Source organism: Lacinutrix mariniflava, assembly GCF_001418015.1.
Taxonomy (GTDB): Bacteria; Bacteroidota; Bacteroidia; order Flavobacteriales; family Flavobacteriaceae; genus Lacinutrix; species Lacinutrix mariniflava.
The window spans coordinates 57,672-288,357 of record NZ_LIQG01000026.1 but is presented as its reverse complement, the minus strand read 5'-3'; the positions used below and the strand labels follow the sequence as shown (position 1 = coordinate 288,357).

Genomic DNA, 230,686 nt, shown 5'->3' with positions numbered 1-230,686 from the left:
TACGATTGTTCTGTAAACCAAAACATCACAAATTCTGAAGATAACGACGATTACTACGAAGATGAATATTATGAGGACGATTACTATAATTATGAAGAAAGTTCGACCGAAGATGAAGACGAATTAGAAGAAGAATACTGGGATAATTTAACTTACAGATATAGAAGCAGAAGCTACAACTGGAGAGAACGCGATAACCCATGTCATGATGCTTATTATAACGAAGACCGTGAGGTTTCACAAAATTTATTAGCATCTAACTTAGGTGTTATTGTAAAAAAAGGAGCGAACAACAATTATTATTTTGCGGTTACAAATATCCTTAATACCGATATTGAAGCTGCTGCAAAAGTAACATTGTACAATTACCAACAACAAGAAATTTCTAGCACAACTACAGATAGTCAAGGTTTAGCAAAAATAGAAACCAATAGTCATGCTTCTTTTGTTATTGTTAGCAAAGGCAATAATAAAACATATATAAAATTACGAGATGGTCGCGCTTTATCGCTTAGTAAGTTTGATGTTTCTGGAAACCATTTACAACGTGGATTAAAAGGTTACATTTACGGAGAACGTGGTGTTTGGAGACCTGGAGACTCACTTCACCTTACATTTATACTAGACGATAATGGTAACAAATTACCAAAAGGTCATCCTGTAAAAATGGAAGTTACAGATCCTAATGGAAAACTAGCTTACAAGAAAATAACAAGTGAGAGTGTTAACGATTTCTATACATTTATAGTACCTACTTCTACCGAAAACAAAACGGGTAATTGGAGCGCCAAAGTAAGCGTTGGTGGAGCGACTTTTTATAAAGGTTTAAAAGTAGAAACCGTAAAACCTAACCGATTAAAAATTAAAGTAGATTTTAAAGATGAAGTACTCTCTGGAAGCGAAGCATTAAATGGAACACTTAATGTCAACTGGTTACATGGAGCACCTGCTAAAAATGTTAGAACAGAAATTAAAGCAAAATTTAGTAATTCGTATTCTCCTTTTAAAAACTACAAGCAATATGTGTTTAGAGATCCTTCGCGTTCTTTTTCTCAAGAAGAATTAAATGTTTTTGAAGGTAATGTAGATGAAGATGGTTTTACTGAAATCAAGAACAAACTAAGTGTTGGGCAAAATGCACCAGGTATGTTGAACGTACAGTTTTTAGTTCGCGCTTTCGAGAATGGTGGAGATTTTTCTATGGATGCTTTTTCAAAACAATATGCACCTTACAAATCTTTTGTTGGATTGCGTTCTCCTAAAGGTCGTGCTTACGGTTCTTTTTATACAGACGAAAACCAAACCTTCGATATTGTTGTTGTCGACGATCAAGGAAACCCTATAAAACGTAATGGACTAGAAATTAAAGTCTATAAAGTTGAATGGCGTTGGTGGTGGAATTCATCTTACGATAATTTATCAAAGTACACCTCAAGCTCGTTTCATAAACCCTATATGAACAGTAAAGTTAACACAGACTCTAAAGGAAAAGCAAGCTTAACTATTAATGTTCCTGAAGAAGAAGGCGGACGTTATTTAATTAGAGTTTACGATCCTAAAAGTGGACATGCAACAGGTCGTGCAGCTTATTTTTACAAAAACTGGTGGAAAAAACAACCAAGTGGAGATAAGGAAGCTGCTAAAATGTTAGTGTTTTCTGCAGATAAAGAAAATTATAATGTTGGTGAAACTGCAAAAATTACATTCCCTTCCGGAACTGAAGGTCGTGCACTAATTTCGGTTGAAAATGGCACTGAGGTTATCGAGCAGAAATGGATAAAAACAAAAGCAGGAGAAACAGTTGTAGATGTGCCTATTACTAAAGCTATGGCTCCAAATGTATTTGTAAATATTTCATTATTACAGCCACACGCGCAAACTGCAAACGATTTACCATTACGTTTATATGGTGTTATTCCGCTTTTAGTAGAAGATCCAAACACTAAACTTGAGCCAGAAATTAGAATGCCAAGCGTACTACGTCCAGAGGAAGAGTTTACGGTTATTGTTTCAGAAAAAAATAATAAACCAATGACGTACACTATTGCAATGGTAGAAGAAGGTTTGCTAGACTTAACACGCTTTAAAACACCAAACGCATGGTCTGCATTCTACGCCAGAGAAGCTTTAGGTGTAAAAACATGGGATATTTATGATGATGTTATTGGCGCTTATAGTGGTAGTATCGATCAAATATTCGCTATCGGTGGAGATGGAAGTGCAGATGGAGGTAAAAACAAAAAAGCAAACCGTTTCAAGCCTGTAGTAAAAGTATTAGGTCCTTTTAAAATGGAAGCTGGCGGAAGAAAGACGCATACCATTAAAATGCCAAATTATATTGGAGCAGTAAGAACAATGGTAGTTGCAGGAAATACAAATACAGAAGCTTATGGAAGCACAGATAAATCTGTAGAGGTTAAAAAGCCTTTAATGGTCTTAGCTACTTTGCCAAGAAAATTAAGTCCTGGCGAAAAAGTAACGCTTCCTGTCACTGTTTTTGCAATGGAACCTAATATTAAAAATGTTGATATTAAACTTAAATTAAGTAATGGTATTAAAATAATTGGTGAGCAATCAAAAAAATTAACGTTTGCTAAACCAGACGAGCAAATGGCTTATTTCGAGCTAGATGTAAGTCAAGCAAATGGCATAAACACAGTAGAAGTTATTGCTACCGGAAATGGAGAAAAATCGACTTACAAAGTCGAGTTAGATGTAGAGAACGTAAACCCAATAAGTTCTAAAGCGCTCGATCAAACTTTAGAGAAATCTGCTTCAGCAAGCTTAGATTTCGATACGTTTGGAGTCGTTGGCTCAAATAGTGCTACGGTTGAGTTTTCAACTATGCCACCAATGGATTTCTCTAGAAGATTACAGTACTTAGTACAATATCCTCATGGTTGTGTTGAACAAACGACGTCAGGAGTGTTTCCGCAGTTATATTTAAATGAAATTTTCGATATTCCGTTGAAGAAAAAACAAGAAATTCAATCTAATATCGAAAACGGAATTAAACGTTTAGGGAACTTCCAACGACCAAATGGAGGTATGAGCTACTGGATGGGAGAAAATAATGCTAATGATTGGGGAACAAGTTATTCTGGTCATTTTATGATTGAAGCCGAAAAACTAGGATTCGTACTTCCGCTTACCTTCAAAAGCAATTGGATAAAATACCAAAAAGAAGCAGCCAGAAGCTGGAGACCAAGCTACAAATCTTACAATAGCGATTTAGCACAAGCGTATAGATTATATACTTTAGCTTTAGCAGGAAGTCCAGATTTAGGAGCAATGAATAGGCTAAAAGAATTTAGTGAAATTTCTAACGAAGCGAAATGGAGATTAGCAGCAGCTTATGCTTTAGCAGGACAAACGGAAGCAAGTAAAGCCATTTCCCAAATAGCAAATATAGAATTTGTAGCACCTAGATATAACTATTACACTTACGGATCTATAGATAGAAACCGTGCAATGGCGCTAGAAACTATGATATTAACTAAAGACTCTAGAATGCAGGAATTATCTAAAACCTTGGCTAAAGACCTGTCTAGTAACCGCTGGATGAGTACACAAACAACAGCGTATAGTTTGCTTGCTATGGCAAAAATGGTTAAAGCCAATGGCGGAAAATCTCTAGACTTAGAATATACAATTAATGGTAAAACTGAAAGCATAAAAACAAAAAGTGCTATTGCACAAAGAGAGCTTAAAGTAACCAATGGCAATAACAAATTAAGCTTTAAAAATAAGCAAGGCAATGTTGTTTATGTTCGCGTTTTAAACTCTGGAAAATTACCTTTAGGACAAGAATTAGTAGAACAAAGAGGTTTAAGCACAAGTGTTGTTTACAAAGACTTAAAAGGAAATGCCATAGAAATAGACAACCTTAAACAAGGTCAGGATTTTGTTGCAACCGTAACCGTTTCAAATCTTAAAAACGAACGCGTAACAGATGTTGCATTAACACAAATTTTTCCATCGGGATGGGAAATTGTAAACACACGTTTTACTGCTTTTGGTAATGCTGCCAAAAGAAGCGATGCTCGTTTTACGGACATTCGAGATGATCGTGTTAATTTCTATTTCGATTTAAATAAAAAAGGACAATATGGAACCAACACCTTTAATGTTATGCTTAACGCATCGTATTTAGGAACCTATTATTTACCAGGCGTTCAAGCAGAAGCCATGTACGATAACGAGTTTTTAGTACGCACAAAAGGAAAATGGGTAACCGTAGAAAAATAATCTAATTACTGCTTTGTTAAAATAAATTTGGCAAAGCAGTAATCTTAAAGCAAATAAAAAAAACCAATGTCAATTAAAACGAAAACTTAAAAGGACGCTTTTAGAAACTGTTTCAAGTGATACCAAACCAACTAAAATGTTTAACTGTCATATTAATTTAAAACACAAACATTATGAAAACGACAAAACATTTTATCACAGCAATTTTATTATTATTTGTAACATTTAGTTACAGTCAAGATTACGCTTATGTTACTGCAGACAGCGGTTTAACGATTAGAGAATTACCAGATATTGGTGCTTCAAAATTAGGAAGACTAATGTACAACGAAGCTGTTGAGGTTATTGAAAAAACAGACAAAAAACTAGTTATACTAGATCAAGGCAAAAAAGTTGAAGGTGAATGGGTGAAAATTAAAATGAATGGCTACCAAGATTTAAAAGGCTATGTTTTTAATGGTTTTTTATCTGAAAATAAAATGGCCAAAATTGTAAATATCAAACTTACCGAAGCCGATATTCATATTAAAAATCTCGCCATTTATAATGATGATGATCTTTTAGACTTAACAACTAAAGACAATCTAAATATTGGAATTCATGTAAAAAACACATCTGGTAAAAAAACTATTGAAATTAAAAACAATAATTATAAGAGTGTAAAAATTTTACAACGCTACCAAAACACACTAAATATTTTAGACGAAACTTCTCTTTGCGATTTAAGTGAATGGAAGCAGTACCAATCTGAATGGAAACCCATAAAAAAAATAAACAAAACAAGATTCGAAACACTAACCTATACTGATGCAGATGCAAAACAATTTGTTCCTTTTTCTATTGAAGATTTAAAAGCGATTGTTTCAGAAAAATGTGGAGAAAATTGGATGGAAAGTATAAAAGAGATAAGTAATACAACTCAGTTTCCTATTAGCGTGTCTACAAATCAAGTGTTTTTAAAATTTATTTTAACCGATTTTGAAGATAATGTTACAGAGAAAACAGTAAGCTTTACAATACCAAAGCAAGATAAATAGTAATGAAAAATTTTAAACCATACTACGCAGTGATTTTTACTTCTACCAGAACCGAAGGAGACAACGGTTATAATGATATGGCAGATTTAATGGAATCTTTAGCTAAAAAACAAGACGGTTTTATTAGTATAGATTCTGCTAAAAACGAAGTAGGAATCACTGTTAGTTATTGGGAAAGTTTAGAATCGATTAAAAATTGGAAACAACAAACAGATCATGTTTTAGCGCAACAAAAAGGCATTAAAGATTGGTACTCGTGGTATAATGTAAAAATTTGTAAAGTGGAACGTGAGTATGAGTTAAGTAAATAATGTCACTTCTAGTGATTTTTATCCCGAAAACTTTAGGGAGAGAAAATTGTGTCGAGAAGCAATTAATGAAAAAAGGTTTCCGTCTTCGCGGAAATGAAAAATGAAAATAATAAACTACATAAAACGTAATAAAATAAAGTCGAGCATAATCGCTATATTTTTACTTACCTATTATTTCTGCCTTCCCAAACAACTCTTTAAAGATCCAACTACAACTGCAATTACAAGTAACAATAACACATTGTTAGGCGCACAGATTGCTGAAGATGGACAATGGCGGTTTCCTAAAAACGATAGCGTCCCAGAAAAATTTAAAACCTGTATTATTAATTTTGAAGACGAATACTTTTACAGACATCCTGGTTTCAATCCTATTTCAATTTTTAAAGCACTTAAACAAAACATTAATTCTGGAGAAGTAAAACGAGGAGGAAGCACATTAACACAACAGGTTATTCGCTTATCGCGAAAAGGGCAGTCAAGAACCTATTTTGAAAAAATTAAAGAAATAATTCTAGCTACACGTTTAGAATTAAGAGACAGTAAAGAAGTAATTTTAGCTTACTATGCAAGTTACGCTCCTTTTGGAGGCAATGTTGTAGGTATAGACGCAGCATCTTGGCGTTATTTTAATAGAAATTCGCACGAACTGTCTTGGGCAGAAAGTGCAACATTAGCCGTTTTACCAAACGCACCAAGTTTAATTTATCCTGGAAAAAATCAAGAACGCTTATTAAAAAAACGCAATCGTTTACTAGCAAAATTAGTTGATAAAAAAATTATAGATTCATTAACCTATAATTTATCAATTGCAGAAGGTTTACCTCAAAAACCATATCCTTTACCACAAATTGCTCCGCATTTACTCCAAAAAATTGCAAAGTCAAATTATGGAGAACGTATAAAAACAACAATAGATTACAAGCTTCAACAGCAAGCAAATAACGTTGTTTATAATCACTATAATTTATTAAAACAGAATGAAATCCATAATATTTCAGTTCTCGTTTTAGACGTAAAAACACGAAAAGTACTAACCTATATTGGCAACGCTCCAACAACAAATAAAAACCAAAAAGATGTTGATATTATTGATAAGCCACGTAGCACAGGAAGTATTTTAAAACCATTTCTTTATGCAGCAATGTTAGATGCTGGAGATTTATTACCTAATACTTTAGTAGCAGATGTACCAACACAATTTGGTAGTTATGTTCCAGAAAATTATAATAAAGAATTTGATGGTGCTGTTCCGGCAAGTCGCGCTTTATCACGCTCTTTAAATGTACCTGCTGTAAGAATGCTTAGAGATTTTGGTTTAGATAGATTTCATCATTACTTAAAAGAATTAAAACTAAAAGACGTTAAATACAATGCAAACCATTACGGTTTATCTTTAATTCTTGGCGGTGCAGAAAGTAATCTATGGGATTTATGCAAAAGTTACGCGAGTTTCTCTTCGACTTTAAATCATTTTAATGAGTCTTCAAGCGAGTATTATGCAAATGAATTTTGTGAACCTACTTTTTTCGACTCTGAAACTATTGACTTCGGAAAAAAATCGACAGAAAAAACGTTGTTTGATGCTGCATCAATTTATTTAACCTACGAAAGTTTAAAAGAAGTTAACAGGCCAGAAGGTGATGAAAACTGGGAGTTTTTTGACAATTCTAAACAAGTTGCATGGAAAACAGGTACAAGCTTTGGCTTTCGCGATGCTTGGGCTATTGGCACAACAAAAGATTATGTAGTTGGTGTTTGGGTTGGCAACGCCGACGGAGAAGGGCGACCAGGTTTAGTTGGTGTTCAAGCTGCGGCTCCTATTCTTTTTGATGTGTTCGATTTATTACCAAATAGCGATTGGTTTGCTAAGCCATTTGACGAAATGCAGGAAGTAAATATTTGCAAACAAAGTGGATACAGAGCAGGACAATATTGTGAGGATAGTATTAAAAAATTTATTCAAAATAGTGGGCTCAAAACAAAACCATGTCCTTACCATAAATTAATTCACTTAGATGCATCTAAAACGCATCAGGTTAATTCTTCCTGCGAAGATTTAAGTGCCATTTCAAATACGTCTTGGTTTGTGCTCCCGCCCTTAATGGAATATTATTATAAATCTAAAAATCCATTCTATAAACAACTACCTCCATTAAGAAATGATTGTGTTGGAAATGAACAAGCAAGCATGCAATTTATTTATCCTAAAGACAATAGTACCATATTTTTGCCAAAAGATTTTGACGGAAAAACAAATGCACTTATTTTAAAAATTGCACACTCAAAACCAAAAAGCAAACTCTATTGGTATTTAGACAACCTATTTATTGGAAACACTAGTGATATTCACGATTTGGATATTATTCCAAAAGAAGGAAAGCATAGTGTTACAGTTGTTGATGAATTTGGGAACGAAATCAAAATAAACATAGAAATTAGTAACTAAAACTGTTAAAATCCTGAGAATAAAATTCGGTTTAAAAAAAATATTGTTTTTTACCGAAGAAACATGTAGTTCGTCTATCTGTGGTGTTTGGTGTAATAAATTAGTATATATTTAACGTTCAATTTTGCACTAAACATCTAACACTAGCCATAAAATGAAAAAAACTACTTTATTGTTGATTTTACTTTTTTTAAGTTTATCAATAAATGCGCAAATTACAACCTATCCATACTCTGAAGATTTTGAAGCAGGTGATGGTGGATGGATTGCAGATAATGCAACGAATGGAACATGGACTTTAGGAACTCCCGCAGCAACTATTATTAATAGTGCGGCCTCAGGAGTGAACTCATGGACTACGAATTTAACAGGAGATTATAATAATTCTGATAACTCTACGGTTACAAGTCCTGTTTTTGACTTTTCAGCTTTAGCTGCGCCAGCTATTTCTTTAAGTATATGGTGGGAGTCAGAAAACAGTTGGGATGGTACAGTTTTACAATCGTCAATAGATGGAGGTACAACATGGATTAATGTTGGAGCCTTTGGAGATTCAGGTAATTGGTTTACTGATGATTCAATAGGCGGAAATCCTGGAGGCCAACAAGAAGGTTGGACAGGAAGTGGTGGTGGCTGGGTTACAGCTAGTCATGCATTAACAGGTTTAGAAGGACAAGCTAGCGTTCAGTTACGTTTTGCTTTTGGTTCAGATACATCTTTTGCTGAAGAGGGTGTTTCTTTTGATGATATAAGCGTGTTTGAAGTAACATGTCCAGCACCTACAGATTTAACTCTTGTTAGCACAACTGCAACTGATGCTAGTTTATCTTGGACAGCAGGTCCTGTGACAGCTTGGGAAATAGTAGTACAAGCTCCAGGGACTGGGTTGCCATCGGCAGCAGGTACAGCAACAACAAACAACCCTCATGTTGAAATGGGTTTAACGCCAGCAACAGACTACGAAGCTTATGTGAGATCAGATTGTGGAGGTGAGTTTAGCGATTGGGTTGGGCCAATAAATTTTGCAACAGAATGTACAACATTTGTTGCTCCTTATACAGAAGGTTTTGAAAATGCAGGAACTATTCCTTTATGTTGGACAATGGATGGTGGTGAGATTTGGGAATTTGCCGATAATGGAGGTTTCGATCATATAGGTACCAATGGTACACTAACAGGTTCTACTGCTACTAATGGTTATTTTGCATGGGTAGATTCGTCAGGGACAGAGGCGGCTGCGAATTTAACTACGCCTTTAATAGATGTTTCGGGTTTAACTACTCCAGCAATAACTTTTTACGAGATTAGTGATAATGAAGGTGATGCTAACTCACAATTAGACGTAGAAGTTTGGGATGGTGCTGCATGGAATTTAATGGCAACATATAATACAAATACTAGTGGTTGGGAACAACGCACAATCAATATAAGTACACTAACTATTACAGGAGATGTTCAAGCTAGATTTATTTTCTCAGAATTAGTGCCTGGTGATTTTAGTGATGATATAGCTATAGATGATGTTACTTTTGATGAGTTACCATCTTGTGTTAACCCTTCTAATTTAGTTTTAGATAGTGTAAGTGCTACTGAAGCTAACTTATCTTGGGTTTCTAATGGAATGGAAACAGATTGGGAAGTAGTTGTACAAACTCAAGGAACTGGAGCTCCTACAGGAGCTGGAATAGCAGTTAATACTACTCCTACATATCAGGCTTCTACATTAACGCCAATAACTGATTACGAATTTTATGTGAGATCTAATTGTGGATCAGAATTTAGTGATTGGATTGGACCATTAAACTTTACAACAGAATGTGCTGCATTTATTCCTGATTACTTGGAGGATTTTGCAACAATTCCTGCAGATTGTTGGGATGAAGCAGATAGTGGAGATGCCACTACTGGTCCTGGTGATATTGGAGCAGGATCATGGAATCAAGATGGATTCTTAAATAATGGATTTCAAGGTGCTTACAGTATTAATTTATGGTTAGCAACAAAAAGTGACTGGTTATTATCTCCTTTATTTGATTTAACAGGAGGTCCATTTCAAGCAGAGTTTGATTTAGGTGTTATGGATTTTGGTAGTACTACTGTTCCAGGGATTTTAGGGTCAGATGATATAGTACAAATTTTAATTTCAACAGATCTAGGTGCAACCTGGACAATATTAGAAACATGGGATTCTACTACAGTTTTTCCTGTAACAGGTTTACATCCTGTATACGATTTAACGGCTTACTCTGGTCAAACTGTTCAATTTGGAATTTTAGGATCTGAAGGAACTGTAGATGATGCAGCAGACAATGAAGCCTTTGTAGATAATTTTCAAGTTAGAGCAACACCTAACTGTCCTGATGTAGCTAATTTAGTATTTAATTCTTCAACTGCTACAACAGCTAACTTGACTTGGGATATAATTGCTAGTGAAACAGGATGGGAAGTTTCTATTCAAGCACCAGGAACAGGTATTCCAACAGTAGCTGGTACGGCAACTACAGACAATGCACCATATGTAGCAATGGGATTAACACCTGCAACAGATTATGAGGCTTATGTAAGAACAGTATGTGGTACAGATTTAGGTACTTGGGTTGGGCCAGTTAACTTTACAACAGAATGTACAACTTTTATAGCACCATATACAGAAGGCTTTGAAAATGCAGGAACAATTCCTTTATGCTGGACAATGGATGGTGGAGAAGATTGGGAATTTGCTGATAATGGAGGTATTGATCATATTGGTAATGATGGAACATTAACTGGTTCTACAGCTACGAATAATTATTTTGCTTGGGTAGATTCTTCAGGAGACGATGGACCTTCAACTTTAACGACTCCTTTTGTTGATGTTTCTCCTTTAGCAGCGCCTACACTTTCATTTTATGAAATAAGTGATAATGAAGGTAATGCCAACTCTACTTTAGACGTAGAAGTTTGGGATGGAGCAGCATGGAACCCAATGGGAACTTATAACACAAATACTAGTGGTTGGGAAGAAATATTTATAGATTTAAGTGGATTAACAATTACTGGAGATGTTCAAGCGCGATTTATCTTTTCTGAAACGACAGGTGACTTTTACGATGATATCGCAATAGATGATGTCACTTTCGATGAAGCTCCGTCTTGTTTTGATCCTACAGCAACTTACACTATAATCGATGATTGTTTAAATGGAAATCAATTTTTAATAGATGTAGATGTAACTTATTTTGGGGGAGCAACATCTGTTTCAATACAAGATAATCAAGGTGGTACTCTTGTGTCTGTTATACCAACAACTGGTGTAACTCAATTTGGACCATATCCATTAAATACAGATGTTATTTTTACTGTAAGTAGTGAGCAAGATACTTGTTTTTCTACTAGTCAAACTTATAACATCCCAACTTGTCCTCCTGCAAATGATAATTGTGGTAATGCAATTTCAGTTACTGCAAATGCAGATGGTAACTGTACTAATTTTGTAAGTGGTACTTTATACGGTGCTACAGAATCTCCACAAGCTAATCCATGTACAGGAACAGCAAATGATGATGTATGGTATACTTTTTCAGCAATAAACGCAGATCAAGTTATTAGTTTTAGTAATATAGTAGGTCCAACAACTTTCTTGTCTCATGGATTATATGAAGGACCAGATTGTGACAACCTTACGAATTTATATTGCAGTACTGCTAACGAAAGTATAGCAAATGGCTTAACCGTTGGAAATACATACTATATAAGAGTCTTTACTTTTAACGATGATGCTTTTCAAGATGTAAATTTCGACTTATGTGTGTATTCTATTCCTCCTCCAATTACAACAGATGTTACGCAATATACAGTTACAGAATTGATTGAAGATATTCTAGTGAACTCTCCATGTTCTACAATTTCAAACGTTACTTCGTCTTCTGGATCAGATTTTGGTACAGACACTGGAATAGGTTATTTTGAAGCAAATGGTTCTGGATTTCCTTTTGAAAGTGGAATTATAATGACTACCGGAAATGCTTTAAATGCTCCTGGACCAGAAACTGGAATACTTAGTGATGGTGGTGGAGGCTTTCCAGCGACTTGGCCTGGTGATGCAGACTTAGAAGCTGAAATTAATGAAGGAACAACTAACAATGCCTCAATTATAGAGTTCGATTTTGTACCATTTATTGAAGATATGTCATTCGAATTTATTTTTGCAGCTGAAGAATACGGAACTTTTCAATGTGGGTTCTCAGATGCATTTGCTTTCTTACTTACAGATACGGTAACCGGTGTAACTACTAATATTGCTGTTGTGCCAGGTACAACAACACCTGTATCTGTATTTACAATTAGAGACGATGCTTTTAATGGAAGTTGTCCTTCTTCTAATCCAGCATTATTTGATGCCTATTACGGAAATGGTGGTTTACCAGCGTTAACAAATCCAACAAATTTTATTGGTAGAACAGTACCACTAACAGCTATGTCTACAGTAGTACCTAATAGAACATACCATATTAAATTAGTAATTGCTGATGATGGTGATACAGCATACGATTCTGCGGTATTCTTAAAAGCAGGTAGTTTTGAAATTGGAGAAGTAGATTTAGGAGAAGATATCTTATTAACTGGTGGTAACGCTAATTGTGAAGGAGATAATGTTCTTTTAGATATTGGTGTTCCAGTTGGAGATAATGCAACAATTACATGGTACACTATGGAGAATGGAATACAAGAACCAATTCTTGACGCTGCTGGAGTTCCTGAAAATGGAATTACTTTAGAGGTAACAGAGACTAACAATTATATTGTTGAAATTGTTCTTAATGCTAACGCTTCTTGTTTTGTAATTGACGAAATTTTAGTAGAATTCTTCCCGAATCCTATAGCGAATCCAGCTCAAGATATATTAGGCTGTGATGATGATGGAGATGGGTTGTCAGAATATGACTTAACAATAAATGATGCTGTAATTAGTGGTTCTCAAACCGATGTAACAGTTACATATTATGAAACTGAACAAGACGCTATAGATGGAACAAACGCTATTTTAGATCCTGTAAATTATGTATCAATGGCTACAACTATATACTATAGAATAGCAAATGGTATTACAAGTTGTTCTGAAAATGGTAGTTTCAATTTAACTTTTGGAACCAGCCCAGAAACATCTTTCGATACGGCTATAGTTTATGAAGTGTGTCCAAACGCATCAGCTCCAATAACCGTTACCGCAATAGGTGATAATTATACAGAGGCAGATGTTACTATAGCATGGTATAACGAAGGTGTGTTAGTTTCGGGTCAAACGGATTTAAGTATAGATAATGTACTTACATCAGGAACATATACTATTGAAGTTATGTTTAATGAAACAGGATGTACAGCAAGTGAAGATGTGTTTGTAGAAGAGTTAGAAACTTGTGTTATCCCACAAGGTATATCACCAAATGGAGATGGATTAAACGAGACATTCGATTTAAGTAGTTTTGATGTTCAAGTTTTAACGATATTTAATAGAAATGGAGTTAAGGTTTACGAGAAGACAAATTATTTAAATGAGTGGTATGGTCAATCTTTAGATGGCGATGAGTTGCCAACAGGAACTTATTACTATGTAATGAATTACCAAGGCAATAAAACGAAAGCCGCTTGGGTATATATCAACAGAGAAAACAAATAATCTAAACAACTAGAAACCAATAATAATACAGATGAAGAACATACTATATATCGTATTCCTAGTAGTTATAGGAGTACAAGCGCAACAAGATCCGCAGTATACGCAATACATGTACAACATGAATGTTATCAATCCTGCATATGCAGGATCAAGCGAGAGCGTATCCATAGGCGCATTATATCGCAGTCAATGGGTTGGCCTAGAAGGCTCACCAAGTACAGGTACCTTAAGTATTCACTCGCCAGTAGGTAACAGAGTTGGATTAGGATTATCATTAATTAATGACGAAGTAGGTCCGGTAAGAGAAACCAATGCTTATGTAGATTTCTCTTATACTTTACCAGTAGGAAGTATTACAAAATTAGCTTTCGGATTAAAAGCGGGAGCTACATTTCATGATATTGGATTAACCAGTATTGAGACAATAGATGCTGATGATCCATTTTTCTCACAAGATGTTAATGAAACAACAGCCAATGTTGGAGCAGGAATGTACTTATACCAACCTAATCGTTGGTATCTATCAGCTTCAATGCCAAACATTTTAAATGGAACACATTTAGACAGTGATGGAAGAAAAATAGGATCTGAGACTGAGCATTTATTTGCAGCAGCCGGTTATGTATTCGATTTGTCAGAGAATTTTAAATTAAAGCCACACGCTTTAATGAAATTTGCTTTTGATGCACCAGTAAGTTACGATGTAAACCTAAACTTATTCATGTACGATATTGTAGAAATAGGAGGTGGTTATAGACTAGACGATTCTTTTAGTGGTATGGTAAATTTTATGGTTTCACCAACACTACGAATTGGTTATGCTTACGATGCTATTCAATCAGAATTAAACGTAGTAACAGATGCCTCACACGAGATATTTATAAACTTCGATATCGATTTGCCAAGAAAAGTATCACGTTCACCACGTTATTTCTAAACCACTTAAGCTAACACAAAAGACACGACCAGATGAAACACTTAAAATTAATTATAACACTAGTCATTCTAAGTAGCTTTAGCTTGACGGCTCAGAATACAGCTACAAAGAAAGCCGATAAGCATTTTGCAAAATTTGAATTTGTAGAAGCTATCGAAGACTATAATAAGCTAATAGAAAAAGGATTAGCAGATGCATACGTCTATGGACGTTTAGCAGAAGCTAATTACAATATTTATAATAGCGTTGAAGCCGAGAAGTGGTTTTCAAAAGCTTTAGAAACTTCACAAGAGCCAGAAATGATCTTTAAGTATTCTGAAATGCTAAAAGCAAATGGAAAGTACGAAGCTTCAAATGCGCAAATGAAGAAATTTGCTTCTATGCGTCCGGGAGATGATAGAGCTACTATGTTTTTATCTAATCCAGATTACTTACCTAAGATTTTAGAAGGAGGTAAAAAGTTTAATGTTCAGAATATGGATATTAATTCAGCGGTATCAGACTTTGGAGGTACGGTTAATAACGGAAAGTTATATATTTCTTCAGCAAGAAATAACTCTAGGAAAACTTATGGTTGGAATGAGCAGCCTTTTTTAGATATGTATTCATTTACAAAAGCAGAAGACGGATCGTATCAAGAAGAAACGATGCTTGGTGATAGAATGAACACTAAATACCATGAAGGATTGATGTCATTTTCTCCAGATGGAAAAACGGTATTCTTCTCAAGAGAGAGTTTTTATGAAAACATCTATGAGAAAGATTCATTATCTAACACAAAATATAGTGTATTGCATATGTTTCAAGCCTCTGTAAGTGGAGATGAATTTTCTAATATAGAAGCGTTAACTATAAACAGTAGAAACTATTCTATAAAAAATCCAAGTGTAAGTACAGATGGGTCAACATTATACTTTGCTAGTGACATGCCAGGTGGTTTTGGTAAGTATGATATTTACAAAGCGGCTATAGATGGTAATGGGCAAGTAGGTACTCCTGTAAATTTAGGACAAAAAGTGAATACGGAAGGTCAAGAAATGTTTCCATACTCAAGTGATAATAATACACTTTATTTCTCATCAACAGGTCATTTAGGACTTGGAGGTATGGATGTGTTTTATACTAAAGAGGTTGACGGCAAAATGGCACCAATTAGAAATGTTGGAATACCTATAAACTCTAATGGAGACGATTTTGCATTCTCGATGAATGAGGAAACGGGTGAAGGTTTTGTGTCTTCAAATCGTGAAGGAGGAAAAGGCGATGATGATATTTATGCTATTAAGAAAATAGAACCACTTTGCGATGTACAGATTATTGCAACAGTATTGGATAACAATACAAAAGCACCTTTAGCAGGAGCAACAGCTTCTTTAGTGGATAGTAAAGGTAATATTTTGTCTACGAAAACTACTAATGCCAAGGGACAAGTTGAATACATTGTAGAATGTGATACAGATACAGAGTTACAGGTTACTATGGCAGATTATGAGAGTAATAAACTTTCAATATCAGGTAGTAACGAAGAAGAGCTAATGGTAGAGATAGCATTAGATCCAATTGAGAAAATAATAGAAGTAGAGAGTGTAGTATTAAACCCTATCTATTTTGATTACGATAAGTCTAATATTACGGCTAAAGCGGCCTTTGAGTTGGATAATTTAGTTCAAGCGATGAATAAATATCCAAACATGGTTATTTATGCAACATCACATACAGATACGAGAGGTTCAGATCGTTATAACGATTCTTTATCAAACAGAAGAGCAAAAACTACAGTACAGTATGTGATTTCGAAGGGAATTGATGCTACAAGAATTTCAGGAGCAGGAAAAGGCGAAAGAGAATTAACAATAGATTGTGGTACTGATTGTAGTGAAGAGCAGCACCAGCAAAACCGTAGATCTCAATTTAGAATAATGAGTGGAGGACCAGCTTCTAAATAGAAGTCTAAGAACATACTATAATTATTCTAACCTTATTAAAAAAAGGTTTTATAAAATTAGACCAGAGAAATTAATTTCTCTGGTTTTTTTGTTTTTGATAATGTTATTTCTTTGAAGTTATAATTAGTGCTTTTTTAACATTGTAGGAGTCGCTAATTAGTTGATACGGAAGTAGTAAATTATGAACTATGTTAATGGTGTAGGATAAGTGCCTTAAAATGAGTAACTTTAAATCGCTTCATAATCATAAAAAATATAAAACATGGGAATAAAGAGTTTTCAAGGTGCTCGGAAAGAGACACAACAAAAGAACAATAATAGTCAAGAAAATTTTAAAGTTAGCGATTTTATGACGCGAGACTTAATAACGTTTAAATCCACACAGTCGGTTGAAGATGTTGTAAACACATTAATAAAACATAGAATATCTGGCGGGCCTGTTGTAAATGAAAAGAATGAATTGATAGGTATTATTTCTGAAGGCGATTGCATTAAGCAAATTAGCGATAGTCGATATTATAATATGCCTATGGAAAGTAACTCTATAGAAAAACATATGGCTACAAACGTCGAAACCATAGATGGTAATCTTAATGTTTTTGATGCAGCTAAACAGTTTTTGGACTCTAAAAGACGTCGTTTTCCTATTGTTGAAGATGGAAAATTAGTAGGTCAAATAAGTCAAAAAGATATTTTAAAGGCAGCTATGCAATTAAAGCAACAGAATTGGAAGCCTTAACGTTGCCTTCTTGGTTTTAAAGCCGCAGGAGTATCTGTTATTAATATTTTTGTTTTGCCTTTTGCTATTAAAGAAGCAACTCTCGAGTAGTTATAATCTGAAATCGGATTTTCTAACGCTACCCATTTTACAAAACCAGCAACGGTAATACGTTCACCAACCTCAATAATAGCTTCGTGGTAACGTAATTGTTTATTAAAGCCAAAGAAGCCTTCTGTCTCGACATTATATTTATCTAACACTGCTTTAAACTGCGGTGTAGGATCATTAAAAGTACCAGACTCAATTGTTTTATCTGTAACAAGGTAGTCGTAATAATTTTTTGGTTTCTTTTTAGGGAATATAACTAGACGTTCACCAGCTTGTTCAACAAAAAAGTCTTGAATTATTTCTTCGTTAACAATCGTATCCCAATGTGAATTTTTTCCAGATTTCACCTTTTTCTCAATTGTCATTTTATAATAAACACACTTTCTCTTACTTAAAGGGGCAATTAATGGTGTTTCGATATTTAGTGCGATGCCTTCAATTTTAGAATGTTTATGGTTCTGTAAACTTCCAATTTTACTAAAAGGTAATTTTTTTAAACGTCTAAGGATAATGGTTTTCGGAAGGAAATAATAGATCAAAAATGCTATTGTCGCAGATCCCAAAACGGCAAGTGTAATAATTAAAGGAGTAGACATTTTTTTTGTTGAAAGGTTAATTGGTTACACCTATAAGTAGCATATTTATATAATATGTTACGTTTTTTTTATTGTCGTTTAACCAAGGCGTAAAAATCACCTTCTAACGGAAGATAGCCTTGGTCGTAAACAAAGTAGTAAACAGTTCCGGCTTTTGTGGTGTAAGTACTAGTAAAATAGTTAAAATCAAATCCTTTTGCATCTAATTTGGTTTTACTTGTTTTTGTTTTCTGGTCTGGATTTAGGCTTTCTAGAATGCGCCAATTCTTTCGTAAACGATTATTGATATTACGAATTAAGTTTTTACCATCCTTATTAACTTTATTGTTGTGTGCATTTCTACAGCCATCACTACAGAATTTTTTATCTATTCTGCCAATAATTTTATCACCACATTCAGGGCATTGTTTTTCCATAATCTTCATTTTTTAATGCGTACCAATTAATCATTTCATTTTCAAAAGGAAACTGTTCTTTATACTGTAAGCCTATTTTTTTAAGAATCTTGTTAGAGGCTATGTTTCCAGATTCTGCTGCTCCAACAATAACGTCTAGTTTTAAGGTGTTAAATCCATATTCTAAAGCTGCAATGGCAGATTCGCTTGCGTAACCTTTATTCCAAAAACGTTCTATAAATCTATAGCCAACATCATAAAAATCTCTTTTATTACCTAAAGATTCGTTGGCTCCTGTATTAAATTTTAATCCAGACCAACCTATAAATTGATTAGAGGTTTTTTCTATAACAGCAAATCGTCCTATGCCTAATTCTTTATATTGTTTCTGAATTTTTTCAATATAGCCTGTAGCTTCAGCAATAGTTTTAATCGGTTTATTACCTAAATATTTATGCACATTTGGGTTAGAATCTGACTCAAACAATCCGTTTAAATCTTCCAATCGTATTTCTCTAAGTAATAAACGTTCGGTTTCTATATTAACTGTCATTATTGTTTTTTCTACGATTATAGTTGCTCTTTATTCATATAATTTAGGTTCTGTTATTCCTCTTTCTATCATGTTTTGTTTATTCATTTCGAAATGATTTGTACTCATCTTATTATAATATTCTCGAAAAGTTGGTAAATCATACGCTTTTCTTAATTGTTCAATATTAAGAGTGTCAATCAATCCAATTTTTGGTATTGCTTGTCCAAATTTATTATAAGTTACTTGACTGCCAAATCTTTGTTTTTTGTTTAAATTTACATTTACTCTATCTTCAAGCATGGCATATTCAACTTTGCTCCCATTGTTTTTAGAAATATGCTTTTTTAATGCGATAAGCATTTGCTGTTGAAACTCGATATCATTGTCGGCATGTTGAATTGATATCCAAAAATTATTTGATGCTTTTTCGCCAATTTCTTTGTAACCTAAATAGCCATATTTTTTATACAGATTTTTAATCTTTTCTTGGTTTATTAATCCAATACTGTCTCTTTTGTTTTCAAATATATCCCAAGCTTTTTCACGGCCATATTTATCTTTTAATGCTTGTGATGGAATTCCTGCGTATTTTTGATCAGCTGTATGAATTGCATTTAATTCAGTAATAATTTCTTTTTTTTCGGACGCTGTTATTGCTTTTTTTCCGCAGCTTAATAACATAGTTAAAAGAATTAATATCAATAAAGTTTTAGTCATGGTTTGTCTAGTATTATACCCGATTTTTATTTTTATCAAGATACAATTTATTCAATTACAAACGACTACAAATGTTTACAACCGACATTAAATGCGTAAATACCGTTTAACATTTGTGTGCTGTTGCATCTTTGCAGTGTTGAATGGAACTAATGAAATTCGATATAATAAAACACTTATCTTATGAATACGTTAAGAAACAAAGTACAGTTAATTGGTAACCTTGGTAAAGATCCAGAAATAGTAAACTTAGAATCTGGAAAGAAATTAGCTAAATTTACATTAGCTACGAACGAGAGTTATAAAAATGCACAAGGCGAAAAAATTACAGATACACAATGGCATCAAATAGTAGCTTGGGGAAAAACAGCAGATGTTATCGAGAAGTATGTAACTAAAGGAAAGGAAATTGCTATAGATGGAAAACTAACAACGCGGTCTTGGGAAGATAAAGATGGTATAAAACGTTATACTACAGAAGTTGTATGTAACGAATTGTTAATGTTGGGAGGAAAATAGATTATTACAATAATGCAAACAATAAATGGGCTTACTTTTGTGAGCCCATTTATTATTTAATGTGGTACATCTTTTGTAGTATCTTTAAAAAAATAAATCAAAAGATATATTTAGTAATATGCTTAGTGATAATTTAAATTTTTATAAAAAAATATCAAAAAACAAGTTGCCTTTAACAGCACTACTAAGTGATGAGACTTTGTTTTCAAATGTCCCAAAAGATTGGTCTATTATAGTTACAGATATTGAAAATTCTACTCAAGCAGTTGCAAATGGGCATCATAACGATGTTAATTTAAGTGCAACAGGAAGTATCGTTACCGTTTTAAATACTTTAAAAGGGATAGATAAAAAATTAAGAATTCCATACTTTTTTGGAGGCGATGGATCAACTTTTATTGTTCCAAATAAAGTCTTACAACCTTTATTATTAGCACTAAATGATTATAGTTTACATATAAAAAACACACACCAACTAAATTTAAGAGTTGGGCATCTAGAAGTTGAAAAAGTGTATTTAAATAATGTGACCTTAAGGATTTCTAAGTTAAGACATAACAAATACCTAACAACACCAATTGTATTAGGAAATGGCTTAAAATATGCCGAAACTCTTATAAAGGAAAGCTTTCAGGCTTCAGATAGTTTTAAAGCCAAAGAAATTGCTTTAAATCTTGAAGGTATGGCATGTCGATGGGATGAGATATACCCAAAAGAATCACAAGAAAAAGTGGTTTGCTTACTTATAGATTGTCAAGATGAAAGTAAACAAGCTGAGGTGTATGGAAGAATAATGAATAAAATAGATTCCATATTTGGAGATTTAAATAAACGGAATCCAATTACCTCATTAAAATTAAAATTGAGTACTTCAATAGGGAAAATAAGAAAAGAAATGCATACTAGAATTGGTAAGCATAAATTTAATCGTGTACTCACAAATTGGTTTTTAACTTTAATAGGAGGCTATTATTTTAAGTTTTTTAAAGCAGGTAAATTGTATGTGTACAAAGTAACTCAGTTGTCAGATACTATTATGTTAGACGGTTCTATTAATACAGTCATTACAGGTACAGATAAACAAGTAAAAGAGTTGCAAGATTTTTTAGATACTATAGAATTAAACAATGAAATTGTATACGGTTTACACATTACGCATGCGTCTATAATGTCTTGCTATGTAGAAGATAGAGATAAAAAACATGTTCATTTTGTAGATGGTACAGAAGGAGGTTATACTAGTGCAGCAATGGTTTTAAAAGATAAACTTAGAAAACTAGAGGCCAAATAACTTCTAATTCATTTTAAAAAGTGTTCAATCTTAACAATTGCTTTTACTTCTTTTGTAAAACCATATAAACAGGAAAATGATCGCTATAACCGCCTTTGTAACGGGTACCAACATAAGTTCTGTAAGGACTGCCTTTGTACTTGCCTTCAAATTCTTTTAAGTAATCTTCATCAAAAATATTAGCTTTCACATAACGAAGTGTATCTTTCTTACGTTCGAAAAAATTATGAGTAATTAAAAACTGATCGAATAAATTCCAACTATGGTTATAGCTAGTAGTGCCACGATCGTTAGAAATTAGCGTACGCATTGGGTTAAAAAGGCTATGACTTAATTCTAAAGCCTTTAAACTTTCACTATCCGGATCATCATTAAAATCTCCCATAACAACAACTTTAGCATCAGGATTTTTTTCTTTTAAAAAACTAATAACCTCTGTTACTTTTTGTGATGCTTTTAATCGTTTGTGCTTCGTTTCAATATCACCAGTACGTCTAGATGGCCAATGGTTAACTATTACATGTAACTCTAAACCTTCAAACAAACCACTTACTAATAATACATCTCTAGTATGGTCTACTTCTCCATTTTCGCTTAGTAAATCTACAGTATAAGTCTTAGAAAAAGCAACTTTAAATACCGTCTCATCATAAAGTAAAGCCACATCAATTCCGCGCTCGTCTGGAGAGTTATAATGTATAAAACTATACTTGTGTTCCTCTAAATGTTTAGAAGCCACTAAATCTTTTAAAACAGCTTCATTTTCTACTTCAGCTAAACCTATAATGGCAGGATGTCTTTTTACATCCTCTTTCCCAATATTAGAAATAACAAACCCAATTTTACGCAGTTTGTTTTTATAACGTTTAATGCTCCATCGTTTCTCTGCATTTGGAAGCATATCTTGATCTCTTGTTACTTCATCATCATAAACATCAAAGAGATTTTCAATATTATAAAAAGCGATAGTATGTTGTTTCCCTTTGGACTTAAAGAAGTTTAGTTTCAAATTTTTTAAATTTTGATTGCGTTAAAAATAGCAAATTTTATCTGCCTAAAATTAGCAATACCAAATCTTACCTTAAATAATCATAATAAAACGCCTTTTTTGGCTGTTTACTTCAATATAAAGTAAAAACTGTAGCAATAACTACACTTAATTTCTCTATTTTGTATAAAGAAAAGAATCATCATTTTATTTTATGATGCTTTAAAACTAGAAATGGTATAACTTTACCTTTTAAAATTATTTATGCTAGAAAAAAAAGATATTGACTTAGAAAGTGCTGTGCTAATTGGTGTAGTTACCAAACAACAAGACGAAGTTAAGTCTAAAGAATACTTAGACGAATTAGAGTTTTTAACCTTCACAGCAGGTGGAGAAGTTAAAAAACGATTCACCCAAAAAATGGAGCAGCCCAATCCTAAAACCTATATTGGTACAGGAAAAATGGACGAAGTGCGCCAATACATTCACGATAATAAAATTGGTACTGCTATTTTTGATGACGAGCTATCTGCCTCTCAAGAACGAAACATTAGTAAAATTCTAGAATGTAAAGTACTCGATAGAACAAACCTTATTCTCGATATTTTTGCACAACGAGCGCAAACAAGTTATGCAAGAACACAAGTAGAATTGGCACAATGCGAATATTTACTACCACGACTAAAAGGAATGTGGACACACCTTGAGCGCCAAAAAGGTGGAATAGGAATGCGCGGACCTGGTGAAACAGAAATTGAAACAGATAGACGTATCGTTAGAGATAGAATCTCTTTACTAAAAGACAAAATTAAGGTAATAGACAAGCAAATGTCTGTACAACGTGGTAATCGTGGTAAAATGGTACGTGTCGCTTTAGTAGGTTATACCAATGTTGGTAAATCTACCCTAATGAATACTATTAGTAAAAGTAAAGTCTTTGCCGAAAACAAACTCTTTGCAACCTTAGACACAACGGTTAGAAAGGTGGTTATCCAAAACCTGCCATTTTTATTAAGTGATACCGTAGGTTTTATACGTAAACTGCCAACACAATTAGTAGATAGTTTCAAGAGTACATTAGACGAGGTGCGCGAAGCAGATTTATTACTCCACGTAGTCGATATTTCGCATCCTAATTTCGAAGATCATATTGCCTCTGTAAACAAAGTTTTAGGCGAGATTAATAGTGGAGATAAGCCCGTTATTATGGTATTCAATAAAATTGATGCTTATGAAGCAAAACCATTCGATGAAACCGATTTAATTGCCGAGCGTACCGAAGAACACTACAGTCTTGCCGAATGGAAAAAAACCTGGATGAATAGAGTAGGAGAAAACAACGCACTATTTATTTCGGCGTTAAGTAAAGAAAATCTTGAAGACTTTAAAAAGCGTGTTTACGATGAGGTTAGAGATATCCACGTCACACGTTTTCCATATAATCACTTTCTATATCCAGATTACGATTACGCAAATATGGGCGAGGAAGAATAGAATAATTTGGGCGTTACCTAAAGGTCAGGCTATACGCTATATCTTTTTTTGCCATATATGGCAGCAAAAAAAGGATGCCGCTGCTATCCTTAACGCAATAAAAAAAAGCACTTCTTAAATAAGTGCAAGTTTTTGACTTTTTGAATTAATTTAACTTAACCAATCCACTTTTTTTATTATAATTACAACCAACATTATAGATAATATCGTAATTAAAGTAAACAGATTTAATGAGATGTTTACAACTAAATAAACAGATCTTTTTCACGTTATAACTACACATGATAAAACAAAAACTAAGTACATTCTTTAAAAATAAATGGGTAAAAAAATCCATTTTAGCTGGTATTGGAGCCGTAATTTTAGCTCTCGTTTTTTTTGTTAGCATCTATTTTGGAGCCTTTGGTAAATTACCAAACACAGCAGATTTAACAAATTTAAAGCAAGCCGAAGCCACTCAGGTTTTAGATAAAGACAGTAAGCTTATTGGTAAATATTACATTTACGATAGGCAGCCATTAACTTATAATCAATTTCCTAAACACCTTCTTAATGCTTTAATAGCAACCGAAGATGTAAGGTTTTACGAGCACGATGGCGTAGATAATGTTAGTTTACTGCGTGTGTTATTTAAAACTATTTTGTTTCAAGATCAATCTTCGGGAGGAGGAAGTACAATTACTTTGCAATTGGCAAAAAACTTATATGGTAGAGATAAACACTTTGCTTTTAGTACAGTAATTAACAAAGTAAAAGAGTCTATAGTTGCCAAACGAATAGAAAAAATATACTCTAAAAAAGAAATACTAACACTATACCTTAATACTGTGCCATTTCCAGATAATACCTACGGAATAGAAAGTGCATCGCGTAAGTTTTTTAATACATCAACTTTAAAATTAACAGTCTCGCAAGCGGCAACGTTAGTCGGTACTTTAAAAGCAAACACGTACTACAACCCAAGACGTAATTTAAAAAATAGTACGCAAAGAAGAGATGTTGTGTTACAACAAATGCTTAAATACAACTACTTAAATGCGGAGGAGCTTTCTAGAGCAAAGCAAGATTCTCTTGTGTTAGATTACCAATCTTTTAATCATGATTTAGGATTAGCACCATATTTTAGAGCGCAACTTAAAAAGGAGCTAGCCATTGTTTTAGAAGATTATAAAAAACCAAACGGTGAGTCTTACAATTTGTATAAGGATGGTTTAGTTGTCCACACAACATTAGACTACCAAATGCAGAAGTATGCCGAAGAAGCCATGCAATTACATCTTTCAAAATTGCAAGACGCTTACGAAGCGTCTTATGGCAAAAATGCACCTTGGAAAACTAATAAAAAACTCATTGAAAATGCTATTAAGGCATTACCCGAATACCAAAGGTATAAAGAAGCTGGTTTAAGTGAAACCCAAATAATAGATTCACTTTCTGTAAAGCATGAAGTAGAATTATTTAATTGGAAAGAAACCAGAAAAGAAAGCATATCTACAATAGATAGTTTACAGCATTACCTAAAGTTTTTAAACACCGGAATGATTGCTCTAGAACCAAAAACAGGAGCTGTAAGAACCTATATTGGTGGTATAGACAATCGGTTTTTTAAATACGATCACGTTTCACAAAGTGAGCGACAAGTAGGTTCAACGTTTAAGCCTTTTGTATATACAGCAGCTATAGAAAATGGTATGAAACCATGTACATACTTTTCGCCAGAGGCTATAACGTATACAGATTATAAAAATTGGACACCAACAAATTCTGGAGAAAAAGAAATAGATCCACACATTAATTACAATTTAGAAAAAGCATTAAGTCAATCTATGAACACGATTGCGGTTAAGGTTTTAAACGAAGTGGGTATAGATAAAGTTTTACAACAAGCCGAAAAGTTAGGAATAACGAAAGAGTTACCTAAAGAGCCTTCATTAGCTCTAGGTGTAGCCGAAATTAATATAAAAGAACTCGCTGGAGCCTATGCGAGTTATGTAAATAATAGCAAGTCTGTTAAACCGTATTTTATAACTAAAATTGAAGATAAAAATGGCGTAGAAATAGTGTCTTTTAAACCTGAGGTAAACGAGACAAAAGCATATAGCGATTATACAAGGCAAGTGATGTTGCAAATAATGAAATCTACGGTAAACACAGGAACAGCAGCAAGGCTAAGATCTAGATATAATTTAAAAAATAATATTGCAGGAAAAACAGGAACAACTCAAGATAATAAAGACGGTTGGTTTGTTGCTATTACACCAAATTTAGTCACTGTAAATTGGGTAGGAAACGATAATTATAGCATTGGTTTTAAAACCACAGGTTTAGGTCAAGGTGCAAATTCTGCTTTACCAATATTTGCTGAGTTTTATAAGAAATTAAATACAGATAAAAATTACAATACCATTACAAAAAGTAACTTCGAAAAACCGTCAAATGAGGTTGTTGAAGCATTAAACTGCGAAGAGGATAAACGAGATGGTTTCTTAAAAAGATTATTTAATAAAAAGAAAAGTGAAAAACAGTTTAACAAAAAAGAGTAATACTCTTTTGCAATAGACTATTTAGCTCGTTTATTACTCAATAAATATAAGGCATAAAAAAACGCGTTTCGAAAAGAAACGCGTTTTTTTAAATTATAATGTTTGTAGCTTATAGGTTGTAACTTAAACCTAATAACCAGTAAGATTGTAGTTTGTTATCTACGTTTCCAAAAGTAGGAACAGGGTTTGTTGATGTAGCATCATATTGTCCTAAATTATAGTTAAGTGCTTCTTGTTTGTTGCTTCTTAAACCAAAATCGAAACCAACACCAATCATTTTCCATAAAGTATAGCTAAATGAGTTAGTCCATGTTACGTTAGATAAATCACTAGTTTTGTAACTCTGGAAAGTTGATAAGTTAGACTTGAAGCTAATAGCACCAATTTGTCTTGTATAGTCTGCAACTATTTTTGCGCCTAAAGAAGATTGAAAAATAGCATCGTTTTTAGCAAATACAAAGTTGTAGTTTAATGGGTGAATTACAACTATTAGGTTTTCCATAGGAGTCCAAGTTCCACCAACACCAACGTCTAAATAACCTGGGTCGTTAAAGTTGTCTAATAAAGTAGTTCTGTATTCTGCTAAACCAGAAACAGCAAAGTTTTTAGCGATATTTCTTCCGTATAATGACGAAATATTAAATACATCTGTACCTGCTTTAAAGCTATCATCATCAGTAGGGTCGTTTTTATCATCAAACTTTACCCAGTTGAGGTTAGATGTTAAAGAGTTTCTCCAGAAAAATTTATCTTCAATTAAATTAGCATATGCATTAACAGAAATACCAATATTACCAGAGGCGTTATCAGGTGTTCCTTGAGAGTACCAGTTATTAAAATTAGAAAGTGTTCCTCCAATAGTACCAAAAAGACCTTTTCTCCAACCTGGAAGAGCATCTATTTGAGCCTGTAAAGCATTAGCTTCAGCTTGTGCAGCATCAGCAACAGCTTGCTTCTCTTTTTTTTGAGTGTGTAACTCTTCTTTTGTTTGTGCTTGTACTGATACTACACCAATACTAAAAGCTAATAATAATAGTAGTTTTTTCATTGTTTTAAATTTTGAGAGGCAAAAGTATATCAAATAGATAGAAAACACAGAATACTAAAATATAAAAAATATTGATATACGATTAAGTGCCTATATTATCGATAATTAACGCTTATATAACGGAACTGAGGAGCAGGCTTCACCAAACATAATAGATTTAGCAACTGGTTTAAGGGTGTTACTAATCATTATATAAGCACTAGATGGCACCGGTTTTTTAGAGCAACCTTTAATAATTACGGGTTTGTCTTTAAATATAGTAGTGTCTAAATTGTAAATTATCTCTTGATAAAGTGCGGTTTCTAACGCATCTAAGTTTCCTAAAACTGTTTTCTTAGTGTAAGGCTGTAAATTAATACTTAAAAGCATATAAGCCCAATCTGGAACAATAGCATCTGTAGTACACGTTAATGCAACAAGAGTATCTTGGTATTGTTCCCAATTGTGTTCTTTTACTAAAGCTCTAAAATCTTTTTCACGAAGTACGAAGCCTTCGTATAACCAATCTTTAATATCAAAAAGTACTCGTTCTCCTTTAGGATAATAATCCTCAAGATCAAAAACAACTAGTTTACTGCTCGCAACGCGATTTATAATTTCTTCAGCCATAATTTCAAAGTTATATAATTAATTATTGGTAGCCTTCTGCTTGTAATGTAAATAATTCGGCATATAAAGATTTGTTTTCCATGAGTTCCTCATGTGTGCCAATCTCTAAAACACGTCCTTGTTCTAAAACTAGAATTCTATCTGCTTGTCGCACTGTGCTAAATCTGTGCGAAATAATAACACTTGTTTTAAATTGAGTTAAACCAATAAAACGATCAAACACTTCACTTTCTGCTTTAGCATCTAAAGCCGAAGTTGGTTCATCTAATATCATCACTTTAGCATCTTTCATATAGGCTCTTGCTAATGCTACTTTTTGCCATTGGCCACCAGAAAGTTCTTGTCCTTTTGCAAAGCGCTTTCCTAATTGTTGATCGTAACCAAACTTTAAATCTTGCACAACTTCGTCTGCCAAACTTAGTTTTGCAGCATCTTCAATTTTCGATTGGTTTTCTATTTCATCAATATCTCCAATGGCTATGTTTTCTCTAACGGTAAATTCGTATTTGAAAAAGTCTTGAAAAATAACACCAAAATATTCTTGATACTTTGCTTTATCAAATCTATTAATGTTAATACCATCTAGCAGAATTTCACCAGAAGTAGGCTCATAAAAGCGTAACAATAGTTTTGTTAATGTTGTTTTTCCTGCTCCATTTTGCCCTACAAATGCTAGTTTTTCGCCAGCTTTCATATTAAAACTGATACCTTTTAGTATTTCGTTTTCAGATCCTGGATAAGCAAAACGGACATTTTTAAATTCGAAACCTTCCTTTATGTTTTCAGGAAGTGGCATGTCTTCTTTATGTGCAGGCTTTATAGATATGTCTAGAAAATCGAAATAATCTTTTAAGTACAATGCACTTTCTGTTATGCGTGTAAATTTAGAAAAGAAGTCTTGTAGGTTTTTTGTAAGTCTGTTAAATGCTCCAGATAAAAAAGTTAATTCACCTAATGTAATTACTCCAGAAATAACGCGATATATTATAAAAACATAAGCGCCATAATAACTTAAAGTACCTAAAACATTAAATAGGAAACCTAATGCAGAGCGTTTTATGGCTAGCTTTTTATTAAGATTGTAGTACTCATGAGATAGGTTTTTAAAGCGATCAACTACAAAATCTGTTAAACCAAAAAGCTTTATTTCTTTTGCTGTTTTATCGTTTGCACCAATAAAACGTAAATAATCTAACTCTCTACGTTCTGCAGTCCATCCTCTTGCTAGAGAATATTGCTGTTGGCTAAACCAAATTTCGTTTATAAACGATGGAATAATACTTAGTACTAAAAGGATAATTAAGTAAGGCTCAAAATAAATTAAACCTGCCACTAATGTGATTATAGATATTAAGCTTTGTACTTCGCCTAAGGCATTAGACATTAATCCTACACGACCATTAGTTTGTGTTCTAGCACGTTCTAACTTATCGTAAAACTCTGAGTCTTCAAGCAGACTTATATTTATTTGATTTGTTTTTTTTATAATTCTTACTGAAGAGTCTATCGAGTAAGAATCGCCGAGTAAACCGTCTGTTAAAGAAATGGCTCTGCTTATAAGGTCTGAAATAATGATTAAACCAAACTCTATTGCTACATAGGTCCAGAGTAGATTTAAATCTGAAACTTCTACTTTAGTTTGTAGAATAATTTCGTCTATAATTATTTTACCTATCCAAAGAATAATTACAGGTAAAATGGCTCCAATAAGTCTGCAAAAAGCAGAAAGTAAAAAGAGTTTTTTGTTTGTTCTCCAGATTTCTTTAAAAAATCTTGGAATAAAAACTAGCGCACTAAAAGATTTTCGTAAGCTAGTTTTTTTTCCATCTTTAAGAGATTTAGGAGCTTGTCTTGGCATTACTTTTCTGTTTAAAGCATACCAAGTTCTAGTTTCGCTTCTTCACTCATTAATTCTTGAGTCCAAGGTGGATCGAAAGTAATTTCAACTTCTGCGTTATTAACGTCTTTAAGAGATTTTACTTTTTCTTCAACTTCTAAAGGTAGTGTTTCAGCTACTGGACAATTAGGTGTTGTTAAAGTCATTAATATTTTAACATCATAATCTTCATTTACAAAAACATCGTAAATTAATCCTAATTCGTATATATCTACAGGTATTTCTGGATCGTAGATTGTTTTTATAACGGCTACTATTTTTTCTCCTAATTCTGTAGTATCTATTGTTGTATCACTCATGGTCATTTTCTTTTTATTTCCGCGTAGACGGAACTTCTATTTTATTTGCGTTTGGTATGCAATAGCATACATTTTAATTTGCTTTATCATACTTACCAAACCATTTGCTCTTGTTGGAGACAAATGTTCTTTTAAGCCAATAGCATCTATAAAATCTGTATTAGCGTCTAAGATATCTTTTGGGTGTTGATTGGAAAAGGTTCTAATTAGAATAGCAATAATACCTTTTGTAATAATAGCATCACTATCTGCTGTAAAATCAATTCTGTTATCACTCATTTCTGCGTGAACCCAAACTTTACTTTGGCAACCTTTAATGATATTGTCTTCAGTTTTGTATTGGTCGTCTATTAAAGGTAAATCCTTACCTAAATCGATCATGTATTGATAACGTTCCTCCCAATCTTCAAACATTGCGAATTCGTCTATAATTTCTTCTTGTATTTCTTTAATACTTTGCATTGGTCTAATAAATTTTACTATTACAAAATTACGAAAATCTTTAGTTCTTTTCTTTTGTTGCTGTGCCAATATTATTAACTAAGTCTACAAGAGCTTTTATCTCTTTATTAGGGTTTCCTGCATCAAAAGCTGGTGTTGTATAAGTTTCTCCGTCTTTAGTTATTGTTAATCCTGCTAGTGCAGCACCATCATATTGATGTGCTTTACTTGGTGGCTCTAAAGTATTTATGTTTTTTAAATTTATATCAGTAACCATTTTTAATATCATATCCCAATCTTCATTGTTACATGCTTTTATTTCAGGTTTAACATTGTGTCCATTTTGGATACTAATGGTTTTGTTTTCTAAAATAATTTCTTTTAAATGTCCTCTAGCGCTTGCTTTGTATTCTACTTTTAATCCGTCTTGTGTTAATTTTTTTTCAGAATTATCAGTGCTTTTTACAGCGCTAATTAATTCCGTTTTAGCATTAAGTAAAGTAATTACATCATCTTTTGTTTCAAAATGAGTTGTTTCTCCTAAGGCAGCTAATATTTTTGTTTCATTTAATATGGCATTTTTGTCTGCACACATTTTTCTTGTAGAAGCCAAACCTTTAAAGGTTATTGCATTGTCAATAATGGTGTAACTACCAAAAAAGGTATTGCATCCAGAAAATCCAGAGACTTTATTAGTAGCTTCATCGAAACTAATAGTAAGATTTTCGGCTAAATTATCTACGTCCATATTGGAAACAATATAGGTCCCGTTTAATGAAGGCTGAACACTGTTTTTAGTGTCATTAGTTATGTTTGATGTCGTTTTGCCAGAAGCGCTACAAGCATTTAATATAATTGCGAAAAGAAAAAGAGTAGTTGTTTTCATTTTTAATAGTTATTGGTTCATTATATAATATAACAAAAAAAGAGCCAAAGTTTAAGAAAGCATCATTTTTGCTTTTTTAACGCCTTCAACTAATATGTCGATCTCTTCTTTTGTGTTATAAAAAGCAAAGGAAGCTCTTACAGTTCCAGGGATATTATAAAATGCCATAATAGGTTGTGCACAATGATGTCCTGTTCTTACAGCAATTCCCATTTTGTCTAATAAAGTACCAACATCGTACGGATGTATACCTTCTAAATTAAAGCTAATTACCGATGTTTTGTTTTTTGACGTTCCGTATATTTTTAAGCCTTCAATCTCTAATAACCTTTTTGTTCCGTAGGCTAATAATTCGTTTTCGTAAGTTGCAATATTTTCAAATCCAATAGCATTCATGTAATCTAAAGCCGCGCCAAAAGCGATACCTCCACAAATGTTTGGTGTGCCAGCTTCAAATTTATGTGGCAAACCTGCGTAAGTTGTTTTTTCGAAACTGACTTGATCTATCATTTCTCCTCCTCCTTGATAAGGTGGTAGTTTAGTAAGCCATTCTTCTTTGCCATATAACATGCCAACTCCTGTTGGACCACAAATTTTATGCGCTGAGGTTACATAAAAATCTACATCTAAGGCTTGAACGTCTGGTTTAACATGCGGACACGCTTGTGCTCCGTCAATTAAAACAGCTGCACCTAATTTGTGTGCTTGTTGTATAATAGACTCAATAGGATTTATGGTTCCTAAAGCGTTAGAAATATGATTTACAAATACCAGTTTTGTTTTGTCTGAAAGTAATTCGGAATAAGTATTCATATCCAATTCTCCTTCTTGGGTCATTGGAATGACTTTTAAAATAGCACCAGTTTTTTCGCAAAGCATTTGCCATGGCACAATATTACTATGGTGTTCTAAAGCCGAAACTATAATTTCATCACCTTTTTCTAAAATAGAAGCAAAGCCATGTGCAACAAGATTTATACTTTCTGTTGTGCCAGAAGTAAGGATTATCTCGTAAGCATATTTTGCGTTAAAATGGTTTTGTATCGTGTGTCTCGCCTCTTCGTATTTGTCTGTAGCTTCTTGACTTAGAGTGTGTACACCTCTGTGAATATTAGCATTGTAATTACTGTAATAATCTACAATAACATCTATAACTTGTTGTGGTGTTTGAGAGGTTGCTGCATTATCAAAATACACCAAGGGTTTACCATTTACTTTACGGTTAAGTATTGGGAAGTCTTTTCTTATTTTGTTTATGTCTAGCATTAAATTGAATTTTAAATCGTTAAAAATGGTTGTCAATAGGTGCCATTTAAAATCGGTATGTAAAGATAATCTATAAAGCGGAATAATTTTTTGTATAAAATATAATAAAAAGAGCCTTTTCTGAAATCAAAAAAGGCTCTTTTATTATTTTAAAAAAAGGATTTTATCTAAAGATCAAACCCAATATTAACACCTAATTTTTTAGCAATTATATTAGTAATACGTTGTTTTAATTCTGGAATTTTTACAGAACTTAAAACGTTATTACTAAAAGCATACATAAGTAATGCTTTGGCTTCTTTTTCTGGAATACCACGTTGTTTCATGTAGAACAATGCGCTTTCATCTAATTGTCCAATAGTACAACCATGAGAACATTTTACATCGTCTGCAAAAATTTCAAGTTGAGGTTTTGTATTTATAGATGCCTTGTCGCTTAATAAAATATTATTATTAGACTGGAATGCATTTGTTTTCTGTGCTAGTTTATCTACCAACACTTTACCGTTAAAAACACCTGTAGAGCTATCTGCAAAAATACCTTTGTAATCTTGATGACTTTCGCAATTAGGTTCTATATGGTGTACTAGTGTGTTATGGTCTACATGTTGTTTATCTCCAATAATGGTGATGCCTTTCATTGTAGAATCCATATGTTCACCATTTTGGTAAAAGTTAAGATTATTACGTGTTAATTTTCCTCCAAAAGAAAAAGTGTGTACAAAACAGTTCGTTTGATCTTTTTGGTCAACAAAAGTGCTGTCTATTAAAGAAGCATTTTTGTTATCGTTTTGAATTTTATAATAGTCAACAACGGCACGCTTGTCTGCAAAAATTTCTGTAACACTATTAGTTAATACAGGATTGTCTGTTAAACTTTGGTGACGTTCTATAATTTGAACATGAGAATTTTCGTCTACAACAATTAAATTTCTAGGCTGAAGCATTAAAGCTGCCTCATTACCTGTAGAGAAGTGTATAATTTGAATTGGCTTTTCTACCAATTTATTTTTAGGAATATGTATATATGCACCTTCGTTTGAAAACGCAGTATTTAAAGATGTTAAGCTATCTTTTAGTGCTATTTTATTGAAATAATTTTCAATTACTGGTTTGTATTTGTCTTTATTTAATGCAGAAGACATTAAACAAACATCGATACCGTCATGAGTAACTTGAGACAAATGCGAAGAGTATTTACCGTCAATAAAGATAATTTTATAAGTATCTATATTGTGTATAAAATACTTTTTTATGTCTTTATAGTCTAAAGCGTTTTCCTGTTTAGAAGATAGGCTGTAGTCGTGTTTTAAAACACTATTTAACGATGTGTATTTCCAAGCTTCTTCTTTTTTAGAAGGGAAACCTGAGTTTTCAAAAGCTTTTATAGCTTCACTACGAATGTCGTGAACAGGTGAATCTACATCGATATTATTTTCGAATGCTAAAAAGGATGATACTAATTTTTCTTTTAAATCCATTGTTTAAGTCTTCAGTAATTAGTCTTCAGTATTCAGTTCACTCAATTGTTTACTGTTTCTGTTTTCTATATACTTTTATATTATTTCGAGTAATCACACTTGAGTAAGCTACTGCAAACTGATTACTGCCTACTATTTTTAAGCGTCTACTTCTTCCTTGATCCAGTCGTAACCTTTTTCTTCTAATTCGTGTGCTAGTTCAGGACCTCCAGATTTTACAATACGACCATTGTATAAAACGTGAACGAAATCAGGCTTTATATAGTCTAATAAACGTTGGTAGTGCGTAATTAAAACGACAGCATTGTCTTTAGATTTTAACTTGTTCACACCATTAGCAACAATACGTAAAGCATCGATGTCTAAACCAGAATCGGTCTCATCTAAGATGGCTAATTTTGGTTCTAACATTGCCATTTGAAAAATCTCGTTACGCTTCTTTTCTCCTCCCGAAAAACCTACGTTTAAAGAACGAGATAAGAATTTGCGGTCTATTTCTAGCATTTCAGACTTTTCACGAATCATTTTAAGCATGTCTTTTGCAGGCATGTCTGCTAAGCCTTTTGCTTTTCGTGTAGAATTAATTGCTGTTTTTATAAAGTTTGTTACAGAAACACCAGGAATTTCTACAGGATATTGAAATGATAAGAAAATACCTTTATGTGCACGTTCTTCGGCAGCTAAGTCTTCTAAATCTTCTCCATTTAAAAGAATTTCTCCTTTTTCTACTTCATATTCCTCTTTTCCAGCAATAACTGAAGCTAAAGTACTTTTACCAGAACCATTTGGTCCCATAATAGCATGTACTTCTCCAGCTTTTACTTCAAGGTTAATACCTCTTAGAATCGGTTTGTCTTCAACACTTGCGTGTAAATCTTTTATTTGTAACATAGTTTTATTTTCCAATTTTAATCACTTCGTTCTTTACCAAAGGCGCTTTAACGCTAATAATTTCTTTTATATCGATGTTATAAGGCCAGCCTTCTTCGTTTTCTGCTTTAGGTATAATTTTACCACGAATTTGCACTAGAACACCATCTGTTGGTTCTGTTCTAAATGGCTTACCCATGTCGTGTAATTCTTGCATTTTTTCGTTTAAAACAACACCATATATTGAGCTGTTCCCAACTTGTAAAACTGCAGCATCAGCGTAATATGAGAATTCTCCACTTAAGGTCGTTAAACCATCTTTAGATAGAGTTCTGTCTACACCATCAGCATCAACATTTGTTTCTGTTGTTGCATCGTTGTAACCGTCTTTAACTCCTTTTTTGAAGTCCTCACATGACGAGAAGCTAATAATAAGTACTACTAATAAAATTACTTTTTTCATATTTACTTTTTATAAAAACAGTTTTTTAATTAAATAACAGTGGTAGGCGTTTGTGTTTTATTTATCCTACAGAACCTTCAAGGCTAATTTCTAATAATTTTTGTGCTTCTACAGCAAACTCCATTGGTAATTTGTTTAGTACATCTTTACTAAAACCATTAACAATTAAAGCAATTGCTTTTTCTGTATCAATACCACGTTGGTTACAGTAGAAAATTTGGTCTTCACCTATTTTACTTGTAGTGGCTTCGTGCTCAATCATGGCACTTTTATTATTTGCTTCTATGTATGGAAACGTGTGAGCACCACATTCGTTACCCATTAATAAACTATCGCATTGCGAAAAGTTACGAGCATTCTCTGCACGAGAGCCTACTTGTACTAATCCACGATAAGAATTTTGAGATTTTCCAGCCGAAATACCTTTAGATATAATAGTTGATTTGGTGTTTTTTCCCAAATGAATCATTTTCGTTCCAGTATCTGCTTGCTGGTAATTATTTGTTACTGCAATAGAGTAAAACTCGCCTACAGAATTATCACCTTTTAAAATACAACTTGGATATTTCCAAGTTACTGCCGATCCTGTTTCTACTTGTGTCCATGAAATCTTAGCGTTTTTCTCACATAAACCTCTTTTGGTTACAAAGTTATAAACACCACCAACTCCTTTATCATTTCCAGGATACCAGTTTTGTACTGTAGAATATTTTATTTCGGCATCGTCTAGAGCAATAAGCTCTACAACTGCCGCGTGTAATTGATTTTCGTCTCGACTTGGAGCTGTACAACCTTCTAAATAAGAAACGTAACTGCCTTCGTCTGCAATAACAAGTGTACGTTCAAATTGTCCTGTTCCGCCTTCGTTAATTCTAAAGTATGTAGATAATTCCATTGGGCATTTTACACCTTTTGGTATGTAACAGAAAGAACCATCACTAAATACAGCGCTGTTTAAAGCGGCATAAAAATTATCTTTAGTTGGTACAATTGTGCCAATATATTTTCTAACTAATTCTGGGTGTTCTTGTATAGCTTCAGAAATAGGCATAAAAATAATACCTTTTTCACCTAAAGTTTTCTTGAATGTTGTAGCTACAGAAACCGAATCAACAACAATATCCATTGCTACGTTGTTCATCTTTTTTTGTTCATCTACAGAGATTCCTAGCTTTTTGTACATGGCTAATAAATCTGGATCTACATCATCTAATGTTTTGTTAGGATCAATAGCTTTTGGAGCAGAATAATAAGCAATAGCTTGAAAGTCTGGTTTTTTGTAATTTACATTTGCCCAATCTGGTTCTTCCATAGATTGCCAAACCTTAAAGGCTTCCAATCTCCATGCTGTCATCCATTCTGGTTCGTTCTTTTTCTTAGAAATAGCACGAACAATATCTTCGTTTAAACCAATAGGAAATGTTTCAGATTCTATATCTGTATAAAAACCGTATTCGTATTCTTTGGTTTTAAGTTCTTCTCTTAAATCGTCTTCAGTATATTTCGACATAACTCGTTCTTTCAATTTTTTTATAATGAGAAACTTTCTCCACAACCACAAGTTCGGTTTGCATTTGGATTATTAAACACGAAACCTGTTCCGTTTAATCCTCCAGAAAATTCTAAAGTTGTACCAATTAGGTATAAAAAACTCTTTTTGTCGACTATAATTTTTACACCATTATCTTCAAACACTTTGTCGTCGTCCTCTTTGGCTTTGTCAAACTTTAAATCGTAAGACAAACCAGAGCAACCACCACTTTTAACACCAACACGAACGTAATCTTCTGTTGGATTGTATCCGTCGTCCGTCATTAATTCAACGACTTTCTTTTTAGCTGTATCAGAAACTTTTATCATATTCTTATATAGAATTTATCTAAATAGTAGGCAAAGATACAATATTGGTCTGTTTTTACCATATAACCTAACATTATATTAGCATATGGTTTAATAGGGAAATGTTATACGGTATTTTTTAGTGAAATTCTTACTCTTGAAAGTCAGGGTTTGTAAGAAATGAAGGGTCTGATAATGAAAGTAAAAAGGCTTTTAAATCTGCTTTATCTTGAGTTGAAAGTTGTACACCTCCATTATCAATGTTTTTCATTAAAACATCAATTGTCGTAGAGTTTTGCAAACCTGTGCTATAAAATTCAATAACCTGATCTAATGTTTCAAACCTGCCGTCATGCATGTAAGGAGCTGTGTAGGCTAAATTTCTAAGTGAAGGGCTTTTAAATTTCCCGTTGTCGTTTGAGTCTCCGGTTACGCCACCTAGTCCAAGATCGGTAACATTAGTATCCAAACCGTTGTTGTGAAAAATATTATCTGTCCATAATGGATTACTTGGTGTTCCATGACAATGAAAGCAATCTCCTTTATCTTCTCGTAAAAATACATCGAGACCATTTAACTCTTGCGATGTTAATGTTTCTTGCCCTAAAGTATATCTATCAAATCTAGAATTAGCAGAAATAAGTGTGCGTTCAAATTGTGCAATAGCTTTTGTGGTTAATTCTTTAGTGATTAGTGAAGTCTTAAAAGCTAGGCGAAACAATTCTGGGTATTCGCTATCAGATTGCAATTTGTTTATAACATCTGTCCAATCGCTATGCATTTCTATTGGATTCTCCACAGGTTCTAGAGCTTGTCGTTCTATGCTTAGTTGTTTACCGTCCCAAGTAAAGCGTTCTCTGTAGTTCCATGCTAAATTAAATAATGGCATTGAGTTTCTTGTACCAAAAACACCGTCTATACCTTCGCTTGTAGGTGTGTTGTTTGTAAAAGCACTTTGTGGTGAATGGCATGATGCACAGGCCATTGTTTCATCTCCAGAAAGTTTAGTGTCGAAAAACAGTTTTTTACCTAAAGCAACACCTTCAACTGTTTGCGGATTGTTATTAGGTATTACTGGAGAGATGATTCTATCTGAAAATAGTTGTGGAATAGAAAGAGGTAAAGGTGTAGGTTCATAGGTTTCTGTTTCTGGTGAGTCGCTTTTTGAGCAAGCCGAAACAGAAATAATTAATAACAGATATATGAATCCTTTTTTCATTTTATTGTGTAACTGTACCTAAGCTAAAAACATTTTGACCATTCTCATTCATTCTTAATTGTGCGTCAAAATTACCCATTAAAGAAGAGTTCCATGTGTTTAAATCCCATTGGTATGTGTTTTGAAACCATTCTGCTATATTCATTTTAACTTGAAAAGTAATATCATTAGTTATCGTTATTGCTCCTAAATTAACTTGTATAGAGGTGTCTTGTGTTGTTATTGGAGTAGCCATGCCGTCTGCTGCTCTAATGTTGTGGTATGCGTAGGTAGTTTCTTCATCTGCATTGTTTATAAAACGTCCTTCTAATTGCATGTAGTGATAACCTCCAATGTTACCGAACATTTGAATATTTGGTACTTCCCAATTCTCAGAATTTAAATCTGGATATGCATTTTCAATATTATCTTCATCATCAAAACCATAAGTGAAAGATACATTTGTGTATTGTCCTAATGGAATTTTTGTTTCAGGAGAGAACGATAAATTTGTACTGTTTGTAACATCCACTAAATTGTAAATATCTAAAACAATATCTTCTTCTCCTTCGCGAGAAAAAGTAATATCTGATATTAAGTATCTTAGTTTTTCAATACTTAAACTATCACCATTTTGATTAAGGTATTGAATAGAGTCGAAACTAGCACTAGTTACCTCAGTTTCATCCCAATTATGAGTGAAATTAAAAGTTGTTTCTGCTTCCGTTTTTAAAACTAGGTTGTCGTCTAAATCTTCACCACATGAAGTAAAAGCGAGAGTGCTGCATAGTAGTAGGGCAAAAAATCTTTTCATTGTATTCTATTTATTATTTTTTTTAATCAATGGTAATTATAAGTAAGTCTGAAAAACCTTTGTTTTCAATTATATCTTCGTCATTGCTATAAGTGTCTCCAACAACAATAACTTTTTTATTATTTAATTCGGTAATACCGTAGGCGAAATCAATATTTGTGCCTCCCACAGATGTTTGCCATTCGATTGTACCGTTACTATCTACTTTTAAGGCCCAAGCATCATTTTGACCTTTATTTTCAGTAACATCAACATCATCACTTCTTGAGCTTCCGGCAAGCAAGAAACCACCATCTTGCGTTGCAGAAATATCTCTAGCCACGTCAAAATTTGTACCTCCTAAGGTTTTTTCCCAAAGTAATTCACCAGTAGGAGAAATTTTTATTAGCCACAAATCTGCAGCTCCTATGTTATGTGAGACGTCTACATCATTACTTCTTGTGTCTCCGGCAATAAGGTAATTACCATCTCCAGATTTCACAATAGACCAAGCTTCGTCTATTTCGTCTCCTCCAAAAGATTTTTCCCATACAATTGCTCCTGTTGCCGAAATTTTAACGACCCAAAAATCGTATGATCCAATATTGTTAGAAATGTCTGTATCCATACTGTCTGATCCTCCAACAATGATATAGCCGTTATCATCTGTTTGTACAATACTTTCTGGAGTGTCGGTAAACAGTCCTCCATAGTATTTACTCCATTCTATAGTGCCTGAAGCATCAAGTTTTAGTGCCCAATAGTCTCCTCCGGCATGTCTGTTACTAAAACGAGAAGTATTACCTGCTCCATCCGAGCTTGTAACATCTAAAACGCCAGTAACCAAATATCCAGAGTCGCTGGTTTGAATGACTGAAATACCATAATCTGCACCTTGGTAACCAAAAGATTTTTGCCAAGAAATATTTCCAGAAACATCCAGTTTTGCTAACCAATAATCATTCTGCCCATGATTTCCAGAGACGTCTTCATTATTACTAAAACTTGAACCTAAAATTGCATAGCCACCATCAGATGTTTGAATGATGTCTTGACCTTTGTCATCTTCGGTTCCACCATAAGTTTTATTCCATTGTATTTCGTTTTCTGCATTGAATTTTAATACCCAGAAATCGAAACTTTCGTTTAGTTTGTCTGTAATGTCACCATCTATGCTTTGAGTAAAACCGAGTACCGCATAACCACCATCGCTAGTGCTTACAATTTCTTGAGCACTTTCGTTTTTAGAGCCTCCGTAAGTTTTTACAGACGATACTAATCCAGAAGATGAAACAGTATTGCCTTCAATATTGTCGTCGTCTTTTTTACAGCTTATTACAATTGTAAAAACAAATAAATAAAGTAATAAAGCGCTTTTGCTTTTCATTTATAATAATATTAATTACTTTTTCTAACTATAAATAGGCCTCCTTCAATATCGCTAATAATAATATTTCCACTAGCAAAATAAGGATAGACACTCCATACACCATTAAAGTTAGCACTATTGCTAGAAGGATAAGTATCAAAATAAGCTGTTTCTGTCATAGAATTACTTGAGGAAGAGATATTTGAAATATCTAGTATTCTCAAGCCAGCTCTATAATTAGCTAAGTAGTACTCATTTCCTTTAACATAGCCATTATGATCTATAGCTGCTGTCGGTCCAAAGTAAGTTGAAGATAAGTTTGGGTTATCTAAATCAGTAAAATCGAAAACTAATGTTTTAGTATTAAAGCCAAAGCTTTGTTCGTCTACCTCATCACCTAAAATAAAATAAGCTTGGTCTTCTGTAAACCAACCTTGATGTGCATAGGCTGTTTGCGGATATGTAAATTCACTAATTAGAACTACGTTATTTTTATCTGTAACATCTAGTATTACAACCTTGTCTGTGTTGCCATTACTACCTACGTATATTTGCTTTCCTGTGTGCTCTGAGTCAGGACCAGAGTATGTTACTACTTGAGCATCATGAGAATATCCTCCAGCAGTATAGTCACCTAATAGAGTAGGGTTTGTTGGGTTAGAGATATCCACAAAAATTGGACCTCCTCCGTTAGTTGAGCTGCAACCAACTAAGTAAGCAACACCTTCGCTTTCATTTATTACAATATTATGGCAACTTCCTACTCCAGAGTAAACCGCATCTGCAGTAAAAATTTCTGGAGCATTTGCTACGCTTCTTAATTTTGTTAAATCGAAAATTTGCATTCCATGAGAGCCTGCACTATCTGCGACAATAAAGGCATAATTATTATAGACTTTTACATCTCTCCAAGCACTTGTTCCAGCGTTAGAGTTTAGGCGTCCCAAAAACACTGGGTTTGTTGGGTTTGTAATGTCTATAAATGCGGTGCTATTTGTTAAGGCTATTATTGCGTATTCTTTATTATTTGTAGGATCGGTCCATCCCCAAATGTCACTTCCTTCAATATTAGGGATTCCTCCCAAGGTTTCTGCACTTATTGCAGATAATAAGTCTATTCCATTACATGGATAAATCCCTGCCATTCCATTTTCACAAGGAGATAGAGGAGTAATGCTAGCATGAGGAGGTGTGTTGTTGTTTGATTCAGGAGCTTCGTCTGAACAGTTATTAAAAGTGAAAACTATTGTAACACAAACTAATAATATTGAGATGTTATTTTTTAATTTTTTCATTTTAACAATTTTATTTTACAACTAATTTTTTTGTTACTAAATTATTAATCTTAACTAAGTAAACTCCCGTAGAATAATTACTTATTGGTAAAACGTATTCTTGAGTGTTTATATTGTCTTTTATAAATACTTGTTGGCCTATAATGTTGAAGATTCTGATACTCTTAATTGTACTATTCTTGTCTCCTTTTAATATTGAAATGGAAGTTGTTGGATTTGGAGATAATATAAAGTTCTCTTCTAATTTAACTTCGGGTATACTTAATGTTCCGCTTTGTCTAACAACAAATAAACCACGTTCGATATCGCTAATTATAATGTTTCCACTTGAAAAATAAGGGTAAACACTCCATGCTCCATTAAAGTTATCACTATTATCAGCTGGATAGGTATCGAAATATCCAATTTCAGCATTTGCATTATTTGTGGATGTTAATATTGAAACATCCAATACGCGTAGACCAGCTCTGTAGCTTGCCATATAAAATGTATTTCCTTTAACATATCCATTGTGATCTATTGCAGGAGTTGGTCCAAAATAATCATTAATTAAATTTAATGAAGCGTTAGAGAAATCTGCGTCTAAATCTAAAAAATCAAAGATTAAGGTGCGTGTATTGTTTCCAAAAGATTGCTCATCTGTTTCATCTCCTAATATAAAATAGCGTTGATCGTCTGTAAACCAGCCTTGGTGCGCATAGCTAATCTGTGGATATGTAAAGTCGTTTATTAATGTAATATTGCTTTTATCTGTAACATCTAATATCACTACTTTGTCTGAGTTTCCATTACTTCCAATGTATATTTGTTTACCTGCTATGCCATTTGCAGGATCGTAATAATCTGTATCTGGACCAGTATATGTTACAACTTGTGCATCGTGAGAATAACCTCCACTTGCATAATCTCCTAATACTGTTGGGTTTGCTGGGTTTGAGATGTCTATAAAAATTGGTCCTCCACCATTAGCAGAACCACAACCTACTAAATAAGCTACACCTTCGTTTTCATTTATTACAATATTATGACAACTACCAATAACTAAATCTCCTGTTCCGCCATCTCCTTGATATCTTAAAACTTGGCTACCATCGTAGGTAAGATCTGGATCTATACCATTTCTTAAAATGGTTAAGTCGAATACTTGCATGCCATGATCACCTATAATGTCTGCTACAATAAATGCATGATTGTTATATACTTTTACATCTCTCCAAAAAGAAGTATTTCCGTTTGCGGTTTCAATACGTCCTAGAAAAATTGGGTTTAATGGGTTTGAAACATCTACAAATGCAGTACTGTTAGTGGTTCCAATAATAGCATATTCTTTACCGTTTAATGGATCTGTCCATCCCCAAATATCACTACCTTCTGGGTTACCCAAAGTACTTGCTAATGTGGCTATTGGGATTCTAGACATTAAATCGTAATCGTTACAAGGGTATTGACCTGCCAAACCTGTTGCTGTATCACAAGGCGTTTGAGCTTGACAGAAAGTCTGGAATGAAAAAGAAATAAGTAAGATTAAAAAGTAATTTTTAAGCATAAGCTTTATTTTTTTGAAAATACGTTCTGCGAAATTAGCAAAAAAAAGGATAAAGCGTTGGTTTATTGCGTTAAAATACGTGCATTTTGATACTGTTTTTGCAGTATTTTTATAAATGAACAACTATTTAGTGTATTACATAAAATGACTTTCTATTATAGAAACAATTAAAAGTTATTTTGCACTACTTTTAATTCATCTTCTTATTTTTGCAATATGATAGAAGATAAAAATCAAGCACGTACACCATTAAGTGAATTAGGAGAATTTGGACTTATAGACCATCTTACTAAGCAGTTTGAGGTTAAACAAGAATCTACTATAACAAGTATTGGAGACGATGCTGCTGTTTTAGATTTTAAAAGCAAGCAAATTGTAGTGACTACAGACATGTTAGTGGAAGGTGTGCATTTCGATTTAAGTTATGCACCACTAAAACATTTAGGGTATAAAGCTGTGGTTGTAAATCTATCTGATGTTTATGCTATGAATGCCGAGGCTACTCAAATTACAGTATCAATAGCCGTTTCTAATCGTTTTCCTTTAGAGGCTTTAGAAGAGCTTTATGAAGGTATAGCCTTGGCAGCAAAAATATATAATGTTGATGTTGTTGGTGGAGATACAACATCTTCTACGGCAGGATTAATAATTTCTATAACAGCAATTGGTAAAGTAAATACCGAAGACGTAGTTTATAGAAAAGGAGCAAAGCCAAACGATTTACTTGTTGTAACAGGAGATTTGGGCGGTGCTTATATGGGTCTTCAAATTTTAGAACGTGAAAAAGAAGTGTTTAAAGTAAATCCTAATAATCAGCCAGATTTGGATGCTTATACTTACGTTATGGAACGTCAATTAAAACCTGAAGCTAGAGTTGATATTATTAAATTACTGAAAGATTTAGACGTAAAACCAACGTCGATGATTGATGTGAGTGACGGTTTATCTTCAGAAATTTTGCACATTTGTAAGGCAAGTGATGTTGGTTGCGATTTATACGAAGAAAAACTACCTCTTGATCCACAGGTTATTTCAACTTGCGAAGAATTTGATATGGACAGCACAACTGTAGTATTAAATGGAGGTGAGGATTACGAGTTATTAATGACAATTTCTCAAGAAGATTTCCCGAAGATAAAAGCCAATCCTCATTTAACGGTTATTGGATATATTACAGATAAAAGTATTGGTGCAAATCTAGTAACTAGAGGTGAAACAAAAATACCATTGCAAGCACAAGGCTGGAAAAACTTTGATAGTTAAGATTTTTTCGAATATTTAGTAATGTTTTAAGGAAACGAAAGCATTCTATTTTACTAAGACGTCATTTTATAAGCAATATGTAATTCTTCTCTGCGAAGTTTTGCCTGTCTTTTATTGTATATGTTATTTAAAATTGAGTTTATCTCTTTATATTTTGGCGTTAATTCTACCAATTGGCCATTTCCACTTGTCGTTAATTGCCTGCTGCATTTAGTGCATTTATACTCCTTTACGTGATACGTGATTTTTTTAGAAACTTCGTATTTATGGCCAAATAGTTTACAGAACATAGATGTGGTTATTGCGGTTTTTTAAGTAAAATTACTCTTAAGGTTGATTGTTAAGAGGTTAAAGATAATTAAAAAAATCAAATATCCGTCAAAACGTAGTTTTATTCGATAAAAAACAATAATTTTTTATTTACTTCTTTCTTGTTTTCTATGTGACTCATGTGTCCTTCAGAAAAAACGAACGTTTCAATATTATGTTTATCAGTAAACAATAGTATCTCTTCAGTGTTTAAAATAGTGTCTTTCTCACCTAATAAAATAATTTTTTTAAAGGGAGCTTCAGCAAAGAATATTGAAGAATCCTCACGTAAACGCATCCCTTCATTAGCAGCCATATAACCTTGAACAGGTGTTTTAAGCGCGACTTCTAAGGCGTTGTTATAGGCTTCAATATGTTTTAACTTACTTTCAACACTAAAAAGATTAGCAAAACTCATGCGTACCATATTCTCATAATTGCTTTGTGCCATTTTATTAGCACGTGCTCTTAATTGTTTTCTGTCTTTATCATCTTCTTGGTAAGTAGAATTTAATAAACATAAACCTTTAATACTGTCAGGATATAATTTAGCAAAAGCTAAAGCCACATAACCACCCATAGAATGACCTATAAAAACGTATTTTTTTAGTTTTAAATGCCTCAAAACAGCATAAACAGCAGCAGCCATATCTTCCATTTTATGCACATAACCTAAACAGCCTGTTTTACCGTGACCTAATAAATCTATAGTAATAACTCTGTTTTTTTCAACGAGTTCTGATGCCACATTTTGCCACATCGAGCTGTCTTCAAGAAACCCATGAAGCAAAACAACTACAGAACCTTTACCTTGGTCTGTGTAAAAAACGTCTATGCCTTTGTATTCTAATATCATTTTAAAGTATATTAGACAAATATAATTAAGCGCTTTGCTAACCAAAAGCTATGCTTAGTATTTTATTAAAAATGAACAAAACTAAAGACCTTTTAATTACTAGTTTCGCATTGTTTTCGCTTTTTTTTGGAGCAGGAAATTTATTATTACCGCCTCTTTTAGGTTATAACGCAGGAGAAAATTGGTTTTGGGTAAGTATAGGATTCATGATTACAGCAGTTGCTATACCTATAATAGGTATTTATGCACATGCTAAATTGCAAGGTACTTTATACGATTTTGGTAAAAAGGTATCACCAGCTTTTAGTTTAATTTATTGTATTCTTATTTATGTTATAGCAGTTACCATTCCGTCACCAAGAACCGCTGCGGCAACACACGAAATTGCAATTCATCCTAATTTTGGAACCTCACCTTTATTAACTAGTAGTATTTATTTTGTATTAGTATTGCTTTTTGCATTAAACCGATCAAAAATATTAAACGTTATTGGCAAGTATCTCACACCATTTATAGTTATTATGCTACTTTTAGTAATAGGTATTGGCTTGTATTCTGCACAAATGATTACTAACACTCCACAATTCGAAGCTCCAATTGTAAAAGGAATTTTAGAAGGTTACCAAACCTTCGATGCTATTGCAGCCGTAGTCGTAGGAGCAGTAATTATTATATCTATTAATTTAAAAAAAGATAGTTCTTTCGAAGCTAAAAAAGACCTCATTAAAAAATCTGGACTCATAGCAGGATTAGGTTTGTTTATTATTTACGCAGGACTTATTGCGGTAGGTGCGTTTTATGGATCAGAAATAGATTTAAATAACGCACTAAGTAACGATATGCAGCGCTCAGATTTGTTACGAGGAATTAGTATAAAAGCATTAGGCGCCTTTGGTAATACTATACTAAGTGTTTTAATTGCTTTAGCATGTTTTACAACCGCAGTAGGTGTTGTAACTGGTACAGCAGATTATTTTAAAGGCCTAATTAATAATTCTCAAACCGTTTATGTAATTACAGCAACTATAGCTTGTGCTATTGGTGTCATTGTTGGTCAATTAGATTTTAACTCTATTATAGTAATTGCATTACCAGTGCTCTTATTTATTTATCCAATAACAATTGTACTTATATTATTAAACGCAGTGCCAAATAAATTTGCATCAAGTACAGTATTTAGAGTCGTTGTTTTATTAACCTTTATTTTTAGTATTCCAGATGTGTTAGGATTTGTAAGTCCATCAGAAGGATTAGCTCAAGTCGTTAATATTATACCATTTGCAAAACACAGTTTAGGTTGGGTCTTGCCAGCATTAATTTCATTTTTAGTGTTAAATATCAAAACTTTTACGACTAATAAAACCATTAGCGCGTAAATCAATGGCAATACAAGACATATCAGTACATACCTATAAAGACCTTTTTTCGTTAAGCGTCGTACAATTCGAAAAAGCCTGTGTGGTTAATAAACCAGAACAAGTAGATTCCTATAGTATATATTGGATTAAAGAAGGAAAAGGCACCTATAACATAGACTTTAAAAGCTACTCCTTTAACGAGAATGTATTGTTCTTTCTATCTCCTGGTCAAGTATTCTCGGTAGATTCCGAAAAAATAAAAGAAGCATACAAAATTACATTCGTAAAAGATTTCTATTGCATACAAACGCACGATAAAGAAGTTGCCTGTAACGGTGTACTCTTTAACAACGTTTACGAAACACCTTTTGTAAAACCATGCGAAAACGATACTAAAAAACTTAGTTTTATATTAGAAAGCCTTATCGAGGAATTTAAAAACACCGAAACCGCCCAATACGATATGTTGCAAACCTATTTAAAGCAATTTATCATCCATTCCGTACGCATACAAAAAGAACATCATCCCATAAAAAACGACATAGAAACCAAGCTCTTTAAAGATTTTAGCACACTAGTCGAGCAAAATTACAAAACGCTACACGCCGTAACCGACTATGCAAATAGGTTAGGATTATCGCCAAAATCGTTGACCAAAAACTTTCAAAAAGTAGGCGCAGAAACACCAAGCGATTTCATTAAAAACCGAATCGTCCTAGAAGCCAAACGCCAACTCATCTATACAGACGAAGCCGTAAAACAAATAGCCTACGACCTCGGTTTTAACGACTCGGCATACTTTAGCCGTTTTTTTACCAAAGCCACCACAAAGTCACCACTTCAATTTAGAAAAGACTATTAATTTTTTGGGCGTGACCATAAAGGTCAGGCTGTACGTTATATCTTTTTTTTAAAGCTGAATTTATTTTAGCAACTCTCCAATACAATAGTATTACCTTTTTATTAGTAACCTCTCCTTAAAAAAAGGATGCCACTTCCATCCTTCACGCAAGATTACCGATTCGAAACCCAATAAAACTGAATAAAAATAGGCAAGTCCAAGCATAAGGAACCTTTGTCTATTTATTACTAGGCACTTACAGCGCATCTTTGCACTATAATTAAAACAACAACAACACTAAAATTATAAAACATATGGACATTCAATTAAATCAAGCCGACTTTAAAAGCACAGTATTAAACAATAAAAAAGTAGTATTAGATTTTTATGCAGACTGGTGTGGACCGTGTCAAACATTATTGCCAACCATTCATAAGTTAGCAGACGATTTAAACGACGATGTTATTATTAAAAAAGTAAACGTAGACCAAAATCAAGATTTAGCAGCCTACTTTAAAGTAAGAAGCATTCCAACACTAGTGTTTTTTCAAGACGGAAAAGTAGCAGATAAACACACAGGATTACTTACAGAAAGAGAACTAAGATTAAAAATAGACGCGCTAGAAGTAGCTGTAACCCAATAAAAACAGGCTGTCCATGCATAAGGAACTTTTGTCCATTTTTAAAGGCAAGTTCTCGTCGCATCTTTGCAGTGTAATTAATTAGTAATATTAAAAACCGAAAATTATGAAAACAATACAAAACATACAATGCCCAAATTGTTGGGGATACCAAACATACGACGAGCAAAACCCAGAACAACAATTATGCAAATGTTCTAACTAAAAGTTAAAAACAACAAACAAACATAAATAGTATTTCCGCGAAAGCGAAAAACATAAAAACAAAAACAATGAGCACAAGAATTAAAACATTAGATCCAGCAACAACAACAGGAAAAGCTAAAGATTTATTTAACGCAGTACAAAAGAAATTAGGTTTTATACCAAACCTTATTAAAGTATTTGGAAACTCTCCAGCAACATTACAAACGTATTTAAGTTTAGGAGAATTAACAGCAAGTGGTGATTTTTCAAACAAATACCGTGAACAATTAGCATTAGCAATTGCCGAAACAAACTCATGTAACTACTGTTTATCTGCGCACACAGCAATTGGTAAAATGAATGGTTTAACCGAAGAGCAAACACAACAAAGTCGCCAAGGTTTTGCAAATGAAGATAAAGATCAAGCAGGATTACAATTTGCACAGGCCGTAACATTAAATCGCGGACAAGTATCTACAGAAGCCATTGCAGAAGTAAAAGCAGCAGGTTTTAACGATGGCGAAATATTAGAAATAGTACTTAATGTAGTGTCTAACACATTAACAAACTATGTAAACCATATAGCAGAAACAGAAGTAGATTTCCCATCTGTAGAAGCAGGAAAATTTACAGTAGCACAATAATTACAACGTGTCACTTCGAGTGGTTTTGTAAAAGCATAAAAAAGCGTATCGAGAAGCTCTTGATGCTTTGTGAAATCTCAACTCAAACAAAAAGAATAGAATTAAACAATAACAAATAAATTAAAACAAAGCACATTATGAAAAATTTAGTATTAGCAGTATTTTTAGTAGCCTTCACATTTGTATCTGGAGCACAAGACAAAATGAGTAAAGCAGTAAAAACAATCTCATTAGAGCAAACAGCTGGAGAGTTTACACAAAAAGCATTAACAGTAAGCGAAGGAACTTATGTATTTAATGTAACAAACACAAATGCAGCACCAGAAGTTGGTTTAGTATTAATTGAAGCTGGTAAAGACGGTAAAGATGCAAAAAACCACATTGCAGATGCTTACGTATCTCAAATGGTAAAACATGGTAAAACAGAATCTTCAAAAGAAGTTACACTTACAAAAGGAACATACACATATTTCTGTCCTTTTAACAAAACACCACAGTATACTTTAGTAGTAGAGTAGTTAATTATTTAGTTTTTAAGTAGAAAAAGCGAGCCTTGTATGAGGCTCGCTTTTTTTTGTTTCGTTTATTGTGTTTTTGTAAGTGAGGATTTTTCGAAGGAAAATCAGACGTTACAAACACGCAACGACCTTTGATTAAGCATTAAAATTGCAATTATTTAGGGAAAGTTTTATTTTAATTTATTCATAAAATCATCTAAATAGTCTTTTCCAAATATATTTATAACTTCGTTTTTAAATTTGTCGGTTACTTCATTTTTTAGCGTTATTCCAAAATCAGATGAAACACGCAGAACTACTGTGCTGATAGGTGTAATTAACTCATTATATTCCTCGATAGAATTAATTTCAGTCTTATGAATTCCTTTTCTTTGTTTGGTATTTATCCTAGTCCATATTTCGTGAATTTCATTTGAGATATTCAAGTCGATTACATCTTTTTCTTCTTCTGTTAGTTTATTATATGTAGCGTAATATTCGGAGTCAGGAAGTTTCGCAAACTGTTTATTTGTCATTTCAAGAAAAACTATCTTTTCAAATGTATTCATAGAGTTGGTTGATTAATTTTGCCAATGTTTCGTTGATAAAAAATCGATTCAATGTTTTTTATCATACGATAAACGAAGTTAGCGGTTTTTTAACAAAGTCAAGGCGAAGTTTTTACTAATTAAACTGCTTTTTCTAAACGCTTATATCCAACGCTACACGATGGGCAAACAACATCTGAAACAATGTCTATTTTTAGTTCTTATTTGTATTGAATAAGAATATCTGCTATTAATTTTAAGTTTGGTTCGTTAATTTCTGTTTGTGGTGCTAACGGAAATGTTTGTTGTCCTGGTCTGCTAACAAAAGCAGCTCGCCAGCCAGCCCAAAGTGCGCCTGCAACATCCCAACCATGCGCAGCAATAAGCATACAATCTTCTGGTTTTGCGTTCATTTTATGGGCTGCCCAATTATAAACATCGGTAAAAGGTTTAAATTTCCCAACAGATTCAATACTTAATAGCTCATCAAAATAAGTTGTTAAACCTACGTTTTCAAATTTGTTTTTTAAGCTTTCTTTATTAGAATTAGTAAGTGCTACCAAAGTGTATCCTTCCTTTTTTAGTAAGGTTAAAGCGTCTTTAACTTCTGGATGCGGTGGTAAATTTTGCATGGCATTAACTATAATATCTCGCGCTTTATCCTCAGGAATTGTAATTCCATTATTTGCTGCAACCATTTGTAAAGCAGCAGCACCAATATGTCCAAACGGTTTATATTGTCCGCTTGCAGAAACCACTAACGAGTATTGCAACATAGTTGTAAACCACAAGGATAGCAAATGGTCTTTTCCGCCTAAAGCGTCACCAATTTGCTTTTTCATTATCGTTAAATCTAATAACGTTTCGTTTACATCGAAGAATAATACTTTAGGTTTGGTTTTCATTTTATGAAGATATGTAATGTTTATAATTAAAAAAACAGACTGATAAAATCAATCTGTTTTTTCTTGAAGCATTAAAAACTAATTTGCTAATGCAATTTTATTAACGGTAAATTCCATGTTAGAAATATCTGCAGTGATCTCATTAATTCTAGAGTTGGTGAAATATAAATAACCGTTATATATACTAAAGGTATCTGCCCATTTTATGGCATCACCTTCAATTAAAGTGTGTATGCTGCCATCTGGTTTGCGATACATAATTTTATTGTGTTCTAGATCTGCGTAATATAAGTTTCCGTTGTCATCAAAAATCATTCCGTCGGGCGCAGAAGTTTTAGCTTCAAAAGTGACTGCGTTTTCAATCTCTTTTTCATCTTCTAAAGTCAGTGCTGTTGTTGGTATACTAAATAAACTATAGCCTGAAAGTGCGTGGTAGTATAGTTTGTTATTCTTGGTATCTAGGGCAATTCCATCAGAATTTACAGAATTCGTCCATGTTTTATTCTCAAAAGTTAAAAAATCGACTTCTGCTGCTGTAGAAGAATGGTTGTCTAAAACTCTGGTAAACTTTTCAGTTTTTAAATCTAAAATTACTAATCCAGAATTACCAGAATCTGTAAAGTAGATTTTGTTGTTCTTTTTATCAAGACGTAAATCGTTGATGTAAGAATTAGGATGATAAGCCTCTTCATTTAAAATATAAGTATGCTCTAGTTCCTTTGTATTTATATTAAAAACAAAAATTCTAGGAGCATCTACTACTTCTTGAAAAAGTGCGCTTCTAGTATCTAAAACATAGATAAGTTGGTTGTAAACAACAACAGACTGTACGCCAACAAATTTATTAGCTTCTATTTTGTTTCCTATTTCCCAAGAGTTCCAAGCTTCATTAGGAAAAGCAGTGTTTGTATTATTTGTGATTTCTGCTACAGAATTCTTAACGCCTTTTCTCCACCTTGGGAAATTCACAAAAATACGACCTTCATTACTCACCGAGACTCCAGTGACTTGTTGTCCTTTAAAAGCCGTTATTTGAGTGGCTTTTGGAGTTTCGGTTTGTACCGTAACAGGTGTAGTTTCTACTTTGTTTTCTATTTTTTCTTTACAAGAAATAAATAAAATAGAAAGGATAATGATGTAGCTAAAATTTTTCATTGGTATGTTTTTCTTAATAAAAATACATTATTTTAATTTACGTAAAGCAGATAATATTTCTAAAGGTTCAGCACGCGCTGTATAATCTGCATCTAAAAAAGCATACTTAATAATTCCGTTAGTGTCAATAACATAAGTTGCAGCTAAAGGCAAGGTGTTACTAGCGTCTCCATTTACTTTGTTTAACCCAAAACCAGCATTATACATAGAAGCAACATCGTCTGTTAATGTGTAAACTACACCGTATTCTTTGCCAATTGCATTGCCAATATCACTCAATACAGTAAATTCTAAATTATTTTTTTCTGAAGTACTTAAAGAGTTATCAGGCAATTCTGGAGTTAAAGCCAAAAGTGTAGCACCTTCATTTTTAAACTCTGGTAATTTTTCTTGTAAAGCGTGTAATGTAATGTTACAATACGGACACCAACCACCTCTGTACCATGTTAAAACTACAGGTCCATTTTTAAGTTCGTCGTTTAAAGTAACAGCTTCGTTTAAAGCATTTTTTAAAGTGAAGTTAGGTGCTTTATCTCCAACATTTAATGCAGCATCTAAGACTCCAGAATTGGCAACACTAGAAATTCCGTCTGCATATATCTGTTTCTTTTCGTCTGAGAATTTAGCAGCGCCTGCTTGACGGACTTCATCTAACAAAACGTCTAATGCTCCTGTGTTTTTATTGTTGTTCATGTGTTTTGTATTAAACCGATTGTTGTTCTTTAATTAATTCGTTTAAAACTTGCTTAAAAGTATCTACAGGTTGCGCTCCTGTAACGGCACTTTTACGATTAAAAACAATAGTTGGTACAGAGTTTACGCCCATATTTTTCCAATAGTCTTGTTTGGTTCTTACTTCTAAACGTGCATCTTCACTATCTAATTTAGCTAAGGCTTCGTCTGCATTTAAACCAACACTTAAAAGAGTTTCTTTTAAAATATCTTTTTTAGACACATCTTTTCTATCGCTAAAAAAAGCTTTAGTTAATGCCATTTTTAATTCGGTTTGCTTTCCGAAATCTTTAGCATATTCTAATAAAATGTGTGCATCAAAAGTATTTATCATGCGCATGTCATCAAAATAATCGAATTTAAAACCTAGTTCTTCACCAGCTTCCGTCATCATTTGCTTCGATTCGTTTTGTTGCTCTGTAGTAGAACCGTATTTTTCTGTAATATGCTCGTTTACATTTTGACCTTCAGCAGGCATATTTGGATTTAACTCAAATGGTTGCCATTCTAAATCAATTTGATCTTCAATACCAAGTTCTTGGATTGCTTTTTCTAAACGTTTGTATCCAATGGTACACCAAGGGCATACAACATCTGAAACAATATCTATTTTTAATTTATTAGCCATAACTTTATTTTTTAATTGAATTTTATATTGATTCCTAGAACGCTAATCGACTTATTTACTGATTAGATTAGTGTTTAGAAAGTTGTTTTCTTTTTGTTGATCTTCTGTAATTGTATCTGTTGACACAAGATTTAAAACCATAGAATTAACGATTCTACTTTTGCCTAAATCTTCCTTTATAATTAAAGCTTTATGAAAAAGACCTAATGTATCTGCATTAGATTTTGGGCTACTATTATTAATTATAACAATAGAATAATGATCGTTATCTACAGATTTTATTTTTGAAACGAAAGGTTTTAATACGTCCTCGTCACCTTTAAAAACAGGTGTAAATTTATTAAAATAATCTTTAGGCGTTTTATATGCTTTATTAGCGTAGGAATGATAATCTGCCAAATGTAATTCACTTTTAATATCACTAGGTTCGTAACCCAGCATTAGTATAGATTGCTCTGCAGCATTGTCTACGTGAAAAGGAGTATTTACTTGTTGGTCAAAACGTACAAGCCAATGATAGCTTAGTTTTTTATTGAATTTTGAAACACTAAGTTTTGAGAATTCTTTTTTTAGATCTATCATAATAGACCTAAATTGATAAGGTGTTATTTCTTTTTTACTGAAAACTAGATGCATAAAGCCAAGAGCCTCAGTAGTAGTTCTAAAAACTGTAGAGAAGCTCTTTTCTGTTATATGTGTTATAGTTTCCTCTTTAATATTCATTAAAACACCATTTATGTTTCTGTTTTAAAAAGTAACCAATTCACTAATTTGAAGTACGCCTTGTACATTAGTGTAGTTTTCTATATCTGCAGCAAAAGTTTCGGCATGAGGCCCAAAAGACTCTTGAAAAGCCGTTACGCTATCAAATTTTAAATGTGCAATGGCTATGTAAGGTGCAGACTCTTCCGGAGCTCTGCTAGCCAATCCTAAATCTAATTCTAAACCTTTTAAAGCACTACCAAGCGCATCGATAACCATTGGTAAATGTTTTGTTTTATAATAGTCTGCATCAAACTGTACATCTTTACTGTTTGGATACATTACGGATACTTTTATCATAATTTATTTTTGTTTGTATTTATTCTGCTAAAACAATAGCATCTGAAAACCCTTGATAGGCACCTTCAAATTGTTTAGCCATTTCGTCTGGAAATAAATGAAAATCGCCTGCCTTTAATGCGCTTACAATTCCTTCTGAAATTGTAGAAGTAGAAGCACCTTCATCAAAACCTGCTGCTTTTCCCATATCTGTTAAAACAGGTCCAGGATGTACACTTAAAATACTTACGCCTTTTGCACCTAAATCTGTTCTTAATCCTTGAGTTAAAGAATACGATGCTGCTTTTGAAGCTGAATATGTTGAAAGGGCAGAGAAATTTTTAAGGGATGCTACAGAGTTTAATTGTACTAAAGCACCTTGGTTTTTTTCTAACGTTTTAGCAAAAGAATTTGCTACACGTAATAATCCAAAAGCATTGACATTAAGTTGATTTTGAAAATCTTGTTCTGCATTTTCTCCAATTGTATCTTGTGGTGTGCCAATACCAGCATTGTTTACTACAACCTCTACATCTTTAGTTTGTTCAGCTAAATCTTGTATAGATTTTGTGTTAGATACATCTGCTTTTAATGTTACAACCTTTTCACCATATTTTTCTTCTAATTCCTTAGTAGAGTTAACATCACGAACAGCTAAATATACTTTTTTTGCGCCATGATTTATAAACGATTCCACAATTGCTTTACCAATACCTCTGTTTGCACCTGTTACTAATGCGACTTTATTTTCAATTGAAACACTCATAATTTTATGTTTTTATTTGATAATTAATAAACCTTCCTCAAAATAGGAGGAAGGTTTACAGCTATTAATCTGCAGTTAAAGGGACTACATTTTTATTTTTTCCAAGCAAATTTTTGGAAAGCTTCATCTACAGGTGTGTTTGCGATGTGGTTTGTGTAATTACTAATTACTTTTTGAGATAATCCTAAAATAATCTCTAATACTTGTTGCTCGCCATATCCAGCTGCGTAAAATGCTTCTAAATCTTCTTGAGATACATTACCACGGTTACGTGTTAGAGATAATGTTAACGTACGTAATGCTTCTAATTTTGCATCTGCTAAAGGGGTTTCATCACGTAAAGCATTAATAATAGCATCATCAACTTTCATCATTTTAGCAATACCTGTATGCGCAGGTACACAGTAATGGCAAGCGTGCTCTACGTTAATTGTTTGCCATACTACAGTAAGCTCATCATTATTAAAAGATGTTTCTGTAAATAATTGGTGTAAATCTTGGTATGCTTTTAATAATTGAGGTGACGCAGCTAATACACCGTGTAAACCAGGAATCATTCCGTAAGCTTTTTGAGAATTTTCTAATAATGGTTTTGCTTCAGTTGGAGCAGACTCGATGTTGTGAACTTTTAATGTTGTCATAATTTTTCTTTTTTTAATATTTATGTTAATTTTATCTAAACGTTCGTTTAGTTATTGTATAAAAAAATGTTTATAAATTTTGGAAGGTCATTTCTATATAATCTTCGATTTCTTGTTTTGTGTTTACTCTTGATGCAGCTGCTAAACCATGTTTTGCTAATAATAAATAATTAGCTTGTTTTAATATTGTGGCTTCATCTTTTGACGCATCTATTTGTAATTTTTCAATAAGTATGGATTTTAAATTATCCATAAAAGTATTCATCTGTAAAGTAATACATTCATCTTCTTTTTCAGAAAACTCGTTATATGTATTGGTTAATAAACAACCTTTAGTACTGTCTGTTTTAAAATCGAAACTTACAGAATCCATAAAAAAATGTTTAATATCTTCAATACCTTCGGTTCCATTTTTTAACTTTAGTAAAGTAGCACTTACTTTAGATTTGTAAAGATTTAAGCTTTCAAGAAATAAACCATGTTTGTTTCCAAAACTAGAATATATAGAGAACTTGTTTATGCCCATTTCTTTTTCAAGCATTTGCATCGACGTCGTTTCATAACCATTACGCCAAAAAAGGTGCATTGCTTTTTCTACTACTTCTTGTTCGTTATATTCTTTTTTTCTAGCCATCTTTCTTTCTGTAAAAACAGAACTCATTTCTAATTACAGGACAAAACTAACCAATCGTTTAGGTTTAAAAAATATTTTAACATTTATTTATATTTAAGGCCTGGTTTTTTAAAGAGTATACTTTAATTATTTAGCTTTTTTATGGCAGAGAATGCCTTGTCTACATTGTTATCTTCAACTAAAACCGTAAATTCATTTGTAGTAGAAATTACTTCGTAAAGAGAAATGCCTTCCCAAGCAAAACGCTTAAATATTTGATAGTACAAACCAGATATTTTAGAATTGTTTTCTGGCAATCGAATACTAATAGCAGATAGGTTTTCGTGTAAACCAATCATCTCTTCGTTTTTAAAATGCGTTTGTGTTTTTGTTTTTTCTGAAGCCGAAATCACCATATTACTTTCATAAATACCACGCGAAAAACCGTAAAAAGCATTACTATCTATGGTTTCTAATAGTTTAGTATGACTATTAATTAAGGTCTTAGAATTTTTAAAAGTAAAATCAACCAAGTTGGAGCGTACCGTAATATCTCCTAAATTTTTTAAAACGGACTTTAACTGATTAGAATGTCTTAAGTCTTTTGGAGGATTGTAACGGCGTAAAGCCATCATTATGGCTCCAGTCTTAACTGGTTTTCTTAACATGGCACCAATAGGCGCTTGTAGCTCTTCGGCTAAAGCCGAAAAATTAATAATACTACGCGATAAAGCTTCTTCAAGAAAAGGTTGTGTAACTAATATCTCTTCTACACAGGTTGCAATGGTTTTCATTTTGTTAACTATTTAACAATTTGTGCAAAAGTATAACAATTTTTTCATTTCTATGGTTGTTAGATGCTTGCGAAGTAGTTTAGCTTTATAAAACTAAAAACAAAATGTTAGTATTAAAATTTGGAGGTACATCGGTTGGGTCTATAGAGAACATGATAAATGTTAAAAATATTATTAACGATGGCGAAAAAAAGGTTGTTGTATTATCGGCAATGTCTGGTACTACAAACGCTTTGGTTAAAATTTCGGAATACATTAAAATTGGAAATGTAGACGAAGCATTGATTGTTATCGATGCACTTAGAACTAACTATAATAGCACGATTAAAACCTTTATTATTAATAAAGACTTATATAAAACCGTTTTTGTTTATGTAAACGATGTGTTTAATACGTTAGAAGCATTGGTAAATAAGCGATTTAATACTTTATTATATAATCAAATTGTAGCTCAAGGCGAATTGTTATCTACTTATATTTTTACTCATTATTTACAACAAGAAGGGATAAATGCATCATTACTACCTGCTTTAGATTTTATGCGTATTGATAAAACTAACGAACCAGATAACTATTACATACAACAGAATTTAAACAGAATTATGGCCGAAACACCAAATTCTGAAATATACATTACACAAGGTTTTATTAGTCGGGATGCTGAAGGGAATATTGCAAATTTACAACGCGGCGGAAGCGATTATACTGCAACGATAATTGGTGCTGTTTTAAAAGCTGAAGAAGTACAAATTTGGACAGATATTGATGGTTTTCATAATAACGATCCACGTTTTGTAGAAAACACAACAGCAATCTCTAATTTGTCTTTCGATGAGTCTGCCGAGCTGGCTTATTTTGGAGCTAAAATTTTACACCCACAAACCGTAATGCCTGTAAGTGTATTTGATATCCCTGTAAGACTAAAAAACACAATGGATCCTGAAGCACATGGTACATTAATTACTAACCAGGTTCATGGAGAAGGTATTAAAGCTATTGCAGCTAAAGATGGTATTACGGCCATAAAGATAAAATCGGTTAGAATGTTACAAGCTCATGGTTTTTTAAAGAAGGTCTTTGAAATTTTCGAACGTTACGAAACGGCTATAGACATGATTACAACTTCGGAAATTGCTGTGTCTTTAACAATTGACGATACTAGACATTTAGAAGCTATTGTAGACGAACTTAATAAATTTGCAGTAGTTGAGGTTGACGATTATATGAGTATTGTGTGTTTGGTTGGAAATGAAATAATTTTCCATACAGATACGCCTAACTTATTCCAGATTTTACAAGATGTTAGCGTAAGAATGATCTCTTACGGCGGAAGTAATAATAATATTTCGTTATTAATAAATACTAGCGATAAAATAGAAACGCTACAGAAATTACAACGTTACGTTTTTGAGAATAGTGGTGTGGTGGTTTAAAATGAATAAAAAATAGTTTTATTATTTTTCACCAAGCATTAAACAAAGTTCGTCTTACTTATTCATAAAATTCTTCCAATGCAACGATTATAGCTTTCACATCAGCTTTGTAAAATCCTGCACTATTAATACAATTAACTTCCATAATTTTCCATCCATTATGAGTTTTACAAATATCCATTACATAGGCGTCTGCTACATTATATAAATCAGCCATTTCTTTAGCAAAGCATAATCCGTCCTTAGATACATTTTCTTCATATTCAACATTTCCATGAAATAAATAGTAAGAGCTGGTAATAACTTTGCGATTAATAATCCAAACTCTTGCTTCTTTAATTACATTGTACGATTTTGAAACCTGTATTTGTGTTGCACCATCAACTCTATTGTCTTCTTTACTATTTAGAGTATTATATACAAAATCTTCCCACTCTGGTTTTGAAAAAACTTTGCCTGTAAAAACTTTGGCATCCTTACTCGGTTTAATAAATAGTGTTTGATTAGTGTCCCAATTAAAAGGCTCGCTAAATTGCTTGATAAAACTTCCGTGGTTTAAAATATTAGCTCCATAACCAACAGAATATTTCTCATACTCATGATTATTTCCATAAAAGGAACCTGGCTTCCAATCGTAGTTTGTTGCGGTTTTTGCTAATTTTACAGAGCCGTATACAAATATATCTTTTCGGGTAGTTTCTATATTTAACTCAGTACTATTTGGTTGAAAACTAACTTCTTGAAAAGGTAAATTTAATGCTTTCATTACATGAAATATTTCATCATATCTAGGGTCTTGGAAAATATTTTTTTGAATTAAATAATACATTTTGTCTTTGAGTTTTTTTTTGAGCAATAGACTACCTGATGAAAAAAATAGTTTTTATGTCTTTTTTCAAGTTGTTAAACGAAGTTCGACTATTTTATTGGAAATTCAAGTTTCTAGAAACGACTTTGACAACATTGATAATCCTCTCTATTTTCTACTATAAATCACGTTCAGTGCTGTGAGACCAAGATCTCGTTTTCAAGTTGTTGTGAGTATCTCTAGATTGTTCTTTGTTGGCCACTGGGCTTTAATCGAATGTTGTTATTATTTTTGTTGTTCTTAAAAACTTACCTGTTATGCCATCTATCCAATATACTTTAGTGTCTTTTTGTTCGTACTCTTCATTTCCAACTAATGAAACTGCCCATTTTGGTTTTTCATTTGGAAATTCATTTAAATCTACACGAGATAAATTAAAACCTGTTACTTGATATTTTTGAATTTCCTTTTTAGCTATTTTTTTTACTATTTCAATAGCTTCTGCCCAACAAATACTATACCCTTTTTCGTAGTTAATTACTTCGGTAATATTTCCTTTTTGGTCATAAGAAGTTTCTTTTTCTATTCCTGTACTACTAGAATTTCTCAAGAAAAATTTAATATTACTAATTTTTCCATTCGGATAGTAGTTAATCCATTTAGTTAAACTTGTTTTATTGTCTGTTTTGCCAATTAAATCATTTTGTATTTCAATCGTGTAATTTCCTTTTTCAATAAAAACAACTCCTTTTATAGAAAGTATACTATCATATTTGGCGCTGTTAAAAACCATTTCTTCTGTAGTAATTTTAAAAATAGGGTCGTCATAATAACAAATATCATTATTGGTTAGATATTCTTTAGGAACAGAAGAGCAACTAATTAGAAAAACGCCTAAGAGTAAAATATATAAATATTTCATATTATTTTAGTTTAGAATATCCTTGTAATTTTTCCCATTGCCATTTATAGGTGTACTTTTTTGTATTTTCGTAATCCATGTAATTGTCTGTTTTGGTGTCTTTAAATTTATGTGTACTACTAAATGTATGGTTTAAACCTAAAGCATGCATTACTTCGTGTATAATGTTTTCAGATTTAATATTTCCATCATCATCTAATACTAAATAAGCAATACCAGTGCCTGTTGGAGATACACCACCAGCCATTTTAAAAGTTCCATCCTCTTTAATATCAGAAGTATTAATGCATTTTTGGTTGATAAAATAAACAGTTAATTTATTTACATCTTCATTGTGGTTACTACTAACAAAACTTAAAATGACACTTTTTTTACTACGCTCAATATAGTTACCTATCGTTGAATGTTTTTTTAAATAGCCACGTTCTGTTAGTTTTTCAGTATCTGTACTAATATCTACTAAAGCAGCTTCATTGTTTGTAATAGTAACATCTATTAAAGCAGGATTTAAACCTTTTTTAAGATAGTCCTTTATTTTTGAATAATTTATTTTTCTTGCTAAATCGTTTTTGTCTTTTTGTCTCCCCTGTATTTCTATAAAACACCATTCAAGGTCAATGGTTTTAGGTTTAGGGTAAAAAATATTTAAAGCGCCAACAGTTAATTCGTTGTCAGCTCTTATAAGAAGTTGAAGTGGATTTTGGTTGTTGTTTTTACAGGTAATGGTCACTTTTTTAGCATCTTTTAGATTCTCTGGCTCAAAGGTAAAATCGTCGTGTGAATTAAAACTTATTGTTTCATAGTCCTCTGCTCTATTTTTTTTGTCCATTCTAGTTCAAGTTCAACAGTTTGGTCTTTTCTTAAACTTAACCAATTGGGTATATATTCTTCGCCAAGTATTTTTTCAGAAAGCGGCTTATATTCATCTTTTAGTTTTTGGTAGTCAGACTCTACAATGCCTTTATCTGGAATGGTATCAAAACCAAAAGTTCCGTTTTTTACATCACTATTTTTAGCTTCTATTTCAATTTTGAAAGGTTGTTTTTCGCCTCTAGGTTGTAAATACCTTGTTAAGGTTTGTCCATCTTCAAAAGTTATTCTAAAACCAGTTTTCTTTAACCTTACCATTAGTCTTTATTTTTTTATTCGTTTAATATTTCTCTGATAAAAAATCGTTTTAATGTTTTTTATCAAGCGTTAAACGAAGTTCGACTATTTTTTTTACAAAGTCAAATTTTTTAAAATCAGTAAATTAAGGTAGAATAGATGTCGGTAAATACTGTTTTAAAAAAAACAAAAACGCCACATAAATTGTGGCGTTATATTTCTTTTTAAAACAGTAATTATCTAGTTTAAGCTTCTAGAAATTCCATAAGCTAAACCTCTAATTTCTGCTAAACCTCTTAGTCTACCAATACCAGAATATCCAGGATTTGTAGTTTTTTTTAAGTCGTCTAACATTTGGTGTCCATGATCTGGTCTCATAGGTATAATAGCATCTGCCATACCTGCTGCTAAACGCCTTTTTTCTTCTTTTAAAACTTCGGTAACAATACTAAACATATCTACATTACCTTCTAAATGGTTGGCTTCGTAAAAATTACCAGCGGCATCTCTTTGTGTGCTTCTTAAATGTAAAAAATGAACACGATCTGCAAAGCGTTTAAATATGTTTACCAAATTATTGTCTTCTCTAACGCCTAGTGAACCTGTGCAAAATGTAATGCCGTTAGCTCTATCTGGTACTTGTTCAAATAAATAAGCATAATCTTCTTCAGTACTCACAACTCTTGGTAATCCTAAAATAGGCATAGGTGGATCGTCTGGATGAATACACATTAACACCTTGTTTTGAGAAGCAATAGGTATTATTTCTTTTAAAAAGGCGACTAAATTTTCTTTCAACTTGTTAGAGTCAATGTCATTGTAAGTATTTAAAATGGTTTGAAACTGCTCTAAAGAGTAACCTTCTTCAGCACCTGGTAAGCCGGCAATAATATTATTACTTAGGTTTTTAATTTCGGCTTTAGAAAGTGTATTAAAATAAGCTTGAGCATTATTTTTTTCGGTTTCGTTATAAGAAGTTGATGCTCCGGGTCTTTTTAAAATAAACAATTCGAAAGCTGCAAATGCAGTTACATCAAAACGTAATGCTTTAGAGCCGTCTTCAACTTCAAAATCTAATGCTGTTCTTGTCCAATCTAAAACAGGCATAAAATTATAACAGACTATAGAAATACCACAGGCTGCTAAATTTTGAATACTTGTTTTATAATGGTCTATATATATATTAAAATCGCCAGAACGTGTTTTAATATTTTCGTGTACAGGAATACTTTCTACAACACTCCATGTTAAACCAGCGTTTTCTATAGTTGCTTTTCGTTCTTTAATAGCTTCAACCGTCCAAACTTGCCCGTTTGGAATATGATGTAAAGCCGAAACAATTCCTGTTGCTCCCGCTTGTTTAATGTCTGATAATGATACTGTATCCTTCGGACCGTACCAACGCCATGTTTGTTCCATTGTTTTCTATTTTTTAAACACCACTAAAAGCACTAAATCCACCATCGATAGGAATAATAATTCCTGTTACAAATTTTGAAGCTTCAGAGGCTAGGTAATGAATAGCTCCATTAAGTTCATCAGCATCACCAAAACGATTCATTGGTGTGTTTTTAATAATTGTATTGCCTCTATCGGTATAACTTCCGTCTTCATTGGTTAACAAAGCTCGGTTTTGATTTCCTATAAAAAAGCCAGGTGCTATTGCATTTACACGTAAACCATCTCCATATTTTTGAGCTAACTCAACAGACATCCATTTTGTAAAATTGTCTATTGCTGCTTTTGATGCCGAATAACCCATTACTCGAGTAATAGCTCTGTCTGCAGCCATAGAAGACACATTAATAATAGTTCCTTTTTTGTTTTTAGCCATTTCTTTTCCAAAGACTAAAGACGGAATAATACTTCCAAATAAGTTTAAATCTATAACTTGTTTAAACTGCTCGACATCAACATCGAATACCGACTGATCAGGACCAACTGTTGCTCCCGGTTTGTTTCCACCTGCAGCATTTATTAAAGCATCAATTTTACCATAAGTATCCATGATTTTTTTTGCTACTTCTTGCAAGCTCTTCTCTTCAACAACATTACAAACATAACCTGCAGCATGTTCATTAATAGTTTTCAGCTCTTTTACAGCAGCTAATAATGGTTCTTCTTTATAATGTAATAAAATTACCGTTGCTTTATTTTCTGCTAAATATTTAGCAATTCCACCACCAAGAATTCCACAACCACCAGTGACTAGGATTACTTTATGTTCTAGATTAAATAAATTCATTTGTGCTTTTAAATTTTAATTATTAGACAGTAATTGTTTGTTTTCCCTTAGTTTGGAGGATAACAAAGTAATATTTTTGATGGGCTTTTAGAGCTGAAAGTAATTTCAGGAATGGCAGCAGAAATAAAGATTTCATCACCTTGAGTGTAGTCGTAATCTTTACCATTACAATGCATAACACCATCACCAGAATAGATAACAGCAGCATAAAAACTGGAGTTGCCTTTAATAGTATGCTTACCGTCTAAAAGCAATTCGTTTAAGCCAAAACAATTGGTGTGTTTTTCGTTAAACAAGGTTTTTAGGGTAAACTCATTACTACTTTCTATAACTTCAGGAGTTATTTTCCATGCGTTTAAAGCTTGCTCTAAACTGTAATTATCGTAATGAAAACACTCTAGCATTTTTTCTTCACCAACACCTTGATGTATTAATTCTGGACCAATTTTTAGATTATTAGGTGTCGTTTTTTCAACACGCATGGTATAATCTGTAGGTTCTTGAACTTCCATTAAAAAACAACCGCTTCCTATGGCATGTGGTACGCCTCCATAAATCATGAAAGCATCACCTGCTTTTACTTCAATTTTGTGTAAACAATCTAGTAAGCCTTGAATGTTTTGGTTTTCAAAATGCGTTCTCCATTCTTCTTTTGTAACATGCTCTTTAAAACCCATGTAAACAACAGGTTTCTCTCCGTCTATTTCACGTGTATTTAATACGTACCAAGATTCGGTTTTACCAAATTCAGAATTAAAAACTGTTTTTGCATATTCTTTATCAGGATGTACTTGTACGGTTAAACGTTCTACAGAGTCTAACATTTTAATAAGTACGCCTGTTGTTCCGTATTTATCAGCAAGGGCTTTACCTAAATATAATTCTTTATTAGAGTCTATTAATTGCTTTAATGGTAATGTTCCATCTGGAGTTTCTATAAGAGACAAGCCTTCGTTTTCTGGTCTGTCTTTTCCACGTGCAGTAATGGTAGACATTATCCATTCTTCGGGCATGCTGTTATCAATTTCTGGTGATGTTTTTTTCCAGTTATCTATTAAAGCACCACCTTGGTAAGTTCTCCAAACTCTGTTAGAAAGTTGTTTTAAAGGTACGTGTGCGTATTGTTGTAAATTATCACTCATGTTCTCTTTTGTGTACGTTTGTGTTACTGTATAAATTTAATTAATCCAATTAAAGCGACATAGAGCATATAACAGTTAAAAATTAAAGTTGCTCCTAAGGCTATATTCATCCAAAGTGATGTTTTATGGCCTTTCATAACGTCAGATTTATTTATTAGAATTAATAAGAATAGCGTTATTAATGGCATAACAAATGGACTTAATGCTTGCGAGGCGATTAAAATCCAAACAGGTTTACCGCCTAAAACGGGAATAATTAAACCACACAATGCGACTATTACTACTATAAGTTTGTATAACGGTTTTTTCATGTTACGTGGTGTGCCAGTATAATCTGCAATCAACCACGGAAATAATAAAAGGTTTGGAAAAATTGAAGATAATCCTGCTCCAATAATACCTAAGGTAAATAATGTAAGTGCAAAATCTCCAGCCCATGGTCCTAATGCATGCATCATATCTGTTGCGTCGTCTACAGGTGTGCCGCTAAAATATAGTGTTCCTGTTGCGCTAATCATAATGGCTAGACTTATTAAAAAAGTTAATACCATAGCAGACATTGCGTCTTTGTTTTCCTTTTTTAAATCTTGTAATCCCCAACCTTCTTCTTGGACTAAAATACTACGTGATGCTAAACAAACACCGCCCATAGTTGTACCTACTATTCCGGCAATTACAAGTCCCGAATTGTCTCCAGTTGGCAATTGAGGGAAAAAATCGATAATAGCTTTTCCAGATTCTTTTAAAACCATAATACTGGTAAAAATAAAAGCGAGCGCCATAAAGCCTACCATAATACTCATTGCTTTAATAAAATACTCGTGTTTACCAGTCCAGAAAAGACCAATTAAAATAGCGATAAAGAAAATAGCAATAGCAGGTTTATTTAAAAAGGAAATTGAGGTTTTTACAGAAATCCATTCTAGAGATACTTCTGCAACTACGCCCATAACACCTATAACCGATGAAATTATGGAAACACCCAATGCAACAACAATAAAAATGGTGAGTGGTTTTCCAAACATTTTTTTAAAATTGAACATTAATGTTTCTCCAGAAACGATAGTTAATTTACTAATTGAAATAAGAAGAAAATAAGTAAAAAAACAAGAAAGCAAAAGTGCCCAAGACAGACTTAAGCCATATTTAGCACCAGAAACAACCATAGAAGTTACACTTCCGGTTCCTACTACATAACCTATTATAAAAAAAGCTGGTCCAAAATCTTTTAGCTTCTTTTTAAATTTTTCTGAAAAGGTAATAATATCTGTTGCCATACTTAAATTGATTTAGTATTAAATAAAGCTTGGCTGATTGTGTAGTTAATTTTTTTGAAATGGTACTAACTATAAACATAATTGGTTTACCAAACTGGTTTACCAAATATAGAGACTTAATTTGAGTTTAGGAAATCTTAGGTGTTAATTTGAGGATTGGGTAGGTTGTGGGTTACTTTAATGTGTTTGTTTATAGTGTGAAAGGCTTTGTTTGTGGATTTTTAGAGTGCTGGTTTATTGTTTCTAGTAAATAGAAAATACTAGAATAGAATTGAAGAAAGGAGTGGTTAGCTTACTTTTTGTTATTCAACGGAAATGTAATACCAACAGCAAATGCTCCAACAAATTGTTTAACCGATGGTTGAAAATAATAAGAAAAGGCTAAATCAACATTGTTGTTTTTTCCTAATTCTAGTCCTAATGATAAAGGGATGTGATAAATAATACCACCTTTATCGATGTTATCAATGACTGTAAATGTTTCAAATTTCCCAATTGAAGTTCCTATTCCAATTTCAAAGTATGGTGCAATCCAAGGAATTGGTGCGCGAACTCTTGCTTTTCCACCAAGTAAAATGGCTTTGGATTCTGCTCTTTCGTTAGTTGGTTTGTCGTTTATATCTTTTCCGCTTGAACTTGTCGAAATAAAACCTGCATAAGGCCTTAACTCGAACCAAGAAGCTACTTTTAAAACTAATTCTCCTTGTACAAATAAACCACTATCAGCAATTTCATCAACACTATTAAATGGTACGCTTACGCCGTATCCAATTTGCGCATTTATAGATTTTTCTTTTATAAACTGAGCTTCAGCTAAATTTGAAGTTAAAACTATTAGTAATAATATTAGAATTTTTTTCATAATGTGCTCCAGTAGAAATAGGTTCAATGTTTTATTTATCGGTAAACGAAGTTAGTTGTTTTTGTAAAGAAACTCAATTTTTATATTGTAAGTTGATTGCTTAATTTAATCATAAAAAAAGCGAGCTTTGGGCTTTCTTTTTATGTTTCGTTTAGCGTCTCGTATATGAAACGTACCGTGTAAAAGGATACTATCGTTTCGGATTATACACGAGCCGAATTTTTAAATTTTTCTGTTATCTTTATTTTACTAAAAGCCAAATTTTAAAATTTGGCGGTCTTAGTAAATACATAAAAACTTCTCGTAAGGCCTTTAATATATATGATTTATGTGCATTATTGCCCGCGGTTATTTTCGAAATGTTTGTATTTTCGTTTCAAATTCTATGAGCGATAATGAGAACAATTTAGTAATATATTTCTTTAATTCAGTTGTATTTGATTCAACAAGTTCCAATCTATTTTTAACTGCATCTTTCATATGATACTTTAAAGTGTCTTCCGAGAACATTGGTTCTTCTCCTTCATTAACTGTATTTGATAAAAAATAAAACTGTGCAACTCGGTCAATTTCGCTATCATTAAATTCTCCACGATGCATTATCCTGTTTCTTATTCCTTTAATATCTTGAATTTGTTTGTCCAATTTTTTTAATAGTTCGACAGATTTCGTTTGCCGAGTATGTTTGTTTTCAGATAGATGTCGAAGTGAATTTAATTTTATCGGAATTCCAAGTCGATAAATCTCCGCTGTGAATGCAATACATTGGTCTAAAACCGTTGTGATTTTTAAAAAGTGATTTTCTAAATGATATTGAAGGTATTTAGGATGATTTATCCCATACTCGTTATGAAACTTCCTGCCTGGAAATCTCCTCATAAATACTGGAATAAATTCAAGCTGTTCAAATGTGAATATTATGTTCGTCATCGGTTTTGCAACTGAAGAGATATATTCATCTTGTTCTGTTTCTTTATAGTCGATTTTTTGTTCAACTTTTCCATTTACGATTTCAGTACTTCTTCCAATAATTTCACCTCGCATTTTACTCACTTTGCTTACAAAATCAGTTTTTTCAAAAGGTAAATCGTATTGTTTTTTCTTTATCAACGGTTTTTTTCTAATTGTTTACAATGTTTCGTTAATATAAAATCATTTCAATGTCTTATATCATACGTCAAACGAAGTTCGACTATTTATAATCAAAACTCAAGTTTCAAGAAACAAAAAAAGCGAGCCTAATAAGCTCGCTTTTTTTAATTCGTTTTGTGTGTTTATTTAGTAATTTGGGTTGGACCTTCACACGACCAAAGTATTTCATCGTCCGTTGTCATGCCATCATGAGCGGTATGAGTAAAGTTGCCTGAAAAAGATTGAAGACTTTCAGAGTAGGTGTAGTTTCCAGAAAATTGATAAGCGCGAACTTGCGTTACAAATAGCATTTCAATGTTAAGGTTGTTTCCATTTAAAGTATATGATGACAAAGTTAAGCTTCCAGTGTTTTCAAAGCTTACTGTGTTGTCTGATAAAAAATAAAATGGAGTAGGGCTTTCTCCACCTTGAAGGAATCCATCTTCATTTGTACAACTAGTAGAGTCTTGTCTTAGAAAAAACCAATCGCCATCTAGGATGCTTGATTCGTTAGTTTGTTGATTATCATCGTCTGAAGAGCATGATGTCATTGACGCTAAAACAAATAAAATAAATAATTTTTTTATCATAATTAATATCTTTTATTAAATTGGGTTTAAAAAAAATGCAATTTAGGTTTTTCTTATAAAAATAAAAAATGAATTTATTGTAAAAAAAAGGAGCCACTTCTAAACAAAAAAAAGCGAGCCTAAAGCTCGCTTTTCTTCTATATAACAAAAGAATTTATTTATTCATCAAACTCTCAATCTCTTCAACTTCAATCGGGATATCACGCATTAAATTAAAAGGTGCTCCTGTTTTTTGTATAACCACATCGTCTTCTAATCTAATACCAAAACCTTCATCTGGAATATAAATTCCTGGCTCTACAGTAAATACATTGTTTGCTTGCATAGGTTCAGTTAAAATACCGTAATCATGCGTGTCTAATCCCATATGGTGAGACGTGCCATGCATAAAGTATTTTTTGTATGCTGGCCAATCTGGATTTTCATTTTTAACATCAGCTTTATCAAGTAAACCTAAGCCTAAAAGTTCGCTAGTCATTAATTTACCAACTTCAACATGGTAATCTGCCCAAATAGTTCCAGGAACTAACATTTTTGTAGCATCATTTTTTACTCTTAAAACAGCATTGTAAACCGCTTTTTGTCTGTCGTTAAACTTACCAGAAACAGGAATAGTACGCGTCATATCACTTGCGTAATTTGCGTATTTAGCACCAGCATCAATTAATATTAAATCACCAGCTTTACACTCTTGATTATTCTCTATATAATGTAAAACGTTAGCGTTGTTTCCAGAACCTACAATCGGAGTGTATGCAAAACCATCAGAACGGTTGTTTAAAAACTCGTGCATAAACTCAGCTTCAATGTTATATTCCATAACACCAGGCTTAACAAAATTTAAAACACGTCTAAAACCTTTGTTAGTAATATCGCAAGCCGTCTGGATTAAGTCTAATTCTATCTGGTCTTTTACAGAACGTAAACGCTGTAAAATTGGGTTGCTTTTTGCAACACTGTGCGCAGGATATTTGTTTTTTATCCATGTAGTAAAACGGTCTTCTCTAGTTTCCGTTTCTACATTTGCTCTGTAGTGCTCGTTTGTATTTATGTAAACAGTTTCAGCTTGTGTCATCATTTCAAACACTACTTTTTCTAAATCTTGTAACCAGTAAACGGTTTTAATTCCGCTAGTTGCAAAAGCAGCATCTTTAGTTAATTTTTCACCTTCCCATACAGCAATATGTTCGTTAGTTTCTTTTAAAAATAAAACTGCTCTGTTTTTAGGATTCGGACAATCTGGAAAAAGCACCAAAATACTTTCTTCTTGATCTACGCCACTTAAATAAAAGATATCTCTATGCTGCTCAAAAGGCATTGTGCTATCGGCACTAATAGGATAAATATCGTTAGAGTTAAAAAACGCAATACTTTTAGGCTTCATTTGAGCACCAAAGTTTTTACGGTTTTTTATAAAAAGGGCAGAATCTATTTTGTTGTATTTCATGAAAAACTTGTTTTTCATTCCCATGAAAATGGGAATCTTATTAATGTATATCAGCTATAATTTTTCCGTCAAGCGGAAATACTTAGCAAGTGTAAAAATAACATTTTATTGGTTAAAAGCATTTCTGTTTTGCTCAGATTTAACATAATCGTTACCTTCAAACTTTTAAAAATACATTTTATGAAATTCAATATTTTTTTAGCTTTATCTTTTTTGGTTATTCTTAAAACCGAAGCACAACAACCTCAAATAAATGCCGAAGCTGTACAACAAGCACTTCAGCAAAAAGCAGTGTTGCAAATGGAGTCTTTAGTAAAAAATGTTCCTTTTAAAAATATTGGACCAACAGTAATGAGTGGTCGTGTGGTGGATTTAGCAGTAAACCCTGAAAATCCTGCAGAGTTTTATGCTGGTTATGCTTCTGGAGGTGTGTGGCATACTACAAATAATGGTACCACTTTTACACCAATTCTAGACAGTGCGCAAACGCAAAATGTAGGCGATATTGCTGTAGATTGGAACACGCGAACAATTTGGGTGGGTACAGGAGAAAATAACGCTTCTCGATCGTCTTATTCGGGAATTGGTATTTTAAAGTCTATTAATAATGGCGAAACTTGGGAGCATGTAGGTTTGCCAAACTCTCAGCATATTGGTCGTATTTTAATCAATCCAAATAATGTAAACGAAGTTGTAGTTGGAGTTACTGGTGCCTTGTATTCCAAATCTGAAGACAGAGGCATTTATAAAACTAAAGATGGCGGAAAAACGTGGAGCAAAAACTTATTTGTCGATAATGTAAGTGGTATTATAGATGTGCAACATGCACCAAATAACTACAATGTTATGTTTGCTTCGTCTTGGACTAAAAACAGAAAAGCATGGAATTTTGATGGTAGCGGAAATAATTCGGCTATATATAAAAGTACAGATGCTGGAGAAACTTGGGAAAAAGTATCTACAGAAAACAGTGGTTTTCCAACAGGAAATGGTGTTGGTAGAATAGGATTGGCAATATACAATGATACTACTATTTATGCATTGCACGATAGTCAGTTCAGGAGACCTTCCGAAGGGAAAAAAGAAGAAACAAGAGGTCTTAAAAAAGAAGATTTTAAAACCATGAGTACTCAAGATTTTTTAAGTCTTGAAGATAAAAAGTTGAATGCCTTTTTAAAAACAAATGGTTTTCAAGAAAAGTATAGAGCCGAAAACGTAAAACAAATGGTACGTAGCGGAAACGTAAAACCAATAGATTTAGCGCATTATTTAGAAGATGCTAATTCTATGTTGTTCGATACGCCTGTAATTGGAGCTGAGGTTTATAAAAGTACCGATGGTGGTAAAACATGGCAGAAAACACACAACGATTATTTAGACGATTTGTATTATAGTTATGGGTATTACTTTGGTGAAATTAGAGTAGATACGCAGAATGTAGATGGTATTTACGTAATGGGAGTGCCCATTTTAAAATCTAAAGATGGCGGAAAAACCTTTACGTCTATTAGTAAAGAGAATGTACATGCAGATCATCAAGCACTTTGGGTAAATCCTAAAAAATCTGGACATTTAGTTAATGGTAACGATGGTGGTGTAAACATAAGTTACGATGATGGTGAAAACTGGATAAAAAACAACTCGCCAGCAGTTGGGCAATTTTATGCTATAAATGTGGATAACCAAGAACCTTATCGTGTGTACGGTGGTTTGCAGGATAATGGTGTTTGGGTTGGTGCGCATGATGCGCCAGAAGATAAGAGATGGCACCAAACAGGTATGTATCCTTGGGAGTCTTTAATGGGAGGCGATGGTATGCAAATTGAGATTGATAATCGTAATTCGGATATTGTGTACACAGGTTATCAATTTGGTAATTATTATAGAATTAATAGAGAAACTGGTACGCAAAAATACATTCAGCCAAAGCATGAATTAGGTGAGACACCTTACCGTTTTAATTGGCAAACACCTATTCATTTATCAAAACACAATCAAGATATTTTATATTTAGGAGGCAATAAATTAATGCGTTCTATGGATAAAGGAGATACTTGGAAGTCAATTTCTCCAGATTTAACGCAAGGCGGAAAAAAAGGAAATGTAGCTTACGGTACTTTAACTACAATTAGCGAATCGGCTTTCGAGTTTGGTTTAATGTACACAGGAAGTGACGACGGACTAATACAAGTAACTAAAAACGCTGGTGGTTCATGGAATAATATTAGTAATGGTTTGCCTAAAGATTTGTGGGTGACTAGAGTTATTGCTTCAAAACATAAAAAGGAACGTGTTTATGTTACTTTAAACGGTTACCGATTCGACGATTTTTCAACCTATGTTTATGTGTCAGAAGACTACGGACAAACATGGAAGTCTATTGCATCAAATATTCCTACTTCGCCTGTTAATGTAATTAAAGAGGATTTTGCAAATGAAGAACTACTGTATTTAGGTACAGATAATGGCGTATACGTTAGTTTTAATAGCGGACAATCTTGGGAGGCTTTTTCTAACGGATTGCCAACGGTAGCAGTACACGATATTGTAATGCACGAAGGGAGTAACGATATGTTAATTGCAACACACGGAAGAAGTATTTACAAAACCAATGTCGAACCGCTTCAAAAAATGAATGCGAGTTTAAAAAACAATACAATTACTATTTTTGAAACAGAAAAGATAAGAGCTAACGGACGTTGGGGAAACAGCTGGAGTAAATGGATGCAGCCTTATGAGCCTTCAACACAGATTAAGTTTTATGCTAATAATTCTGGTAAAAAAGCGATTGAGATTAAAAGCGATAAAAATTCAGTTTTACAAACGATAGAAGTCGACGTTGATAAAGGTTTTAATTATGTGGATTACGATTTAACAATTTCAGAAAAAGGAAGAAAAAAACTATTAAAAGAGAATACTACAATAGATATTAATAAGGCTAAAAACGATAAGTATTATTTGCCAAAAGGAAATTATTTAATTTCTATAGAAAATGTTACTAAAGGTTTTGAAATCGAATAATATTAAAACTGTAACAATAGAGGAATAAATCTATCCTTAATAATAAATATATTTATTATGAAGACATTGTTTATTGGTTTTGCTTTTTGTTTCGTGATGTTTGGTTGTGCTAAACAACAATCTTACACTTCTATTATTGAAGCCGCTCAAGAGTTGTCTCTAGACAAAGATTCTACGGTACATATAAAAGCACTTGAGCTTTACGAAAAAGCATTTGCTAAATATCCAGATAGTATAGACGACTATTCGGTTTACGAAGCGAGTGTTGTTGCTAGTGGTATAAAAGACTTTGATAAAGCTTTTAAATATCTAAAGCCAATAGCATCGCTTGAAGAAGATATGTTTGGTTATCCTGGTTGGGATTATATTTTAGGTGAATATGCTGAAGGTGATTATAAAAACCTAATGCAAGAGGATCGATGGGTAGCGTTAAAAGAAAAAGCAATACTTGATAAAAAGCTGTTTTTTGAAAAATTGAAAACAGATGAAACTGAATTTTTTAACGTTAAAAAAGGTGCAGAGATAAGTGATTTTGAAGCTCCCGAATTGTATAAATACCTCAAATCATCAAACAATTATTTGCCTAAGCAAAAGCAGGATTATTCCATTTCATTTAAAATAAACGATACATCAAGTACGGCTTATTTTGTGCATTTACCCAAGAATTATAATCCTGAAAAGAAATACGCTGTATTATTTTATTTACATGGAGCGGTTAGAGGTAATGTACTTTCAGAGTTTGAAACAAAACTCAATTTAATGTACGATAACGCTAGATATACTAAAAGAGCAGAAGCTGATAATGTTATTTTAGTTTTCCCGAAAGGTGATAAGAATTTTAATTGGATGCTCGGAGATGATGGTTTTTTTATGATTCCAGAAATGGTAAATCAACTTAAAACTGCAATAAATATAGACGATAATAGAGTTCACATTTCAGGACATTCTAATGGAGCAACTGGTTCTTTTTCATACTTGGTAAAACAGCCAACTCAATTTGCAGGCTTTTACGGCTTTAATACACATCCTAAAGTGTATACAGGTGGCACTTTTATAGAAAATGCGTTATCACGTTCTTATATTAATTTTTCTACAGACCAAGATTATTACTATCCGCCAAATGCTAACGACAGTTTAAATAAGTTAATGGCAACTTTAAATGCGGATTATAAAGATTATCGCTATAATGGTTTTCCGCATTGGTTTCCGGCTTTCGAAGCCTCTGAACCAGCGTACGATATTTTATTTAAAGATCTTGTTATTAGAAAAAGGAATCCTCTTCCCAAAGATATTCAATGGGAGTTTGATGATAATAATTATGGAACTGTAGATTGGATTGCAAATGCAAAATTAGATACGCTTCAGTCTAAAAAAAAATGGCAAAAAACCTTGAATTTTGATATTAACAAATGGTTTAAGCTTACCGATAATGATAGCTTAGTAGAAGTTGAGGTTAGTGAGAAAGCATTCGATTTCCCAAGACAGTCAGGTAAAATTAAAGCAGGTTATAGTAATAACGAGTTTAGGGTAGAAACTTCAAGAATTAAATCGTTTAATATTACTATTTCGCCAGAAATGGTAGATTTAAATAAGGCAATAAAAGTATATGTAAATGGGAAGCTTTATTTTAATAACAAGCTAGATTATAATAGAGCTTTTATGTTCTCTAATTGGAAAAGGTATAGAGACAGAGGTCAACTTTGGATTAATTTTATAGAAATAAAAATAGATTAATGGTTCTCTAAATTATACTCATTCTAAATAGTTTTTTAAAAACTAGTAAAATTTGTTGCGAAAGCGTTTGCGCCGTATCTTTGTAGGAACAATACTTTAACTACAAAAATAATGAGCGGAATTTTAAATTCTTCAATAGGAAGAAAGTTTGCGATGGCACTTTCAGCATTCTTTCTAATGTTTTTCTTACTTCAACATTTTTCAATAAACATACTTTCGGTGTTTAGTCCAGAGACTTTCAACGATGTTTCTCATTTTATGGGAACCTTTCCGTTAGTACAATATGTATTACAACCCGTCTTGATTTTCGGTGTTGTTTTCCATTTTGTAATGGGATTTGTTTTAGAAATTAAAAACAACAAAGCAAGACAAATTAGTTATGCAAAAAACAATGGAGGAGCAAATTCTTCATGGATGAGTAGAAACATGATTTGGAGTGGAGCTGCAATTTTAGCATTTGTTTGTCTTCATTTTTACGATTTCTGGTTTCCAGAAATAAACACAAAGTTTATTGTTGGTGATATGTCTGGTCTTATAGATCCAAACAATGCAGCAAGCGGTTACAGATACTTCGAAGAGCTACAACATAAGTTTGTAGATTTATGGAGAGTTGTACTTTATGTAGTTGCATTTGTATTCTTAGCATTACACTTACTACACGGTTTCGATTCGGCTTTCCAGTCGGTTGGAGCAAATAATAAATATACAAAAGGATTAAAAAGATTTAGTAAAATCTATGCAATTGGTATTCCATTAGGATTCATTTTTATTGCATTGTTTCATTATTTCAATCATTAATATACAGAGAGATTTATGGCTTTAGATTCTAAAATACCTCAAGGTCCAATTAAAGATAAATGGACAGATTATAAAAATCATATCGACTTAGTAAATCCTGCTAACAAGCGTAACATAGATGTTATTATTGTTGGAACTGGATTAGCTGGTGGATCTGCTGCGGCTACTTTAGCAGAACTTGGATATAACGTAAAAGCTTTTTGCTTTCAAGATTCTCCAAGACGTGCACACTCTATTGCAGCGCAAGGAGGAATTAATGCAGCAAAAAATTACCAAGGAGATGGTGATTCTACTTACAGATTATTTTACGATACTGTAAAAGGTGGAGATTACCGTTCTCGTGAGGCTAACGTGTATCGTTTAGCTGAGGTTTCTGCAAATATAATTGACCAATGTGTTGCTCAAGGTGTTCCTTTTGCACGTGAATATGGTGGATTATTAGATAACCGTTCGTTTGGTGGTGTATTAGTATCACGTACTTTTTACGCAGCTGGACAAACAGGACAACAATTACTATTAGGAGCTTATTCTGCCATGAACCGTCAAATCGGTCGTGGAAAAATCAAAATGTACAACCGTCACGAAATGTTAGACGTTGTTAAAGTTGATGGAAAAGCTCGTGGAATTATAACACGTAACTTAATTACAGGAGAAGTAGAACGTCACTCGGCTCACGCTGTAGTTCTTGGAACTGGTGGTTATGGTAACGTATTCTTCTTATCGACTAACGCGATGGGATCTAATGTAACAGCAGGTTGGAAAGCACACAAAAAAGGTGCTTATTTTGCAAACCCTTGTTACACACAAATTCACCCAACATGTATTCCAGTTTCTGGAGATCATCAGTCTAAACTAACGTTAATGTCTGAGTCTTTACGTAACGATGGACGTATTTGGGTGCCAAAACACATGAAAGATGTTGAGGCTATTAAATCTGGTGCTTTAAAGCCTAGAGAATTAGCTGAAGACGATAGAGATTATTACTTAGAGCGTCGCTATCCTGCATTCGGAAACTTAGTACCTCGTGATGTTGCCTCTCGTGCAGCAAAAGAGCGTTGTGATGCTGGTTTTGGAGTTAATGCAACAGGTGAAGCTGTATTCTTAGATTTTGCTTCGGCAATTCAACGTTACGGTAAAGAAACTGCTCACGTAAAAGGATTAGACGAAAATGATGCTGCTCTTGTTAAAAAATTAGGGCAAGAAGTAATCAAAAATAAATACGGAAACTTATTCCAAATGTATGAGAAGATCGTAGATCAAGATCCATACAACACACCAATGATGATTTATCCAGCAGTTCACTACACAATGGGTGGTGTTTGGGTAGATTATAACTTAATGACAACCGTTCCTGGTTTATACTGTATTGGAGAAGCAAATTTCTCTGATCATGGTGCAAACAGACTTGGTGCTTCGGCATTAATGCAAGGTTTAGCAGATGGTTATTTTGTATTGCCTTATACAATTGGTGATTATTTATCTCACGATATTAGAACAGGACCAATTTCTACAGATTCGAAAGAATTTGAAGAAGCTGAAAACGATGTTCGAAAACAATTAGAATTCTTTGTAACGAATAAAGGATCTCACTCTGTAGATTATTTCCATAAGAAATTAGGAAAAATCATGTGGAACAAAGTAGGGATGTCAAGAAATGTAAAAGGTTTAACGGAAGCTATTGCTGAAATTAAAGCGTTAAGAGAAGAATTCTGGAAAGAAGTAAAAGTGCCTGGAACTAACGAAGAATACAACGAAGAATTAGCAAAAGCTGGTCGTGTTGCAGATTTCTTAGAATTAGGAGAATTATTCGCTAAAGATGCTTTAAACAGAGAAGAATCTTGTGGAGGACACTTTAGAGAAGATGCAGTAGAGTTAGATGGTGAGCAAAAAGGAGAAGCAAAACGTAACGATGAAGATTTTGCATATGTTTCTGCTTGGGAATACAAAGGAGAACCTAGCGATGCCGTTTTACACAAAGAAGAATTAGAGTTCAAGGATATTGAGTTGAAGCAACGTTCTTATAAGTAGAAATTAGTGAAATAGCGAAGAGGAGTTAGGGAAAAACGATACGGAATTAGTGAGTAGTATAAAATCATATAAAGAGTTAATAGTTTGGCAAAAGTCAATGAAACTGGTAACTCAAATTTATGAATTAACAAAAATGCTTCCTGATGATGAGAGATTTGGATTAACAAGTCAAATGCGAAGATGTTCGGTTTCTGTTCCTTCTAATATCGCTGAAGGCTGGGGAAGATTATCAAGAAAAAATTACATTCAATTCTTAAGGATTTCAAGAGGTTCTTTATACGAGTTGGAAACACAAATATTAATAACAAAACAGTTAAACTATATAAATGATAGCAAAGCAGTAGAAAGTTTGATTATTGAGATTAGCAAGATGCTAAATTCTTTGATAAGAAAACTGGAAGAAAAGAACTAACCTTCTTATCGCTTTTCGCTATTCACTAAATACTAAAATAGTTATGAATTTAACGTTAAAAATTTGGCGTCAAAAAAACGCTAGTGATAAAGGAAGTATGGTTGATTATAAAGTCAGCGATATTTCTCCAGATATGTCTTTCCTTGAAATGTTAGATGTTTTAAACGAACAACTAATTAATAAAGATGAAGAGCCAGTAGCTTTCGATCACGATTGTCGTGAAGGAATTTGCGGTATGTGTTCATTATATATTAATGGAGAAGCTCATGGACCAGATCGTGGTGTAACAACTTGCCAGTTACACATGCGTATGTTTAAAGATGGCGATACTATTACTATTGAGCCTTTTAGAGCCACTGCATTTCCTGTAGTAAAAGATTTAATTGTAGATAGAAGTTCTTTCGATCGTATTCAACATGCAGGAGGATTTATTTCTGTAAATACATCTGGTAATACTATCGATGCTAATGCAACTCCAATTAACAAAGAAGATGCAGACGATGCTTTTTCAGCAGCAACTTGTATTGGTTGTGGTGCTTGTGTAGCATCTTGTAAAAACTCATCAGCAATGTTATTTGTTGGAGCAAAAGTATCTCAATTTGCATTGTTACCTCAAGGTAAAATTGAAGCTACCGACCGTGTTTTAAACATGGTTAAGCAAATGGACGACGAAGGTTTTGGTAACTGTACTAACACTGGAGCTTGTGAAGTTGAATGCCCAAAAGGTATTTCTTTAGAAAATATTGCACGTATGAATCGTGAGTATTTAGGAGCTTCTTTAAAAGGATAATAAGAATAGAACTAACACTCAGAGCAATTGCTAAGAGTCTTAAATAAATAAAAACCCAAGCCACTCGCTTGGGTTTTTTTATTAGCTTTACGTATAATTATTTTTAATATGAAAAGAACATATCCATTATATATATTAGCCTTAGGTATTTCGCTTGTAGGTTGTAAAACACAAACAACAGAGGCGCCAAAAAAGGTTGAGAATACAACACCAATAACCACTTATTCATACTCAACTAAAACCTTACTTAAAAACATTAAAACGTTATCTTCTGATGCTTTTGAAGGCAGAAGAACAGGAACTGAAGGTGCGAAAAAAGCTAAAGATTATATTATTAAAGCTTTTAAACAAGAAGACGTAAAACCTTTGAGAGCAACTTATGGCCAGCCATTTACTTTTGGTAAATATGACGCTGAAAATATTTTAGGATTAATTGAAGGTACAGAACATACAAATAAGTATATAGTTTTATCGGCACATTACGATCACGAAGGAGTAAAAGGCGGAAAGATATACAATGGAGCAGACGATGATGCTTCAGGTATAAGTGCATTAGTCGCTTTCGCAGAATATTTTAAAACCCATCCACCAAAGCATAATGTTATTTTAGCTGCATTCGATGGCGAGGAATTAGGTTTAAAAGGTGCTTACCATTTTGTAAAAGACAATACAATTCAGCAAAGAAATATAGTGTTAAACTTAAATATGGATATGATTAGCCGAAGCGATAGAAACGAACTCTTCGCAGTGGGATCGAGATATTATCCGCATTTAAAACCAACAATAGAAAATTTTAAAGATTTAGGTAAAGTAGATTTACTAATTGGTCACGAAGGATTGGGTGATGGAGATAACTGGACTAATTCTAGTGATCACGCTGCGTTTCATAAAGCAGATATTCCGTTTATCTATTTTGGAGTGGCAGATCATGAAGATTACCACAAACCAACTGATGATTTTGAAAGAATTGATAACCAATTTTATCAAGACGCAGTAGAAACAATTATTCAAGTTTTTACAAAATTTGATGCTATAGAATTATAAAATAATGCAAGATTCAACTCAATATTATCAACAACAACTCGAAACTTATAAAGGAGAAGTTTCAAAATTACACAAGCAACTTACCCTTTTAAGTACTGCTAGACTATTAGCTTTTATAGCTACAATTGTAGTTGTTTATTTTACGTTTAGTAATTGGCAAATAGCTTTAGGATGTGGCTTAATTGGTGTGTTTGTATTTCTATTTTTATTATCAAAACACACAGCTTTAAAGTCTGAATATGCTTTAAAAAAAGCATTACTTGCTATAAATGAAGAAGAACTAAAAATTGGTTCTGGTGACTTTTTTGATAGAAATGAAGGCTTAGAATTTCAAGATTCGCTTCATAATTATGCTTTAGATATCGATTTGTTTGGTCGTGGTTCTTTCTTTCAATTTGTAAATAGAACAGCAACAAAAATTGGAGCATTAGCATTGTCAAATGCACTTAAGGCTAACAATATTTTAAACATAGAAAAAAGACAGGAAGCAATACAAGAGTTGTCTACTAAACCAGAATGGAGACAACATTTTCAAGCTACTGCAAACTTGATAAAAGTAGAAACAAAACCAGACCAAATTGTTTCTTGGTTACACAAACATAAATCATTTTTGCCTAAAGCGTTAAAACGATTGCCATTAGTATTTGTTATTATTTCAGCCTTACTTCTGGTTTTAGGTATTACAAAAGTAATTTCTATTGAGTTTTTCGGATATTGGTTATTAATCGGGCTAGCAGTAACAGGTAAGTATTTAAAAAAGATAAATGATTTAGCTGCAAACACAGATAAAATTAGAGATACGTTTAGACAATATGCTCAACTCTTAAATGCTATCGAAAATGAAACATTTTCTTCAACATTACTTATTGAGAAACAAAAAGAAATTCAATTAGAAGGAAAGAAAGCCTCTTCTATTTTAACAGATTTGTCTAAGGCAATGGATGCTTTAGATAATAGAAATAATCTTATTTCTGCTATTTTTGGAAATGGTTATTTTCTAACAGATATTAAAAACAGTTATGCCATCGAGCAATGGATTGAAACGTACCATGATAAAGTTGAAGATTGGTTTGAAGTGGTTACCTTTTTCGATGCTTATAATAGTTTGGGAAACTACGCTTTTAATCATGAAGAGTATGTGTATTCTGAAATTTTAGAACAAGGCAAACAAACTAAAGTTACCGAATTAGGACATCCTTTATTAAAAACGGAGAAACGTGTAGATAACGATTTTAATATAGAAACGGAACAGTTTTTTATAATCACAGGTGCAAACATGGCTGGAAAGAGTACGTTTTTAAGAACGGTTTCCTTGCATATTGTTATGGCAAATGTTGGTTTACCTGTTTGTGCAAAGACAAGTGAGTATGTTCCTGTAAAATTAATTACAAGTATGCGAACAAGCGATTCGTTAACAGATGATAGTTCATACTTCTTTTCTGAGTTAACGCGTTTAAAATACATTGTCGATGCTATTAAAACGGATAGTTACTTTATTATTCTAGACGAAATTCTAAAAGGCACAAATAGCACAGATAAAGCCATAGGTTCTAGAAAGTTTGTAGAGAAGTTAGTAGCAAGTAATGCTACTGGTATTATTGCTACACACGATTTAAGCCTTTGTGAAATTGAAAAAGAACTCGAGGAAGTTAAAAACTACTATTTCGATGCACAGATAATTGACGATGAGTTGTATTTCGATTATACCTTTAAAAAAGGAATTTGCCAGAATATGAATGCTAGTTTTCTGTTGAAGAAGATGGAGATTGTATAGCTATTTATAGTTTTAGAATGTTCTCGATACAAAATTGAAAAAAACAATTTCACTCGAACTGACAACATGTTTGAGTATAAATTTATTCTGTTACTTCTAGTGATTTTTGAGGCACGAGAAAATTGTATCGAGAAGCATTTTAAATAAAGATAAGTTCTCAATACAATGCTCCTTTAGTCGCATCACTCGAACTGACAACGAGTTTCAATTTAAGATTACTCTGTCACTTCGAGTGATTTTTGAAGCATGAAAAAAGTGCATCGAGAAGCTGTTATTTTTAACTATTAAGCTTCGTTATTTTATCCACCATTTCCAAAGCATTTTTGTCGTTAGGCATTATACTTAATACTTTATAGTAGTTTTTTAAAGCTTCATTGTAATTCTCGGCAACAAAAAAAGCTTCAGCTAAACTATCGTAAACACCAAGCTTGTAAGCATATAATTTTGTGTTTAAATCAAAAACATATAGTGCTTTTTCAATCTGTTTACTTCTTAAAAGGACATAGCCAAAGGTGTTTAATTCACCACTACTTTTTACAAATCTGCCAAGTTTTTTGGTTAAATCTGTTTTAATTGCTTTAAGAGAATCTAACGATTTGTCTTCTAATAAAGAATGCAAGTAATCCACAGCAATATAGTTTTGTCTATAATGATCGGTATTTACTATACTTAGTATATCGTGCTCAAAAGTTTCTTTTGCGTGTTCTACAATTCGGTTAACTTCTTTCCCATTTTTGTAGAAAATAAAAGTTGGCACCCTATGTATGTTTAATCCTTTTTCTTCACCATTTGGACCTTGTTTGTAAGCGTCGTCACTTTTGTCTAAAGCAAAAGTTTCTAACTGGTTCATTGGGAAATTTGCAGCTTCTAAAACCTTATAGAATCTTGGAACTTCTTTTTTACTGTCTCCACACCAAGTGCCTAAAAAAGCTTTAATAGTATAGTTTTTTAAGTCTTTTTTAAACGTTTTTACAAGGTTTTTGTTTACAATATAATCGTCGTGGTTTTTATTAAACCAAGTATTAAAAGGAGCAGATTGTAATCCATTTTTGTCTATTTCCCCAAGAAGCATGTCTTTGTTATCTCCATATTTTACTCGTTTGTTTAGAGATTGAGAAAAGCCAAAAGAAAGGCAAAGGCTAAGTATTACTGTGATGATTACTGTTCGTGTCATGATGATTGATTTATTAGTTAAGCCAAAAGTAAAATGAGGAAGAGTCCTTTTCTAAAAATCTGTACAAACAGCACTCTTAAAGTAGCAAACGAAACTAAAACATGTTGTTTGCATTACTAAACATGGTTTTTATACTTCCTTTTTTGATGGTTCAATCAATTCTAAGTACATTTCAAATGTGAAACAATCATTTATTAAAAAACACGGGTCGCAATTATTAGTACACATTCTATTTTGGATGCTTTTTGTGTTTGTATCGTTATCTATTTTTTCAAGGTATTACTGGAAAGAGAATCCTTTTTTACAGTATTTATCTATACTTGTTGTTATTGTTTATGCTAATAACTTCGTCTTATTACCATTTTTTGTAAAGAAAAAATGGTACATACCTTATGTGTTTGTTTTCGCTATTATTTCCTTTTTTGCCACACAATTGTACTGTAATGTATTTGCACAATGCGGTTGTTCTATAATGAAATGCCTCAGTGATTACCTTTGGCAAACGTTGGTTCCACTTATTTTCTTTTCGTTTGTTTGGGTTTTATATCGTTTTATAGATAAGCAAGCTGAAGTTGAGCAAGTAAAAAAAGAACATGCAGAAATGGAATTAAAATTCCTAAAATCGCAAATAAATCCGCATGTGTTATTTAATAATTTAAACACGATTTATTCTTATTCTATAGAAAAGCCAGCAGAAACACCAGAGCTTATTTTAATGCTATCTGATAATTTAAAACATGTGTTGTATGAAAGCAATGCAAAAACCATTTCGCTAGAAAAAGAGCTTCAGTTTTTAGATAATTACATCAAGTTTCAACGCATTAGAACCGAAGGTGTAAAACAGATTTTTTATAAAACTGAAGTAAATTCGGCACATAAAAAAATAGCACCTTTACTATTAATTACTATCATTGAAAATGCTTTTAAACACAGTACATTAAATAGTGATATTTCTATTTCAATTATTGAAAAAGATAGTGTTCTAGAATGTGTGTGTAGTAACGATTACAATAAAGACCAGGTGACTTCAACCGATTTTAAGATAGGTTTGCAAAACTTAGAAAAACGATTACAGTTAATTTATAAAGACAATTATAGTTTCGATATTAAAAAAGCAGAACAGTTTGTTGTGATTTTGAAATTAAATTTAAAATAAAACGATTCTGTCAGTTCGAGTGAAATTGCTTTTTTGCAATTTAGTATCGAGAACATTTTAAAATAGCTTCTCGATACAATTTCGTTAAAAAAACGAAATCACTCGAAGTGTCAAAACGTAACCATTTAGAAAAACATAAACAAATGACCTGTATAATAATAGAAGACGAAATTCCAGCTCAAAACATCCTGAAAAACTTTTTAGGTAAGTTACCAAATATGGAATTAAAAGGTGCATTTCAAGCTGCGATTGAAGCACATTCGTTTTTTAAAAATGAAACTGTAGATGTTGTTTTTTTAGATATTAATTTACCAGATATTTCAGGAATAGATTTTATAAAAACAATAAAAAATCCTCCAGCAATAATAATGACGACTGCATATCCAGATTACGCTGCAGATAGTTTTGCACTAGATACTATTGTAGATTATCTTGTAAAGCCATTTGCTTTCGATCGCTTTTTAAAAGCTGTAAATAAAGCTGAAAACTTTATTAAAAAACCACAAAATACTTCCGAAGAAAATAGTGTTGAAATCTTGTTTTTAAACGTCGATAAAACACATCATAAAATTGTTATTAACGATATTCTTCATATCGAAAGCGATAGAAATTATATTACTGTAATTACAAAAACACAAAAATTATCGTATATCGATTCACTTAAAAATTGGGTGGAGAAATTGCCAAACGAAAACTTTATTCAAATACATAAATCGTTTATTATTAATAAGAATTATGTAGATAAAATTGCTGGAAACGAAATTTTTGTTTCTGGTAATAGATTGCCAATTGGTCGAACTTATAAGCAGGAATTGTTACGTAAATTGAAGATTGGGTAAACCTAATAAAACACTTTATGTGTATTAAAATGTTTGTTTTTTAGTGCTCTCCTCTTATTTTTAAGAGGAGAATGAATTTTAATTTCCGAAAAGAAATTGAAAGAAATAGGAGCTAAATAAAAAATCGCTTTGCTCTTTTATCTTCAAACTCTCCGATTTTAATCTAAGATTAAAACCACCTCTCTTTAACTAAAGAGAGGAGCACATACGATTGTGTTTTTAGGTTAACATAAAATTAGTCTATCTGTCATTCCGAACGAGGAGGAATCTTATGATTTAATATTTCTATCTTTTTTTAAGCCAAATGTTATTTTTTCTAAAGACTGTATTCTTTCTAGGTGATTCATATCATAATGTGATACACCAAATTTACCTTCTTCGTTTTTAGTGATAAATTCATTCATGATGGGAAGTTTTAAATTTGCGAAATCTAAATTTTTATCTAATACATTAAAAGGTGGAAAAACCTGAAAAATGTAAAATCCCCAAATGAAAACAAAACTAAATTCTGGCGCATTGTAGTCAATTTTTCTTTTTAATAGTAACGCTATAGGTTTACTTATAGGTTTTTGATTAGGATTATAAAGCATGATATGCGGTATCAATGGTGTTGTTTTTTCTTTTTTACCCATTAACCATGAAATCCCAGATTTGAATTTATTGAAATCTTTATCTTCCATTAATGAAAAAGCTATTTTTACTAAGCATTTGTACACGTTGAGAGGAACGAAAGGCATTGTTAAAGATTTAATTTTCACTTTGTCATCAGATACTTTTAAAAAATCACCTTCCTTTTTAGTGCTAATCATTAGCGAGTTATCATCTTTAAATTGAAGAGAGTAACCATGATAACCATCAACGTATTTTGGAAATTTCTTTTTTCCTTTAATTGGTAAGTGAGAGTTCTTAAAAGCTCCAAAGCTTTTTAAGCTATATTCATATGCGCTGAAGGTGTTGTTACAATCATCGCATTCATTATAGCAAAAAGAGTCCTTGTTTCCAGTAAATTCTGGTGCTAAATGAGCTTTAGATTTAAATTTATTTAAATCTGTCGTACCACAATATTTACAAGTTCCTTTTTCTTCACTTTTTGTCTCGTATTTGGACATATAGACATAATCTTCATATATATCAGAAATAGTGTCTATTTCGTAGTGAATATTAATTTCCATTATATTTACTTCTTCTTAGGATGAACCAATTTCATCTCATCAATCAATCGCGTTGCACCTGCAAACTTATCAACAATAAATAACACATAACGAGCATCTACCATAATGTTTCGACAAATTTCAGGATCATAGTTCATATCGCTCATTGTACCTTCCCATACGCGGTCAAAATTAAGTCCAACTAAGTTTCCATGTGCATCAATAGCAGGACTTCCAGAGTTTCCACCAGTAGTATGGTTTGTTCCTAAAAAGCAAACAGGTACTTTTCCGTTTTTGTCTGCATATTGTCCGTAATCTTTAGCTGCGTGTAAATCGCGTAATTTTTTTGGTACATCAAATTCGTAATCACCAGGTACAAACTTCTCAATAACACCATCAAGGTAGCTTACAGGCTCGTAGTAAACGGCATCTCTTGGAGCATAACCACGTACTTGACCGTAAGTAACACGCAATGTACTGTTAGCATCTGGAAAATAACGTGCATCTGGCAAAGCGTCCATTAAGGCAGTCATGTACTTAGTTTGTAATGCTGTTATTACCTCGTTTTTTTCTTGAAATTGAGGGTCAATATTTTTGTAATAATTTTCAATAATTGGCTTAGCATATTTGTAAGCAGCATCTTTATTTAGCTTTTTTAATATGCTTTTTTGATCACCTTCAAATAAAGCTAAAGTAGATTCTAAACTTGTAAAAGCTGTTTTATCGTAAATTGAAGCATCTACATTAGAAGTATACATTGGCATAACAGCCTTGTAAACACCTTTATCTACAGTAACATCGTAATTTTTATGAATACCTTTTAAAATATCAATCGTTCCTGTTTTAGCACGCTCAAAAATATCTGGATTGCTAGTTATGGCAGCTTCCATTTGGTAAGCTCTAAACGTCATTTGCATTAACTCGTTGGTAACAATAAACACTTCAATAAAGTTTCTACGTTTAATATTTACATCAGCAAAATCCTTATAAAGGTTTTCAAATTCTGGTAAAATGCTTCCGTATTTGTTAACTAAATCTTTTGTTGTTAAAGCAGTGGTAAATTCAGCTTCAAATTTGCGACGTTCTGCTACTGCATTACTTTTTTCAATTCCTAAGTTCTCGCCAATCCATTTTTTCCATGCATTTGCAATTCTTGCTTGTTTAGAGGCGTATTTAATACGTACATCATCACTAGATTTCATTGCATTATCAATTACTTTTAAAGCTGCTTCACGAATAGCAATATTACTTGGGTTAAAATCTTTTGTAATATGCTCGATAGCTACTGCTGGTAAATACTCGTTTGTACGTCCAGGGAAACCAAAAACAAGTGTAAAATCACCTTCTTCAATACCATCTAAAGAGATTGGTAAAAAGTGTTTTGGCTTGTATGGTTTGTTGTCTTTACTATATTTTGCTGGTCTATTATTAGCATCTGCATAAATTCTAAACATAGAAAAATCTCCTGTATGTCTTGGGAAAACCCAATTGTCTGTATCACTACCAAATTTCCCAATGCTTGTTGGTGGTGCACCAACTAAACGAATATCTTCAAAACGTTCTGTTACAAATAGAAAGTACTGGTTACCATTGTAAAAAGATTTTACTTTAGTGTCTTGCCAATCTTCTTTAGTAGTTGCACTTTCTGCTGCGTTACTGTTTTTACTAATTTGAGATTGCTTCTCTTTTTCGGTCATAGCTTCAGCTACGCCAGATAGCACTTTAGAAGTTATATCTTCAATGCTAACTATAAACTCTATGTATAAACCTTCGTTTGGTAATTCGTCTTCAAGATTCATTGCCCAAAAACCATCTTTTAAATAATCGTTTTCTAAAGAAGAGTGTGCTTGTATTTGTCCGAAACCACAATGGTGATTGGTTAAAATTAATCCTTGATCACTAATAATTTCACTAGTACAGCCGCCATTAAAGTGGCCAATTGCATCCTTTAAGCTTGAGTTGTTTACATCGTAAATATCTTTGGCCGTTAGTTTACTACCAAGATTTGTCATTTCGTCTTCGTTCATGCCTTCTAAAAGCGAAGGAATCCACATTCCGCCTTGCTGTGCCGAAACATTAACTGTAATTAATAGTAAAATGAATTTTAAAAATTTCATAGTCGATTTGTTTTTTTTTGAATAGCCTCAAATATAAAAAATCGAGAACTAAAATTTGTTAAAATTCATCGAATTTCTAGTTATATTTAGGGTATGAAACATCTATCTAAGCTCCCTAATGTTGGGACAACTATATTTTCGGTAATGAGTGCTTTGGCGAATAAGCATAATGCTATTAACATGTCTCAAGGATTTCCTAATTTTAAAAGTGATTCAAAACTAATAGATTTAGTCTCGAAAGCGATGAATTCTGGTTACAACCAATATGCGCCAATGCCTGGAAATATGGATTTGCGAGAAGCCATTGCTAAGAAAATGGAGTTGTTGTACAATTCGACTTATAATCCTGAAACCGAAATAACGGTAACTGCCGGAGCAACGCAGGCTATTTATACTATAATTTCAACTTTTATAAGGCCTAACGATGAAGTGATAATTTTTCGTCCGGCTTACGATTGTTACGAACCTGCAATAGAAATTAATGGCGGGAAAACCATTTCTATTCAATTAAATGCGCCACATTATAAGGTGAATTGGGAAGAAGTAGCGACTCATTTTTCTTCAAAAACTAAAATGATTATTATAAATACACCACAAAACCCAAGTGGAAGTGTTTTTGCTAAACACGATATGTTAGCGCTTCAAAAACTAACAGAGAATACCAATTGCATTGTTTTGAGTGATGAAGTTTACGAGCATATTATTTATGATGGTCTCGAACATGAAAGCGCTTGTAAGTTTCCGGGTTTAAAAGCAAGAAGTTTTATAACGGCCTCTTTTGGAAAAACGTTTCATAATACAGGTTGGAAAGTTGGTTATTGTTGTGCTCCAAAAATATTAATGGATGAGTTTAAAAAAGTGCATCAGTTTAATGTGTTTAGTGTAAATCATCCAACTCAAAAAGCATTAGCAGACTATTTAAAAGAACCGAATAACTATTTGGGGCTTTCAGAATTCTATCAAACTAAAAGAGACTTGTTTTTAAGTCTAATTAAAGACTCTCGTTTTAAATATGTTCCAGCAAAAGGAACCTATTTTCAGGTGTTAGATTTTTCTGAAATCACTAAAGAAAGCGATGTTGATTTTGCAACGCGATTAACCATAGAATCCGGTTTAGCAGCAATACCATTATCGGTTTTTAACGATAATAATAAAGATGATAAAGTCTTACGTTTTTGCTTTGCGAAAACAGATGAGACCTTGAAAAAAGCAGCAGAAATAATTAATAAAATATAGTGATACTATTAATTTGGCAATATCTTTGATTATTCCATGATAACTAAAATAATAAAACAAATAATAATGAAAAATTTAATTTTACTAGCTTTCTTTTTAGGATTAAGCTTTAGTATGAGTGCACAAGAAATTTTAAGTAATGGAAAGACTTACAAAATTGTAAAGAGTAAGATTCTTTTAGACGGAGAAGATGTGTCTTCAACTTTTACCGAAGAACAAAAGGTTGAAATGTTTAAACAAGCAGAAGCAGCAACCGAGGCGGTTAAAACGCAAGAAGATGCGCTTGAGAAAGCTAAAGAAGAAGTAGAGAAGCAGGAAAAGGAATTAAAGGCCGCTGAAAAAGCTAAAGAAAAGCAAGAAGAAAAGGCTAAGCAAGAAGTTAAGAAGGCCGAAAAAGAAAAGAAAGATGCCGAAAAAGCAAAAGAGAGAGAAGAGAAGAAACTAAAAGACGCAGAAAAGGACAGAGAAAAAGAGCTTAAAAGTATTCAAAAAGCACAGAAAAAAGCAGAAAAAGAAACGAAGGCTATTGAGAAAGAGCTTAAAAAGAAAGAAAAGGCAGAAAAGAAAATAGAATCTGCTGAAAATAATTTAAGCAAAGCAAAAGATAAGTATGAGTCTCAAAATAAGAAATTCGAAAAATTAAAAAGAAAAGGTAAGCTTTCTCCAGACGATCATGAAAAGTGGGAAAAGAAATTCGAAAAACTAAGAAGTAATATAGCTAAAGCAGAAAAACGTTTAGGTAAGCTTTAATATGGCAGAAAAATTAAAAATAGCAATTGTACAATCTAATTTAGTTTGGGAGAATGCGGTAGAAAACCGCATTAGCTTCCATGCTAAAATAGATGCTATTGTTGAAGCCGTAGATTTAATTGTTTTACCAGAAATGTTTACCTCTGGTTTTAACATGAATGCTGAAGCCATTGCAGAAACGATGCAAGGTAAAACTGTAGCTTGGATGCAAGATATAGCTAGGCAAAAGCAATCAGCCATTGTTGGGAGTATTGCTATTACAGAAGATGCTAAATATTATAATAGACTTCTTTTTGTAAAACCAAATGGAGAAATAATACAATACAATAAAAGACATAGCTTCTCGCTTGCAGGAGAAGACAAAGTCTTTACTTCAGGAGCAAAAAAAGTAATTATTGAATATAAAGGTTGGAGTATTTGTCCGCAAGTATGTTACGATCTTCGTTTTCCTGTTTGGGCAAGAAATACAGAAAATTACGATGTGTTGCTTTATGTTGCTAATTGGCCAAAACAAAGAATTGCCGCTTGGGATGCTTTATTAAAAGCAAGAGCAATAGAAAACATGACTTACTGCATTGGTGTAAATAGAGTAGGACTTGATGGTAATAGTTTTGAATATCCAGGGCATTCTGCCGTTTACGATGTTTTAGGAGAAAAACTCACCAGCGATAATAGCGGAAAAGAAACTACAGAAATTATAACATTAAATAAATCTCATATCGAAAAAAACAGAAGACACCTAGGTTTTTTGAATGATAAGGATACTTTTAGTCTAGAAGTTTAAATGTTAGCGTTTCATCAAAACCAGCTGTGCCCTCAATAACTTCTAGCTGATAACTTACACGTTCTGGTTGGATGCCTTTTAGGTAATCTCCAGTATCATACTTTCCATTTTTATTAGTATCGTAAATAACACGTAAAAAGAATTTTTGAGGATCTAAATAATTGAAATCTATAGGTTGCGATTTTTCAATGTATTGTTCGGCAACGACTTCATATTTAGAATCTGTAAGCTGCACAATTACTGGATATTTTGCGTTTACAAGTATAGTTCTTAGGTTAAACAGTTTGTATTTGTCTAGCGTTTTAACTCCAAAATTTAGCGTGTCGTTGGTATTATTAAATAAGTCTAATAATGCATTTGGTAGCATTTGTATTTTGTACTCGTTATCTAAAGTTTTATTAAATTTAACAGCGTAACTATTATTTAAACTATCATATTCGGTTTTAAAATCGACTAGTACAGAGTCTTTGTCCCGTATTGCAATTTTGGTTTCATCTATACTTTCAAAAGGAATATTTGCGGTGATAAAAAAGTCTTTTTCCATACCAATAAAACCTTTTGTCTTAGGCTTTATAATTAAAGAATCGCGTTCTTTATCTCTAAGTCTAACTGTAAATGTGTCGATTTTTTTTCGGTTACTAATTTTAAATATTAACGAATCGACTTTTAATTTTGGGTTGTAATAATATAAAAGCGAATCGGTTTTTTCGTCTTTATAATAGCGACCTTTAAAACTGTCTGTTACTTTAGAGAGTAATTCTATTTTGGTATTTTTATAATCACCTTCGTAACCAAAAATAATTTTTTCACCGGCTACTAAACTAGGTTTTGATGCTCTGTAATTTACATTTTCAGAAAACAGTTTAAGCTCAAAAGTTTTAGAAGTGTCTTGAGGTAGCGTAATTGGTGTTTCGTAAAAGGCTATTTTTTCTGTTTTTTGCTGAAACTTATTATCACCATTTTTATCCTTGATTGCACGAAGCATGTATTTACCTGCTTTTATATTTTCAATTTTAAAATTGGTTGTGCTATCTAATGTATTAGTAAGGTAATTTGGTTGATTTTTATATATAAGTGAATCGGAATACGTAGAATCCATTTCATATAAAGCAACCGAAACAAACTCATCTACTTCAGGAATTAACGCATCTTTAATAATTCCTTTTACAGAAAGTGAATCTATATAAGATCCAGTTGAAAAAACGTATCTGAAATATTTAAACGGATTTTCTTCGTTATTATCCACAATACTATTCCCAAAATTAAACGCATAGGTAGTATTTGGCTGTAGTGTGTCGAAAATTTTAATTGTAATATATTTACTAGCAGAACCAAGAGGTGTTATGTCTGGTTGTGTTTTCATTGGAGGCGAAATAACCAGTTGCTGAGTTAGATTTTTTGTTTTAATATACTCATCGAAATAAATTCTAATTTCTTTACTATTAAAATTTGTCGTGTAGTTTTCTGGAACAGATTTAACAATTACAGGTGGTAAAATATCTTTTTCTCCACCATCTGGCGTACCTCTATTGGCGCAGCTAGCAATAATTAGGGCAATAGAAATAATAAATAAAATATTGTAAAAACCGTTTTTCATGCTTGAATTTATTGTTCGCAAAATAACAACATATTTGTAAAGTAACATAAATAGTATTCTATTAAACTTCGTATTTATAAAGAATTTAACATAAAAGCAACAGTCTTAAGCAATTGCCATTGTAGCAATGCTTATTTTTATGTTTTCGGCTTTGTTTAATTCTAGCATACAAGCTTCTAAAGTTGCTCCTGTAGTAATAATGTCATCCACTAAAAGAATGTGTTTTTTTGCTATTTTATTTGTATTGGATAGTGAAAAGGAATCGTTCTTACCTGTCCAGCGAGAAAACCTGTTTTTGGTAACTTGAGACTTGGTATTTGTTACTTTAATTAACACGTCGTCTATGTATTCGGCCTGCAGAGCAGCTGCTATTTCTTCACCAAATTTAGTGACCTGATTGTAACCTCTGCTTCTTAGCTTCTTTTTGTGTAGAGGTACAGGAATAACAATATCTACAGTTGAGTAATCTTTGTTATTACTTAATTCTGTTCCTAACCAAGTGCCTAGAAAAGTACCTATTTGTTGTTGTTCTTTATATTTTAATTGATGGATTAATTGTTGAGTAATTCCTTTTTTTTCGAACCTAAGTAAAGCTGTTCCTGTTTCAATTTTAGCTCTTCCGTAAAATAATTTTGAAATAAAGTTGTCTTTAGTTAAATGATAATTTGTTAATGGTAGTTTATGTCTACAAGCTGTGCATAGGTGTTTTTCGTTGTCAATTAGTTGTAATCGGCACGTTAAACAAACTTTTGGAAAGAATAAGTTTAGGAGAGCTGTTATCATTTAGGAACTAAAATACGGTAAGTATTTGTTTTTCAGATATATTATCCGTTTTATTATTGCTTTGACAATTAAATTTTCATTTCATGGATTTTAGTCATCAATCAAAATTTATGTGTTTAATTTTCGGTCTAGTTTAAATGATAGTTAACACTCAGGCCTTTAGTTGTAAGTTAATTATTGGTTCACTATTTTTAGGCAATGTAATTTTAGGTTCCTTCAATTGCATTAGTTAAAAATGAAATATTATAAGGAGTTAAAGAATTTTACATTCAAGTATTAAATTTCAGGGAAACATATCTAATATACTCTGCGCAAGAGACTGTCGATTATAAGGCTTAAGGTTTATTGAATTAAAATAGGAATACCCTCTATTTTTTAATAAAAATACGATTCAAATTCCGAAGGTTTTTTTACTTTAAATTCTTACGCTTTCAGTTATTTGTAATTTAAATGCGTTTATTTTTCATATATTCAAAATACCTATTTAATATTGCAGATTACAAATTGATTGAAAAATGATGGTAACTCCCCAAATCCCATATTTTAGACTAGCTACAATAGTAACTGGATTTTTATTTTTAATAGTAAGTATACTAAGTGTTTCAGGTTACTTAGATACTAAAGATGAGAATAAACTTCTAGAACAAGAAAAAACAATAATTATATCTGAACTTTCCGAAATGATTGACAGCTATGATGCCGTAGATGTTGTAAACGATTCACTAGGACTCCAACTCAATCAAGCTAAAGAACGGTTGTTAGCAACCATGGATTCTGTAAAAAGTATAAAGCCTAACGAGGCTCTAATCTCGAGATACAAGCTGCAACTAAAGAATTTTAAAATAAAAAAAGAAAATATTATTTCTTTAGTTAACAATCTTAAATCTGAAAATGAATTTCTAAAAATAGAAAGGAGAGCTTTTAATAAAGTCATAAAATTAAGAGATTCAATTAACGACGTAATTGAATTAAAATATGCCCATCTTTTAGAGGAGCGAGATAAGTTGAAAGCTTACGATAAGTTGTTTATAAGCAATGTGAACGTAGAAGGAGTTAAGCGTATAACTTCTAGGAACCGTATTGTAGACACAAGGTATGCTAGAAAAGTAAAGAAATTTCATATTGAATTTACTCTTGTTAAAAATAGGTTTTTAACAAAAGGGCCAAAGGTTTTTTACTTTCAAATTCTCGATTCTAAAATGAATATAATTGCAGATAAAGGTACTGTTGAGTTTAATGAAAAATCACTTATTTATTCAGGAAAGAAAACAGTCAATTATAAGGGAGGAGAAATTACAGTTTCTGCCATAATTAGTAAGGAAAAAGAAGAAAAACTAACTTCGGGTGTTTATTTTATTTCTATTATTCATAAAGGAGAAATTATTTCTAAAACCTCTACAACGTTAAAATAAAATAAGTGGTAATATTTTTATTAAAACCGTTCCATATTTAGAAGGGTTTTATATTTTTGTACTTATGGCAAATCAAGACGATCAATTTAAAAAAGTAATCTCTCATGCAAAAGAGTATGGTTACGTATTCCAAAGTAGTGAAATTTACGATGGACTAAGTGCAGTTTACGATTACGCACAAAATGGAGCAGAATTAAAAAAGAACATTCGCGACTACTGGTGGAAAGCCATGGTGCAAATGCATGACAATATAGTTGGTATAGATACTGCAATATTTATGCATCCAACCACTTGGAAAGCTTCTGGACACGTAGATGCCTTTAGCGATCCATTAATAGATAATAAAGATTCTAAAAAAAGATATCGTGCAGATGTTTTAGTGGAAGACTACTGTCTTAAAATTGAAGCAAAAATTGAAAAAGAAGTTAAAAAAGCTGAAAAACGTTTTGGAGACTCTTTTAATAAAGCTGAATTTATAGCTACTAATCCTCGTGTTTTAGGATATCAAGAAAAAATTGATACTATTCTATCTCGTTTAGGAAAATCTCTTGAAGCTGAAGATTTAGCAGATGTTAAAGCTTTAATAGAAGAGTTAGAAATAGCTTGTCCGTTAAGCGGAAGCCGTAATTGGACAGACGTTAAGCAGTTTAACCTAATGTTTGGTACAAAGTTAGGAGCAAGTGCAGAGACTGCAATGGATCTTTATTTAAGACCAGAAACAGCACAAGGTATTTTTGTGAACTTTTTAAACGTACAGAAAACTGGACGTATGAAAATTCCTTTTGGTATTGCCCAAACAGGAAAAGCGTTTAGAAATGAAATTGTTGCAAGACAATTTATTTTTAGAATGCGTGAGTTTGAACAAATGGAAATGCAATTTTTTATAAAGCCAGGAACACAGAAAAAATGGTTCGAGCATTGGAAAGAAACGAGAATGAAATGGCACCTTTCTTTAGGAATGGGAGAAGATAATTACCGTTTTCATGACCACGAGAAATTAGCACATTATGCAGATGCAGCAACAGATATAGAATTTAAATTCCCTTTCGGATTTAAAGAATTAGAAGGAATACATTCTCGTACAGATTTCGATTTAAAAGCACACGAAGAGCATTCTGGTAAAAAATTACAATATTTCGACCACGAAGAAAATAAGAGTTATACACCATATGTTTTAGAAACCTCTATTGGTTTAGATCGTATGTTTTTAGCAGTATTTTCTAATGCTCTAATGGAGGAAGAATTAGAGAATAATACAACAAGAACTGTTTTAAAATTACCAGCAGTTTTAGCTCCTGTAAAAGCAGCCGTTTTTCCTTTAGTTAAAAAGGATGGCTTGCCAGAAGTAGCAAAAGAAATTATTGAAGATTTAAAGTGGGATTTTAATGTGTTTTACGATGAGAAAGATGCAGTAGGAAAACGTTACAGAAGGCAAGATGCTAATGGTACACCGTTTTGTATTACAGTAGACCATCAAACTTTAGAAGATAAAACAGTGACTATTCGTCACAGAGATACAATGGAGCAATCTCGTGTTGCTATTTCAGAACTTAAGGATATCATTAAAAAAGAAGTTGATGTAAAAGAGTGGTTAATGAAAATGTAATTACAATTTACTCTAAATAATAAAACACCCAAACAGTTCTTGTTTGGGTGTTTTTTTTGTTTGTAATAGGTTTTATTAATGTGAATGTTCTGCTTCTCCTTTTTTCATTTCTGCTACTAAATAATAAGCTCCATTTTGTGCTATTAAAGTATTTTTAGGCTGCTCTTCTTTAAAACGGAAAGCAGAATAGCCATTGTTAGTATTTTTTACAATAACTTCTATTGGAGAAAAAAACCATTGGTCTTCTTTTTGTTTTGCTGTAAAAACAAAACTTATATTACCTTCTTCGAAAATAGCAGATTCAGGTAGTGCATTTTCTTCAGAACTGTCTGTTAGAATTCTTGCAGTTACATACATTCCAGGAATTAGGTTTCCATCTTTGTTTTTTATTTCAGCATGAATATGAAGTGCTTTCGGGCCTTCCTCAAAAGATTTGCCTACAGAGTAGATTGTGGCAGAGAGTTCTTTGTTGCCTAAAGACTCTACATTAATTTTAACGGTTTGTCCATTTTTAACCTTGCTAACGTCTTTTTCAAAAACCATTAAATCGGCATGTATATGCTCTGTATTTACAACTTCCATAAGTGGTGTTTGTGGTAAAACATATTGACCAGATTTTATAAATACCTTTTCTATATAACCATCAATAGGGCTTTTTACAGGTGCAATTTGCGAAATAGTACCAGCTTTAACACTATTAGGAGATATGCCTAATAAACGCAACTGACTCTCATAACCTTTTGTAAGTCCTTTTGCACTTGAAAAAGCAGATTTTGCCTGCTGGTAATCTCTACCAGAAGCAACCTTTGCATCGTATAGTTTTTGCTGTCTATTAAAGTCTTGTTCTAAAAAAGTAAGCTTGTTAACGGTTTGCAAATAATCTGTTTGCATAGTAATAATATCTGGATGACTAATGTAAGCAACAACTTGTCCTTTTTTTACTTTGTCTCCTTCAATTACTTTTATTTTGCTAATGTTAGCTCCTAGAATAGAAGTAATTATTGCTTCGTTTTGTGGAGGTACGCCTAAGCTTCCGTTAACTTCAATGTAGCCAGACATGTTGCGTTTAGATATAGTATCAACACTAATTTCTAAATCTTTAACTTGGGTATTGGTAAGTATGATTTTTTCAGAATGTGGCTTGTCTTCATCATGAGAATCGTCTTTAGAATGATCTTCATACTTTTCTGTATTTTCATGATTATCTGCTTTATTTTTTTCATTATTACAACTAAAAAGCACAAGTGTTAAAGCAATAATTATATGTATTTTATATGATGTTTTCATAGTCATTAGTTTTTATTTGTATAGTATTCTAGCTCGATTTTGCTGTTTAAATAGTCTTTAAAAATCTCCCAAGTGTTAATTTCTAATTGTACAGCTTCTTTAATGGTTTGTATAAAGGCAATGTAATCCATTGCACCTTCTTTGTAAGATAATGTAGCTCCGTTACGTTGTTGGATAGCAAGATTTAAAGCTTCGGATTTATAATACTCCCAGTTACTTTTATTTTGTTTGAATTGAGTAACGAGATTAGTGTAATTAGTTTCCAGTAAGCTTTTTTTAACTCGATTCTCTTCTTTAATAATTTCAGAATTTATTTTTGAAGCTTTAGTTTTTCCTTTTACAGAATTAAAAATCAACGGTATTTGAATACCTATTTGAAAACTACTAAAACCTGACTGTCCGTTAATTTCTTGAAAACCATATTGCGCAGAAAGTTTAGGAAGGTAACTTGCTTTTTCTACATTTGTTTGAGCATTAGCAATTGCTGTTTGGTTGTCCCAGTAATTAAATAACGGATGCGATTTCAAGGACTCCTGAATTATAATAGATTGGCGTTCTAAAGCAGCAGTTTCTGTGTTTTCTACATCGAATATAACATCGTTAAACAGCCATTGGTTTAGGGTTTGTAAAGCGATATTGTATTTATTAAGCGCAACTTGCTTTTGGATAGTGATTAAGCGACCTTGGTTTGCTGTCGATCTATATTCTAATTGAGAAATAGCTTCGGTCTCATATCTTAACTCAAGAGCTTGTTCTAAGCCAGAAAAAACAGAATCTATAGCAGCATAAGATTGATAGGTCTTTTTAGCAACATAAGCATTAATCCAAGCCTTTTTTACATTTTGCTCTAACTCCAAACGGTTTAATTGAAGGTTCATTTTTGCTAAGGCAATATTTTGTTTTGCTAGTTTGCTTTTAGCAGGACCTTTAAAAATAGCAATACCAGTTTGACCGATACCAAGTCTTGTATAAGTTGCAGGATTGTTGTTTCCTATTTCTTCTCCTGAAGTAAATATTTTAGTATCTCCAAAATTCCAGGCTGTAGTTTTTAAGGCCTCTTCTTTGTCAATATTTAATTTTGAAGCTTTTAAAGAAGGATAATTTTTTACAGCCATATTTACGGCTTCGTCTATAGAAAGGGTCTGATTTGTCTGAGCATTAAGACTAAAGACGCCAAAGAAAACTAACAATGAAGCTAAAACTGTTTTGTAGTTTCCACTTTTGCTTTTCGCTTTCTCATCTCTTGTTTCTATCCAACGGTATAAAATTGGTATTATAAACAATGTAAGTAATGTTGCGGTTAATAAACCGCCAATAACCACTGTTGCTAACGGACGTTGTACTTCGGCACCAGAAGAAGAGGATAAGGCCATTGGTAAAAAGCCTAACATGTCTGTTAAAGCCGTTAGTAAAATAGGTCGAATACGTCTTCGCGTTCCAATACGAATACGCTCGTTAATATCTGTTACACCTTCTTCTTTAAGCTCGTTAAATCCGCTTATTAAAACTAATCCGTTTAAAACAGCAACTCCAAAAAGCACTATAAAACCAACACCTGCAGAGATACTAAAAGGCATATCTCTTAAAATTAATGAAAATATGCCGCCAATAATAGCAAACGGAATGGCAACATAAATCATTAAGGTTTGCTTCATCGATTTTAAGGCGAAAAAAATTAATACAAAAATTAATCCTAGAGAAATTGGAACTACCGTTTTTAGTTTACTAGTAGCGCGTTCTAAGTTTTCAAAAGCACCGCCATATCTAACATAGTAACCTGTTGGAAGATTAATTTCGGTGTCTATTTTTGTTTGTATTTCTTCAACTAGTGTTTTAATATCTCTACCACGAACATTTATTCCAACATAAACACGACGGTTTGTATTGTCTCGGCTTATTTGCATTGGTCCTGGTTTAAAGCTTATTTCGGCAACTTCTTTTAAAGGAATTTGAGAACCGTTGGGAAGGCTTACAAATAGATTTTTAACGTGATTTAAATCTTGACGTAACTCGTCCTTCAGTCTAACTACTAAATCAAATCGTTTTTCGCCTTCAAAAATTGTTCCTGCAACTCCACCAGCAAAAGAGGTTTGAATAAGTGTATTAAGGTCGTTTATTTGTAAACCGTACTGCGCAATTTTAGCTCTATTATAGTGAATGGTTATTTGTGGTTGTCCAGAAGTAGCTTCTACTTTCATGTCTGCAACACCGTCTACATTGGCAACTAGTTTTCCTATTTCTTCGGCTTTTTTTGATAGAATTTCTAAGTCGTCTCCATACAATTTAATGGCGATATCTTCTCGAACACCAGTAATTAGTTCATTAAAACGCATTTCTATGGGTTGGGTGAATTCGTAATTAACACCCGGAATCGATTCTAAGCGTGTTTTCATTTTAGAAATTAATTCCTCCTTGCTAGTTACGGTTGTCCATTCGCTTTGTGGTTTTAAAATAACAAATACATCTGCTATATCCATAGGCATTGGGTCTGTTGGTACATCTGCAACACCAATTCTACTAATTATATCTTCAACTTCTGGAAAGTTTTCTTTTACAATTTTTTCAATTTTTGTAGTTGTAGAAATCGTTTCTGTAAGCGAACTTCCTGGTTTTAAAATAGCATGAAAAGCTAAATCACCTTCATCTAACTGCGGAATAAATTCACCACCCATTCTAGAAAACAGATAACCAGAAATGGCTAACAAAATAACAGAAGAAATGATAATAACTTTAGAACCTTTTAAGGCTTTAGCTAAACTTTTTTCATAAATATTTTCTAACCAAATAACAGTTTTGTCTCCCCAAGTTAGTTTTTTGTTTTCTGGGACTTTTAGAAATAGAGCCGTTACCATTGGTACGTAAGTTAAACAAAGTATCATAGCGCCAATCATAGCAAAACTGAATGTAAGTGCCATTGGAATAAACATTTTGCCTTCAATCCCTTCTAATGCTAAAATAGGAAGGAAAACAATTAAGATAATAAATTGACCAAAGAAGGCGGTGTTCATCATTTTTGAAGAAGAACTATAGGTTAGTTTATCGCGTTCTTCTTGGTTAATTGTTTGTCCTTTTTTAATACGTTGATACATTAAGAAAACGGTGCTTTCTACAATAATAACTGCTCCGTCCACAATAATTCCAAAGTCGATAGCACCTAAGCTCATTAAGTTTGCCCAAACACCAAAAATATTCATTAGTATAAAAGCGAATAAAAGCGATAGCGGAATGGTTGAGGCAACAATTAAACCACCTCTAAAGTTTCCTAAGAAAAATATTAGAATAAAAATTACAATTAATGCGCCTTCAACTAGGTTTCTTTCTACTGTAGAAGTTGTACTTTCTATTAGCTTACTTCTGTCTAAAAAAGGTTTAATGGTTACACCTTCTGGGAGCGATTTTTGTATCTCTTTAATTCTAGTGGTTACATTGTTAATAACCTCATTTGTGCTAGAGCCTTTCAGCATTAATATCATGCCGCCAACAGCCTCTCCTTCTCCATTTTTTGTTAATGCACCGTAACGTATGGCATTTCCAAAATTAACTGTTGCTATATTTTTAATAGTAATAGGAATTCCGTTTTTATTGGTAACAACAATGTTATTAATATCTGTAATTGTTCTTGCTAAACCTTCTCCACGAATAAAATTGGCTTGGTGGTTTTTCTCGATATAAGCACCTCCCGTATTCTGATTGTTATTTTTTAAAGCATTAAATACGTCGTTAATACTTATGCCTATAGATTTTAAAGTATTTGGGTCTATAGCAATTTCGTATTGTTTTTTATGTCCTCCAAAGGCGTTAACTTCTACAACTCCCGGAACCATTGCCATTTGTCTCCTAATAATCCAATCTTGAAAAGTACGTAAGTCTGTAGAGGAATATTTGTCTTTAAATTCAAGGTCTACTTCTAATGTGTATTGGTAAATTTCACCTAATCCGGTAGAAATTGGTCCCATAAAAGGCGTGCCGAAACCTTCGGGAATTTGGGTTTTAATTTCGGTTAGTTTTTCACTAACCAATTGTCTTGGTAAGTAAGTGTCTATGTCGTCGCTAAAAACAATAGTAACTACAGAGAGTCCAAAGCGAGAAATAGATCTAATTTCTTTTACTTCTGGAAGGTTTGCAACAGCCAATTCTATTGGGTAAGTTACAAATTGCTCGATGTCCTCGGTTCCTAAATTTGGAGCTTGTGTTATTATTTGTACTTGATTGTTTGTAATGTCTGGAACGGCATCTACGGGTACTTTTTGTATGCTATATATTCCGCCAACTATAAGTGCTAGTGTAAACAATGCAATAACAAATTTGTTATTGATTGAAAAGTCAATAAGTTTATTAATCATTATGATTTTTGATTTAATTCTGTAAATAAAATGTGTATTTACTCTATTAAATAGAGTAAAAAAGGCCTGAAAAGATTCAGATATTTAAGAATTAAATTGAGGAGGTTGTAAAAGACTGTGTATATGGTCTCTACTTATGTTTTCGAAATAAGAAGGCATTTTTATAGTCTCTTCTATTTTTGAGAAAACGAAATCTATTGGTTGAGATGGTATAATTTCTATGTGGCAACATTGGCAAGTGCAAAAAGGTGAGCATAAATCTTGAGTATGATTATCTGTACCATGATCACTAGAAACGTAAGTATCTTGAGAAGTGTCGCTATTGTCTATTGCTACATCGTTACACGGTATAAGTGTAAGACCTGTTAAGTAAATAGATAATATGATTGCAATAAATTTCACGATGTAAAGGTATTCTATTTTTTTAGATTAGAAATGTTAAGAGTATTAAAAATAAGCTTTTACTCATTAAAAAGTAATGTTTACTCATTAAAGCTTTTTAAAATTGAATAGTTTTATAATCTTTGAAAAGACTAATCTAGACTAGTTATGAAATCAATTTTAAATCTTTTTATCTTCTTTGTTGTTTCGATTGTATTTGCTCAAAAGAATATGGACACTATTTATGGTAATCCAAAGTCTGTAAGGATGAAGGTAGAACTGTTTGAAGATGTAAAAGGAGCAAAGGTTAAAATATTTGAATTGGAATCGCAAAAATCTCCTAAACATATTACTTCTGGTTTTATTGGGAATTGGACAAGAGGTTTAAGGGCTAGCAATATTAAGTGCTATATAGTATTTCTTGAAAATAGAAAAAAAGATTATGAAATTTGGTACGATAATGATGATGAAGTTGACACAGAGTATTATTATAAATATGATAAAAACGAAAATTTAGTAGAAACGAAAGAGTTATTTTATGACGATGTTTATTACTTAACTAGATATTTTTATAATAAGTCTAATTTACTTATTTCTGAAAGCCGCTATTGGAGTGACGATTCTAATGATTTTGTACATTGGTATTATGCTAGAGGTTATGAAGGAAAAGTAATTGGAGTTAAAAGTTTTGATGAATATGGTAGTCGAGATATCGTTACAATTGAAATTGATAGTATTGAAAATTCTATAAAAGAATACCGTCAAAGAGTTTTTAATTATAATAATAACAATAGTTTTAAAATTAAAGATTCTATTGGGAATAAATTTTTAATGAAAAAGAGAATATTTGATGCCTTTGAGAATAAGATATACGAAGAGCGTGGGGTTGAAGAAAACTCAAAAAAACCTTATAAAATAATATATCGATATGATGATAGAAATAACTTAATATATCAAGGTAATATAAAAGATACTCTTAATTCGTATTTTAAATATAGATATAATTCTAATGATTTAAAAACATATTGCGAACATGTGAATATAAAATATCCCAATAATAATGACACTATTGTTTATAAATACAACGACAAAAATTTAATTAAACATGTTAAATATTCAGGAAAGGACTCTTATGGTAGAAAAAGAGGTCATGTGTTAGATTTTAAATACAAATTCGACCGTAAAGGAAACTGGACTAAAATCACGAAGATAGTTAATGGAGAGCCACTCTATGTTTGGACTCGAAAAATTAAATATTATTAAAAATAAGCCTTCAGCTGCACATTCCCAGTATGTATAGTCTTACTAGTTTCGGTTTTTCTGCCAAAATAAGTAAGATTCAAATCTAAAAACTTAGTAATTTTTTGCTGTGCCAAAACACTCCAAGTAAGGTTTTTTCCTGGTTGTAAACCTTCAAGCATTTGGTAACCAACAGGAGAGTTTGCATTACCTTCAAATGTATTAGAAAAAATATTTAATTCTCCAGAAATAGCAGATTTTACGTTTTTAGTTACGGCAAAAGAGAAGCCATACTTTTGTTGATTTAAAGTTTCTAAATCACCAATCGTATTTCCTTTGTTTGTGTATTGGTAAAATACATCGAAACGGACATTGTCGTTTAGTAAATAAGATAATTTTGGATTGAAGCGTTCTTCATCTATTTTAAAGTTTTTAGTCACAAAGTTTTCGCTTTCACTTTCATTTTTATCGAAACCGGCAAGAAAATTAGCCAACCAACTTGTAGCAAATTTATGATTAAAATTTAACTGATGACTCTTTAAACTATTAGCAATAAAACCAACAGATAATACATTTCGAGATTGGTTACTTAAGTAAGTATAAGAGGTTGTGTAGTGTTGTTTTCCGCGATTATAACTTAATACATTTCTAAAATTAAGCTGAAGTCCTAATTGGTTATCTTCATCACTCTCAAACGGATTAATATTAAAAGCATTGCCTTCTCGTTTAATTTTTCTATCTATTAAATAACTACTTTGATTATAAAAATGAGACAGGAATTTTTTGCTTTTATTGTCTTCGTTTATCCAACTGGTTGGATTTAAAGTTAATGCTTGACTTAATCTGTTTTGATGTGTTTTTATAAAAACCTGGTTTGGTAATAATACTCTAATGTATTTACCTTGATCTTGAAACTGTGCGATTTCAAATTCTTCTAATTCTTGAATTCCGTTGCCATTATAATCATTCCAAGTGTAAGCGCCTTGTCCGGGTTCCACTTCTACGTAGGTAAAATCTTGTTGTGCTAAGGTTCCAGAGTTGGTCTCGAAAACGGTATTCCAATTTATTATATTTTTAAAAAATTGCTGACTAAATAATAATCTAGAATTTATGGATTGTTCATCCTCTACGTTTTCGTCAGTATTTTTTAAAGTTCTATAATTTGCAAATAAAGATAAGTTTGTGCGCTCATTTTTTATTAATCTAGAGTTTAAGTAGTAGGTGTTAGAGGTATTTACACGTTCTAAATTATTATTACGTAAACTGTCGTTTACTCTATATTTGTAGCCAATTTCGGCAAAAACACCTGTGCTATCACCAACACCTGTAAAAATTTCGTAAGCTTTAAAACGCTGACTTAAATCGGTAAAACTATCGGTAGCAACTTCTTTTTGTTCGTTGTTTTCAGCAGACAATCTTCCGCCAACCCAACTTTTTCTAAAATTATAACGTGCTTCATTATATGTGCGTAAAAAAGTAGAGGTTGTTGTTGATGCATTACTGTTTAGTAGGCTTGTATTTGTGGTTAGTGCTAGTTTTTTATTTAAAAATAATTTAGCATTTACTGTATGTTTGTTTCCGTTAAAATTGTTAGAGAAATTAAGATGCTCGAAGAGGTAATTGGCTTTTCCTTTTTTATTATGAAAAGCACTTGTTCCTGCCGAAAGTAATATTTGATCTCCAAAACTAGAGTTTAATCCATTTGTGGTGTTTTCATCAATATTCCAATCGCGATTAAATTCAGGATTATACAAACCTTGGATATTTCTAAATTGATCTTGAATAAAATCGGCATCTACAAAAGCATCAACATTCCATAAACTATCCTGTTTAACAATAGATTGTCTTACGTTTAATTTTCCTGCAAAACCAGTGTTGTCATCATCATCTAAGCTAGAGAAAAGGTTTAAATCGTTTTTACTACCGGCAAATTCAAAATTAATGGTGGTTTTTTCTGAAGGTGTATAGCTTCCATTAACCACCGCTACTTGTAATTTAACAGGTGCAACCAATTGTATAATAGGTGCAAAATTACCTTGTGGCACGCCCGCAATTGGTTCTATATATTCGTAGATGGTGTTGATGGCGTTTATGCTACTTATTATATAGTTACCATTATTATCTCCAATATTTGTAAAGCGTACACTAAATAGAGTATCGTTTGCATTGTTCGAAAACAGAAAGGCTTCTACACCATTAATAATTTCTTTTTTATATAGAATCCGGTTTTCGTTAAAAGCTTCCTCTACGCTAGAAGGTGCAACCATTTGTGTTCTATCATCGCCAGCTTCGGTTAAAGTACTAACCTGATCTGCCGATAAATTTTGTTGTAATGGATTGTTCTTGGCATCATTTTCAGAATAAATAGAAGCTCCAATTTTAAATTTTTCAGACTCGTAATTTCCTCCTGCGTATGCAACCAAACGTGAATAATTTCTATCACTAAATTGGTAGTCTACAGTAATTCTCATTTCACTGGTTATCGGGAAAGTAGAGTTAAAAATAATTTCACCTGCATTGTAATCTATTATATAATCTTCATTTTCACCACGATCTACAATAATACCGTTAACGTAAACGGTTTCACTTCCAGAAACAATAAGTACAAATAACTCACCATTTTGCCCTTGTAATTTATAAGGACCTTGGTTCCCTTCTTGAGCAGTAAATTGACTAGTAGTAAACTGCCCACGAACTAATGCTCCAGCTGCGAATAGGTTGGTTTGTGCATCGTCATCGCCAAATCTTGCTTTTAAGGAAAGGCCTTGAACACGTTTTGAAAACTGGGCAAAATAAGAATCGTTATTTTCTAAATCTATATCTCCAGCTCTTATGTTCCATTTATCGCTAAAAATTTCAACAAAAACTTGGTCAAATTCATCTAAACGTTGAGAGTAACCAGTTTCTTGTAGCGGTATATTGGCATCTTGAATAGAGGCACGAAGCGAAACTTTATCGTTAAGTTTTCCGGTAATTTGTAAATCTAACTCACTATTTAATACCGAATTTTGGTTATTTCCAATAGTAACGCCTCGCGAAATACTTCCACTAGTTGTTAAACCGTCAAAAGGCTTGAACTCGTTTTCTGTGTTAGACTGTTTAATTTTGTAGAGTTTATTAACCTTATCGTTATTCTCTACAATAACGGTTTCGTTAAATTGCTGATAAACTCTAGTAAGGTATTCTGGATATTTAAGATAGTTAATTATTAAAGAATCTGCTTCAATAGGTTTTTTGAAAGTTAAAATTGCTTTCGAGAAATCTACAGAATAAAAGGTAGTGTCTATAATAGTGGAATCTTTCAGTTTAATAGAAAAACTATTCGGGTTTATACTTACACTATCTATGGCTATAACCTCTGTTTTAGCTACAGTCTTCTGCCTAAAATTAGAACTATGCTCTTGTGCGAAAGCAATAATTCCGAAGAAAAAAGTAAAAAGAGTAAGTATAGACCTCATATGTAGTTAAACTAAAAACACGACAATATATTTTGTTAATAGTTTATGTTTAATTTAGGAATTATTTAATGTGGTAAAAGTAATGCATTATTTATTTTAGCAGAAATAACAATTAATTATATATGAAAATCATCTCTTACAACGTAAATGGTATACGTGCTGCAATAAAAAAAGGTTTTATAGAATGGCTAATTAGTGCTAATGCAGATGTTGTGTGTTTGCAAGAAACCAAGGCTATGAAAGAGCAGTTAGACCTTTCGTTATTTGAAGAGGCGGGCTATAAATATAACTATTGGTATAGTGCTCAAAAAAAAGGATATAGTGGTGTTGCTATATTAAGCAAAACAGAACCAAACCATGTAGAATACGGAACAGGAATAGAAACCATGGATTTTGAGGGTAGAAATATTCGTGCAGATTACGATGGTGTTTCGGTAATGAGTATGTATTTACCATCTGGAACTAATATGGATAGACTTGAGTTTAAACTTAATTATATGTCAGAAATTCAAGATTACATAACAAATTTAACTTCAAGTATACCAAATCTAGTAGTTTGTGGAGATTATAATATATGTCACGAAGCAATAGATATTCATAATCCTAAAATGAAAAACGTTTCAGGTTTCTTACCGGTAGAGCGAGAGTGGATTGGTGCTTTTATTGAAAGCGGATTAATAGATTCGTTTAGATATTTAAATCCCGAGAGAGTCGAGTATAGCTGGTGGAGTTATAGGGCAAATTCAAGAGCAAACAATAAAGGATGGCGTTTAGATTATGCAATGGTTACAAAACCATTACAAGAAAAAATAAAAAGAGCCGTTATACTTACAGAAGCTAAACATAGTGACCATTGTCCTATTTTAGTAGAAATAGAAAACTAAAAAACAATATTACCCAAATGAAAACAAAATTCAAAGTCATAGCCTTGTTGCTAATTGTCTCAACATCATGTGTGTCTCCAAAAGTTTTTAAAAACTTAGAAGATAGGTATGCAGCATTAAAAAAAGAAAATAGAAGCTTACAAGATGAGTATAACAATTTGCTTTTAGCTAAAAATAAAGCCGAAAACGAATTAAAATACACCAAAGAAGATTACGATAGCGCAACAGAAGATAAAAATCGCTGGGAAGCAGACTATAAAGCATTAGTTAATGAACATAAAAATTTAAATGATTCTTATAATGCATTAGAGTCTAATAGCTCAGCTGCAATCGCAGCTAATTCTAAAAAAAATAGAGAGTTATTAGCAAAGTTAGAAGCAAAAGAACAAGCCTTAGCATCAGAGAATGCAAGATTAGAACAATTGAAAAAAGAGCTTGAAACACGTTCTAATAGAGTTGCAGAGTTAGAAAGTGTTATAGCGGCTAAAGATGCTGCAATGACTAGTTTAAAAAATGCAATTTCAAATGCATTAACAGATTTTGAAGGTAAAGGTCTTACCATCGAGCAACGTAATGGAAAAGTTTATGTCTCTATGGAAAACAAGCTTTTATTTAATTCAGGAAGTTGGGCAGTAGGATTAGAAGGTAAAAAAGCAGTTAAACAATTAGGAAGCGTATTAGGCGATAACCCAGAAATAGCCGTTTTAATAGAGGGTCATACAGATAATGCACCTTACTCTGGTTCAGGTCAAATTAAAGGAAACTGGGATTTGTCTACCAAAAGAGCGACTGCAATCGTCAATATCCTTAGAGAAAATAATAATATCAATCCAGAAAATTTAACAGCAGCAGGACGTGGAGAATTTGCTCCAATTGCAAGCAATAATACAACAGAAGGAAAAGCCAAAAACCGACGCATAGAAGTTATTCTAACACCAAAGTTAGACGAGCTTTCTAGACTGTTAAGCGATAATTAAATTTTGGGCGTTACCAAACCAATGCTAAAAAGCATTGGTTTGGTCAGGCTCTCGGCAGTCGCTCTCTGCGAGGAGCTTCAACAATGCCTCCATCCTTAACGCGGGAATATTAACAAATATTTAGACCAAAACAATAAACATTTTGTTTTGGTCTTTTTATATTTATAAAAAAAAAGATACAATCTATACTATGAAATACACAACACTACCAAACACAGATATAAAGGTGAGTAAAATTTGCTTAGGTTCTATGACTTGGGGAAACCAGAACACAGAAGCCGAAGGACACTTGCAATTAGATTACGCCATAGATCAAGGTGTTAATTTTATAGATACTGCCGAAATGTATCCTGTACCTGCAACAAAAGAAACACAAGGAGCAACAAGTAAAGTCATTGGTACTTGGTTAAAAAAAACAGGAAATAGAGAGAAAGTAATTTTAGCATCTAAAATTGCTGGAAACGGAGACTATACAGCGCATATTAGAACCACAGGTTTTAGTAAGCAAAGTATTAAAGACGCTGTAGATAATGAGTTAGAAAGATTACAAACAGATTATATAGATTTGTTTCAGTTACATTGGCCAGAACGAGAAACAAATACATTTGGAGTTAGAGATTACAAGCATAATCCAAACGACGAGTGGGAAGATAACTTTAAAGAGGTCTTAGAAAGTTTAGATGCCGTTATTAAAGAAGGGAAAATTAGAAACATAGGTTTGTCTAACGAAAAAGCTTGGGGAGCCATGCGCTATCTTGAAGAGTCTAAACTAAATAACTTGCCAAGGCCAGTAACTATTCAAAACGCATATTCATTACTTAATCGTGTTTACGAAGGAGATATGGCAGAAGTGTCTATGCGAGAAAATATAGGCTTATTAGTATATTCGCCAATGGCTTTTGGAGTATTGTCTGGAAAGTATATTAAAAATACGGCTGGAGAAAACTCTAGATTAAAACTGTTTCCAAGATTTGCAAGATACAGTAGTGAGCAGGCAACAAAAGCAACACAAAAGTATTTAGAATTAGCCGAAGCTAATAATATGTCTTTAGCACAAATGTCTCTAGCGTTTGTTAATCAAAGAGAATTTGTTGCAAGTAATATAATAGGAGCAACAAATTTAGAGCAGCTTAAAGAGAATATTGATAGTGTAAATCTGTGTTTAAACGATGAGGTATTGGATAATATAGATGAGATTCATAACGTAATACCAAATCCGGCTCCATAAGTGTTAATTTAATAGTTGTGTGTTTTTAAAAGAGGCTGTTGATCTATTTTTTCGTTAACACTTTTAATCGATAATAAACGTGTTTAATCTATAAAAAGAAACTAATAGATATTACAATCGTTTTTTTATTTAGTTTAGTGCATTACTAAAACTAATTGAAATTAGCAACGATGAAAAAAATTACACTTTTATTGGCAATTGCGACCATACTATTTGGTCTTAATGTCAATGCACAAATTACTACTTATCCATACTCCGAAGATTTCGAAGCTGGTGATGGTGGATGGATTGCAGATAATGCAACAAGCGGAACATGGGCTTTAGGGACACCTGCCTCAGTGGTTATTAATAGTGCTGCCTCTGGAGCAAATTCTTGGGTAACAAATTTAACTGGAAATTACAATAATTCAGAATCGTCAACAGTAACGAGTCCTGTTTTCGATCTTTCATCATTAGCTGCACCAGCTATTTCTTTAAGTTTATGGTGGGAGTCAGAATTTAGTTGGGATGGTACAGTTTTACAATCTTCAATAGATGGTGGTACAACATGGGTAAATGTTGGAGCTCTTGGAGATGGAGGTAACTGGTATAATGATGGTTCAATTAATGGAAATCCTGGTGGTCAGCAAATAGGTTGGACAGGACGTAATGGTTCAGGATCTAATGGTTGGGTAACAGCTAATCATGCATTAACAGGTTTAGCAGGAGAAGCAAGTGTAATATTACGTATCGCTTTTGCTTCAGATGGATCAGGAGTTGACGACGGTGTAGCGTTCGATGATATATCTGTATTTGAAGTAACATGTGCAGCACCTTCAAATCTTTCTTTAGTAAGTGTATCTTCTTCAACTGTTGATCTTTTATGGGTAGCAGGAGGAACAGAAACAACTTGGGAAGCTATAGTACAAACAGCAGGAACAGGCCTTCCAACTGGAAGCGGTGTAGCTGTAAATACTACTCCTGGATATCAAGATGCTACTTTAGCACCTGTAACGGATTACGAATTTTATGTGAGATCAAGTTGTGGAGGAGACTTTAGTATATGGTCGGGACCTTTTAACTTTACAACAGAATGTGCCGCATTTATTCCGGACTATATAGAAGATTTTGCAACTATTCCAGCAGATTGTTGGGATGAAGCAGATAGTGGAGATGCTATTAGTGGACCTGGTGATATAGGTGCTGGTTCTTGGAATCAAGATGGGTTTTTAAATAATGGATTTAATGGAGCTTATAGTATTAATTTATGGTTAGCATCAAAAAGTGACTGGTTATTATCGCCTTCATTTGATTTAACGGGAGGCCCATTTCAAGCAGAGTTTGATTTAGGTGTTATGGCGTTTGGTAGTTCTGTTAACCCAGGGACTTTAGGATCAGATGATATAGTTCAAATTTTAATTTCAACAGATTTAGGTGTAACGTGGACGATATTAGAAACATGGGATTCTACTACAGTTTTTCCTGTAACAGGTTTACATCCTGTATACGATTTAACAGCTTACTCTGGTCAAAATGTGCAATTTGGAATTTTAGGATCTGAAGGAACAGTTAATGATCCAGTAGATAATGAAGCATTTGTAGATAATTTTCAAGTTAGAGCAATACCTAATTGTCCTGATGTAGCTAATTTAGCTTTCGATTCGTCAACAGCAACCTCAGCTAATATATCTTGGGATGCTTTTGGTGGTGAAACAGGATGGGAAGTTTCTGTTCAAGCACCTGGAACAGGTATTCCAACGGCTGCTGGTACAGCAACAACAAATAATGCGCCATATGTAGCAATGGGATTAACATCTGCAACAGATTACGAAGCATATGTTAGAACAGTTTGTGGAAGTGAATTTGGAACATGGATTGGGCCTGTAAACTTTGCAACAGAATGTACGACTTTTATAGCGCCATATACCGAAGGTTTCGAAAATGGAGGAGATATTCCTTTATGTTGGACAATGGATGGTGGAGAAGATTGGGAATTTGCTGATGATGGAGGTTTTGACCATATAGGTAACAATGGAACTCTAACAGGTACTACTGCAACAAACAATTACTTTGCATGGGTAGATTCATCAGGAGACGATGGACCATCAACATTAACAACACCATTAATTGATGTGTCTGCTTTAGTAGCACCAACACTATCTTTTTATATAATTAGTGATAACGAAGGTAATGATAACTCAACATTAGACGTAGAAGTTTGGGATGGAACGGCATGGATCCCAATGGGAACATACAACACCAATACAAATGGTTGGGAAGAAGTATTTATAGACTTAAGTGGACTTACTATTACAGGAGACGTTCAAGCTAATTTTATTTTCTCTGAAACGTCAACAGGATTTTATGATGATATCGCAATAGATGACGTTACTTTCGATGAAGCACCAACATGCTTTAATCCAGTAGCAACTTATCAAATAATAGATGATTGTGCCAATGGTGATCAGTTTTTTGTAGATGTAGATGTTACATACTTTGGAGGAGCAACATCTGTTTCGGTAGAAGATAATCAAGGAGGTACTCTAGTTTCTGTTTCAGCAACAACAGGTGTAACTCAATTTGGACCTTATCCTTTTAATACAGATATAATTTTTACAGTAACTAGTGAACAAGATACTTGTTTTTCTACAAGTCCATCAATTTCATTAGCAGCATGTCCTCCAGCAAACGATAACTGTAGTAATGCAACAGTTGCTTTAGTAAATGATAGTTTTTTATGTGAAGTAAGTACACCAGGTACACTTCAAGAGGCAACGCCTTCAGGAGTGCCAAATCCATCTTGTGGAGGTAATCCTGATGACGATGTATGGTTTCAGTTTGTAGCTACAAGCGAATTCCATTATATAGCATTAGCTAATATACAGGGTAGTTTAACCTTTAATATTGACCATGCTGTTTATGAAGGAGCTTGCGATGCTTTAACAGAAATTAGTTGCACGTCAGGCTTCGATTTGCTTTCAAGTGTTACTCCTCAATTAATAATAGGTGATACATATTTTGTTAGAATATTTTCTAATGCTAGTAACGAAGAAACTACAACTTTCGATCTGTGTATATCACCGTACGAAGCACCTGCTAACGTTACATGTGATTTAACAGAAAACCTTTGCCCTGGTGGAGACGATTTGTATAGTTATAATACTATAAATGTTTTACCTGGATTTGGTGCAATAGATTGTTTAGGGACTTCTCCTAATCCAACATTTAGTATTTTAGAAATAGGTACATCAGGAGATATTGAGATTGAAATGGTTCAGAATACAGCTTTCGATATTTTAGGAACTCCTATTGGACAGGAATTAGATGTCGATTTCGCAATATGGGGACCTTTTAATTCAGGTGATGATTTTTGTAATGGAGGAGATTATCCAACAGGAATTCCAGTAGGTTGTAGTTATTCTGGAGCAGCAGTAGAAAATTTTGTATTAAATGGAGCGTCAGCAGGTGATCTTTATATTTTACTTATTACTAACTTCGATCAAGATCCAGGAATTATTCAAATTAATCAAACCAATTTAGATCCTACTAATCCAGATCCTAATGCAGGAACATTAAGTGGAGAAATAACAGTAGATATAGTTAGTGCCGATGCAACTTTTATTGATGATGATAATGATGACGCAACACCTTCAATAGCTAATCTATGTGGCTTCGATTCTATTTTATTAGAGGCGGATTCTCCATTTGCAGATGCTTTTGAGTGGTATGTAAACGGAATTTTAGACCCAGCTTTAACGGGTTCTTCTATTACTGTAACAGAGTCAAACTCATATGCTGTTACAGCATACGATAACCAATGTATGGGTAATGCTACTACAACAGTAATAGTTAATCTATTTCAAGAAGCAATAGTAAGTAGTGTTCCTCAAGATGAGGTGTCAATTACTACTTGTGATGATGAATCTGGAGATGGAATTGAAGATTTTAATTTAGAAGGGCTTTCAAGTATTATTTTAAATACAGCAGGTCAAGATGCTGCAGACTTTTTGGTAACTTATCATTCAGGTTTAAATGATGCACAAACAGGAGCGAATGCTTTAGTTTCTCCTTATTCTGCTGCAGATGGAACAATAATCTTCGTAAGAGTAGAAGATGTCAATTCTGTAGGAACAGGATCTGGATGTGCAAGTACAAATACAACATTTGAATTAGTAGTTTTAGGTGCACTTCCTGAGATTACTCAATTAGATGATTTAGAATTATGTGATGATGAGTCTCGTGATGGAACTGAAGATTTCGATTTAGAACAACATACTCCAACTATTCTTAATGGTCAAGATCCAGCAGTGTTTGTTGTTACTTATCACGCATCGCAAATAGATGCAGATGCGGGAGTAAATGCATTGATTTCACCATATTCTAACACGTCTAGTACGCAAATGATTGTTGCTAGAATACAGAACAATGAGGCGTCAGATTGTTATAAGACAACAGAATTTAATATAATAGTTAAAGATATTCCTGTCACTACTTTCGATGCTAATATAGATTATGCAGTATGTCCAAATGCTAATGCGCCTATTACATTAACGGCAATAGCAGATAATTACACAGAATCTGATGTTACAATAGAATGGTTATACGAAGGAGTTACGATCGCGGGTCAAACAGATCTTACACTAGATACAGTGCTTTTACCTGGTGATTACGAAATATTAGTAACTTTTAATGGAACTAGTCCTCAATGTACTTCAACTCAGTCTGTAACTGTAGAAGAGTTAGAAAGCTGTGTTATCCCACAAGGTATATCACCAAATGGAGATGGATTAAACGAGACATTCGATTTAAGTAGTTTTGATGTTCAAGTTTTAACGATATTTAATAGAAATGGAGTTAAGGTTTACGAGAAGACAAATTATTTAAATGAGTGGTATGGTCAATCTTTAGATGGCGATGAGTTGCCAACAGGAACTTATTACTATGTAATGAATTACCAAGGCAATAAAACGAAAGCCGCTTGGGTATATATCAACAGAGAAAACAAATAATCTAAACAACTAGAAACCAATAATAATACAGATGAAGAACATACTATATATCGTATTCCTAGTAGTTATAGGAGTACAAGCGCAACAAGATCCGCAGTATACGCAATACATGTACAACATGAATGTTATCAATCCTGCATATGCAGGATCAAGCGAGAGCGTATCCATAGGCGCATTATATCGCAGTCAATGGGTTGGCCTAGAAGGCTCACCAAGTACAGGTACCTTAAGTATTCACTCGCCAGTAGGTAACAGAGTTGGATTAGGATTATCATTAATTAATGACGAAGTAGGTCCGGTAAGAGAAACCAATGCTTATGTAGATTTCTCTTATACTTTACCAGTAGGAAGTATTACAAAATTAGCTTTCGGATTAAAAGCGGGAGCTACATTTCATGATATTGGATTAACCAGTATTGAGACAATAGATGCTGATGATCCATTTTTCTCACAAGATGTTAATGAAACAACAGCCAATGTTGGAGCAGGAATGTACTTATACCAACCTAATCGTTGGTATCTATCAGCTTCAATGCCAAACATTTTAAATGGAACACATTTAGACAGTGATGGAAGAAAAATAGGATCTGAGACTGAGCATTTATTTGCAGCAGCCGGTTATGTATTCGATTTATCAGAGAACTTTAAATTAAAGCCACACGCTTTAATGAAATTTGCTTTTGATGCACCAGTAAGTTACGATGTAAACCTAAACTTATTCATGTACGATATTGTAGAAATAGGAGGTGGTTATAGGCTAGACGATTCTTTTAGTGGTATGGTAAACTTTATGGTTTCACCAACAATGAGAATTGGTTATGCTTACGATGCTATTCAATCAGAATTAAACGTAGTAACAGATGCCTCACACGAGATATTTATAAACTTCGATATCGATTTACCAAAAAAAGTATCACGTTCACCACGTTATTTCTAAACCACTTAAGCTAACACAAAAGACACCACCAAATGAAACATTTAAAATTAATACTAACATTAGTAGTTCTAAGTAGCTTAAGCTTATCGGCGCAAACTAACGCAACTAAGAAAGCAGATAAGCATTTTGCAAAACTTGAATTTGTAGATGCTATAGAGGATTATACTAAACTAATAGAAAAAGGATCGGCAGATGCATACGTTTACGGACGTTTAGCAGAAGCTAATTACAATATTTTTAGCACGGTTGAAGCCGAGAAATGGTTTTCAAAAGCTTTAGAAACTTCACAAGAGCCGGAAATGATCTTCAAGTATTCTGAAATGCTAAAAGCAAATGGAAAGTACGAAGCTTCAAATGCGCAAATGAAGAAATTTGCTTCTTTAAGTCCAGGAGATGATAGAGCAACTCTATTTTTAGCTAATCCAGATTATCTAACTAAACTTCAGGCAAAAGAAGAGAAGTTTACGGCTAAGAACTTAGATATTAACTCGGAAGCATCAGACTTTGGAGGGATTATTCAGGATGGGAAACTGTATTTCTCATCAGCGAGAAATAATAGTAGAAAAAAATACGGATGGAACGAAGAACCTTTCTTAGACATATATACTTCAGAAACAGTTTCAGGAGCATCTTATACTGAGCCAGTAACAATAGAAGGTAAAATTAACACAAAATACCATGAAGGTATTGTTTCTTTTTCACCAGATGGAAAAACAATGTATTTCTCAAGAGAGAGTTTCTCTGAAAACATTTATGAAAAAGACAGCACAAGCAATACTAAAATTAGTGTTATTCATTTGTTTAAAGCCACTAAATCTGAAGTTAACAAATGGGAAGACATTCAGCCATTAACGATTAACAATAAAGATTATTCTGTAAAAAACCCATCGGTAAGTTTAGACGGTAAAACATTATATTTTTCTTCAAACATGCCAGGAGGATCAGGTATGTATGATATTTATATGGCGCCAATAGAAACAAACGGAATGACAGGAACACCTGTAAATTTAGGCCCTAAAGTAAACACACAAGGTCAAGAAATGTTTCCTTATTCTGGTGATGGTGCGTATTTATATTTTTCTTCTAATGGACATTTAGGTTTAGGAAACCTTGATGTGTATTATACAGATTTATTAGGAACTGAAGAAGTAAAAAACTTAGGAGCACCTATTAATAGTAAAGCCGATGATTTTGCTTTTTTAATAAACAACGAAAAAGAGGGTTATGTATCATCTAATAGAGCAGGCGGAAAAGGAAATGATGATATTTATGCTATAAAAGAAATAGCACCTCTATGTATGGTCGATATGATTGTAACTGCTGAAAATGCAGAAACAGGAGAAAAAATAGCAAATGCGAATGTTACCTTATACGACGCTAAAGGATCTGTGCTAAACACAGGAACAACAAATGCAAAAGGTATTGCTAGTTTTAAAACAGATTGCGAAATAGAAACGAGTCTTAAAATAACAAAAGACGAATTCGAAGACGCAACACAAACAGTTGCAGCAACAAAAGAAGAAACATTAAAAGTTACTGTAGACTTAACACCTATAAAGAAAATAATTATTGAAGACCGTGTAGTATTAGAGCCTATATATTTTGAGTTTAACAAATCGGATATTACTGTTCAAGGCGCTAACGAATTAGATAAGTTAATAATGGTAATGAACAAATATCCTGAAATGGTTATTTATGCAACATCTCATACAGATAAAAGAGGTAAAGCAGATTATAACTTAAGTCTATCAGAAAGAAGAGCACAGTCAACAGTGGCTTATGTTGTTTCTAAAGGCATTAGCGCACAAAGAATATCTGGTAATGGAAAAGGTGAAACTGAACTATTAGTAGATTGTAAAACATGTACAGAAGAAGAACACCAACTTAACCGTCGTTCTGACTTTAAAATAATGAGTGGTGGGCCAAAAACTACCAACTAAAATTAAACAATAAATTAAATTTTAAATAGATTTAATTAGTAAAAGCCACAACATATGTTGTGGCTTTTTTTATGTTTAATCTTTTGTCTGTTAGCTGTTTGTAAACCTACTTACGTCGTTTAAATTTACTTTTAGAGTATAAATAGTAATAATATTAAGTTATATTTGCATATTAATCGAATATTAATGCTGTTAATCGGATATTTGATAAACCATAAATTAAATAATTACGTAAGTAGTTTTAATTAAGGTATTTGTTGCTACTTTGTATTATATAAATACTGATTAAATTTTAACCTATGAAATCAATTTACTCTTTTTTAAATACTAAAATGGTGCTTTTTGTACTGTTTTTATTCACTTTTGCATTCGCTAGTGCGCAGTGTGTACCTACAGGTATATGGGATTCGAATACTTTTAATATAACAAATGTTCAAGTAACCGGTGATGGAGCTAGTGCTATAAATAACTTTACAGGTGCAGATAATTCTACTTATTCAGATTTTACTGCTAATACTCCTTTAGAGGTTACAGCAGGTAATACTTATAATGTAACAATAGATCATGCAAAAGAAACTTGGGGTGATTTAAAAGTAAAAATGTGGATAGATTATGAAGGTAATGGTACTTATGTAGAAGTTTATGATTCTGGTGCTTATGTTGGAGCAAATATGGGTAATACATATACAACAAACGCTTCTTTTACAGTAAATAATGCAGCTCTAGGAAATATGGTGTTAAGGATAGCAGCTTCTTATCATTCGGGAGATGGTGGTTCTATTACAAATGCTTGTACTTTTGTAAATAGAGCAGAGATAGAAGATTATACTTTAAATGTTACACCAGGATCTGCAACACCTGTAGTTCAAGATGACACCTTAACCGTAGAAGAAAATAGTACAGCAGGTGTAAATAATCAAGTAGATGTAGGAGCAAACGATTTTGTTGGCACTATAGGTGGCGATGGTGATGATTTTGCCTTAGTATCTGGTGCTACAAGCGGTACAGTAACAGAAACAGGTACAGATGGTGTTTTTCAATATGTACCTAATCCTGGTTTCTTTGGTACAGATAGTTTTACGTATGAATTATGTAACTTCTCTACCATTGTAACTTGCGAAACGGCAACTGTTGACGTTACGGTAAACGAAGAAAACCCGGTTGTTTATTGTGGACCCACAAGTGTAGGTAGTTATAATACTTATTACATTACAAATGTTGATTTTGCAGGTATAAATTATTCAACAACGGGAACAGGTGGACAGTTGCAAAATTATACTGCAACACCATCAGCATTTGTAACATCAGCTACAACTGAAGTTGGAAATGTAACTGTAAGGCTTAATAATTACAATACTACTGCTAAGGTATTTGTTTGGATAGATTTTAATAATAATGGTCTTTTTACTGAAGCTGGAGAGGAATTTGAATATAATATTTCAGGAACTAATACTGTGGTAACTCCTATTTCAATTATTGTACCTGCAGCTGCTAATTTTGGTAACACTAGAATGAGAGTTGCTGTAGCAAGTGGTGCAATTACATCTTGTAATGGAAATAATCAAAGTGCAGAATACGAAGACTATACCGTAAACATAGCACCTGCCTCTGCACCACCAGTGGCAAATTGTCAAGATATAGATGTAACTTTAGATAGCGCAGGAAATGCAACAATTGTTGCAGATGATATAGATAACGATACTACACCTTCTTCAGACGATGGAGGAACTCCAAGCTTAGCTATAGATATAGATACTTTCGATTGTTCTAATTTAGGAGATAATACGGTAACATTAACTGCAACAGATGGCGAAGGGCAAACACATAGTTGTACCGCTACTGTTACAGTAATTGCGTATGCTGGTACTTTAGTAGCACCAACATTATCAGATATTACAGCAGCTTGTAGTTACACAGTACCAACACCTGCAGATTTATCATACAGTTGTATAGATGTTACACCAACCACAACAGATAACACTACTTTTACAAGTAGTGGTTCTATTACTTGGTTATACGATGATGGAAATGGAAATACAGATACAGCAGTACAAAATGTAACTATAACGTCTGTAGCACCAACTAATATTGTGGTTTCTGCTATTACACAAACTGGAGCAACCGTTTCTTGGGACGATGCTTTAGGAGACGAAACGTATTCTATAAGATATAGAGAAGCTGGAGATAGCGTTTGGACAACCGTTGCCGTAACGGTAAACACATACGATATTACAGGATTGAATGATATAACTGACTATGAGTTTGAAGTAGCAACTTCTTGTGGTTTAGGTCTTTCTGCGTATTCGACTACTTCTACTTTTACTACATTACCAATAAATAATGCTTGTGTACCAGATACTTCAGGTGCAAATGGTAATTATTTTATATCTAATGTGAATTTGCTAGGTGAAAATGCACCAGGAATAGATAATCCTTCTGCTTACGATGGTGGTTACGCAGATTACACCGCAACACAAAGTGCAGATGTAATAAGAGGAGGTACATACCCAATAGAAATAAGTGTGTCAAATTATATGGCAAATGAAAATAGATCGGGTTGGACTGTATATTTAGATTTAAATGGAGACGGACAAATTTTAGCAGGAGAGCGTGTTTCGACTGTGGTAGGTGAAGATAATAGTTTGTCTAATACAGATAATGTCTTTAATGGAAATATAACTATTCCAGCAACATCTACATTAGGTAGTGTATTAATGCGTGTAGGTGTAAGAAGGTATTATGATTCCGATAATCCTTGTGGTAATATTAATGGTCAACCAGAAGAGTTTGAAGATTATATTGTAAATATTGAAAATGACGCAACAGCACAAGAAATAGATGTTTCTGGTAATGCTATTAATATTGTCTCAGGTACTACAACAACAGATACAGATAATTACACCTATTTTGGTATTTACGATATTAATTCTGGAATAACAACTAGATCTTATCTTATAGAAAATACAGGTATTGCAGATTTAGTATTACAAGCTCCTTATGTTAATGTAACAGGATCAGCTGCGTTTACAGTATCTGCTCAACCTACTTTAACCACTTTAATGCCAGGAGAGTCTACAACATTTACTATTGGTTTCGATCCAGATGTAATTGGAAGTTATTCGGGACTAGTATCTATTTTATCTAACGATGTAGATGAAAACCCATTCACTTTTACTGTAGAAGGAGAAGGTGCTCAAACCTTTCCAGATACCGATGGTGACGGTGTTCCAGATAATATAGATATAGACGATGATAATGATGGCTTAACAGATGCTTACGAGTCTAATACCTGTGCAAGTTTACCTAATGCAACAACTACAGATTTAGTGTTTTTAAATGAAAACTTTGGAGCAGGTACAAACCGAATTCAAATTAATGGTAACTATGCAGGAGTTACAACAACATATTGTTACGAAGATGGTACAGGATCATTATGTCCTGCAGCATTCAATTCTACAAGTGTTAATGATGGAGATTATACTGTACACCATACCATTACTAATAACGATGGAGTAATAGACGATATTAATACAGATATTTCTAATTGGGCAAACGACTTTTGGTATGCAGGATTAGATCATACTCCGGGAGATACAAATGGTAGAATGGCCATTTTTAATGCGGCAGAAGATCCAGGTGTTTTCTATAGCCAGAGTATTAATGGTTTAACACCAGGTGTTCCAATAGAGTTTGGTTTTTATGCTATAAATATAGACCGTAGCGATGCAACAGATATTAATACTAGATTAAGACCAGAAGTAGTTATTACTATTTATGATAACTTAGGAAATGTTTTAGCCACAGAAACATCAGGAGAAATTGAGCCTACAGATGCAGCAAACCTTGCTGGTGATTGGGTAGAAGTTTCTGCAATTTTTACAACAACAGTTTCTCAAATTGTAGTAGAGCTAACAAACGCACAAACTGGTGGAGCAGGAAATGATTTAGCAATTGATGACATTTTTGTAAAACAAACACTTTGTGATATGGACGGTGATGGTGTTGCAGATATTATAGATTTAGATAATGATAATGATGGTATACCTAATGTAGTAGAGTTGGGTTATATTGATGATAATTATGATGCGACAGTATTTAACGATGCAACAAATCCTTGGTTAGATATTAACCAAAATGGTATGCATGATGCATACGAAGGTTTAACGGCATTAGATAGCGATGGAGATGGTGTACCAAATCATATGGATTTAGATAGTGATAATGATGGTATATTCGATAATGTCGAGTATAATGGTTTTGGTGATATAGATGTTAATGGTGATGGTGTTGGAGAAGGTTCCGATTATCAAGACACTGTAATCAATGATACACAAGACGATCAAGATGGTGATGGTATTTTACCTTCTGTTGATGATAATGATGATGATGTTGATGGTACTTTCGATACAGATCATGGTACCTTTAGTTATAATGATCCTATAGATAGTGATGGAGACACTATTCCAGATTATTTAGATGTAGATAGTAATGATGCCTTAAATAACCCTTCTAATGGTAATGATATTAGTGCTACTATTTATGCAGGTCTTGACGCTAATGGTGATGGTGTTATTGATGGTAATATAGATGCAGATAGCGATGGGTTGTTAGATGCTTTTGATACAGATGATGTTAGCTTTGGTTCACCAAGAGATTTAGACAATTCGTATAGTTTATTCTTCGATGGAAGAAATGATTATGTAGAAGATAGTAACGTGCTTGTTAATGGTAATGCAACAATTACAGCTTGGATAAAAACTGAAGGAAATAACACCTTAAACGCAAATCAAGTTGTAGCAGGACAAGATAATTTCTACTTAGTCGTTAATTCTGCAGATAACTCTGTAACGGTTATGCTTAACGGATCTGCTGTTTTAACATCTACAGATGTTGTTGTAGATGCTATCTGGACACATGTTGCTGCAACAACAACGGGAGCAACAACCGTTTTGTATGTTAATGGTGAAGCGCAAGGAAGTCCTTTGGGATCTGGAGGTGTTAATGCAGATGTTTCTAATTTTACAATAGGAAGATTGGCAGACACTGATTCAAACTATTTTCATGGAGAAATAGACGAGGTAAGAGTATTCGATACTGCTTTAACAGAAGAAGAAATACAAAGAACAGTTTATCAAGAATTAGAAGAAAACCAAAGTTTTAACCAAGGTAAAATTATACCTAAAGATATTTCTACAAATGCTATTGGAGGTAACTTACTACGATATTATAAAATGGATGGTTATAAAGGTGATATTACGGATAATAAAGTAACGCCTGCAATAGATCAAATAACAGGAGCCAAGTTGTACAATATTAAAGACATATATTTACAGACTGCTCCACTGCCGTACCAAACAGTAATAGATGGAGCATGGGCAACAACAGCAGTATGGCTTCATGGTGACGTTTGGGATATTACAGACGAAGTAAACAATAAAGCTTGGTCTATTGTAGATATTAATAACAATGTGGATACAGATTTAAACCATACAACATTAGGTTTATTTGTAGAAGCAGGTAAAGAACTAGAAATAAATACAGATGCAGAACTTAAAAATACGTGGTATTTAGAATTAAACGGTTTTATAGATCTTGCAGGTGAGTCTCAATTAGTACAAACAAACGAAAGTGATTTAGTTGTTGGAGCTAACGGTAAATTAGAAAGAGACCAACAAGGAACAGAAAATCTATATACTTATAATTACTTTACATCTCCAGTTCATTCTAGTAATCCGAATTCTGAAATAGATGGCGATGAAACATATACTGTAGGAAGCGTAATGTTGGATGGAACAGATCCTAGTAATCCTTTAGCAATAAATTTTAATATTGGTTACAATGGAGATAATACCACGTCACCAATAAAAACATCTAGTTTTTGGTTATATAAATACAGTAGCCAAACAGCAGATTACTATAACTGGGAACAAGTATTAGAAACAGGAAGTATTAAAATTGGAGAAGGTTATTCTATGAAAGGTCCTGGATTAGGAACTGTTTTAAACGAACAAAATTACACCTTTTCTGGTAAGCCAAACAATGGTACAATACTATTACCAATAGCCGCAAACAACTCCTATTTAATTGGTAATCCATATGCATCTGCAATTGATGCTGATATGTTTATTTTAGACAATACGCACCTTGGTGGAGCACTCTATTTTTGGGATCATTTTGGAGGAGGTACTCACAATACATCAGGATATCAAGGTGGTTATGGTGTATATAACCTTTCGGGAGGAACTCCTGCGATACAGCACGATTACGCTACAGGAGGAACAACAGGAGGAATAGTTGGTATTAAAAGACCAAGACGTTACATACCAGTAGGTCAAGGTTTCTTTGTTGATGGACTAACTTCTGGAGATGTTAAATTTGAAAATAATCAAAGAATTTTTGTTAAGGAAACAGGAAATACAAGTTCTTGGTTTTTTAGAAGCAGCAATAATACTACTAATGAGGATTATGCCGTAGAAGATCTAAGGCCTAAGTTTCGTTTTGGTTTTAAATCTCCTGAAACATACCAGAGACAAATTCTTTTAACTGTCGATGAGAATGCAACAGGTGATTACGATTGGGGATATGATGCCAAAATGGACGAAAATAATGTCGAGGATATGTATTGGGAATTTGCAAATAATAAATTCTTAATTCAAGGAACAAATGAAACATTACCAACCACAGTATTACCAATAGCAGTTAAGACGCTAAATGGAGGAATTGTAGAGATTAGTATTGATGTGCTCGAAAATGTAGATTCAGCGTTAGATATTTATTTAAAAGATAATAATATCTATCATAACCTTAGAGATTCAGCATATATAACAACTGTAGAAACAGGTGTTATTACTAATCGATTTGAGATTGTATTTACGCCAGATCCTGCGCTTTTATCTGTAGAAGATTTTCAAGAAAATAATAACATTAGTATGTATGCTAATGGCGGATATTTAACTATAAATAATCCGTTAAGTAAAGAGATAAATAATATTCAAGTCATTAATATGTTGGGTCAAGTAGTTTTAGAATCTCAGGTCAATACTTCAGATAGTAAAATAAAAATTCCAATGCGTTTACAAACGGGAGCTTACATTTTTATGTTGAAGTCTACCAATTTTGTAATCACTAAAAAAGTAATAATTAATTCTAAATAATAGTTTACCAAAGCATGAAAAAAACTTTACTCCTTATGGCAATTTTTTGCCAAGCATTTATATATGCGCAAACTCCAATAACAGATGGTCCAGATTGGACGGTAACTAATATTACAAATGATAATGCATTAGATTTTCCTTGGGAAATTACTTATGCTCCAGACGATAACCTTTGGATTACAGAGCGAAAAGGTGAGAAAATAGTAAACTTTAATATTACAAATAGTACTATTTCTACAATGATAGATTTAAATTCTAAAATTGAAACTTCAAAACAAGGAGGATTAATGGGAATGGCTATACATCCAGATTTATATAATGATATTAATACATTAACTAATAACTACGTTTTTGCATCTTATACTTATAATGATGGAGGTACTTTAAAAACTAGAATTGTAAGATTACTTTACAACAGTGTCTCAGGATTATTAACAGAAGATACAAGTACAGGAAATGCAAATGGCTCTATTGTAGAAGGTATGCCAGGAAGTGGAGATCATAACTCTGGGCGTTTAATTTTTGGACCAGACTTAAAACTATATTACACTATAGGAGATCAAGGTGCAAACCAATTTGATAATGCTTGCGATCCTATTTTGGCTCAAGTATTACCAACTTCGGCAACTGATTTTGATAGCTATCCTGGTAAAACATTGCGTATTAATACAGATGGTACTGTGCCAACTGATAATCCGACTTTTAATAGCGTACAAAGTCATGTTTATACTTATGGACATAGAAATGCTCAAGGTATAATTTTTGCTCAAGATGGTACACTATATAATTCAGAACATGGAGCAAAAGTGGATGATGAGCTTAATAAGGTTATAGCTGGAAAAAATTATGGTTGGCCTGAAATTGCTGGTTATTACGATAATATGGCATATACCTATTGTAATTGGTCATCTCTAGGTGGCTCTTGTAATGCAGGCGATTTTAGTGATCACAATTGCCCAAATGGAGCAACAACAGCTACAGAATTTGAATCCTTTCCAATTGCTCCTCCTTCAGATTTTCAACCACCAATAGGTACATATAATAGTACAACAAATGTAGATCCTCCAGGAGGTTTCTTAAGTTGGCCAAGTATTGCGCCTTCAAGTATAGATATTCATGAAACTGGAAATATTCCTTGTTGGGATAGATCTCTATTAATTCCTTCTTTAAAAAGAGGAACTATTTTTAGAGCGAAATTAACAGCAGATGGAAACGATGTTGTTGATGATTATTACGAAGAACTTCATTCTTCTGATGACCGTTATAGAGATATTGCAATTTCTCCTGATGGCTTAACTATTTATGCCGTTACAGATAATTCTGGTGGTACTTCAGGACCATCGTCAGGTGGCTTTGTTACTATTACTAATCCAGGAGTTATTGTTAAATTGCAATACGTAGGACCATTAGCAACAGATCCTGTTACAAGTGCAACATTAGAAGATGTTGTAAGTTATTGTCCAATTACTATTGATGCAGCAGAAGTTATGTCCAACAACTGTGTTACTATTGTTGGTACAACTTCAGATCCTTTAACATATAGTTCTGGAACAAATGTTGTACAATGGACTTTCGATGATAATGGAAGTGTATTTACAGCCAACCAAACAGTAATAGTAAATGCTTTAGAAGCTCCATCAAACATAATGGTAGTACCATCAAGTACTTCGGCTGTTGTATCTTGGGATCCTTTAGATAATACAACTTTTGATGTTAGATATAGAGAAGTAGGAGCTACTACTTGGTTAATGGAAACTGTAACTACAAATAGTGTTACATTAACAGGTTTAACATTGTCTACAGACTACGAATTTCAGATATTAACTAATTGTGGTAGTTCTCAATCGGCATATAGTACTGTTGTTAACTTTACAACGTTAGCAATTACATATTGCGATGCTCAAGGTGTAACAGGAGGACATATTAGTAATGTGTTATTAAATGGAGAAAATGGAACGTCTATTAATTCATCTTCTAGTACAAATGTAGATTATACAGATTATACTTCTTTAACTCCTGTAGATCTAGAAAGAAATGAGAGTTACGATATTGAGGTAAGTACAAGTTATAATGATGCGGGCGTTTCGGTTTGGATAGATTATAATCAAGATGGAGATTTTGATGATGCCGATGAAAAAGTTTGGGATGATGTTGAAGGAACAACAACTGCTTCTCCTAGAACTAATTCTTTTGTAGTACCTGAAAGTGCTCTTTTTGGGAATACTAGAATGAGAGTCGCTTCAAGACAATACTATACTATATCTAGTTCTTGTGGAGATGTTGTAGAAGCTAATCAAGATTCTGAAGTTGAGGATTACACTGTTAGTATTACAGGTCCAACACTAAGTGTCGATACATTAAATTCAGAAGTATTTAATATCTCGCCTAATCCATTTAACGCATCAATAAACATAACTAAGCCTTCAACAATAGAAGATTTAACAGTTACTTTATACGATATTCAGGGTAGAATAGTGAGAAAAGAAGTTATTACAGGAAATCAAACAGGAGCAATAACTATTGTTAATTTAGATAGTTTAAATGCAGGAGTTTATTTTGTGAGAATGAGTGATGGAAAAACAGTTTCAAGCGCTAAAAAGCTTATTAAAATATAATTTAAAGCTATGTTTGTGGCATCATATAAAAGCTAAGTAAATTATAAAGCAACAAAAAACCAAAGAAGTTAATTTCTTTGGTTTTTTCTTGCTCTTAATTTTACTATCATTTTAGCTTAAAATAAAAAAGCCACTACGTTGGCTTTTTTATTTAATTTGTTCACCATTTTTATCTAAAAAATGATATTCTAAGTATGTGTAAGCATCTCTGGGTTGTATTTTAACCCATTTTTTGTGTTCAAAAAACCATTTTGAACGAATAGATGGAAAGCCTTTTGTTAAGAAGGCTGCTATAAAAGGATGTGTGTTTAAAGTCACCTTGCTATAGTCTTTTTTTAATAATACCTCTAAATCATGATTGATTTTAGATAATATTCCAATTGGAGCTTCAACCTCTTCAGTACTATTACCACCATTAGGATCTTCCTCTCTGGTTTTAATATTCATTTCTGGTCTTACTCTTTGTCTTGTAATTTGAATCAATCCAAATTTACTTGGAGGTAATATTTTGTGTTTAGCTCTATCATCTTTCATTTCATCACGAAGATGATTAAAGAGTTTTTTTCTGTTTTCAGCTTTATTAAGATCAATAAAATCTACTACAATAATACCTCCCATATCTCGAAGGCGAAGTTGTCTTGCAACTTCTGTAGCAGAAATCATATTAACTTCTAAGGCTGTTTCTTCTTGGGAATTAGCCTTGTTAGACCTGTTTCCACTGTTTACATCAACAACATGTAATGCTTCTGTGTGTTCTATTACTAAATAGGCACCTTTAGCCATTGAAACTGTTTTCCCGAAAGCAGTTTTAATTTGTCTGTCGACTCCAAATTTCTCAAAAATAGGAGTGTTAGATTGATGTAGCTTAACTATTGATTCTTTTTTTGGTGCAATTTCTTGCACGTAATCTTTAATTTGGGTGTAAAGCGCTTCATCATCTACTTGAATACCTGTAAACGAGTCGTTAAAAATGTCTCTTAACATTGAAGAGGCTTTGTTTAACTCGCCATGTACTTTAGAAGGATGGTGTGCTTTATGTAGCTTTTTACACATTGTGGTCCAACGACCTAACAAATTTTGTAAATCTTTATCTAATTCGGCTACTTTTTTCCCTTCGGCCACTGTACGTACAATAATTCCGAAACCTTTTGGTGTGATACTTTTTACCAAACGTTTTAGTCTGTCTTTTTCTGCTCTGTCTTCTATTTTTTGAGAAATAGAAATACGATCGCTAAAAGGTACTAAAACGATATATCTACCAGCAATAGAAAGCTCAGAGCTTATTCTTGGGCCTTTTGTAGATATTGGTTCCTTTACAATTTGTACCAACATGGATTGATTTGACTTTATAACATTGGCAATTTTGCCGTCTTTGTCAATATCTTTCTCAAATGGGAAATCTTTTAATGAGAAGTCATTTAATTTACCTGTGCTTACACGTTTTGTGAATTGTAAGAGAGAAGATATTTTTGGCCCTAAATCGTGATAATGCAAGAATGCATCTTTCTCGTAACCTACATTTACAAATGCAGCATTTAGTCCAGGAACAGCTTTACGTATTTTGGCAATAAACACATCACCAACAGCAAAGTTGTTACTATCTTCTTCCTTATGTAATTCAATAAGTTTTCCATCTTTTAATAAGGCAAAATCAACACCGTCAGAATTAGATCTGATAATCAATTCTTTATTCATACTGTTAATTTTAATCTATTATACACTAGGTATAACAGATGGATTATACATTATTTTGTTTGGTAAATTTTACCAAACAGGATGTCTTAAATACATTAAGACATTCACAGGATTTTTAATAAAAATCCGAAGAACTTAGGCTATACACAAGATTTCGCTTGTTTATAGTTAAGTTCGTTTTCAAAGAACGTTGTTTCTAAGAAACCAAAAAAGTAGTTATAAAAACTACTTTTTTGAATTACTTCTTCTTTTTGTGACGGTTAGCACGTCTTCTTTTTTTACGCTTATGCGTTGCAACCTTGTGTCTTTTTCTTTTTTTACCGCTTGGCATAAGATCTATGGTTTTAAATTAATAATTCGTTTTATGTTGTAATTACTTTACGTCAACATTAGTTTTTACACCTTCTACAAAAACTTTTGCAGGTTTAAATGCTGGTATATTATGTGCTGGAATCTTAATAGTTGTATTCTTAGAAATATTTCTACCTGTTTTCTCAGCTCTCTTTTTAATTATAAAACTTCCAAAACCACGTAAATAAACATTATCACCACCTTCTAAAGATGTTTTTACTTCTTCCATGAATGTTTCTACAGTCGCTTGAACGTCTCCTTTTTCAATTCCTAATTTCTCGGAAATTTTTGATACTAAATCAGCTTTAGTCATTGTCTTTCTCTTGTTTGTGTTATTACTATTCTTAAGGGTTGGCAAATATATGAATTAAATATTCAATATTTCAAACCTAATTCATTAAAATTTAATGCTATAAAGAATTACTTTTGTTTGTGAATTTTATAGCATAAATGAATATAACAAAAAAACTAATCAATTGGTACTCAGTAAATAAGAGAGATTTGCCATGGCGTAACACTACAAATCCATATTTTATTTGGCTATCAGAAATCATCTTACAGCAAACACAAGTTGTGCAAGGGCTTCCATATTACGTCGCATTTACCACTAATTACCCAACTGTTTTTGATTTAGCTAATGCAGAAGAATCTCAAATATTAAAACTTTGGCAAGGCTTAGGTTATTATTCTAGAGCCAGAAATTTACATGCTTCTGCAAAATATATAGTAGCAGATTTAAATGGCGTTTTTCCTAGTACTTATAATGAGATAATAAAGTTAAAAGGAGTAGGTGATTATACAGCAAGTGCTATTGCTTCTATAAGTTTTAATGAAAAAACGGCTGTTGTAGATGGTAATGTCTATCGCGCGTTGTCTAGAATTTATGGTATTTCTACTCCTATTAATACAGGTAAAGGTTTTAAGGAGTTTAAGGCTTTAGCTCAAGAGTTAATAGATAAAAAAGAACCAGCAACATTTAATCAGGCTATTATGGAGTTTGGCGCTAGACAGTGTAAACCAAAGAATCCAGATTGCGCTGTTTGCCCGTTTAATGGTAAGTGTATAGCGCTTCAAAAAGATAGTATAAGTGAGTTGCCCGTTAAATTGAAAACTTTAAAGGTGAAGAAAAAATACTTTAATTTTATTGTATTACTATCTTTAGATCAAAAGACTATTTTAGAAAAAAGAGAAGGTAAAGGTATTTGGCAAAACCTGTATCAGTTTCCTTTAATTGAAACAGTAAAACCTATAGATATAGCAACAATTGAAACAGAATTGATGGGTTTTTCGATATTAAAAAATAAAAAATATAGTGTGTCTCTATATAATGAGGTGGATATTGTACATAAACTCTCACATCAACATTTGTTTACTAAGTTTTGGATTGTTACTACGGATCAAAAGCTACCTGAAGGTGTTTCCGTGGAAAAAATCACAGACTTTCCCGTACCTATTTTAATAGGTAATTTTATAGAAAGATTTAATTTTTAGTTGTTTAAGTTAAATTAGTCTTTCTTTTTTATTAAATTTAAGTTTATCAATAGGTAAAAATGTAATTTTGCATAGTAATTAAATAAGAATATGGCAGGGACGTTAAATAAAGTGATGCTAATTGGGCATTTAGGAGATGAAGTTAAAATGCACTATTTCGAAGGTGGTGGATGTGTTGGTAGATTTCCGTTAGCAACAAACGAAACCTATACCAATAAATCAACAAACGAACGTGTTACTACTGTAGAATGGCATAATATTGTTTTAAGAAATAAGGCTGCCGAGATTTGCGAGAAGTACCTTACTAAAGGTGATAAAGTATATATTGAAGGTAGAATTAAAACTAGAAAATGGAAAGATGACACTGGTAACGAGCGTTACAGTACTGAAATTCAGGCCAATGATTTTACTTTTTTAACGACAAAGAAAGATAGTCAAGCGGCTAATGCTACGCAACCAGCACAACCAAAACAACAAGTGGGAAATAATTCGGAAACTGCTGGCAAGGCTGCTAGTGATGACGATTTACCATTTTAATCTTAATTTATAATCATTGGATCCAGAACCCTCGAGTTTATTAATACATTTTTTAGCAATAGATTTCTCTGCCATCTCTGGCTTTGTTTTACTTTTTGTATTGCTGTTTTTTTCAGCATTAATTTCTGGAGCCGAAGTGGCATTATTTTCTTTAACCAGAACGGATTTAGAACAAGAAGAATTGCAGTCTAGTAAAGCAATTCAGATTATTAATAAACTATTAGAACGACCAAAAAAACTATTAGCAACGATACTAGTGGCTAACAATTTTATAAATATTGGAATTGTAATTCTGTTTGCATTTCTTGGTAATTACATGTTTCAAGGCATTACCAATACTGTTGTAAAATTTGTTGTAGAGGTAGTTGTAGTTACCTTTTTAATTTTGCTTTTTGGAGAGATTTTACCAAAAGTATATGCGAGTAGAAATAATTTAAAATTTGCTTCTTTTATGGCATATCCTTTAAAAGTACTAGATTTTGTTTTTTCACCAATAAGTTTGCCAATGCGGGCAATAACACTTGGGATTCATAATAAACTTGGGAAACAAAAATCTAACCTTAGTGTAGACCAATTATCGCAAGCATTAGAACTTACAAGCGAAGAGGATACAACACAGGAAGAACATAAGATATTAAAAGGGATTGTTTCTTTTGGTAATACAGATACCAAACAGGTTATGCGACCTAGATTGGATATTTTTGCTTTAAATATAGAACAGACATATAGCGATATTATTAATGAGATTACATCTAATGGGTATTCTAGAATTCCTGTTTTTAAAGACAATGTCGATACTATTGAGGGTATTTTATATGTAAAAGATTTATTACCACATATAGATACAAAAGATTTTGATTGGAAAACCCTACTTCGTGAGCCATTTTTTGTTCCAGAAAATAAGAAGTTAGACGATTTAATGTCTGAGTTTCAAGAAAAGAAAGTGCATTTAGCAGTGGTTGTAGACGAATATGGTGGAACTTCTGGTTTAGTTTCTTTAGAAGATATAATTGAAGAAATAGTTGGTGATATTACTGATGAGTTTGATGATGAAGATGTGCATTACTCTAAATTAGACGATAATAATTATGTATTTGAAGGTAAAACAGCTTTAAAAGATTTTTATAAGATTTTAAAGCTTGAAGAAGAAACCATCTTTGAAGGAAAGAAAGGTGAAGCTGAAACGCTTGCGGGATTTATTTTGGAAATTTCCGGTAGCTTTCCAAGACAGGCGAGTAAAATAAATTTCGAAAATTATGTTTTTACTATAGAAGCTTTAGATAATAAACGAATTAAGCGTGTAAAAGTCACGATACCTTAATTTCGAAAACAGGAGGTAAAAAAGGAGAAAAGAAAATAGACTGTGTATTGATATGTGAGCAATGCAAATACTAGAAATGAGACTGTAAATTTTATGAAAGAAATCTATAAACGCATTGTTTTAATAATAGGCTCGATACTCGTTCTAGTAAGTTGCACCGAGGATCCAAGACCAAAACCAAAGGCATATCTAGCTTTAGAATATCCTGAGGCTATATATAAAACCGAAGACATTACAAAAATGCCTTTTACCTTCGATCGTAATGCATTAGGTAAAAACTTAAGAACTAAAACGCTTAAAGGAGAAACTACTAGTTATGGTATTAACATAGAGTATCCCAACCTTAAAGGCACAATTTATATTACTTATAAAGCGATTGATAAAGATGAGGAGTTGTTAAGAACCTTTTTAATAAATGCTCAAAATTTTACAGAAGAACATACCCAAAAAGCCGATGCTATAGACGGTGTTGTTTACGAAAATCCAGAACGTAAAGTCTACGGTATGTTTTACGATGTTGGAGGTAATGCAGCTTCACAATCGCAATTTTATGTAACCGATAGTATTAATCATTTTATTACAGGTTCTCTTTACTTCTACGCTAAACCAAATTACGATTCTATTTTACCTGCTGCCAATTATTTGCAGAAGGATATTATGAGAATTATGGAAAGTTTAGAGTGGAAGAAATAAAGAGTTAATTTCTTCTTTAGTTTTTATAGACCAATAGAGTGTTCATGAATAAGAAAACAATTAACACTAAACGAGTAAAGAAACCATGGCCAACTAAAGATGCTATGGATCAGGTTTATAAAATGAACCTTTGGGGAGATAATAACACGCCTTTCTATTCTGGTTTTGGGTCGCATGATCCAAACTTAGTAAAACCATATATAGATGTTGTAGCATCATTCTTAAAGTCTTTTAAAAGCCCTCTTAATGTATGTGATTTAGGTTGTGGAGATTTTAATATAGGCAAGGAATTAGTAAAATATACTAACCAATATATTGGAGTAGATGTAGTTTCAGATCTTATTACGCATAATAAAGAAAAATTTAAAGCAGAGCGCCTAGAGTTTCAGTGTTTAGATTTAGCAAAAGATAATTTGCCTTCTGGAGATTGTGCTTTGGTAAGACAGGTTTTACAACATATATCTAATCTTGAAGTGCAAAATATTATAACAAAACTTAGAGCCTATAAATACGTTATTATTACTGAGCATTTACCGCATGGAACGTTTATACCGAATAAAGACATTATTTCTGGGCAAGGTATTAGGTTAAAAAAACAAAGTGGCTTAAATCTACTAGAAGCGCCATTCTATTTTAAAGTGAAACATGCAGAAATACTGTTATCGGTTAGTTTGCCTGAGTTTAAAGGAGAAATTGTAACAACGTTTTACGAAGTTTTTTAATGCCCTTCTATTTCCAATTTATGGCATGTTGTTTATGCTTCATTTTATAAAAACAGATGTTTTTGTAAACGTATTTAATTGTTTTTATTTAAATGTCTTGCTAAATAGACTCCGGTACTAGCGCAAGCCTGTAATAAGTATCCACCAGTTGGAGCATCCCAATCTAACATTTCGCCAATACAAAATTGATTGGGCATGTTCTTAAGTTCAAAATTTTTAGAAACAGCGTTTATATCGATACCGCCAACTGTAGAAATGGCTTCGTCAATAGATGCGGTACTAAGTATTGTTAAAGGAAATTTTTTAATATTTTTAGCTAATAATTCTATATTTAAATAAGATTCTTTGGAGAGGTGATTTTTTAATAAATCAATTTGAGATGCACTTAGTTTAAGTTCCTTTTTTAATATTTGAGTCGTGTTTTTATATTTTGATAATTTTATTTTAGAATGTACATTTTCTAGTGGCATGGAAGGTTTAAAATCTATAAAGATAGTTGCTTTCGAGTCTGTATTCAGTTGTTCTCTAATTTGCGGACTTAGACCGTAAATAGCGTTTCCTTCTAATCCAAACTTAGTAATAACTGCTTCTCCTTTTTGAATAACGTTATTACAAGAAATAGCAATATTTTTTAATGGAGTGCCTTCATGGATTTCAATAAAGTTGGGTTTCCAATCTATTTTATAACCGCAGTTTGAGGCTTCAAACATTTTTGTTTCGATGCCTTTTTTTGAAAAAGTATCGAGCCAGTTTCCGCTTGATCCGGTAACCTTCCAACTAGATCCGCCTAAAGAGAAGACTGTAAAATCTGTTTCTATTGTTGTGTTATTAATAATTGGATTGTCGTTATCGTCCCAATTAGAAAAAGTATGCTCATACTTAATAGTAATTCCTTTTTCTTCTAGAGATTGTAGAATTGCATTTAATACTTCAATAGGTTTAATGCCTTCTTTTGGGTACACTCTTTTACTACTTCCTACATATGTTGGTATCTTGATTTGTTCTAACCAATGCCTAAAATCAGAATTAGTGAAATGAAGTAGCGCTTTGTCTAAAAAGTTATCCGATGTGTAACGTTTAATAAAGTGATCAATCGGTTCTGAATGCGTTAAATTGAACCCACCTTTACCAGCAACTAGAAATTTACGACCGGCAGTTTTGTTTTTTTCATAGATAGTAATACTGAATTTTTCAACATCTAAAAAAGAGGCTAATAAAAAAGCTGATGGTCCACCACCTATAATAGCAATCTGTTTTTTCATGAAGCAAAAGTTGTTGGTAGATTTATTTTTATTTATGTGGCCTTATTCCAGGACGGGTCAAAATTACGTACAATTGTTATGTGTATTGATAGTTGCGTGTTTGCGTGCGACGACCTTTGTTTTAGTCACAGTTATTTTATTTTTCGGAATGTCAAACTCATTCGTCCGTTTTCAGTATCAGATTTCGGAATTGAGTGTTGCCATTCGTCTTGAATTTCGTTTGTCATATAAATAAATGAGCCAGAAGGAAGTTCAAAGTCTTTTATTAATTCTCTGTTCTCAATATTTCGGAACCTTAAAATTCGGGTTTCTCCAAGTGATATTATTCCAACGCCTGTATTTTCTTGTAATATGTCAGTTTGATCAGAATGAAATCCCATTTTAGATTTTCCGTCCAAATAATAATTAATCAAGCAATTATTGGGTTTGAAATTCAGTGTATTATTAATGGATTCAATAATTGCATTAAGTTCAGTCGTAAATTCTTGAAAAGGATAACTTATTTGAGAATAATTATATGCTTTTCCGTAACTCGCAGTTTTTCGTGCCGACATTCTTACGTCCCATTCAACATTGTTTTTCAGTATATTAAACAATTCGGTTGGATTATCAATAAAATTCTCAATGAATGTTATTTTGTTCATTTTTTCTCTAATTGTGGCTAGCTTATTATATCGTAACTATTATTATTATTACTAATATTCAAAAAATAAAACTGATTATAGTAATTTTTCACTACCGTTATCATGTAAATATATACTCTTTTTTATGATACCCAAAATCTAATAAAAACAAAAAAGCGAAGTGTTATACTTCGCTTTTTTAATGATATAAGTGCAAGACCTTATTCTTTTTTATCGGAAACAGTCTCTGTTTTTTCAGTTTGAATTAAACCGTCAAAATATTTTTTAAAATCATTAATATCTTCTGGTTTAGCAATAATTTTTTTGTCTTTATCTAAAACGAAATAACTAGGTGTTCCTGTAACATTATATTGATCTCCAATTGGGTTATCCCATTTACCTTCACCAAAAACATGTAAAAACTCAGAGTATTCGTAAGTCATGTCTTTCCAACGGTATAAATCGTTGTCTAAGGCAATTGCAACAACTTGTATGTCCTCTTTTTCTTTAGACTTTATATATTCTTTTAATTGCGGAATTTCATCTAAACAGTGAGAACAGGTTGTACTCCAAAAGAATAATAAATAGTTGTTAGAACCTTCTAATTTGCTAAGTTTTGAAACTTTTACCTTGTCTTTTTCTTCTTTTATTTCAATATCGAAATCTGGACCTATATTACCTATAGATGCATTTTTAAAAAAGATAATACTGTTAGCTAATTCGTTATCGTTATTAGCACGAGCGATATCTAGTAAATATTTAGAACCAATATAGTTTGTTACAACTTCGTTGCCTTCAACAGAAAACTGATTCCATAAAATTTCTAAAAGAATCCCTTTTATTTTTGGGTTATCTCCAATGGCTTTTACTACCGTGTCCACGTTTTCCATGTAAGAGGCATTTGGATTTTTTCGATCTATAAAACCAATAACGTAATCAATAGTGGTTTTAATTAAAAAATTAGAGTCCTGAAGCGTTTTGTTGCCAAAATCAATATTTGAAAAATAATTAGATTTTATGTTTTTAGAAAATCTAGAAACATCTTCTAATTCGTTTGGTATATATGGGCTACATGCCTTTATAAAGTTATTAGCTATCATACCATCTGATGCTTTCTCGAACTCTTCTTGCGTATTTTTAAGAATATTAAAAATTTTAGAATAGCCAGATTTATCTTCTTTTCCTGCACCATAGTAATTACGAATGCTTTTATTAACCATAGCCATGCTTCGGTTGTAAGAACTGTGAATTTTGTTTTCTGAAGACTTATCGAAAGTTAATCCTTTTTCTACATCGTATTGTAGTACAATGTCTTCTTTGTTATTTACAATAAAATCGAAATTAAATTGATCTTGAGGTTGTGCATAAACCAAACGATAAGTACCAGGAATAGTAGCTTTGTCTAATGCTATTTCAAAAGTGCCATCTTCTGTCACATCTGCGTTAGCTACAAATAAAGACGTTTCGGCAGTTACGCGATATAAGAATGCGAATTTAAAATCTTCAGCAGGTGTAAAAGTGCCTTTTATTGTATGTTGTGCGAATAATACCGAAGGTAATATTGCGAGTAAAAAAAGTATTTTTCTAGTCATTATTAATGGTTTTATATCATGTAAGGCAAAAACTTTGCCAAAGATAAGGTTATTTATTTTTTTGATTTTTCTATAAGCTCTTTAGCCCACTGTCGTGCATTTTCAATAAAACTATCTTCTTTTTTATTGTTTATTACACTATTTATGGAAGTGGTGTCTCTAAAACAGCCTTCGCATAAAAATAGAGGTACAGGGCTTTGGGATAATTTATCTATTTTTTGTTTTTCCTCTTGAGAGAGTAAAATTAAATTCTGTTTTTCTAGTTCTTGACAGATTATAATTGTCAAAAAAATATGTGAGCCATCTTTAATACTTTTTAATTCTAAATTATTTTTTAAATCATTAAAATTAGAAATGTTTAATATTTTTTGTTCAAAATCTTTAACGAAGGATGATTTTACTCCAGAGATTCCACAATAAAAACCAATTGTTATAGAATCTCTAGTTTTAATGGCTTCACTTTGAGCAATAAGACTTAATGAGCCAAAACAGAAAAGTATTAAAAATAATTTTTTCATTAACTTTTTTTATTCTTAAATAATCAAAAATTAAGCCAATATAGGTTTAAGCACTGCCAATGCTTGTTCTACAGTTTTTATGTTTTCAAAGGTAAGTAATAAGCGCAAGCCTTTTCTAGTTTGCTTTTCTTTCATTTTACCAGCTCTAGGATTTTGCTGTACGTATTTTAATAGCTTATTAAAGTTAACACTTTGGTAAAAGCGACTTTGTTGATCGTTAATAAAGTAACCAACCAGTTTGCCTTTTTTCATAATTACTTTTTCGATTCCTAATTTGGTGGCAATCCATTTTAACCTTACACTATCTAATAAATCTACTACTTGCGTTGGTAATTCTCCAAATCTATCTATTAATTCAGTCTCAAATTTGGCTAATTCTTCTTCCGTTTTAAAGTTGTTAAGTTGTGTGTAAAGGTTTAATCTTTCAGCTATATTATTAACGTAATCGTCTGGGAATAGTAATTCTAAATCACTATCAATAGTCATATCCTTTACATATTCTTTATCCTCGGGATCTTCGTCATATAAGTCCTTAAATTCATTTTCTTTAAGTTCATCAATGGCTTCGTTTAATATTTTTTGGTAGGTGTCGAAGCCAATTTCATTTATAAAACCAGATTGCTCACCACCTAATAAATCACCTGCACCACGAATTTCTAAATCCTTCATCGCGATATTAAACCCACTTCCTAAAGCGGTAAATTGCTCTAAGGCTTGAATACGTTTTCTAGCATCGTCCGTCATTGCAGAATACTCAGGCGTAATAAAATAACAGAATGCTTTTTTATTACTTCGTCCTACACGACCACGCATTTGGTGTAAATCGCTTAGTCCAAAGTTATTAGCGTTATTAATAAAAATAGTGTTTGCATTTGGCACATCTAGACCACTTTCTATAATGGTTGTACTCACTAAAACATCAAAAGCGCCTTCCATAAAAGAAAGCATTAGGGTTTCTAGTTTTTTACCTTCCATTTGGCCATGACCAACACCAACTTTAGCATCAGGTACTAAACGCTGTATCATGCCTGCAACTTCTTTAATATTCTCTATTCTATTATGAATAAAAAATACTTGTCCGCCACGTTGTATCTCGTAGCTCACTGCATCCCGAATAGCATCTTCACTAAAACGAATTACATTACTTTCTATAGGGTAACGATTAGGTGGAGGCGTAGTTATTACCGATAAATCTCGTGCAGCCATTAAACTAAACTGAAGCGTCCTTGGTATAGGTGTAGCCGTTAAGGTTAATACATCGACATTGTCTTTTAGCGTTTTTAACTTCTCTTTTACTGCAACACCAAATTTTTGTTCTTCGTCCACAATTAGCAAACCTAAATCTTTAAATTTCACTTTTTTGTTTACCAATTGGTGTGTGCCAATAATAATATCTACATGTCCTTTTTCTAGTTTTTCTAATGTTTCACGTTTTTGTTTTGCAGTACGAAAACGATTTACATAATCTACCGTTACAGGAAACTCTTTTAAGCGTTCAGTAAACGTTTTGTTATGCTGAAATGCTAATATAGTTGTTGGAACCAAAACAGCCACTTGCTTACCATTATCTACGGCCTTAAATGCTGCACGTATGGCAACTTCTGTTTTCCCAAAACCAACATCACCGCAAATTAAACGATCCATTGGACGTTGGCTTTCCATATCTGCCTTAATATCTGCAGTTGCAGTAATTTGGTCTGGAGTATCTTCGTAAATAAAAGACGCTTCTAATTCGTGCTGTAAATAACTATCTTGCTTGTATTGGTAACCTTTTTCAAGTTTACGTTTAGCATAAAGTTTTATTAAGTTAAACGCAACGTGTTTAACTCTGGATTTGGTTTTCTCTTTTAATACTTTCCAAGCTTTACTACCTAGTTTGTATACTTTTGGTGGTTTGCCGTCTTTACCATTAAATTTAGTAATTTTATGCAGAGAATGAATGCTTAAATATAAGATATCGCGTTCGCCATAAACTAATTTAATAGCTTCTTGCAGTTTACCTTCTACATCTATTTTCTTTAAACCTCCAAACTTACCAATACCATGATCTATGTGTGTAACATAATCTCCAATATCGAGATTAGTGATTTCCTTTAAAGTAATGGCTTGCTTTTTTGCGTAACCATTTTTAAGGTGAAACTTATGGTAACGCTCAAAAATTTGATGGTCTGTGTATACCACCATCTTGTTTTCATGATCTACAAAACCTTGAAATAAGGATAAGGTTATGGTTTGGTATTTTACATCTTGTTCGTTATCATCGAAAATATCATGAAAACGTTTGGCTTGTTGCTCGCTTACACAAGCTATATAATTAGTAAAACCGTTATTATGATTTTGGTTTAGGTTATCTATAAGTAAATCGAATTGCTTATTAAAAGCAGGTTGTGGTGTGGTATTAAATATTAATTCTTCTTGTGTTTTTAACCAAGAATCCGTACCAAATTCTACGACGTTAAAATCTAAAAGCTGTCTTTTTAGTAATGCTGAATTACAAAACAGCTCTACAGGTTCTGCATGTTTTAATTCGGTTGAAAGACTTTTAAAGGCATCTTCAGCTTTAGTAAAAAACTCATCTATTCTTGAAAAAAGGACTTCTACATTTTTTGTAAAAACTACTGTTTTTGAAGCAATGTATTTTAAGAAACTCTCACGAGATTCGTCTAAAAACTTGTTTTCAACATTTGGAATTATACCAATTTTTTTAATCTGCTCGTTAGAAAGCTGTGTTTCGACATCGAAGGTTCTAATACTATCGACTTCATCTCCAAAAAACTCAATTCTGTAAGGTTCGTCATGCGAAAAAGAAAATACATCTACAATACCACCTCTAACCGAAAATTCACCTGGTTCTGTAACAAAATCGACACGTTTAAATTTGTACTCGAAAAGCACTTCGTTTACAAAATCGATATTTAAATCGTCGCCAACATTAATTTTTAATGTGTTACGTTCTAGTTCTTTTCTAGTGACTACTTTTTCGAAAAGTGCATCTGGATAGGTAACAATTATTGCAGGTTTTTTGCGTGAGTTTATTCGGTTTAAAACCTCTGCACGCAATAGTATATTTGCATTATCTGTTTCTTCAATCTGGTATGGTCTTCTATAACTTCCTGGATAGAATAAAACATCTTTCCCGTTTATAAGTTGCTCTAAATCGTTAAGATAAAAAGCGGCTTCTTCTTTATCGTTAAAGATTAAAAGAAAGGGTTTGTCGGCTTTTTTAAAGCTTTCGTGTATTACAAATGAAAGCGCAGAGCCAACAAGGCCTTTTATATGCGTTTTATTTGTGTTTTCTTGAGTTTTGGCAATAGCAGCTTGCAGTTTTTGCAGTTGCAAAGACTGTGCGTATGTTTGCGAGATTAGTAGTTTGCTCACGTATTATTGTATTGGAATACAAATATAAGAGATAGAATGGTTATTTCCATTTCTAAGTTGAAATTACTTGACTTTGTAAAAAGAATAGACGAACTTCGAAAATAAACTACCATTTAATAAAAAGTATTAAAACAATTTCATATCAGTATACAGGTTAGTTGTAATTGCTGAAAAATTTGAGTTAAAAAGCGATGTCACAAGAAATAGAAAATATTGTTTTCTCAGAGTTTGTAAATCAACCTGTGCCGTTTGAGTTAATTTCTATTGAAAACTTATATGCTAGATGCAATGAAAGCGCATTTGACTTATACAATCCTCATAGAATTGAGTTTCATGCCTTAATTATTGTTACAGAAGGGAAGAGTAAACATATTATTGACTTTAAAGAACAGTCATTGTTTCCTGGTGTAATTTTACCATTATCTAAAGGTCAAGTGCATTCTTTCTCCAAAGCATTAACAATTAAAGGTTATGTGGTTTCTTTTGACGAAGCTATAATTACAAACAACATTAGTGAAAAAAACCTTTTCCATTTTCTTCACCTTTATAATGCACCAACTATTCATATTGGCGCTGAAAATTTACAAATACTAAACCCTTATCTGTCCATTCTAAAAACGGAATTGGAAAACCCAAACATTAATCTTAAAAGTGATTTTATAAACACTGCTTTAATGACATTGCTACTTCAGATAAAACGGTTATCAATGTATCAACATAATATATTTGAAAGTATAAGGTTTAAAATTTTTATTCAATTTAAACAACTTATTATTCAACATCACAAAGAAACCCACAATGCTAGTGATTATGCAAATATGCTTTCTATATCATATAAATACCTAAATGATATTTGCAAAGAAATAACTAGTAAAACAGCAAAGACGTTTATTGATAGCTGGATATTACTTGAAATAAAAAGAAACATCTCAGAAAAAAAATATACTTCGCAAGAGATCGGTTATAAAATGGGCTTTTCAGAACATTCAAATTTTATTCGTTTTTTTAAAAAACTAACGGGTGTTACACCAAATAAATTCCGTGAACAAATTTAAGCGTTTTATACTCGGTTATAGATTGACTATTTTTAAGAAGATATAGATAATTCAAAAAAAGACTTGTTCGTGTAGTTTTGCCCAAACAAAATTACGAACAATGAAACTTCAAGAACAAACAGAACAATTAAAACAAGAGGTGTTAATTAGAATGCCAGCTCCAATAGTAGAAACTTTTCAAAAAGATATCGTTAAATTAAAGAATGATAGACTTAAAGAACATGCATTGCAAGTAGGTGATACCGTTTCCAATTCTATATTACGCAATATTGAAGGACACGAGATTGATTTAAAATCAATACATACTTCTAATTTTTTAATCCTTAATTTTTACAGAGGTGGTTGGTGTCCATACTGTAACATGGAATTAAGGGAATATGAAAGATTAAAAGGTCAATTTAATTCTATTAAGGCAAATATCGTGGGTATAAGTGCAGAGTTACCACAACAAGGAGCTAAAACTCACGCTAAAAACGCACTTACATACCCGATACTTACAGATGTAGACGCCACTTTTATGAAGAAAATGGGCATTGTATTTACTCTAAGTGAGCAAGCAAAGAAAGATTTTGTAGGCTTTGGTGTAGATTTCTCCAATATTCATGGAAATGAAGATTATCAACTTCCTGTACCTGCTATTTATGTTATTGATAAAGAATTCAAGATACTATTTATTCATTTTGAGGAAGATTATATGACACGTCTAGAACCCTCAAAACTACTAACTATTTTAAAAAACAAAACAATTTAAATTTTACAGATATGAAAACAAATAAAACAATTTATTGGATAGCAACAGGACTGTTATGTGCACTATTTATTATGGGAGCAATGATGTATATATTCAACTATCCAAGAGCAGAAAGTTTTTTTATAAGCCTTGGGTTTCCTACTTGGATAATTTATCCTTTAGCTACACTAAAAATATTAGGACCATTAACTATATTATCACGAAAGTCGCTGTTTCTTAAAGAGTTGACTTATTCAGGGTTTATTTTTGATGCAACATTAGCCTTTTTTGCACATTTGATGGTTGCAGATGGTGAATATCTTTTTTCAATTTTAGCTTTAACATTCACGACTATTTCTTGGGTATATGATAGGAAAGTCTTTGGTAAAATAACTCAGGAAAGACTTATTAAAGAAGCAGTTGAATAAGTTAAAATGAAAAAGCAAGACAACAGTTACTTAAGAATTACTATGCTGTTAATTCTTTTGTTTACAGGATTAAGTAATAGTAATGCACAATCTCAAAATATTGAAATAAAGATGACGCATAAGGATATAAAAACAGAAGAAGGTTTAGAAGCTTCTTTGCAAAGATTGATAACACCAGATAAAGACTTTGGACGTGATGACCTTCAAGAAATCTATCACGAGGATATGAACGTTATTATAATTGATGATAAAGGAAGTAAAAACGAGTTTAGAAAACCTGCATTTATGGATTTAATAGGTGGGAAAATAGACAATCGTGAAGAACACAAAAGTAACAATTGGGCAAAATTTCATCATATTAATATTGAAGGAGATAATGGCCATGTAATTGTTGAACGAAAATTAAATTTAACGGGAACAAAGACTAAACTTTTAGTTAATATAGATTTTATTTGGCAAGATGAGCGTTGGCAAATTACTCGAGAAGTTATTTATTCTCAAGAAATAAATTAAATAGAAATAGAGAAGTTTTGCTTACTCACGTTGGGATATCGCAACTTCGGGTAACAAAGCAAATATTAAAACGTGTGAATTTGGGTCTACTTTGAATACAGGAGAACGGTCGTTTAATTTTTAAACTTCAAATTAACTTTATTATATAAAATTTGCGGTGTATTTAAATTTAATAACTACTTGTAGTAAATGGATTAGCGATTATTCACCCGTTCTTAATATTCTAAATATGAATTCCTAATCAATTCGTACTTGTTATGTGGTTAAGGTGTCTAGGAGGGAATAACCACGGAAAGCGCGGTATTTTACTTCTCTTTAAAAGAAGTGAAATGAATGCTCAAAATAAAAAGTTTTTTAATTTTAAAAGATTTGAAGATTACTTATCTTTGCCGCTCTAAAACAAAAAAATATATGTCATTTTCAGATTTATTCGATAGCGGATTTAAGAAGCGTAACGAAGACCATTTTGCATCAATTGTAAAAGTGGCAATGGACGATGGAGTTATTTCGGACGAAGAAAAAACATTTTTAGATCGTTTGGCACGTAATTTAGATATTGGTGAAAACGATTATAAGATAATATTAGAAGATTATCAATCGCACCCAATTAATCCACCAACTTCTTACGATATTCGTTTGGAGCGTTTATACGATTTATCTCGTATGGTTTATGTAGATCATATTAAAGGTGATCACGAGGAGATTTTATTACGTAAAATTGCAGTTGGATTAGGTTTTAATGCTGAAAACGTAAAATACGTTGTAGACAAGGCATTAACGTTAGTTAGTAATGGTACAGATTTAGATACTTTTATTGAAGAAATTAAAGGTATGAATAGATAATATTCAATTTATAAATATTAAAAGCAAGCTGTTAGGCTTGCTTTTTTTGTATAATATATTTTAGTTTTCTTAGTACTTCTGCTTTGTCAAAAGGTTTGCCTATATAGCTATTAACACGTCGTTCTTTACAATAGTTTTCTTCTTCTTTAGATGGTTTTTCACTTATTATAACAATGGGTATTTTGTTAATGTTTTTATAATCTGAATGTCTGATATAACGTGTAGTATCGATACCATCCATTGTTGGTAACTTAAGATTTAGTATTAGTAAGTTAAAAGTGGATTTGTATAACTCTTCTATAACTTGGTCTCCATTTTCTACAATAACAACATCGCAGTTTTTTAATTTGCTAATAATCTTTAATAGCTTTTCTTGATTACCACGTAATGGCTCTGCAAGTAAAATTTTAATGTCGTTTTTAGCTGTGGTTATAGAAGTTTTAGTGATTACTTTATCTTCTTTTTGGTTAGGTGCAATTTTAAAATCTAAAGTTACTGTAAATTCAGAACCTTTATTAATTTCACTTTTTAAGTCTATTTTACCATCTAGTGCATGAACAAGTTTTTTGGTTATAGCTAGACCTAAACCGGCACCATTATTAGTAAGGTTATTATTAACTTGATGGAAACCATTAAATATAGCGTCAATTTGTTTTTTGTTTATTCCAATTCCTGTGTCTTTTACACAAAATATTAATGTTGCAAAATTATTGTTTTTAGTAACACATTTTGCTGACAATTCTATGGAGCCAGTTGGTGTAAATTTAATAGCATTACCGATAAGGTTGTTTACTATTTGGGCAAGTCTATATTTATCTGCAATAATATATTTCGGACATTCTGGATCAATATTGTAGTTTAGAATTAGGCCTTTTTCTTTACATTTTTGACTGTAGATGGTAGTAATGGTGTCTAGTTCCTCTAGTAAATTGTAACGTATTGGTAATATAGAGAATCGACCAGTTTCAATTTTAGATATATCTATAATATCGTTAATCATCGTTTTTAACTTGTCATTGGTATTTTTAATAACGTTAAGATTATAGCGTTGACTCTGTTCTAAGTTTGTGTTCTCTAATAGAGAAACAAAACCATTTATAGTATTAACAGGCATTTTAATTTCATGACTAAAATTTGCTATAAAACTATTCTTAAAGGCTTCCTTTTCTTGTAGAATAACATTGTTGTAATCTAAAAGTTGAGCTTTAATTTCTGCTACGTTTCGTTTTTGTGCTGCCTTTTGGTATGTAATGTATTGCTTTGTTAAATCTTGAATTACAAGGGCTGACGGTTCTTTTGAGTTGTTGGTATGTAAAACGGCATCTAATGTATAATGTTTGTTGTCTATCTCTAAATTAATACACTCAAAATTGTAGGTCTTATTTTTTAAAGTTAATAGGTTTATTAAAGTCTCAAAGAAGGGATGTAAACTTTGTATTGCTTTACCAATATAATTTTTAAAAAGAATAGATTGGGCGTCAACAATAATTCCTTTATTACTAATAAGTAGAATTTGATTAGTAGTTTCCTTGTACGGAATAGTATAGGTTTGGAGCATGTTTAAGGATTAACTGTTGTTTTAGTAATCTTAAAGATACAGTATTTTATAATATTTGTATGAGCTATTTTTGTTCTTACTTTAAATTCCTTGCAATTACGTCTAATAATTGACTTTGATTAAAAGGTTTCTTTAAAACATCGTTTATCCCAATTTTTTTATAATGTTTTAAATCTTCTTTAAAAACTTTTGCCGTCATAGCTACAATAGGAACTTTTCTTTGGTGGCGTTCTGGGAGTTTTCTAATTTGCTTTGCAATGTCATCACCTTGAAATTCTTTCAGTTTGATGTCCATTAAAACTAAATCTACCTCACTATCTATGTTTGATATTCTGGCAAGTGCATCTTCGGGATTAGTTACAATATCTAAAAAAAAGAGACCATTAGATGCGAGAATTTTTAAGACCGAAAGTTGAGTAATTTGGGAATCCTCAACCAATAGTATGTTGTACTTTCTTGATGCACTTGGAAGGTCTTTTTTATTACTTTTTACCTTGTCAAGTTTTAAAGAAGGTGTAGCTACAAAATTAATGTTTGTAGAAAATGTTGAGCCTTTTCCATATTCTGAGGACACTTTAATTTCACTCTTTGTAAGCTCTACCAAATATTTTACAATAGCAAGACCTAATCCGGTTCCTTTAATAGTGTCATCGTTATTTACTTGAGAGAAACTTGTAAAGATAGTGTCTAAATCTTCTTTTTTTAGTCCAACTCCAGTATCAGTGACCTCAAAGTGAATACTTGCTTTTCGTGCTCTAAGTTGGTTTAAAGAAACATTAAAAGTAATACTACCATCTTTCGTGAATTTTAAGGCGTTATCTAGTAAGTTCGTTAAAACCTGTCGTAATCTTTTGGCGTCACCACCAATAATTTCGGGTAATTTTTCGTCAAAAGAATAATGGAATTCTAGTCCTTTTTGCTCAGCTTTAATTTTGTAATTAAACTTGATCTCATTTAATAATTCTATAAAGTTAAAAGGTTCTATAGATAGCTCAAGGTTTCCAGATTCAATTATGGAAATATCAAGAATATCATCAATCATTTTTTTTAAGAAACCAGATGAGGAGTTAAGTATTTGTACATAATCCTTTTGTTGTAAGTCCAAATTGGTCTTACTTAAAATGTCTGTGAAAGTTAAAATACCAGTTAAAGGGTCGCGTAATTCGTGGCTAAAATTAGCGATAAAAGTGTTTTTAAAAGATTCCTTTTCTTTTAAATAGGTGTTTTTTAATTCTAAGATTTGAGAATTAATTACAGATTCGTTTCGTACTTGTGCTGTAGTTTGGTAATTATTGTAATGCGACGTTAAATCGTGAATAATTAAAAGAGGATGCTTGCCGTCCTCAAATGTTTGTAAAAGAATATCTGATGTGATTTCTTTATTTTCAATATTTAAGTGAATACAAGAAAATATAGTTTCATTTTCTTCAGCAATTAAAAGAGGTGTAATTATTTCAAAGAATGGATGAATGTCTCCAATATGCTTTTTTTTAAACTCAGGAAAGAGAGCGTTATCAGATTCTAAAATGTTTCCATCAAAATCTAAAATTGAATACTGTACTAGTGGTTTAGTATATTTTTTTATATATTCTTTAAGCATATTTTAGCTGGTTTTTGCTTACTTAATAAGCGCTTCAGCTAAATTAGAGAAAAGTAAATCAACTTTGTCACCTGTCTTTGCGCTTACATACAAATCTGTTAAACTACCAAAATTACCGCTGTTCTGCTTTAAATAAGCTTTGGTAACCAAATCTTCTTTATTTCCAACAACAGTTATAGATGTGTTTTTTTGTTTTTCTTTAAGGAAATTTATTTCGCTTTCTAAACTTTCGTATGTGGCAGGCCTAGTAACATCGTAAACATAAATAAAAGCATGTGTACCTAGAAGATAAGACAATCTAGTATTAGTGATATCATCATTCCCTTCTAAATCCCATATAACTAAAGAGACATCTGTTCCTTGTTCTGGAATGGTAATGTTTTTTTTAAATATGTGAACACCAATGGTTACTTTGTAATCTTCAGAAAAGGTGTTTTCTACAAAACGCCTAATAAGTGAAGACTTGCCAACACCAAAATGACCTAGTAAGACTATTTTTTTAGAAACTTTCATTATCGAAATATAACTTTTATTTTTTAATTAGAATAGTGCTGTAAATAAAGCAGAACAAAAATAAGCAAAGCTTATTGTATATAGGCTTTTAACTTAAATTAGTTACTCAAAAAATAATTTCAATTTTTTCGAGAACGAATCTGTATCTTTTATATCTTCTTTATTAATGTAGTTTTGAGCAAAGTCTAACAATTTATCCTCTAGCTTACTTTTAAAAACAACATTGTAAGGCCCAGAAATAATTACAGCAATATAGTAGGCAGAAAAATTTTGGAGATGAATATGAAAGCTATCATATTCTATATATTGTAATTCTTGATTATCTTTTTCAAAGGCGTCTTCGGCAAAACTCTTGATAGCTGTTAGCATACCAGATACCATATCCTCATCTATAGATTGTGTTTTTGAGTATTCAGAGATTATGATGCCAGAACCTTTTTCAATAACCATTATTTGGTCTATTTTAGGCTGTGATAGTTCTTGGAGTATTAAATCTCCTTCGCTAACACCAGTTTTTTTAGATTTAAACTTACGTTTTAAACCTTCAAAAGTAAACGCACTATTCATTTTTGCATTTATTTGCTCAGACAAAATTTGCATTTCTTGCTGTACGTATTTTTTAATCATTTTTCCAATGATTGGAAATAATGCTTCTACAACTGCATCTTGGGAGTTTTTAATTTCAGTTTTTAAAGCTTCAGTTATAGAAGGTCCCAAAGTTTTTGGGATTTCAAGAATGAAGTCGTTAAGTTTTTGTTCGATGATAGGATTTACACGCTCAGAAAGTTGATTCTGTTTATTTATAACATCTTCTACAACTCGTAGTTTTTCTTCAACTTTTTGGGCATACTCGCGCTCATCTGTAAGTAAGATGTCTTTTAAAATAGAAAGTCTTTCGTCTTGATTCATGGCGCGAGAATCAAATTAGTTACTAATTTTCTCGCCAAGTTTAATTAGTAAATCGCCAAAAAGTTTGCGATCTAATTTTTTCTCATCTAGAGCATCGGCTTTATCGTCTAATGTGTTTTCTAGTTCTGTAATTCTAATATTAATATCGGTACTTAGATTATCAATATTTTGAAGTAGCTCCACCTTAACGTCATCAATTAAATTCTCAAGTTCTTTTTTCTTGTCGAGAATATCTTTTTTAACAGCTTCAAATTCATGGTTATATTCTTGGATATTTTCACCAAAAATAAGTTGCTTAATCGCATCGATTTTAGAAGTAGGATCGTTAGCGCTAATATTATCTGTTACTGTTTTATCGTTCTTTGCCATTATTAATATTTAGTTTAGTAAACTATGGTAAAAATAATAAAATAAAATTGATTAATCTGTTTATTCCGCGTTTTGCATGAACTCCTCGGCTTTTTCAACCATATTAGTACTTCCGCAGAAAAATGGAACACGTTGATGTAGCTCTGTTGGTTCTATGTCTAAAATCCTTGTAAAACCGTCACTAGCCTTGCCATTTGCCTGTTCTGCTATATATGCCATCGGGTTGCATTCGTAAAGTAAACGTAGTTTTCCGGCAGCATTTTTGGAGCTTTTAGGGTATATGTAAATACCACCTTTTATCATATTTCTATGAAAATCGGAAACTAAAGATCCTATGTATCTTGAAGTATAAGGTCTATTATCTTCCTCTTTTTGGCAGTATTTTAAATAATCTTTAACGCCTTGAGGGAAATGGTTGTAATTCCCTTCATTTATAGAATAGATATTACCATCTTCTGGAAATTGCATGTTTGGGTGCGATAAATAAAGTGTCCCTAAAGCTGGGTTTAACGTAAAGCCGTTTACACCATCTCCTGTGGTGTATACCAACATTGTAGACGTACCATAAACCACATAACCGGCTGCCACTTGCTGATTTCCTTTTTGAAGAAAATCGTCTATAGTTACAGGTGTTCCAACAGGTGTTACACGTCTATAAATAGAAAAAATCGTTCCTACAGATACATTTACATCTATATTACTAGAACCATCTAATGGATCTATTAACACTACATATTTGTTCTGGTTATTTTCATCTTGACTATTTATAGAAATAAAATCGTCCTCTTCTTCACTAGCAATACCACAAACAATATTTCTATTTGTTAGTGTTTGTATAAACTTTTCGTTAGCGTAAACATCAAGCTTCTGTTGGTCTTCACCTTGAATATTGGTATCTCCTGCGGCTCCAATAATATCTACTAATCCAGCCTTATTAACCTCATGGTTTACTACCTTGGCAGCGAGGCGAATAGAGTTTATAAGTCTTGATAATTCACCAGAAGTGTATTTAAAAGACGATTGATTTTCAATAATAAATTCTCCTAATGTTTGGTTCTTTCTAGACATAGTTTAAACTTTCAGTTTTGCAAATATCGTATTTTTAATTAGACTATAACGATTTCGTAAAAGTAATTATCTAACGTTATTTAACTTTAAACTATATTTGATTTCAAAATACTTTTAATATGAAGAATGCCATCCGGTTAGCAACAAAAAGTGATATGAAAAGCGTTTACGATTTAATTGTAGAGCTTGCTGTGTTTGAGAAAGAGCCTGATGCTGTAGAAGTTACGGTTGATAACCTTGAAGAAGATGGTTATGGAAAACACCCGAAATTTACATGTTTTGTTGCAGAATCTAATGATGAAATTGTTGGAGCAGCATTAGTTTATAAACGTTATTCTACATGGAAAGGAGAGGTTTTACACCTTGAAGATTTAATTGTTAAAGAGAGTATGAGAGGTAGTGGTTTAGGTACAGTACTTCTAAATGAGGTTGTTAAACACGGCGCTAAAATGGGTGTTAAACGAATAAGTTGGGAAGTTATAGATTGGAACGAGCCTGCGATTGCCTTTTACGAAAAAAAAGGTGCAAACGTTATGCGAGACTGGGATGTTGTACATTTAAACGAAAATGGGATTAAGAATTATTTAAACAATATATAGTGCAAGTATTTAAGTTTGGAGGTGCTTCTGTAAAAGATGCGGATGGAGTAAGAAATGTAGTAAAAGTGCTGGAGAAAGTAGGCTATGAAAATAAGCTTATTATCGTTTCTGCTATGGGAAAAACTACAAATGCGTTAGAGGCTGTAATCGATAAATATTTAAATGAAACTAATACTTATAAAGCAGAATTAGAGACCGTAAAAAATTACCATCGAGATATTATGATGGATTTATTTAAAAACGAACAACATGTCGTTTTTAACAAAGTTGAAGGGCTCTTTAAAGAATTACAGCAGTTTTTTATTAGTAATAAATCTCCTAATTATAATTTTATTTACGATCAGGTTATTGGTTATGGAGAACTAGTTTCTACAACCATTATAAGTCAGTATTTAAATATGATGCATTTAACAAACACATGGTTAGATGTAAGACAATGCATAAAAACTGACGATTATTACCGTCGTGCAAATGTAGATTGGGAAATCACTCAAAATAATATTATAAACAAGGTTAAAGCGTCTACGTTATACATTACACAAGGATTTATAGCCAGTGATAGTAATAATTTCACAACAACTTTAGGTCGAGAAGGTAGTGATTATACAGCAGCTATTTTTGCATATTGCTTAAATGCACAAAGTGTAACGATATGGAAAGATGTTCCTGGTGTTTTAAATGGAGATCCACGTCATTTTAATAACACACAATTGTTAAACACGATTTCTTATACAGAAGCGATAGAATTGGCCTTTTATGGCGCTTCTGTAATTCATCCTAAAACGCTACAACCGTTACAACGTAAGGAAATTCCTTTACATGTAAAATCATTTTTAAATCCGGAAAACGCTGGAACAACTGTAAATAAATCTCAAGGTATTGAGCCAAAAGTACCTTGTTTTATTTTAAAGCAAAATCAAGTTTTAATATCTTTATCTACTTTAGATTTTTCCTATGTGGTAGAAGAAAATATTAGTGAAATATTTAACTTGCTAGCCCTTTATAAAATGAAGGTAGATGTCATTCAAAATTCTGCTATTAGTTTTTCTGTTTGTTTCGAGAATACCTATAATAATTTAGAAAAATTACTGTTACATTTAAAAGCTAAATTTAAAGTAGAATGCCATAAACAGGTGTCGTTGTACACTATCAGGCATTATAACGATACCGTAATAAAAAATTTAGAGCAAGGTAAAACAGTGTTGTTGAAGCAGTTATTTCAAGAAACTGTTCAAGTTGTAACTCAATAATCTATTGCTTACATTTGTAGGCTTAAAAAAAATTAATATTAACAATGTCTTTAGTCTCTGCAAAAGAAGTTTCAAAAGCAATAAACTTAGAAAAATACGGTGTATTTGGAACGTTTATAGGTTGGCTATTAATGAAGGTTTTAAAAATATCTACACTTAATAAATTCTATAACCGTAACAAACACTTAAGTGAAGTTGAGTTTTTAGATTCAATCTTAAATGAATTTCAAATTAAATTCGAAATTCCGGAAGAAGACTTAAAAAGACTTCCAAAAGATGGTGCTTATATTACAGTTTCTAATCACCCATTAGGTGGGATTGATGGTATTTTACTCCTAAAGTTAATGCTAGAGCAACGAAACGATTTTAAAATAATAGCTAACTTCTTATTACATCGTATAGAGCCGTTAAAGCCCTATATTATGCCTGTTAATCCATTTGAAGACCGCAAAGATGTAAAATCAAGTATTGCAGGTTTTAAAAGTGCTATTAGACATTTAAAAGAAGGACATCCATTAGGTATCTTTCCTGCAGGTGAGGTTTCTACCTATAAGGATGGAAAATTAATGGTAGATAAGCCATGGGAAGAGGCGGCAATGAAATTGGCTCAAAAAGCAAATGTGCCAATTGTTCCTATATATTTTCACGCCAAAAACAGTAAGTTGTTTTATACGTTATCTAAAATTAGTGATACATTTAGAACAGCAAAATTACCATCAGAAATACTAACTCAAAAGAGACGAGTAATAAAGGTAAGAATAGGTCGACCAATTTCTGTGAAAGATCAAAACGAGCACGAAACGCTTCAGAGTTTTTCGGAATTTGTTCGTAAAAAAACTTACATGCTGTCTAATGCCTTCGAACCTAAAGAGAATTTAAGAGATACTATTTCTTCAAGTTTAAAATCTCCAAAACCAATTAAGATCCCCAAAAAAATAGTAACTCCTGTTAGCACAAAAGTTATGCTAAAAGAAGTTGAGTTTCTTCGTGAAGATGATGGTAGACTATTAAAAAGTAAAAATTACGAAGTATTTTTATCGTCTGCGAAAAAGATTCCAAATATATTAAGAGAAATAGGACGTCTGCGCGAAATTACATTTAGAGAAGTAGGAGAAGGTACTAACGAAGCTATCGATTTAGATGTGTTCGATGGCTACTATCACCACATGTTTCTATGGGATTGCGAAGCTAATAAATTAGCAGGCGCATACAGAATGGGATTGGGATCCAAAATTTTCGAAAAATATGGAATTGATGGTTTCTACCTTCAAGACTTATTTCGTTTTGAACCAGAACTTTATAAAATGATGAGTGAGTCCTTAGAGCTTGGACGTGCATTTATTATAAAAGAATATCAACAAAAACCAATGCCTTTATTTTTACTTTGGAAAGGTATTGTACATACTACTTTACGTTTTCCAGAACATAAATATTTAATTGGAGGTGTAAGTATTAGTGATCAGTTTTCAAACTTTTCTAAGTCGTTAATGATAGAGTTTATGAAATCTCATTATTACGATCCATACGTTGCGCAATACGTGCATCCTAAAAAAGAGTTCAAGGTAAAACTAAATGATGCTGATAAAGATTTTGTTTTTGATGCTACAGCAGCAGATTTAAATAAATTCGATAGAATTATCGATGAAATAGAGCCAGGTGCACTACGTTTGCCAGTGCTTCTTAAAAAGTACATCAAGCAAAATTGTAAACTTATTGGTTTTAATGTAGATCCGTTATTTAATGATGCAGTCGATGGTTTAATGTATATTAAAATATCAGATTTGCCAGAAAGTACCGTGCGTCCTGTAATGGAAGAGTTTCAAGCAGAGTTGGAAAGTAAATTTCCTAGTACTACAAATGAAGATTAATATTTTTCTAATATGAAAAGTGCAATATTATTAGTTGTATTTTTTGTTAGTTTCTTTACGTCAGTAGCACAAGAATTAAAGGGCTTGGTTTTAAGCGAGAAAACTAACGAGCCCATAATTGGTGCTTCAGTATATTTTGATAATACCTCTATAGGAACAACTACTAATTTTGACGGTGAATTCTCAATACTATTAAAACAACCTATTAACGCACCTTTGGTTGTCTCTTTTATTGGATTTGAAACAAAAATTTATAGTATTGAAGATTTTACGGTAAATAGAATATTCAAATTAAAAGAAGATATAAATACCTTATCTGAAGTTGTTTTAGATAGTAAAGACGAATGGTCTCGAGAATTTAAACTCAGGCAATTTAGAAGAGAGTTTTTAGGACGATCAGAATTTGCTGAAAAATGTACTATTTTAAATGAAGATGCTCTTATTTTAAATTTTGAACGCGATACTAAAGAGTTAGTAGCTTCTGCCAAAGCACCAATAATAGTTAGAAATGATGCATTAGATTATATTGTAAAATATGATATAAAAGATTTTTATATTACTTATAACATGGATACCGAAGCTAATATAGATTTAGAAAAAGTGTTTATAACTGTTGCTTCTGTTGGATATTCTGGGACTACTTTTTTCGAAACTATAGATTCAAAAAAACACAAGAGAGCTTTACGTAATAGACAAAAAGCATATACAGGTTCAGCATTGCATTTTATGCGGGCTATCGCAAACAATAGTCTTAGAAAAGAGAAATTTAAAATTTTTAAAGGTAGTTATCAAGTAGATCCTTTGTTGCACATTAAAACGTTTAAGAATGATAGTCTAAACGTTAGCGAAGTTTCTCTTTCTCATAAGCTTAACGTTCTATGTAAAGGCAGACAATCTGCAATTCAAAGTGAGGTAAAACGGTTTACAATCGATGCTTTTGGTAATCATGCTCCAATAGACAAAGTATTATTTGGCGGTTTTATGGCAAAGCAGAGAATAGGTGATGTTTTACCTTTAGATTATGGCTTGTAGAAATTTATAATAATCTGCATTTTTTTAAGTTTCCTTGTTTTATTCTTTTGAACAGTTAACCTGAGTTTTTACAAAGAAGTCGTTTATTAAACGTCTCGACTCATTTAATTTATCTTGATTTATACTGTAAAATAAATTTTTGCCTTTTACAGATTGGTTTAACAAACCTGTTTTTCTTATTTCTGCAAGGTGTTGAGAAATAGTCGGCTGTGCTAAACCTATAGCTTTTACAAGACTATTACAATTACAATCTTTATTCTGGCTTATGTACTGTATAATAGATACTCTCGCAGGATGGCCAATCATTTTTGTAAAATTAGCTATTTGGTTTTGCTGCGCATCGAATATATGTTTTTTAGTAAAGCCCATAATTTATTATTATTTAATTGTGATATTGCAATATTACGTTATTTATTGAAATAAAAAAACCGAACACATTGAGTATTCGGTTTTGAGTATTCTTTAAAACCAAGGTTTTTTTCCTACTTGGTAAGTATTATAGAATTCTTCGTCTGATTTTGTTAGGTAAATGATACCTTCAATAAATCCTACTATTCCAGCAAACCCACATGTAACGATACTTGCTCCTAATTGTATTAAGCCTTCTTTATTATAGCCTAAAATAAACTTATGAACTCCTAAATATCCTAATAAGATACCTAGTATCCCAGCCATCAATTTTTTGTTGTCAGTAGTTCCTCCGAATGCCTCTTTTGCATTATTAGAGAAATCACTCATTGTTTCTTTAGCATCATCTGCTAGTTCACTTGCTTTATCACTTGCTTTTTTAGCACCATCTTTTGCGTCTCCTAACATATCGTCAAGGCCGTCTTTTAAGTTTTTTTCGTCAGACATTATTATTGTTTTAATAGTGGATTAATTCTTTAAAAGTAATACAAAAAAAATGACTTACAAAAAAGCTTTATCTATAGGTTCCCAAAGTTCTATTTTATTACCATCGTTGTCTAAAATCCAACCGAATTTTCCATAGTCGTATTCTTCAACTTCTCCAACAATAGTTACACCTTCTTCTTTTAAAGTGGCTAATAATTCGTGTAAGTTTTCTACACGGTAATTAAACATAAAATCTTTTTTAGAAGGCTCAAAATATTTGGTGTCGTCTTTAAAAGGTGACCATTGTGTTGAGGTATCGTTTCCTTGTTTGTCTTTATTCCAAAAGGTACAACCATAATCGTCTGTATTAAAGCCTAGATATTTACTGTACCAGTCTTTTGCTGCCTTTGGGTCTTTGCTTTTAAAAAATAAACCTCCAATTCCTGTAACTCTTTTTTTCATCAGAACATTTTTGTTTTGTTCCCTAGAAAAGGGAATCTAATTAATTATAGTGCTAACTTAAATTCAGGATTTCATGAATAGAACTCCTGAGTAGTATTAATTTATTTCTTTATTGTTTCCTCGTAAGTTTTAATCCATTCTTCAACTGTCATTTTTGCAAGAAGTTCTTCGATTAAACCATAAGGAATATCTTCTATTTTCTTAAACCGAACACAGCTTTTTCCTATGTCTAGTTTGTATTTGCAATGTTTAGGATACTCGGATACAAACCAATTGTATAATTCTTTTTTAGCATACATTCCAGAATGGTACAAAGCGATAAAATTTTTCTGCGACGCTACATTAATAAAAGGTAAAGGCGGAAAAGGTTTACAGTGGTAACCATCTGGATATATAGATTTTGGGACGTAATACGCCAACATTCCAGAACCCATTCCTGCTTCTAAGCCTTTTGGCATATGCTTTTTAATGAGATTGTTTAATTTTGTAATGGCTTCTTTCCTGTCTTCGGGAAGCTGTGCTATATAGTCTTCGGGAGTTATTGCTTGAGAGGTCATTTTGCTTTGCGTTAGTTAAAGCTTAAAGTTAACAAAATTTTGCTTTAATCTTATCGACTATGGTTTGGGCTAGTTTCTCTTTACTCTCAATGGTCCATCCTGCAACATGAGGTGATAATAATACATTGCGAGATTGTATTAAATATTTAAAAGCCTCTGGCATATTGTCTTTAGTAAATAAATTTTCGAAAGATGCTTTTTCGTATTCCAAAACATCTAATCCTGCTCCTAAAATTTTCTTGCTTTTTAAAGCTGAAACCAGATCTGAGGTTACAACACTTTTTCCTCTTGCGGTATTAATTAACCAAAACACTTTTTTAAATGAATGTATAAAGGTTTGATTAACCATACCAATTGTTGAACCTGTTTCGGGTGTGTGTAGGCTTAAAACATCTGCTTTTTGCTGAAGTTCCTCTAATGAAACTTGTTTTGCATTAGCATCTTCTAGATTTGGTTTTAAGTCGTAGCACAATACGTCTACATCAAAACCACGAAGTTTTTTAGCAAAGGCTTTTCCCATGTTTCCATAACCAATTAAGCCTACGGTTTTTCCGTCTAATTCTAGTCCACGATTATCTTCACGCAACCATTTGCCATCTCTTACTTCTTGGTCTGCTTTATTTAGTTTATTAAATAGAGAGAGGAGCATAGCTAGACTATGTTCGCCAACAGCGTTTCTATTGCCTTCTGGAGCTGCAATTAGGGTTATACCTTTAGACTCTGCATAAGCGCAGTCTATGTTCTCCAAACCTGCACCAACACGGCCTATAAATTTTAGATTTGTTGCAGCATCTATAAATTGTTTGTCGATACTAAAACGACTTCTAATGATGAAACCATCGTACTGATGAATAATTTTTAAAATGTCTTCTTTTGAAGCAGTGTAGTTTTCATGATTTGTATAACCTAAATCGTTTAATTGATTTATTAGTAATTGATGATTGGAATCTAAATGAAGGATTTTCATAAAATTATAATTCTGGATAAACGGTTTGTGTTTTGTCGTCTTTAATGTTTCCTGTGTGGCTTGTACTTAGTTTTTCGAAAAGAAGCACGTGTACTTCTTCGTTGTTTTTTGTTGTAGGATTGTGTTCTACTCCTTTTGGAACGACTATAATTTCGCCTTCTTTTACAATTGCTGTTCGGTCTCTAAACTGCATGTATAAAGTGCCTTTTGTTACTTGAAACAATTCGTCTTCATCGTCATGGCTATGCCATACAAATTCGCCTTGTAGTTTAGCCAATAACACTTGCATATTGTCTACGGTTGCAATACGATGCGGATGCCATTGTTTTTTAAATTGGGCGTGTTTGTTTTTTATGTTTATAGCTTTCATGAAAATGAATTTTAAAAGCTTAAAGTTACAATGTTTTGCGTTAAGGATAGAACGGCATGTTTGAGCTCTTTTTTATTTTTCTTAAAAAAAGCGAGTAGTGATAGCCTGACCTTTAGGGAACGCCCAAAAAAGTAAAATTTGTTTCTAGAAAAATAGATTAAAAACCTAAAATAAATTTAGCAATTAAGAAGTAAGTTAATATGCCAAATACATCGTTACTAGTAGTAATAAAAGGTCCTGTAGCAACTGCTGGGTCGATGCCTCTTTTGTCTAAAAATATTGGTACAAATGTGCCAATTAAAGCCGCCATAACAATAACTGCTACTAAAGCTATAGCAATTGTAATTGAAACGTTGTAAGGTGTGCCAAAAACAAAATGAGTGATTAGTAGGCCTATTATTGCAATAGCAAAACCGTTTACTAGACCTAAAAGAAATTCTTTAAAGAGACGTTTTAAAATATTGCCATCGAGACTGTTGTTTGCAAGTGCTTGCACTACAATTGCCGATGATTGCACACCAACATTTCCTGCGGTTGCTTGAATTAATGGGACAAAACTAAGGAGTACTATAAAATCTCCCATACTGTCGTTAAAGGATTCTATTATACTTGCAGCACCTAAGCCTCCAAACATACCAATTAAGAGCCAAGGTAATCTTGCTATTGTTAGTTTTTTAATACTATCGTCTGCTTCTACATCTCGCGAAATACCGGCTGCCATTTGGTAATCTTTTTCGGCTTCTTCTTTTATTACATCTACAATATCGTCAATGGTAATTCTACCAACTAATATCTTTTTTACATCGACTACAGGAATGGCTTCCAAGTCGTATTTTTGCATGATTCTGGCTACTTCTTCGACATCTTCATTAACATCTACGTAGTCTACTTTTGGTACGTAAACTGTAGAAATATGTGCTCGTGGTGAAGCCATTAATAAGTCTTTTAGAGATAAACGACCTATTAGTTTTTCGTCACCATCTACAACATATATTGAGTGTACTCTTGTTACGTTTTCTGCCTGTGCTCGCATCTCTCTTACACATTCTGTTACAGTCCAGTTCTCGTTTACTCTTATTAATTCTTTTGCCATTAATCCACCGGCGGTATCTTCGTCGTAAGTAAGAAGTTCCTGGATTTCGGCTTTGTGTTCTGCGTCTTCAATGTAAGCTATTACTTCTTCTTGTCGTTCTTCGGAAAGCTCCGAAATCATATCTGCAGCATCATCGGTATCGAGTTCCTCGATTTCTTCGGCAATTTCTTTAGTAGATAGTGTTGCTAATATTTTTTCACGATCATCTTCATCCATTTCCATAAGGATTTCGGATGTCTTGTCACTATCTAAAAGTCTAATAATGTAGGACGCTTGATCTGTATTTAGATCTTCAAGAATTTCGGCAATATCTGCGTGATGGTATTCGTTTAATAGCTCTAAAAGACCAGAATCGTCCTTTGAATCTACTAATACTTCTACCTTATCAATAAGAGCGTCGCTTATTGTAAACTTTATGTTGTCGTCTTGTTCTTCCACTAAAAAACGTATTTTATATTATCAAAAAAATCTCTTTTGTTTACTAAAGGTTTATTTGTTAATATTTAGTGTTAATCGATTTGCTTTTCGTCGTTTTCTATTAAACTGGTTAAATCTATAAAAGCTTGAACATCTAGCTGTTCTGGACGTTTGCCAAAGATAGCATTTGCTTTTAAATTATCGCTTAATTCCAATGTTTTTAAACTGTTACGTAATGTTTTTCGACGGTGCATAAAAGCTTGTTTTACGACTCTAAAAAACAGTTTTTCGTCGCAAGGTAAACTGTAATCTGCTTTACGAGTGAGTTTTAATACTCCAGATTCTACTTTTGGAGGTGGATTAAAAACGGTTGGTGGAACGGTAAATAAGTATTCGGCTTCATAAAAAGCCTGAGTTAGTACAGATAGAATACCGTAAACTTTACTGCCTTCTTTAGAGCAAATACGTTGAGCTACTTCTTTTTGAAACATCCCAGAGAATTCAGGAATTTGATCTCTTAATTCTAAGGTTTTAAAAACAATTTGTGTAGAAATGTTATATGGAAAATTACCACATATAGCAAAAGGTTCGTCTCCAAAAGTTTCGGAAACATCGTACTTTAAAAAATCTTTTTCTATAATTCTTGGCGCAAGGTTTAGATAATTGTTTTTAAGGTATTCTACACTTTCTGTGTCTATTTCAATTGCGTAAAGTGTTAAAGGTCTTTTAAGTAAGAATTTGGTTAAGACTCCCATTCCTGGACCAATTTCTAGTACTTTATCGTAACCTTTTAATGATAATGCATCTCCAATTTGTTCTGCAATAGTTTCATCTTCTAAAAAATGCTGACCTAAAAACTTCTTTGCTTTTACTTGGTGAGGATTGTGAAATTTTTTTGCCATTTGAAAATATTTTTTTAGATGATTTCTATGCTAGAATATAGAACAACAAAACTAACTCTATTATTTAATATCTACAGTGTATTCATCTACAAGTTCAAGCTCTGTTCTAAATGCAAGCATTTTGTCTGCAAATAGTTTTGCTGCTTCTGTTCTTAAAAGGTCTGCGTCTTCTTTATAGTATAAATCTAATGCTTCGCGAGAATGTGCTCTGTATTGAATAGAGTAGGTTTGACCGCCCATTTCTTCCTCGATTAAAACCTTAGTAAGCTTCGCTTCTTTAAACTTTCCTGTTGCTAATACCTTTGGAATATGATTTTTAATCCATTCTAACCATTGGTCGTGTGCACTATCGTCTATGTTTACTGTAACGTTGTAAATTATCATTTTTTATTATAATGTTTTTGCAAATAACAGTAGTTCTTTGTTATCCTCAAAGGGTTTTACTTTTTTTTCGAAACTGAAGCCTAATTTTTCTAATAATTTTATCGAGTTTTTGTTTATTTCTAGTGTTATTGCAACTAGTTTTTCGATTTTAAAGTTTGATTTTGCTATTTCAATAATGGCTTGCGAAGATTCAAGTCCGAAGCCTAAACCTTCATATCCTGGTAACATAGCAAAACCAAAATCTATATTTTCTAATTCCTCTCTTTTAATTAATCCACAGGTGCCAATAGGTTCTAAGGTTTCTTTTAAACGTAATACGTAAAAGCCAAAACCATTGGTTTTATAACTTTTTAAATGACTGTTTGTTATACTATCTTCAGCCTGTTTAATTGTTTTAACATTTCTATCGCCTATATATTTTAACCAGTTTGGTGAATTAACTAACGCCATGAAGAAAGGAGCATCTTCAATTGTAAATTTAGAAATAGTTAATCTGTTTGTTTCTGCAACAATCATGGTTTTATATAGAGTATTAAAATTTATGACTTAAAAGTAATGTTTCTTTTAAAGGAGAATGAAGGCTGTTTACTAATTTATTGCATCGCCACGTAAAGCACGATACTTTTTTCTAGAGTCTACAAAATAAATACTGTCTGCATGCTCGAAAATAATACTTTCGTAAAGTGCTTTTGCTTTTTCAGGTTGCTCTAATTTATTGGCATAAATTTCGGCTAAAGCATAAATAGCATCATCAATTAAAATACCTTCTTTAAAATTGGAAATAATTCGTTCGTAATTTTCTTTAGCTTTTTCAAATTCTGCTTTTTCTTCAAATAATTGCGCTTGTTTTAAAAGTGTTTGTGCTACAATTGCTTCCGTTTTATGCTCTTTTAAAATAGTATTTAAAAGGTTAATAGATTCATTTTTTTTATTCTGAAATGCTAATAAGTCTGCTTTAGCATAAATTTTTAAAGCAGTTTGTAAAGAGTCTTCTGCTTTGTTATCGCCAATTAATAGTTTTAAATCTAGAGCATCGTTTGCGGTAAGTTGAGATGTTGAGGATTGTAAAATTTTAAGTTGAGACTCGGCCCATTTAAAATCACCTTTATAATAACTAGTCTTAGCCACTTTAAAACGTGCCTCTTGAGAAATAGTACTGTTTTTTAAAGCTCTTTGAATTTGAGTATAGTAAATTAACGCTTCGTTAAATTTTTCTTCTAAAACGAGAATGTCTCCTAGCTCTAATTTTATTCGTGCTAATTGGTAACTACCAAGCTCAATTTCTAAACTATCCTTTAAAAATGTAATGGCGTTGCTTGTTTGGTTAAGGTAAAAGGCTAAAAAATGCCCGTATGCAATTTGTAAATCTATAGTTCTTCCTGTTTTACCAAAAGTTTCTAATAGGTTTAAGTAGCTTTCGTTTATTGTTTTGTAATCTTTTGTTGAGCTTTGCTCAGTTTCAATTTTAAGAAGGTTATAGTGGCCATTAATTTTGATATCGATATCCTGACTATTATCTACTATAAACCTAAATATTTCCTTGGCAACTTCTGGTTGTTTCTGGGTGTATGCAATATTCGCTAATTCTTCAATACGATCTAAAGACTCCATTTGCCTTTTGTAAATAGCTTTTTCCTGCGTAAATGCCTTTTTATAATCTTTTTGCTGAATAAATAACCAGCTCAACATATCATTCCATTTTAAATCTGGTGAGGTTTGAATTTTTTTAAGTATAATTTTTCTTAAAATAGTATTATTCTCATGCTCTTTGTTTTCACTAATAAAACTACTAAACTCTCTTTTAATGGTATTTATGTAGGTGTCATTAATTTCAGAAAAATTAATATAGCTATTAAACATTTTTTCAATATTCCCTTGTTCTCCATAAATACGAGCCAATTGCATATTGAAATTTAATTCTGGCTTTACAAGCATCGCTTTATTATAGGTTTCAATAGCTTGGTCTAAAAGAGAATGACTTTCAAAGGCACGGCCTATCATGCCTGCGTAATTTGGTTTTAAATCTAATTCGCTTACGGCTTTTTGATAATTTATATTGGCATTTATAGTATCATTTTGCAGTTTGTAGTTATAACCTAATTCTATAAGTGCGGGCGGATAGTTTAAAAGATCCAAATATTTTAGAAGTAAGTTTTCTGCTGCTTTGTATTGTTCTAATTGCTGATGTGTTTTTACTAACTGATTTAAATAGTTTCTGTTTTTTATGTTTTTAGCGTATAATTTTTGGTAAGAGATTAGTGCTTTCTCAAACTCGCCATTTTTAAAATATTCGCGTGCAACAATATCCTCTTGTGCAAAAACATTAAGGCTAAATAAAAAACACAAAGTAAAAAGTAAACGCATAAAAAGTATTTGTGTAAATATAACAAATGTTATGCCCAAAGCTAATATTGTAAATTACAAAAAAGACATAAAAAAATGCCTGAACTTAATCAGGCATTAGCCAATCTAAATAAATGTGCTATTAATCATTATATTTAAAATGATTCAATTACTCGACTGGGGAATCTTTGTAATCTTTAAAAAATGTATTTTTTATTCTTTAACCATTGCTATAGTCGTCGTTTTTTCTGTTTTAAGTTTGTCGAAATCCGACGAAAACACTTTAACAGCCAAAATAATTAATGCAGCAAGTAGGAGCAGACGATTAAAGTTTTTCATTTTTGTAAGTTGTTTTAATTTGGGAATACTAAATATCAAACAAATATGTCTAAAAAAGAAAATATCGAGCAATTATTCGCTAAACAGCGTGTTTTTTTAACACTTAAGCGATAATAAGTGTCTTTGAAATTTAATTTGTAGGAAAAAAGAAGCTTAGTCGATTAATGAAAAACCAGTATAAGGTATAAGAGCTTCAGGTATTTCTATCCCTTTCTCAGTTTGATAATTCTCCAAAATCCCGGCTAAAACTCTAGGCAGTGCTAAAGAACTTCCATTAAGTGTATGTGCTAATTCATTTTTACCATCGCTATTTTTAAAACGAAGTTTTAAACGGTTTGCTTGGTATGTTTCAAAATTAGAAATACTAGAGATTTCTAACCAACGGTCTTGGGCAGTCGAGAAAACTTCAAAATCGTAAGTCATAGCAGCAGGAAAACCTGTATCGCCACCACATAATCTTAAAATTCTAAAAGGTAATTTAAGCTCACGTAAAATATCTTTTACATGGTCTACCATAGCTTCAAAAGCTTTGTAAGAGTTGTCTGGATGCTCCACTCTAATAATTTCAACTTTATCAAATTGATGTAATCTGTTTAATCCACGAACATGGGCTCCATAACTTCCAGCTTCACGTCTAAAACACGGCGTGTAACCTGTAATACCAATAGGTAATTCGCTTTCGTTTAATAAAACATCTCTAAAAATGTTTGTACCAGGTACTTCGGCAGTAGGGATTAAATATAAATCGTCTCGAGAATCATGGTACATTTGTCCTTCTTTATCAGGTAACTGTCCAGTACCATAACAAGAAGCCTCATTTACTAAATGTGGTAATTGGTATTCTGTGTAGCCCGCAGAAGTATTTTTATCTAAAAAGTAAGCAATTAAAGCACGCTGTAATCTTGCTCCTTTTCCTTTATATACTGGAAAACCTGCTCCAGCAATTTTTGTTCCTAATTCGAAATCAATAATATCGTATTTTTTAGCTAATTCCCAGTGTGGTTGCGCTCCGTCATATAATTTAGGAATGTCACCTTCATTAAAAATCTCTTCATTATCTTCTTCAGATTTTCCTGCAGGCACACTTTCATGAGGGACGTTTGGTAATTTATATAATAAAGTTTGTAGGTTCTCTTCTGCAGCATTTAACGCTTCAGAAAGTGTTTTAGAATCCTCCTTTAATATACCCGTTTTTTCTTTTAACAAGTTAGCTTCAGCTGCTTTTCCAGATTTGTATAAGTTTCCTATTTCTTTAGAAATCGCATTAGATTCTGCTAAAGTATTATCTAATTTCGTTTGTAATCCACGACGTTCTTCGTCTAATGTAATTACTTGCTCAACTAAATCTTTAGCGTCAAAATTTCGCTTAGCTAAACCTGCAATTACAGTAGCTTTGTTATCTCTAATAAATGGAACTTGTAACATAATTTTAATTTTTTGGGCGTTACCTAAAGGTCGGGCTGTACACTGTATCTTTTTAATAAAAATAAAAAAGGATGCCGTTTCCATCCCTAACGCGAAATTGTAACTCTTGTTTTAAAGTGGTAAAAGTAGTAAGATTTTGTTAGCCAAAAAACAAGTAATTGTATTTGTTTTCTATTTTGAGGGTAATATCCAATCGTTATGTGTAAAGTAATTCCATTCTACATTAGCAATATCTACTTTTTCATCTATTAGCTGCCTGTGTGGCTTGCTATTTACACTCACTTTGGCATTAACAAAAACCTGTATGTCTTCACCTTTTTCTTTATATTCCTTTTTTAAATATTGAGCAAATTGCCATATACCATCCGGTTTAGTGCTTGCCAAGCGAATTTGTTTCTTTGTTAAATAAGTACTCATATTAATTCGTGTCTCTACCTTGGTCTTAATATTAACGACGTTAAAAGTGGTATAGCTAGATTTAGAACGCAACATCATACGCCAAGAAAGCCTATGACCTTCTTCGGTCCATAAAACATCATCTTGAATAAAATGATGGCGAATTGGTAATATAATTTGAATTATAAAGTAAATACTTGCTAGTGTTATTAAAACGGGTTTGTAGCTTGGAACTACAACTTCAGCTTTGTTATAATATTCTTTTCCTTTTAAGAAAAGATTTTTAATAGTTTTAGGATCAAAAAAGAATAATGAGAATGCTAAGGATAAGTATGGAAATACACCAACTTGAAATATAAACGAATTAAATAAATGGAAGAAAATAGAAGCAAAAAAAGCATATTTTCTAGTCGGTTTAAATAAGAGTAATGGAATTATTAGACCATCAAATAAAATCCCACCATATCCAACAAGGTAAGGCATAAATCCGTTTTGTAATAGACCACCAACTATTGGATAGTTTATTTTATTTTGCATTAACATGGTTGGTACGCTAAGATCTAGCCAATCTGGGTACATTTTTGCTTTGGAAGCATAAGTGTAAAGTATAAGTAACTGTAGTACAAAAATCCATTTACACCACGCCGGCATAGAAATACTTTTTATTTTAGGATTTTGCTTGGCATCTATAGAAGCGTATTTATTTGCTGGTAAAATAACCATAAAAGCACTTAGTAAAACTAATAGATAATAATGATTATTATAAGACGATTTTTGCATTAAATATACAGAACACCACATTATAAAAAACATAAATGCACTTAATCTATATTTGTAACCTAGCATTATAAGTAGCCCAAAGCTACCCATTATGGCATAATAGACATACATCCAATTTCCTGGTAGTGGTTGTAGCCATTCGAAACCTAAAAAAGTAAAGGTGAATTTTGGTTCAACAAGTGTTCGTGTAATCCATCCTGTGAAAATGGCACCAACAGATTCTAAAAAACACAAAAGCCCGAAAATAATTCTAAAAACAATTAAGCCACTGTTATCTATGTGTTTAAAAAGAAACTTATTGAGCATGGTTATTTATAAATTTTAGGGCGTTAATTTTATCTTTTAATAATTGCTGTTTAAGCACGTCAACCGATTCAAATTTTTCTTCATTCCGAAGTCTTTCTAGTATTTCAATGGTTAATATTTTATCATAAATATTTTCATTAAAATTAAAGAAATTAACCTCTACAGTTTGGGTCTTACCATTAACTGTTGGGTTTGTGCCAATATTCATCATCCCAAAAATAATTTCTTTATTTATGGTAGATTTAATAACATAAACACCTTGTTTTGGTATTAATTTATAATTTTCACTAATAGCAATATTTGCAGTTGGAAAATTAATTGTTCTTCCCAAGCCTTTTCCTTTTACAACGGCTCCCGTAATAACAAAAGGATATCCTAAATAGCTGTTTGCTGTTTGTATTTCACCTTCAAATAATGCTGTTCTAATTTTTGTGGAGCTAACCGCAACGTCGTTTATATCTTGGGCAGTTATTTCTTCAACTTCAAAATTGTATTGCTTGCCAAAAGCTCTTAAATCGTCGATATTAGCAGTTCTGTTTCTACCAAAATGATGATCGTAACCTATTATCACATGCTTTGCATTTAATTGTTTTACTAACACAGTTTCAACAAATTCTTGAGCTGTTAATCTAGAGAATTCTTTCGTAAATTTTTTAACAACTAAGTTTTTTAAGCCAAATTGTTCTAAAATTTGTTTTTTTTCGTCTAAAGTGTTTAAAAGTTTAATATCTGCATCTTTTTGTAGTACCATTCTTGGGTGCGGAAAAAAGGTGAGTATAGTTGGAGTTAAACCCTTGTTGTTTCCAACTTCTATTAGACGTTGGATAATTTTTTGATGACCAATATGCACACCGTCAAAGGTGCCTATGGTTACTACTGTATTTGTTTTGTCGTCTAAATTTGGTTTCAACGCTTAATAATTTAATTACAAAAATAGAAAAAGCGTATTGAAATTACTTTCAATCTATTTTTTTTTTAAATTCAATTGCTAACTAGTAAGATTTTTTAGTGATAATTCGATTTTAAGGCTTAATTAATAAGGTATTAATAGTTTTTTTTGATTAAGTTAGAGGATTATATTATATAACTAAAAAATAGGTGTTATGAAAACAAAACTACATTATTCATTAATATTGGGTATGTTGTTTTTTACAAGTGTATTGTTTGCTCAAAACAAAACATGGTCTAAAACAACATACAAAGAGGGAGCTAACGGAGTTTCTCTTATGGGTTTAGATGCTGAGAGCTTTGAGGTCTTTCAACTAGATATTCAAAGTTTTAAGCAGCAATTAGTAGGTATGCCTTTAAGAAGTGCTACAAACGGTAAATCTAATAAAATTATACATTTTCCTTCAGTAAATGGAAAAATGCAACAATATAGAGTTGTAGAAACTGCTATTTTTTCTTCGGAAGATAATGCAGCACAGCATCCAGGGATAAAAACGTACTTAGGTTCTAGGGTTGATGATTCTGGTACAAGAGTAAGATTTAGTGTAACACCTCTAGGGCTTAAGGCAATGATTTCTGAGCCAGGTAAAGAAACAGTTTTTATTCAACCAATAACAAAAGTCTCTAATGGTGAGTATATTGTTTATAAGAGAACGGCACAAATTAATTCTTTAGATACTTTTGAGTGTTTAACAGAAGATGGAGATATTTCTAAGAGGATAATTAGTAGTGAAGTTTCTCGCGATGCTAATGATCAATTATTAAGAACATTTAGAATGGCAATGTCCGTTAACCAAGAGTATACCAGTTTTTGGGATGATGGTAATGCTGCAAATGGGGATGATAGAGCCGATGCTTTAGCGCAGTTAGTTTCTACTTTAGACAGAACCAATGAGGTTTTTGAAGTAGACATGGCTATTACATTTGTGTTAGTTGATACTGCAGATGATCCAGCGTTGGATTTGATTTTTTCACCTTCATTTCCAGATTCTTATGGAGGAAATTTAAATGGTGATTTGCAAACTGAGCTAACAGCTACAGTTGGTGAGGGAGATTATGATATTGGACATTTATTAGCTTTTGGTGGAAACAATGGAAATGCAGGATGCATAGGTTGTGTTTGCGAAGGTGGCAAAGGGAGTGGATTCTCTTCTCATAGTTTTACTGATAATGATGGAGGACCATATATGTCAGACTTTTTTGATATTGATTATGTGCCACATGAAATTGGACATCAAATGGGAGGAAATCATACGTTTTCAAATAATACAGAAGGAGCAGGTGTAAATTCTGAACCAGGAAGTGGAACTACAATTATGGGTTATGCTGGTATAACAGGAGGTAATGATGTACAAGATCATAGTGATCCTTATTTTCACTACCACACAATTAATCAAATATTAAACAATGTAACAAGTGGAGCAAATACTTGTGCTACATTAACAACAATAAGTAACAATCCTCCAATTGCAAATGCAGGTGTAGATTATACAATACCAAACGGAACAGCATTTATTTTAAAAGCAACTGCTACAGATCCTGATGGAGGAGATGTGCTAACCTATACTTGGGAACAAATAGATAGTGGACAAACAACAAATGGACAATTTGGACCAACTCATACGGGTCCGGTATGGAGATCTCGTCCACCAAGTACAAGTGGTGATAGATATATGCCAATCTACAGTAGAGTTGTTGCAGGACAACTTACAGAAAGTAATCCAGTTGAAACAGTAGATAATAGCTCTTGGGAAACAGTGTCTACAATTGCTAGAACATTAAATTTTGGTTTAACTGTTAGAGATAGGTCAGAAGCTGGAGGTGTAGGACAAACACCACAAACAGATTTTGATACAATGGTTGTAACGGTTGAAGGAGGAAGTCCTTTTACTGTGGTGTCTCCTCCAGCTTGGGGTTCAGGAAGTACACAGACTGTATCATGGAATGTTGGAACTACAAATGTAGCTCCTGTAAATTGCCAAACGGTAAATATTAAATTTTCTACTGATGGCGGTTTAACTTTCCCTACAACATTAGCTAGTGCTACAGCAAATGATGGGTCAGAGTCAGTTACGGTACCTTCTGTGCCAGATAGTAACAATGCAAGAATATTAATTGAAGCAGTCGATAATATTTTCTATGCGCTTTCAGATGTTTTTCCAATATCTAGTGCACCTTCATTTGCACTTAATAATGGTAATGGTTCTCAGAGTATTTGTAATTTAGATACTGCAGATTATACAATTAATTTTTATACTGTTAATGGTTTTAATGAGACGACTACATTTAGTGCAACTGGTAATCCAGCAGGATCTTCAGTAGTATTTACACCGGCTTCATTAAATACGGATGGAGTTACAGAAATGAATGTAAGTAACCTGTTGGCAGCGGCAGCAGGAGATTATACTATAACAATAACGGGTACTTCTGCTAGTGAAACTAAAACAGTTGATGTTCAGCTATCTGTAGTGGATGGTTTATGTGTCTCGGTAGCAAATACTTCTTTTGATACTAGTACAACTTTAGTACAATTTAATACTATAGATAATGCATCAGGTAAACCTTCAGGATATAGCGATTATACCTCTATTTCTACAGATGTTACTACAGGTGGTGTTTACGATTTAGTTGTAAATCAAAATACAGATGGTAACTATACTTGTGTAAGTACAGTTTGGATAGATTGGAATCAAAATTGTTTATTTGATGATGATGAAGGTTACGATTTAGGTACGGCTTTTGGCACGGTAGATGGGCCGGCTTCAAATTCACCTTTTGCCGTTACTGTTCCTGCTGATGCTTTGGATGGTAGTACTATTATGAGAGTAACGACCAAATACGCCTCTAGTGCAACATCTTGTGAAAATGGTCATGATGCAGAAGTTGAAGATTATACTATAAATGTTATTCCTTTATTATCTGTAGATGAGTTTGGAAGTTTGGGAGGTTTCTCAATATTTCCAAATCCAAACAATGGGTTGTTTAATGTGAGATTAAATAGTTTATCAAATAATGATATTAAAGTTTCTGTATTCGATATTAGAGGCAGAGAAGTTTTTAATAAAAATTATGAACCTAATCCAGAATTTAATGAGACTGTTAATCTAAATAGAGTGCAATCAGGAATGTATTTAGTACAAGTTAATGATGGCGTAAATACACAAACGAAAAAAGTTATTGTTAATTAAGAATAGTAGATTAAAATTCAATAAAAAAAAGGAAGCTCATTTGTAGCTTCCTTTTTTTATTTACCATTAAAACTATTCATTGTATTATTAATTCCTGCTAAGCCAAAAGATTTTATTATTTCAATGCTTTTTTCTAAGCGCTCATTTAATTCTATATTTTCTGTATCTGTCCATTCTCCTAAAACGTAATCCACTTGTTTGCCTTTGCCAAAAGCATCACTAATACCAAACCTAAATCTGTTATATTGAGAAGTGTTCAGCTTATCTTGAGTGTCTTTTAAACCATTATGCCCTCCAGCACTCCCTTTTGTTTTTAGGCGAATACTTCCAAATGGTAGGTTTAAGTCGTCTGTAATTACTAATAAATTTTCCAAAGGAATTTTTTCTTTTGTAAGCCAATAGAGAATCGCTTTTCCACTCAAATTCATGTAAGTGTTCGGTTTAAGAAAAATAAACGTTCTTCCTTTTAATTTGTAGGTCGCAATGGCTCCTAGTTTTTGAGTTTCGAAGGTTATTGCTTCTTTGTTAGCAAAATAGTCTAATACTTTAAAGCCAATGTTATGGCGTGTATGTGAATATTCTGCGCCAATATTTCCTAGGCCAACAATTAAAAATTTCTTCATAGGATCGAGTTCTTCTTTAATGTTTGTTATTTTATTTCTTTTGAAAAATTTTGAAATGCAGTCAAACATGAGTAGAATTGTTTTTGTAAAAATAAAAAAGCATCCTGAATAAATCAGAATGCTTTAATAATATTTATAGAATGTAGTATTTATTCTGCTGCTGCTTCTTCTGGAGTTTCTCCTTCAGCTCCTTCTTCTTCTTCATCCTCATCTTCAGTAACTGCCGCTCTAGAACGTCTTACTAAACAAACTACTGTATTATCTGGGTGCATAAATGAATATGCCTCATTTTCTAATGCAGTAATATATAGTTTGTTACCAATTTTAAGACCTTCAATGTTTGCATCGATAAAATCTGGTAAATTTCCTGGTAAAGCTTTAACTCTTAAGCTACGTTTGTTTTTACGTAAAACACCACCATTACGTACACCTCTTGGGTTTCCAACATAATTTACTGGAATATCCATTGTAATTTCTTTATCCTCGAATACTTGGTAGAAATCTACGTGTAGAATTCTATCTGTAACTGGGTGAAATTGGATGTCTTGTAAAATAGCATTAAAAGTGTCTCCACCTTCTAATTCGATTACAACTGTATGCGCATTAGGTGTGTAAACCAATTTAGAGAATGCTAATTCAGCTGCTGAAAAATGTACTGATTTGTCTCCTCCGTATAATACGCAAGGAACCTGACCAGCATTACGTAAGGCTTTTGTTGCTTTGCCGCCCACGCTTTCTCTTTGAGATCCGTTGATTGTAATTGACTTCATTTTTGTTATTTAAATTTAATTATTAATATACTTATTTGGGTAACCTAAAAGGTTACATTAAAAATTTAGAGCTTATAGATTTGTTAAAATGCACATTGTGCATTACTTCTGCAAATAAATTTGCACAACTTATAACTTTAATTTTTTTACTTTCCTGTTTTAGTGGAATTGAATCTGTTACAATTAGTTCCTCTAATTTAGAATTTTCTATTCTTTCGTAAGCACTACCAGATAATATTGGATGTGTACATATTGCTCTTACACTAATTGCACCACGCTCCATCATTAAATCGGCCGCTTTTGTTAATGTTCCAGCAGTATCAACCATATCATCTACTAAAACTACATTTTTACCTGTTACGTCACCAATTAATTCCATGTGTGAAATCACATTAGCTTTAGCACGTTGTTTATAACATATTACCACATCGCTTTCTAGCGCTTTGGAATAGGCGTAGGCTCTTTTACTTCCTCCCATATCTGGAGAAGCAATCATTAAATTATCTAAATTTAATTCCTTTAGATAAGGTAAAAATACAGTGGATGCAAATAAATGATCTACTGGTTTTTCAAAGAACCCTTGGATTTGATCTGCATGTAAATCCATTGTAATAATTCTAGTAGCACCTGCTACTTCTAGCATTTTAGCAACTAATTTTGCTGCAATTGGCACTCTAGGTTTGTCTTTTCTGTCTTGTCTTGCCCAACCAAAGTATGGTAAAACTGCTGTAATGTGTCTAGCAGAAGCACGCTTTGCGGCATCAATCATTAATAACATTTCCATTAAATTTTCCGAACTTGGATTTGTAGATCCAATTATGAAAATTCTTGTACCACGAATAGACTCTTCGTAAGATGGTTGAAATTCACCATCACTATAAGTCGAGGTAATTACGTTACCTAATTGTACTCCGTAAGCGGCAGCAATTTTCTCGGCCAAAGCTTTACTTTGTGTTATTGAAAAAATTTTTGCGTCTGGCTTAGTATTTGGCATCGTAAAAATGTTTTAAAGTAGTGGAAAACACTACGTTATTTTTAATGAGGTGCAAATTTATAATTTTTTTTCTTTTCTATTGCATAATCACTAGTATTTTTAAGGTGTTTACGTAAAAAAGATATATTTTTGTAATCTCAAATTGCTCAAATGGCGGAATTGGTAGACGCGTTGGATTCAAAATCCAATTTCTTCGGAAGTGTGGGTTCGATTCCCACTTTGAGTACAATAACAAAAGCATCAACTTTAAAGTTGATGCTTTTCTCTTTTTATTATATATTTACAACACCCAAAAAGAAATTTACAATGCTTCAAGAATTATGGTTTAACATACAGTACGGAATTAATCATGTACTAGATATTAACGCTTACGATCATGTGTTATTTTTAATAGTTTTAACCGTTCCTTATTTATTTAAAGATTGGAAACGCGTTTTCATGTTAGTAACAATTTTTACTGTTGGCCATACATTATCACTTATACTCTCTACTTATGGAGCTGTAAAAATTTCGGGAAGCCTTGTAGAGTTTTTAATACCTGTTACTATCTTAATTGTGGCACTATTTAATGTGTTTACCTCAGGAAAAGGAGCTCAGAAAGAGAAAATTGGTATACTTTTTATTTCAACCCTGTTTTTTGGCTTAGTGCATGGTTTGGGATTCGCCAGAGAGTTCAAGTTGTTAGTTGGAGGAGAAGATAATAAGCTGTTAACTCTTTTAGAGTTCGCTTTAGGAATCGAATTAGCTCAAGTGATAATTGTGTTTATTATTTTGTTCTTGGGTTACATTACACAAACAGTTTTTAGATTTACCAAGCGCGATTGGATTATGGTGGTGTCTGCAATAGTTGTTGGTTTAGTAATTCCGATGTTAATAAATAGCCCTTTTTTAAAGTAAGAGACGATAAAGTTTTCATAAATCTTCATTAATAGAATTGTAATTAAAATACTAACACGCTATCTTCGTTGTTGGTAGTGTATTGTGTATTACCACTTTTCTATATTTAATATTAAGCTGAATCAACCTGAGGTATTTTAGTATTAAAAAAAAATCAGAAAGACTAAAAGTGAATATGTCAAAGAATAAACAAGAGAAATACGATAAAGCTTATTTAAGAATCGCTAAAGAGTGGGGGAAGTTGTCTCACTGTGAACGTAAGCAGGTTGGTGCATTAATTGTAAAAGGGCGTATGATTATTAGCGATGGGTTTAATGGAACGCCCACTGGTTTCGAAAACTATTGCGAAGATGATGAAGGTTATACAAAATGGTACGTTTTACATGCCGAAGCAAATGCTATTTTAAAAGTAGCATCCTCCACACAGTCTTGTAAAGGTGCTACTTTATATATAACATTATCACCTTGTAAAGAATGTAGTAAGCTAATACACCAAGCTGGTATAGTTCGTGTCGTTTATAAAGAAGGATATAAAGACGATTCTGGTTTAAGGTTTTTAGAAAAAGCAGGTATCGAAATTGTAAAAATTGAAGATTTAACCGCGTAATAAGAGTATTCTCAATGAAATTAAAAACTAAATATCTGCCTTTACTTTTAGGAGCTGCAATTGCGGTTGGTATTTTTATTGGTGGTTCTTTAGATTTTAACGATAAATCTGATAGTCTTTTTACATCTAATAGTAAAAAAGATAAACTTAATAGGCTTATAGATTACATCGACCATGATTATGTTGAAGATGTAAATACGGATAGCATTGTAGATGTGACGGTTAATGGAATTTTAGACAATCTCGATCCACATTCTGTTTACATTTCAAAAGAAGATATGCAAAGTGTTACCGAGAATATGAAAGGTGATTTTGTAGGTATTGGTATTAGTTTTTATACATTTAAAGATACTATTACTGTAATTAGAGCTATAGAAAATGGTCCTAGCGAGCGTGCTGGATTAAAAGGTGGAGATAGAATAATTACTGCAGATGGAGATTCGTTGTTTGGAAGGGATTTAACAAATGGTGATTTGGCTAAAAAGCTAAAGGGCAAAAAAAATACAGATGTTACTCTAGAGGTTGTAAGAAAAGGAGAGGAAAAGCCTTTGAAATTTAAAGTAACTAGAGGAGATATTCCAATTGTAAGTGTAGATGCGTCTTATATGTTAACTGAATCTTTAGGTTATATAAAAATTAATCGTTTTGCAGAATCTACATATAAAGAATTTAAAAAAGCTTTAACTAAACTTGAGAAAGCTGGAGCTACGGAAGTGGCACTGGATTTAAGAGGGAATCCAGGTGGTTTTTTAGGTATCGCCGAGCGTATTGTTGATGAGTTTTTAGAAGACGACAAGCTTATTCTTTTTACAAAAAATAAAAGAGGTGAAATAGAAGAAAGTTTTGCAACGCGTAAGGGTTCTTTTGAGAAAGGCCATGTTTATGTTCTAATAGACGAGAATTCTGCGTCGGCTAGCGAAATTGTGGCGGGAGCTTTGCAGGATAATGACAAGGGTACTATTGTTGGGCGTCGTTCTTATGGTAAGGGTTTGGTACAGCGCGAAATGCAATTAGGAGATGGAAGCGCTGTAAGATTAACTGTTTCTCGTTATTATACTCCTACAGGTCGATCAATTCAACGTTCTTATAAGAAAGGAAATAGTGATTATTTTGATGATTATTATTCTAGAATAAATAGTGGAGAGTTGCTCGATCCTGAAAAAATTGAAATTGCAGACTCTTTAAAATTTACGACTCCAAAAGGAAAAGTGGTTTATGGAGGAGGAGGAATAATTCCTGATGTCTTTGTGCCTTTAGATGAAGGGATGCAGAATGAGACTATAACTTATTTACAACGTCGCGGATTTGTTGGTAATTTTACTTTCGAGCAATTGGAAAAAGATAGAACTGTTTTTGAAGATATTTCTAAAGAAGATTTTTTAATTAATTATGAAATTGAAGATGAAGTTGTTTTGGATTTTCAAGATTATTTAAATGAAAAACGAAATACTAACATTGTTTTTATTACCTATAAAGAAGAGGTGAAACAATATCTTAAGGCTGCATTGGCAGATCAGCTTTTTGGATATGGTGCTTACGAAGAGGTTTTAAATCAGGGAGATATTATGATTAATGAAGTTATAAACTTAAGTTTAAATAAAGAGTTTACAGATTAGTTTTATCGTGAACCTTAGTTTGCTTTCCGTTATTCCAAAGTGTTAAGATATCTGTAGCAACATGCGCTCCGCTGCCAGAAGCAATTGCAAATTGACTTCTCCAACCAGCAAGAGTTCCAGCGACATATAGGTTTTCTTCAATTAAATGATCTTTATTTTCGAGCCAAATTCTATCTTTTTCGATAGTTGCTCTTGGGTGTGGTTTTATATAACTTTCTAAACCTTCAATGTTTAACAAGTTAGTGTAGCCAACTGCAATAACTACGCGTTTGGTGTTGTATGCTTTTTTGTTTGTAGTGACTAAAAAGCCTTTATCTGTTTTAGAAATTTCGTTTACTTTTTCATTTTCAATTTGAAGAACTTCAGGATATAGATCAGTTAACTGCTGTGTACCATCAGTTAGAATATTTTTGCCTAAAGTGCCAGATTTCAAGCCTAATACGTTATTAAATAGAGCGTTATGCAAGTGAGATGCTTTTTGGTGCGTAATAATAGCAACTTCTTTGCCTTCTGCAAACGGTTTTTTTAATCCAGAACCTAAAACTAAGGCGCAAGATAAACCAGCTGCTCCACCTCCAATAATTAAAGTGTCTAACATTATCCTTTGCTTTTTTCTTCTATTTTTTTAGAAATACGTAATACTTGAAGTAATAATATAGCGCAAAGAGATGCTAAAATTGTGATTGCCGCAATCATGCTTTCTCCTTGGAATGGTTCTTTAAAATCTAGTTTAGTTGCATTGTAAATTATTAATACAACAGCGATAATATTGAGTATAAGTGTGAATATTTTCATAGTACAAATCTAAGCAAAAAGAATTTTAACGTTGTGAGCAAATAGTTTAATTGAGATGGCTAATAATATAACACCAAATACTTTTCTAATAATGCTTATTCCGTTTTGTCCTATAAAGCGTTCAATTCTGCTAGATGTTTTTAGTACAATATAAATTAAAACGACATTCATTAATACAGCAATAATAATATTGCTTATTTCGTATTCTGCTCTAAGCGATAATAATGTTGTTAAACTTCCTGGACCCGCAATTAATGGAAAAGCTAAAGGAAATACAGAAGCCGTCATTGGGTTTGTGTCTTCTTCTTTATATAATGTGATACCTAAAATCATTTCTAGTGCAATAAAAAATAAGATAAAAGAACCAGCCACAGCAAAAGAGCTTACATCGATACCAATAAGGTTTAATATGCTTTTTCCTAAAAATAAAAAGGCAATTAATATTACTCCGGCAATAATTGAAGCTTTTTCACTTTGTATATGTCCAGCTTTTTTGCGTAAGTCTATGATAATTGGAATGTTACCAATAATATCTATTACGGCAAATAGGACCATAAATACTGTAAATATTTCTTTGAAATCGAAATTCATAACTCAGTTTCTTAAATTTTCGGCAAAAGTACTTCTTAATAACAGATTGTCAATATTAATTTGATGTTAAATTTATTATCTAAACATTGAATAATTTCGTGGTATATTTGTATTCTATTCGAGTTTATATTAAGTATGTTTCAATTAGGAAAAACAATAGTTTCAGAGTCTATTATAGAAAACGATTTTGTGTGTAATCTTTCGGCATGTAAAGGTGCATGTTGTATTGATGGAGATGCAGGTGCGCCTCTAACAGTAGAGGAAGCGCAAATTCTTAAAGATATTTATCCAAAAGTAAAGCCGTTTTTAAGGCAAGAAGGAATTGATGCTATCGAAGCTCAAGGAACTTCTATAGTAGCAGATTTCGATGAATTAGAAACACCATTAATTAATGGAGCAGATTGTGCGTATGTTATTTTCGATGAAAAGAAGACAGCATTATGTGCTATCGAAGAAGCGTATAATCAAGGCGAGATATCATGGAAAAAACCAGTATCATGTCATTTATATCCAATTAGAGTAAGGGATTATACCGAGTTTTCTGCTGTTAATTATGATAAATGGGAAATTTGTGACGATGCTTGTAGTTTGGGTAAAGAGCTTCAGGTTCCCGTTTACAAGTTTGTAAAAGAAGCATTGATTAGAAAATTTGGCGAAGATTGGTATTCTGAATTAGAGAAAGTTGCTGCTACCATGAAATAGATTCTACCCTGTTTTTAAATCATAAATTTCTTGAATCGTGATTTCTATATTCGCTTTTTTACCAATCGGCTTATCGTTCTTGTCTAAGTCTTCATTATTAATTTTGTAAGCGTGGTTGTAGTTTTTAGAGAAATATTCTAAACGTTGCAAGGTTGCGTCGATGCCAACAGATTTTCTTTTTTATTAATTTCTTTTCTTTTTGCAGAATCTTCTCTGTTAATACCCTTATCTGTAAGTAAAATACTTGCGAATTTTGAATTTATTTTTTTTTGAAATTACAAAGTAGCACTTCTAGTATTTTTGAATCCTAATTTTGGACGTTGTTCGTCAAAAAAATGCGCTTTTGGTTTAATTTTATAAAGCAGCTGAGTCGTTAATTTGTCAAAATCACCGATTAACGTCTTTACTCAAAAATTATTCAATATTTTAATTGAATTTTATAATAGAATATTTGTGATTTTAAAAAAATCAAGAATGCTTATTTCACTGCTGCTAAGCGATTAAGTTAATTTTAATTCACTAAAAAACAATTAGTTATAAATTTTAGAAAGAACTCCCTAAAACAAAGGGCTTTACCGTTTTGTTAAAAACTTGTTGAAAACGTTTGCAAAATGACCTTTCTTTTTAAGCTACAAATAGCAATCTTTGTGGAGGTTAAAAAGAGTACATTTTTTATGTTCTTAAATAGAAATAAGAACTGAAAATTCGTCTTTTTAGAAACCTCACATTATTCCCTTAAAAAGGGAAATTTTAAACCGTTTTTATAGATTAACAAATAATATTGAATGACACTAAGCGTTCTCGTGTCACTTTAGCTATTAATACAAGAAATATGGAGATTACACAAATTATAAAAAGAGATTACGAAACAAGCCCTTTTGTTTTAAATAAAATCTCTAATGCTATTGAAAAGGCAATGCTTTCTGTCGGAAATGGAACTAAAGAGGATGCGCAAGAAATTTCTTCAAACGTTTTAAGTACGTTAGTAGGAAGAAAGGAAATAGATAACCAATACTTACCAACTGTAGAACAAGTGCAAGATCTTGTTGAAGAGAAGTTAATGGAAAGTGCATTTCACGATGTGGCTAAGGCTTATATCTTATATAGAGATGAGCAAACTAGAAATAGAAAAACAAATATTTTTGAAAAGCGAATAAACCTAAAACCTTACGAGTATCCAGCACTTAATGAGTATGTAGATGCTATTAGACATTCGTACTGGATTCATTCAGAATTCAACTTTACAAGTGATATACAAGATTTTAAAACAAGATTAACTATAGTAGAGCAAAATGCTATTAAAAACACAATGCTAGCTATTTCGCAAATTGAAGTTGCAGTTAAAAGTTTTTGGGGAGATTTGTATAACAAAATGCCTAAGCCAGAAATTGGATCTGTAGGCGCAACTTTTGCAGAAAGTGAAGTAAGACATCATGATGCCTATTCACATCTATTGGAAATTTTAGGTTTAAACAATGAGTTTAAAAACTTAAAAAAGAAGCCTGTAATAATGCGTCGCGTGCAGTATTTAGAGATTGCATTAAAAAATTCGAAAAGTGAAGACAATAAAGAGTTTTCAGAATCTATTTTATTATTCTCTTTATTTATAGAGCATGTGTCTCTTTTCTCTCAGTTTTTAATAATTATGGCTTTTAATAAGCATAAGAACATGCTTAAAGGTGTGTCTAATGTAGTGGAAGCAACTTCTAAAGAAGAACAAATACATGGTGATTTTGGTATTGATATACTTAAAATAATTAAAGACGAAAATCCAACTTGGTTTGATGCAGCGCACGCAACTCAAGTACAAGATTTGTGTAAAGAAGCATTTCAGTCTGAAAGTGATATTATAGACTGGATTTTTGAGGCTGGAGAATTAGATTTCTTACCAAAAGATGTTATAAATGAATTTATTAAAAATCGTTTTAATAACTCTTTAGAAAGTATAGGAATTGAAAAAGTATTTGAAGTAGACGAAAAATTAATTGCCCAAACCGAATGGTTTGACGACGAAATCATTGGAACTAAACATGGAGATTTCTTTGTTAAGCGATCAATAAACTATAGTAAAAGAACAAAAAGTATAACTAGCGACGATTTATTTTAAACATGAGCAACCAAACGAAACAAAACACAGAAGCAAATCTAGGTCAAGATGCAAAAGCATCTAACTACGATGAATTAATTAACGCTAGAAAAGAAACTATTAAAGAAAATAAAAAAGAAGCTACTGCGCAACCAGAGATTAAGTGGTTAACAGAAAACAGTCGTAAGTTTTTAGCTTCAGGTTACCTAACAGGTGATACAACTCCAGAAGAACGTATAAGAGAAATTGCAGAGAACGCAGAATCTATTTTAAAAATCGATGGCTTTGCAGATAAGTTTTATGGTTATATGGCAGAAGGCTATTACTCATTAGCTTCTCCAGTTTGGTCTAACTTTGGTAAAAAAAGAGGTTTACCAATTAGTTGTTTTGGATCGCATATAGATGATGATATGGGAGATATTCTATATACACAATCTGAAGTAGGAATGATGTCTAAATTAGGAGGTGGTACTTCTGGTTACTTTGGTAAGTTACGTCATAGAGGTGCTCCTGTTAAAAATAACGGAGAATCTTCTGGAGCAGTACATATTATGCAACTGTTTGAAAAAATGGTAGATGTAGTAAGTCAAGGTTCTGTAAGAAGAGGCCGTTTTTCTCCTTACTTGCCAATAGATCACCCAGATATTCACGAGTTTTTAGAAATAGGAACAGAAGGAAACCCAATACAAGAATTAACACATGGTGTTACTGTTGGGAATGACTGGATGCAAGAAATGATTGACGGAGATCAAGACAAAAGAGCAATCTGGGCAAAAGTATTACAACGTAGAGGAGAGATAGGGTATCCTTATATCTTTTTTAGAGATAATGCTAACAATACAGCTCCAGATGTGTATCAAGATAAAAATCATGAAATTTACGCGAGTAATTTATGTTCGGAAATCATGTTACCAACAAACGACAGATGGTCTTTTGTATGTGTATTGTCTTCAATAAACGTATTACATTACGATAAGTGGAAAGATACTGATGCCGTAGAAACTATGGTACAGTTTTTAGATGCTGTTTTAGAAGAGTTTATTACAAAGTTAGAGGATTATAGAGATTCAGATAATAGAGACGATAGGCAAACGTTCATGTTCATGGAAAAAGCTTATAATTTTTCTAAAGAAAATAGAGCTTTAGGTTTAGGAGCTTTAGGATGGCACTCTTTATTACAATCTAAAATGTTACCTTTTGATAGCCAAGAAGCGTTTGATTTAAATAGTGAAATATTTAAAACCATTCAAGAGAAGTCTGTTAAGGCATCAGAAGAGTTAGCTGAGTTATTTGGAGAGCCAGAAGTATTAAAAGGATACGGAAGACGTAATACTACTTTAAATGCAGTAGCGCCAACAACATCTTCAGCATTTATTTTAGGACAAGTATCTCAAGGTATCGAGCCAATTTGGTCTAACTGTTATGTAAAAGATATTGCAAAAATAAAAACGACTATTAAAAATCCGTTTTTATTAGAGCTGTTAAAAGAGAAAGGATTAAATACTGTAGATACTTGGAAGAGTATACGTGATTTTGATGGTTCTGTACAACATTTAGAAGGACTTACAGATCATGAAAAAGAAGTGTTTAAAACCTATTCTGAAATAGATCAAATGACATTAATCTATCAAGCAGCAAATAGACAAAACCATATCGATCAAGGACAATCTTTAAACATAATGGTACATCCAGATATGCCAGTTAAAGAGATTAATAACATATATGTTACAGCTTGGAAATTAGGAGTTAAATCTCTGTATTACCAACACAGTATGAATGCTGCTCAGAAATTTAAACAAAAGAAAGAGTGTGCTAGTTGTGAAGGATAATTAGTACTGTTTAGATAAAAATTTAAGAAAACCATCTTGAAATATAGATGGTTTTTTAAGGCTCAATTTTGAATTGTTAAAAACAATACAAAGTGTTGTTTAACAGGTTTTTATGTGTAATTTTTAGTGAAAACTTGTTGACAACGATTATCATATAAATTAGCCTATAAAAAGGTTTAGAACTATTTTTATATAAATGATAGTAAAATAAATGAAGAGTTAGAAAAGAAAAAAAACAGAGGGATATCGAAATATCCCACTTGGTTTTTTTGATTACAAAATTGGTTCCGACGCCTAAGTTGTATTAAAAAAAGGAAATGAGGTTAGCTCACCTCTCTTTTCGTTCTCCAAACGTACGAAATTAGAATCTTTCAGCCAAGTTAAATATTTCAACTGATAGCAAAGTTGTTGATAAGTCTAATTATATAAGACTTTATGGGTCTAATAATTTATCAACTAATCTGCTACAATATGTTAACAACTAGAATTTCACTTAATTAAAGTGGTGTTCAAATTAAATATTTAATAAACATGAAGAGTAATTACGTGATATCAATAAATCAATTAGCTGATTTTTCAAACGGAAGTGATGCGAAAAAAAGAAGAATCATTAAGCAACAAAAACAGCCAAATAAATTTATGGTTGCTTGGTATCAATTACCAAAAGCTAGAATTAGAAAAGCAATTTCAACTAATTGTGATTTAGAGCCAATTTTAAATGGTATTGAAGAACTTAAGCTTAGAAAACCTGAAATGCCAAGACAAATTGCTAATAGACAAGTTTCGTTAGAAGCCTTAAGGCGATTTGTCAATATTAAATTACCAAAACTACTTAAAGATGTACCAAATGAAATAATAAAAAAAGTTCCATCTAAATCTATAATAATTAATGGAGTAGAAATTATTATTTCTCCGGACGTTATTTATAAACTTAAAATAAATGAGAAAGTTTATATAGGAGGTGTTAAAGTTCACATTTCTAAAAACAATATTTTTGATAATCAACAGTCACGATATATTTCAAGTTTAATATATAAGTATCTTAAAGAAGTGGTAGCAGAAGAAGGAGAAGATGTTTTAGAGGAACTTTGTTTGTCGATTGATGTATTTGGTGAAAAAGTTATTTCAACACCAAATAATTTCCCTAAAGCGATTAATGACATAGAGTTTATCTGTGAAGAAGTAAAATCTATTTGGAATGTAGCTTAAATAAAAAGCGCTTCAACTCAATTGATGCGCTTTATATAAAAGTTTAAATCTGGAAAAAAGGAACTTCTGTCCAGAACCTAATGTTTTATTAGTTGATTTTCAGAGCTCAAATATATAAAATGATTAGGCAAAAAAGAATTTTCATATTGTTTAATTAAAACCTTAATTATTATGGCGACAAAAGCTAGAATAACGAAGCACAGAAGTGCTAAGACTGGTGAGTATGTTACTAAGAAGTACGCAGAAAAGCATCCAGCAACTACTGTGAAAGAGACTAGAAGAAAATAGTTTCTTAAATTAAAAAGCATCTTCGTTTAGAAGATGCTTTTTTTATAATATTAATTTACTAATATTAGTTCGCTGCCATTAAAGCAAAAAACTTATCAATATTAGGAAGTAAAATTATTCTAGTACGTCTGTTTTTAGAACGTCCTTCTCTAGATGTGTTATCTGTTAAAGGTTGGTAACTACTACGTCCAGAAGCAATTAATTTTTCTGGTGCAACATTAAAATCGTTTTGTAATTTTCTAACAACAGAAGTTGCTCTTAAAACACTTAAGTCCCAATTATCTGAAACCTTAGCTGTATTAATTGTTCTAGCATCTGTATGACCTTCAACCATAACATCTATACTTGGCTCAGAGTTTATAACATCTGCTAATTTTTTCAAAATACCATTTGCTTTGTTACTTAATCTATAGCTTCCGCTGTTAAAAAGCATTTTATCGCTAATAGAAATCATAACTACAGTTTCGTTAATATTTACAGAGATATCTTCATCTTCATTTAAAGAACTTGTATCAATTACACGATTTAAACTGTACTCTACTGCAAGATTCATAGAATCTTTTAATGTTCTTGCTTGACTCAACTTATATGGATCTACTTTAGTTAAAGTATTTCTCATTTGTTGTTTCGTTAAATTTGACGCCACAGTACCATCTGGAGCTATGTCAATTTTACTGTCATTTTCTATTTGTAATCCTTCGTTGTCTGTAACTAAAGAGTTTATTTTTGCGTTATATTCACTTACACGAGTTTCAATTTTAGCGAATTTTGCTTCAAGTTCTTCTTTCTCAATCTTAGTTTTAGTTAGTTCACTAATAGCTTCACCTTTTTCTTGCTCTAGTGCTACGTATTTCTTTTTTGAGACACAACTTGCAAGGATAATAAATGCGAATACTGCTGTTGCTGTTTTTTTAATAGTCATAATTAAGTTTTAGAATTTAATATAGTTACGATGAATATACATTTATGGACTTTGTTATAATTAGATTTTAAATAAACTTTAACAAATGACAATGTCTATTATTTGATATTAGATTAATTATATTGAAGCTTTTAAAAGAATAAAAAAATAATGGACAGTAAGCTAAAAGAAGTTGCGTTGGTGTTTTTTAAATTAGGGTGCTTTGCCTTTGGAGGTCCAGCAGCACATATTGCAATGATGGAAGATGAGGTTATAACCAAACGCAAATGGATGACGCGTGATTATTTTTTAGACCTTATTGGAACTACTAATTTAATTCCAGGACCAAATTCTACAGAAATGACTATGCATTGTGGTTACGAACGTGCTGGTAACAAAGGTCTTTTTGTAGCAGGATTAGCCTTTATTTTACCAGCAATTACTATTACTGCTTTATTGGCTTATTTGTATGTTAAGTATGGAGAGTTGCCAGAAGTGGCTCCTTTTATTTTTGGTATTAAACCAGCAGTACTAGCTATTATAGCAGCAGCAGTTATAAAGTTGGGCAAGAAAGCTGTTAAATCTAAAGAATTAGCTGTTTTAGGTGTGTTAGTTTTAATTGTTACACTATTAGGTGTAAACGAAATTACGGCGCTATTAGGGGCAGGAGTTTTAGGAATGCTCTATTTTTATATTAAAGAAAAAAAGATATCAAGCCTAAACAGTTTTTCTCCCCTGCTTTTTTCTTCAGGAATAGGTGCTGTGTTGGCAAATTTATCCACATTAAAAGTGTTTTTGGTGTTTTTAAAAGTGGGTGCTATTTTATATGGAAGCGGTTATGTGCTTTTTGCTTATTTAGATGCAGAGTTAGTAACAACAGGTTTGTTAACAAGAGCAGAATTAATAGATGCTATTGCAGTTGGGCAGTTTACACCTGGACCAGTATTATCGACTTCTACTTTTATAGGCTATCAGCTTTCAGGATTTAGTGGAGCTTTAGCGGCTACAACAGGTATCTTTTTACCTTCGTTTTTATTCGTATTAATTCTCAATCCTTTTATTCCAAAAATGAGAAACTCTAAAATATTACGTTACTTTTTAGATGCGGTCAATGTTGCGGCAGTTGCTGTTATGCTTTCAGTATTAGTTATAATGGCAAAAGAAACGTTATTAGATTGGAGAGGCATAGTAATAGCAATAATTGCAACAGTATTGGTTTTTAAATCTAGAGTAAGTCCAATTTGGATTATTGTAATGGGAGCAGCGCTTGGTTTCGTTTTAATTAAGGTCTTATAGTTATTAAAACAAGAAAGCCATCATTTTAAGTGATGGCTTTCTTTGTCTTTATAATAGATTGTCTATTCTTCGGTCTCTGGAATAGTTGCTATTTCTACAGAACTATCATGAGAAGCGTAATACTCTTCTAATAAGTTCATGGTTGCAGATAATAAATCTTTAGTTTCTAGTAATAAGCTAAAGTATAGCGTTGTATTTTTTGGACTAGATTCCTCAGTTCTTGTTCTTGCAACTTGCTTAACAATTTTTGAAGTAACTAAATCAAATAATTCCTTTTTACGACCTATAATACCACCAATTTGTTCGAATGATCTAGAATCGAAAGCATTTTTAGTATCATTAAAAAGTGTTTCTAAAGCTACGTTAACTTCTTTCAGTTCTTTAATCTGACTAAACTTAAGGTTTTTATGGTTGTTGTTAATGTGTTTATGACTTGCTTTTGATATATATTCTAAAGATTGTGTCATGTCTTGTAAGTAGCCTAAAATATTAATATAGAAACTACTCGCTCTAAGACTTGTTTCATCTAAATTTTTAATAAAATAGAAGATGTTATCTCTTAAACTATCTACCTCATCCGATAGTTTAGTAACCTGTTTTTTATTCTTTTTAAGTAACGAAGTATCTTGTTTTGCAAGACCTCTAATAGCATTACTATAGATAGTGTTTCCACGTTTTACCACACTTGCAATATTACTAGCGCTTTCATGTATTACACCTTGTACAGAGCTACTTCCAGTTGCTTTTAAGCTGTCTTCATCAATTGTTTTATTTGAAGATTCTTTATGTGCTAAATAGTTTCTAACTAATAAGAATCCTGTTATTAACAATAAAATAGGAGTCATTACTCTTGGGTTCCAGCTAATTAAAAATACTACAATACCAGCTGCCATGAATGCACCAAATGCAGTACCAAACCAACCACCAATAACATTTAATACACCAGCAACTCTATAAACAGCACTTTCTCTTCCCCAAGCGCGATCTGCAAAAGACGATCCCATAGCAACCATAAACGTTACATATGTTGTAGATAATGGTAGTTTCATGGATGTTGCAATAGCAATTAAAACACCAGCAACCATTAAGTTTACCGAAGCTCTAATCATATCAAAAGCAGGAGCATCTATACTTTGATCTTTCGTTAAGGCAGCAGTATCGGGTTTTTCAAAACTTTTACCCATACTTTCTTGAAGCGACTTAGGTATAATAGAACTTATAGCATTAGATAACCAAGTTGTACCTTTTACAACACCTCTTGACAACATGTTTGGTTCAAATTTTTCATGTGTATCTCCTTGACGAGATAGACTTAATTCAGTTTCAGCAACTGTTTTAGCTTTTTTAGAAAACCATAATGTTAAAACCATTATTGCACCAGCGATAAATAGTAGAAAAGGTTCTGCTGGCATTTTTTTGCTTAAAATAGACATAGACATTGTGCTATCCATACCTCCAGCAATCCATGCTTCGTAAGAGTGATATGCAGCCATTGGTACACCAATAAAATTCACTAAATCGTTACCAGAGAATGCTAATGCTAAACCAAAAGTTCCAACTGCGATTACTACTAATAATATTGATTTTTTTGTAATGGTTTGAAAAGCAAAAGAAACACCCAACCATAGTAAAAAACTACCAAGGATAATAAGGATTTCTTTACCTTCAATAAATCCTTTTAAATCGTTGTAATATGGTGAACCTTTTAATCCTTTTAAAAAGATAAAATAGGTAATAGCTGTTAAACAGAAGGCTCCAAAAAAGGCACCAAAGTTTTTAATTCTTTTTTCATATTGAAAAGTAAAAACTAATCTTGATAGCCATTGTACAAAAGCTCCAACAGTAAAAGCTATAAAAACAGACATTACAATACCTCGAATAATTTCTACGGCCTTTTTTGTATTTATATAGTCACCTATATCTGCTAAAGTTTGTGTGCTATCTGGTGCGTTAATTTTAATTAAAGACATAACTACAGCTGCTCCTAATAAATTAAAGACAATAGATACAGTTGTTGAGGTTGGTAAACCTAAGGTGTTAAAGAAATCTAGCAATAGAATATCTGTAATCATTACGGCCATAAAAATGTACATAATCTCTTCGAAACTAAACATCGCAGGCACAAAAATACCTTTACGTGCTACTTCCATCATTCCGCTAGAAAATACAGCTCCAATAAAGATACCTAAACTAGCAACTATCATTATTGTTCGCAAAGAAATAGCTTTAGAACCAATCGCTGAGTTTAAGAAATTAATTGCATCGTTGCTTACTCCAACTACAATATCTGCTACTGCCAATACAGTAATAGCAATTAACATAAATAAATACATGTTTTCCATAATTTTTGATTTTGCAAATATCTTGAGTGATACCTATTGTAATGTTATCTCAATGTTATTAAATAATTATTGTTTAAAAGTGTATATCGAATCCAATTCTAAAGGTGATGTTATCTTTATTGCCAGCTACAGTTGTATAGCTTAAGTCACTCTGCACCTTTAATTTGTGACCAACAATGTATTTTGAGCCGCCTAAAGTGTATTGTTCTTGAGGGTCGCTTCCTGTTACTGTATCAAAATCTAATGTGGTAAAGCGTCCTGCAATTTCGTAATTGCTTTTAAACATATAACCAGCTTGCAAATTTAATGCATTTCCAGTTAAAACAACATCTCCAGTTGGTGTACCGTCTAAGTCAATGGCAATAGGATTTTCTGCACTACGAGAAGCATATTCTCCCATAAAAGAGAAGCCTTTATATTTAAACATTGTATCTATAAACACGGTTGTAATGTCTGTTTCGTATAATGAGTCGTCACTTCTAAACATATAATCTCCTAATCCGTTACGGTCTCTAACTGCATCTTGGTTGTAATTATATGTAGCACCTATCATTAATTTTGGTGTTTGCTCTCTTTTTATAGCAGCTTGGATATAATCTCCTTTAGATTGAAACTCGCCAAATGGTAAAAACTCTAAGCGACCGGTGTATTGTAGTCCACCAATATTCCCTTCACTAACATTACGTCCTTCTCCTTGAGAAATGGCTAGTTTTTCACGCATTAAAAAATCACCTCCTAAATTAAATTTATGTCGTAATTGGATACCTAAATCACGATCTATATTAAAACGACTGTTTAATAAAGAGCGATCTACTAATTGAAGATTTGCAGAAGATACAACACGCTCTACGTTTCCTGGTAATTTTGTTTGTCCAGCCCAAAGTTCAAAATTTTCGGCAAAGTTCCACATAATAACAGCATCAAGAATAATTCGAGGTGTGTTTCTATTAAAGTCATTTGCACCAGAAATATCTCTATTAGAGACGCCTAACTCTATTTTATATTTTAATTTAGGACTGTAAGCAAAGCCACTAAACTTTAAACGTGCTCGGCGTACAATAAAATTATGTTCTGGACTTTCGTATTGATTGCCGTCATAATCCCATGAAGATATTGAGCGGACTTGAAATCTTGGAGCAAATTTTATACTAAACGAACTATCTTTTGCCGTAAAGTTTATCATGCCTTTACCAAATTTAGTGTCACTTATTTCTTGTGCATTCGTAGAAATTAAAGCACATAAAAATAATGCCGTTAGGGTAATTTTAAGTCTCATTATAATCTTTAGTTTTTTGTCGATGCAAATAACTGATTCTAATGTTAACTGAATGTTTCTAAATAATTAACTTTTTAATGTAAAAACATACAAAAAGAGGCTGCCTTGGCCAAAGCAGCCTCATTAGAAATCATAATAATGTAGTCGACAAAAACTAATAGATTATATGAAAAACTAATTGTTTGTCTTAAGACATAGCAAAGATGGTAACCTTAGTTAAAGTTAATGTAAACCTAGTATTAAGTAATTATTAAGCTTTTTGGAGTTAAATAAAATAGTTAAAATTCTAATAAACAAGTAGTTGCAGTCGCAATGTTAATTTAATGTTACGTAATTGTTGTTTTAATGTTACTAAATACGTATCTTTGAATTATAATGTTAAAACCCATAATTATGAAGAAATCAATTTTATTTTCAATTGCCTTTTTAATGGCTGTGGTAACTTTCGCTCAAGAAAAGCGAGACTTAAAACTTAACGAAGACACTAATTTAATAGAAGTTGTTTATTATCATGACAATGGAGTTGTAAGCCAAACAGGTGCTTATACTGCAGATGGTAAATTACAAGGTGAGTGGCTTAGTTATAACACACAAGGCAAGAAACAAGTTTCTGCAAATTATGATAATGGTAAAAAAGTCGGCAAGTGGTTAATCTGGAAAGATGCTACTCTAAAAGAAGTAGATTATAACAATAATGCGATTACAAGTGTTAGTGATTGGAAGGTAAAATCTCCGGTTGCTGATAATAATTAGATTATTGAAACTATTACAAATAAAAAAATTATATTAGACTGAAGATGTTTTTTTATTTGTAATAGTTTTATTGTTTACTACTCTACTGTCCAGTTTGCTCCCCAAGTAGCATAATCTGTACCAGTTGCAGTACCTTCACTTGTGTACAAATCTGCATCAGTAAAAGTAACTGTTGTATCGTTTTTCATGTTTAATGTAACATCTACAAAAGTAACACCTGTTACTTGTAAATCGTCACTTACAACACCATTTCCAGTATCTAAATCATCTAAATCAAAACCTTCAGCATAACCAGTAATATGAATGTTTGAAAAGATACCTTGAGTACCAGCTCTTAATCTTACAGCTTCAGACGAGTTAGCAGAACCGTCTCCTATAATTGTTACGTTGTTTACTGTTGGCTTAGAGAAAATACCTGTAGCATTACTAAAATCTGTATTGTAACCATCTGCTTCAATAGCTTTGTCATCTGTAGCTCTGTTAGAAATATAAACATCTGTTAAAGTTCCAGAGAAACCTTCAGTCCAATCTACTGAATCATCTTCAGCGTTTATAACCGAGATAAAACTTGCGTTTACTGTACCACCAAAAAACTCAACACCATCATCTTTACCTTCGATAGCTTGAATGTAATTTACAGTTGTTCCACTTCCAACACCGTAGAAAGAAAATCCGTTGTTTTCAGATTGTCCATCTGCTGCACCACCAGAATATTCTACTCTTACGTAGTTTAAAGAGCCAGAATTATCATTAGCAATATTACCACCATAAGGTAAGCTAGCAATTTCTGAAGTAGCTGTAGCCGATCCTGTAACAGAATTTATTGGCGCTTTTCCTAATAATATTAATCCGCCCCAATCTCCAGCTTGTGGATTAGATGAATCTGAAGTAAATACAATTGGACAACTAGCAGTACCATTTGCTATAATTTGAGCACCTTGAGAGATTGCAATGTAAACATCTGCACCAGAAGATAAAGCTTCTATTGTCATACAAGGAGGGACAGTTAATGTTGTTCCGCTTGCCATAATTAAAGAACCATTAACTTTGTATGTGTTGTTAATGTCAAGTGTTAAATCTTCAGTATAAGTACCAGATAAGAAAATAGTTTGCGGGTCTGTTCCAGTTTCACCACCTGTAGTGTTGTTTGTAGTTGAGTTTATTACGATATCAGAAGTATCGTCTGTTGTGCAAGAAAATACTGAAGCTAATAGTGCTAATCCTAAAATTAATTGTTTTTTCATCGTGTTCTTTTTTAGTTTTATTTTTAATTGTGAGTTGTTGTTGTTATTAAAATTTATATTTAAATTGAATGTTTATGTCTAAACCGCGTTTGTAATCTGTAACACCTTTTCCGTTCGCTGAGGTTACAAATACATCTCCAACAGTACCATCTTCTCTTACGTATTGTATTGAAGGATTTAGTATGTTTTTAGCGCTTAAGTTTATTTCAAAATCTTTGTTTATAGTGTTTTTCCAAACGAAGTCTAAAGTAGGAATCCCTTTTTCTACTATATTTCCTAGATCTCCAGATCCTAAAGCATCAATTCTATCAGAGAAATATGAGAATACTAAGTTTGCTACGGGCTTGTAGTTTTTAAAAGTTGGAGAGTAGCTTATGTCTGCATTTAATATTAATGGCGAAGCACCTTGTAATTCATCTTCAGTTTTATTGAAAGCCAAATCAAAAGTACCATCTATTGTTGGATACAAATCTTGTTTTGTTTTCATGTATGTAGCATTAACTCCAAAAGATAAGTTGGTGTTCTCTTCATCATCTACTAAAATGTTTTTTCTTAATTCTACTTCAACACCATATACGCTAGCTTTATCTCCTGTTCTAACATAACGTTGTGTTCCGGTTGCATCACCTACTACAACAAGATTAATTGGGTTGTCAATTTGTTTAGTAAAAGCACCTATCGAAAAGATTTCGCTTCTGCTAAAAAACCATTCGTATTTTAAATCGATATTTAATATTTTAGAATATCCTAATACATCTGGATTACCACCAATTCTTGTTGATACATCTTCGTAAACAAAAGGAGCAACTTCTTTAAATTCTGGTACAGAAACGGTTTGACTTGCAGAGAAACGTATGTTTTGATCATCGTTTAAGCCATATTTTACATTTAAAGTTGGAAGAACAAAAGTCTCTTTAAACGAGCGTTCGCTGTTTCCTTGATTACCTAGGTTTATAACGTCGTATTTAATAGATTGGTCGAAAGATTCTAATCTAACACCAGGAACAAATAGCCATTTCTCACCAGCTTTAATTTCAGCATCAGCATAACCAGCAGCAATACTTAATTTCCCTGAGTAAGTGTTTTCTGGCAAACCAGGTAAATTACTGTTTCCTAAAGTTTGATTTGGATCAGTTGAGCTTACAGGGATACCGTTTATAACAGAAATATCGTATCCTGTAGTGTTGTTGTCAAAACTAATATTAGATAAAGAGAAGAAACTGTCAAAATTATTTATATCTGTTACTGCATATCCATTGTCTTGGATGTCATATCCATAACGGATGTTATCAAATTGCCTTGTTTTATATCTTCCGTTATACCCAAAATTTAATTTTACATTCTCATTAGCTTCGTATGCTAAATTGATTCTACTGTTGTACTCATCATCTTCAATATTTTGAAAATAACGTTGGTTATCGTAATCTACATTACTATAAAAACTTGGGTTTGTACTAGGATCGTTGTCAAGTGCTAAGTGGTAGTTTTCTAAACTTATACGTTTTCTGTCTGGTTGATTTGCGTATACTTTGTTATATCCAAATCCCCAATCTAATTCGTATTTACCAGATTTATGATTTCCTAATAATTGATTTACAAACATTCTAGTTTGATCGAACTGAACATTCATTTGGTAAAAACCTTCGTCTGTATTAAGGATTGCATCTCTGTTTTTTCCTTTACCATCAATACCAAAATAACCGATTTCTTCTGAAGAACTATTAATAAAAATAGAATTAAACTTTATACTATTATCATCATTCATTCTATAGTTTAAGTTAGCCATAGCAGTTGTAGTTGTGCTGTACTCATATTCTTCGGCAGCCTCAAAACTCTTTTTTTCTACAGTCGAAAAATCTACAGCTTTACCAAATCTGTACTCGTAATTGTTCTCGAAAGAAGCAGTTGCAAAGACACTTAAACGAGAGTCGTCATTAAAGTCGAAAGTATTTCCAATAGAAGCACCATAGTTAATATTAATTGGAGTGCTTGTACTTTTAGGATCTATACCATGCGATAAAATAACAGCAAATGGGTTGTGCTCGTATTTACCATAGTATCCAAAATAACCAGCATCATTACTTCTTATAAAGCTCTTGTCTATTGCGTTAGTGTTAAAACCAGAGCCAGCGACTACACTAAAAGCTAAATTACCTTTATGTTCTTTTGAAGTGATGTCTATATTTCCGGCAGAAAAATCGCCATAAAATTTAGAAGAGTACGCTTTACTAATGGATACGTTTTGAATAACATCCGAAGAGAATAGGTTTAAATCAATGTTCTTTTTGTTAACATCGTTAGATGGCAATGAAAGACCATTCATAGTGGTGTTTAAGTATCTGTCTCCAAGTCCACGAACATAAACATTACTAGAGCCTTCTTGCTTAGAAACTCCAGAGATTTTAGCAACGGCTCCTGCAGCATTGCTAACACCTTTTCTAGAGAGTTCATCTGCACCAATACTTTGTTTAATTTCAACAGCTTTCTTTTGGTCTAGAAGTAGAGCAGTTTCGCTTTCACGTTTTGTTGTAGTTTGTAAAACAACTTCGTCTAAAGCTGCAGCACTTGCATTTAAAGTAATATTTAAAACTTTATCATCGTTTGCTTTTAATTCAAAAGGTATGTTCTGTGTTTCATAACCAATAAAACTAAATTCAATAATGTAAGAGCCAGCTTCTAAGTTTTCAATCTTATAAAGACCGTCAAAATCAGCTGATGTTCCTTTGTCTGTTCCTTTAATAAGAACATTTGCAAATGGAAGCGGTTCGTTGTTAAACTCTTTGTCTAATACTTTTCCGGAAATTGAAGCACTATTTTGGGAGAAAGTGAATACTGATGTTAATAAGATAACGGTAAGAAAAAATTGTTTCATTTTATGGTTTAATTTCTGCTGCAAAGAAACTATCAACATGTAAAGTCAAGGTTAACTAGAGGTTAAACCTTTTTCATCAAAAGGTTAGTTTAATGTTACCAAGGAAGTTGTGTTTTTATAATTTGGAAACCTTAATTTAACATTGAAATTTATATATTGCAAGCACTTAATAGCTTACTATGAATTGGGAACAACTACTATCGCTAAAACGTTTTGGTGATACAAATAAAAGATTACGTAAAGAACAGGATGAAACACGTTTGGGTTTCGAAGTCGATTACGATCGAATTATTTTTTCTTCAGAATTTCGAAGCCTTCAGGATAAAACTCAAGTTATTCCTTTATCTAAAACCGATTTTGTACACACGCGGTTAACGCATAGTTTAGAGGTTAGTGTTGTTGGTCGTTCTTTAGGGCGACGTGTTGGACAGAAAGTATTAGAAAAACACCCGCATTTACAAAATATTCATGGATATCAAGCGCACGACTTTGGAGCTATTGTTGCTGCTGCTGCCTTGGCACATGATATTGGAAACCCACCTTTTGGGCATTCTGGAGAAAAAGCGATTGGTGAGTTTTTTAAATCGGGAAAAGGAAAAGAGCATGCGGCAAGTTTAGCCGATAAAGAATATCAAGATTTATGTGATTTTGAAGGTAATGCTAACGGATTTAAAATTGTTACACAAAGTAGAGTGGGCAGAGAAGGTGGTTTGCGTTTAAGTTATGCAACACTTGGTGCATTTACAAAATACCCAAAAGAATCCTTGCCTAAAAAGCCAACCAAACATATTGCAGATAAGAAATACGGATTTTTTCAGAATGAAAAAGAAGCCTTTATCGATGTTGCAGAAGAATTGGGTCTAGAGAAAAGAAGTGAAAAAGATACAAGTTATGCTAGGCATCCTTTAGCTTTTTTAGTTGAAGCAGCAGATGATATTTGTTATACAATAATCGATTTTGAAGATGGTATTAATTTAGGTTTAATACCAGAAGCTTTTGCTTTAGAGTATCTAATAAACTTGGTAAGAGATCGCATTAAAACAGAAAAATATCACACGCTTTCTAACACTGAAGATCGCATAAGTTACTTAAGAGCGTTAGCAATTGGAGCACTAATTGAAGAAGCTATCGATATGTTCATGAAAAATGAAGAGGCTATTTTGGCAGGAACTTTTAGTGAAGGTCTGCTAGATAAGAGTAAATATGAAGCTCAAATTAATGATATTATTAAGTTAAGTGTTGAGAAAATTTACCAGTCTACAGAGGTTATAGAAAAAGAGATTGCTGGTTATGGCGTGTTAAGTACTTTACTAGAAACTTATACAAGTGCAGTAAATAATTGTTTTTCTAATACTGAATCTAATTACGATAAGTTAATTCTAAAAGGATTACCAAAAACGATAAAAACAGATCAAGAAAGTTTGTATGAAAGACTTTTAAGTGTTTGCCATTACATTTCATTATTAAGCGATAGTCAAGCTATCATTCAATATAGAAAAATAAAAGGATTTAGTATTTAGGAGAGTTTGTTCGATATAAATATTGAAAGACTTTCTGCATCTAGACCCGTAGATTGTTGTAGTTCTTGAACAGTTCCATGTTCTATAAATACATCGGGAATACCTTTTAAATAAATGTTATTCTTGTAGTTGTTCTCTGCTGCAAATTCTAAAATAGAACTTCCAAAACCGCCTTTAATAGCATTATCTTCAACTGTAATAATAGTATTGTGAGTTTTAAAGATATCGTGTAGAAGTTTTAGGTCTAATGGTTTTATAAAGCGCATGTCGTAATGCGAAATTTCTTTAAGCGTTTTAGATAGAGTAATGGCTTTTTCTACATTGGTAGCCATTGTGCCAATAGTTAAAACTGCAAGTTTATGACCTTGTTTTAATACTTCGGCTTTGCCAATTTCTATTTTAGAGAAGGGTTGTTGCCAGTCAATAATACTTCCACGACCGCGAGGATAGCGAATTGCAATTGGGTGTTCTAAGCTTAATTGAGCAGTGTACATAATGTTACGTAACTCTATTTCATTCCGTGGAGCGAAAATAATTAAGTTAGGAATGCAACGCAGGAAGCTAATGTCAAAAATACCATGATGAGTTGCACCATCTTCTCCAACCAAACCAGCGCGATCCAAACAAAAAACAACAGGTAAATCCTGTATTGCAACATCATGAATAACTTGGTCGTAGGCGCGTTGTAAAAAAGTAGAATAAATATTGCAAAATGGTATCATGCCTTGAGTTGCCATTCCTGCAGCAAGAGTTACTGCATGCTGCTCTGCAATACCAACATCGAAAGCGCGATCAGGAATTTGTTCCATCATGTATTTTAAAGAACTTCCTGTGGGCATAGCAGGAGTAATGCCAATAATACTCTTGTTTTGTTTTGCTAATTCTACAATAGTATGCCCAAATACATCTTGAAATTTTGGTGCTTGAATAGGGTTTTCTTTTTTGTATAAATCGCCAGTTTTAGGATCAAATTTTCCGGGAGCATGGTATGTAACTTGGTTTTCTTCCGCTTGGCGTAAACCTTTTCCTTTGGTAGTAATAACATGTAAGAACTTAGGTCCTTTTACGGTTTTTAGTCGTTCTAATTCTGAAATTAAAAGTGGTAGATTATGTCCATCAATAGGTCCTGAATAATTAAAATTTAAAGCTTCAAAAATATTGTCTTGCTTTTGTGTGCCTTTTTTAACGTTTGTTAAATATTGCTTTAAAGCACCAACGCTTGGGTCTATACCAATAGCATTGTCATTTAGGATTACTAATAAGTTGCAATCTGTAACTCCTGCATGGTTTAGGCCTTCAAAAGCCATCCCACTTGCAATAGAGGCATCTCCAATTACAGCAATATGTTGTTTGTTGTAGTCGCCTTTTAATTTTGAAACAATGGCCATACCTAGAGCAGCCGAAATTGAAGTAGAAGAATGGCCAACACCAAAACTATCAAATTCACTTTCCTCTCGCTTTGGAAACCCGCTAAGACCATTTTTTTGTCTATTAGTATCGAATAAGTCTCTTCTACCAGTTAGTATTTTGTGTCCATATGCTTGATGTCCAACATCCCAAATTAATTGATCTTCAGGAGTGTTAAAAACATAATGTAACGCTATTGTTAGCTCTACAACGCCCAAACTGGCACCTAAATGTCCTGCCTTTGCAGCTACAGCCTCAATAATAAATGCTCTAAGCTCTTTAGCTAAAACAGGAAGATCGGCTTGTTTTAGTGTTCTCAACGATTCAATAGAATGAATTGCATTTAATGGATGATTTTGCATTTGTTATTGTAGTAATGTTATAAAATACAGAAAAAACATGTTAAAACTGAATGAATTCTCAATAAAAATTATGTTTTAATTAAAATAATTGTAAGCTGCTTGTTATATTTGCGACATTCTATAAAACTATCTTTAAACTACACAAAATTATGAAGAAAAATTACATTCTAGGCTTATTTGCCACTGTATTTTTACTTGTTTTCCAATTGGGGCAAGCTCAAAATGACTTAGCTAGCAACGAGTTTGGTTCGCTAATTCAAAACTGGTTAGACCAAAACAAAGAAAAACACAACTTAACTGAAAATGATTTATCTAACTTATTAGTAACTGATTCCTATTTTTCTAAAAAAACAAGAATCAATCATGTCTATGTTAATCAAGCTTATCAAGGTTTGAAAATCCATAATGCTAAATCAAGTATTGCAATTAAAGATAATAATGTCTTTTATTATGCTAATGGTTTTATACAAAACATTGCTGCTAAAGTAAATACTGTTTCTCCTGTAATTAGTGCAGAAGATGCAATTAGTGCGGTGGTTAACGAATATAATTTAGGAAGTATTTCTAATATGTCTGAAATAAGTCATAGTAATAATGATTACGTTTTTTCTAACAGTAATGTGTCTCAAAGCAATATTCCTGTAGCTTTAGTTTTACAACCTACAATCAATGGTGATTTAAAATTAGCTTGGGATTTAAATATTAATGCACTTAGTGGAGAGCATTGGTATAGTGTAAGAGTAGATGCTACTAATGGAGAAGTTTTAAGTACAAATGACTGGGTTGTAAAATGTAGTTATGGAGATGGTAATCATGCAACTCATAAAGCGCATAAACTTAATACAGAAACTGTAAATTTATTTAAAACTTCATCTTCTGCTATGATGGTAGATGGGTCTCAATATAGCGTTGTGCCTTTTCCTTTTGAAAATCCATTAGAAAACGGAATATCTGTAGTTTCTGAACCGGCAGATGTAAATGCCTCTCCTTATGGATGGCATGATTTTACTGGATCTGCAGGAGCGGAATTTACTATTACAAGAGGAAATAATGTTTATGCACAAGATGATAGAGATGGAAATAATGGATTTGGATATGCACCAGATGGAGGAGCAACTTTAAACTTTGATTATTCTAGTTCGGTTATTGATCTTAATCCATACGGATTTGAAGATTTATCATTAACTAATTTGTTTTATGTAAGTAATGTAATGCATGATGTTTGGTATCAATATGGCTTTGATGAGGTTTCAGGTAATTTTCAGTTAAATAATTATGGAAATGGAGGAAGTCAAAATGATTCTGTAATCGCAGATGGACAAGATGGAATTGGCTTTAATAATGCTAATTTTTCTACACCACCAGATGGTAATAATCCAAGAATGCAAATGTTTTTATGGGATACAACTACAAGTCCTTTAAATGTTAACTCTGGAGGACCAATAATAGGAGAGGTTGTTGCAAGTTATCCTGCTCCAACAGATGATACAAACAATGTAACTTTCCCAAGTCCTGAGCCTGTAACGGCAGATTTAGTTTTAGTTAACTCAGGAGGAGCAACGCCTACGGAAGGATGTAGTGCATTAGTTAACAGTTCGGCAGTATCAGGAAAGATAGCTGTAATAAAAAGAGGGACATGTAATTTTACAGATAAAATTCAAAACGCTCAAAATGCTGGAGCAGTAGGAGTGATTATGGTAAATCATAATAACCCAACTAATGATCCAGCGTATACGGAATATGTTACTATGGCAGGTTTTACAACCCCTGTTTTAGCGATACCATCTGTTTTTATTAATAATTTAGATGGAGAACAATTAATTGCAGCACTTTCAAGTGGTACTATTATAAACGCTACTCTTAGTAGACCTACAATAGATGGTAGTTTAGATAATGAAATTGTAGCACACGAATATGGTCATGGAATTTCAACACGATTAGCAGGTGGGCCTTCAGATTCTAATTGTTTAGGTAATGCAGAGCAAATGGGCGAAGGATGGTCCGATTGGTTTGGTATGATGATTACAATGAAAACTACAGATTTAGCTACAGATGCAAGAGGATACGTTACGTACTCTGTTGGGCAAGAATTAGGAGGCGTTGGAATTAGACCTTTTCCATATAGTACAGATACTTCTGTAAACCCTTTAACGTATGCAGATACAAATAATGAATTAACTATTTCTTCTCCTCATGGTATTGGTACAGTATGGGCTACCATTTTATGGGATTTAACATGGGATTATATTGATAAATATGGGTTTGATACTGATGTTTATTATGGTACAGGAGGAAATAACAAAATAATGCAACTTGTTTTAGATGGTTTAAAGCTTCAAGGTTGTGATGCTGGTTTCATAAATGGTAGAGATGGTATACTTGCTGCGGATATGGCTTTAACTGGTGGTGAAGACCAATGTATGATTTGGGAAGCTTTTGCTGCTAGAGGAGTTGGTGTTAATGCATCTCAGGGAAGTTTTGCTTCAAGATTAGATCAAGTTGAGGATTTTACACAGCCTGATTCTTCTGATCCAACACTACAAAACTGTACAAGTTTAAGTGTAGATGAGTTTAAAACGTCTAATTATTCAATTTTCCCTAATCCAGCTAACAATATGTTGAATATTAAAGTGAAAAAGAATTTTGGAGATGTAAAAATGACATTAACAGATATTAATGGTAGAATTGTATTAACTAAGAATGTTAATTTAGCTTCAGAAGCTCAATTAAATATTAGTGCATTACAATCTGGAATGTATATTCTTACTATTAAAGGTGATGGTATTAATACAAATGATAAAATTCTTAAAAACTAGAGATAGTTTTTAAATAATTATTTTAAAGGCAGCTATTTTATAGCTGCCTTTTTTTATTCAACATTAATAAATATTGGAAGTATATAGGATACTGGAGTCGCTTTTTTGTGCGTGTTTTTGGCTGGAGTTAATAAAGGTAATTTATTGATAACGCTTATCGTTTCTTTTTCGAATGCAGGATGAGGAGCTCTAACTTCTATATCTTCAATACCTCCAGAGGTGTTAATAATAAATTTAGCATATATTTTTTGTTTTCCTTTTAGATCTAAGTTTACAGTTGAAGGTGTACAAAAGTTACCTTTAACAAAATCACTTAACTTAGCCTGAAAGTATTTTAATTCTTCTTTTTTAGATAAGTCTTTAGGTGTGTCTTTAAACTTTGGTAATTCATCAACATAATGTATGTTGTACGGTTTTTTAGGAAAATTCTCTTCAATACTCATCTTTCCTATAGTAAGTGGAGCTTCAATACTTAAAGAAGTTTCATCTATTGGCTCTGGAGTAGCAATAATATCTCCAGTAATTATTGTTTCAATTTCTATCATACCATCTGTCTCTGGATTTCGAGGGCTAATTAAAGGCGCTTTACACGCTTTCTTTTTTACAATACTATCTTTTGTTATGGGAGAAGGAGTAATCATTCCTAAAACATCAATAACTTCATTTTTAGTAGTATCAATTACTTCTATACTGTCAATTTTTTTAGGCGCTCCATTTTTTGAAGAACAACTAAAAATTGATGTTCCCATGGTAATTATTAGTGCCAAAAAGAACGCTTTATAAATACTATGTTTTTGCTGAATTAAATCTAAAGGAACCCTAATATTTATAGAGTCTAATTGTGTTTGTTTTATATGTCCACAAATACGTTGGTCTTTGTTTTGTATCAAGTAATCTTGAATTTCCAAAGTGTTCATTTTTGTAAAATCAACAACTGTTTTTGAACAAGAGTTACAAAAACGGCCTTTGTCTTTAGGAGACATTGTGTTCCAACCTTCGTGACAGGGTTCTGGTATTTTAATAGAATAATAATTTGCCATATTATAAATCTTTTTAAACTAGTATCAAAACTCTTGCCGAAGCGTATTATTTAAATTGAAATCGTATTTTTATAAAATGATAAAACCATACGACGACAAATATTTCATGCAAAAAGCATTGCAAGAAGCAGAGGAAGCCTACGAAAAAGGAGAAATTCCTGTTGGAGCTGTTATTGTAATTGAAGATAAAATTATTGCAAGAGCACATAATCTTACAGAACTTTTAAATGATGTTACTGCACACGCAGAAATGCAAGCTATTACTGCTGCAGCAAATTTTTTAGGTGGAAAATATCTTAAAAACTGCACATTATATGTGACACTAGAACCTTGCCAGATGTGTGCAGGTGCTTTATATTGGAGTCAGATTTCTAAAATAGTATATGCAGCAAGAGACGAAGACAGAGGCTGTATAAATTTAAAGACAAAATTACATCCTAAAACAAAAATTGAAGGCGGAATACTTGAAGAAGAGGCTTCAAAATTAATGAAGCGCTTTTTTGTAGAAAGAAGAAACCTAAATTAACGTCTTTTATCACCTTCTCGCTCACGCATTTTATCAAGGTTCTCTTTAGTTATCATGTAATCTCTTGGGTTTTTATCTTTCCAACTGTACCATGAAAATAAAGGGACTACAATAAAAAAGAAACCAAGGACTCCATAACCTATTAACTTTTGAGAATAAGAAACATCCAAAGCGTAGCCACAAATAATTGAGGCAAAAGAAGCAATAAAGAAGAACCAGATGATATATTTCATTTTATAAAAATTGTTGGCACAAAACTAATCAAAATTTAGATTAAGATGAAGCGTTAATTAATTGTCTTCGGTAAGCTGTTAGTAATTTCGATTTCGAAACGAAACCAACATATTTTTCATTTTTAATTACAGGTAAATTCCATGCTCCAGAATCTTGAAACTTTTGCATAACTGTTTGCATAGAATCTTTTTCATAAATAATTTTATCTGGTGGATTATGCATTAAAGATTCAACTAAAGTAGCGTCATAAAGCGATTGGTCGAACATAATATCTCGAACATCGTCCAATAAAATAATTCCAGATAATTTACCATGTTCATCTACAACCGGAAATAAATTTCTTGTCGATTTAGCAACACCTTCATAAAGCATTTCTCCAAGAGTCATTTTTGGGTGTAGTTTAGAAAAATGACATTCTATAATAGAGTCCAGAGTCATTAATGTTAAAACATTTTGATCTTTATCGTGCGTTAAAAGTTGCCCTTTTTCTGCAAGTTCTCTGGTGTAAATAGTGTAGTCGATTGCGCTTTTTTTAATACTAAAAGAAATACCAACGGCAATCATTAATGGGATGAATAATTCATAACCACCAGTAATTTCTGCAATTAAGAAAATAGCAGTTAAAGGCGCATGCAAAACACCCGCAACTAGACCGGCCATACCTATTAAAGTGAAATTGGTTTCGCTAACATTAAAACCTAAGCCTATATTATTTATTACTTTGGCTACTGCATTACCAAGTGCGCTTCCCATAACTAGTGTAGGAATAAAAATACCACCAACTCCTCCAGCAGCAAAAGTTGTAGTCATGGCTACTGCTTTAAACACGGTAATGCCAATAAGAAGAGCAATAACCACCCAAATGTTATCATTAAAAGCATCGAAAGGTGTTTTTCCTAGAGCTTGAATGTGATTTCCTGCGAGTAAATTGTTTATAAAGCCAAAACCCTCACCATATAACGGCGGAATAAAATACAGCATAATACCAATAGCTAAGCCTCCAATAATTAAACGTTGAAAAGGAGTTTTAAAGCGTTCGAAAAATTTAAGTATAGCAAAATACATCTTCGTAAAGTAGATAGAAGCAAAGCCGGTTCCAATACCTAAAGCTGCATAGAAGAGAATATCTTTTATTTGAAATTTATCTGAAAAATTAAAATTGAAAAGTAAATCGTCTCCTAGAAAGAAATAGGAGGTAATTACAGATGACACCGAGGCTATAAGTAGAGGTAATAACGACACAAAAGTTAAATCTAGACTAAAGACTTCTACGGCAAAAATAATTGCGGCAATTGGGGATTTAAAAATAGAAGAAATTGCTCCAGCTGCAGCACAGCCAATAAGTAGTGTTCTTGTTTTTCTGTTAATATGAAATAGTTTTCCTAGGTTAGAACTTATTGCAGCACCAGAAGCTACAGCAGGACCAAGCAAACCAACCGACCCTCCAAAACCAACGGTTAAAGGAGCAGCAATTAAAGGAAAATAAATTTTTGAGCGTTTTAGAAATCCACTTTTTCGTGTTAACGAAAATAATATAGATGGAATTGCATGTTCAATAGGTTTTTTACTTACATATTTTACAAACAAATACACAAATAATAAACCTATTACAGGCAATATAAAATATAACTGATTTTGAGAAAAGACAATACCTTTAGCAAGAAGCGCTTCTATTGCAAAGGTTACGTTTTTTAATGTTACAGCAGCCAATCCTGCTAATAACCCGACTAATGCACTTAATATAAAAGTAAAATTCTTTTCGGAAATGTGTTTATATTTCCAAATTAAAAAGCGTTTAAGAAGTGTTCTTTTTGGCATGATTAGTTACTTATATCAAAGTAACAAAAAATCCTGCGACAAGCAGGATTTTAATATTAAAAGTATTTAGAGTTTTTCAATCTTAGACTTGAGTACTGTTAAATCTTGAGGATAAATTTGTCTTAAGGTTTCTACGTACGCTCGTTTATTGTTATAGCCTTGATTATAATCGTCTATCGCTTCATTTATAGTTTCTAAAGCTTCTTTGTTTTTATCTTCAGCTATAAAAATTTGCGCTTTATAATACTTAGCATCTGCGCTGAGGTTTCTTGAATATTCAAGTTGTTTATTGAAGTTTAAAAGTGCTTTTTCATAATCTCCTGCTTCAAAATAAGAAATACCATTGTATAGAAAAGCAGTAATATCTACGTAATCTTCTCCAAATTCTTTGGTCTCTTTAGTGATGTGTTTTTCAAAATAGGCATTAGAGTTTTTATAATCGTTTAAACCTAAATAGGCAATACCTCTCCAATAATCTACACTATGTCCTTGTGGAGCATCAATAAAATCTGGTGTTAACGTATCGCTGGCGTCAAAATCTGCAATTGCTTTTTTATAATCTCTATAAAACCATAAATAGAGGTAACCTCTCCAAGGAATTCGTGTTACAGAATCCATTTTTACAGCCTTATTATATTGCGGAAGCCATTTGTGAGGAAGCCCTCTTTTTAAATCTGCGACAGATAACTCATAAACACCAGGTTCGTAAGTTGGATCTATTGTAACAGCTTCTGCTATGCCATTTTGAAATGCAGTAGAGCCTTGCCTAAATTGAATTGCAGCTTTATAGGTCTTTTCAGCTGATTCTCTTTTTTCAGAAGCGTTTAAACTAGTTTCATTTTTACAAGAAAAAAGTACTAGTAAGCAACATAGACTAAGGTATGATTTGAGTAACTTTTCCATTTTCTATTCTATATGAGATGTAATTGTAATAATTGTATGGCTTATTGTTTTTTGGATATTTTAAAATATTCCAGTGTTTTGAGTTTGAAGTAAAGGTTAGTAATTCATCTACTAAATCTTTATTAAGAGGTGTTTCCTCAAGGTCTAAATTCATTTCAATAATTTCAAACCATCCAGCATTACCTTCGCAGTTTACTAAAAACCGAAAGTTTAAATACCCAGAGTCATTATAATTATTAGTATTGAATTCACTAAATAATTGATCTCTATAATGTTTTTTGTTAATGTAGTACCCTTCTAATGCAGAGCCATTGTAAGTTCTTTGTATAAAACCATCTTCACAAAGTTCATATTTATCTTTAAGCAGCGCTTTATCTTGGTCTATATAGCCAATGTAGTTTTGGTAAGGTTTGTTTTCTGTATTGTGAGCTTCTGTGTAATAGTAATAGCCGTAACCAATAATTCCGGCAATGGCTATAATAATTATTAAGAGTGCTATTCCAATAATTTTAAAGACTTTCTTGCGTTTCATAAATCTAAGCTAACAAAAAAATCCTGCAAAAAGCAGGATTGATTTATAAACAGTTAATTTGAAGGTATAAACTACAAATCAAGTTTTAAACTTAACTCTTTTAATTGCGCTGCATCAATTGGAGCAGGAGCATCAATCATAACATCGCGACCAGAATTATTTTTCGGGAATGCAATGAAATCTCTAATGGTTTCTTGTCCGCCAAGAATGGCAACCAATCTATCTAATCCAAAGGCTAAACCACCATGCGGAGGTGCACCATATTCGAAAGCATCCATTAAGAAACCAAACTGCGCTTTAGCATCTTCATCGCTAAAACCTAAGTGTTTTAACATGATAGCTTGTGTTGCTTTATCGTGTATTCTAATAGAACCACCACCGATTTCGTTTCCGTTTAAAACTAAATCGTAAGCGTTCGCTTTAACATCTCCAGGATTAGTGTCTAATAATTCTATTTGACCTGGTTTTGGAGAGGTAAATGGATGGTGCATCGCGTGATAATGTCCAGTCTCTTCGTCTAATTCTAATAATGGGAAATCAATTACCCAAAGCGGAGCAAATACTTTAGGATCTCTAAGTCCTAAACGTGTTGCTAATTCCATACGTAAAGCAGATAATTGTGCACGCACTTTATTAGTTTCTCCGGAAAGTACACATACTAAGTCTCCAGCTTTTGCACCAGTTACTTCAGCCCATTTTGCTAAATCGTCTTGATCGTAGAACTTATCTACAGAAGATTTAAAACTTCCATCGTCATTACAGCGAGAATATATCATGCCTAAAGCACCAACTTGTGGACGCTTTACCCAATCAATTAATTTATCTATTTCTTTTCTTGTATAAGCGTTTCCGCCAGGAACTGCTATACCAACAACTAATTCTGCGCTATTAAAGACACCAAATTCTTTATGCTGTGTCACTTCGTTTAATTCGCCAAATTCCATCCCAAATCTAATATCTGGTTTGTCGTTTCCGTATAAACGCATAGCATCGTCGTAAAGCATTCTTGGGAATTTATCCACTTCAACACCATTTACTTCTTTTAGTAAGTGACGTGTTAATCCTTCAAAAACATTTAAAATATCTTCTTGTTCAACAAAGGCCATTTCACAATCAATTTGTGTAAATTCTGGTTGTCTGTCGGCACGTAAATCTTCATCTCTAAAGCATTTTACAATCTGAAAATATTTATCCATACCACCAACCATAAGCAATTGCTTAAACGTTTGAGGTGATTGTGGTAGTGCGTAAAATTCACCTTCATTCATACGAGAAGGCACTACAAAATCTCTAGCACCTTCTGGTGTAGATTTAATTAAGTAAGGTGTTTCAACTTCAATAAAACCACCATTAGATAAATAGTTTCTAACTTCTTGAGTTACTTTAGCTCTAAAAATAAGACTGTTTTTAACAGGATTACGTCTAATATCTAAGTAACGATACTTCATTCTAATATCCTCTCCACCATCAGTTTTATCTTCAATAGTAAAAGGAGGTAGTAATGCTTCGTTTAAGATGTTAAGTTCTGAAACTAAAATTTCAATATCACCAGTTGCAAGGTTAGGGTTTTTTGAAGCACGCTCAATAACAGTACCTTTTACTTGTATAACAAACTCACGACCTAATTTTTGCGCTTTCTCAAGCATGTCTTTAGAGGTGCGTTCTTCATCGAAAACAAGTTGCGTAATACCATAACGGTCGCGTAAATCTACCCAAACAATAAAACCTTTATCTCTTGATTTTTGAACCCAACCAGATAAGGTTACTTCTGTGTTTATATGTGATGCAGTTAATTCACCGCAATTATGACTTCTGTACATAGTGTGTTTTTATAAGTTGCAAAAATAAAAAATCCGAAGCAAAGACTTCGGATTTTTTTGTTTAAATAGTTTGTGCTATTTATATAAAATAAGAGGTTAGTCTTCAATTACAGTTTCAATAGCTATTATTTCTTCTTTTTCTTCTGAAGAAAATTTACTCTTCAACCACATTTTTAATTTTACAGACAAGAAAAACAATATTGGTACTACAATTAATGTTAAGAAAGTAGCGATTAGTAAACCATATATTACTGTCCAAGCTAGTGGTCCCCAAAAGACAACGTTATCTCCTCCCATATAAATATTTGGGTTGAAGTCTGCAAACAGTGTAAAGAAGTTAATGTTTAAACCAATAGCTAAAGGAATTAAACCAAAAATGGTAGTAATTGCTGTTAGTAAAACGGGTCTTAAACGTGCTTTTCCTGCTTTTACAATGCTTTCAAATAGATCTTGGTTAGATAAGTAATCTTCTTTTTCTAAATCTAATTCTGCTTTCTTTCTATCTATAAGCAATTGTGCATAATCTAAAAGTACCACACCGTTGTTTACAACAATACCTGCAAGCGATATAATACCAACCATTGTCATCATGATAACGAAGGCACTTCCTGAAATTACAATACCACCAAATACACCAATAAAACTAAGGAAAATAGCAATCATGATTATTGTTGGTTTAGAAACTGAATTAAATTGAAATATTAAGATGAAAAATATTAAACCTAATCCTGTAAAGAATGCACCGACCAAAAAGAGCATTTGTTTGTTTTGTTCTTCAATTTGACCTGTGTAATCAATTTTAATATTGGTTGGTAAACCTTCATAAGCTTTCATTTCGTTTTGAATTTGGCTTACTATGGCTGCTGCATCTGTAAAACCAGGAGATAAAGCAGAATACACCGTTACAACACGTTTGGTGTCTTTATGCTTAATAGCACTAAAACCTGAGTTGTTTTCGTATTTTGTAACAGCAGAAACAGGGACACTTTTTACTTGTCCAGTATTATCTCTAAACGTAATGTTTTGATTAAATAATGCACTTTTATTATATCTATTTTCTTCATTAAAGCGAACGTAAATATCGAAATCGTCACCACCTTCTTTGTAAACTCCAGCTTTAGACCCAAAGATAGAACTACGCAATTGTTGCCCAACTTGAGCCGCACTAATACCTAATTCACCTGCTTTTTCTCTATCGATAGTAACTCGCATTGTAGGCTTATCTTTATTAACATCAATTTTAAGCTCATCGATACCAGCAATATTTTTGGTATTTATAAACTCACGCATGGTTTCGGCAGTTGCAATAAGCTCGTTATAATCGTCGCCTTCAATTTCAATATTAATTGGAGAACCAGCAGGTGGGCCATTAGCATCTTTTTCAACAGAGATTAAAACACCTGGATAAATACCAACTAATGCGGCTTGTACTTCTTGGCGAAGTAACTCACTATCTTCTCCGCGTCTAAATTTAAACTCACGCATGGATGCTGTAATTTTACCTTTGTGAGGCATTTCGGCAGCAGATCCACCATCAGTTTGCGGGTTTCCTGCACCTTCACCAACTTGTGAGACTGTACTTTCTACTAAAAAGTTCTCGCCCTCAAATATGTATTTTTCTTGGTTTACAACTGTAAAGACACGTTTTTCAATTTCTTTAGTAATAGCATTTGTTTTCTCGATTGCAGTTCCCTGAGGATACTCGATATAAACAATAATTTGATTTGGTTTGTTATCTGGAAAAAACTCAACCTTAGTTCTTTTAGCGCTTAATGACATACCAAAAGCGATAAACGAAGCAATTAGTAGTAAAAAGGTACCAATACTTAAAATGTAAGGTCTCCAACCAGAAAGTGCACCACGTAATTGACGCTCATACCAGTTTTCTAAATTTACCAATGCTTTATTCTGGAAGCTATTTGCCCATTTACGAATAAAGAAACGGTAAGCCCAAAGCATAATCGCAGTAAAAATCATTACTGTACCTAAACCTTTGTAAGTGCCACCAAATAATAGAATAAGTACACCAATAGCACCAACTATTATTGTTGTTCTAATAATTTGCTTTAAAGGCATGTCTTTATCTTCAATAGTCATGAAATTAGAGACCAATACGGAGTTGAAAAAGATGGCTACAAATAATGAAGATCCTAATACTACAGATAATGTTATTGGTAGAATTTTCATAAACTCTCCCATAATTCCTGGCCAGAATGCTAAAGGTGTAAAGGCTGCAACAGTTGTTGCTGTAGAAATAATAATAGGAAAAGCAATTTCACCAATACCTTTTTTAGCAGCTTCAATTCTACCCATACCTTCGTCTTCCATTAAACGATAGACGTTTTCTACAACTACAATACCGTTATCTACAAGCATACCAAGTCCCATAATAAGACCAAAAAGTACCATTGTATTTAAACTTTGTCCAAGTAATTCTAATATCATAAGTGACATAAACATGGACATTGGAATAGCAAAACCAACAAATAGGGCGTTTTTAAATCCTAAAAAGAACATTAAAACAGTGACTACTAAGATAACACCAAAAATAATGTTGTTTACTAAGTCGTCTACTTGACCAATAGTTTTTGAAGATTGATCGTTAGTAATTGTTACTTTTAAATCTGGAGGAAACACATTAGCAATAGCGTCTTCAACAATAACCTGAATTTGTTCTGCTGCAGCAACCATGTTTTTACCAGCACGTTTTTTTACGTCCAGCATAACTACAGGTTCTCCGTATTCTCTTGCAAATGTTGTTTTGTCTTCTTCATGAAATGTAACAGTTGCAATATCCTTTAAGTAAATAGATTTTCCTTTTTCAGATTTAACCACAAAATTTTCTAATTCTGAAGGTTTTTCAATTTCACCTAAAATTCTAATGGTACGTCTTTGTCCGCTAGCTTTTAAATTACCTGCAGACATCGTTAAGTTTCCATTATTAATGGCTCCTGTAATATCATTAAAAGTAACTTGTGCTGCCATCATTTTATAGATATCTACAGCAACTTCGACTTCTTTTTCTTGTGCTCCACGAATATCTGCTTTCTTAATTTCCTGTAAATCTTCAATGTCATCTTGAAGGTATTCAGCAAAATCTTTTAATTTTTGAATAGGATAATCTCCTGAAATATTAATGTTCAGGATTGGCATTTCTTCAGATAAACTTAATTCAAATACATCAGGTTCTACTTTAGCACCATTAAAAGTTGGCCAATCTTCGCCAGACGTTTCTGTATCTATTTCGTCTTTAACCTTTTGTTTTGCTTGATCTACGGTAATACCCTCATCAAACTCAACAATTAACATCGAGTAATCTTCTTGAGATGTTGAGGTAATCTCTACAACATTACTTACTGTTTTTAGTTTGTCTTCTAATGGATCTGTTATTAGTTTTTCAATATCCTCTGCGGTGTTTCCAGGATAAATAGAACTAACATAAATTTTAGTTTCATTTACTTCGGGAAAATTTTCTCTTGGCATACTAAAGAAAGCTGCAATACCTAAATAAAAGATAACAGCAATTAGCACATACATTGTGGTTTTGTTGTTAATTGCCCACGATGATAAACCAAATTCTTTTTCGACTTGTTTTTTCTTTTTAGTCATGCTTAGTAGTTTATTACTTTAACCGTTTGTCCGTCTTTAACACTACGTGCGCCTTCTAAAATTAGCTCAGCTCCATCTGGTACACCTTCCAAAACTTCGATAACATCACCTTGGGTTTTTCCTGTTTTAATAATGACTTTACTTACTTTACCTTCATCATTATCTTTTTTGTCTTTTACAACATACACGTATTGCTCACCTTCAGCATTTTCAGAAATAATACTTTGTGGAACAAGTATCGCTTTCTCGTTTGTATAATCGTTAATTTTAAGTCTAGCGGTTAAGTTTGGCTTGATACTTTTGTCTTTATTTGGGACTCCAATTTCTACTCTAAATGTTCTGTTTACAGGATTAATTACTGCTCCAGCTTGGCGAATCTCTGTATCAATATTTTTGCCTAAAACAGGGAATTCTACATTAACACTTTTACCTTTTATTACATTAGAAACATAGCTTTCTGGTACATCTGTTTCAATATACATATCGTCTAAATTTACAATTTGCATAAGTGGTGTTTGTCCTGCGCCAACAACACTTCCTTTTTCTGTAATAACATCGTCAATAGTACCGCTAAAAGGCGCTCTTACTGTTGTTTTGTTTATTTGCTGTTGTAATTGGTTGATGGCTTCTTGTTGAGATTGGTAAGATGATTTGGCTTGTAAAAACTGAATTTCACTACCAATTTTTTGGTCCCATAATCTTTTCTGACGCTCGAAAGTTGTTTTTGCTAAGTCAGATTGTATTCTAAATTGGGCTAATTGTTGGCTTAATCCACCATCATCAATTTTAGCTAACACTTGTCCTTTAGAGACACGTTGCCCTTCCTTAACATATACGTTTGTTAGTATTCCATTAAATTCAGGTGTTATAATCAAAAGGTTTTTAGTAGTTACATTTCCTTGTAATTCTAAAACATGATTAAATACTTCTTCCTTTGCTTTAAAAGTGGTGATTAAAGGAATATTTTGTGTTGTGTCTAATGTCTTAATTCGGTTGTCTAATAATTTTATTTTAGAGTGAATAACGTCTTGCTCTGCTACTAACTCTGCTCTTTTAGTACGAATACCTTCTAAGTTATTAGTTTCTAAAACCTTTTCGACTGTATTCTTTTTGTTTCCTCCACAAGAAGCTAAAAGAAGTGTTACGATTAATACTGAAAATATATGTTTCATTTTGATAGTGTTTTTTCGGTTGGATTATTTTGTTGGTATGTTGTTTAAAACAGTTTCTAACGCTGCTTTTTTATTAATGACATCAAGCATGGTTTGTAATAACTCGTTTTGTGCCGAGTATAGTTGTGTTTGTGCTTGACGTAATTCGAAACTAGAACCAATACCTTCAAAAAACTTGGTTTGATTCTTTTTTTCAATACGTTCTGCTAATGCTAAATTATCTTTTTTGTTATCGTATTCTTCGATAGCAAATTGATACTCGCTTTTAGCGGCAGCTATTTGAAGTTTTAATTGTTGTTCGGTTTCTTTTAAATTATTTTCAGCAATATTTAAATTTATTTTGGCACGTTGTGTTCTTGCGCTTTGCAAACCAACACCAAAAATAGGTATGGTAATTCTTGCTCCAAAATTTGCTGTTCCAACCCATTGTTGGTTGTTGTTTAAAAAAGTGAATTTTTGACTGTTACCTAAATAACCGCCATTTATAAACGCGCCAATAGTTGGTAATGCCTTACTTTTTTCAAGTTTTACTAAAAGCTCTTTAGAACGTTTGTCGTTATCTGCTATTTTAAAATCTATTGTATTTTTAACGTCATCGGTAGCCTCTAATAAGTTTAGAGTTATGTTTTGTTCGGCTAAAGAATCTAAGCTATCGGTTGTTGTTATTGGATCGTTAATATCTTTTCCAATAGCAATGTTTAGCATTTTGTTACCAACACTTTTAAGTCTAATAACATTATTAAGGTTACTTTTTACACCCGAAAGTGTAATTTTAAGCTGCTCTACACTTTCTTCTTCTTCTAAACCATTTTCAAAAATCTTAGTAGTATCACTTAAATTTTTTTCGAGAATGCTAATGTTTTTCTCTAAAATAGAGATGCTTTCTTTTGTAAGTAAAACATTTCCATAGGCATTAATTACTCCTTTTCTAATGTCAAGATCTGTTTTTTCTTTACTGTTTTTAGAAATCTCTAGGAATACTTTTGAAGCTTGAAGTCCAACTAAATAAGAGCCATCAAAAATTAATTGATTTATAGTTGCGCTTGCATTTATAGATTGTTTAGCCCCAAAGTCTATAAAACCATTATTATCAAAATCTACTGGTTCTTGAAACTGTTGTTTAATATTATTAATGTAATCTATAGTTGCTCCTAATTGAGGTAAGCCAGTAGCGATAGTTTCCCATTGTTGCGCTTTGGCGGCATCAATGTTTAACGTCGCATTTTTTGCTTGTCGGTTATTTTCTAATGCATAGTCAATGGCTTCTTGTAAAGAAAACTCGGTTTTCGTTTCTTGGGCGAAAGTAATTGAGCTAATAATTAAACTAAATAATATGAGTATTTTTCTCATTAGTTAAGGTTGTGTTTGTTAGTAAATTTATCTAATGTTTGTAAGCCTTTTTCATTACAAATAGCTCTTAGGTGGTATTCTAAGTAGCTTTCTGTTAAATATTCCATTGTAAATAATTTTGATGGAAAAATGTTTTTATCTTTTATTCCAGACATACCATTAAAGTACATTCGGGAAATAAAATCTACATCAATGTTTTTTCTAAATAAACCAGTATCTACACCTTTTTGCATGCTGTTTTTTACAGACACGTGCATTTTTTCAAATTGTTTAAATTGAAGTTGTTGGTGTATTTGTGGATAGTATTTTTTTAATTGAAATTGAGGCGAGGTTTTTTCGTCTTTTAAATATTTCATTACAAACATTTTAATATCGTATAATTCCTCAATAGGGTTGTGCGATGCATTGCAAATACAGTCTATGCCGTCACATATGTTATTAAACATGTTAAGTGTGGTTGCTTCAACTAATTTTGTTTTATTATCAAAATGTTGGTAAATTGTTTTTTTTGATATGCCCAAGCCATTTGCTATATCATCCATAGTAACGCTCTTAAAACCAAGGGTTAAGAATAGTTCGGCAGATTTATGTATAATTTTTTCTCTCATAATTTTGTGCAAATATACACATGGAAACTTTAAAAACAATAAAAGTTTCCAAGGTTTTATAAATTTCTTGATATAGATTTTCTAATGCGTCAATTTATTTAGCTTTTTGCATTATTTTTGCGCTATGCAAAACACTCAAGATTACCAAGGCGCATTTTTAGACTATTTAGGAACGTTTTCTAAAGTTCGTGAGCCTAAAAATTTATACGAGCCCATTAATTATATTCTAAAACTAGGAGGTAAGCGTTTACGTCCTGTTTTAACTTTAATGAGCGCAGAGATTTTTAATTGCGATTATAAAAAGGCTTTAGATGCAGCATTGAGTATTGAAGTGTTTCATAATTTTTCGTTAGTTCATGATGATATTATGGATGCTGCTCCTTTAAGAAGAGGCGAACAAACCGTTCACGAAAAATGGGATACTAACACAGGTATTCTTTCTGGAGATGCTATGCTTATTATGGCTTACCAGCTGTTCGAGAATTATGAGCCTGAAACATTTCAAGCTTTAGCTAAATTGTTTAGTAAAACAGCATTAGAAGTTTGCGAAGGCCAACAATACGATGTAGATTTTGAAACTAGAGACGATGTTACCATTCCGGAGTATTTAAAGATGATTGAATACAAAACGGCCGTTTTGGTAGGTGCAGCCATGAAAATGGGTGCTATTGTTGCAAATGCTTCAGATGATGACCAGAATGGAATTTACGAATTTGGCCGTTTATTAGGTATCGCATTTCAGTTGCAAGACGATTATTTAGATGCTTTTGGTAATCCAGAAACGTTTGGAAAGCAGGTTGGTGGTGATATTATTGAAAATAAAAAAACCTATTTATATTTAAAAGCTTTAGATTTTTTAAATGCTTCGGAAAGTAATCAATTAGAACAATTGTTCTCTGTTAGTTTAGAAGACAACGTTGAGAAAATAAATACTGTAAAACAATTTTTTGTTAAGAGTGGTTCTGCGGAAGCAACCCAAAAGGAAATTGAAAGTTATACAACTAAAGCATTTACGGTTTTAGAAGCTTTAAATATTTCTGAAGATAAAAAAGAAATTTTAAAAGCGTTTGGTAGCTCACTTATGACAAGAAAAGTATAACCATGAAATTACCAGCTAACTTTGAAGCTTTAATTCAAGAAGCAAATCAATTAGATTTATATAAAAAGTTAATCCATCAATTAAATAAAGATTTCTTGTATGCTAATATAGATTTAGATTTTGAGGAAGATATTCTGCCTTCAAGTTTAAAAGTAATGCTGCATGAAACGGTATACAAACTCATTCAAGAAAAATTTAACGAATATCTTAATGTGCTCTATATAATAGATGTTGCAGAGGATAAGGTTAAAGCTTTAAATGGTGATGATACCGTTGAACTAGCTGCTCAAGTTTCGTTTTTAATATTGAAACGAGAATGGCAAAAGGTTTGGTTTAGGAATAAATATTCTTAAAAGTACACTCTAATAAAAGGAGCCCAAGCATTAGCATAAATACTTTTGTTGTCATCATAAAGTAAATCGTAGCGCACACCAATTGTAATATTATTGGTTCTATAACCAGCGCCAACAAAAAAGGCAGGAATCCAATAGCTATCGTCTATAATAGCTGGGTTGTCAAAGTTTCGGCTTACATGATTTTGTTCAAATTCGCCAGATAATTGAATCTCTCTAATAGGGTTGTACAAACTAATGATACTCCCACCAAAAACAGTGGATTTAGCGATGTTTTTCTGACTGTAATATGTGCCACTTAATCCTAGACCCAAAGAGAATTGTGAATCAAAATCGTAAATAGCACTTGGTGATAAAGTAGCACTAAAAATATTATTACCTGTGCTTAATCCTAAACCACCTCCAAAACGGACATGTTCCCAAAAATCACTTTTTTGCTCAATACTCTGAGCTGAAATTGTAGAAAAAATAAAGAATAAAAGGGAGGACAAGACAATAGCTTTTGTAAAAGAGTGTGCTTTTAAAATCATAGAAATTATATTAGATTGTTAAGAAAGACATAAATATAAGAAAAGCATAGCTATTTTTAGAGAAAGTTGTATTTTTGATAAAATTTGTTGAAGCGAACACGACTTATACCTAATAATGGATAAATATTCCTTTTTAAACGCAGCACATACAGCATACTTTGCTGATTTATACGAACAATATCAAGTAAACCCTGATTCTATAGAACCAAGTTGGAGAGCCTTTTTTCAAGGTTACGACTTTGGTAGTGAGAATTATGGCATGGATGGAGACATTGTAGAAAGTGTTTCTACACAAATCCCAGAACATGTTCAAAAAGAATTTCAAGTAGTAAAATTAATCGATGGTTATAGAAATCGAGGACATTTATTTACAAAAACCAATCCTGTTCGCGCACGTAGAAAATACGCGCCGACTTTAGAGATTGAAAACTTTGGTTTAACAACCCAAGATCTTAATACGACTTTTAATGCTGGTGATACTTTAGGCTTAGGGCCGCAAACACTTCAGCAAATAATAGATCATTTAGAAAGTATTTATTGCGATTCTATTGGTGTGGAGTACATGTATATAAGAAAGCCAGAGGAAATACAATGGATTCAAACCAAGCTGAATATTAATGATAATCAGCCAAAGTTTTCTTCAGATCAGAAAAAACATATCCTTAAAAAACTTAACGAAGCAGTATCTTTCGAGAGTTTCTTGCATACAAAATATGTTGGGCAAAAGCGTTTTTCTCTAGAAGGAGGAGAAGCTTTAATCCCAGCTTTAGATGCTGTAATTGAAAAAGCGGCAGATTTAGGAGTTGAGGAGTTTATAATGGGAATGGCTCATAGAGGTCGTTTAAGTACATTAACAAACATCTTTGGTAAAAGTGCAAAAGATATCTTTAGCGAATTTGATGGTAAAGATTACGAAGAAAAAGTATTTGATGGTGATGTGAAATACCATTTAGGGTGGACCAGTAAAAGAAAGTCTGACTCTGGAAAAGTAATAAGATTAAGTATTGCTCCTAATCCATCTCACTTAGAAACGGTAGGTGCAGTAGTAGAAGGTATTGTTAGAGCAAAACAAGATAGATTTTATAAAGACGACTTTAGTAAAGTATTACCAATAATTGTTCATGGAGATGCTGCAATCGCAGGTCAAGGTTTGGTATACGAATTAGTGCAAATGGCACAACTAGATGGTTATAAAACAAATGGAACTATACACATAGTAGTAAATAATCAAGTTGGTTTTACTACAAATTATTTAGATGCCAGATCTAGTACATATTGTACAGATGTGGGTAAAGTTACCTTATCTCCAGTGTTACACGTTAATGCAGACGATGCAGAAGCTGTAGTTCATGCCACATTATTTGCCTTAGATTTTAGAATGACTTTTAAGCGTGACGTATTTATAGACATGTTAGGTTATAGAAAATATGGACATAATGAAGGAGATGAGCCACGTTTTACACAACCAAAATTATACAAAGCGATAGCAAAACATGCTAATCCAAGAAATATATATGCAGAAAAATTAATTGCTGAAGGCGTAATTGGTAAAGACCATGTCAAGCAATTAGAAAAAGCATATAAAGATAGTCTAGAAGAAAAACTAGACGCTTCAAGAAAAGAAGATAAAACAGTCATTACTCCATTTATGGAAGCAACGTGGGAAGGTTTTACACGTGTTGATGAGGTGGAAATGATGAAAACAGTAGACACCAAAGTTTCTAAGGAGAACTTGGCAGATATTACTAAAGTAATTTCAAATTTACCAAAAGACAAAAAGTTTATTCGTAAAATCGAAAGACTAATTAAGTCTCGCCAAACCATGTTCGATGATAACCAATTAGATTGGGCTATGGCAGAACATTTGGCTTATGGATCACTTTTAACAGAAGGTTACGATGTTAGAATTTCAGGTCAAGATGTAGAACGTGGTACGTTTTCTCATAGACATGCTGTTGTAAAGGTTGAAGACAGTGAAGAAGAGATTATTCTACACAATAATATAAGTAAAACTCAAGGACAATTTCATATTTATAACTCATTATTATCAGAATATGGAGTTGTAGGTTTCGATTATGGTTATGCTATGGCAAGCCCTAAAACATTAACAATCTGGGAAGCACAGTTTGGAGATTTTAGTAATGGTGCTCAAATCATGCTAGATCAATATATCTCTGCTGCAGAAGATAAATGGAAGCTACAAAACGGATTAGTAATGTTATTACCTCATGGTTATGAAAACCAAGGAGCAGAACATTCTTCGGCTAGAATGGAACGTTACTTGCAATTATGTGCAAAAGATAATATGTACGTTGCAGATTGTACAACACCAGAAAATATGTTCCATTTGTTACGTAGACAAATGAAATCTAATTTTAGAAAACCTTTAATAGTATTTACGCCAAAGAGTTTATTACGCCATCCTAAATGTGTGTCTACAGTAGATTCTTTTGCAAATGGAAGTTTTCAAACAGTTATAGATGATGTTGAAGCAAAAGCTGATAAAGTAAAAACATTAATATTCGTAACAGGTAAGTTTTATTACGATTTAGATGAGACACGTGACGAACTTAAACGTGACGATGTTGCTATTGTTAGGGTAGAGCAATTGTTTCCATTACCAGCAGAAGAAATGCGTAAAGCATTAAAAAAATATAGTAAAGCAGACGATATTGTTTGGGCGCAAGAAGAACCAAGAAATATGGGAGCTTATGCACATATGTTGATGCATTTTGATGAAGCTAAAACGTTTAGAGCTGCATCAAGACGTTCTTATGGAGCGCCGTCTGCAGGAAGTTCTGTGCGATCAAAAAAACGTCATCAAGAGGTTATTGATTTCGTGTTTGATAAAACAAAAAATAACCAGCGTTAAGCATAAATTATAATATTATGAAAAAAATTGTATTAATTGTAATAGCAGTATTAAGCTTCTCTTTAGGATTTGCTCAAACTGAAAAATCAAATTATAAAACAGTAATTTCAGATTTCCAAACACATTATAATAATGGAGATTTTGAGAGTGTTTATAATATGTTTAATGCAAATTTTCAAAAGACATTAACGTTAGAAAAAACAAAGGCGTTTTTTAAAACAAATATTAATGCTGAAGCTTTAGGTAATATAAAAGCAGTAGCATTAAAAGAGATTATTAGAACAGGACACAACTACGAAGTAACTTTCGAGAACGGAGTAGGAGAAGCTTTTTTTCTTTTAGATGACAATAATAAAATTAGTGGTTTACAAATGTATCCACCAAAAAAATAAGACAACAATAAAAACAGTAAGAAGACATTATAGCAAAATTACAGAAGTTTGATTTAGATTGAACAAATTAAAGTTTTGAATTAGTAGTAAGAATAAAAGTTGATATGACAAAAAAACAATAATTTTCCTATGTGGGGAGGAAATAAATGGACAAAATCAATGTTTAAGAAACATTGGGGAATCCTTTCTTTAATTATTGTTGGATGCATTCTAATCGTTATTACTACAAATAGTTCTATATAAAAGATAAAAGATTATGATTTTAGAAATGAAAGTACCTTCGCCAGGCGAATCTATTACAGAAGTTGAAATAGCAGAATGGTTAGTTCAAGATGGTGATTATGTAGAAAAAGATCAAGCTATTGCAGAAGTAGATAGCGATAAAGCAACTTTAGAGTTACCAGCTGAAGCCAGCGGAACAATTACTTTGAAAGCTGAAGAAGGTGATGCCGTGCAAGTAGGAGCAATTGTTTGTTTAATAGATACAGGCGCTGCTAAACCAGAAGGTTCTTCTGATGCACCAAAAACTGAGGAAAAAACAGAAGCTCCAAAAGCAACTGTAGAAGCTCCAAAAGTGACTGAAACTAAAACGTATGCAACTGGAACAGCTAGTCCTGCAGCAAAAAAGATTTTAGCAGAAAAAGGAATGGACGCAAGTACAATTTCTGGTTCTGGAAAATCTGGACGTATAACTAAAGATGATGCTGTAAATGCAGTACCATCTATGGGAACTCCAACTGGTGGTAATCGTGGATCTTCAAATTCTAAAATGTCTATGCTACGTCGTAAAGTAGCAGAACGTTTAGTTGAAGCAAAAAACACAACAGCAATGTTAACTACTTTTAACGAAGTAGATATGTCTCCAATTTTTGCGCTTAGAAAAGAGTATAAAGAAACGTTTAAAGCAAAACATGGTGTTGGTTTAGGGTTTATGTCTTTCTTCTCATTAGCTATCGTTCGTGCATTACAAATGTATCCAGCAGTTAATTCTATGATAGATGGAAAGGAAATGAAAACTTTCGATTTTGTAGATATTAGTATCGCTGTTTCTGGTCCAAAAGGATTAATGGTTCCTGTAATTAGAAATGCTGAAAACTTAACGTTTAGAGGTATAGAATCAGAAGTAAAACGTTTAGCGCTTAGAGCTAGAGACGGACAAATAACTATAGATGAAATGACGGGTGGAACCTTTACTATTACCAATGGTGGTGTATTTGGTTCGATGTTATCAACTCCAATTATTAACCCACCACAAAGTGGAATATTAGGGATGCACAATATTGTTGATCGTCCTGTAGCTATAGATGGACATGTTGAGATTAGACCAATCATGTTTGTAGCTTTATCTTACGATCACAGAATAATTGATGGTAAAGAGAGTGTTGGTTTCTTGGTAGCTGTTAAAGAGGCGTTAGAAAACCCAATAGAGATATTAATGGACAATGATGTTAAGAGAGCTTTAGAGCTTTAATAATACAAGTTATATAAATAAAAAAAGGCATTCTACTAATAGAGAACCTTTTTTATTTATAAAATTAATAATTTCTAATTAATAAAAACGGTAACTATGTTAACGCATATTAGAACTACAGCAATAACAATTATGCCAATAATAAATTTATTACTTTTTGTATTATTTATTTCTTCCATAAATAGTTTTTTTAAAGTAAAAACTCTGCACCTTTTACAATACAGAGTTTTTTTTAATTAATTCTTCCCTTAAAAATCAATTAATAGCTTTATCAAGATAGCTTGAATTAACGTAAAAAAAAATACGTAGAACTACGTATTTTTTTCAAAGTAAAAATTATAGCGAAAACCTTGTTAAGCTATGCCTTTATTGAGGTTATAGTGTTTATGGCTACTTTGGTATTTATTTTTCACACTTTATTATCGAAGTTTGAAACGCGAGTCTAGGGCCTAATTACCTTTTTTATTTGAAAATTGTGGAGTATGCTAGTAGTCGAAGTGACGGCGATATATATATAATAGTTAAAGGTATAAAAAAGAGAAGCTCTACATTAGGTTATAATGTAGAGCTTTGGTTTCTCCTATAGTCATTGATTAATAGCATTATAAAGATAGGCTGAATATTCGGTTTAAAAAATACGTAGAACTACGTATTTTTTCTAAATCTACTATAATCTTCAAACGTTACATTTATTAGTGTTTAATGAGGTTAACGATGATTCTATTTGTTTTTAAACTTTTTTTGTAAAGTTTATTTTATAATTAAGAACGCGAGTTTAAGTCATTTCCATTTTGTTTTTCATAAAATAACTAGGAATCTAATTAATAAGAAAAGAAGTAGATGTAAGTTTTAGAAAATGATAAAAAAAGAAAAGCTCTACATTATAATATAATGTAGAGCTTGAAACTCTCTTATAGGTAATTGATTAATAGCCTTGTAAAGGTAATTCGAATAAACGAAAAAAAAAATACGTAGAACTACGTATTTTTTTTGACTTCAAATTTTTATAAATTTTGCTTTCAGGTCTTGCTAGTGCTCTTTAGTTCTGGTTTTGTCGCTGCTCAATTATTATTTTAGAGCGTTTTGTTTTTAGATAAATACATTGCAAATGTTATTTGAAACAAAACTAAAATAAATCTTTATTCAAGTTGGCCCAAAGCATTAAAGCATTATGAGATTTCTGAAGCTTTAATTTCTTTACAATATTACTTCTGTGTTTTTCTATTGTGCGTATAGAGCTTTGTAAAGTGTCTGAAATTTCTTGATTAGATTTGTTTTTAGATAATAATCTAACAATTTTCAGCTCCGTTTTAGTAAGTAAATCTTTAATGTGAGCATTAGAGTATTTTATTTTGGAGTTTAAATAAGAAGCTATTTCTTCACTAAAATATTTTTCATTTTTTATTACATGACCAATGCATATTTCAATTTCTTCAATTGCAAATTCTTTTAGAATATAACCATAAACATTAAAGGCTCTAGCTTTATCAAAGAGTTCTTCTTCATTATCGAAAGTAATTAAAATTACTTTTGTGTTTAACTCATGTTTTTGACATTGTTCCGCAACATCTAAACCTGTTAAATAGGGCATTCTTATATCTAGTACGGCAATGTCCGGCTTATGCTTAATAATAAGGTTGTATGCAACTTGACCATCTTCAGCTTTGCCTAAAATATTATAACCTTTTGAAGATAAAAAATCACTTAAACCACGTAGCATTAATGGATGGTCGTCTGCAATAACAATAGAGGTACTCATAATTAAAGGGAATTTTTTACTTTATAACGTTTTTAAATATAGGTATTTCTTGTTGTAATCTATAATTGCTTTTCCTTTTTTTAGTACATCTGCTCCAATAATTCCATTTACTGGTTTTGCATTATGCATAGTTAGGGCTGTATTTACATGTGTTAAATCGAAAAGAACAAAAGTAGCATTAGAGCTTTTCCAGCGACCAATTTTAATAGTGTTTTTAGATGCTGTTTGTGTTAGCATATCTATTGCTCCTGCTCCTGCGGCTTTAATGTTGGATGCTTTTGCATTAAGATTGAATAAAGTAACATCCTCAAAACCAATGCAACTATTTGATGCTCCTGTGTCAAGTATAAACAGACCCTTTACACCATTAATTGTAGCTTTAACTTCAAAATGATTAGTTTTTGTAAGTTTTAATTTTATCTTTTTGTATTCTTTTTCAAGTAGAAATTCCCAAAGTGCGTTTTCCATTTTTTCGTTTAAATAGGCATAGTAAAAGTAGTATAATTGCTATTGAAACGCCAATAATTAACCACAAATAATTGTTGTCTTCAACTTTGTCAAAACTACCGTAAAGTGTAAAAGCACCCCAATAGTATGGTGATTTTTTTAAGTTCTTTATGTCTTCATTATATAAGTAGTCAAGCTTAGACTGTTGGTTTGCGTAACTTATAGATTTACTATTATCTAGATGCATATAAAACGATGTCATAATTTGGGAAGTAGACAAGTCGCTAATTTGCCAAAGCGAATACAATACCTTTTTTGCTCCTGCATATTGAAAACCTCTTGCAATACTTAAAGCACCTTCACCACGCTTTATTTCTCCAACTCCAGTTTCGCATGCACTTAAAACAACGAGTTCCGTATTAAGGTTAATGCTATAAAGTTCGTTAGTAGAAATTGGTTGGTCTGTAAATGCTATTTGAGCGGGTTCAAAAAAATCACCACTCGTTCCATGTGTAGATAAATGTAAAATAGAATAGTTTTTGGCTTGACTTAAAAAATTACTTTTTGTAGCATTTTTATTCATCAATAATGTGGTTTCTATTTCTTTTTTAATGTTTTCTGCTTCATCTATAGAATAAACAAGCTCTTGCGATGTGTCTTTAAATACAGGGAAAACACCTAAAACGCGTTGTTCTTTTTTTGATGTATTGTCTTTTATATATAACGAAACATTAGAGTTGAAAACAGCATTATGAGATTTTACTAAAAACGACATTTTTTCGAAAACTTTACTTTCTGTTTTTGTAGTTAAAAGCGCATCAAAAGGAATGAAGTTTAAAAAACCATCAGGAATAATGATGAGATTTTTTTTGTCTTTTACTTCATTTAATTTTAATAAGGTGTAAAGTGAATGTGCGTCTTCGGTATATTTAGAGATGTTATTGTTTATAGCAGAAGGACTATCAAAATACTTAATAAAGGTTTTAATAACTTTAGTGTTTACATCATTTAAAAGAATCTTATTAAAAGCAGTTGTTTTATCAGAAACAATAATCTGATATATGGCTTCTTTACCATAAAAGTAATTTACTAATGTAGATTGATCTTCTATTAGTTTAATATTAAGTTTTGATACGTTTAATGAAGTTTTTGGATTAGCAACGTGCTTTTTATCAATTATAGTTCTGAGATCCTTTAATTCAATATTTATTGAAGTTAACTGTTCTCTAAGTTCTAGTTTTTGGTCTTCATTAAAATTAGAAAAAGGCGCTCTTGTTAGTTTATTAATGAGCTGTTCTTGATTATTTAAAAGCTTTTGCTGTATTATTAAAAGAGAATCATTTGGATGCTCTTTTAATAAGTTTTTTTTACTAATGGTTTCTTTTAGCACTGAAGCTTTATAGCGCTCGGAAAGTTGTAATGCTTCAAAGATGTATTTAGTATCGTCACTGTTATTTTGAAGATAATATAGTATGTTCAAGCTTTGTTCGCTTCGTTTGCGTTTTTCATTTAATACTATAAGTTTTCCTTCTTGTGTAGTAATATTTTCAGTGAGTAAGTCGCTAACATAAAAACTTAAATTGTAATATTCAATTGCTTTTTTAGGATCGGTTTCTATTTCTGCAAATAAATCGAAAATTCCAATAAAGGCATTCTCCGGATATAAGTCTGATTCTGCAGGAAGAATATTAGAATTGTAATTAGGAATCAATAACTTTAAAGCAGAATTTAAACTCTCTTTAGTGTTTTTGGGCTGCTTAAGTAGTAAGTAAAGTTGAGCTTCTTCAATGTAAATTTTAGACAAACTATTTACTGACGATAGTTGATTAGTTTTGAGCGGTTTTAAGTTTTTGAATATTTTTAAAGCTAAAACATAATCTTTTTTCTGAATAGCCATGTCGTAAGCCAATTCTAGTGTTTCTATAGATTGTGTTTTATAGTTGATAACAATACCTCTGTTATCTGTAAATTTTACTTTTTTGTTTAACCTTGTTTCACTTCTCGATTTTATAAGCTTTAATTTAACTTTTTGCTCTGTACTGGCTTGTTTTATATTGAGGCCATAATTAGCAATATCAATTGCGAGTTGTTGTCTTCCAATGGTTTGGTATAAACGCGATAAGTTTATTGCTCCTGCAACACGTTGTGTGTTGTTTTTATCCTTTTCGGCTATTGCGATGTAGGTTTTTATTGTGTTTTCGGTAGCCGTGTAGTCACCAATTTCATTATAAAGCACACCTAACGGAATTAAACAATAATCGACAATATTGTATTTGTAAACAGATGCAACTTTATCATTATAAATTTTGTAGGCTTTTTCGTAACCTTTAATAGCTTCTGTATTTTTATTATTAGTTTTTAAGTAATGTGCTTTGTTAACGAGTAGATTTACAAACGCGAAATAATCGTCTGTGGTAGATAATTGTGTTTCAAAGGTTAAAATCGTTTTATTTTGCGTCGCTAATGCTTCAGCAGATTTTAGGTTATTAAAAGTATCTGTAGCTTCATAGATTTTATCTTCTAAGGTTTGCGAAAACACACTTCCGAAGCATAGAAAACAGAGAACGAGTAAGTTGTTTTTCATATAAATATTAAAAAATAAAATGAATCCTAATCATAAACGACACAACAATGGTTTACCAAATAGGCCTTAGGCCTAGAATTTCCAGATGGCGTAGAATTGCATGTAGTTATAATTTTCTTTAAAATTAAGTACATAGCGTGCACCAAGACTAGGACCAATTCTTGCAAATCCAGCAGTAGCTTCTACTAGAAAACCAGTTCTAAAATTAGCAAAAGAATTACTTGTACTGGTTGATGTTTTGCTAATTTGAGAATATTGCCCAATATCTCCTCCATTTAAATTTTCGGCTTGTTCTATTGTTATTTCTTCTGTGCTTTTTTTGCTTATAGAAATCATGCCTTGTAAACCTGCGCCTAGGCCAATGTAATTGTTAATGTTGTATCTGGCTAAAACTGGTAGTTCCCAATCGACATTGTTAAAACTGTTGGTTGTTGTTGTGCGTTGTGTGCCAATAAAAGTAGGCGTGTCAATCGTTTCTATTGTAACTGTTTTATTATCGTTGTATTTATGAAAACTATTTAATAATTCTACTTGCCAATACCATTTGTATGATTTGTAAGGTGAAATGGTAGCACCAACAAAGTAGCTTTTAGAATCTTCAAGGTCGCTAAACGAGTTGTATCCAGTTTTTGCACCAATAGAAATACCTGGTAAAAAACGAGTTGTAGAGTAATTGGTGATTATTGGTTCGTTTTTATCGAAAATTATAGCCGTTCTTGATTTTGTTTTTTGCTTATGAAAATCTTTGCTAAACTTTAAACTGTATTTTACAAAACCTTGTGTAGAATCGTAATCCTTCACGTTTTTTTGTTCACTTCCAGGAAGGTAAATATTTTTGAAAGTAAAAATGGCTTGTTTATTTGTATAAGTCGTGTCTAAACAACTGTAGTTAACTTCACTTTTAGGGCAAATTTTAACTTTAGGATACATGTCTTCCACACGAATGGTAGCTTTATCGAACATGTCTGGAACATCTGTTTCTAAACGAATAGTACTTGCTGGGCCTTCACCATTATTTTGGAATCTAATTTTAAATTTTGGTCTTTTAAAACGGACTAATCTATAGTTTAAAAAGGTGGAATTAGACGACATTTTGTTAGGATCGTGAGAGGTTACAATCTCCATTTCCATATCTTTTACTTTGTGTGTTTTGTAATTGTTGTCTGGAATATAAATACTTCTCACCGAAATGATAGCACTTGTGTCCTTAAGCATTTCTGGAGTTGTTTTAAAAGTGTAGAAAATATTACGTTCTTCGTTAGGCTTCATATTTTCAAAAGCAATGGTACTTGATTTTTTATAGGTTGCTTTCGTTTCCATAAGTGTAAGCTCAAGATCTTCTTTCTCTGTAGAATCTTGAAAACGCGCGCGAAGTAAGTTTATTTCGTTTTTTGACGAGGCATAAAAGCTGCGCTCATCATTAACTTCATTAGAGAAAACAAGATCTTCACTTTCAATTTGTCTTTCGTTGTTATAAAGTCTTGTATCTGCTAATTCAAAATTATCGGCTTTATATTTTTGTTCATTAAAATACAGGTGAAGCGTCCCACTAGTAGCATAATCTTTATAGTTTTTATAACTCATAACTACAACCATTTCTTCACTAGGCATTGGTTCTCTATTGCGAATTAATGAAAGATCGTCTACCATAGAAGAAGCAGCTTCTGCCGAATCATTAGCATCATCTATTTTAATTTTTTTAGGCCTTGATGTTGGTGGTTTTCCGTTGTCGTAAACATTGGTTGCCCAGTATTTTACCTCGTATTCACCTTCTTTTCTATATTGTTTTGTAGGTGTTTCTTCGTTACTGTAGTCACCATCTCCAAGTTCCCAAAAGTGTTTGTAGAATGCTGTTGGAGCTCCTGCTATTTGAGTTAAAGGAGGTGTTTCTGGTGTAAATTTAACGGCGTTTCCGTTTTTTGTGTATGTAATATTAGCAACTCTTCTTGTAGTATCTATTACTTGAGCTTCTTGACTCAGTGCATTTTGCGAAATAAAAAGAATAATGAAAAGGGTTATCAAGTTTTTCATAATAGCATTGGTTGGTTTAGATTTTAAAGATACAAAAACTGTAATTTCAAAGTTAATTCAAAACCTGTTAATTTCTTAAGTGTATTCTATTACTTGTTGTTTTGAGTTAATTAACTGTAGCGTCTGTGTTATGTAAAAAGACCAGAAAATTTAATTTCTGGTCTTTTTTTTAGTGTTATAAAAGTTTTAATCTAAAAGAGATAAGGCATCAAGAATTTCTTGTGTTGATTTTACTTCAAAGTTTAGAGTTAACTCTTCTTCGTCAGAAATAGTTACATCTTCCATAGCTAAGTATTGCTGGTTGTTTTCTACGGTAATGGCTACATAGGTTACAGCTAAACCTTCTGGAAGCATATCTATATAACTCTGTATTCCATTAGCGTAAGTTGTTGAGAACTTAACAACTGCTGGTAAATTGTTTTCTTCAAAGATTAAAAATATTGCTGTTTCAGAGGCATTAGGACTATTTGATAAATTAATATAGTTGGTTGTTTGTGCTCCAGGATAATTGTAAAATTTATCGCAATTAGACCATCCGGTATTAAAAACGTCGTAGATATAAGATGTAGGAGCTGTTACATATTGCATTCCACTACTCGTTACACCAACATCACTTGTAGGATCCCATACAATACCTTCGGCATCTGAAGTTGTTCCTGCAAAAGGCAACATTTCGTAATCTAAACCACCAGCAGAAGGTA

General features: G+C 32.4%; 188 protein-coding genes and 1 tRNA gene (2 of these 189 only partly in view). 76 read left to right on the top strand and 113 right to left on the bottom strand.

What is annotated here, in order from left to right; all coding sequences use genetic code 11:
- The 8 genes from ASC44_RS08265 to ASC44_RS08230 all read left to right on the top strand — a co-directional run.
- A protein-coding gene (locus tag ASC44_RS08265; RefSeq protein WP_055447129.1) for an alpha-2-macroglobulin family protein crosses the window boundary here: on the top strand, positions 1–4,248 show its 3' portion. The gene continues 1,332 nt to the left of window position 1, outside the view; the window shows 4,248 of its 5,580 coding nt (coding positions 1,333–5,580); its start codon lies beyond the left edge, outside the window; the stop codon is at positions 4,246–4,248.
- Between the two features lie 173 nt (positions 4,249–4,421).
- Entirely contained in the window at positions 4,422–5,285 is an 864-nt protein-coding gene (locus ASC44_RS08260; RefSeq protein WP_055447128.1) for an SH3 domain-containing protein, read from the top strand.
- Positions 5,286–5,287: 2 nt separating this feature from the next.
- Entirely contained in the window at positions 5,288–5,596 is a 309-nt protein-coding gene (locus tag ASC44_RS08255; protein ID WP_055447127.1) for an antibiotic biosynthesis monooxygenase family protein, read from the top strand.
- Between the two features lie 100 nt (positions 5,597–5,696).
- A complete protein-coding gene (gene pbpC, locus ASC44_RS08250; protein WP_055447126.1) occupies positions 5,697–8,045 on the top strand; it encodes a penicillin-binding protein 1C in 2,349 nt (782 codons plus the stop codon).
- A 154-nt stretch (positions 8,046–8,199) separates the two neighbouring features.
- Positions 8,200–13,701: a choice-of-anchor L domain-containing protein gene (locus ASC44_RS08245; RefSeq protein WP_055447125.1), complete on the top strand. Its 5,502-nt coding sequence runs from the start codon at positions 8,200–8,202 to the stop codon at positions 13,699–13,701.
- A 31-nt stretch (positions 13,702–13,732) separates the two neighbouring features.
- Complete coding sequence (locus ASC44_RS08240) at positions 13,733–14,638, top strand: PorP/SprF family type IX secretion system membrane protein (RefSeq protein ID WP_055447124.1); 906 nt, start codon at positions 13,733–13,735, stop codon at positions 14,636–14,638.
- Positions 14,639–14,670: 32 nt separating this feature from the next.
- Positions 14,671–16,584: an OmpA family protein gene (locus ASC44_RS08235; protein ID WP_055447123.1), complete on the top strand. Its 1,914-nt coding sequence runs from the start codon at positions 14,671–14,673 to the stop codon at positions 16,582–16,584.
- 262 nt (positions 16,585–16,846) lie between these two features.
- A complete protein-coding gene (locus ASC44_RS08230) occupies positions 16,847–17,323 on the top strand; it encodes a CBS domain-containing protein (RefSeq protein ID WP_055447122.1) in 477 nt (158 codons plus the stop codon).
- Here ASC44_RS08230 and ASC44_RS08225 read toward each other — a convergent pair.
- The 4 genes from ASC44_RS08225 to ASC44_RS08210 form a co-directional block, all read right to left on the bottom strand.
- Entirely contained in the window at positions 17,320–18,009 is a 690-nt protein-coding gene (locus ASC44_RS08225) for a hypothetical protein (protein ID WP_055447121.1), read from the bottom strand. The genes ASC44_RS08230 and ASC44_RS08225 overlap by 4 nt on opposite strands.
- A 68-nt stretch (positions 18,010–18,077) precedes the next feature.
- A complete protein-coding gene (locus ASC44_RS08220; RefSeq protein WP_055447937.1) occupies positions 18,078–18,425 on the bottom strand; it encodes a hypothetical protein in 348 nt (115 codons plus the stop codon).
- Positions 18,406–18,957 carry a GNAT family N-acetyltransferase gene (locus ASC44_RS08215; protein WP_055447120.1) on the bottom strand — a complete coding sequence of 184 codons (552 nt, stop codon included), beginning with the start codon at positions 18,955–18,957 and terminating at the stop codon, positions 18,406–18,408. The genes ASC44_RS08220 and ASC44_RS08215 overlap by 20 nt, the downstream gene beginning before the upstream one ends.
- Positions 18,958–18,987: 30 nt before the next feature.
- Positions 18,988–19,656, bottom strand: a complete 669-nt coding sequence (locus ASC44_RS08210; RefSeq protein WP_152973296.1) for a DUF6624 domain-containing protein — start codon at positions 19,654–19,656, stop codon at positions 18,988–18,990.
- A gap of 183 nt (positions 19,657–19,839) precedes the next feature.
- Between ASC44_RS08210 and ASC44_RS08205 the strand changes: the two genes are divergently transcribed.
- A complete protein-coding gene (locus ASC44_RS08205) occupies positions 19,840–20,175 on the top strand; it encodes a single-stranded DNA-binding protein (protein WP_055447118.1) in 336 nt (111 codons plus the stop codon).
- Positions 20,176–20,293: 118 nt separating this feature from the next.
- On the top strand, positions 20,294–21,466 hold the full coding sequence (locus tag ASC44_RS08200; RefSeq protein WP_055447117.1) for a DUF3095 domain-containing protein: 1,173 nt from the start codon (positions 20,294–20,296) through the stop codon (positions 21,464–21,466).
- Positions 21,467–21,509: 43 nt separating this feature from the next.
- On the opposite strand, the gene ASC44_RS08195 is transcribed toward ASC44_RS08200, so the two are convergent.
- Positions 21,510–22,475, bottom strand: coding sequence for an endonuclease/exonuclease/phosphatase family protein (locus tag ASC44_RS08195; RefSeq protein ID WP_055447116.1), 966 nt, complete (start codon positions 22,473–22,475; stop codon positions 21,510–21,512).
- A 243-nt stretch (positions 22,476–22,718) separates the two neighbouring features.
- Here ASC44_RS08195 and hflX point away from each other — a divergent pair, with 243 nt between their 5' ends.
- The gene (gene hflX / locus ASC44_RS08190; RefSeq protein ID WP_055447115.1) at positions 22,719–23,948 is read left to right on the top strand and encodes a GTPase HflX; all 1,230 of its coding nucleotides are present in this window, start codon (positions 22,719–22,721) and stop codon (positions 23,946–23,948) included.
- Between the two features lie 281 nt (positions 23,949–24,229).
- Complete coding sequence (locus ASC44_RS08185; protein WP_055447114.1) at positions 24,230–26,491, top strand: transglycosylase domain-containing protein; 2,262 nt, start codon at positions 24,230–24,232, stop codon at positions 26,489–26,491.
- A gap of 109 nt (positions 26,492–26,600) precedes the next feature.
- Here ASC44_RS08185 and ASC44_RS08180 read toward each other — a convergent pair whose 3' ends face one another.
- The 17 genes from ASC44_RS08180 to ASC44_RS08100 all read right to left on the bottom strand — a co-directional run bounded on the left by ASC44_RS08180 (position 26,601) and on the right by ASC44_RS08100 (position 43,791).
- Positions 26,601–27,539, bottom strand: a complete 939-nt coding sequence (locus ASC44_RS08180) for a DUF3078 domain-containing protein (RefSeq protein ID WP_055447113.1) — start codon at positions 27,537–27,539, stop codon at positions 26,601–26,603.
- Between the two features lie 105 nt (positions 27,540–27,644).
- Entirely contained in the window at positions 27,645–28,148 is a 504-nt protein-coding gene (locus ASC44_RS08175; RefSeq protein WP_055447112.1) for a DUF2480 family protein, read from the bottom strand.
- Between the two features lie 22 nt (positions 28,149–28,170).
- Positions 28,171–30,006: an ABC transporter ATP-binding protein gene (locus ASC44_RS08170; RefSeq protein WP_055447111.1), complete on the bottom strand. Its 1,836-nt coding sequence runs from the start codon at positions 30,004–30,006 to the stop codon at positions 28,171–28,173.
- An 11-nt stretch (positions 30,007–30,017) separates the two neighbouring features.
- Positions 30,018–30,344 carry a DUF59 domain-containing protein gene (locus ASC44_RS08165; RefSeq protein WP_055436366.1) on the bottom strand — a complete coding sequence of 109 codons (327 nt, stop codon included), beginning with the start codon at positions 30,342–30,344 and terminating at the stop codon, positions 30,018–30,020.
- A gap of 36 nt (positions 30,345–30,380) precedes the next feature.
- Complete coding sequence (locus ASC44_RS08160) at positions 30,381–30,806, bottom strand: SufE family protein (RefSeq protein WP_055447936.1); 426 nt, start codon at positions 30,804–30,806, stop codon at positions 30,381–30,383.
- A 40-nt stretch (positions 30,807–30,846) separates the two neighbouring features.
- The gene (locus tag ASC44_RS08155) at positions 30,847–31,671 is read right to left on the bottom strand and encodes an META domain-containing protein (RefSeq protein WP_055447110.1); all 825 of its coding nucleotides are present in this window, start codon (positions 31,669–31,671) and stop codon (positions 30,847–30,849) included.
- Positions 31,672–31,722: 51 nt separating this feature from the next.
- A complete protein-coding gene (locus ASC44_RS08150) occupies positions 31,723–32,937 on the bottom strand; it encodes an aminotransferase class V-fold PLP-dependent enzyme (RefSeq protein WP_055447935.1) in 1,215 nt (404 codons plus the stop codon).
- A gap of 167 nt (positions 32,938–33,104) precedes the next feature.
- Entirely contained in the window at positions 33,105–34,418 is a 1,314-nt protein-coding gene (sufD, locus tag ASC44_RS08145; RefSeq protein WP_055447109.1) for a Fe-S cluster assembly protein SufD, read from the bottom strand.
- Between the two features lie 138 nt (positions 34,419–34,556).
- Positions 34,557–35,309, bottom strand: coding sequence for a Fe-S cluster assembly ATPase SufC (gene sufC, locus ASC44_RS08140; RefSeq protein ID WP_055447934.1), 753 nt, complete (start codon positions 35,307–35,309; stop codon positions 34,557–34,559).
- Between the two features lie 4 nt (positions 35,310–35,313).
- Positions 35,314–35,751: a hypothetical protein gene (locus ASC44_RS08135; protein ID WP_055447108.1), complete on the bottom strand. Its 438-nt coding sequence runs from the start codon at positions 35,749–35,751 to the stop codon at positions 35,314–35,316.
- A gap of 61 nt (positions 35,752–35,812) precedes the next feature.
- On the bottom strand, positions 35,813–37,261 hold the full coding sequence (gene sufB / locus ASC44_RS08130) for a Fe-S cluster assembly protein SufB (protein WP_055447107.1): 1,449 nt from the start codon (positions 37,259–37,261) through the stop codon (positions 35,813–35,815).
- Positions 37,262–37,281: 20 nt separating this feature from the next.
- Positions 37,282–37,611, bottom strand: a complete 330-nt coding sequence (locus ASC44_RS08125) for a HesB/IscA family protein (protein WP_055447106.1) — start codon at positions 37,609–37,611, stop codon at positions 37,282–37,284.
- 130 nt (positions 37,612–37,741) lie between these two features.
- Entirely contained in the window at positions 37,742–38,809 is a 1,068-nt protein-coding gene (locus tag ASC44_RS08120; protein WP_083476265.1) for a cytochrome-c peroxidase, read from the bottom strand.
- A 1-nt stretch (position 38,810) separates the two neighbouring features.
- Positions 38,811–39,602, bottom strand: a complete 792-nt coding sequence (locus ASC44_RS08115) for an MbnP family protein (RefSeq protein WP_055447105.1) — start codon at positions 39,600–39,602, stop codon at positions 38,811–38,813.
- Positions 39,603–39,624: 22 nt separating this feature from the next.
- A complete protein-coding gene (locus ASC44_RS08110; RefSeq protein ID WP_055447104.1) occupies positions 39,625–40,968 on the bottom strand; it encodes a hypothetical protein in 1,344 nt (447 codons plus the stop codon).
- 11 nt (positions 40,969–40,979) lie between these two features.
- Entirely contained in the window at positions 40,980–42,245 is a 1,266-nt protein-coding gene (locus tag ASC44_RS08105) for a choice-of-anchor B family protein (RefSeq protein WP_055447103.1), read from the bottom strand.
- Positions 42,246–42,255: 10 nt separating this feature from the next.
- The gene (locus tag ASC44_RS08100) at positions 42,256–43,791 is read right to left on the bottom strand and encodes a choice-of-anchor B family protein (RefSeq protein WP_055447932.1); all 1,536 of its coding nucleotides are present in this window, start codon (positions 43,789–43,791) and stop codon (positions 42,256–42,258) included.
- Positions 43,792–44,007: 216 nt separating this feature from the next.
- On the opposite strand from ASC44_RS08100, the gene thiL reads away from it, so the two are divergent.
- The gene (gene thiL, locus ASC44_RS08095; protein ID WP_055447102.1) at positions 44,008–45,054 is read left to right on the top strand and encodes a thiamine-phosphate kinase; all 1,047 of its coding nucleotides are present in this window, start codon (positions 44,008–44,010) and stop codon (positions 45,052–45,054) included.
- 53 nt (positions 45,055–45,107) lie between these two features.
- Here the strand turns inward: thiL and ASC44_RS08090 are convergent, their stop codons facing one another.
- Together ASC44_RS08090 and ASC44_RS08085 are read right to left on the bottom strand one after the other, a co-directional pair.
- Complete coding sequence (locus tag ASC44_RS08090) at positions 45,108–45,344, bottom strand: DUF1660 family phage protein (RefSeq protein ID WP_055447101.1); 237 nt, start codon at positions 45,342–45,344, stop codon at positions 45,108–45,110.
- Between the two features lie 101 nt (positions 45,345–45,445).
- The gene (locus tag ASC44_RS08085) at positions 45,446–46,219 is read right to left on the bottom strand and encodes an alpha/beta fold hydrolase (RefSeq protein ID WP_055447100.1); all 774 of its coding nucleotides are present in this window, start codon (positions 46,217–46,219) and stop codon (positions 45,446–45,448) included.
- 71 nt (positions 46,220–46,290) lie between these two features.
- Here ASC44_RS08085 and brnQ point away from each other — a divergent pair, with 71 nt between their 5' ends.
- The 5 genes from brnQ to ASC44_RS08060 all read left to right on the top strand — a co-directional run bounded on the left by brnQ (position 46,291) and on the right by ASC44_RS08060 (position 50,407).
- Entirely contained in the window at positions 46,291–47,595 is a 1,305-nt protein-coding gene (gene brnQ / locus ASC44_RS08080; protein ID WP_055447931.1) for a branched-chain amino acid transport system II carrier protein, read from the top strand.
- Positions 47,596–47,599: 4 nt separating this feature from the next.
- The gene (locus tag ASC44_RS08075; RefSeq protein ID WP_055447099.1) at positions 47,600–48,439 is read left to right on the top strand and encodes a helix-turn-helix domain-containing protein; all 840 of its coding nucleotides are present in this window, start codon (positions 47,600–47,602) and stop codon (positions 48,437–48,439) included.
- A 293-nt stretch (positions 48,440–48,732) separates the two neighbouring features.
- Complete coding sequence (trxA, locus tag ASC44_RS08070; protein WP_055447098.1) at positions 48,733–49,062, top strand: thioredoxin; 330 nt, start codon at positions 48,733–48,735, stop codon at positions 49,060–49,062.
- A 269-nt stretch (positions 49,063–49,331) separates the two neighbouring features.
- Positions 49,332–49,889: a carboxymuconolactone decarboxylase family protein gene (locus ASC44_RS08065; protein WP_055445592.1), complete on the top strand. Its 558-nt coding sequence runs from the start codon at positions 49,332–49,334 to the stop codon at positions 49,887–49,889.
- Positions 49,890–50,026: 137 nt separating this feature from the next.
- Positions 50,027–50,407, top strand: a complete 381-nt coding sequence (locus tag ASC44_RS08060) for a cupredoxin domain-containing protein (RefSeq protein WP_055436351.1) — start codon at positions 50,027–50,029, stop codon at positions 50,405–50,407.
- A 170-nt stretch (positions 50,408–50,577) separates the two neighbouring features.
- Here ASC44_RS08060 and ASC44_RS08055 read toward each other — a convergent pair whose 3' ends face one another.
- The 11 genes from ASC44_RS08055 to ASC44_RS08005 form a co-directional block, all read right to left on the bottom strand.
- On the bottom strand, positions 50,578–50,955 hold the full coding sequence (locus ASC44_RS08055; RefSeq protein WP_055447097.1) for a hypothetical protein: 378 nt from the start codon (positions 50,953–50,955) through the stop codon (positions 50,578–50,580).
- A gap of 200 nt (positions 50,956–51,155) precedes the next feature.
- Positions 51,156–51,839: a haloacid dehalogenase type II gene (locus tag ASC44_RS08050; protein ID WP_055447096.1), complete on the bottom strand. Its 684-nt coding sequence runs from the start codon at positions 51,837–51,839 to the stop codon at positions 51,156–51,158.
- Between the two features lie 78 nt (positions 51,840–51,917).
- Positions 51,918–52,994: an L-dopachrome tautomerase-related protein gene (locus ASC44_RS08045; protein WP_055447095.1), complete on the bottom strand. Its 1,077-nt coding sequence runs from the start codon at positions 52,992–52,994 to the stop codon at positions 51,918–51,920.
- A gap of 27 nt (positions 52,995–53,021) precedes the next feature.
- Positions 53,022–53,687 (bottom strand): peroxiredoxin-like family protein, encoded by a 666-nt coding sequence (locus tag ASC44_RS08040; RefSeq protein ID WP_055447094.1) that lies wholly within the window; start codon positions 53,685–53,687, stop codon positions 53,022–53,024.
- 10 nt (positions 53,688–53,697) lie between these two features.
- Positions 53,698–54,354: a DsbA family oxidoreductase gene (locus tag ASC44_RS08035; RefSeq protein WP_055447093.1), complete on the bottom strand. Its 657-nt coding sequence runs from the start codon at positions 54,352–54,354 to the stop codon at positions 53,698–53,700.
- Between the two features lie 51 nt (positions 54,355–54,405).
- A complete protein-coding gene (locus tag ASC44_RS08030) occupies positions 54,406–55,077 on the bottom strand; it encodes a hypothetical protein (protein ID WP_055447092.1) in 672 nt (223 codons plus the stop codon).
- 24 nt (positions 55,078–55,101) lie between these two features.
- Positions 55,102–55,416 (bottom strand): EthD family reductase, encoded by a 315-nt coding sequence (locus ASC44_RS08025; RefSeq protein WP_055447091.1) that lies wholly within the window; start codon positions 55,414–55,416, stop codon positions 55,102–55,104.
- 19 nt (positions 55,417–55,435) lie between these two features.
- On the bottom strand, positions 55,436–56,161 hold the full coding sequence (locus tag ASC44_RS08020; protein ID WP_055447090.1) for an SDR family oxidoreductase: 726 nt from the start codon (positions 56,159–56,161) through the stop codon (positions 55,436–55,438).
- 92 nt (positions 56,162–56,253) lie between these two features.
- Entirely contained in the window at positions 56,254–56,802 is a 549-nt protein-coding gene (locus ASC44_RS08015; protein WP_055447089.1) for a carboxymuconolactone decarboxylase family protein, read from the bottom strand.
- A gap of 70 nt (positions 56,803–56,872) precedes the next feature.
- A complete protein-coding gene (locus ASC44_RS08010) occupies positions 56,873–57,436 on the bottom strand; it encodes a TetR/AcrR family transcriptional regulator (RefSeq protein WP_055447930.1) in 564 nt (187 codons plus the stop codon).
- 122 nt (positions 57,437–57,558) lie between these two features.
- Complete coding sequence (locus ASC44_RS08005; protein ID WP_055447088.1) at positions 57,559–58,209, bottom strand: hypothetical protein; 651 nt, start codon at positions 58,207–58,209, stop codon at positions 57,559–57,561.
- Positions 58,210–58,313: 104 nt separating this feature from the next.
- On the opposite strand from ASC44_RS08005, the gene ASC44_RS08000 reads away from it, so the two are divergent.
- Entirely contained in the window at positions 58,314–59,642 is a 1,329-nt protein-coding gene (locus ASC44_RS08000) for an aspartate kinase (protein ID WP_055447087.1), read from the top strand.
- Between the two features lie 58 nt (positions 59,643–59,700).
- On the opposite strand, the gene ASC44_RS07995 is transcribed toward ASC44_RS08000, so the two are convergent.
- The 12 genes from ASC44_RS07995 to ASC44_RS07940 all read right to left on the bottom strand — a co-directional run bounded on the left by ASC44_RS07995 (position 59,701) and on the right by ASC44_RS07940 (position 71,173).
- Positions 59,701–60,471: an ATP-grasp domain-containing protein gene (locus ASC44_RS07995; RefSeq protein ID WP_055447086.1), complete on the bottom strand. Its 771-nt coding sequence runs from the start codon at positions 60,469–60,471 to the stop codon at positions 59,701–59,703.
- Between the two features lie 247 nt (positions 60,472–60,718).
- Entirely contained in the window at positions 60,719–61,372 is a 654-nt protein-coding gene (locus tag ASC44_RS07990; RefSeq protein ID WP_055447085.1) for a hypothetical protein, read from the bottom strand.
- 1 nt (position 61,373) lies between these two features.
- Positions 61,374–62,201 carry a hypothetical protein gene (locus ASC44_RS18320; RefSeq protein WP_055447084.1) on the bottom strand — a complete coding sequence of 276 codons (828 nt, stop codon included), beginning with the start codon at positions 62,199–62,201 and terminating at the stop codon, positions 61,374–61,376.
- Positions 62,162–62,500, bottom strand: a complete 339-nt coding sequence (locus tag ASC44_RS07980; RefSeq protein WP_055447083.1) for a hypothetical protein — start codon at positions 62,498–62,500, stop codon at positions 62,162–62,164. Before ASC44_RS07980 ends, ASC44_RS18320 begins: the two co-directional genes overlap by 40 nt.
- Positions 62,501–62,719: 219 nt before the next feature.
- Positions 62,720–63,898 carry a mannonate dehydratase gene (gene uxuA / locus ASC44_RS07975; RefSeq protein WP_055447082.1) on the bottom strand — a complete coding sequence of 393 codons (1,179 nt, stop codon included), beginning with the start codon at positions 63,896–63,898 and terminating at the stop codon, positions 62,720–62,722.
- 13 nt (positions 63,899–63,911) lie between these two features.
- Complete coding sequence (locus ASC44_RS07970; RefSeq protein ID WP_055447081.1) at positions 63,912–64,724, bottom strand: SDR family oxidoreductase; 813 nt, start codon at positions 64,722–64,724, stop codon at positions 63,912–63,914.
- A 47-nt stretch (positions 64,725–64,771) separates the two neighbouring features.
- On the bottom strand, positions 64,772–65,866 hold the full coding sequence (locus ASC44_RS07965) for a type I phosphomannose isomerase catalytic subunit (protein ID WP_055447080.1): 1,095 nt from the start codon (positions 65,864–65,866) through the stop codon (positions 64,772–64,774).
- 23 nt (positions 65,867–65,889) lie between these two features.
- Positions 65,890–67,143 carry an Nramp family divalent metal transporter gene (locus ASC44_RS07960; RefSeq protein ID WP_055447079.1) on the bottom strand — a complete coding sequence of 418 codons (1,254 nt, stop codon included), beginning with the start codon at positions 67,141–67,143 and terminating at the stop codon, positions 65,890–65,892.
- 292 nt (positions 67,144–67,435) lie between these two features.
- Positions 67,436–68,005: a hypothetical protein gene (locus tag ASC44_RS07955; protein WP_055447078.1), complete on the bottom strand. Its 570-nt coding sequence runs from the start codon at positions 68,003–68,005 to the stop codon at positions 67,436–67,438.
- A 348-nt stretch (positions 68,006–68,353) separates the two neighbouring features.
- A complete protein-coding gene (locus tag ASC44_RS07950; protein WP_055447077.1) occupies positions 68,354–69,115 on the bottom strand; it encodes a Cthe_2314 family HEPN domain-containing protein in 762 nt (253 codons plus the stop codon).
- A 164-nt stretch (positions 69,116–69,279) separates the two neighbouring features.
- Positions 69,280–69,726 (bottom strand): hypothetical protein, encoded by a 447-nt coding sequence (locus ASC44_RS07945; protein WP_055447076.1) that lies wholly within the window; start codon positions 69,724–69,726, stop codon positions 69,280–69,282.
- 154 nt (positions 69,727–69,880) lie between these two features.
- Positions 69,881–71,173: an aminopeptidase P family protein gene (locus tag ASC44_RS07940; protein WP_055447075.1), complete on the bottom strand. Its 1,293-nt coding sequence runs from the start codon at positions 71,171–71,173 to the stop codon at positions 69,881–69,883.
- A 180-nt stretch (positions 71,174–71,353) separates the two neighbouring features.
- Between ASC44_RS07940 and ASC44_RS07935 the strand changes: the two genes are divergently transcribed.
- The 8 genes from ASC44_RS07935 to ASC44_RS07900 all read left to right on the top strand — a co-directional run bounded on the left by ASC44_RS07935 (position 71,354) and on the right by ASC44_RS07900 (position 82,774).
- Positions 71,354–74,194 carry a VPS10 domain-containing protein gene (locus tag ASC44_RS07935; protein ID WP_083476264.1) on the top strand — a complete coding sequence of 947 codons (2,841 nt, stop codon included), beginning with the start codon at positions 71,354–71,356 and terminating at the stop codon, positions 74,192–74,194.
- A 57-nt stretch (positions 74,195–74,251) separates the two neighbouring features.
- On the top strand, positions 74,252–75,928 hold the full coding sequence (locus ASC44_RS07930) for an alpha/beta hydrolase-fold protein (protein WP_055447074.1): 1,677 nt from the start codon (positions 74,252–74,254) through the stop codon (positions 75,926–75,928).
- Positions 75,929–76,039: 111 nt separating this feature from the next.
- A complete protein-coding gene (locus ASC44_RS07925) occupies positions 76,040–76,726 on the top strand; it encodes a succinate dehydrogenase cytochrome b subunit (protein ID WP_055447073.1) in 687 nt (228 codons plus the stop codon).
- A 15-nt stretch (positions 76,727–76,741) separates the two neighbouring features.
- Complete coding sequence (locus ASC44_RS07920) at positions 76,742–78,754, top strand: fumarate reductase/succinate dehydrogenase flavoprotein subunit (RefSeq protein WP_055447072.1); 2,013 nt, start codon at positions 76,742–76,744, stop codon at positions 78,752–78,754.
- A 49-nt stretch (positions 78,755–78,803) separates the two neighbouring features.
- Positions 78,804–79,166: a four helix bundle protein gene (locus tag ASC44_RS07915; protein ID WP_206542780.1), complete on the top strand. Its 363-nt coding sequence runs from the start codon at positions 78,804–78,806 to the stop codon at positions 79,164–79,166.
- Between the two features lie 43 nt (positions 79,167–79,209).
- A complete protein-coding gene (locus ASC44_RS07910) occupies positions 79,210–79,956 on the top strand; it encodes a succinate dehydrogenase/fumarate reductase iron-sulfur subunit (RefSeq protein WP_055447070.1) in 747 nt (248 codons plus the stop codon).
- Positions 79,957–80,064: 108 nt separating this feature from the next.
- A complete protein-coding gene (locus tag ASC44_RS07905; RefSeq protein WP_152973295.1) occupies positions 80,065–81,000 on the top strand; it encodes a M28 family peptidase in 936 nt (311 codons plus the stop codon).
- 4 nt (positions 81,001–81,004) lie between these two features.
- On the top strand, positions 81,005–82,774 hold the full coding sequence (locus ASC44_RS07900) for a MutS-related protein (RefSeq protein ID WP_055447069.1): 1,770 nt from the start codon (positions 81,005–81,007) through the stop codon (positions 82,772–82,774).
- Between the two features lie 277 nt (positions 82,775–83,051).
- On the opposite strand, the gene ASC44_RS07895 is transcribed toward ASC44_RS07900, so the two are convergent.
- Complete coding sequence (locus ASC44_RS07895) at positions 83,052–83,948, bottom strand: thioredoxin domain-containing protein (RefSeq protein WP_055447068.1); 897 nt, start codon at positions 83,946–83,948, stop codon at positions 83,052–83,054.
- Positions 83,949–84,126: 178 nt separating this feature from the next.
- Here ASC44_RS07895 and ASC44_RS07890 point away from each other — a divergent pair, with 178 nt between their 5' ends.
- Positions 84,127–85,104 carry a sensor histidine kinase gene (locus ASC44_RS07890; protein ID WP_241491418.1) on the top strand — a complete coding sequence of 326 codons (978 nt, stop codon included), beginning with the start codon at positions 84,127–84,129 and terminating at the stop codon, positions 85,102–85,104.
- Between the two features lie 143 nt (positions 85,105–85,247).
- The gene (locus tag ASC44_RS07885) at positions 85,248–85,943 is read left to right on the top strand and encodes a LytR/AlgR family response regulator transcription factor (protein ID WP_055447066.1); all 696 of its coding nucleotides are present in this window, start codon (positions 85,248–85,250) and stop codon (positions 85,941–85,943) included.
- A 269-nt stretch (positions 85,944–86,212) separates the two neighbouring features.
- On the opposite strand, the gene ASC44_RS07880 is transcribed toward ASC44_RS07885, so the two are convergent.
- Positions 86,213–87,115 carry a hypothetical protein gene (locus tag ASC44_RS07880; RefSeq protein ID WP_055447065.1) on the bottom strand — a complete coding sequence of 301 codons (903 nt, stop codon included), beginning with the start codon at positions 87,113–87,115 and terminating at the stop codon, positions 86,213–86,215.
- Positions 87,116–87,120: 5 nt separating this feature from the next.
- Positions 87,121–89,211 (bottom strand): S46 family peptidase, encoded by a 2,091-nt coding sequence (locus ASC44_RS07875; RefSeq protein WP_055447064.1) that lies wholly within the window; start codon positions 89,209–89,211, stop codon positions 87,121–87,123.
- Positions 89,212–89,304: 93 nt separating this feature from the next.
- Here ASC44_RS07875 and ASC44_RS07870 point away from each other — a divergent pair, with 93 nt between their 5' ends.
- From ASC44_RS07870 to ASC44_RS07860, 3 genes are all read left to right on the top strand, one after another.
- On the top strand, positions 89,305–90,447 hold the full coding sequence (locus ASC44_RS07870) for a methionine aminotransferase (protein WP_055447063.1): 1,143 nt from the start codon (positions 89,305–89,307) through the stop codon (positions 90,445–90,447).
- A gap of 66 nt (positions 90,448–90,513) precedes the next feature.
- Positions 90,514–91,197 carry a hypothetical protein gene (locus ASC44_RS07865; RefSeq protein ID WP_152973294.1) on the top strand — a complete coding sequence of 228 codons (684 nt, stop codon included), beginning with the start codon at positions 90,514–90,516 and terminating at the stop codon, positions 91,195–91,197.
- Position 91,198: 1 nt separating this feature from the next.
- Complete coding sequence (locus ASC44_RS07860; RefSeq protein WP_055447061.1) at positions 91,199–91,981, top strand: amidohydrolase; 783 nt, start codon at positions 91,199–91,201, stop codon at positions 91,979–91,981.
- Here ASC44_RS07860 and ASC44_RS07855 read toward each other — a convergent pair.
- Together ASC44_RS07855 and ASC44_RS07850 are read right to left on the bottom strand one after the other, a co-directional pair.
- Positions 91,965–93,578 carry an Ig-like domain-containing domain gene (locus ASC44_RS07855; protein ID WP_055447060.1) on the bottom strand — a complete coding sequence of 538 codons (1,614 nt, stop codon included), beginning with the start codon at positions 93,576–93,578 and terminating at the stop codon, positions 91,965–91,967. The genes ASC44_RS07860 and ASC44_RS07855 overlap by 17 nt on opposite strands.
- A 105-nt stretch (positions 93,579–93,683) precedes the next feature.
- Entirely contained in the window at positions 93,684–94,361 is a 678-nt protein-coding gene (locus tag ASC44_RS07850) for a ComF family protein (RefSeq protein WP_055447059.1), read from the bottom strand.
- A gap of 515 nt (positions 94,362–94,876) precedes the next feature.
- On the opposite strand from ASC44_RS07850, the gene ASC44_RS07845 reads away from it, so the two are divergent.
- Positions 94,877–95,773, top strand: a complete 897-nt coding sequence (locus ASC44_RS07845; protein WP_055447058.1) for a hypothetical protein — start codon at positions 94,877–94,879, stop codon at positions 95,771–95,773.
- 64 nt (positions 95,774–95,837) lie between these two features.
- Positions 95,838–97,379 (top strand): glycine--tRNA ligase, encoded by a 1,542-nt coding sequence (locus tag ASC44_RS07840; protein WP_055447057.1) that lies wholly within the window; start codon positions 95,838–95,840, stop codon positions 97,377–97,379.
- A 75-nt stretch (positions 97,380–97,454) separates the two neighbouring features.
- Here ASC44_RS07840 and ASC44_RS07835 read toward each other — a convergent pair whose 3' ends face one another.
- The 3 genes from ASC44_RS07835 to ASC44_RS07825 all read right to left on the bottom strand — a co-directional run bounded on the left by ASC44_RS07835 (position 97,455) and on the right by ASC44_RS07825 (position 103,411).
- A complete protein-coding gene (locus ASC44_RS07835) occupies positions 97,455–98,666 on the bottom strand; it encodes an efflux RND transporter periplasmic adaptor subunit (protein ID WP_055447927.1) in 1,212 nt (403 codons plus the stop codon).
- 5 nt (positions 98,667–98,671) lie between these two features.
- Positions 98,672–103,009 carry a CusA/CzcA family heavy metal efflux RND transporter gene (locus ASC44_RS07830; RefSeq protein ID WP_055447056.1) on the bottom strand — a complete coding sequence of 1,446 codons (4,338 nt, stop codon included), beginning with the start codon at positions 103,007–103,009 and terminating at the stop codon, positions 98,672–98,674.
- Positions 103,010–103,093: 84 nt separating this feature from the next.
- The gene (locus tag ASC44_RS07825) at positions 103,094–103,411 is read right to left on the bottom strand and encodes a DUF6660 family protein (RefSeq protein WP_055447055.1); all 318 of its coding nucleotides are present in this window, start codon (positions 103,409–103,411) and stop codon (positions 103,094–103,096) included.
- A 147-nt stretch (positions 103,412–103,558) separates the two neighbouring features.
- On the opposite strand from ASC44_RS07825, the gene ASC44_RS07820 reads away from it, so the two are divergent.
- Positions 103,559–104,653, top strand: a complete 1,095-nt coding sequence (locus ASC44_RS07820; RefSeq protein ID WP_055447054.1) for a hypothetical protein — start codon at positions 103,559–103,561, stop codon at positions 104,651–104,653.
- On the opposite strand, the gene ASC44_RS07815 is transcribed toward ASC44_RS07820, so the two are convergent.
- Positions 104,650–108,087, bottom strand: coding sequence for a hypothetical protein (locus ASC44_RS07815; RefSeq protein ID WP_055447053.1), 3,438 nt, complete (start codon positions 108,085–108,087; stop codon positions 104,650–104,652). The two genes, ASC44_RS07820 and ASC44_RS07815, sit on opposite strands and share 4 nt — an antisense overlap.
- A 122-nt stretch (positions 108,088–108,209) precedes the next feature.
- Here ASC44_RS07815 and ASC44_RS07810 point away from each other — a divergent pair, with 122 nt between their 5' ends.
- From ASC44_RS07810 to ASC44_RS07775, 8 genes are all read left to right on the top strand, one after another.
- Entirely contained in the window at positions 108,210–108,971 is a 762-nt protein-coding gene (locus ASC44_RS07810; protein ID WP_055447052.1) for an exodeoxyribonuclease III, read from the top strand.
- Between the two features lie 17 nt (positions 108,972–108,988).
- On the top strand, positions 108,989–109,948 hold the full coding sequence (locus ASC44_RS07805; protein ID WP_055447051.1) for an OmpA family protein: 960 nt from the start codon (positions 108,989–108,991) through the stop codon (positions 109,946–109,948).
- A gap of 190 nt (positions 109,949–110,138) precedes the next feature.
- A complete protein-coding gene (locus ASC44_RS07800) occupies positions 110,139–111,176 on the top strand; it encodes an aldo/keto reductase (protein WP_055447050.1) in 1,038 nt (345 codons plus the stop codon).
- 170 nt (positions 111,177–111,346) lie between these two features.
- Complete coding sequence (locus tag ASC44_RS07795; protein ID WP_055447049.1) at positions 111,347–116,164, top strand: T9SS type B sorting domain-containing protein; 4,818 nt, start codon at positions 111,347–111,349, stop codon at positions 116,162–116,164.
- A gap of 31 nt (positions 116,165–116,195) precedes the next feature.
- On the top strand, positions 116,196–117,101 hold the full coding sequence (locus ASC44_RS07790) for a PorP/SprF family type IX secretion system membrane protein (RefSeq protein WP_055447048.1): 906 nt from the start codon (positions 116,196–116,198) through the stop codon (positions 117,099–117,101).
- A gap of 32 nt (positions 117,102–117,133) precedes the next feature.
- Complete coding sequence (locus ASC44_RS07785) at positions 117,134–119,041, top strand: OmpA family protein (protein ID WP_055447047.1); 1,908 nt, start codon at positions 117,134–117,136, stop codon at positions 119,039–119,041.
- Between the two features lie 299 nt (positions 119,042–119,340).
- Entirely contained in the window at positions 119,341–126,195 is a 6,855-nt protein-coding gene (locus tag ASC44_RS07780; RefSeq protein WP_055447046.1) for a GEVED domain-containing protein, read from the top strand.
- A gap of 35 nt (positions 126,196–126,230) precedes the next feature.
- On the top strand, positions 126,231–128,810 hold the full coding sequence (locus tag ASC44_RS07775) for a PQQ-dependent sugar dehydrogenase (RefSeq protein WP_055447045.1): 2,580 nt from the start codon (positions 126,231–126,233) through the stop codon (positions 128,808–128,810).
- A gap of 147 nt (positions 128,811–128,957) precedes the next feature.
- Here the strand turns inward: ASC44_RS07775 and ASC44_RS07770 are convergent, their stop codons facing one another.
- Entirely contained in the window at positions 128,958–130,505 is a 1,548-nt protein-coding gene (locus tag ASC44_RS07770; protein ID WP_055447044.1) for an Rne/Rng family ribonuclease, read from the bottom strand.
- Between the two features lie 373 nt (positions 130,506–130,878).
- Entirely contained in the window at positions 130,879–131,169 is a 291-nt protein-coding gene (locus ASC44_RS07765) for an HU family DNA-binding protein (protein ID WP_055447926.1), read from the bottom strand.
- A gap of 137 nt (positions 131,170–131,306) precedes the next feature.
- Between ASC44_RS07765 and mutY the strand changes: the two genes are divergently transcribed.
- The 5 genes from mutY to ASC44_RS07740 all read left to right on the top strand — a co-directional run bounded on the left by mutY (position 131,307) and on the right by ASC44_RS07740 (position 135,620).
- Complete coding sequence (mutY, locus tag ASC44_RS07760; protein ID WP_055447043.1) at positions 131,307–132,347, top strand: A/G-specific adenine glycosylase; 1,041 nt, start codon at positions 131,307–131,309, stop codon at positions 132,345–132,347.
- A gap of 90 nt (positions 132,348–132,437) precedes the next feature.
- Complete coding sequence (locus ASC44_RS07755) at positions 132,438–132,884, top strand: single-stranded DNA-binding protein (protein ID WP_055447042.1); 447 nt, start codon at positions 132,438–132,440, stop codon at positions 132,882–132,884.
- A gap of 16 nt (positions 132,885–132,900) precedes the next feature.
- Positions 132,901–134,205, top strand: a complete 1,305-nt coding sequence (locus tag ASC44_RS07750) for a gliding motility-associated protein GldE (protein ID WP_055447041.1) — start codon at positions 132,901–132,903, stop codon at positions 134,203–134,205.
- Positions 134,206–134,298: 93 nt separating this feature from the next.
- Positions 134,299–134,898, top strand: coding sequence for a gliding motility lipoprotein GldD (gene gldD, locus ASC44_RS07745; protein WP_055447040.1), 600 nt, complete (start codon positions 134,299–134,301; stop codon positions 134,896–134,898).
- Positions 134,899–134,942: 44 nt separating this feature from the next.
- Positions 134,943–135,620: a class I SAM-dependent methyltransferase gene (locus ASC44_RS07740; protein ID WP_055447039.1), complete on the top strand. Its 678-nt coding sequence runs from the start codon at positions 134,943–134,945 to the stop codon at positions 135,618–135,620.
- 74 nt (positions 135,621–135,694) lie between these two features.
- Here ASC44_RS07740 and ASC44_RS07735 read toward each other — a convergent pair whose 3' ends face one another.
- The 5 genes from ASC44_RS07735 to mfd form a co-directional block, all read right to left on the bottom strand.
- A complete protein-coding gene (locus ASC44_RS07735; protein ID WP_055447038.1) occupies positions 135,695–136,882 on the bottom strand; it encodes a BaiN/RdsA family NAD(P)/FAD-dependent oxidoreductase in 1,188 nt (395 codons plus the stop codon).
- A 131-nt stretch (positions 136,883–137,013) separates the two neighbouring features.
- The gene (locus ASC44_RS07730; protein WP_055447037.1) at positions 137,014–137,526 is read right to left on the bottom strand and encodes an alpha-ketoglutarate-dependent dioxygenase AlkB; all 513 of its coding nucleotides are present in this window, start codon (positions 137,524–137,526) and stop codon (positions 137,014–137,016) included.
- A gap of 200 nt (positions 137,527–137,726) precedes the next feature.
- Positions 137,727–139,097 (bottom strand): TlpA family protein disulfide reductase, encoded by a 1,371-nt coding sequence (locus ASC44_RS07725; RefSeq protein WP_055447036.1) that lies wholly within the window; start codon positions 139,095–139,097, stop codon positions 137,727–137,729.
- Between the two features lie 53 nt (positions 139,098–139,150).
- Complete coding sequence (locus tag ASC44_RS07720) at positions 139,151–139,615, bottom strand: hypothetical protein (RefSeq protein ID WP_055447035.1); 465 nt, start codon at positions 139,613–139,615, stop codon at positions 139,151–139,153.
- 30 nt (positions 139,616–139,645) lie between these two features.
- Complete coding sequence (gene mfd, locus ASC44_RS07715) at positions 139,646–142,993, bottom strand: transcription-repair coupling factor (protein ID WP_055447034.1); 3,348 nt, start codon at positions 142,991–142,993, stop codon at positions 139,646–139,648.
- Positions 142,994–143,184: 191 nt separating this feature from the next.
- Here mfd and ASC44_RS07710 point away from each other — a divergent pair, with 191 nt between their 5' ends.
- The 5 genes from ASC44_RS07710 to ASC44_RS07690 all read left to right on the top strand — a co-directional run bounded on the left by ASC44_RS07710 (position 143,185) and on the right by ASC44_RS07690 (position 146,562).
- Positions 143,185–144,048, top strand: coding sequence for a helix-turn-helix domain-containing protein (locus ASC44_RS07710; RefSeq protein WP_055447033.1), 864 nt, complete (start codon positions 143,185–143,187; stop codon positions 144,046–144,048).
- A gap of 100 nt (positions 144,049–144,148) precedes the next feature.
- A complete protein-coding gene (locus tag ASC44_RS07705; RefSeq protein ID WP_055447032.1) occupies positions 144,149–144,799 on the top strand; it encodes a peroxiredoxin-like family protein in 651 nt (216 codons plus the stop codon).
- Positions 144,800–144,810: 11 nt separating this feature from the next.
- Entirely contained in the window at positions 144,811–145,206 is a 396-nt protein-coding gene (locus ASC44_RS07700; protein WP_055447031.1) for a DoxX family protein, read from the top strand.
- Between the two features lie 6 nt (positions 145,207–145,212).
- The gene (locus ASC44_RS07695; RefSeq protein ID WP_055447030.1) at positions 145,213–145,719 is read left to right on the top strand and encodes a hypothetical protein; all 507 of its coding nucleotides are present in this window, start codon (positions 145,213–145,215) and stop codon (positions 145,717–145,719) included.
- Positions 145,720–146,130: 411 nt separating this feature from the next.
- Positions 146,131–146,562 carry a TerB family tellurite resistance protein gene (locus ASC44_RS07690; protein WP_055447925.1) on the top strand — a complete coding sequence of 144 codons (432 nt, stop codon included), beginning with the start codon at positions 146,131–146,133 and terminating at the stop codon, positions 146,560–146,562.
- A 31-nt stretch (positions 146,563–146,593) separates the two neighbouring features.
- Here the strand turns inward: ASC44_RS07690 and ASC44_RS07685 are convergent, their stop codons facing one another.
- From ASC44_RS07685 to fbp, 6 genes are all read right to left on the bottom strand, one after another.
- Positions 146,594–148,120: an ATP-binding response regulator gene (locus ASC44_RS07685; protein ID WP_055447029.1), complete on the bottom strand. Its 1,527-nt coding sequence runs from the start codon at positions 148,118–148,120 to the stop codon at positions 146,594–146,596.
- A gap of 76 nt (positions 148,121–148,196) precedes the next feature.
- Positions 148,197–149,720, bottom strand: a complete 1,524-nt coding sequence (locus ASC44_RS07680; RefSeq protein WP_055447028.1) for an ATP-binding protein — start codon at positions 149,718–149,720, stop codon at positions 148,197–148,199.
- Between the two features lie 18 nt (positions 149,721–149,738).
- Positions 149,739–150,233: a Rab family GTPase gene (locus tag ASC44_RS07675; RefSeq protein ID WP_055447027.1), complete on the bottom strand. Its 495-nt coding sequence runs from the start codon at positions 150,231–150,233 to the stop codon at positions 149,739–149,741.
- Between the two features lie 102 nt (positions 150,234–150,335).
- On the bottom strand, positions 150,336–151,142 hold the full coding sequence (locus tag ASC44_RS07670; protein ID WP_055447026.1) for a hypothetical protein: 807 nt from the start codon (positions 151,140–151,142) through the stop codon (positions 150,336–150,338).
- Between the two features lie 15 nt (positions 151,143–151,157).
- Positions 151,158–151,511 (bottom strand): hypothetical protein, encoded by a 354-nt coding sequence (locus ASC44_RS07665; RefSeq protein ID WP_055447025.1) that lies wholly within the window; start codon positions 151,509–151,511, stop codon positions 151,158–151,160.
- 60 nt (positions 151,512–151,571) lie between these two features.
- The gene (fbp, locus tag ASC44_RS07660) at positions 151,572–152,579 is read right to left on the bottom strand and encodes a class 1 fructose-bisphosphatase (protein ID WP_055447024.1); all 1,008 of its coding nucleotides are present in this window, start codon (positions 152,577–152,579) and stop codon (positions 151,572–151,574) included.
- Positions 152,580–152,698: 119 nt separating this feature from the next.
- Between fbp and ASC44_RS07655 the strand changes: the two genes are divergently transcribed.
- The 4 genes from ASC44_RS07655 to ASC44_RS07640 are packed head-to-tail and all read left to right on the top strand — an operon-like array spanning position 152,699 to position 157,328.
- On the top strand, positions 152,699–153,178 hold the full coding sequence (locus ASC44_RS07655; RefSeq protein ID WP_055447023.1) for a GNAT family N-acetyltransferase: 480 nt from the start codon (positions 152,699–152,701) through the stop codon (positions 153,176–153,178).
- Positions 153,178–154,428 carry an aspartate kinase gene (locus tag ASC44_RS07650; RefSeq protein ID WP_055447022.1) on the top strand — a complete coding sequence of 417 codons (1,251 nt, stop codon included), beginning with the start codon at positions 153,178–153,180 and terminating at the stop codon, positions 154,426–154,428. The genes ASC44_RS07655 and ASC44_RS07650 overlap by 1 nt, the downstream gene beginning before the upstream one ends.
- Before the next feature lie 44 nt (positions 154,429–154,472).
- Complete coding sequence (locus tag ASC44_RS07645; RefSeq protein ID WP_055447021.1) at positions 154,473–156,296, top strand: GNAT family N-acyltransferase; 1,824 nt, start codon at positions 154,473–154,475, stop codon at positions 156,294–156,296.
- Positions 156,297–156,308: 12 nt separating this feature from the next.
- Positions 156,309–157,328, top strand: coding sequence for a carboxypeptidase-like regulatory domain-containing protein (locus ASC44_RS07640; RefSeq protein WP_055447020.1), 1,020 nt, complete (start codon positions 156,309–156,311; stop codon positions 157,326–157,328).
- A 39-nt stretch (positions 157,329–157,367) separates the two neighbouring features.
- On the opposite strand, the gene ASC44_RS07635 is transcribed toward ASC44_RS07640, so the two are convergent.
- From ASC44_RS07635 to ASC44_RS07570, 15 genes are all read right to left on the bottom strand, one after another.
- Positions 157,368–157,697, bottom strand: coding sequence for an ArsR/SmtB family transcription factor (locus ASC44_RS07635; RefSeq protein WP_055447019.1), 330 nt, complete (start codon positions 157,695–157,697; stop codon positions 157,368–157,370).
- A gap of 93 nt (positions 157,698–157,790) precedes the next feature.
- A complete protein-coding gene (locus ASC44_RS07630; RefSeq protein ID WP_055447018.1) occupies positions 157,791–158,183 on the bottom strand; it encodes a TM2 domain-containing protein in 393 nt (130 codons plus the stop codon).
- Between the two features lie 54 nt (positions 158,184–158,237).
- On the bottom strand, positions 158,238–158,624 hold the full coding sequence (locus ASC44_RS07625; protein ID WP_055447017.1) for a VOC family protein: 387 nt from the start codon (positions 158,622–158,624) through the stop codon (positions 158,238–158,240).
- A 101-nt stretch (positions 158,625–158,725) separates the two neighbouring features.
- Positions 158,726–159,181, bottom strand: a complete 456-nt coding sequence (locus ASC44_RS07620; RefSeq protein ID WP_055447016.1) for a DUF1801 domain-containing protein — start codon at positions 159,179–159,181, stop codon at positions 158,726–158,728.
- 28 nt (positions 159,182–159,209) lie between these two features.
- Positions 159,210–160,148: a 2-hydroxyacid dehydrogenase gene (locus tag ASC44_RS07615; protein ID WP_055447015.1), complete on the bottom strand. Its 939-nt coding sequence runs from the start codon at positions 160,146–160,148 to the stop codon at positions 159,210–159,212.
- Between the two features lie 4 nt (positions 160,149–160,152).
- A complete protein-coding gene (locus tag ASC44_RS07610) occupies positions 160,153–160,518 on the bottom strand; it encodes a cupin domain-containing protein (protein WP_055447014.1) in 366 nt (121 codons plus the stop codon).
- A 157-nt stretch (positions 160,519–160,675) separates the two neighbouring features.
- On the bottom strand, positions 160,676–162,049 hold the full coding sequence (gene mgtE / locus ASC44_RS07605; protein ID WP_083476261.1) for a magnesium transporter: 1,374 nt from the start codon (positions 162,047–162,049) through the stop codon (positions 160,676–160,678).
- 71 nt (positions 162,050–162,120) lie between these two features.
- Positions 162,121–162,930 (bottom strand): 16S rRNA (adenine(1518)-N(6)/adenine(1519)-N(6))-dimethyltransferase RsmA, encoded by an 810-nt coding sequence (gene rsmA / locus ASC44_RS07600; protein WP_055447013.1) that lies wholly within the window; start codon positions 162,928–162,930, stop codon positions 162,121–162,123.
- A 60-nt stretch (positions 162,931–162,990) separates the two neighbouring features.
- A complete protein-coding gene (locus ASC44_RS07595; protein WP_055447012.1) occupies positions 162,991–163,314 on the bottom strand; it encodes a DUF4286 family protein in 324 nt (107 codons plus the stop codon).
- Positions 163,315–163,320: 6 nt separating this feature from the next.
- On the bottom strand, positions 163,321–163,830 hold the full coding sequence (locus ASC44_RS07590; RefSeq protein ID WP_055447011.1) for a GNAT family N-acetyltransferase: 510 nt from the start codon (positions 163,828–163,830) through the stop codon (positions 163,321–163,323).
- Between the two features lie 72 nt (positions 163,831–163,902).
- Positions 163,903–165,678 (bottom strand): tetratricopeptide repeat protein, encoded by a 1,776-nt coding sequence (locus ASC44_RS07585; RefSeq protein WP_055447010.1) that lies wholly within the window; start codon positions 165,676–165,678, stop codon positions 163,903–163,905.
- A 192-nt stretch (positions 165,679–165,870) separates the two neighbouring features.
- Entirely contained in the window at positions 165,871–165,996 is a 126-nt protein-coding gene (locus ASC44_RS18440) for a hypothetical protein (protein ID WP_275044204.1), read from the bottom strand.
- Positions 165,997–166,149: 153 nt separating this feature from the next.
- Positions 166,150–167,421 (bottom strand): serine--tRNA ligase, encoded by a 1,272-nt coding sequence (gene serS, locus ASC44_RS07580; protein ID WP_055447923.1) that lies wholly within the window; start codon positions 167,419–167,421, stop codon positions 166,150–166,152.
- 171 nt (positions 167,422–167,592) lie between these two features.
- On the bottom strand, positions 167,593–168,903 hold the full coding sequence (locus ASC44_RS07575; protein WP_055447009.1) for an HTTM domain-containing protein: 1,311 nt from the start codon (positions 168,901–168,903) through the stop codon (positions 167,593–167,595).
- The gene (locus tag ASC44_RS07570) at positions 168,893–169,813 is read right to left on the bottom strand and encodes a bifunctional riboflavin kinase/FAD synthetase (protein ID WP_055447008.1); all 921 of its coding nucleotides are present in this window, start codon (positions 169,811–169,813) and stop codon (positions 168,893–168,895) included. The genes ASC44_RS07575 and ASC44_RS07570 overlap by 11 nt, the downstream gene beginning before the upstream one ends.
- A gap of 193 nt (positions 169,814–170,006) precedes the next feature.
- Here ASC44_RS07570 and ASC44_RS07565 point away from each other — a divergent pair, with 193 nt between their 5' ends.
- The gene (locus ASC44_RS07565) at positions 170,007–173,039 is read left to right on the top strand and encodes a zinc-dependent metalloprotease (protein WP_055447007.1); all 3,033 of its coding nucleotides are present in this window, start codon (positions 170,007–170,009) and stop codon (positions 173,037–173,039) included.
- A gap of 56 nt (positions 173,040–173,095) precedes the next feature.
- Here ASC44_RS07565 and pth read toward each other — a convergent pair whose 3' ends face one another.
- The 3 genes from pth to ASC44_RS07550 all read right to left on the bottom strand — a co-directional run bounded on the left by pth (position 173,096) and on the right by ASC44_RS07550 (position 175,426).
- Positions 173,096–173,662 (bottom strand): aminoacyl-tRNA hydrolase, encoded by a 567-nt coding sequence (gene pth, locus ASC44_RS07560; protein WP_241491417.1) that lies wholly within the window; start codon positions 173,660–173,662, stop codon positions 173,096–173,098.
- Between the two features lie 149 nt (positions 173,663–173,811).
- Entirely contained in the window at positions 173,812–174,432 is a 621-nt protein-coding gene (locus ASC44_RS07555) for a 50S ribosomal protein L25/general stress protein Ctc (RefSeq protein ID WP_055447005.1), read from the bottom strand.
- Positions 174,433–174,484: 52 nt separating this feature from the next.
- On the bottom strand, positions 174,485–175,426 hold the full coding sequence (locus tag ASC44_RS07550; protein ID WP_055447004.1) for a ribose-phosphate pyrophosphokinase: 942 nt from the start codon (positions 175,424–175,426) through the stop codon (positions 174,485–174,487).
- Positions 175,427–175,570: 144 nt separating this feature from the next.
- On the opposite strand from ASC44_RS07550, the gene ASC44_RS07545 reads away from it, so the two are divergent.
- From ASC44_RS07545 to ASC44_RS07530, 4 genes are all read left to right on the top strand, one after another.
- Positions 175,571–175,652: transfer RNA gene (locus ASC44_RS07545), tRNA-Leu, on the top strand.
- 80 nt (positions 175,653–175,732) lie between these two features.
- The gene (locus ASC44_RS07540; RefSeq protein WP_055447003.1) at positions 175,733–176,323 is read left to right on the top strand and encodes a HupE/UreJ family protein; all 591 of its coding nucleotides are present in this window, start codon (positions 175,733–175,735) and stop codon (positions 176,321–176,323) included.
- A 175-nt stretch (positions 176,324–176,498) separates the two neighbouring features.
- On the top strand, positions 176,499–176,930 hold the full coding sequence (locus ASC44_RS07535) for a deoxycytidylate deaminase (RefSeq protein WP_055447002.1): 432 nt from the start codon (positions 176,499–176,501) through the stop codon (positions 176,928–176,930).
- 14 nt (positions 176,931–176,944) lie between these two features.
- A complete protein-coding gene (locus ASC44_RS07530) occupies positions 176,945–178,546 on the top strand; it encodes a S41 family peptidase (RefSeq protein ID WP_055447001.1) in 1,602 nt (533 codons plus the stop codon).
- Here the strand turns inward: ASC44_RS07530 and ASC44_RS07525 are convergent.
- Genes ASC44_RS07525 through ASC44_RS07515 form a run of 3 tightly spaced genes read right to left on the bottom strand, consistent with a single transcriptional unit; the run spans position 178,536 to position 179,932 of the window.
- Complete coding sequence (locus tag ASC44_RS07525; protein WP_055447000.1) at positions 178,536–179,144, bottom strand: NAD(P)-binding domain-containing protein; 609 nt, start codon at positions 179,142–179,144, stop codon at positions 178,536–178,538. The two genes, ASC44_RS07530 and ASC44_RS07525, sit on opposite strands and share 11 nt — an antisense overlap.
- Complete coding sequence (locus ASC44_RS07520; RefSeq protein ID WP_055446999.1) at positions 179,144–179,341, bottom strand: hypothetical protein; 198 nt, start codon at positions 179,339–179,341, stop codon at positions 179,144–179,146. The genes ASC44_RS07525 and ASC44_RS07520 overlap by 1 nt, the downstream gene beginning before the upstream one ends.
- Before the next feature lie 9 nt (positions 179,342–179,350).
- Positions 179,351–179,932, bottom strand: a complete 582-nt coding sequence (locus tag ASC44_RS07515) for a MarC family protein (protein WP_055446998.1) — start codon at positions 179,930–179,932, stop codon at positions 179,351–179,353.
- Between the two features lie 135 nt (positions 179,933–180,067).
- Here ASC44_RS07515 and ASC44_RS07510 point away from each other — a divergent pair, with 135 nt between their 5' ends.
- Positions 180,068–180,634, top strand: coding sequence for a DUF3109 family protein (locus ASC44_RS07510; RefSeq protein ID WP_055446997.1), 567 nt, complete (start codon positions 180,068–180,070; stop codon positions 180,632–180,634).
- 3 nt (positions 180,635–180,637) lie between these two features.
- Here the strand turns inward: ASC44_RS07510 and ASC44_RS18040 are convergent, their stop codons facing one another.
- The gene (locus ASC44_RS18040; protein ID WP_161805009.1) at positions 180,638–180,784 is read right to left on the bottom strand and encodes a hypothetical protein; all 147 of its coding nucleotides are present in this window, start codon (positions 180,782–180,784) and stop codon (positions 180,638–180,640) included.
- A gap of 682 nt (positions 180,785–181,466) precedes the next feature.
- On the opposite strand from ASC44_RS18040, the gene ASC44_RS07505 reads away from it, so the two are divergent.
- From ASC44_RS07505 to ASC44_RS07495, 3 genes are all read left to right on the top strand, one after another.
- Entirely contained in the window at positions 181,467–182,741 is a 1,275-nt protein-coding gene (locus ASC44_RS07505) for a ribonucleotide-diphosphate reductase subunit beta (RefSeq protein ID WP_055447922.1), read from the top strand.
- A 2-nt stretch (positions 182,742–182,743) separates the two neighbouring features.
- On the top strand, positions 182,744–184,549 hold the full coding sequence (locus ASC44_RS07500) for a ribonucleoside-diphosphate reductase subunit alpha (protein WP_055446996.1): 1,806 nt from the start codon (positions 182,744–182,746) through the stop codon (positions 184,547–184,549).
- A 531-nt stretch (positions 184,550–185,080) separates the two neighbouring features.
- A complete protein-coding gene (locus ASC44_RS07495) occupies positions 185,081–185,758 on the top strand; it encodes a hypothetical protein (protein WP_055446995.1) in 678 nt (225 codons plus the stop codon).
- Between the two features lie 352 nt (positions 185,759–186,110).
- Here ASC44_RS07495 and ASC44_RS07490 read toward each other — a convergent pair whose 3' ends face one another.
- Complete coding sequence (locus ASC44_RS07490; RefSeq protein ID WP_152973292.1) at positions 186,111–186,968, bottom strand: OmpA/MotB family protein; 858 nt, start codon at positions 186,966–186,968, stop codon at positions 186,111–186,113.
- A 150-nt stretch (positions 186,969–187,118) separates the two neighbouring features.
- Here ASC44_RS07490 and chrA point away from each other — a divergent pair, with 150 nt between their 5' ends.
- Complete coding sequence (gene chrA, locus ASC44_RS07485) at positions 187,119–188,243, top strand: chromate efflux transporter (RefSeq protein WP_055446994.1); 1,125 nt, start codon at positions 187,119–187,121, stop codon at positions 188,241–188,243.
- 62 nt (positions 188,244–188,305) lie between these two features.
- Here the strand turns inward: chrA and ASC44_RS07480 are convergent, their stop codons facing one another.
- Positions 188,306–190,585, bottom strand: a complete 2,280-nt coding sequence (locus tag ASC44_RS07480; RefSeq protein WP_055446993.1) for an inorganic phosphate transporter — start codon at positions 190,583–190,585, stop codon at positions 188,306–188,308.
- A gap of 73 nt (positions 190,586–190,658) precedes the next feature.
- On the bottom strand, positions 190,659–191,861 hold the full coding sequence (locus ASC44_RS07475; protein ID WP_055446992.1) for a porin: 1,203 nt from the start codon (positions 191,859–191,861) through the stop codon (positions 190,659–190,661).
- A 393-nt stretch (positions 191,862–192,254) separates the two neighbouring features.
- Here ASC44_RS07475 and ASC44_RS07470 point away from each other — a divergent pair, with 393 nt between their 5' ends.
- The gene (locus ASC44_RS07470; protein WP_055446991.1) at positions 192,255–192,614 is read left to right on the top strand and encodes a toxin-antitoxin system YwqK family antitoxin; all 360 of its coding nucleotides are present in this window, start codon (positions 192,255–192,257) and stop codon (positions 192,612–192,614) included.
- Positions 192,615–192,691: 77 nt separating this feature from the next.
- Here the strand turns inward: ASC44_RS07470 and ASC44_RS07465 are convergent, their stop codons facing one another.
- A complete protein-coding gene (locus tag ASC44_RS07465; RefSeq protein ID WP_055446990.1) occupies positions 192,692–193,858 on the bottom strand; it encodes a hypothetical protein in 1,167 nt (388 codons plus the stop codon).
- Positions 193,859–193,904: 46 nt separating this feature from the next.
- On the bottom strand, positions 193,905–196,730 hold the full coding sequence (locus tag ASC44_RS07460; RefSeq protein WP_055446989.1) for a TonB-dependent receptor: 2,826 nt from the start codon (positions 196,728–196,730) through the stop codon (positions 193,905–193,907).
- Between the two features lie 179 nt (positions 196,731–196,909).
- Here ASC44_RS07460 and ASC44_RS07455 point away from each other — a divergent pair, with 179 nt between their 5' ends.
- Entirely contained in the window at positions 196,910–198,250 is a 1,341-nt protein-coding gene (locus ASC44_RS07455) for a deoxyguanosinetriphosphate triphosphohydrolase (protein WP_055446988.1), read from the top strand.
- Here the strand turns inward: ASC44_RS07455 and dxs are convergent.
- Positions 198,247–200,019 carry a 1-deoxy-D-xylulose-5-phosphate synthase gene (dxs, locus tag ASC44_RS07450; protein ID WP_055446987.1) on the bottom strand — a complete coding sequence of 591 codons (1,773 nt, stop codon included), beginning with the start codon at positions 200,017–200,019 and terminating at the stop codon, positions 198,247–198,249. The two genes, ASC44_RS07455 and dxs, sit on opposite strands and share 4 nt — an antisense overlap.
- Before the next feature lie 149 nt (positions 200,020–200,168).
- Here dxs and ASC44_RS07445 point away from each other — a divergent pair, with 149 nt between their 5' ends.
- Entirely contained in the window at positions 200,169–202,835 is a 2,667-nt protein-coding gene (locus ASC44_RS07445; protein WP_055446986.1) for a T9SS-dependent M36 family metallopeptidase, read from the top strand.
- Positions 202,836–202,888: 53 nt separating this feature from the next.
- On the opposite strand, the gene ASC44_RS07440 is transcribed toward ASC44_RS07445, so the two are convergent.
- Positions 202,889–203,875, bottom strand: a complete 987-nt coding sequence (locus ASC44_RS07440; protein WP_055446985.1) for a hypothetical protein — start codon at positions 203,873–203,875, stop codon at positions 202,889–202,891.
- Positions 203,876–203,951: 76 nt separating this feature from the next.
- Between ASC44_RS07440 and ASC44_RS07435 the strand changes: the two genes are divergently transcribed.
- Entirely contained in the window at positions 203,952–204,401 is a 450-nt protein-coding gene (locus ASC44_RS07435; RefSeq protein ID WP_055446984.1) for a nucleoside deaminase, read from the top strand.
- Here ASC44_RS07435 and ASC44_RS07430 read toward each other — a convergent pair.
- From ASC44_RS07430 to ASC44_RS07390, 9 genes are all read right to left on the bottom strand, one after another.
- The gene (locus tag ASC44_RS07430; RefSeq protein WP_055446983.1) at positions 204,398–204,634 is read right to left on the bottom strand and encodes a hypothetical protein; all 237 of its coding nucleotides are present in this window, start codon (positions 204,632–204,634) and stop codon (positions 204,398–204,400) included. The two genes, ASC44_RS07435 and ASC44_RS07430, sit on opposite strands and share 4 nt — an antisense overlap.
- 40 nt (positions 204,635–204,674) lie before the next feature.
- Positions 204,675–206,453, bottom strand: a complete 1,779-nt coding sequence (locus ASC44_RS07425) for a chloride channel protein (protein ID WP_055446982.1) — start codon at positions 206,451–206,453, stop codon at positions 204,675–204,677.
- 66 nt (positions 206,454–206,519) lie between these two features.
- Entirely contained in the window at positions 206,520–207,356 is an 837-nt protein-coding gene (locus ASC44_RS07420; protein WP_055446981.1) for a tetratricopeptide repeat protein, read from the bottom strand.
- Positions 207,328–207,888: a hypothetical protein gene (locus ASC44_RS07415; RefSeq protein WP_055446980.1), complete on the bottom strand. Its 561-nt coding sequence runs from the start codon at positions 207,886–207,888 to the stop codon at positions 207,328–207,330. The genes ASC44_RS07420 and ASC44_RS07415 overlap by 29 nt, the downstream gene beginning before the upstream one ends.
- A gap of 71 nt (positions 207,889–207,959) precedes the next feature.
- Positions 207,960–209,708, bottom strand: a complete 1,749-nt coding sequence (aspS, locus tag ASC44_RS07410; RefSeq protein ID WP_055446979.1) for an aspartate--tRNA ligase — start codon at positions 209,706–209,708, stop codon at positions 207,960–207,962.
- A 96-nt stretch (positions 209,709–209,804) separates the two neighbouring features.
- On the bottom strand, positions 209,805–213,317 hold the full coding sequence (locus tag ASC44_RS07405; RefSeq protein WP_055446978.1) for an efflux RND transporter permease subunit: 3,513 nt from the start codon (positions 213,315–213,317) through the stop codon (positions 209,805–209,807).
- Between the two features lie 2 nt (positions 213,318–213,319).
- Entirely contained in the window at positions 213,320–214,489 is a 1,170-nt protein-coding gene (locus ASC44_RS07400) for an efflux RND transporter periplasmic adaptor subunit (protein ID WP_055446977.1), read from the bottom strand.
- Positions 214,490–214,513: 24 nt separating this feature from the next.
- Positions 214,514–215,839 (bottom strand): TolC family protein, encoded by a 1,326-nt coding sequence (locus ASC44_RS07395; protein WP_055446976.1) that lies wholly within the window; start codon positions 215,837–215,839, stop codon positions 214,514–214,516.
- Positions 215,839–216,447 (bottom strand): TetR/AcrR family transcriptional regulator, encoded by a 609-nt coding sequence (locus tag ASC44_RS07390; protein ID WP_055446975.1) that lies wholly within the window; start codon positions 216,445–216,447, stop codon positions 215,839–215,841. Before ASC44_RS07390 ends, ASC44_RS07395 begins: the two co-directional genes overlap by 1 nt.
- A 124-nt stretch (positions 216,448–216,571) precedes the next feature.
- On the opposite strand from ASC44_RS07390, the gene ASC44_RS07385 reads away from it, so the two are divergent.
- Together ASC44_RS07385 and ASC44_RS07380 are read left to right on the top strand one after the other, a co-directional pair.
- Positions 216,572–217,546 carry a polyprenyl synthetase family protein gene (locus ASC44_RS07385; RefSeq protein WP_055446974.1) on the top strand — a complete coding sequence of 325 codons (975 nt, stop codon included), beginning with the start codon at positions 216,572–216,574 and terminating at the stop codon, positions 217,544–217,546.
- Positions 217,547–217,548: 2 nt separating this feature from the next.
- Entirely contained in the window at positions 217,549–217,899 is a 351-nt protein-coding gene (locus tag ASC44_RS07380) for a hypothetical protein (protein WP_055446973.1), read from the top strand.
- Here ASC44_RS07380 and ASC44_RS07375 read toward each other — a convergent pair.
- Entirely contained in the window at positions 217,896–218,429 is a 534-nt protein-coding gene (locus tag ASC44_RS07375) for a hypothetical protein (RefSeq protein ID WP_055446972.1), read from the bottom strand. The two genes, ASC44_RS07380 and ASC44_RS07375, sit on opposite strands and share 4 nt — an antisense overlap.
- Positions 218,430–218,544: 115 nt before the next feature.
- On the opposite strand from ASC44_RS07375, the gene ASC44_RS07370 reads away from it, so the two are divergent.
- From ASC44_RS07370 to odhB, 3 genes are all read left to right on the top strand, one after another.
- A complete protein-coding gene (locus ASC44_RS07370; RefSeq protein ID WP_055446971.1) occupies positions 218,545–221,301 on the top strand; it encodes a 2-oxoglutarate dehydrogenase E1 component in 2,757 nt (918 codons plus the stop codon).
- Between the two features lie 17 nt (positions 221,302–221,318).
- Entirely contained in the window at positions 221,319–221,693 is a 375-nt protein-coding gene (locus ASC44_RS07365; RefSeq protein WP_055446970.1) for a DUF3887 domain-containing protein, read from the top strand.
- A 256-nt stretch (positions 221,694–221,949) separates the two neighbouring features.
- Positions 221,950–223,164, top strand: coding sequence for a 2-oxoglutarate dehydrogenase complex dihydrolipoyllysine-residue succinyltransferase (gene odhB / locus ASC44_RS07360; RefSeq protein WP_055446969.1), 1,215 nt, complete (start codon positions 221,950–221,952; stop codon positions 223,162–223,164).
- A 1,126-nt stretch (positions 223,165–224,290) separates the two neighbouring features.
- Here odhB and ASC44_RS07355 read toward each other — a convergent pair.
- From ASC44_RS07355 to ASC44_RS07335, 5 genes are all read right to left on the bottom strand, one after another.
- Complete coding sequence (locus tag ASC44_RS07355; RefSeq protein ID WP_055446968.1) at positions 224,291–224,923, bottom strand: response regulator; 633 nt, start codon at positions 224,921–224,923, stop codon at positions 224,291–224,293.
- 21 nt (positions 224,924–224,944) lie between these two features.
- On the bottom strand, positions 224,945–225,391 hold the full coding sequence (locus tag ASC44_RS07350) for a retropepsin-like aspartic protease (protein WP_055446967.1): 447 nt from the start codon (positions 225,389–225,391) through the stop codon (positions 224,945–224,947).
- The gene (locus tag ASC44_RS07345) at positions 225,360–227,954 is read right to left on the bottom strand and encodes a CHAT domain-containing protein (protein WP_083476260.1); all 2,595 of its coding nucleotides are present in this window, start codon (positions 227,952–227,954) and stop codon (positions 225,360–225,362) included. The genes ASC44_RS07350 and ASC44_RS07345 overlap by 32 nt, the downstream gene beginning before the upstream one ends.
- Before the next feature lie 72 nt (positions 227,955–228,026).
- Positions 228,027–229,985 carry a DUF7849 domain-containing protein gene (locus ASC44_RS07340; protein WP_055446965.1) on the bottom strand — a complete coding sequence of 653 codons (1,959 nt, stop codon included), beginning with the start codon at positions 229,983–229,985 and terminating at the stop codon, positions 228,027–228,029.
- Positions 229,986–230,171: 186 nt separating this feature from the next.
- Positions 230,172–230,686 carry the 3' portion of a hypothetical protein gene (locus tag ASC44_RS07335; protein ID WP_055446964.1) on the bottom strand. 460 nt of this gene lie beyond the right edge of the window, so 515 of the gene's 975 nt are visible here — the last part of the coding sequence; its start codon lies beyond the right edge, outside the window — the gene reads right to left on this strand; the stop codon is at positions 230,172–230,174.

What these genes read in the sequence shown, in the direction of transcription:
- ASC44_RS07350 (WP_055446967.1), bottom strand. Translation starts at nt 225,391, where the DNA reads ATGGAAAACGCACTTTGGGAATTTCTACTTGAAAAAGAATACAAAAAG.
- ASC44_RS07820 (WP_055447054.1), top strand. Translation starts at nt 103,559, where the DNA reads ATGAAATCAATTTTAAATCTTTTTATCTTCTTTGTTGTTTCGATTGTA.
- ASC44_RS07815 (WP_055447053.1), bottom strand. Translation starts at nt 108,087, where the DNA reads ATGAGGTCTATACTTACTCTTTTTACTTTTTTCTTCGGAATTATTGCT.
- ASC44_RS08035 (WP_055447093.1), bottom strand. Translation starts at nt 54,354, where the DNA reads ATGGCTAATAAATTAAAAATAGATATTGTTTCAGATGTTGTATGCCCT.
- ASC44_RS07675 (WP_055447027.1), bottom strand. Translation starts at nt 150,233, where the DNA reads ATGAAAGTTTCTAAAAAAATAGTCTTACTAGGTCATTTTGGTGTTGGC.
- ASC44_RS08115 (WP_055447105.1), bottom strand. Translation starts at nt 39,602, where the DNA reads ATGAAAAGATTTTTTGCCCTACTACTATGCAGCACTCTCGCTTTTACT.
- ASC44_RS08085 (WP_055447100.1), bottom strand. Translation starts at nt 46,219, where the DNA reads ATGATATTAGAATACAAAGGCATAGACGTTTTTTACACAGACCAAGGT.
- hflX (WP_055447115.1), top strand. Translation starts at nt 22,719, where the DNA reads ATGCTAGAAAAAAAAGATATTGACTTAGAAAGTGCTGTGCTAATTGGT.
- ASC44_RS08255 (WP_055447127.1), top strand. Translation starts at nt 5,288, where the DNA reads ATGAAAAATTTTAAACCATACTACGCAGTGATTTTTACTTCTACCAGA.
- ASC44_RS08110 (WP_055447104.1), bottom strand. Translation starts at nt 40,968, where the DNA reads ATGAAAAGCAAAAGCGCTTTATTACTTTATTTATTTGTTTTTACAATT.
- ASC44_RS07555 (WP_055447005.1), bottom strand. Translation starts at nt 174,432, where the DNA reads ATGAAGTCAATTACAATCAACGGATCTCAAAGAGAAAGCGTGGGCGGC.
- ASC44_RS08170 (WP_055447111.1), bottom strand. Translation starts at nt 30,006, where the DNA reads ATGCCAAGACAAGCTCCTAAATCTCTTAAAGATGGAAAAAAAACTAGC.
- ASC44_RS08045 (WP_055447095.1), bottom strand. Translation starts at nt 52,994, where the DNA reads ATGAAAAATTTTAGCTACATCATTATCCTTTCTATTTTATTTATTTCT.
- ASC44_RS07425 (WP_055446982.1), bottom strand. Translation starts at nt 206,453, where the DNA reads ATGCCAAAAAGAACACTTCTTAAACGCTTTTTAATTTGGAAATATAAA.
- ASC44_RS07575 (WP_055447009.1), bottom strand. Translation starts at nt 168,903, where the DNA reads ATGCTCAATAAGTTTCTTTTTAAACACATAGATAACAGTGGCTTAATT.
- ASC44_RS08215 (WP_055447120.1), bottom strand. Translation starts at nt 18,957, where the DNA reads ATGACAGTTAATATAGAAACCGAACGTTTATTACTTAGAGAAATACGA.
- ASC44_RS07355 (WP_055446968.1), bottom strand. Translation starts at nt 224,923, where the DNA reads ATGAGTACCTCTATTGTTATTGCAGACGACCATCCATTAATGCTACGT.
- ASC44_RS07375 (WP_055446972.1), bottom strand. Translation starts at nt 218,429, where the DNA reads ATGATTTTAAAAGCACACTCTTTTACAAAAGCTATTGTCTTGTCCTCC.
- ASC44_RS07880 (WP_055447065.1), bottom strand. Translation starts at nt 87,115, where the DNA reads ATGGAAATTAATATTCACTACGAAATAGACACTATTTCTGATATATAT.
- ASC44_RS08150 (WP_055447935.1), bottom strand. Translation starts at nt 32,937, where the DNA reads ATGCTAGACATAAACAAAATAAGAAAAGACTTCCCAATACTTAACCGT.
- ASC44_RS07860 (WP_055447061.1), top strand. Translation starts at nt 91,199, where the DNA reads ATGGCAGAAAAATTAAAAATAGCAATTGTACAATCTAATTTAGTTTGG.
- ASC44_RS07500 (WP_055446996.1), top strand. Translation starts at nt 182,744, where the DNA reads ATGAGCAACCAAACGAAACAAAACACAGAAGCAAATCTAGGTCAAGAT.
- ASC44_RS07830 (WP_055447056.1), bottom strand. Translation starts at nt 103,009, where the DNA reads ATGATTAATAAACTTATTGACTTTTCAATCAATAACAAATTTGTTATT.
- ASC44_RS07905 (WP_152973295.1), top strand. Translation starts at nt 80,065, where the DNA reads ATGAAAAGAACATATCCATTATATATATTAGCCTTAGGTATTTCGCTT.
- ASC44_RS07725 (WP_055447036.1), bottom strand. Translation starts at nt 139,097, where the DNA reads ATGACTAGAAAAATACTTTTTTTACTCGCAATATTACCTTCGGTATTA.
- uxuA (WP_055447082.1), bottom strand. Translation starts at nt 63,898, where the DNA reads ATGGAACAAACATGGCGTTGGTACGGTCCGAAGGATACAGTATCATTA.
- ASC44_RS07655 (WP_055447023.1), top strand. Translation starts at nt 152,699, where the DNA reads ATGAAGAATGCCATCCGGTTAGCAACAAAAAGTGATATGAAAAGCGTT.
- ASC44_RS07465 (WP_055446990.1), bottom strand. Translation starts at nt 193,858, where the DNA reads ATGAAAAAACAATTAATTTTAGGATTAGCACTATTAGCTTCAGTATTT.
- ASC44_RS08025 (WP_055447091.1), bottom strand. Translation starts at nt 55,416, where the DNA reads ATGATAAAAGTATCCGTAATGTATCCAAACAGTAAAGATGTACAGTTT.
- ASC44_RS07400 (WP_055446977.1), bottom strand. Translation starts at nt 214,489, where the DNA reads ATGAAACATATATTTTCAGTATTAATCGTAACACTTCTTTTAGCTTCT.
- ASC44_RS07785 (WP_055447047.1), top strand. Translation starts at nt 117,134, where the DNA reads ATGAAACATTTAAAATTAATACTAACATTAGTAGTTCTAAGTAGCTTA.
- ASC44_RS07790 (WP_055447048.1), top strand. Translation starts at nt 116,196, where the DNA reads ATGAAGAACATACTATATATCGTATTCCTAGTAGTTATAGGAGTACAA.
- ASC44_RS07625 (WP_055447017.1), bottom strand. Translation starts at nt 158,624, where the DNA reads ATGAAAAAAAGAGTTACAGGAATTGGAGGTTTATTTTTTAAAAGCAAA.
- ASC44_RS07435 (WP_055446984.1), top strand. Translation starts at nt 203,952, where the DNA reads ATGATAAAACCATACGACGACAAATATTTCATGCAAAAAGCATTGCAA.
- ASC44_RS08000 (WP_055447087.1), top strand. Translation starts at nt 58,314, where the DNA reads ATGTTAGTATTAAAATTTGGAGGTACATCGGTTGGGTCTATAGAGAAC.
- ASC44_RS07510 (WP_055446997.1), top strand. Translation starts at nt 180,068, where the DNA reads ATGTTTCAATTAGGAAAAACAATAGTTTCAGAGTCTATTATAGAAAAC.
- ASC44_RS07965 (WP_055447080.1), bottom strand. Translation starts at nt 65,866, where the DNA reads ATGAGTGATAATTTACAACAATACGCACACGTACCTTTAAAACAACTT.
- ASC44_RS07885 (WP_055447066.1), top strand. Translation starts at nt 85,248, where the DNA reads ATGACCTGTATAATAATAGAAGACGAAATTCCAGCTCAAAACATCCTG.
- ASC44_RS07845 (WP_055447058.1), top strand. Translation starts at nt 94,877, where the DNA reads ATGATGGTAACTCCCCAAATCCCATATTTTAGACTAGCTACAATAGTA.
- ASC44_RS07620 (WP_055447016.1), bottom strand. Translation starts at nt 159,181, where the DNA reads ATGACCTCTCAAGCAATAACTCCCGAAGACTATATAGCACAGCTTCCC.
- ASC44_RS07935 (WP_083476264.1), top strand. Translation starts at nt 71,354, where the DNA reads ATGAAATTCAATATTTTTTTAGCTTTATCTTTTTTGGTTATTCTTAAA.
- ASC44_RS07920 (WP_055447072.1), top strand. Translation starts at nt 76,742, where the DNA reads ATGGCTTTAGATTCTAAAATACCTCAAGGTCCAATTAAAGATAAATGG.
- ASC44_RS08010 (WP_055447930.1), bottom strand. Translation starts at nt 57,436, where the DNA reads ATGGCTAGAAAAAAAGAATATAACGAACAAGAAGTAGTAGAAAAAGCA.
- ASC44_RS18440 (WP_275044204.1), bottom strand. Translation starts at nt 165,996, where the DNA reads ATGAAAAACTTTAATCGTCTGCTCCTACTTGCTGCATTAATTATTTTG.
- ASC44_RS08090 (WP_055447101.1), bottom strand. Translation starts at nt 45,344, where the DNA reads ATGTTCTGTAAACTATTTGGCCATAAATACGAAGTTTCTAAAAAAATC.
- chrA (WP_055446994.1), top strand. Translation starts at nt 187,119, where the DNA reads ATGGACAGTAAGCTAAAAGAAGTTGCGTTGGTGTTTTTTAAATTAGGG.
- aspS (WP_055446979.1), bottom strand. Translation starts at nt 209,708, where the DNA reads ATGTACAGAAGTCATAATTGCGGTGAATTAACTGCATCACATATAAAC.
- ASC44_RS07980 (WP_055447083.1), bottom strand. Translation starts at nt 62,500, where the DNA reads ATGGTAAGGTTAAAGAAAACTGGTTTTAGAATAACTTTTGAAGATGGA.
- ASC44_RS07415 (WP_055446980.1), bottom strand. Translation starts at nt 207,888, where the DNA reads ATGAAACGCAAGAAAGTCTTTAAAATTATTGGAATAGCACTCTTAATA.
- ASC44_RS07480 (WP_055446993.1), bottom strand. Translation starts at nt 190,585, where the DNA reads ATGGAAAACATGTATTTATTTATGTTAATTGCTATTACTGTATTGGCA.
- ASC44_RS08240 (WP_055447124.1), top strand. Translation starts at nt 13,733, where the DNA reads ATGAAGAACATACTATATATCGTATTCCTAGTAGTTATAGGAGTACAA.
- ASC44_RS07870 (WP_055447063.1), top strand. Translation starts at nt 89,305, where the DNA reads ATGAAACATCTATCTAAGCTCCCTAATGTTGGGACAACTATATTTTCG.
- ASC44_RS07535 (WP_055447002.1), top strand. Translation starts at nt 176,499, where the DNA reads ATGTCAAAGAATAAACAAGAGAAATACGATAAAGCTTATTTAAGAATC.
- serS (WP_055447923.1), bottom strand. Translation starts at nt 167,421, where the DNA reads ATGTTACAAGTTCCATTTATTAGAGATAACAAAGCTACTGTAATTGCA.
- ASC44_RS18320 (WP_055447084.1), bottom strand. Translation starts at nt 62,201, where the DNA reads ATGGACAAAAAAAATAGAGCAGAGGACTATGAAACAATAAGTTTTAAT.
- ASC44_RS07390 (WP_055446975.1), bottom strand. Translation starts at nt 216,447, where the DNA reads ATGAGAGAAAAAATTATACATAAATCTGCCGAACTATTCTTAACCCTT.
- ASC44_RS07430 (WP_055446983.1), bottom strand. Translation starts at nt 204,634, where the DNA reads ATGAAATATATCATCTGGTTCTTCTTTATTGCTTCTTTTGCCTCAATT.
- sufC (WP_055447934.1), bottom strand. Translation starts at nt 35,309, where the DNA reads ATGTTACAAATAAAAGATTTACACGCAAGTGTTGAAGACAAACCGATT.
- ASC44_RS07420 (WP_055446981.1), bottom strand. Translation starts at nt 207,356, where the DNA reads ATGGAAAAGTTACTCAAATCATACCTTAGTCTATGTTGCTTACTAGTA.
- ASC44_RS08175 (WP_055447112.1), bottom strand. Translation starts at nt 28,148, where the DNA reads ATGGCTGAAGAAATTATAAATCGCGTTGCGAGCAGTAAACTAGTTGTT.
- ASC44_RS08120 (WP_083476265.1), bottom strand. Translation starts at nt 38,809, where the DNA reads ATGAAAAAAGGATTCATATATCTGTTATTAATTATTTCTGTTTCGGCT.
- ASC44_RS07960 (WP_055447079.1), bottom strand. Translation starts at nt 67,143, where the DNA reads ATGGCAACAGATATTATTACCTTTTCAGAAAAATTTAAAAAGAAGCTA.
- ASC44_RS07690 (WP_055447925.1), top strand. Translation starts at nt 146,131, where the DNA reads ATGTCATTTTCAGATTTATTCGATAGCGGATTTAAGAAGCGTAACGAA.
- ASC44_RS07440 (WP_055446985.1), bottom strand. Translation starts at nt 203,875, where the DNA reads ATGGCAAATTATTATTCTATTAAAATACCAGAACCCTGTCACGAAGGT.
- ASC44_RS07720 (WP_055447035.1), bottom strand. Translation starts at nt 139,615, where the DNA reads ATGAAAAAATTATTTTTAATACTTTTCTGTTTTGGCTCATTAAGTCTT.
- ASC44_RS08005 (WP_055447088.1), bottom strand. Translation starts at nt 58,209, where the DNA reads ATGAAAACCATTGCAACCTGTGTAGAAGAGATATTAGTTACACAACCT.
- ASC44_RS07875 (WP_055447064.1), bottom strand. Translation starts at nt 89,211, where the DNA reads ATGAAATTTTTAAAATTCATTTTACTATTAATTACAGTTAATGTTTCG.
- brnQ (WP_055447931.1), top strand. Translation starts at nt 46,291, where the DNA reads ATGAACAAAACTAAAGACCTTTTAATTACTAGTTTCGCATTGTTTTCG.
- trxA (WP_055447098.1), top strand. Translation starts at nt 48,733, where the DNA reads ATGGACATTCAATTAAATCAAGCCGACTTTAAAAGCACAGTATTAAAC.
- ASC44_RS07765 (WP_055447926.1), bottom strand. Translation starts at nt 131,169, where the DNA reads ATGACTAAAGCTGATTTAGTATCAAAAATTTCCGAGAAATTAGGAATT.
- ASC44_RS07710 (WP_055447033.1), top strand. Translation starts at nt 143,185, where the DNA reads ATGTCACAAGAAATAGAAAATATTGTTTTCTCAGAGTTTGTAAATCAA.
- dxs (WP_055446987.1), bottom strand. Translation starts at nt 200,019, where the DNA reads ATGCAAAATCATCCATTAAATGCAATTCATTCTATTGAATCGTTGAGA.
- ASC44_RS07995 (WP_055447086.1), bottom strand. Translation starts at nt 60,471, where the DNA reads ATGTATTATTTAATTCAAAAAAATATTTTCCAAGACCCTAGATATGAT.
- ASC44_RS07345 (WP_083476260.1), bottom strand. Translation starts at nt 227,954, where the DNA reads ATGAAAAACAACTTACTCGTTCTCTGTTTTCTATGCTTCGGAAGTGTG.
- ASC44_RS07735 (WP_055447038.1), bottom strand. Translation starts at nt 136,882, where the DNA reads ATGAAAAAACAGATTGCTATTATAGGTGGTGGACCATCAGCTTTTTTA.
- ASC44_RS08020 (WP_055447090.1), bottom strand. Translation starts at nt 56,161, where the DNA reads ATGAGTGTTTCAATTGAAAATAAAGTCGCATTAGTAACAGGTGCAAAC.
- ASC44_RS07700 (WP_055447031.1), top strand. Translation starts at nt 144,811, where the DNA reads ATGAAAACAAATAAAACAATTTATTGGATAGCAACAGGACTGTTATGT.
- ASC44_RS07615 (WP_055447015.1), bottom strand. Translation starts at nt 160,148, where the DNA reads ATGAAAATCCTTCATTTAGATTCCAATCATCAATTACTAATAAATCAA.
- ASC44_RS07800 (WP_055447050.1), top strand. Translation starts at nt 110,139, where the DNA reads ATGAAATACACAACACTACCAAACACAGATATAAAGGTGAGTAAAATT.
- ASC44_RS07520 (WP_055446999.1), bottom strand. Translation starts at nt 179,341, where the DNA reads ATGAAAATATTCACACTTATACTCAATATTATCGCTGTTGTATTAATA.
- ASC44_RS07340 (WP_055446965.1), bottom strand. Translation starts at nt 229,985, where the DNA reads ATGAAAAACTTGATAACCCTTTTCATTATTCTTTTTATTTCGCAAAAT.
- rsmA (WP_055447013.1), bottom strand. Translation starts at nt 162,930, where the DNA reads ATGGCAAAAAAATTTCACAATCCTCACCAAGTAAAAGCAAAGAAGTTT.
- ASC44_RS07475 (WP_055446992.1), bottom strand. Translation starts at nt 191,861, where the DNA reads ATGAGACTTAAAATTACCCTAACGGCATTATTTTTATGTGCTTTAATT.
- ASC44_RS07630 (WP_055447018.1), bottom strand. Translation starts at nt 158,183, where the DNA reads ATGTCTGACGAAAAAAACTTAAAAGACGGCCTTGACGATATGTTAGGA.
- ASC44_RS08155 (WP_055447110.1), bottom strand. Translation starts at nt 31,671, where the DNA reads ATGAAAACAACTACTCTTTTTCTTTTCGCAATTATATTAAATGCTTGT.
- sufD (WP_055447109.1), bottom strand. Translation starts at nt 34,418, where the DNA reads ATGGATTTAAAAGAAAAATTAGTATCATCCTTTTTAGCATTCGAAAAT.
- ASC44_RS07795 (WP_055447049.1), top strand. Translation starts at nt 111,347, where the DNA reads ATGAAAAAAATTACACTTTTATTGGCAATTGCGACCATACTATTTGGT.
- sufB (WP_055447107.1), bottom strand. Translation starts at nt 37,261, where the DNA reads ATGTCGAAATATACTGAAGACGATTTAAGAGAAGAACTTAAAACCAAA.
- ASC44_RS07855 (WP_055447060.1), bottom strand. Translation starts at nt 93,578, where the DNA reads ATGAAAAACGGTTTTTACAATATTTTATTTATTATTTCTATTGCCCTA.
- ASC44_RS07365 (WP_055446970.1), top strand. Translation starts at nt 221,319, where the DNA reads ATGAAAAAAATTGTATTAATTGTAATAGCAGTATTAAGCTTCTCTTTA.
- ASC44_RS08210 (WP_152973296.1), bottom strand. Translation starts at nt 19,656, where the DNA reads ATGACTAAAACTTTATTGATATTAATTCTTTTAACTATGTTATTAAGC.
- ASC44_RS07910 (WP_055447070.1), top strand. Translation starts at nt 79,210, where the DNA reads ATGAATTTAACGTTAAAAATTTGGCGTCAAAAAAACGCTAGTGATAAA.
- pth (WP_241491417.1), bottom strand. Translation starts at nt 173,662, where the DNA reads ATGAAGAAATTTTTAATTGTTGGCCTAGGAAATATTGGCGCAGAATAT.
- ASC44_RS07810 (WP_055447052.1), top strand. Translation starts at nt 108,210, where the DNA reads ATGAAAATCATCTCTTACAACGTAAATGGTATACGTGCTGCAATAAAA.
- ASC44_RS07805 (WP_055447051.1), top strand. Translation starts at nt 108,989, where the DNA reads ATGAAAACAAAATTCAAAGTCATAGCCTTGTTGCTAATTGTCTCAACA.
- ASC44_RS07405 (WP_055446978.1), bottom strand. Translation starts at nt 213,317, where the DNA reads ATGACTAAAAAGAAAAAACAAGTCGAAAAAGAATTTGGTTTATCATCG.
- ASC44_RS07945 (WP_055447076.1), bottom strand. Translation starts at nt 69,726, where the DNA reads ATGATAAAAAAATTATTTATTTTATTTGTTTTAGCGTCAATGACATCA.
- ASC44_RS07590 (WP_055447011.1), bottom strand. Translation starts at nt 163,830, where the DNA reads ATGATTGTTGCAGAAACAAACAGATTAACTATTTCTAAATTTACAATT.
- ASC44_RS08030 (WP_055447092.1), bottom strand. Translation starts at nt 55,077, where the DNA reads ATGAATATTAAAGAGGAAACTATAACACATATAACAGAAAAGAGCTTC.
- ASC44_RS07595 (WP_055447012.1), bottom strand. Translation starts at nt 163,314, where the DNA reads ATGATAATTTACAACGTTACAGTAAACATAGACGATAGTGCACACGAC.
- ASC44_RS07495 (WP_055446995.1), top strand. Translation starts at nt 185,081, where the DNA reads ATGAAGAGTAATTACGTGATATCAATAAATCAATTAGCTGATTTTTCA.
- ASC44_RS07835 (WP_055447927.1), bottom strand. Translation starts at nt 98,666, where the DNA reads ATGAAAACATCATATAAAATACATATAATTATTGCTTTAACACTTGTG.
- ASC44_RS08180 (WP_055447113.1), bottom strand. Translation starts at nt 27,539, where the DNA reads ATGAAAAAACTACTATTATTATTAGCTTTTAGTATTGGTGTAGTATCA.
- ASC44_RS08100 (WP_055447932.1), bottom strand. Translation starts at nt 43,791, where the DNA reads ATGCTTAAAAATTACTTTTTAATCTTACTTATTTCTTTTTCATTCCAG.
- ASC44_RS08055 (WP_055447097.1), bottom strand. Translation starts at nt 50,955, where the DNA reads ATGAATACATTTGAAAAGATAGTTTTTCTTGAAATGACAAATAAACAG.
- ASC44_RS08050 (WP_055447096.1), bottom strand. Translation starts at nt 51,839, where the DNA reads ATGAAAACCAAACCTAAAGTATTATTCTTCGATGTAAACGAAACGTTA.
- ASC44_RS08165 (WP_055436366.1), bottom strand. Translation starts at nt 30,344, where the DNA reads ATGAGTGATACAACAATAGATACTACAGAATTAGGAGAAAAAATAGTA.
- ASC44_RS07940 (WP_055447075.1), bottom strand. Translation starts at nt 71,173, where the DNA reads ATGAAATACAACAAAATAGATTCTGCCCTTTTTATAAAAAACCGTAAA.
- ASC44_RS07525 (WP_055447000.1), bottom strand. Translation starts at nt 179,144, where the DNA reads ATGTTAGACACTTTAATTATTGGAGGTGGAGCAGCTGGTTTATCTTGC.
- ASC44_RS08245 (WP_055447125.1), top strand. Translation starts at nt 8,200, where the DNA reads ATGAAAAAAACTACTTTATTGTTGATTTTACTTTTTTTAAGTTTATCA.
- ASC44_RS07865 (WP_152973294.1), top strand. Translation starts at nt 90,514, where the DNA reads ATGAAAAATTTAATTTTACTAGCTTTCTTTTTAGGATTAAGCTTTAGT.
- ASC44_RS07775 (WP_055447045.1), top strand. Translation starts at nt 126,231, where the DNA reads ATGGCAATTTTTTGCCAAGCATTTATATATGCGCAAACTCCAATAACA.
- ASC44_RS07530 (WP_055447001.1), top strand. Translation starts at nt 176,945, where the DNA reads ATGAAATTAAAAACTAAATATCTGCCTTTACTTTTAGGAGCTGCAATT.
- ASC44_RS07395 (WP_055446976.1), bottom strand. Translation starts at nt 215,839, where the DNA reads ATGAGAAAAATACTCATATTATTTAGTTTAATTATTAGCTCAATTACT.
- ASC44_RS07850 (WP_055447059.1), bottom strand. Translation starts at nt 94,361, where the DNA reads ATGATAACAGCTCTCCTAAACTTATTCTTTCCAAAAGTTTGTTTAACG.
- ASC44_RS07990 (WP_055447085.1), bottom strand. Translation starts at nt 61,372, where the DNA reads ATGAAATATTTATATATTTTACTCTTAGGCGTTTTTCTAATTAGTTGC.
- ASC44_RS07670 (WP_055447026.1), bottom strand. Translation starts at nt 151,142, where the DNA reads ATGAATCAAGACGAAAGACTTTCTATTTTAAAAGACATCTTACTTACA.
- ASC44_RS07770 (WP_055447044.1), bottom strand. Translation starts at nt 130,505, where the DNA reads ATGAATAAAGAATTGATTATCAGATCTAATTCTGACGGTGTTGATTTT.
- ASC44_RS07665 (WP_055447025.1), bottom strand. Translation starts at nt 151,511, where the DNA reads ATGGCAAAGAACGATAAAACAGTAACAGATAATATTAGCGCTAACGAT.
- ASC44_RS07780 (WP_055447046.1), top strand. Translation starts at nt 119,341, where the DNA reads ATGAAATCAATTTACTCTTTTTTAAATACTAAAATGGTGCTTTTTGTA.
- ASC44_RS07470 (WP_055446991.1), top strand. Translation starts at nt 192,255, where the DNA reads ATGAAGAAATCAATTTTATTTTCAATTGCCTTTTTAATGGCTGTGGTA.
- ASC44_RS07755 (WP_055447042.1), top strand. Translation starts at nt 132,438, where the DNA reads ATGGCAGGGACGTTAAATAAAGTGATGCTAATTGGGCATTTAGGAGAT.
- pbpC (WP_055447126.1), top strand. Translation starts at nt 5,697, where the DNA reads ATGAAAATAATAAACTACATAAAACGTAATAAAATAAAGTCGAGCATA.
- ASC44_RS07895 (WP_055447068.1), bottom strand. Translation starts at nt 83,948, where the DNA reads ATGACACGAACAGTAATCATCACAGTAATACTTAGCCTTTGCCTTTCT.
- ASC44_RS08200 (WP_055447117.1), top strand. Translation starts at nt 20,294, where the DNA reads ATGCTTAGTGATAATTTAAATTTTTATAAAAAAATATCAAAAAACAAG.
- ASC44_RS07505 (WP_055447922.1), top strand. Translation starts at nt 181,467, where the DNA reads ATGGAGATTACACAAATTATAAAAAGAGATTACGAAACAAGCCCTTTT.
- ASC44_RS08135 (WP_055447108.1), bottom strand. Translation starts at nt 35,751, where the DNA reads ATGAAAAAAGTAATTTTATTAGTAGTACTTATTATTAGCTTCTCGTCA.
- ASC44_RS08105 (WP_055447103.1), bottom strand. Translation starts at nt 42,245, where the DNA reads ATGAAAAAATTAAAAAATAACATCTCAATATTATTAGTTTGTGTTACA.
- ASC44_RS08040 (WP_055447094.1), bottom strand. Translation starts at nt 53,687, where the DNA reads ATGAACAACAATAAAAACACAGGAGCATTAGACGTTTTGTTAGATGAA.
- ASC44_RS07515 (WP_055446998.1), bottom strand. Translation starts at nt 179,932, where the DNA reads ATGAATTTCGATTTCAAAGAAATATTTACAGTATTTATGGTCCTATTT.
- odhB (WP_055446969.1), top strand. Translation starts at nt 221,950, where the DNA reads ATGATTTTAGAAATGAAAGTACCTTCGCCAGGCGAATCTATTACAGAA.
- ASC44_RS07900 (WP_055447069.1), top strand. Translation starts at nt 81,005, where the DNA reads ATGCAAGATTCAACTCAATATTATCAACAACAACTCGAAACTTATAAA.
- ASC44_RS07645 (WP_055447021.1), top strand. Translation starts at nt 154,473, where the DNA reads ATGTCTTTAGTCTCTGCAAAAGAAGTTTCAAAAGCAATAAACTTAGAA.
- ASC44_RS07705 (WP_055447032.1), top strand. Translation starts at nt 144,149, where the DNA reads ATGAAACTTCAAGAACAAACAGAACAATTAAAACAAGAGGTGTTAATT.
- ASC44_RS07445 (WP_055446986.1), top strand. Translation starts at nt 200,169, where the DNA reads ATGAAGAAAAATTACATTCTAGGCTTATTTGCCACTGTATTTTTACTT.
- ASC44_RS08160 (WP_055447936.1), bottom strand. Translation starts at nt 30,806, where the DNA reads ATGCAAAGTATTAAAGAAATACAAGAAGAAATTATAGACGAATTCGCA.
- ASC44_RS08260 (WP_055447128.1), top strand. Translation starts at nt 4,422, where the DNA reads ATGAAAACGACAAAACATTTTATCACAGCAATTTTATTATTATTTGTA.
- ASC44_RS07930 (WP_055447074.1), top strand. Translation starts at nt 74,252, where the DNA reads ATGAAGACATTGTTTATTGGTTTTGCTTTTTGTTTCGTGATGTTTGGT.
- ASC44_RS08230 (WP_055447122.1), top strand. Translation starts at nt 16,847, where the DNA reads ATGGGAATAAAGAGTTTTCAAGGTGCTCGGAAAGAGACACAACAAAAG.
- ASC44_RS08220 (WP_055447937.1), bottom strand. Translation starts at nt 18,425, where the DNA reads ATGGAAAAACAATGCCCTGAATGTGGTGATAAAATTATTGGCAGAATA.
- ASC44_RS07585 (WP_055447010.1), bottom strand. Translation starts at nt 165,678, where the DNA reads ATGCGTTTACTTTTTACTTTGTGTTTTTTATTTAGCCTTAATGTTTTT.
- ASC44_RS07685 (WP_055447029.1), bottom strand. Translation starts at nt 148,120, where the DNA reads ATGCTCCAAACCTATACTATTCCGTACAAGGAAACTACTAATCAAATT.
- ASC44_RS07490 (WP_152973292.1), bottom strand. Translation starts at nt 186,968, where the DNA reads ATGACTATTAAAAAAACAGCAACAGCAGTATTCGCATTTATTATCCTT.
- ASC44_RS07385 (WP_055446974.1), top strand. Translation starts at nt 216,572, where the DNA reads ATGCAAAACACTCAAGATTACCAAGGCGCATTTTTAGACTATTTAGGA.
- ASC44_RS07840 (WP_055447057.1), top strand. Translation starts at nt 95,838, where the DNA reads ATGGCAAATCAAGACGATCAATTTAAAAAAGTAATCTCTCATGCAAAA.
- ASC44_RS07550 (WP_055447004.1), bottom strand. Translation starts at nt 175,426, where the DNA reads ATGCCAAATACTAAGCCAGACGCAAAAATTTTTTCAATAACACAAAGT.
- ASC44_RS08125 (WP_055447106.1), bottom strand. Translation starts at nt 37,611, where the DNA reads ATGATAAAAGTTTCTGATACAGCTAAAAAGAAAGTCGTTGAATTAATG.
- ASC44_RS07635 (WP_055447019.1), bottom strand. Translation starts at nt 157,697, where the DNA reads ATGGGCTTTACTAAAAAACATATATTCGATGCGCAGCAAAACCAAATA.
- ASC44_RS07460 (WP_055446989.1), bottom strand. Translation starts at nt 196,730, where the DNA reads ATGAAACAATTTTTTCTTACCGTTATCTTATTAACATCAGTATTCACT.
- ASC44_RS07640 (WP_055447020.1), top strand. Translation starts at nt 156,309, where the DNA reads ATGAAAAGTGCAATATTATTAGTTGTATTTTTTGTTAGTTTCTTTACG.
- ASC44_RS08060 (WP_055436351.1), top strand. Translation starts at nt 50,027, where the DNA reads ATGAAAAATTTAGTATTAGCAGTATTTTTAGTAGCCTTCACATTTGTA.
- ASC44_RS07540 (WP_055447003.1), top strand. Translation starts at nt 175,733, where the DNA reads ATGCTTCAAGAATTATGGTTTAACATACAGTACGGAATTAATCATGTA.
- ASC44_RS08065 (WP_055445592.1), top strand. Translation starts at nt 49,332, where the DNA reads ATGAGCACAAGAATTAAAACATTAGATCCAGCAACAACAACAGGAAAA.
- ASC44_RS08185 (WP_055447114.1), top strand. Translation starts at nt 24,230, where the DNA reads ATGATAAAACAAAAACTAAGTACATTCTTTAAAAATAAATGGGTAAAA.
- ASC44_RS07455 (WP_055446988.1), top strand. Translation starts at nt 196,910, where the DNA reads ATGAATTGGGAACAACTACTATCGCTAAAACGTTTTGGTGATACAAAT.
- ASC44_RS08075 (WP_055447099.1), top strand. Translation starts at nt 47,600, where the DNA reads ATGGCAATACAAGACATATCAGTACATACCTATAAAGACCTTTTTTCG.
- ASC44_RS08225 (WP_055447121.1), bottom strand. Translation starts at nt 18,009, where the DNA reads ATGTCTACTCCTTTAATTATTACACTTGCCGTTTTGGGATCTGCGACA.
- ASC44_RS07695 (WP_055447030.1), top strand. Translation starts at nt 145,213, where the DNA reads ATGAAAAAGCAAGACAACAGTTACTTAAGAATTACTATGCTGTTAATT.
- mutY (WP_055447043.1), top strand. Translation starts at nt 131,307, where the DNA reads ATGAATATAACAAAAAAACTAATCAATTGGTACTCAGTAAATAAGAGA.
- ASC44_RS07740 (WP_055447039.1), top strand. Translation starts at nt 134,943, where the DNA reads ATGAATAAGAAAACAATTAACACTAAACGAGTAAAGAAACCATGGCCA.
- ASC44_RS08205 (WP_055447118.1), top strand. Translation starts at nt 19,840, where the DNA reads ATGAATACGTTAAGAAACAAAGTACAGTTAATTGGTAACCTTGGTAAA.
- ASC44_RS07955 (WP_055447078.1), bottom strand. Translation starts at nt 68,005, where the DNA reads ATGAAAAAAATTCTAATATTATTACTAATAGTTTTAACTTCAAATTTA.
- ASC44_RS07370 (WP_055446971.1), top strand. Translation starts at nt 218,545, where the DNA reads ATGGATAAATATTCCTTTTTAAACGCAGCACATACAGCATACTTTGCT.
- ASC44_RS07730 (WP_055447037.1), bottom strand. Translation starts at nt 137,526, where the DNA reads ATGAACAAAATAACATTCATTGAGAATTTTATTGATAATCCAACCGAA.
- ASC44_RS07565 (WP_055447007.1), top strand. Translation starts at nt 170,007, where the DNA reads ATGAAAACAAAACTACATTATTCATTAATATTGGGTATGTTGTTTTTT.
- fbp (WP_055447024.1), bottom strand. Translation starts at nt 152,579, where the DNA reads ATGTCTAGAAAGAACCAAACATTAGGAGAATTTATTATTGAAAATCAA.
- ASC44_RS07925 (WP_055447073.1), top strand. Translation starts at nt 76,040, where the DNA reads ATGAGCGGAATTTTAAATTCTTCAATAGGAAGAAAGTTTGCGATGGCA.
- ASC44_RS08235 (WP_055447123.1), top strand. Translation starts at nt 14,671, where the DNA reads ATGAAACACTTAAAATTAATTATAACACTAGTCATTCTAAGTAGCTTT.
- ASC44_RS08015 (WP_055447089.1), bottom strand. Translation starts at nt 56,802, where the DNA reads ATGACAACATTAAAAGTTCACAACATCGAGTCTGCTCCAACTGAAGCA.
- ASC44_RS07380 (WP_055446973.1), top strand. Translation starts at nt 217,549, where the DNA reads ATGAAATTACCAGCTAACTTTGAAGCTTTAATTCAAGAAGCAAATCAA.
- ASC44_RS07680 (WP_055447028.1), bottom strand. Translation starts at nt 149,720, where the DNA reads ATGCTTAAAGAATATATAAAAAAATATACTAAACCACTAGTACAGTAT.
- gldD (WP_055447040.1), top strand. Translation starts at nt 134,299, where the DNA reads ATGAAAGAAATCTATAAACGCATTGTTTTAATAATAGGCTCGATACTC.
- ASC44_RS07610 (WP_055447014.1), bottom strand. Translation starts at nt 160,518, where the DNA reads ATGAAAGCTATAAACATAAAAAACAAACACGCCCAATTTAAAAAACAA.
- ASC44_RS07970 (WP_055447081.1), bottom strand. Translation starts at nt 64,724, where the DNA reads ATGAATTTATTTAATCTAGAACATAAAGTAATCCTAGTCACTGGTGGT.
- thiL (WP_055447102.1), top strand. Translation starts at nt 44,008, where the DNA reads ATGATAGAAGATAAAAATCAAGCACGTACACCATTAAGTGAATTAGGA.